Annotated in this window: 129 protein-coding genes and 19 pseudogenes; 54 read left to right on the plus strand and 94 right to left on the minus strand. The window is 71.0% G+C overall.

Annotated elements, in window-relative coordinates; translation table 11 throughout:
* Nucleotides 1-407: 407 nt before the first annotated feature.
* Nucleotides 408-2,063 carry an ABC-F family ATP-binding cassette domain-containing protein gene (locus CG723_RS27450; RefSeq protein ID WP_100596193.1) on the plus strand — a complete coding sequence of 552 codons (1,656 nt, stop codon included), beginning with the start codon at nt 408-410 and terminating at the stop codon, nt 2,061-2,063.
* A 116-nt stretch (nt 2,064-2,179) separates the two neighbouring features.
* Here CG723_RS27450 and CG723_RS27455 read toward each other — a convergent pair.
* Together CG723_RS27455 and abc-f are read right to left on the minus strand one after the other, a co-directional pair.
* Nucleotides 2,180-3,025: pseudogene (locus tag CG723_RS27455) on the minus strand (virginiamycin B lyase family protein); the annotation flags it as partial.
* A gap of 98 nt (nt 3,026-3,123) precedes the next feature.
* Nucleotides 3,124-4,743 carry a ribosomal protection-like ABC-F family protein gene (gene abc-f / locus CG723_RS27460; protein ID WP_199841914.1) on the minus strand — a complete coding sequence of 540 codons (1,620 nt, stop codon included), beginning with the start codon at nt 4,741-4,743 and terminating at the stop codon, nt 3,124-3,126.
* 120 nt (nt 4,744-4,863) lie between these two features.
* Here abc-f and CG723_RS47830 point away from each other — a divergent pair, with 120 nt between their 5' ends.
* Nucleotides 4,864-5,568, plus strand: coding sequence for a TetR/AcrR family transcriptional regulator (locus CG723_RS47830; protein WP_100596194.1), 705 nt, complete (start codon nt 4,864-4,866; stop codon nt 5,566-5,568).
* A 41-nt stretch (nt 5,569-5,609) separates the two neighbouring features.
* Here the strand turns inward: CG723_RS47830 and mca are convergent.
* Nucleotides 5,610-6,428, minus strand: a pseudogene (gene mca, locus CG723_RS27470) (mycothiol conjugate amidase Mca); the annotation flags it as partial.
* Between the two features lie 348 nt (nt 6,429-6,776).
* Between mca and CG723_RS27475 the strand changes: the two are divergent.
* Both CG723_RS27475 and CG723_RS27480 read left to right on the plus strand, forming a co-directional pair.
* Nucleotides 6,777-7,526 carry a thioesterase II family protein gene (locus CG723_RS27475; protein WP_100596195.1) on the plus strand — a complete coding sequence of 250 codons (750 nt, stop codon included), beginning with the start codon at nt 6,777-6,779 and terminating at the stop codon, nt 7,524-7,526.
* A 70-nt stretch (nt 7,527-7,596) separates the two neighbouring features.
* Entirely contained in the window at nt 7,597-8,190 is a 594-nt protein-coding gene (locus CG723_RS27480; RefSeq protein ID WP_159032555.1) for a DUF1697 domain-containing protein, read from the plus strand.
* A gap of 20 nt (nt 8,191-8,210) precedes the next feature.
* Here the strand turns inward: CG723_RS27480 and CG723_RS27485 are convergent, their stop codons facing one another.
* A complete protein-coding gene (locus tag CG723_RS27485) occupies nt 8,211-8,615 on the minus strand; it encodes a DUF3224 domain-containing protein (RefSeq protein ID WP_100596197.1) in 405 nt (134 codons plus the stop codon).
* Nucleotides 8,616-8,733: 118 nt separating this feature from the next.
* On the opposite strand from CG723_RS27485, the gene CG723_RS27490 reads away from it, so the two are divergent.
* From CG723_RS27490 to CG723_RS27530, 9 genes are all read left to right on the plus strand, one after another.
* Nucleotides 8,734-9,936 carry a cytochrome P450 gene (locus CG723_RS27490; RefSeq protein WP_199841915.1) on the plus strand — a complete coding sequence of 401 codons (1,203 nt, stop codon included), beginning with the start codon at nt 8,734-8,736 and terminating at the stop codon, nt 9,934-9,936.
* 203 nt (nt 9,937-10,139) lie between these two features.
* Nucleotides 10,140-11,564 carry an MFS transporter gene (locus tag CG723_RS27495; protein ID WP_100596198.1) on the plus strand — a complete coding sequence of 475 codons (1,425 nt, stop codon included), beginning with the start codon at nt 10,140-10,142 and terminating at the stop codon, nt 11,562-11,564.
* 34 nt (nt 11,565-11,598) lie between these two features.
* Complete coding sequence (locus tag CG723_RS27500) at nt 11,599-12,330, plus strand: PIG-L deacetylase family protein (protein WP_100596199.1); 732 nt, start codon at nt 11,599-11,601, stop codon at nt 12,328-12,330.
* A 7-nt stretch (nt 12,331-12,337) separates the two neighbouring features.
* The gene (locus CG723_RS27505; protein ID WP_100596200.1) at nt 12,338-13,888 is read left to right on the plus strand and encodes a class I adenylate-forming enzyme family protein; all 1,551 of its coding nucleotides are present in this window, start codon (nt 12,338-12,340) and stop codon (nt 13,886-13,888) included.
* Complete coding sequence (locus CG723_RS27510) at nt 13,885-14,247, plus strand: nuclear transport factor 2 family protein (protein ID WP_100596201.1); 363 nt, start codon at nt 13,885-13,887, stop codon at nt 14,245-14,247. Before CG723_RS27505 ends, CG723_RS27510 begins: the two co-directional genes overlap by 4 nt.
* A gap of 71 nt (nt 14,248-14,318) precedes the next feature.
* On the plus strand, nt 14,319-15,860 hold the full coding sequence (locus CG723_RS27515; RefSeq protein ID WP_100596202.1) for an ABC transporter substrate-binding protein: 1,542 nt from the start codon (nt 14,319-14,321) through the stop codon (nt 15,858-15,860).
* On the plus strand, nt 15,857-16,822 hold the full coding sequence (locus tag CG723_RS27520) for an ABC transporter permease (RefSeq protein WP_199841916.1): 966 nt from the start codon (nt 15,857-15,859) through the stop codon (nt 16,820-16,822). Before CG723_RS27515 ends, CG723_RS27520 begins: the two co-directional genes overlap by 4 nt.
* On the plus strand, nt 16,819-17,694 hold the full coding sequence (locus tag CG723_RS27525) for an ABC transporter permease (RefSeq protein ID WP_100596203.1): 876 nt from the start codon (nt 16,819-16,821) through the stop codon (nt 17,692-17,694). Before CG723_RS27520 ends, CG723_RS27525 begins: the two co-directional genes overlap by 4 nt.
* Nucleotides 17,691-19,418 (plus strand): ABC transporter ATP-binding protein, encoded by a 1,728-nt coding sequence (locus CG723_RS27530; RefSeq protein ID WP_199841917.1) that lies wholly within the window; start codon nt 17,691-17,693, stop codon nt 19,416-19,418. Before CG723_RS27525 ends, CG723_RS27530 begins: the two co-directional genes overlap by 4 nt.
* Nucleotides 19,419-19,473: 55 nt before the next feature.
* Here the strand turns inward: CG723_RS27530 and CG723_RS27535 are convergent, their stop codons facing one another.
* The 28 genes from CG723_RS27535 to CG723_RS27670 form a co-directional block, all read right to left on the minus strand.
* Nucleotides 19,474-21,024: a D-alanine--poly(phosphoribitol) ligase gene (locus CG723_RS27535; protein ID WP_100596204.1), complete on the minus strand. Its 1,551-nt coding sequence runs from the start codon at nt 21,022-21,024 to the stop codon at nt 19,474-19,476.
* On the minus strand, nt 21,021-21,269 hold the full coding sequence (locus tag CG723_RS27540) for an acyl carrier protein (protein WP_100596205.1): 249 nt from the start codon (nt 21,267-21,269) through the stop codon (nt 21,021-21,023). The genes CG723_RS27535 and CG723_RS27540 overlap by 4 nt, the downstream gene beginning before the upstream one ends.
* Nucleotides 21,270-21,314: 45 nt before the next feature.
* Nucleotides 21,315-21,998, minus strand: a complete 684-nt coding sequence (locus CG723_RS27545) for a Crp/Fnr family transcriptional regulator (protein ID WP_100596206.1) — start codon at nt 21,996-21,998, stop codon at nt 21,315-21,317.
* A gap of 34 nt (nt 21,999-22,032) precedes the next feature.
* On the minus strand, nt 22,033-22,836 hold the full coding sequence (locus CG723_RS27550; RefSeq protein ID WP_234374543.1) for a thioesterase II family protein: 804 nt from the start codon (nt 22,834-22,836) through the stop codon (nt 22,033-22,035).
* Between the two features lie 56 nt (nt 22,837-22,892).
* Nucleotides 22,893-24,143 carry a hydroxymethylglutaryl-CoA synthase family protein gene (locus tag CG723_RS27555; protein ID WP_100596208.1) on the minus strand — a complete coding sequence of 417 codons (1,251 nt, stop codon included), beginning with the start codon at nt 24,141-24,143 and terminating at the stop codon, nt 22,893-22,895.
* Nucleotides 24,140-24,400 carry an acyl carrier protein gene (locus CG723_RS27560; RefSeq protein ID WP_100596209.1) on the minus strand — a complete coding sequence of 87 codons (261 nt, stop codon included), beginning with the start codon at nt 24,398-24,400 and terminating at the stop codon, nt 24,140-24,142. Before CG723_RS27560 ends, CG723_RS27555 begins: the two co-directional genes overlap by 4 nt.
* Nucleotides 24,397-25,356 carry an LnmK family bifunctional acyltransferase/decarboxylase gene (locus tag CG723_RS27565; RefSeq protein ID WP_100596210.1) on the minus strand — a complete coding sequence of 320 codons (960 nt, stop codon included), beginning with the start codon at nt 25,354-25,356 and terminating at the stop codon, nt 24,397-24,399. Before CG723_RS27565 ends, CG723_RS27560 begins: the two co-directional genes overlap by 4 nt.
* A complete protein-coding gene (locus CG723_RS48710; protein WP_159032556.1) occupies nt 25,353-47,405 on the minus strand; it encodes an SDR family NAD(P)-dependent oxidoreductase in 22,053 nt (7,350 codons plus the stop codon). The genes CG723_RS27565 and CG723_RS48710 overlap by 4 nt, the downstream gene beginning before the upstream one ends.
* Nucleotides 47,402-60,745 carry a non-ribosomal peptide synthetase gene (locus CG723_RS27575; protein WP_100596212.1) on the minus strand — a complete coding sequence of 4,448 codons (13,344 nt, stop codon included), beginning with the start codon at nt 60,743-60,745 and terminating at the stop codon, nt 47,402-47,404. The genes CG723_RS48710 and CG723_RS27575 overlap by 4 nt, the downstream gene beginning before the upstream one ends.
* Before the next feature lie 131 nt (nt 60,746-60,876).
* Entirely contained in the window at nt 60,877-61,701 is an 825-nt protein-coding gene (locus CG723_RS27580; protein ID WP_100596213.1) for a DUF6039 family protein, read from the minus strand.
* A gap of 69 nt (nt 61,702-61,770) precedes the next feature.
* A complete protein-coding gene (fabD, locus tag CG723_RS27585) occupies nt 61,771-64,158 on the minus strand; it encodes an ACP S-malonyltransferase (protein ID WP_100596214.1) in 2,388 nt (795 codons plus the stop codon).
* A 29-nt stretch (nt 64,159-64,187) separates the two neighbouring features.
* The gene (locus CG723_RS27590) at nt 64,188-64,985 is read right to left on the minus strand and encodes an enoyl-CoA hydratase-related protein (RefSeq protein WP_199841918.1); all 798 of its coding nucleotides are present in this window, start codon (nt 64,983-64,985) and stop codon (nt 64,188-64,190) included.
* A 17-nt stretch (nt 64,986-65,002) separates the two neighbouring features.
* Nucleotides 65,003-65,920, minus strand: coding sequence for a DUF6039 family protein (locus CG723_RS27595; RefSeq protein ID WP_100596215.1), 918 nt, complete (start codon nt 65,918-65,920; stop codon nt 65,003-65,005).
* 67 nt (nt 65,921-65,987) lie between these two features.
* Nucleotides 65,988-67,304, minus strand: coding sequence for an alpha/beta fold hydrolase (locus CG723_RS27600; protein WP_100596216.1), 1,317 nt, complete (start codon nt 67,302-67,304; stop codon nt 65,988-65,990).
* Nucleotides 67,305-67,388: 84 nt separating this feature from the next.
* Nucleotides 67,389-67,736 (minus strand): YciI family protein, encoded by a 348-nt coding sequence (locus CG723_RS27605; RefSeq protein WP_100596217.1) that lies wholly within the window; start codon nt 67,734-67,736, stop codon nt 67,389-67,391.
* 286 nt (nt 67,737-68,022) lie between these two features.
* The gene (locus CG723_RS27610) at nt 68,023-68,259 is read right to left on the minus strand and encodes a ferredoxin (protein WP_100596218.1); all 237 of its coding nucleotides are present in this window, start codon (nt 68,257-68,259) and stop codon (nt 68,023-68,025) included.
* 11 nt (nt 68,260-68,270) lie between these two features.
* Nucleotides 68,271-69,470, minus strand: coding sequence for a cytochrome P450 (locus CG723_RS27615; protein WP_100596219.1), 1,200 nt, complete (start codon nt 69,468-69,470; stop codon nt 68,271-68,273).
* 139 nt (nt 69,471-69,609) lie between these two features.
* Nucleotides 69,610-70,998 (minus strand): condensation domain-containing protein, encoded by a 1,389-nt coding sequence (locus tag CG723_RS27620; protein WP_100596220.1) that lies wholly within the window; start codon nt 70,996-70,998, stop codon nt 69,610-69,612.
* Between the two features lie 25 nt (nt 70,999-71,023).
* A complete protein-coding gene (locus CG723_RS27625; RefSeq protein WP_100596221.1) occupies nt 71,024-76,261 on the minus strand; it encodes a non-ribosomal peptide synthetase in 5,238 nt (1,745 codons plus the stop codon).
* 94 nt (nt 76,262-76,355) lie between these two features.
* Entirely contained in the window at nt 76,356-77,072 is a 717-nt protein-coding gene (locus CG723_RS27630; RefSeq protein WP_100596222.1) for a gamma-glutamyl-gamma-aminobutyrate hydrolase family protein, read from the minus strand.
* Complete coding sequence (locus CG723_RS27635) at nt 77,069-78,412, minus strand: hypothetical protein (RefSeq protein ID WP_100596223.1); 1,344 nt, start codon at nt 78,410-78,412, stop codon at nt 77,069-77,071. Before CG723_RS27635 ends, CG723_RS27630 begins: the two co-directional genes overlap by 4 nt.
* Before the next feature lie 31 nt (nt 78,413-78,443).
* Complete coding sequence (hypF, locus tag CG723_RS27640; protein WP_100596224.1) at nt 78,444-80,819, minus strand: carbamoyltransferase HypF; 2,376 nt, start codon at nt 80,817-80,819, stop codon at nt 78,444-78,446.
* Between the two features lie 22 nt (nt 80,820-80,841).
* Nucleotides 80,842-81,873, minus strand: a complete 1,032-nt coding sequence (hypE, locus tag CG723_RS27645; protein ID WP_234374544.1) for a hydrogenase expression/formation protein HypE — start codon at nt 81,871-81,873, stop codon at nt 80,842-80,844.
* A 136-nt stretch (nt 81,874-82,009) separates the two neighbouring features.
* On the minus strand, nt 82,010-82,597 hold the full coding sequence (locus tag CG723_RS27650; protein ID WP_100596225.1) for an isochorismatase family cysteine hydrolase: 588 nt from the start codon (nt 82,595-82,597) through the stop codon (nt 82,010-82,012).
* 87 nt (nt 82,598-82,684) lie between these two features.
* Nucleotides 82,685-85,462 carry an amino acid adenylation domain-containing protein gene (locus CG723_RS27655; protein ID WP_234374545.1) on the minus strand — a complete coding sequence of 926 codons (2,778 nt, stop codon included), beginning with the start codon at nt 85,460-85,462 and terminating at the stop codon, nt 82,685-82,687.
* 23 nt (nt 85,463-85,485) lie between these two features.
* Complete coding sequence (locus tag CG723_RS27660; RefSeq protein ID WP_100596226.1) at nt 85,486-86,316, minus strand: SDR family oxidoreductase; 831 nt, start codon at nt 86,314-86,316, stop codon at nt 85,486-85,488.
* Nucleotides 86,313-87,020, minus strand: coding sequence for a thioesterase II family protein (locus tag CG723_RS27665; protein ID WP_100596227.1), 708 nt, complete (start codon nt 87,018-87,020; stop codon nt 86,313-86,315). Before CG723_RS27665 ends, CG723_RS27660 begins: the two co-directional genes overlap by 4 nt.
* Before the next feature lie 53 nt (nt 87,021-87,073).
* Nucleotides 87,074-88,723: a condensation domain-containing protein gene (locus tag CG723_RS27670; protein WP_159032557.1), complete on the minus strand. Its 1,650-nt coding sequence runs from the start codon at nt 88,721-88,723 to the stop codon at nt 87,074-87,076.
* A 226-nt stretch (nt 88,724-88,949) separates the two neighbouring features.
* Here CG723_RS27670 and CG723_RS27675 point away from each other — a divergent pair, with 226 nt between their 5' ends.
* The 5 genes from CG723_RS27675 to CG723_RS27695 all read left to right on the plus strand — a co-directional run bounded on the left by CG723_RS27675 (nt 88,950) and on the right by CG723_RS27695 (nt 98,559).
* A complete protein-coding gene (locus CG723_RS27675) occupies nt 88,950-89,714 on the plus strand; it encodes a 2OG-Fe dioxygenase family protein (protein WP_234374546.1) in 765 nt (254 codons plus the stop codon).
* Nucleotides 89,711-93,118, plus strand: a complete 3,408-nt coding sequence (locus tag CG723_RS27680; RefSeq protein ID WP_100596230.1) for a non-ribosomal peptide synthetase — start codon at nt 89,711-89,713, stop codon at nt 93,116-93,118. Before CG723_RS27675 ends, CG723_RS27680 begins: the two co-directional genes overlap by 4 nt.
* Before the next feature lie 3 nt (nt 93,119-93,121).
* Nucleotides 93,122-94,420, plus strand: coding sequence for an MFS transporter (locus CG723_RS27685; RefSeq protein WP_100596231.1), 1,299 nt, complete (start codon nt 93,122-93,124; stop codon nt 94,418-94,420).
* A gap of 30 nt (nt 94,421-94,450) precedes the next feature.
* A complete protein-coding gene (locus tag CG723_RS27690) occupies nt 94,451-96,832 on the plus strand; it encodes a M20/M25/M40 family metallo-hydrolase (RefSeq protein WP_100596232.1) in 2,382 nt (793 codons plus the stop codon).
* 785 nt (nt 96,833-97,617) lie between these two features.
* A complete protein-coding gene (locus CG723_RS27695) occupies nt 97,618-98,559 on the plus strand; it encodes a radical SAM/SPASM domain-containing protein (RefSeq protein WP_159032558.1) in 942 nt (313 codons plus the stop codon).
* A gap of 220 nt (nt 98,560-98,779) precedes the next feature.
* Here CG723_RS27695 and CG723_RS27700 read toward each other — a convergent pair whose 3' ends face one another.
* The 10 genes from CG723_RS27700 to CG723_RS27745 form a co-directional block, all read right to left on the minus strand.
* Nucleotides 98,780-99,220, minus strand: coding sequence for a hypothetical protein (locus CG723_RS27700; protein ID WP_100596234.1), 441 nt, complete (start codon nt 99,218-99,220; stop codon nt 98,780-98,782).
* Nucleotides 99,221-99,485: 265 nt separating this feature from the next.
* Nucleotides 99,486-100,775 carry a diaminopimelate decarboxylase gene (locus CG723_RS27705; protein WP_159032559.1) on the minus strand — a complete coding sequence of 430 codons (1,290 nt, stop codon included), beginning with the start codon at nt 100,773-100,775 and terminating at the stop codon, nt 99,486-99,488.
* Nucleotides 100,776-100,820: 45 nt separating this feature from the next.
* Nucleotides 100,821-101,846, minus strand: coding sequence for a fatty acid desaturase family protein (locus CG723_RS27710; RefSeq protein WP_100596236.1), 1,026 nt, complete (start codon nt 101,844-101,846; stop codon nt 100,821-100,823).
* Nucleotides 101,847-101,872: 26 nt separating this feature from the next.
* Complete coding sequence (locus tag CG723_RS27715; RefSeq protein WP_100596237.1) at nt 101,873-102,814, minus strand: GNAT family N-acetyltransferase; 942 nt, start codon at nt 102,812-102,814, stop codon at nt 101,873-101,875.
* A 47-nt stretch (nt 102,815-102,861) separates the two neighbouring features.
* Nucleotides 102,862-103,869 (minus strand): TauD/TfdA family dioxygenase, encoded by a 1,008-nt coding sequence (locus CG723_RS27720; protein ID WP_100596238.1) that lies wholly within the window; start codon nt 103,867-103,869, stop codon nt 102,862-102,864.
* Nucleotides 103,866-104,858 (minus strand): TauD/TfdA family dioxygenase, encoded by a 993-nt coding sequence (locus CG723_RS27725; RefSeq protein WP_100596239.1) that lies wholly within the window; start codon nt 104,856-104,858, stop codon nt 103,866-103,868. Before CG723_RS27725 ends, CG723_RS27720 begins: the two co-directional genes overlap by 4 nt.
* Before the next feature lie 32 nt (nt 104,859-104,890).
* Nucleotides 104,891-108,208, minus strand: a complete 3,318-nt coding sequence (locus CG723_RS27730; RefSeq protein ID WP_100596240.1) for a non-ribosomal peptide synthetase — start codon at nt 108,206-108,208, stop codon at nt 104,891-104,893.
* Nucleotides 108,209-108,243: 35 nt separating this feature from the next.
* Nucleotides 108,244-108,462, minus strand: a complete 219-nt coding sequence (locus tag CG723_RS27735; RefSeq protein ID WP_100596241.1) for an MbtH family protein — start codon at nt 108,460-108,462, stop codon at nt 108,244-108,246.
* 219 nt (nt 108,463-108,681) lie between these two features.
* Nucleotides 108,682-111,006: a LuxR C-terminal-related transcriptional regulator gene (locus tag CG723_RS27740; protein WP_100596242.1), complete on the minus strand. Its 2,325-nt coding sequence runs from the start codon at nt 111,004-111,006 to the stop codon at nt 108,682-108,684.
* A 271-nt stretch (nt 111,007-111,277) separates the two neighbouring features.
* Nucleotides 111,278-112,339, minus strand: coding sequence for an aminotransferase class I/II-fold pyridoxal phosphate-dependent enzyme (locus CG723_RS27745; protein ID WP_159032560.1), 1,062 nt, complete (start codon nt 112,337-112,339; stop codon nt 111,278-111,280).
* A gap of 284 nt (nt 112,340-112,623) precedes the next feature.
* Between CG723_RS27745 and CG723_RS27750 the strand changes: the two genes are divergently transcribed.
* On the plus strand, nt 112,624-113,232 hold the full coding sequence (locus CG723_RS27750; RefSeq protein ID WP_100596243.1) for an HD domain-containing protein: 609 nt from the start codon (nt 112,624-112,626) through the stop codon (nt 113,230-113,232).
* 82 nt (nt 113,233-113,314) lie between these two features.
* Here CG723_RS27750 and CG723_RS48990 read toward each other — a convergent pair whose 3' ends face one another.
* From CG723_RS48990 to CG723_RS27765, 4 genes are all read right to left on the minus strand, one after another.
* Nucleotides 113,315-113,908, minus strand: coding sequence for an RNA-guided endonuclease InsQ/TnpB family protein (locus tag CG723_RS48990; RefSeq protein ID WP_324904862.1), 594 nt, complete (start codon nt 113,906-113,908; stop codon nt 113,315-113,317).
* Nucleotides 113,829-114,479 (minus strand): hypothetical protein, encoded by a 651-nt coding sequence (locus tag CG723_RS48995; RefSeq protein ID WP_324904865.1) that lies wholly within the window; start codon nt 114,477-114,479, stop codon nt 113,829-113,831. The genes CG723_RS48990 and CG723_RS48995 overlap by 80 nt, the downstream gene beginning before the upstream one ends.
* 180 nt (nt 114,480-114,659) lie before the next feature.
* Nucleotides 114,660-115,562, minus strand: a complete 903-nt coding sequence (locus CG723_RS27760) for an NmrA family NAD(P)-binding protein (RefSeq protein ID WP_100596244.1) — start codon at nt 115,560-115,562, stop codon at nt 114,660-114,662.
* Between the two features lie 308 nt (nt 115,563-115,870).
* Nucleotides 115,871-117,487 carry a DHA2 family efflux MFS transporter permease subunit gene (locus tag CG723_RS27765; RefSeq protein ID WP_442802593.1) on the minus strand — a complete coding sequence of 539 codons (1,617 nt, stop codon included), beginning with the start codon at nt 117,485-117,487 and terminating at the stop codon, nt 115,871-115,873.
* A 192-nt stretch (nt 117,488-117,679) separates the two neighbouring features.
* Here CG723_RS27765 and CG723_RS27770 point away from each other — a divergent pair, with 192 nt between their 5' ends.
* A complete protein-coding gene (locus CG723_RS27770; protein ID WP_100596245.1) occupies nt 117,680-118,276 on the plus strand; it encodes a TetR family transcriptional regulator in 597 nt (198 codons plus the stop codon).
* A 427-nt stretch (nt 118,277-118,703) separates the two neighbouring features.
* Here the strand turns inward: CG723_RS27770 and CG723_RS27775 are convergent, their stop codons facing one another.
* The 3 genes from CG723_RS27775 to CG723_RS27785 form a co-directional block, all read right to left on the minus strand.
* Entirely contained in the window at nt 118,704-119,684 is a 981-nt protein-coding gene (locus CG723_RS27775) for a phosphotransferase family protein (RefSeq protein ID WP_100596246.1), read from the minus strand.
* Nucleotides 119,685-120,024: 340 nt separating this feature from the next.
* Entirely contained in the window at nt 120,025-120,945 is a 921-nt protein-coding gene (locus CG723_RS27780; RefSeq protein ID WP_100596247.1) for an RNA polymerase sigma-70 factor, read from the minus strand.
* Nucleotides 120,942-122,147, minus strand: coding sequence for an NAD(P)/FAD-dependent oxidoreductase (locus tag CG723_RS27785; RefSeq protein WP_100596248.1), 1,206 nt, complete (start codon nt 122,145-122,147; stop codon nt 120,942-120,944). The genes CG723_RS27780 and CG723_RS27785 overlap by 4 nt, the downstream gene beginning before the upstream one ends.
* A gap of 431 nt (nt 122,148-122,578) precedes the next feature.
* Between CG723_RS27785 and CG723_RS27790 the strand changes: the two genes are divergently transcribed.
* Nucleotides 122,579-123,310, plus strand: coding sequence for a hypothetical protein (locus CG723_RS27790; protein WP_100596249.1), 732 nt, complete (start codon nt 122,579-122,581; stop codon nt 123,308-123,310).
* Nucleotides 123,311-123,545: 235 nt separating this feature from the next.
* Here CG723_RS27790 and CG723_RS27795 read toward each other — a convergent pair whose 3' ends face one another.
* Nucleotides 123,546-124,022 (minus strand): RICIN domain-containing protein, encoded by a 477-nt coding sequence (locus CG723_RS27795; protein WP_100596250.1) that lies wholly within the window; start codon nt 124,020-124,022, stop codon nt 123,546-123,548.
* Between the two features lie 800 nt (nt 124,023-124,822).
* Entirely contained in the window at nt 124,823-124,987 is a 165-nt protein-coding gene (locus tag CG723_RS27800; RefSeq protein ID WP_234374547.1) for a hypothetical protein, read from the minus strand.
* A 577-nt stretch (nt 124,988-125,564) separates the two neighbouring features.
* On the opposite strand from CG723_RS27800, the gene CG723_RS47860 reads away from it, so the two are divergent.
* Nucleotides 125,565-125,723 (plus strand): hypothetical protein, encoded by a 159-nt coding sequence (locus CG723_RS47860; protein WP_234374548.1) that lies wholly within the window; start codon nt 125,565-125,567, stop codon nt 125,721-125,723.
* An 88-nt stretch (nt 125,724-125,811) separates the two neighbouring features.
* Here CG723_RS47860 and CG723_RS47865 read toward each other — a convergent pair.
* The 8 genes and pseudogenes from CG723_RS47865 to CG723_RS27845 form a co-directional block, all read right to left on the minus strand.
* A pseudogene (locus CG723_RS47865) lies at nt 125,812-126,035 on the minus strand (DUF488 domain-containing protein); the annotation flags it as partial.
* 92 nt (nt 126,036-126,127) lie between these two features.
* A complete protein-coding gene (locus tag CG723_RS27815; RefSeq protein ID WP_234374549.1) occupies nt 126,128-129,841 on the minus strand; it encodes a S8 family serine peptidase in 3,714 nt (1,237 codons plus the stop codon).
* Between the two features lie 692 nt (nt 129,842-130,533).
* Nucleotides 130,534-132,042, minus strand: coding sequence for an FAD-binding oxidoreductase (locus CG723_RS27820; RefSeq protein ID WP_100596252.1), 1,509 nt, complete (start codon nt 132,040-132,042; stop codon nt 130,534-130,536).
* Between the two features lie 1,184 nt (nt 132,043-133,226).
* Nucleotides 133,227-133,544, minus strand: coding sequence for a hypothetical protein (locus tag CG723_RS27825; protein ID WP_234374550.1), 318 nt, complete (start codon nt 133,542-133,544; stop codon nt 133,227-133,229).
* 191 nt (nt 133,545-133,735) lie between these two features.
* Nucleotides 133,736-134,287: a hypothetical protein gene (locus CG723_RS27830; RefSeq protein ID WP_159032561.1), complete on the minus strand. Its 552-nt coding sequence runs from the start codon at nt 134,285-134,287 to the stop codon at nt 133,736-133,738.
* Between the two features lie 259 nt (nt 134,288-134,546).
* Nucleotides 134,547-134,852, minus strand: a pseudogene (locus CG723_RS27835) (tyrosine-type recombinase/integrase); the annotation flags it as partial.
* A 277-nt stretch (nt 134,853-135,129) separates the two neighbouring features.
* Complete coding sequence (locus CG723_RS27840) at nt 135,130-136,050, minus strand: MBL fold metallo-hydrolase (protein WP_100596254.1); 921 nt, start codon at nt 136,048-136,050, stop codon at nt 135,130-135,132.
* Between the two features lie 515 nt (nt 136,051-136,565).
* Nucleotides 136,566-137,630, minus strand: coding sequence for an IS110 family transposase (locus tag CG723_RS27845; protein ID WP_100596255.1), 1,065 nt, complete (start codon nt 137,628-137,630; stop codon nt 136,566-136,568).
* A 430-nt stretch (nt 137,631-138,060) separates the two neighbouring features.
* On the opposite strand from CG723_RS27845, the gene CG723_RS27850 reads away from it, so the two are divergent.
* Nucleotides 138,061-138,558 carry a DUF4265 domain-containing protein gene (locus CG723_RS27850; protein WP_100596256.1) on the plus strand — a complete coding sequence of 166 codons (498 nt, stop codon included), beginning with the start codon at nt 138,061-138,063 and terminating at the stop codon, nt 138,556-138,558.
* Nucleotides 138,559-138,635: 77 nt separating this feature from the next.
* Here the strand turns inward: CG723_RS27850 and CG723_RS49300 are convergent.
* Nucleotides 138,636-138,749 (minus strand): annotated as a pseudogene (locus CG723_RS49300) (IS200/IS605 family transposase); the annotation flags it as partial.
* 47 nt (nt 138,750-138,796) lie between these two features.
* Between CG723_RS49300 and CG723_RS27860 the strand changes: the two are divergent.
* A pseudogene (locus CG723_RS27860) lies at nt 138,797-139,925 on the plus strand (RNA-guided endonuclease InsQ/TnpB family protein).
* 181 nt (nt 139,926-140,106) lie between these two features.
* Nucleotides 140,107-140,427, plus strand: coding sequence for a GYD domain-containing protein (locus CG723_RS27865; protein ID WP_100596257.1), 321 nt, complete (start codon nt 140,107-140,109; stop codon nt 140,425-140,427).
* Between the two features lie 411 nt (nt 140,428-140,838).
* On the opposite strand, the gene CG723_RS27870 is transcribed toward CG723_RS27865, so the two are convergent.
* The 3 genes from CG723_RS27870 to CG723_RS27880 form a co-directional block, all read right to left on the minus strand.
* A complete protein-coding gene (locus tag CG723_RS27870; RefSeq protein WP_199841920.1) occupies nt 140,839-141,174 on the minus strand; it encodes a hypothetical protein in 336 nt (111 codons plus the stop codon).
* Nucleotides 141,175-141,648: 474 nt separating this feature from the next.
* Entirely contained in the window at nt 141,649-142,359 is a 711-nt protein-coding gene (locus CG723_RS27875) for a sulfite exporter TauE/SafE family protein (RefSeq protein ID WP_100596258.1), read from the minus strand.
* Nucleotides 142,356-143,771, minus strand: a complete 1,416-nt coding sequence (locus tag CG723_RS27880; RefSeq protein WP_100596259.1) for an amidohydrolase family protein — start codon at nt 143,769-143,771, stop codon at nt 142,356-142,358. Before CG723_RS27880 ends, CG723_RS27875 begins: the two co-directional genes overlap by 4 nt.
* Nucleotides 143,772-143,953: 182 nt before the next feature.
* On the opposite strand from CG723_RS27880, the pseudogene CG723_RS27885 reads away from it, so the two are divergent.
* A pseudogene (locus CG723_RS27885) lies at nt 143,954-145,157 on the plus strand (RNA-guided endonuclease InsQ/TnpB family protein); the annotation flags it as partial.
* Between the two features lie 47 nt (nt 145,158-145,204).
* Here the strand turns inward: CG723_RS27885 and CG723_RS27890 are convergent.
* Nucleotides 145,205-146,818 (minus strand): uracil-xanthine permease family protein, encoded by a 1,614-nt coding sequence (locus CG723_RS27890; protein ID WP_234374551.1) that lies wholly within the window; start codon nt 146,816-146,818, stop codon nt 145,205-145,207.
* Between the two features lie 780 nt (nt 146,819-147,598).
* Between CG723_RS27890 and CG723_RS27900 the strand changes: the two genes are divergently transcribed.
* The 4 genes and pseudogenes from CG723_RS27900 (at nt 147,599) to CG723_RS47870 (ending at nt 150,470) form a co-directional block, all read left to right on the plus strand.
* Nucleotides 147,599-148,552: a magnesium transporter CorA family protein gene (locus CG723_RS27900; protein ID WP_100596262.1), complete on the plus strand. Its 954-nt coding sequence runs from the start codon at nt 147,599-147,601 to the stop codon at nt 148,550-148,552.
* A 159-nt stretch (nt 148,553-148,711) separates the two neighbouring features.
* Nucleotides 148,712-149,425 carry an alpha/beta fold hydrolase gene (locus CG723_RS27905; RefSeq protein WP_100596263.1) on the plus strand — a complete coding sequence of 238 codons (714 nt, stop codon included), beginning with the start codon at nt 148,712-148,714 and terminating at the stop codon, nt 149,423-149,425.
* A gap of 273 nt (nt 149,426-149,698) precedes the next feature.
* Nucleotides 149,699-149,758 (plus strand): annotated as a pseudogene (locus tag CG723_RS49000) (hypothetical protein); the annotation flags it as partial.
* A gap of 238 nt (nt 149,759-149,996) precedes the next feature.
* Entirely contained in the window at nt 149,997-150,470 is a 474-nt protein-coding gene (locus CG723_RS47870) for a transposase family protein (protein WP_234374552.1), read from the plus strand.
* A gap of 286 nt (nt 150,471-150,756) precedes the next feature.
* Here CG723_RS47870 and CG723_RS27915 read toward each other — a convergent pair whose 3' ends face one another.
* Nucleotides 150,757-151,494, minus strand: a complete 738-nt coding sequence (locus CG723_RS27915) for a VOC family protein (protein WP_100596264.1) — start codon at nt 151,492-151,494, stop codon at nt 150,757-150,759.
* A 61-nt stretch (nt 151,495-151,555) separates the two neighbouring features.
* Nucleotides 151,556-151,744: pseudogene (locus tag CG723_RS27920) on the minus strand (Tn3 family transposase); the annotation flags it as partial.
* Between CG723_RS27920 and CG723_RS49305 the strand changes: the two are divergent.
* Nucleotides 151,739-151,936 (plus strand): annotated as a pseudogene (locus tag CG723_RS49305) (hypothetical protein); the annotation flags it as partial. The pseudogenes CG723_RS27920 and CG723_RS49305 overlap by 6 nt on opposite strands.
* Here the strand turns inward: CG723_RS49305 and CG723_RS27925 are convergent.
* From CG723_RS27925 to CG723_RS27935, 3 genes are all read right to left on the minus strand, one after another.
* Nucleotides 151,937-152,392, minus strand: coding sequence for a PaaI family thioesterase (locus tag CG723_RS27925; RefSeq protein WP_100596265.1), 456 nt, complete (start codon nt 152,390-152,392; stop codon nt 151,937-151,939).
* A gap of 64 nt (nt 152,393-152,456) precedes the next feature.
* Complete coding sequence (locus CG723_RS27930) at nt 152,457-153,128, minus strand: enoyl-CoA hydratase-related protein (protein WP_100596266.1); 672 nt, start codon at nt 153,126-153,128, stop codon at nt 152,457-152,459.
* Nucleotides 153,129-153,177: 49 nt separating this feature from the next.
* A complete protein-coding gene (locus CG723_RS27935) occupies nt 153,178-153,789 on the minus strand; it encodes a TetR/AcrR family transcriptional regulator (protein ID WP_234374553.1) in 612 nt (203 codons plus the stop codon).
* A gap of 688 nt (nt 153,790-154,477) precedes the next feature.
* Here CG723_RS27935 and CG723_RS27940 point away from each other — a divergent pair.
* Together CG723_RS27940 and CG723_RS46425 are read left to right on the plus strand one after the other, a co-directional pair.
* On the plus strand, nt 154,478-154,762 hold the full coding sequence (locus tag CG723_RS27940; RefSeq protein WP_100596268.1) for a ribosomal protein L7/L12: 285 nt from the start codon (nt 154,478-154,480) through the stop codon (nt 154,760-154,762).
* A 374-nt stretch (nt 154,763-155,136) separates the two neighbouring features.
* The gene (locus tag CG723_RS46425) at nt 155,137-155,325 is read left to right on the plus strand and encodes an IS1096 element passenger TnpR family protein (RefSeq protein ID WP_159032562.1); all 189 of its coding nucleotides are present in this window, start codon (nt 155,137-155,139) and stop codon (nt 155,323-155,325) included.
* A 72-nt stretch (nt 155,326-155,397) separates the two neighbouring features.
* Here CG723_RS46425 and CG723_RS27945 read toward each other — a convergent pair whose 3' ends face one another.
* Nucleotides 155,398-156,453 carry a LacI family DNA-binding transcriptional regulator gene (locus CG723_RS27945; protein ID WP_100596269.1) on the minus strand — a complete coding sequence of 352 codons (1,056 nt, stop codon included), beginning with the start codon at nt 156,451-156,453 and terminating at the stop codon, nt 155,398-155,400.
* Nucleotides 156,454-156,785: 332 nt separating this feature from the next.
* On the opposite strand from CG723_RS27945, the gene CG723_RS27950 reads away from it, so the two are divergent.
* A complete protein-coding gene (locus CG723_RS27950; protein WP_100596270.1) occupies nt 156,786-157,844 on the plus strand; it encodes an NAD(P)-dependent oxidoreductase in 1,059 nt (352 codons plus the stop codon).
* A 91-nt stretch (nt 157,845-157,935) separates the two neighbouring features.
* Here CG723_RS27950 and CG723_RS47875 read toward each other — a convergent pair.
* Nucleotides 157,936-158,502, minus strand: a pseudogene (locus tag CG723_RS47875) (IS5/IS1182 family transposase); the annotation flags it as partial.
* On the opposite strand from CG723_RS47875, the pseudogene CG723_RS27960 reads away from it, so the two are divergent.
* Nucleotides 158,479-158,919 (plus strand): annotated as a pseudogene (locus CG723_RS27960) (SDR family NAD(P)-dependent oxidoreductase); the annotation flags it as partial. The pseudogenes CG723_RS47875 and CG723_RS27960 sit on opposite strands and share 24 nt — an antisense overlap.
* Nucleotides 158,920-159,170: 251 nt before the next feature.
* Here the strand turns inward: CG723_RS27960 and CG723_RS27970 are convergent.
* Together CG723_RS27970 and CG723_RS27975 are read right to left on the minus strand one after the other, a co-directional pair.
* Nucleotides 159,171-160,814 (minus strand): IS200/IS605 family accessory protein TnpB-related protein, encoded by a 1,644-nt coding sequence (locus CG723_RS27970; RefSeq protein ID WP_100596272.1) that lies wholly within the window; start codon nt 160,812-160,814, stop codon nt 159,171-159,173.
* Nucleotides 160,807-161,389: pseudogene (locus tag CG723_RS27975) on the minus strand (IS607 family transposase). Before CG723_RS27975 ends, CG723_RS27970 begins: the two are co-directional and overlap by 8 nt.
* A gap of 114 nt (nt 161,390-161,503) precedes the next feature.
* Between CG723_RS27975 and CG723_RS27980 the strand changes: the two are divergent.
* The gene (locus tag CG723_RS27980; RefSeq protein WP_234374554.1) at nt 161,504-161,659 is read left to right on the plus strand and encodes a hypothetical protein; all 156 of its coding nucleotides are present in this window, start codon (nt 161,504-161,506) and stop codon (nt 161,657-161,659) included.
* Between the two features lie 137 nt (nt 161,660-161,796).
* Nucleotides 161,797-162,543, plus strand: a complete 747-nt coding sequence (locus CG723_RS27985; protein ID WP_100596273.1) for a phosphotransferase family protein — start codon at nt 161,797-161,799, stop codon at nt 162,541-162,543.
* 93 nt (nt 162,544-162,636) lie between these two features.
* Here the strand turns inward: CG723_RS27985 and CG723_RS47885 are convergent.
* Together CG723_RS47885 and CG723_RS27995 are read right to left on the minus strand one after the other, a co-directional pair.
* A pseudogene (locus tag CG723_RS47885) lies at nt 162,637-163,032 on the minus strand (transposase); the annotation flags it as partial.
* Nucleotides 163,033-163,108: 76 nt separating this feature from the next.
* On the minus strand, nt 163,109-163,522 hold the full coding sequence (locus CG723_RS27995) for a hypothetical protein (RefSeq protein ID WP_234374561.1): 414 nt from the start codon (nt 163,520-163,522) through the stop codon (nt 163,109-163,111).
* 121 nt (nt 163,523-163,643) lie between these two features.
* Between CG723_RS27995 and CG723_RS47890 the strand changes: the two are divergent.
* A pseudogene (locus tag CG723_RS47890) lies at nt 163,644-163,836 on the plus strand (3-hydroxyacyl-CoA dehydrogenase family protein); the annotation flags it as partial.
* A gap of 107 nt (nt 163,837-163,943) precedes the next feature.
* On the opposite strand, the gene CG723_RS46440 reads toward CG723_RS47890, so the two are convergent.
* The 3 genes from CG723_RS46440 to CG723_RS28010 all read right to left on the minus strand — a co-directional run bounded on the left by CG723_RS46440 (nt 163,944) and on the right by CG723_RS28010 (nt 165,406).
* Complete coding sequence (locus tag CG723_RS46440) at nt 163,944-164,102, minus strand: hypothetical protein (RefSeq protein WP_159032564.1); 159 nt, start codon at nt 164,100-164,102, stop codon at nt 163,944-163,946.
* Nucleotides 164,099-164,380, minus strand: coding sequence for a hypothetical protein (locus CG723_RS28005; protein WP_100596275.1), 282 nt, complete (start codon nt 164,378-164,380; stop codon nt 164,099-164,101). Before CG723_RS28005 ends, CG723_RS46440 begins: the two co-directional genes overlap by 4 nt.
* A 267-nt stretch (nt 164,381-164,647) precedes the next feature.
* On the minus strand, nt 164,648-165,406 hold the full coding sequence (locus CG723_RS28010; RefSeq protein ID WP_100596276.1) for a DUF6928 family protein: 759 nt from the start codon (nt 165,404-165,406) through the stop codon (nt 164,648-164,650).
* Between the two features lie 899 nt (nt 165,407-166,305).
* Between CG723_RS28010 and CG723_RS28020 the strand changes: the two genes are divergently transcribed.
* Entirely contained in the window at nt 166,306-168,276 is a 1,971-nt protein-coding gene (locus tag CG723_RS28020) for a calcium-binding protein (protein WP_324904896.1), read from the plus strand.
* Between the two features lie 187 nt (nt 168,277-168,463).
* Here the strand turns inward: CG723_RS28020 and CG723_RS28025 are convergent, their stop codons facing one another.
* Nucleotides 168,464-169,864 (minus strand): amino acid permease, encoded by a 1,401-nt coding sequence (locus CG723_RS28025; RefSeq protein WP_100596279.1) that lies wholly within the window; start codon nt 169,862-169,864, stop codon nt 168,464-168,466.
* A 188-nt stretch (nt 169,865-170,052) separates the two neighbouring features.
* On the opposite strand from CG723_RS28025, the gene CG723_RS28030 reads away from it, so the two are divergent.
* Both CG723_RS28030 and CG723_RS28035 read left to right on the plus strand, forming a co-directional pair.
* The gene (locus CG723_RS28030; RefSeq protein ID WP_100596280.1) at nt 170,053-171,171 is read left to right on the plus strand and encodes a C45 family autoproteolytic acyltransferase/hydolase; all 1,119 of its coding nucleotides are present in this window, start codon (nt 170,053-170,055) and stop codon (nt 171,169-171,171) included.
* 91 nt (nt 171,172-171,262) lie between these two features.
* The gene (locus CG723_RS28035; RefSeq protein ID WP_100596281.1) at nt 171,263-172,168 is read left to right on the plus strand and encodes a MurR/RpiR family transcriptional regulator; all 906 of its coding nucleotides are present in this window, start codon (nt 171,263-171,265) and stop codon (nt 172,166-172,168) included.
* An 84-nt stretch (nt 172,169-172,252) separates the two neighbouring features.
* Here the strand turns inward: CG723_RS28035 and CG723_RS28040 are convergent, their stop codons facing one another.
* Together CG723_RS28040 and CG723_RS28045 are read right to left on the minus strand one after the other, a co-directional pair.
* Nucleotides 172,253-173,506, minus strand: a complete 1,254-nt coding sequence (locus CG723_RS28040; RefSeq protein ID WP_100596312.1) for a pyridoxal phosphate-dependent aminotransferase — start codon at nt 173,504-173,506, stop codon at nt 172,253-172,255.
* 307 nt (nt 173,507-173,813) lie between these two features.
* Complete coding sequence (locus tag CG723_RS28045) at nt 173,814-174,224, minus strand: winged helix-turn-helix transcriptional regulator (protein WP_100596282.1); 411 nt, start codon at nt 174,222-174,224, stop codon at nt 173,814-173,816.
* A 100-nt stretch (nt 174,225-174,324) separates the two neighbouring features.
* On the opposite strand from CG723_RS28045, the gene CG723_RS28050 reads away from it, so the two are divergent.
* On the plus strand, nt 174,325-175,182 hold the full coding sequence (locus tag CG723_RS28050; protein WP_100596283.1) for an alpha/beta fold hydrolase: 858 nt from the start codon (nt 174,325-174,327) through the stop codon (nt 175,180-175,182).
* A gap of 19 nt (nt 175,183-175,201) precedes the next feature.
* Here the strand turns inward: CG723_RS28050 and CG723_RS28055 are convergent.
* From CG723_RS28055 to CG723_RS28075, 5 genes and pseudogenes are all read right to left on the minus strand, one after another.
* Nucleotides 175,202-175,673 (minus strand): annotated as a pseudogene (locus tag CG723_RS28055) (hypothetical protein).
* A 612-nt stretch (nt 175,674-176,285) separates the two neighbouring features.
* Complete coding sequence (locus tag CG723_RS28060) at nt 176,286-177,704, minus strand: sugar porter family MFS transporter (protein ID WP_100596284.1); 1,419 nt, start codon at nt 177,702-177,704, stop codon at nt 176,286-176,288.
* A 95-nt stretch (nt 177,705-177,799) separates the two neighbouring features.
* Nucleotides 177,800-178,804, minus strand: a complete 1,005-nt coding sequence (locus CG723_RS28065; protein ID WP_159032565.1) for a 1-phosphofructokinase family hexose kinase — start codon at nt 178,802-178,804, stop codon at nt 177,800-177,802.
* Entirely contained in the window at nt 178,801-180,183 is a 1,383-nt protein-coding gene (locus CG723_RS28070; protein ID WP_100596286.1) for an FGGY family carbohydrate kinase, read from the minus strand. The genes CG723_RS28065 and CG723_RS28070 overlap by 4 nt, the downstream gene beginning before the upstream one ends.
* Nucleotides 180,184-180,215: 32 nt before the next feature.
* On the minus strand, nt 180,216-181,613 hold the full coding sequence (locus tag CG723_RS28075; RefSeq protein ID WP_100596287.1) for an FAD-binding oxidoreductase: 1,398 nt from the start codon (nt 181,611-181,613) through the stop codon (nt 180,216-180,218).
* Nucleotides 181,614-181,772: 159 nt separating this feature from the next.
* On the opposite strand from CG723_RS28075, the gene CG723_RS28080 reads away from it, so the two are divergent.
* Complete coding sequence (locus tag CG723_RS28080) at nt 181,773-182,621, plus strand: class I fructose-bisphosphate aldolase (protein ID WP_100596288.1); 849 nt, start codon at nt 181,773-181,775, stop codon at nt 182,619-182,621.
* Nucleotides 182,622-182,720: 99 nt separating this feature from the next.
* Nucleotides 182,721-183,683 (plus strand): YhfZ family protein, encoded by a 963-nt coding sequence (locus tag CG723_RS28085; RefSeq protein WP_159032566.1) that lies wholly within the window; start codon nt 182,721-182,723, stop codon nt 183,681-183,683.
* Nucleotides 183,684-184,137: 454 nt separating this feature from the next.
* Here the strand turns inward: CG723_RS28085 and CG723_RS28090 are convergent, their stop codons facing one another.
* The 3 genes from CG723_RS28090 to CG723_RS47900 form a co-directional block, all read right to left on the minus strand.
* Complete coding sequence (locus CG723_RS28090) at nt 184,138-184,491, minus strand: DUF6300 family protein (protein WP_100596290.1); 354 nt, start codon at nt 184,489-184,491, stop codon at nt 184,138-184,140.
* Nucleotides 184,488-188,093 carry a DNA polymerase III subunit alpha gene (gene dnaE / locus CG723_RS28095; RefSeq protein ID WP_100596291.1) on the minus strand — a complete coding sequence of 1,202 codons (3,606 nt, stop codon included), beginning with the start codon at nt 188,091-188,093 and terminating at the stop codon, nt 184,488-184,490. The genes CG723_RS28090 and dnaE overlap by 4 nt, the downstream gene beginning before the upstream one ends.
* Nucleotides 188,094-188,620: 527 nt before the next feature.
* Entirely contained in the window at nt 188,621-188,992 is a 372-nt protein-coding gene (locus CG723_RS47900; RefSeq protein ID WP_234374556.1) for a helix-turn-helix domain-containing protein, read from the minus strand.
* A gap of 329 nt (nt 188,993-189,321) precedes the next feature.
* On the opposite strand from CG723_RS47900, the gene CG723_RS28105 reads away from it, so the two are divergent.
* Entirely contained in the window at nt 189,322-189,879 is a 558-nt protein-coding gene (locus CG723_RS28105) for a DUF3291 domain-containing protein (RefSeq protein ID WP_100596292.1), read from the plus strand.
* Between the two features lie 221 nt (nt 189,880-190,100).
* On the opposite strand, the gene CG723_RS28110 is transcribed toward CG723_RS28105, so the two are convergent.
* Complete coding sequence (locus CG723_RS28110; protein WP_100596293.1) at nt 190,101-190,883, minus strand: GAP family protein; 783 nt, start codon at nt 190,881-190,883, stop codon at nt 190,101-190,103.
* A 740-nt stretch (nt 190,884-191,623) separates the two neighbouring features.
* Here CG723_RS28110 and CG723_RS28115 point away from each other — a divergent pair.
* From CG723_RS28115 to CG723_RS28130, 4 genes are all read left to right on the plus strand, one after another.
* Entirely contained in the window at nt 191,624-192,445 is an 822-nt protein-coding gene (locus tag CG723_RS28115) for an ATP-binding cassette domain-containing protein (RefSeq protein WP_267893735.1), read from the plus strand.
* On the plus strand, nt 192,442-193,098 hold the full coding sequence (locus CG723_RS28120; protein WP_100596294.1) for a hypothetical protein: 657 nt from the start codon (nt 192,442-192,444) through the stop codon (nt 193,096-193,098). Before CG723_RS28115 ends, CG723_RS28120 begins: the two co-directional genes overlap by 4 nt.
* A 121-nt stretch (nt 193,099-193,219) precedes the next feature.
* Nucleotides 193,220-193,618, plus strand: a complete 399-nt coding sequence (locus CG723_RS28125; protein WP_100596295.1) for an MFS transporter — start codon at nt 193,220-193,222, stop codon at nt 193,616-193,618.
* Between the two features lie 42 nt (nt 193,619-193,660).
* Entirely contained in the window at nt 193,661-194,515 is an 855-nt protein-coding gene (locus tag CG723_RS28130) for an oxidoreductase (protein ID WP_100596296.1), read from the plus strand.
* Nucleotides 194,516-194,820: 305 nt separating this feature from the next.
* On the opposite strand, the gene CG723_RS28135 is transcribed toward CG723_RS28130, so the two are convergent.
* Entirely contained in the window at nt 194,821-195,297 is a 477-nt protein-coding gene (locus tag CG723_RS28135) for a GNAT family N-acetyltransferase (protein ID WP_100596297.1), read from the minus strand.
* Between the two features lie 299 nt (nt 195,298-195,596).
* A pseudogene (locus CG723_RS28140) lies at nt 195,597-195,920 on the minus strand (LysR family transcriptional regulator); the annotation flags it as partial.
* 78 nt (nt 195,921-195,998) lie between these two features.
* Between CG723_RS28140 and CG723_RS28145 the strand changes: the two are divergent.
* The 4 genes and pseudogenes from CG723_RS28145 to CG723_RS28155 all read left to right on the plus strand — a co-directional run bounded on the left by CG723_RS28145 (nt 195,999) and on the right by CG723_RS28155 (nt 198,125).
* Complete coding sequence (locus tag CG723_RS28145; protein WP_234374557.1) at nt 195,999-196,304, plus strand: STAS domain-containing protein; 306 nt, start codon at nt 195,999-196,001, stop codon at nt 196,302-196,304.
* Between the two features lie 372 nt (nt 196,305-196,676).
* Nucleotides 196,677-196,910 (plus strand): annotated as a pseudogene (locus CG723_RS47905) (SUKH-4 family immunity protein); the annotation flags it as partial.
* Nucleotides 196,911-196,959: 49 nt separating this feature from the next.
* Nucleotides 196,960-197,145 (plus strand): Ada3 domain-containing protein, encoded by a 186-nt coding sequence (locus CG723_RS47910; RefSeq protein WP_234374558.1) that lies wholly within the window; start codon nt 196,960-196,962, stop codon nt 197,143-197,145.
* A 194-nt stretch (nt 197,146-197,339) separates the two neighbouring features.
* On the plus strand, nt 197,340-198,125 hold the full coding sequence (locus CG723_RS28155) for a PepSY domain-containing protein (protein ID WP_100596299.1): 786 nt from the start codon (nt 197,340-197,342) through the stop codon (nt 198,123-198,125).
* A gap of 816 nt (nt 198,126-198,941) precedes the next feature.
* Here CG723_RS28155 and CG723_RS28160 read toward each other — a convergent pair.
* A complete protein-coding gene (locus tag CG723_RS28160) occupies nt 198,942-199,637 on the minus strand; it encodes a phosphotransferase (RefSeq protein WP_100596314.1) in 696 nt (231 codons plus the stop codon).
* Nucleotides 199,638-199,736: 99 nt separating this feature from the next.
* Here CG723_RS28160 and CG723_RS28165 point away from each other — a divergent pair.
* Nucleotides 199,737-200,576 (plus strand): annotated as a pseudogene (locus CG723_RS28165) (IS5 family transposase).
* Between the two features lie 8 nt (nt 200,577-200,584).
* On the opposite strand, the gene CG723_RS28170 reads toward CG723_RS28165, so the two are convergent.
* Nucleotides 200,585-201,097 carry a hypothetical protein gene (locus CG723_RS28170; RefSeq protein WP_100596300.1) on the minus strand — a complete coding sequence of 171 codons (513 nt, stop codon included), beginning with the start codon at nt 201,095-201,097 and terminating at the stop codon, nt 200,585-200,587.
* Between the last annotated feature and the right edge of the window lie 435 nt (nt 201,098-201,532).

The raw sequence follows: 201,532 nt of genomic DNA on the forward strand, positions 1-201,532 counted from the left end.
GGCCTCGTACATCGGCGTGGAGGTCGACGGCCCGTACAAGCCGGACCACTACCGCTACTGAGCGCATGGAGCGCAGAGCCATGGAGTGCATCGTCGAGGGCGTGTCGTTGACATCCCGCACCCATCGTTATACGCTGTATAGCGATTCTGCTGCCGTCGATAGGAGAAGGACGTTGCTCGTCTGAGGTCCCGAGTCACCGTCGCGTCACGCAGCTCACGCCGTACATCCCGGCACTGCGGACGCTCCCGTGTGCGACCTCGACGTCACGAGCCGTCCCCCTCCCCGCGCCGCCGCCCATCAGGCCGCGGTCCGGAATCCGGCATCTCCTACCGTCGTCGCCGCGCCCACGGTGTCTCGAACGCGTTGCACCCCCACCACCGTTCGCACCGAGCAACCGCGAGGCCCCATGACCACCCACCCGAACTTCTCCGGCCCCACCTCCATCACCTGCGCCGGCCTCACCTACGCCTGGCCCGACGGCACGCCCGTCTTCGAGGACCTTCAGGTCGCCGTCGGGCCCGGCCGCACCGGGCTCATCGGCCTCAACGGGTCAGGGAAATCAACCCTGTTGAAGCTGATCGCCGGGGAGCTGACCCCGGCCTCCGGCACCGTCCGGGTGACCGGAGAGGTCGGCTATCTCCCGCAGAACGTCACGCTCGACACGTCCCTGCGTGTCGACGTGGCCCTCGGCATCGCCGAGGCCCGCGCCGCACTGCACGCCATCGAGGCGGGCGACGCGAGCGAGGAACACTTCACCGCCGTCGGCGACGACTGGGACGTCGAGGAGCGCGCCGTCGCCATGCTGTCCGGGCTCGGCCTCGGCCACATCGGCCTGGACCGCACCATCGGCGAGGTGTCCGGCGGCGAGTCGGTGCTCCTGCGCCTCGCCGCGCTGCTCCTCGGCAGGCCCGACGTACTGCTCCTGGACGAGCCCACCAACAACCTCGACCTCCGGGCCAGGCGGCGGCTGTACGCCACGGTCGAGGCGTGGTCCGGCGTGCTGGTCCTGGTCAGCCACGACCGTGAACTCCTGGAACGCGTCGACCAGATCGCCGACCTGCGAGGCGGTGAGGTCACCTGGTACGGAGGCAATCTGTCCGCGTACGAGGAGGCCCTGGCCGCCGAACAGGAGGCGGCACAGCGGATGGTGCGGGTCGCCGAGTCCGACCTGAAGAAGCAGAAACGCGAACTGGCCGACGCACAAGTCAAGTTGGCGCGGCGCAAGCGCTACGGACAGAAGATGTGGGACACCAAGCGCGAGCCCAAGGTCGTCATGGGTGAGCGCAAACGACAGGCCCAGGTCGCCGCCGGCAAGCACCGCATCATGCACGAGGAGAAGCTCGCCGAGGCCAAGGACCGGCTCGACGAGGCGGTGGACGCGGTACGCGACGACGACGAGATCCATGTCGACCTGCCGTACACCGCGGTGCCGCCCGGGCGCACCGTACTGACCCTGCGCGAACTGCACCTCGCCCATGGCGCCCGCGTGCAGGGCGAGTTCGAGCTGCGCGGGCCCGAGCGGATCGCGCTCGTGGGGCGCAACGGGGCGGGCAAGACGACGCTCCTGCGCACCATCACCGGTGAGCTCGAACCCGTGGAGGGGGAGGCCGTGGCGCACGTGCCGCTGCGCTTCCTTCCCCAGCGGCTCGACGTACTCGACGAGGCCCTGAGCGTCGCCGAGAACGTGGCGCGGTTCGCACCGCAGGCGACCAACAACCGCATCCGGTCCCGCCTCGCCCGCTTCCTGTTCAAGGGGGCACGCGCCGACCAGCAGGCCGCGACCCTGTCCGGCGGCGAACGCTTCCGCGCGACCCTGGCCGCGCTGATGCTCGCCGAGCCGGCGCCCCAGCTCCTGATGCTGGACGAGCCGACGAACAATCTGGACATGGCGAGCGTGCGCCAGCTGACCTCGGCCCTGTCGTCCTACGAGGGAGCCCTGATCGTGGCCAGCCACGACGTGCCGTTCCTGGAGTCGATCGGGATCACCCGCTGGGTCCTGCTCGACGGTGAACTGCGCGACACCACACCGGAGGAGGTCCGTGGTGAAGCGGTGACACCGTGAAGAGCCCTGATGAAAAGACCCTGTGAACAGAGCTTCGCCCCCGCGCCGTCGGCCGGGGGCGAAGAGCGTCTCCGGGAAGGACAGGCCGTGGGCACGACCCGCCGGACAAGCCGGTCCTAGAGCTCCATGCGCAGTATCCGCCCCGTCTCCAGCGCGACGTACAGCGCACCGTCCGGCGCCACTGTGAGGCCGTGCGGTTCCGCGCCGCGGTCCGGGAGTTCGTACTCCTCGATGTGGCCGTCGGGCGTGATCGATCCGATGCGGCCGGAAGCCCACTCGGTGAACCAGCAGACGCCCCTGGCGGGGTCGGCCGTGATCGCGTGCGGCCGGCACGCGCGGTCCGGGAGAGGGAACTCCCGGACCGCGCCGTCGGTGCCCACCCGTCCGACCTGACCGGCGCCGATCTCGACGAACCACAGCGCGCCGTCCGTGCCGACGGTGATGCCGACCGGTGCCGCGTGCTCGGTGGGCAGCGGGTGGACCGTGACCTCTCCGCCGAGATCCATGCGCCCCACGGCGTCCGCCCGGTTCAGCGTGAACCACAGCGCCTGGTCGGGCCCCGCGGTGATGGCCGAGGGAAAAGCGCCCCTGAAGGGCAACGGGAACTCGGTCACCCGGCCGTCCACGGTGATGCGGCCGATCCGGTCCGTGTGCAACTGGGTGAACCACAGGGCGCCGTCACCGCCCGCGGCGATGCCGTAGGGGCCGCTGTCCGGCGTCGCAACGGCGAAAGAGGTCGCCTGCCCTGTCACCGTCATCCGCCCGATGCGGTGGTCCTGGCAACGGGTGAACCACAGGGCCCCGTCCGGGCCCGGCGTGATGATCGAGGGGCCGCACGCCGGGGAGTCGAGCGCATGACGGTCGAGCGCGCCATCCGGTGTGAGGCGGGCGATGCCCCCGGAGTGGATCAGGGTGAACCACAGCGCGTCGTCCGGCCCGGTGGTGACGTCGTAGGGGCCGGACGGAACTGAGGGTCCGCGACGGACACCTGCTTGAACACGGCGCTGGACTGAAGCATGGGGTGACTCCTTGCGAGTTGGTGCGTGCGGCCGTCCGTGTCTCAGACCCGGACGGCCTGTGGTGCATTCGTCGACAGGGTGAGCTGAGCACCCTGCCAGCGCCGGCGGAGCCGGCGGTCGTGACTGACGACCACGAGAGCGCCGTCGTAGCCGGCCAGGGCTGCTTCGAGCTCCTCGACGAGTGCGGGCGAAAGATGATTGGTGGGCTCGTCGAGCAGCAGCACGTCCGACGGCTGCGTCACGAGCCGTGCCAGGGCGAGACGCTGGCGCTGCCCGGTGGACAGGCCCCGCACCGAGGCGGTGAGCTGCTCGGCGTCGAACAGGCCGAGGGACAGCAGGCGTTCGCGGTGCTCGGCGGTCTGTCCGGAGCGGCCGCGCGCGAAGGCGGCGAGCAGATTCTCGCCGGGCCGGCCGGGACCCGGTTCCTGCGGGAGATAGCCGATCCGGCCCCGGCGGGTGACCGAACCGGTGTCCGGCGCCAGCTCGTCGGCCAGGACGCGCAGCAGGGTGGTCTTGCCCGCCCCGTTCGGCCCGGTGATCAGCAGCCGCTCGCCCGCCGCGATCGTGAGGTCCGTGCGGTCGAGCCGGCCGGCGACACCGATGCCGGCCGCGTCGAGGACGGGGCCCTGCACGCGTGCCGCCCGCAGTACGGGCGCGAAGTGCAGAGGTTCCGGAGGGGAGGGCACCGGGTCGGCGAGGAGGCGGCGCAGCCGTTCCTCGGCCTGGCGCACCCTGCCGGCCAGGGACTGCTGCACGCGGCCCGCCGCCCGGTCGTAGGCCATCTTGTTGCCGTCCTTCATCGCTCGCCCCGGTGCCACCCGCCGGGCGGTCGTCGCCGCCGCCTCGCGCAGTTGGGCCACGTCGGCCTGCCACTGCGCGTGTGCCTGGGCGGCGCGCCGGCGGGCCGCCGCCTTCTCGGCGAGATAGCCGGCGTAGCCGTTGCCGTACCGCACGATGCCGCGGCTGTCCGCGTCCACCTCCAGCAGGCTCGTCGCCACCCGCTCGAGGAACATCCGGTCGTGGGAGACCGCCACCGTGGTGCCACGCCGGGTGCGCAGGTGGTCCTCAAGCCAGCTCAGGGCTTCCTCGTCGAGATGGTTGGTCGGCTCGTCGAGGAGCAGCACCTCGGGACCGGCCGCCAGGACGGCCGCGAGGCGCAGGCGCACCTGCTCTCCGCCGGAGAGGCCGTCCACGGTGCGGTCGCGGTCCAGGAGGTCCAGGCCGAGGCCGTGCAGGGCGCGCTCCACGCGGGCGTCCGCGTCGTAGCCGCCGCGCAGCTCGAAGACCGTCATCAGGTCTCCGTATTCGGCCATGCCGCTCTCGTCGCCGTCGGCCATCGAGGTCTCCAGGCGACGCATGCGCTCCTCCATGGTGCGCAGTTCGCCCAGGGCCCGGTCGATCACATCCTGAACGGTGGCATGCGAAGGGAGCTGTTCGTCCTGGGCGAGGTAGCCGACGCCGCCGTCGGCCTGGACGACGACCTTGCCCTGGTCGGGCTGCTCGCGCCCGGCCAGCAGGCGCAGCAGGGTGCTCTTCCCGGAGCCGTTCTCCCCGATGATCCCGGCGCGCTCACCCGCGGGGAGCGAGCACGTCACCGAGTCGAGGACGAGCCGGTCGTCGAAGGACTTGGTGACGGACAGGACGGTGATCTGCGTAGGCATGTGAGGACTCCGAAGCATTCGGGGACGGAGCGGCCGGCGCGGGCCGCGGGGCCGGGCGAACACTTCGGAAGATCATCGACGACCCCACTAGTACGACAACAGTTGCATTAAGATGCTGTCATGCCACCGCCTCCCCGAGCAACCGGAATACCGGATACCGGCTCTGCCGCCCCGCATACCGCAACCGGTTCCGCCGCCGCTGCCGCCCCGGCGCCCCCGGTCCGACGCCCCGGCGGCCGCACCGCCCGCAACCGCGCCCAGGTGCTCGACGCGGTCCGTAGCGAGCTGGTCGAACACGGCTACGACGCACTCACGGTGGACGCCGTCGCGGACCGCGCGGGAGTCCACCGCACCACGGTGTACCGGCGCTGGGGTGACGTCGGCGGGCTGCTCGCCGACGTCCTGAACGCCGGCATGGGCGACGACTGGGAGCCCGCGGACACCGGCACGCTGTACGGCGACCTGGCGGCACTGAACGACGACATCCAGAAGGCCCTGTCCGAGCAGCCGTCGGTCACCGCGGCCCTGATCGCCGCGTCATTCCGTTCCGAACAGGCCGCCCGCGCCCTGCGCCGGTTCTGGGACGACCGCTACACGCGCTGCGAGGTCACCGTCGAGCGGGCCGTCGAGCGCGGGGACGTTCCGCCGGACACCGCCGCACGCCCCCTGCTCGTCGCCGCCACCGCGCCGCTCTATCACCAACTGGTCCTGCTGCGAGCCGAACCCGACCCGCTCCTGCCCGACGAGGCGGCCCGCAGCGCGGCCCTCGCCGCGTCAGCCGGCATCTTCACCCGGAGCCCTTCGGGGCGGCGCGCCCTGACCTGACGCGGGCCGGCGCCGCGGCGTCCGACGGTGGCCGCCGTGGTGATCCCGGCGAACAGATCGCTCTCCGGCAGCTCCGTGCGCACCAGCGACCGCGCGAGTGTGTAGTCCTCGGTGGGCCACACCTCCTGCTGCACCGGCGTCGGCACGGCGAACCAGACGCCGTGCGGTTCCACCTGTGAGGTGTGGGCGCGCAGCGCCCGGTCCCGCAGTGGGAAGTACTCGGCGCACGGCACCCGCGTGGTGATGTCCGGCTGCCGCACCGGCTCGTTGGGCAGCGGCGCGTACGGTGCCGTGCTGCCCCGCTCCCGCAGCGCACGGTGCAGCGCCGCGCTGCGCGCCGGATGCGAGCCGTGGTTGTAGTACAGCTTGAGCGGCTGCCACGGCCGCCCCGCACGAGGATGCGCCGCACCGTCACCGGCCGCCGTGAAGGCTGCCACCGTGATCCGGTGCGCCATGACGTGGTCCGGGTGCGGATAACCGCCGTCCTCGTCGTACGTCGTGACGACATCCGGCCGGAACTGCCGGATCAGCCGCACCAGACGGGCCGTGGCCGCCTGTGGGGCGACGCGCGCGAAGCAGGTCGCAGGGAGAGGTTCGTCCCCGTGCGGCAGCCCCGAGTCCACATATCCGAGCCAGGAGTGCCGCACGCCGAGAATCCGCCGGGCCCGCTCCATCTCCCGGGCGCGCAGCACGGACATGTCCACCGGCCCGCGCGGGCGCGGACACCCCGGATTGAGGATGGACCCCTGTTCCCCTCCGGTGCAGGTCACCACCAGCACGTCGACGCCCTCGGCGGCATATCTCGCCAACGTCGCCGCGCCTTTGCTGGACTCGTCGTCGGGGTGGGCGTGGACCGCCATCAGGCGCGGACGCGTTCGGGCGGCGCCGCGCACGAGCGTGCCGGTCATCCGGACTCCTCTCTCGGGTCCTGGTCGTCCCCGAGGGGACGCTATGGACGGCAACTCGAGAGGCGCTCGAGACCTGCCACATGCGTCCTTGGGGCCGCTCGGCGCGGGCACGGACATCGACCCGCGGTGCACAAGCACTCGGAGTCGGCCACCAAACCCACTACAGAAAACGGGAGTTGGCGCATTTCCTCCGTAGGGTCCGGCGGCAGCAACAGCCCTGCGAAAGGGCTTGTGGACCGAGAGGGGAACCACCGTGCTCGAAGTATCGACCGCCCTCACCCCCACCCCGGCGGCCTCCGCATGACCGGCACGTCGGTGCGCCTGTTCTGTCTGCCGTACGCCGGCGCCTCGGCGGGCGTCTATCTGCCGTGGTGCGAGCGTCTCCAGCCGCACATCGCCGTCACCCCCCTCGAACTGCCGGGGCGCGGGAGCCGGATGCGGGAGGAGCCGCGCCGCCGCCTGGAGCCGCTGCTGCACGATCTGGTGCCCACCGTGGCCCGTCTGTGCGACCGGCCCTTCGCGCTGTACGGCCATGGCTTCGGCGCCGTACTGGCCTACGAGATCGCGGCCCGTCTGGAGTGGGACCACGAACTGGTCGCCGAGCGGCTGTACGTCTCCGGGTACCCGGCGCCTCACCTGCCCCCGCGCGAGGAGCCCATCGGGCACCTGCCGGACGAGGAGTTCCTGGCCCGCGCCGGCCAGCATCCCCGCATCCATCCCGGCACGTTCGGCGAGGCGGGCCTGGCGAGGCTCCAACTCCCGGTGCTGCGAGCCGACTTCGCGCTCGCGGAGGCGTACGAGGAAGGACTCGACAACACTGTGCACGCCCCCGTCACGGCGCTGGCGGGGCAGGACGACCCCACGGTGCGGGGTGCGGACCTGGGCGGCTGGCGCGATTACACCCGCCGCTCCTTCCGCGCCCGCCGTCTCCCCGGCGGCCACTTCCACTGGCACGCGGACGAACGGCCTCTCCTCAACGTGTTCGTCGATGATCTGACCCGCTGCAACGCCGCGCACAACCGCTTCCCGGTGGCCGAGCGGACGTTCTGAGACGCGTGAGAACATGGCGCCCGGCTCCGGCCGGGCGCGACGTGGCAACGAGGAAGGAACCCGCACGCACATGAGGACCGTTCCGAGCGATGCGACCGATGTGACTGCTCCGGCCGGGCAGACCGATCCGACGTACATCGCCTTCCTGCGGGCCGTGAACGTCCCCGGGCGCAAGGTCGAGATGGCCCGCCTGCGCGAGGTGCTCACCCAGCTGGGATTCACGGGCGCGCGCACCTATATCGCCAGCGGGAACGCCTTCTTCACCGGCGCGGGGAACGACCGCGCCCGCATCGTCGAGCGCGTGGAGGCCGGCCTCGCCGAGACCTTCGGGTTCGAGGTTCCCACGATCCTGCGCACGACGGACGAACTGCGCACGGAGCTGGCAGCGTCCCCGTTCGTGGGCCGGCAGCCGGCCCCGGACGAGCGGTTCTCCATGGTCTACAGCTCGGGCCCGCTGACGGACGGCGGGTTCCCGCTGCGCTCCGCCAAGGGCGACTGGGAAGTCCTCGGCGCCTGCGGGGCGACGGCCTATGTGCGGTGGCGGCTGGTCAACGGCCGCCCCGTCAACCCGGTCCCCGCCATCGAGAAGACCTTCGGGGTACAGGCCACGGGGCGGTTCTTCCACACTTCCGAGAAGATCCTGGCGGCCGCCGGGAAGGGCTGAACCGCCCTTCGTGCCGCGGACTAGGCAGCCCCGTCGGTGGCGAACTCGACCTGGAGGTCGAGCGTGCCGTGGCCGAGTGAGCCCTCGCCGCTGACGCCGGCCAGTTCGCCGGTGCCGGATCCCGGCACGATGCCCGCCCACGTCACCGGGTCGGTGCCCGGGACCTGTGTCGCCCGGTGCTCCAGGACGAACGTCCCGGTGCGGCCGCCCATGATTCCGGTGACCCGCTCCTGCGCCACGTAGGCCGCGCCGCCGGGACCTTGGGTGGTCACCATGTGGCCGGTGGCCGAGCCCTTCACATCGCCTTCCGTGTAGGTCTTGGTCAGTTCGACGCGACCGGTGACCGGGCCGCCGTCGACCTGATCGTCGTCGGTGCCGTCCCAGACGTCGACGACGAAGGTGGCCTGAATCCGCATCTGAGTCATGTGCGGAGTATCCCGCCCGGTACTTGCGCCCGATGCTCCGGATTGAGCAGGCCGCCGCGGCCCGGGCCGTTAGCGTGACGCCGCGTCACGGCGGGCATTTCCGAGGAGGCAGTCGACAGTGAGCACCGAAGTGGAAACCGAGAAGCCGGCACCGGTCGCGTACCCCTTCACCGGAAGCGAGGGGCTCGAGCTCTCGCAGTCGTACGCGAAGCTCTTCGAGGACGGGGACCCGATCCGCGTACAGCTGCCGTTCGGCGAGCCCGCGTGGCTCGTCACGCGGTACGACGACGCGCGTTTCGTCCTGACCGACCGGCGGTTCTCCCGTCACCTGGCCACCCAGCGCGACGAGCCGCGCATGACGCCGCGGGCCGTGCCCGAGAGCATCCTGACGATGGACCCCCCGGACCACACCCGCCTGCGCACGCTCGTCTCCAAGGCCTTCACCCCCCGACGCATCGAGTCCAAGCGGGCCTGGATCGGTGAGCTCGCCGCCGGGCTCGTCGCCGACATGAAGGCCGGCGGTGCGCCCGCCGAGCTGGTCGGCTCGTACGCGCTGGCCATCCCCGTCACCGTGATCTGCGAGCTCCTCGGCGTGCCGGAGGACGACAGGACCCGGCTGCGGGGATGGTGCGACGCGGCGCTGTCCACGGGCGAACTGACCGACGAAGAGTGTGTGCAGAGCTTCATGGATCTGCAGAAGTACTTCGAGGACCTGGTCAAGGAGCGCCGTGCGGAGCCGCGGGACGACCTGACGAGCGCCCTCATCGAGGCGCGCGACGCCCACGACCGGCTCGCCGAGCCGGAGCTCATCGGCCTGTGCATCTCGATCCTCATCGGCGGATTCGAGACGACGGCGAGTGAGATCTCGAGCTTCGTCCATGTGCTCCAGCAGCGTCGCGAGCTGTGGACGCGGCTGTGCGCGGACCCCGAGGCGATTCCCGCGGCCGTCGAGGAGCTGCTGCGCTTCGTCCCGTTCGCCGCGAACGGCATCTCTCCGAGGTATGCGCTCGAGGACATGACGGTGGGCGGTGTCCTCGTGCGCGAGGGCGAGCCGGTCATCGTGGACACGAGCGCGGTGAACCGCGACGGCCTCGTCTTCGACAACGCCGACGAGGTCGTCATCGACCGCGCCGACAACCGGCACATGGTCTTCGGCCACGGCGCCCACCACTGCCTGGGCGCGCACCTCGCCCGGGTGGAACTGCAGGAGGCGCTCAAGGCCCTCGTCGAGGGCATGCCGGGCCTGCGGCTCAGCGGCGACGTCGAATGGAAGGCGGACATGATCATTCGTGCTCCGCGCGTGATGCACGTCGAGTGGTGATTGCGGGTCGGACACCGCGGGGGCCGGGGCGGACGCCCCGGCCCCCGCGCCGTGTCGCAGGCGCCGCGCGCCGGTGCGGCAGGTCTTTCGATCTCCCACCGGCGATGCGCTGTATTGAGCATCCGGCTCGGGCTCCCCGTCCCTAACGTGGCCTCGACCGAGCCTGCCCAAGTGGCGGGTGTGGCACGAAGATCAGGAGAGCCATGACCGTCAGGACCGACGACGGCCGGCAGGCCGCCGAGCAAAGCCCCGCCACGGGCGCACTCGTCGCCCGGCTGATCCTCGTCACGCTGCTGATGGCCGAGCTGCTCATCCAGGTCGACCAGACCATCGTCAACGTGGCGCTGCCCTTCATCCAGCGCGATCTCGACTTCACCGAGTCGGGCCTGCCCTGGGTCGTCAACGCCTACGGCCTCCTGTACGGAGGACTGCTGCCGCTCGGCGGCCGCATCGGTGACCTGTTCGGCAGGCGCCGGGTACTGATCATCGGTGTCACCGTGTTCACGCTGGCGTCCGTCGTCTGCGGATTCAGCACCGACCCGACGGTCATGGTCATCGCGCGAGCGGTGCAGGGCATGGGCGGCGCGCTGACCGCCCCCGTCGTCCTCTCGCTGATCATCACCTCGTTCGAGGAAGGGCCTTCGCGGCAGCGGGCGTTCGCCCTGTGGGGGAGCGCTCAGGCGGCCGGCGCGCTGTTCGGTCTGATCGTCGGCGGACTGCTCACGTCGGGCCCCGGCTGGGAGTTCAGCTTCTTCGTCGCCGTCCCGATCGGGGCGCTGGTCGTGGGGCTCGCCGCCACCACGATCAAGGAGAGCCGTGCCGATGAGCGGCCCTCGATCGACGTGGCGGGCGCGGTGACGTTCACCGCCGCGCTGCTGATGACCGTCTTCGCGTTCCTCGACACGCAGCGCTCGTGGACCTCTCCGCTGCGCGGCGGCCTCCTGGTGGTCGCGGCCGTGCTGTTCGCCGTGTTCCTCGCCGTCGAACGCCGCCAAGGCCACCCGTTCGTCCCGCTGCAGGTCTTCCGGCTGCGCAACACCAGCGGTGCGCTGGCCATCATGGCGATCTTCGGCGCCACGCAGATGAGTTACTTCTTCTTCGTCACCCTGTACCTGCAGGAGATCCTCGGGTTCTCCGCGCTGCAGACCGGCCTCGCGTACCTGCCCCTGATCGCCACCCTGCTCGTGTTCGCCCAGGTCTGTATGAAGACGGTCGCCCGCGTCGGGCTGACCCGGATGCTGATGACCGGCCTGCTCTGTCTCGGGCTCGGCATGGGGTGGCTGGGCCTCGCCGCGTCGTCGGGCAGCTTCGTCGGCACCGTCCTCGGCCCGACGGTCATCTCCGGGATCGGCCTCGGCCTGACCATGATGCCGGCGGGCACGCTGGCCACCACGGGCGTCGACCCCGCGGACGCCGGAGCCGTGTCGGGGCTCTTCAACACCGCGATCCTGGTCGGCGGTTCCCTGGGCCTCGCGGTCCTGACCACGGTCACGCAGGCCGTCGGCGGCCTCGGCGACACGCACGGCTACACCGTCGCGTTCCTGTGCAGCGCGGGCCTGGCCGCGGCCGCGATCCTCATCGCCGCCCTGGTCATCCGGGTTCCCAAGCAGACCGACGCCGCCGCCTGACCTCATCTCCTTCGTCCACCGGGAAGGACACCCCATGGCCGACACACTCCTCGAACTGCCGGACGACTTCAGCCGCGTGCTCGCGATCGTCGCCCACCCCGACGACATCGAGTTCGGTGCCGGGCCCGCCGTGGCCCAGTGGACCGCCCAGGGGCGCGAGGTGGCGTACCTCCTCGTCACCCGGGGCGAGGCGGGCATCTCCGATCTGGAACCGGCGCGGTGCGGGCCCGTGCGCGAGGCCGAACAGCGCAAGGCCGCCGCGGAACTCGGCGTGCACGAGGTCGACTTCCTCGACCACTACCACGACGGGACGATCGAGTACGGGCCCGGCCTGCGCCGCGACCTGGCGCGCGCCGTCCGGCGGCACCGCCCCGAACTCATCGTCACCTTCAACCACCACGACACCTGGGCGTCCGGCGCGTGGAACACCCCCGACCACCGTGCCGTGGGTCTCGCCGCCCTGGACGCCGTCGCCGACGCCGCCAACCGCTGGATCTTCCCCGAGCTGCTCGACGAGGGACTCGAGCCGTGGCGGGCGGGCAAGGTGGCGATCGCCGGCTCCCCGCACGCCACGCACGCCGTGGCCGTCGACGACGACTCCCGCGACCGGGCCGTACGCTCCCTCGCGGCCCACGACCGCTACCTCGGGTCCCTGAGCGACGACCCGCCGCAGGAGCGCGCCCGGTTCATCCTCGGCCATCTGCTCGCCGCCACCGCGCCGCGGTTCGGGGGCCGCAACGGTGTCGCGTTCCAGATAGTGGGTTGAGTACGCCATGACGGAACGGACGTTCTCCTACCTCACCGACCAGCTCCGCTCCCACGCCGCACTCCACCCGGGCCGCACCGCACTCGTCATCGACGGCTGCCCCGACCTGCTGTACGGCGAGTGGGACCGGCGCTCGGAGGCACTGGCCCGCGGGCTGCTCGCGGCCGGCACAAGCCGGGGCACCCGTATCGGCATCTTCTTCGGTGGCATGGACTGGGCCGACTACGCGGTCGCCTACCTCGGCGCGCTCAAGGCCGGCGCCACCGTCCTTCACCTGCCGCTCGCCCTCCCGGCCGACGAGCTCGAACGGCGCGCCCTGCAGTGCGAGCTGGCCGGCATCGTCCACGGGCGGACCGTCCCGCCCAAGACCTCGGCCGTCGCCTGGACCGGGACGCTCGACGAGCTGTCCGCCCCGGGCGAGACACCGGTGGACCTCGTCCACAGCCCCGCGGACGCCGCCGAGATCGTGTACTCCTCCGGCACCACCGGACTGGCCCGCGGCGTCGTCGTCTCGCACCAGAACCTCGCGACGGCGGGCGGACCGCCCTCCGTGATGGCGCACGACGAGCCCACCCCCATGGTGGCGTCCGTGAACCTGGGCATCACCGCGAGCGCCACCACCGTCTCCATGGTGCTCAACGCCACCCCGACCACGCTCGTCCTCGCTCCGCCGGGAGACGCCGACCGGCTGTGCGCGCTCATCGAGCACCATGCGGCGAGCACCGTCATGATGACCCCGAACCTCGCCGTGCAGATGACCCGCGACGGCGCGCTCGGCCGCTACGACCTGACGTCCGTCACCACCGTGGCCACCGCCTCGGCGTTCCTCCATCCCCCGCTCGCCCGCGCCCTGTTGGCCGCGATGCCCCGGGCCCGCGTGATCGGCGCCTACTCGGCCAGCCAGGCCAAGCCCGCCGTGACCATCGGCACCTTCGACCCGGCGCGCCCGATGTCGGCCGGCCGGCCCGCCCCCGGCACCCATGTACTGATCACCGACGAGCACGGCGCGGAGCTGCCCGCCCAGCGGGTCGGCCGGATCTGGCTGCGCGCCGACGGCGCGCCTCCCCGCAACCGCCTCGACGCGGGCCCGGAGGCCACCGGTGTCCCGGACGGCGGATGGTGCGACACCGGCGACCTCGGCCACGTCGACGACGAGGGCGAGCTGTATCTCTTCGACCGCGAGACCGACGCCGTGCCCACACCGGCCGGGCTCGTGTCGTCCCTGCGGGTCGAGTCGGTCCTGCTCGAGCACGAGGCGGTCGCCGACGCGGCCGTGGTCGCCGCCGGGCCGGCCGGCGTGGCCGCCGCGATCGTGCCCGCGGCCGGCGCCACCCATGACCCAAAGCTGCTGGCGGCCACCCTCGCCGCCCACGCGAAGGACAGCCTCGCCCCCCACGAGATCCCCGAAAGGGTCCTGGTGGTCGACGAGTTGCCCCGCAACGACCTCGGCAAGGTCGTCAAACGTCTCATCCGGGACCGGCTGACGGCATCGGCCGCAGGCGTGACACCCGCACCCACCGCATCCGCAGAACTCGACGCGACAGGAGCCCCGTCATGAGCACCGAGACCGAGATCCCCATCCACCCGCTGTTCGCCGAGATGATCCGCTGCACGGCCGAGCGGGACCTCGACGGGCTCGTCGACCTGTACCACCCCGAGGCCGAGTGGATCCGGTTCACCGGCCCCGTGCGCGGGCGCGAGGACATCCGCGAGCTGCTCAAGCGGTACTGGGAACTCGACCTCCAGCACGTGGACATGAACGAGTTCATACAGACCGACGACACCGTCATGATGCGCGGCACCATGATCGTCCGCGGCGAGACGGTCGTCACCTTCGGCGTCTACGTCCTGCGCGACGGCAAGATCTGGCGCCAGTGCGGCGCCGACGAGGGCGGCACACGCGACTGGTGGGCCTGACCGGCAGGTCCTGAACCCGCCCGCCACGTACGTCTCCCGCACACCTTCATGAGCCTGAGGAGCTTTCTGCCATGTCACGGGTCAACGGCGTCGGCCGGCGCCGCTTCCTGCAGTGGGGCGCGGCCGCGGCGACTGCCACCGCGGGCGCCACGGCCCTGTCCGGCTGCGCCACCTCCAAGAGCGGCGACACCCGGTCGGTCGGCTCCGCGGGCAAGCTGCTGCGGGTCGGGGCGTCGGACGCCACCGGCACCACCAGCCTCGACCCGCGGCACGCCGGGTTCGGTGCCAGCTACATCGCCCTGTACCACCTGTACGACCAGCTGATGTACCTCAAGGGCAGCCGCTACGAGCTGGGGCTCGCCGAGTCGGTGGAGCCCGACAAGGACGCCGGCGAGTGGACCATCCGCCTCCACAAGCACGCGGTGTTCCACGACGGCTCACCGGTGCGGGCCGCGGACGTCGCCTACTCGCTGCGCACCCTCGCCACGCCGCCGTCCACCCGCGCCAACAACTTCGTCGACCTGGACCTCGACCGGCTCAAGGCGGTCGACGCCCACACCCTGAAGGTGGGGCTCAAGCGGCCCCGCGGCGACTTCAGGGAGGCCGTCCTCGCGGTCTTCTCACCGGTGTTCCCCGAAGGCACCCGCGGCAAGGACTTCGACAAGGGCGTCGGCTCCGGCCCGTACCGTCTCGAGGAGCACGACGGCAAGAACCTCCGCCTCGCCGTCAACGACAAGTACTGGGGCGGCACCTCGTACTTCCGGCGCATCGAACTCGACCTCATCGCCGATCCCGCCGCCCGCCTCGCCGCCCTCAAGAGCGGCCAGATCGACTACGCCTTCGGTATCACCGCCACGGGCGCCAAGGCCGAGCGCGGCAACAGCGCGATCCGGGTACGCCGGGGCGGCACCGCCAACTCCAACGCGCTGTCCTTCGCCATGAACGAGCAGCTCGCCCCGTTCGACAACCCCGACGTGCGGCGCGCGGTGCGCCTCGCCGCGGACCGCGAGGCACTCGTGCGACAGGTGCTCCTCGGCCTCGGCACCAAGGGCGACGACGTGGTCGGCAAGGGCCTGCCCGGCTACGCGGGCGGGGACCGCAAGCGCGACCTGGCCGAGGCCAGGCGGCTGTTCGCCCGCGCCAAGGTCGACTCGCTGACGCTGCACGCGGCGGACACCGTGCCCGGTTTCGTGGCCGCGGCCCGCCTGCTCGGCCAGCAGCTGCAGGAGGCCGGCGTGGAGCTCGACGTGCAGAAGGTGCCCGCCGACACCTACTACGCCGACCTGAAGGGTCTCGCCCGCACCCCGTTCCAGACCTTCTACTACGCCAACCGGCCCGCCGCCGTGCACCTGTCCGCCACCACCACCAAGGGCGCGTTCTTCAACGTGACCGGGCTCGGCGAGCCGCACTTCAAGCGCCTGGCGAGCGCCCAGGCCACAGTCGACGACAGCAAGCGCGAAGCCGCCTTCGCCGCCGTCCAGCGGGGCCTGTACTCCTCCGGCGGCGACCTCCTGTGGGGCTTCCAGGAGCAGTTGGACGCCTCGGCGCCCGGGCTCTCGGGGGTGTGGTCGAGCCAGTCCATCCCGGTGTTCACCCGGGCCAGGTCCGCGTGACGTCCGCCGTCCGGCTCGCGGCCCTGGCCGCACGCCGGCTCGGCGGCGCCCTGGCCACCCTGCTGGTCGGCTCGTTCGTGCTGTTCGCCGCCGCCGAGGTGCTGCCGGGCGACGCGGCCGCCGCCGCGCTCGGCGGCTCCGCGACCCCCGCGGACGTCGCCAGGATGCACGCCGAACTCGGCCTCGACCGGCCCGTGCTGGTCCGCTACGGCGACTGGATCGGCGCGGCGTTCTCCGGCGACCTCGGGCACAGCCTCGTGGACCGCCGCCCTGTCGTCGAGATCATCTCGGGCCCGCTGGCCGACACCCTGCTCCTCGCCGGTGTGTGCGCCCTGCTCACGGTCGTCCTCGCGCTCGCGGTCGGAATCGCCGCCGGGCTGCGCCCGGGCGGCCTGCTCGACCGGCTGCTCTCCGGCGGCGCCGTCACCCTGGTCTCGGTGCCCCAGTTCGTCACGGCGGGCATCCTGACCCTGGTCTTCTCCTCCTGGCTCGGAGTGCTCCCGGCCGTGTCCCTGGTCCCGTTCGGCGAACCGCTGCTCGCACACCCCGAGGCGCTGGTGCTCCCGGTGGCGGCGCTGACGCTGTTCTCCGCGTCCTGGGCCAGCCGCATGGTCCGGGCCGCCGTCGTCGACGCGGCGGCGGCCCCGCACGTGGAGGCGGCCCGCCTCGCCGGGCTCTCCCCGGCCCGCGTGGTGCTGCGGCACCTGCTGCCGACCGCGGCCGGGCCGTGCGCCCAGGTCTTCGGCTGGCTCGCCGGGACCCTCGTCGGCGGCACGGCCGTGGTGGAAAAAGTCTTCAACTATCCAGGTCTGTCAAGAGAGTTGGTCGCTGCCGTGCAGCATCACGACGCGGCCGTCCTGGAAGGCATCGGGCTCCTCATGGCCGCGGCGGTCGTCGGCGGCCTCCTCCTGGCCGACCTGCTGGCCATGGCGGTGGACCCGCGCATGAGGACGGCGACATGACGGCCCCGACGCCGACGCCGACGCCGACTGCGACCGAGGCTTTGACACCGGCCGGCACCCAGGCCCCCGACACCGGCCCCGCCAGAACTCGACCGGGCCGACGGACCGCGCTGCTGTTGCTGCTGCCCGTGGTGGCCGTCGTCCTGTTCGCCCTGATCGGACCCTGGCTCGCCCCGCACGATCCGGCCCGCATCACCGCCGCGCCCTACGACACCGGCCACCTGCTGCTCGGCTCGGACGGCGACGGCCGCGACGTGTGGTCCCGGTTCCTGGCCGGAGGCCGTCCGCTGGTCCTGATCCCGCTGCTCGCCACCGCCGTCACCACCCTCCTCGGCACCGCGACCGGAGTGCTCGCCGGCTATGCGGGCGGCCGCGTCGACGCGGTGGTCTCCCGCCTCGACACCCTGCTGCTCGCCCTGCCGCCGGTCCTGGTCCTCCTGGTGCTGATGCACGGCTGGGGCTACCGCACGCTCACCCTCGTCACGGCGGTCGCCGTCACCGGCGTGCCCTTCGTCTCCAGGGTCGCCCGGGCCGCGACGGCACAGGTCGTGCACGCCGGATACGTCGACCAGGCCGTCGCACTCGGGGACGGTCCGGTGGCGGTGATGGCCCGGGAGATCGTGCCCAACATCGTGCGGCCCGTCCTCGCGGACGCCGGCACCCGCCTCGCCATCGCCATCACCCTCACCGCGTCCGCCGGCTTCCTCGGCTTCGGACCCGACAGCCCCAACTGGGGCGCCATGATCAGCGAGAACATGGAGGGCGTGACGCTGGCGCCCTGGGGCGTGGCGGCCCCCGCACTGGGGCTCGCCGTACTCACCGTCTCCGTCAACCTTGCCCTGGACCGGGCGATCGCGAGGTTCGTGCCTTGAGCGCAGTCTTCGACGCCCGGAGCGGCCTGGCCGTCCCCGCCCCCGCCCGCCCGCACGGTGAGGGTCGGGCCGACGCCGCGCCGGAGGTCATCTCCGTCACCGACCTGACCGTGGCCGACCCGAACGGACGGCCCGTGCTCGACGGGCTGACCCTGACCGTGCGGGCGGGCGAACGCGTCGGCGTCGTGGGCGAGTCGGGCTCGGGCAAGACCACCCTCGCGCTCGCCCTGCTCGGCGCCCTGCGGCCCGGACTGCGCACCGCGGGCGGCGGGGTGCGCGTGGCCGGCGAGGACCCGCTCGCCCTGCGCGGCCGCGACCTGCGCCGGCTGCGGCGGCACACCGTGGCGTATCTGCCGCAGGACCCGGCCGCCGCGCTGACCCCCACGATGCGGGTCGGCGCACTGGTCTCGGAACTCGCCGTGCGCCGCACCCCCGAGGACGCGGCCCGCACCCTGCGCAGCGTGGGCCTGCCCGACGGCCGGGACTTCCTGCGTCGTTTCCCGCACGAACTGTCCGGCGGACAGCAGCAGCGCCTTGCCCTAGGCCGGGTGCTCGCGGCCGGACCCGCCGCCCTCGTCCTGGACGAGCCGACGACGGGACTCGACGTGCTCACCCAGCGCCTGGTCCTCGACGAGGTGGCCCGCCTGGCCGCCGAGCGGAACCTGACGCTGCTGTTCATCACGCACGACCTGCCCGCGGCCGCCCGCCTGACCGACCGGCTCGCGGTCCTGAAGGCGGGCAGGGTCGTGGAGGAGGGACCGGTGGACGCCGTGCTCGGGCGGCCCCGTGCGGCGTACACCCGCGAACTGGTGCACGCGGTACCGGACATCGGCGAGGCGGCGGGCCGCCCGGCCGGACCGGCCGGCGGCGCCGCGGACACCGCGCCCGTGCTGCGGGTCAGCGGGCTGCGCGCCGGACACGGGCGGGGCAGAGCACGGGTGACGACCGCCCAGGACGTGTCCTTCCACATCGAGCCGGGCGAGTGCGTGGCGCTGCTCGGCGGGTCCGGCACCGGCAAGACGACCCTGGCGCGCTGCGTCACGGGGCACCACAGCCCCGACGGCGGCCTGATCGAACTGGCCGGTTCGGCTGTCCCCGGGCCGCTGCGCGGCCGCACCCTCGACCAGCGCCGCCTCGTACAGCTCGTCGCGCAGGACGCGAACGGATCGCTCAACCCGCGGCGCACGGTGGGCGCGGCCATTGCCAGGCCGCTGCGTGTGCTGCGTGGGCTCGGCGGACAGGCCGCTGCCGCGGAGACGGAGCGGCTGCTCTGCCTGGTGGGGCTCGACCCGCAGTGGGCCGGCCGGCTGCCGCGCACACTGTCGGGCGGCCAGCGCCAGCGGGTGGCCATCGCGCGGGCGCTCGCCGCTCAGCCGCGGCTCCTGCTGTGCGACGAGGTCACCTCGAGTCTCGACGTCCGCATCCAGGCCGAGATCCTCGCCCTGCTCGACGGGCTCCGCTCCCGTCTGGGCCTCGGGCTGCTGCTGATCAGCCACGACCTGGGCGTGATCGCGCGGATGGCCGACCGGGTCCTCGTCCTCGACGGGGGCACCGTACGCGAACAGGGCCCGGTCGCCGAGGTGTTCGCCGCCCCGCGGCACCCGTGGACCCGGGCCGTGCTGGACGCGGTCCCCTCCGTGCGAGGGGAACTGGCCGGCCGGGCGGAGCGCACACCGGCGGCGGACGAGTCCCGGCCACGCGAAACGGCAGTCGACGGGGTCTGACCCGGGCCTGATCCGGGCCTGCTCCACCGTCAACTGCCGTGCGCCGTCAGCCGGTTCAGGGCGCCGGGGCGAGGTTCCTGCCCAGGCGGCGTGCCGCCTCTTCCCGCAGCCGCAGGCGGTCCGTCTTGCCGTTGGGGTTCAGGGGCGGGTCCGCCAGCGCCCACAGATGGGCGGGCAGCATGTACGGCGGCAGCCGGTGGGCCAGGTCCTGGGCCGTCACGGTCAGCCGGCCGGCCGCGTCGTCGCCGATGACGAAGGCGGCAAGGACGGGTCCGGCCGCTCCGGGCACCGCGAGGACCACTGCCTCGGTGCCCGGCGCGCAGGCCCGTACGGCCTCCTCCACTTCGGACAGCTCCACCCGGTAGCCGTGGATCTTGACCTGTCCGTCGTCGCGGCCGAGGTGCACCAAAGTGCCGTCGGGCGTGCGGCGCACCCGGTCCCCGGTCCGGTACCAGCGCTGACCGTCGTGGGTCAGGAAGCGGTCCGTGTCGTTCGCCGGGTCGAGATAGCCGTCGAACATCTGCGGCCCGGTGACGCACAGTTCGCCGGTGTCGGCGCCGACCTGACCGTCGTCGAGAAGGACGTACCGAAGGCCGCTGTTCGGCTGTCCGATGGGCACGGTGCCGGCACCGGGGGAGGGGACCCAGTGGTACGCGGTGCAGGCGATGGTCAGCTCGGTGGGGCCGTAGAGGTTGTCGATGGACGTGCCGGGTGCCGCCGTGCTCCAGTACGCGGCGCTCTCCTCGGGCAGCGGCTCGCCGCAGAAGACGGTGTGGCGCACGGAGGGCAGGCTGTTCCCGGCGAGGAGGCCGCGGGTGCGCAGCGCGGCGACCAGGCTGGGCGTCGAGGTCCACACGGTGATGCCGTGAGCGCGGATGTAGCGGCCCGGGTTGAGGGCCTGAAGCCGGTTGAGGACGGTCAGACACGCTCCGCTCGACCAGGCGCACCACACCTCGAACATGGACAGGTCGAAGGTGAGCTCGTAGACCTGCCCGAAGACGTCGTCGGGTCCGAAGTCGTAGCGCGGCAGGGAGGCGGCCAGGAAGGCGGACACATTGCCGTGCCGGATCGGCACGCCCTTGGGGCGGCCGGTGGAGCCCGAGGTGAACAGGATGTACGCCAGTGAGTCGGGGCCCTGGGCGGGGGGCCGGTCCCCCGCCGGGTCGGGCATCAGGACGGGGGTGCCCGGCCGCGGTCCGCTCCACTCGCCGAGCCGCGGTGCCAGCGTGACCAGCGGCGGCGCGGCCGCGGCCACCTCGTCGAGCTGGGCGGCGCCCGAGGGGTCGACGATCAGCGCGTCGAGCCCGGCGGCAGCGGCGATGTCGCGGTTGCGGCCGACGGGGTACTCCGGGTTGAGCGGGACGGCCGTGCAGCCCGCGTACAGCGCGGCCAGAAAGCCGAGCAGGCTCTCCTCGCTCTTCGCCGCGAGGACCCCGACCCGGCGCGGCGCGCGCCCCCCGCTGTGCAGGGCCGCGGCCCAGGAGCGCGCGGTGCGGTCCGCCTCGGCATAGGTCCAGCTGCGGTCGTTGATGCGGAGCGCGGTGCCCCGCGGATTGCGGGCCAGACCGTCGAGGAACCAGTGGTGCAGCAGCTTGGCGCCGCTCATCGGCCGGCTCCGTCGAGGGAGCTGACCAGCTCCCAGACCGTGCCGGGCGTGATGAAGTTGGCGGGCGTCACGGCGTCGTCGGGCAGGGGCGTGCCGTAGCCCTCCTCGATGGCCACGATCAGGCCGACCGTCGCCATCGAGTCGAGCCCGAAGGCCGCGAGCGGCAGATCCTCGGTGAGCGGGGCGTCGGCGTCGAGACCGGGCAGCCGGTCCCTGAGCAGAGTCTCGAACTTGTGGTCCCACATGGGGGTGTCACCTCGTGAGGGTCGTCGGGGCGTTGCGGCGGGATCTCAGACGCATCGGCTCTCCAGATAGGCGGCGAGCCGGCTCTGGTCGATGATCAGGTGGGACTCGCGGGTGACCTCGACCAGACCCCGGTCGCGGAAGCCCTTGAGGAAGTGCCCAACGCGCGAGCGGGTGGTGCCGACCATGCCGGCCAGCTCCTCGTGGGTGATCCGCTCCGCGATGTGCGGCCGCCGCCCGTCACCCCGTCCGAGCTTGCGGGCGAGGTCGAGGAGGATCTCGCCGAGCCGCTGCTCGCTGTCGACGGTCACCAGATGCGTGATGGACTGCTGCTGTTCGGCGAGGCGCCGGGTGAGGTGGTTGATGAACTCGTCGACGATCCCGGCCTCGGTGATCGAGGACAGGAAGTGCTCGTACGACATGCGGTGGACGACGCTGTCGCGCATCGCGATGGCCGACTCCTCGCGGATCCCGCCGAGCGAACACAGCTCACCGAAGATGCTCCCGGGGGTGTGGATGCGCAGGAGGCACTCCTTGCCCGAGCGGGAGAACATCACCGTCTTGAGCCGGCCGCTCTCCAGGAAGTACACGTTGCGGTCCTGACCGCCGCAGCTGTAGGCACTCTGGTTCCGTCTGACCATCGTCGTCGTGGTGTGGGGCGACTGGTCGCGCAGGAAGTCACGCAGCCGGGCATCGAATCCGGTGGGTTCGGTGACATCCAGCAGGTTCATCTGGCCTCCCGGTCAGTCAGTCGGCACATGACAATCACGTGGCAACTTTATGAACCTGCCTTCGAAGAACACTTGAGCCCTGATGTACGGAGCCCATGGCCGCCCGGAGCGCGGACATCAGGTCGTCCGGCGCCCCCTTCAGGTAGAAGTGATCGCCGGGAAAGACCCGCAGCCGGAAGTCGCCGCTGGTCACCTCGCGCCATCGGGCCACCGCGTGGGGGTCGGCGAGAGGGTCGGCGTCACCGGTGAACGCGAACACCGGGCAGGTCAGGGCAGGTCCCGGCGGCGGCACCGGCCGGTAGGTCTCGTTGACCTCGTGGTCGGCGCGCAGCGGCGGCAGGAAGTGCCGCAGCAGGTCCCGCTGACGCAGCACCTCGGACGGGGTGCCGCCGAGCCGGGACACCTCGGCGAGGAACTCGTCCTCCGGCAGGGTGTGCACCGGGCGTCTGTGGTCCGGCACGAAGGGCCCGCGCCGCCCGGACACGAGCAGCGCCAGAGGAGGGCGTGAGCCACGCTCGAGCAGGGCCCGAGCTGTCTCGTAGGCGACGATCGAGCCGAGGCTGTGCCCGAACAGGACGTACGGCAGGTCGAGTTGAGGGGCCAGTTCGGTGACGAGGCCTTCGACCAGGGGGCCCATCCGGGTGTGCGAGGTCTCCCGCGCCCGGCGCTCACGGCCGGGCAGGACGACGGGGCGCACGTCGACGCCGGGCCCCAGGGCCCGCCGCCACGGGTGGAAGAAGGAGCTTCCGCCGCCCGCGTGGGCGAAGCAGAACAGGCGCAGGCCGGCCGCAGCCTCGTCCTCGCCGGCGGGCCGGGTGGCCGTCCGAGAGCCGTACACATCGTCTCCTTGTCGCTGCTGTGGTCGCGGGCCGCGGCCGGACGGCCGCGCCGGGGTCAGCGCCACGCGTACTGGCGGTGGTAGTCCTTGACGCCGGTGAAGGTGAGGATCTCCGGGCGGTCGCCGACCCGGTCGAGCAGCGGCTCCCATTCGGCCGGGTCCACGGTGCGGTTCTCGACCGGCACCAGGCACTCGAGGTTGTGCTCGAGGACCGCCAGGTACTCGTCGAAGGTGATCCGGGCCCGGGCTTCGAGACGCTTGCCGATGCCCTGTTCGGCGACGGTCGCGGCGGACTGCTCGTCGACGATTCCGCTGAAGAACTCCGACGAGCAGCCGGAGCCGTACGAGAACAGGCCCACCCGGCTCGGCGCGGTCACCACACCGGAGTCGAGCAGGCTGGCCAGGGCCAGATACACCGACCCGGAGCACAGGTTGCCGACCGCGCCCGGGTAGATCAGGGACGGGGCGACGCGGCGGGCGAAGTCCTCGTCGATCCGCGGCCCGGTGACGCCCTGCTCGCGCATCATCTTGCGGTGCCCGGCCTTGACCAGGCCGGCGAACGGGGTGTGCATGACGAGATGGTCGAAGTCGCGGGTGAAGTCCACATCGGTCACGCGTGCGGCGTAGTCCGCGTACGCGTTCTTCAGGCAGTCGAGATACGCGAAGAGCGAGCGGTCGACATCGGCGATGTCGAAGCGCGGCGACGGCCGGGCCGAGTCGAGGGTCTCGTAGCTGTAGTTGCCGAACGCGCCGAGGTCCATGGCGAGGACGCGGGGCCGGTCGCTCAGGAGCATGGCCGCGGCGCCGTGCCCTGCCGCGGGCTCGGAGTACTCGGCCTTCTCGTCCACCACCGCCACATCCGTGGCGATGACCAGGGCCTTCGCCCCGGGCGAGATCCCGGAGGCCAGATAGCCGACCGCGGTCTGCACGGCCGCGGTCGCGCCGAAACAGGCCTGCTTGACCTCGATGAGGCGGCAGTGCCGGTTCAGGCCCAGGTACTTGTGGACGTACGACGTGAGGGACTTGCTGTAGTCGACCCCCGACTCGGTGGACGTCACCACCAGCTCGATCCGGGCGCGCTCCTCGGGCGGCAGGGCCTCGATGAGGGGGCGGGCGGCGTTCACGGCGTTGGTGACGGGGTCCTCGATGGGCAGGCCGATGGAGCGCTCGGACATCATGAGGTTGTCGAGGCGCTCGGGGTCGAGGCCGCGGCCCGCGAAGAGGTCCGCGGCGGTGAGGCGGGCCAGACCGCACCACACGTTCAAGGCCTCGATGCCATAGGCCTGTCCGGCACCGGTCGCGGTCATCGCGGGGCTCCGCTCAGAAAGTCGATGAGGCTGTCGATGTCGGGCAGGTCGCTGAAGTCGGACATCGGGGCGTCCACCCGGGTGCGGTCGAGGAGGGCCGCGATGATCTCGACCCGGTCCACGGAGTCGGCCCCCAGGTCCTTCAAGTGCCGCTTTCCGCCGATGAGTTGAGGGTCGACACCGGGCAGGATCTCGGTGACGACCTCGACGACGAGCCGGGCCGTCCGTGCCCGCACATCCAGTGGTGCCTGGGTCATGCTTCCCCCTTCGGGTCGTGAGCGTCGTGCTGGGTGTGCAGCGTGCTGACGGCGATGACGCGGCCGCTGTCGCGGTCGCTGATGACGACGTCGACGAGTTCCTCGCCGGGCGTCTCGGTGCTGACCCGGACGCGGGCGCCGAGGGTCAGGACCGAGTCCAGGTCGGCGTTGCCGAGGTAGCACATCTGCTGGTCGACCACGACCCGGCGCAGGAACGCCCGGTCGGAGCGGCCGAGCCGGCGCCACAGGGCGAGCGCGGCCTTGTCGACCATGGAGAAGTACGAGGCGAAGTAGAGGAGTCCGACGCCATTGACGTCACGGACGATGTCCACCGGGTGCTCGACCTCGACGGTGTCGGGCAGCAGACGGAAACCGGGCTCGTCCAGGGCGCGGAAGGTGTGCGCGGTGCGTGCCTCGCGGTACACGGCGCGCGGCGAGTACGCGGCCGGCAGCTGCGGCAGCCCGTCATTGCGGAACCCGGGCGGCGAGGACTTCACCAGGTCCTCGTTGCTGCCCGGCGCGGAGCGGGTCACCCAGCGGTTGAAGTTCTCCACGTACAGGGACCCGTCCCGCGGCCGCTCGTAGAACTCATGCAGATCCAGAGGGCGTTGGGCGTCCTCGTCGGCCGCCCGGTCGATGCGGTGCAGCGTGAGCACCGACTCGGTGCCCTGGTCGTAGCAGCCCGAGGTCACGGTGAGGCGGTCACCGAAGGTGAGGGAGCCGGGGTGCAACTCCCGTCCGCCGCGCACCCGGAAGTAGTAGAACGCCAGATAGGTGGGGTTGCCCGAGGCGTCGCGGGCCGCGAACACATCGGTGTCGCACTGTGCGCTGACGGTCTCCCAGGTCCAGTCGCCGAGCTGGCCGACGAACAGCGAGCCGGGGCCGCACATGCCGGGCCGCACCGTGACGGCCTGTTTGATCTCGGGCCTGACGTCGAGCGACGAGGTGATGGTCATGCCGGGTGCTCCTCGAGGAAGGCGGACAGGACGGCGTTGAACTCCTCCGAGCTCGACAGGCTCGGGAAGTGCCCGGCGTCGGGCACCTCGTGGTAGCGGGCGTCGGGAATGGCACCGTGCAGCAGGTGCGCCGTCTTCTGCGGAATGACCGTGTCGTGCCGGCCCTGCACGATCAGCGTGGGCACGGCGATGTCGCCGAGCCGGCCGAGCAGGTCGGGCGCGGCGGCGAACACGTCGAGGTAGCGCAGGCCGGTCTGCGGGTCCATGCTTTCGCAGCGCAGCAGAAGCCGCTCGAAGCGGGCGCGTTCACGGTCCAGCCGCGACGAACCGCTGAGTGACTGGACCTGGTCGAAGTCCTCCTTGGCCACCAGGGCGAGCCGGTTGACCTCTCCGGCCCGGTTGCCGAGCTTGTACGAGCTGCCGATCAGGGTCAGTGACGCGGTGGACTCCGGGTGGCGCAGGGCGAACGTCTGGGCGGTGATCCCGCCGAAGGAGGCGCCCGCCACGTGCACGGGACCCTGGACGCCGAGCCTGCGCAGTGCCCGCAGGCACAGATCCGCGATGCCCTCGTAGCCGAGCTCCTCGCACGCGGTGGTGTCACCCACCCCCGGGTGGTGCACCACGATCACCCGGTAGCGCTCGCTGAGCGCCGCGAACTGGGGGCCGAACAGCCCGGCGCCGATGTTGAAGGGAAGCATCATGAGCAGCGCCGGGCCCGCGCCCGCCGTGAACACCTCGACGTCGCCGCCGCCGTCGCCTGCGGGCAGCCGCAGCAGCACCCGCTCGACACCCGGGTGGTGCTCGCGCAGCACCGCCCAGTTGTCGTTCTCGGCGGTGTGGCCCTCGGCCATCGCCTCCCGGATGTCGTCGGGCACCTGCTCCACCGGGTGGTACGACGCGAGGGCGGCGGGCCCGTCGGAGGCGGCGAGCAGCAGCTCCGGGATCTGCTGCGGGGCGCCGAACAGCGCCGTGAGCCGGGTGGTGAGTTCGTCGGTCTCCCGCTGCCCGAGCCCGACCGGCAGCGCGAGGCGCACCAGGGACGAGGTGCCGGGACCGTCGTCCAGGTGGGCGGCGGCACGGATGCCGGTGTGCAGATACAGCCAGGCGAGGAAGGCGGGCACCGGGTGCTCATGGCCGCGCAGCGCGGGCAGGCGCGCCGTGTCGAGGAGCACGCAGTGCGTGCCGGTGCCCGGGGCGACCGGGGCGCCGGCCGCGGCGAGGGCCTGCCGCAGGTCCGCCACGCGCCGTACCCGTTCGCCGGTCGCCGTCGCGGCCCAGTCGAGGTCGTCGAGCGCGGCGGTCGCGAGCGCGCGGGTGGCACGGCCCGCCTCCGGGCCGCGCAGCGCGATCCGCTCCCTCAGGTGGTGGGCGACGGTCGGGTCGTCGGTGGCGACGATCCCGCCGGTGTCCACGCCGAAGTCCTTGGAGAGGCTGATGGTGACGCTGTCGGCGAGGGAGAGCAGCTCGCGCGCCACGTCGAGCGGATCGCGGCCCGTCTGCCCCGGCTCGTGCGCGGCGATCAGCGCGGCGTTGTCCAGGACACGGGTGGCGTCCAGGACGAGCTGCAGGCCGTGCCGGTCGGCGGTCTCCCGGATGCCGGTGAGGTTGTGCAGGCTGAGCGCGGCCCCGCCCTGCGCGTTGTTGCTGACCTCCACGCACAGGAAGGCGATCCGGCCCGCGTGTTCGGTGAGCAGCCCGTTCAGGTGGCCGAGGTCGAGGTCGCCGCGGAAGACACCGTCGTCCGCGCTGGCCGCGCGACGGGCCGCGACGGGCGTGAACCCGTGGTCGAGGTGGCTGAAGTACCAGGTCGGGAACAGCGAGTTGTGCACCACGACGCCCTGCTGCGGCCAGGCCCGGCACAGCGCCGCTTCCGCGGCCCGCCCGGACGTGGTGGCCACGACACACGAGAACGGCAGCAGATCGAGCCCTTCGAGCGTCTGGCCCACGGGACGCCCGGCGGCCCTGGCGTGCAGCCGCGCCGTCCGGGAGTGCACGAAGGGGCGGTCGAGTTCGGCCCAGGAGTCGGTGATCAGGTCGAACTCGACGTCGCCGGAGGCCAGATGGAGCGCGTTCCAGCCGTGGTCCGCCAGCTGCCGCTCACGGCGACGGGCGTCGGCGGGCACCTCGGTCGCCTGGACCGCGACGGCCGCCGGCGGAGCGGTGGCGGGCTTCGGCCGGGCGGCCGGGGCCTGCCCGGGAGCGAGGGCCTGCCGCAGAGCCGGGGCTGCGGTCACCTGCCGCGGAGCCGGTGCTGCAGGGGCCTGCCGCGGAGTCGGCGCCGCCGGCGCGGTCGGGGCCGTGGTGGCGCGGTCGCCGCCCACCTCCGGGTTGGCGATCATCAGGATCAGCCGGGAGACATCGGTGCGCTCCGCGTCCGCGGGCTGGCACAGATACAGCGGCAGATTCTCCGTACGGAACTTGTTCTTGAAACGCAGGTTGCCGTCACCGGTGAAGATGCCGCGCGAGCGCAGCTCGGTGAGGGCGGCCTCGGCCTCCGGCGCGGCGTTGGGCGACTCGCAGACCTTGGCGCCGAAGCTGCCGCCGAAGCTGAAGACGGTGCAGCCCTCCGCCGCCGTCCGCTCGATGATCTGCACGACGGTGTGGTCGAGGCTGCCGAGCGGCGCGTCCTCGGGATAGAACTCGAGGTCGAGCAGATAGCCGTCCTCGGAGGGAATCTTGGTGACGATGACGGCGCTGACCATCCGGTCGTCCAGATAGGTGAGGAACATCCGGTGCCGTGCGGCGAGAATGCCGCGGCCGATCTCGTCCCGGACAGTCGAGACGTACGGGTTCACCATCTCCTTGGCCGCCGACCACCGGTCGATCAGCGTGGTGATCTCCTGGTCGGTACGCGGGTCGGAGCCGACGGTGTACTCCTCGGTCCGGCACGTGCCGGCCTTCTCGAACTTGCGGACCGCGTAGCGAAGCCGCTGCATCCGGCCGCCCTCGAGGCTGAAGTCCTTGATCCCCTCGAGCCGTTGGAGCGCCCCGAAGGGGGTGGCGGTGAACCGGACGCCGTCCACCTCCTCCAGGCGGATCAGCGAGACGATGTTCGCGGCCAGGCCGTGCGCCTGCCCGTAGCGCACGAACTCCGTGGCCAGGGCGGGCATCTCCTCGGTCGGGCCGACGTAGCTCCAGGTGAGCATGGCGTCGTCGCGGACCGAGAAGTTGAAGTACGCCGTGCGGCCCGCGCCCAGGAAGATCAGCGGGGCGATGTCGCGGCCCGGCAGTCCGCCCTCCCGGCCGTACGCGCTCTCCAGACCGGCCACCGCCGAGGCGAGCTCCGGCTGCCCCGCGAGGGCCTTCTTCTCGACCACCAGTGCCCCGCCGGTGTACGGCTCCTGGGACGCGGCGGGCCCGGGCCGGGGCCGGTCCTGCGGCGGGGACGTCAGACGACTGGCGGCCTCCGGGCCGTGGGTCTCGGCGAGATGCGCGGCCAGCGCGCCGATCGTGGGGTGGTCGAAGAGCAGCGTCTTGCGCAGGGCGCCGAAGACCCGCTCCAGGGAGGCGACGACCCGCAGCATGTCGAAGGAGCCGAAGCCGTTGTCGACGAAGGACTTGGCGGGGTCGGCGGTGCGGCCGAGCTCACGCTCGATGACGTCCTGTACCAGGTCCTCCAGTGACGCGGAGGACTGCTGCGGTGCCTCGGCTATGACCGGCTCGGCGGCGGGAGCGGCCCCGGCGGGGCCGACCAGTGGCGCGACGAACTCGGTGAGCTTGCCGATGGTGTCGTAGTTGTAGAGCTCGGTGGCCTTCAGGTCCAGGCCGAAGGCCTCGTTGAGCGTGCGGACGAGGTCCATGCGGTAGATGGAGTCGAGGCCCAGCTCGCCGAAGGGGGCGTCGTTCTCGATCTCCTCGGACGGCATGCCCAGGATCTTGGACAGTTCACCGCGCAGCAGGCCGACGACGGTGGAGGCGGCGGCCGCCTCGGGGAGTGCCGGGGGCGGTACGTCGGCCCGGACCGGCTGCGGTGCCGTCGTGGCGGGAGCCGGAGCCGGAGCCGGCGGCGCGGGAACGGGTTCCCGAGTCGGCGCAGACGCCGTGGCACCCCCCGCACTCCTCGGCGCCGCGAGGCGGATCTTGGGACCGCGGCGCGTCGGTTGCGCCTCGCTGCGGGCTGTCATGGTGGCCTCCTTGCGTGCGGGTACGGCGGGCGCCGTCGGTCCGGCATCCGGGGTGGGGAACCAGTGGCGTGTGCGGGCGAACGGCGCCGTGGGCAGCGGGACACGTCCCGGGGCCTTCGGCCACCAGGTGTGCCACGGCACGTCGGCGCCCTCGCACCACGACTTCCGCAGCAGCGCGGGGTCCTCGTCGCTCCGCACGGAGGGAGCGTCACGGCGGGCCGTTCCGGTCGCCGCGTGGTCCGGCAGCTCCCCGGCGGCGAATGCCTCCAGGGCGCCGATCAGCTCGTCACGGTCCCGCACCCGGACGGCGAAGCGGTGCCGGTGCCCGGTCCGGCCCGTCTGCAGCGTGTAGGCGACCCGCGCCAGATCGGCCTCCGGCGTGCGGGCCAGGTGCCGGGCGAGCCGCGCCGCGTAACCCCGCAGATCGTCCGGGTCGCCGGCGGACAGCGGCACGGTGTGGGGGGCGAAGTCCTGTACGGCGGGCGCGGTCCGCGCCGGGTACGCCTCCAGCACCACATGGGCGTTGGAGCCGCCGAAGCCGAACGAGCTGACCCCGGCCCGCAGCACCTGCCTGCCGTCCGGCGTGAGGGCGGGCTCCCACGGGCGGTGGCGGTCGTTGACCGTGAACGGCGTGCCGTCGAGCCGCAGATACGGGCTGAGCCGGCGCAGATGCAGGCTCGCGGGCAGCGCGCGGTGGCGCATGCTCTGCACCACCTTGAGGACGCCCGCGATCCCGGAGGCCGTCTCCAGGTGACCGATGTTGGTCTTCACCGCGCCGATGGCGATCCGCCCGGTGTCCGGCACGGCCTCGCCGCGCTCCTCGTGCAGTGTCGTGAACGCCTTCTTCAGGCCCTCGATCTCGATCGGGTCGCCGAGCCGGGTACCGGTGCCGTGTGCCTCGATGTACGTGATGGTGTCCGGTTCCACCCCCGCCTCGCGCACGGCGGCGGCCACGACCCTGGCCTGGGACTCGGGGTTGGGCGCGGTCAGGGAGTTGCTGCGGCCGCCGTGGTTGACGGCGGTGCCCTTGACCACCGCGTAGATGTGGTCCCCGTCGGCCTCGGCCCGGGCCAGCGGCTTCAGGAGGACCGCGCCGACGCCCTCACCGCGGACATAGCCGTCGGCGTCGGCGTCGAAGGTCTTGCAGCGGCCGTCCGGGCTGAGCATGCCCGACTGGGTGAAGGACTCCAGCAGACCCGGGGTCAGGATGACGTTGACGCCGCCCGCGACGGCCAGCTCGCACTCGCCGTCCTGGATGGCGCGCAGGGCGCGGTGGATCGCGACCAGGGAGCTGGAACAGGCGGTGTCGACGGCCTCGCTGGGACCGTTGAGGTCGAACAGGTACGAGACCCGGTTGGCGAGGACGGAGTGGGCGATCCCGGTGGCGGTGTGCGCCTGTACCGCGACGCCGTTCTCCTTGAGCAGGTCGTCGTAGTCATGGGTGGCGACCCCGACGAAGAGGCCGCACGGGGCGCCCGCGAGGTCGGCCGGACGGTAGCCCGCGTCCTCGAACACCCGCCACGCGGTCTGCAGGAAGAGCCGCTGCTGCGGGTCCATCAGGGCGGCCTCGTTGGGCGAGATGCCGAAGAGGCGGGCATCGAAGGTGTCGACGGAGTCGAGGAAGCCGCCGCGCAGCTCGCGGGTGGCCGGGTTGGCGCGGATCGCGGTGCGGTCCTGCGGCACCGGCCGCACCAGGTCGACGCCGCCCGCGAGGTGCTCCCAGAACTCGTCGGCGTCCGCCGAGCCGGGGAACACCCCGGCGATCCCGATGACGGCGATCTCGGCGCGGCCGGCCGGTGCGGGTGCGGGTGCGGGTGCCGGTGCGGGTGCTGGTGAGGTGGTCACTGCGGTCACGGTCGGGACCGATGGCGCAGGAGACGCGGGGACGACCGGTGACGCGGGTGCCGGTGCGGGTGTGCCGTCGGACAGGGCCGGCTCGTCGCGTACTTCCGTGCGCTCGGCCGGGCTGTCCGGCGCGTAGTGCAGGGCCAGTTCCGCGGCGTGGTGCTGCGTCAGGTACTCCGCGAACGAGACCAGGTCGGGGCACTCGAACAGGACCGTGGGCAGCAGGTCGAGGCCGAAGCGTTCGTTGACCTTGTTGACCAGCTCGGTGAGCGTGATCGAGTCGAATCCCAGCTCCAGCAGTTCGGCCGCCACGTCGACCTCCGAGGGGTCCACGAGCAGGAACCCGGAGGCCAGCACCCGCGCCTCGTGCTCCACGAGCTCCCGCAGTGCCGCCACGTCCATGGCGGGCGACTCCTGCCGCGAGGCAGCGGGCCGCGGCGCTGTGGCCGGGGCCGCCGCCTCGCGCCGTACCAGCGACTCCACCACGCACAGGGCGGGCAGTTCGCAGGCGAGTCCCCGGACGAAGGCCTCAAGACCCGCGTGGGTGCTCAGCGGCACCATGTCCCAGGTGCGGGCGAACATCTCGCGGGTGGCGTCGTCCACCGTCATCCCGCCGTCGGCCCACAGCGGCCAGCCGATCGACAGGCTGCGCCCGGACCGCAGCCCGGCCGCGCGCATGCCGTCGCGGCGGGCGGCGAAGGCGTTGAGAAACGCGTTCGCGTACGCGTAGTCGGCCTGCCCCAGGTTGCCCGACTCGCCGGACATCGAGGAGAACAGGACGAAGAAGTCCAGCGGCTGGTCCGCGGTCGCCGCGTCCAGGTGCACGGTCCCGGACACCTTCGGCGCGAGGACCTCGTCGAGCTCCCGCGCCGTCTTCTTCACCGCCCGGGCGTCCCGGGTCACGCCCGCGGAGTGCAGCACACCGCGCAGCGGCCCGAACTCGGCGCTGACGGACGCCACCAGGCGTTCCACGGACGCCGCGTCCCGCAGGTCGGCGGGCCGGTGCAGCACCCGCGCCCCGTCGCCGTTCAGCTCGGCGATGCGGCGGGCGGCATCGTCGCCCGGCTGCGAGCGGCCGGCCAGCACGATCGTGGCGTCGTCCGGGGCCCGCCCGGCCAGGTAGGCCGCGAAGTGCAGGCCGAGCGCGCCCGCGCCGCCGGTGATCAGATAGGTGCCGCCCGCCCGCGGCGCGAAGTCGCACAGGCCGGCGGCCGGCGGCTCGAACGGTTCCAGGTTCTTCTCGCTGCGGCCACCGTCGGCGGCGTAGGAGACCTCGACGGCGCCCGGCCGCGCGGCGCGCAGTTCGGCGACGACCGCGTCCGTGCCTACGCCGCCCGCGGGCAGCTCCACGCGTACGCCGCTGAACCTGCTGTGCTCGAGGCCGAGGGTGCGCAGCGTGGCGCCGACCGCGATGTGCAGGGGCTCGGCGCCCTGTGCACCCGCGCGGTGGGCGAACACGACGCGCAGGCCGGGGCGTTCGGGCCTGCCCAGCACGGCCACCGCGGACCACAGGACGAACGGCAGGACCGACTCGCCGTTGTCGACACCCTGGTGGTGGATGTCGGTCTCCGCTTCGTCGGCCAGGTGTACGACGGCATCCGGCAGCAGCCCGCGCCCCGCGAGGTCTTCGATCAGCCGGGTGTGCTCGGCCGGGTCGGTGCCGCGCAGGGTGTACGCGGCGTGGGGGCCGGCGTCGCTGCGGGCGAAGGCCGGGCCGTCGGACGCGCACACCACGGTGCTGCCCGCGGCCGTCAACTGCCCGGCGAGTTCCTGGCGTTGGGGCGTCTCGGCGCCGCACAGGAGCACGGTGCCCGGCGCCTGCCGGCCGGCGGGCAGAGGCGCGGGCGTCCATACCGGTGCCAGGTAGCGGGTACGGGTCTCGGGCGCGCCGCCTGCTGCGCGCGGGGCGATCTCCAGGCCGTCCACGGCCTGCAGGACCCGCCCGGTGCCGTCGGTGAGCCGGATGTCGAACCGGCGCCGGCCGCCCGTCCCGCCCTCGGCCGTGACCTCCCTGACGTAGGCCCAGCTGTCCGCGGGCAGCGCGCCATGGGCCCGTATCTCCCCCATGCCGACGGGCAGATACGACTCGTCAGCCGCGCACAGGCTCGACACCGCTTGCAGCGCGCCGTCGAGGAGCGCGGGGTGCAGGGCGTGGGCGGGGCCGACGCGGCGCATCAGGCGGCTCAGGCTCAGGCGGGCCAGACACTCACCGGTGCCCGTCCACAGGTCCGCGACGGTGCGCAGGGGGCGGCCGTACTCCAGGCCCGCGCGGGCGAACGCGTCGTAGAACTCGCAGGGGTCGGGGCGCCCGGTGCTGCGGTCCCGCACGGCGGCCAGGTCGATGCCGGCGTCGTCGGCGCAGGGGCCCTCGGTGAGGGTTCCCCGGGCGACGGTGGTGCCGGACGGGCCGCCCGCGGTGATCCGGAACGCGGTCCCGGTGCCGTCGTCGGTGAAGCCGACCGTCACCCGGTCGGTCCCGGCGTCCAGGTCGACGGGCGTCAGCCAGCGCACGGAGCCGAGCCGGAAGGGGAATTCGGCCCCCGCGGAGCCGTCCGCGCCCGGACAGGCCTCGCGGGCCACTTCCAGCAGCGACACCCCGGGCACCCAGCGGGCACCGGAGATCCGGTGATGCGCCGCGAGGGCGAGCGCCGGGTGGGTGGCCCCGCGCTCGGCCGTGACGTCGGCCGCGGGCCCGCCTTCGTCGCGATCGTTGTCCTCGACCGGCTGCACGAGGTCGGGCACCGGGACGGGGCGTTCTGCGGCTACGGGTTCGGGGCCGGCCGGCTCCGGGGAGGGGAGACGGGTCGCGGCCGGTTCGGGGGCGGCCGGCTCCGAACCGGACAGCGGCTCCTCGGCCGGACGGCCGCCGCTCGCAAGTTCCGGCGCCAGACGGTGCGGGTCGGAGGTGATCCAGTGGCGGCTGCGGTTGAAGGGATACGTCGGGAACGCGACCTTGCGGACCAGGCGTCCCGCGTCCGCCGTACGCCAGTCGACCCGGCCTCCGAGCGTCCAGTGCTCCACGGCGTCCGCCCAGTGGCGCCCGGCCAGGGCGGCGGCGAGTTCCTGGGCACCGAGCCCGCTGCCGGCCCCACCCTTGCGGGCCGTGCCGGTGGTCACGCCCTCGCCCGCCACCCCGGTCGCGGCGAACTCCCGCAGCCGGGTGGCGAGTTGTACGTGCGATGCGGCCGTCACCGCGAGGCGCTCGGGCAGCTCGCGCCGCCCCACCCTGCTCGTGTGCGCCAGGTCGGCGAGCCGGACACGCGCGCCTTCGGGACCGGCCACGAAGTCGGCGACACGCCCCGCGTGCCGGGCGAGGGTTTCGCGGTCGAGCGCCGAGAGCACGAACAGCTCCGGCTCCTCGGCACCCGCGGCGCCCATGGTGTCCTCGGCGTCCCGCGGGTCCTGGCCGCTGTACTCCTCCAGGATCATGTGTACGTTCGCTCCTCCCGCTCCGAACGAGCTGATGCCGGCCCGCCTCGGCCAGCTGCGCTCCGCGCCGTCCACACCGGCGACCGGGCGGTCCCAGGGCTCGGCGGTGCGCTGCGGCCCGAACGGCGAACCCGCGAAATCGATCTTCGGGTTGAGACGGTCCAGATGGATGGTGGGCGCCAGAGCGCGGTGCTTGAGCTGGAGCAGCACCTTCGTCACGGCGGCGATACCGGCCGCGCCCTCCAGGTGGCCGATGTTGGACTTCACCGATCCGACGGCGCAGTAGCCGTCGTCGGTGGCGCCCGCGGCGCGGAACGCCTTGGTCAGACCGCCCAGTTCGATGGGGTCGCCGAGCGCCGTGCCGGTGCCGTGGGCCTCCACGTACGACACGGTCCGGGGGTGTACGCCGGACCGGCGCAGTGTCCGCTCCACGAGCCGGGCCTGGGCGTTGGGGTTGGGCACGGTGTAACCGCTGACCTTGCCGCCCGCGTTGCTGAACGCGCCCTTGACGACCCCCCAGATGGTGTCGCCGTCGGCCTCGGCCTGCGCGAGCGGCTTGAGGAGCACCGCGCCCGCGCCCTCGCCGGGGACGAATCCGTCGGCGCCGTCGTCGAAGACCCGGCAGGCGTCGGCGGCGGAGAGCATGTTGCGGGCGCACAGGGCCGCGAAGTGGGCCGGGTGCAGGATCAGGTTCGTACCGCCCGCGATCGCCATCCGGCTCTCACCGCGGCGCAGGCTCTCGCAGGCCAGTTGGATGGCGCTGAGCGCGGACGAGCAGGCGGAGTCGACGGCGAGGCTCGGGCCCTGCAGGTCGAACGTGTAGGAGACACGGTTGGCCATCGACCAGTACGCGGAGTGGCCGGTGGCGTAGCGGCCCTCGGGCCAGTCGGTGGCCGCCGCGAGGAGGCCGTACTCGCCGTACATCAGCCCGGCGAAGACACCGGTCTGCGGTTCGTGCGTGTACGTGCCGAGGTATCCGGCCGTCTCCAGGAGCTCCCAGCAGCTCTCCAGGAACAGCCGTTCCTGCGGGTCGATGTCGGCCGCGTCGCGCGGCAGGATGCCGAAGAGCGGGGCGTCGAACATCTCGATGTCCTCGAGGAAGCCGCCCCAGCGGCTGTAGCTGCGGTGCTTGCGGCTCTTGTCCGGGTCGAAGTTGCGGCGCCAGTCCCAGCGTTCGGACGGGATCTCGGTGATGCAGCTGCGGCCCTCGGAGAGATTGCGCCAGAACGCCTCCAGGTCGGGGGACTGGGGGTAGCGGCCCACGACACCGATGACGGCGATGTCGAGAGGATCCGCGGGGTCGTCGCCGGCCGGGGTCCGCACTGCTGCTGCTGGCTCGGGCTCGGGCTCGGACTCGGGTTCCCGGACGTCGACGGGGACGGAAACGGGGACGGGGACGGAGGCGGGGACATCGACGGAAACGGGGGCGGGGACGGGAGCCGAGGGCTGGGCCTGGGCCGCCGCCGGCGGAGCCCCGCCCACGACCCGGGCGAGCCGCTCCCCGTGCTCGGCGCTCAGGTACTCCGCGATGCTGTCGATGCTCGTGTACTCGAAGAGCAGGGTCTGCGGCAGATCGCCCAGGTCCTGCTCGAGGCGGTCGACGATGTTGAGGCTCACCAGCGAGTCGACCCCGAAGTTCTCGAGGGTCACCGCCGGATCCAGGTCCTCGGCACGGTACTTGAGCACCTCGGCGAACACGCCGGTCACATAGGACCGCACGGACTCGGGCGACTGCTCGTCCGCCGCACCGTCCGGCGACGCGTCGCCGGAGTCCTCGACGGGCCGCTCCGCCACGACCAGGGACTGCTCCAGCTCGTCGGCGGGTACGCCCGGCAGACCGCCGGTGCGCACGGTGCGCAGCCCGGCCGCCGCCGCGCTCTGCCGCCACTGGACCGGGGCGAGCAGCGGTGAGTGCGGCAGCCTGCACTGTGCGTCCTCGTACATCCACCAGCCGGTCGTCAGACCGAACGTGAGCGTGAGGAACTCGGAGAAGCGGGTGATCTCGTTGACGAGGACCAGTCCGCCCGGCCGCAGCAGGGTGCGGATGTTGCGCAGGGTGCGCTCCATGTCCGGCGTGGCGTGCAGCACATGGGTGCCGAGCACCACGTCGTACGAGGCGGCCTCGATGCCCTGCTCCACCGGGTCGCGGGAGATGTCGAGGGTGTGGAAGGCCAGTTGCGGATAGGTGGGGCCGAACTCCCGCTCGCCGTGGCGCAGGAAGGCCGGGGAGATGTCGGTGTAGCAGTAGTGGGCCCCGGCGTCCGCGGCGGCCAGGGCGGCCAGCACGGTACGGGAGCTGGCTCCCGTACCCGCCCCGATCTCCAGGACCCGGACCGGGCGGCCTTCCTGGGCGCGCACGCGGCGGGCGGCGTCGGCCACCTCGTCGGCGAGCAGCCGGTTGTAGTGGTCGGCGATGGGCTGGCCCTTGTAGATGGGCTCGACCAGGGCCACGGAGCCCTTCGGGAACAGCACGTCCATCGGGTTCCTGCGGCCCGCGAGGACCTCTCCCAGGGCGCCGAGGGTGCGTTCCAGAAGAGTGACGTGACCGCTCATCTCCGGGTAGAGCGCGGCGACTTCGGCGCCCTCCACGCGGGCCCCCGGCGCCGCCGACGGCTCGGCGAACGTGAGGGTGTCCGCGTCGCCCGTCACCGCTCCGCTGGACCGCAGGATGCTCAGGGCGGCGTCGAAGAGGCGGCGGTGCCGGCGGACCACGCCGAGCCGGGAGGCGAGTTCGTCGGCCGTGATCCTCTCGCCGGGCCGGGGCACGCCGTCCAAGCGCGGGAAGGTGCGGCGCAGCAGATCGCGGCTGAACGCCTCGACCGCGGCGAACGCCTCCTGCGCCCGGGCGAACACTTCCTCGTCACCGCCCTGGACGGCGGCGCCGGACACCACCTCGGCCGCGGGGGACGCGGCCACGGCGCCCCGGACCTGGTCCTGCGTGGGGGCAGGGGCCGGGGCGATGACCCGGGTGAGCTGCTCGCCGTGTTCCTGGCGGAAGTACCCGGCGACCTGGTCGATCGTCATGTACTCGAAGAGCAGGGTCTGCGGCAGGTCACCCAGGTCCTGCTCGAAGCGGTCGACGATGTTGAGGCTCACCAGGGAGTCCACGCCGAACGTCTCGAAGGTGGCCTCCGGGTCGAGCGCCGCGCTCTCGTACTTGAGGACCTCCGCGAACACCCCGGCGACGTAGGACCGCACGGCCTCGGCCGACAGTCCGTCCGCACCGGCAGCCACCGGGTCCGGGACCGCGACCTGGGCCGGGGCCGGGGTCCGCGTGGCCGGGCCGGTCGCGGCACTCGGCGCGAGCGGCGACGTACGGGCCGGCCCCTCGCCCTCGGGCGTACCCGCGACCCGGATGCCCATGGCGGGCAGCGCCGCGCGGTCCGCCTTCATCGCGAGGGTCTGCGGCAGCCGCCCTGCGATGATCCGGCGCAGTACCGCCATGCCCTCGGCAGGTTCGACGGAGCCGACGCCGAGACGGGCGAAGGCCGCCCGCATCCGGTCGTCGGCGACCGCGCCGACGCTGCCCCAGAAGCCCCAGTTGACGACGGACACCGGGTAGTCGTGCCGCCGGTCGAGCCACTGGACGTAGGCGTCCTCGAAGGTGCTCGCGGCCGCGTAGTTGGCCTGACCGCCCGCCTCCACGAAGGACACCGCGGAGGAGAAGACCAGCATGAAGTCCAGCGGCTCGGCCCCGAAGACGCGGGCGAAGGCGGTGACTCCGGCGACCTTGGGCGCGAGCCCGGCGAGGAAGTCCTCCTCGTCCATGAGGGCGATGGTGCGGTCCCGCAGGTCGAGCGCCGCGTGCACGGCGCCGTCGACCTGCCCGAACCGGGCGTGTACGGAGTCGAGCCCCCGGCGCAGCGCCGCCTCGTCGGCGACGTCCGCCTGCACGTAGAGGACCTGGCCGCCCAGCGCGGCGATCTCCTCGGCCTTGGCCCGGTGTTGCGGGCCCTCGGGGCTGCGGCCGATCCACACGAGGCGGGCCCGGGCGATCCGGGCGAGCAGCCGGCTGAGCGCGAAGCCGATGCCGCCGGCGCCGCCGACGATCACATACACGCCGCCCTCGCGGAAGGGCTCCGTGCCCCGGGGCGCGGCGGGGCGCAGCGGCTCGAAGACGCGCTCCAGCCGCTCCTCGCCGCGCAGCAGCACCAGCGGTTCGGTGCCCGGCTCGGCCACGATCCGCTCGGCCGCGCGCTCGGCACCGACGGTGCCGCCGTCCGCGCCGACATCGACACAGGCGACGCTCCAGCGCGGGCACTCCGACTCGATGGCACGGGCCAGGCCGAGCACTCCGGCGGCGTGCGGACGTACGGGCTCGGTCATGTCCTCGGGGTCCGCCGGTACGGCGCCCGCAAGCACGATGCGCAGGGCGATGCGGTCACGGGCGCGGCCCGCCGCGAGCATCCGCTTGACCAGGCGGAACAGGTCAAGGGCCGTGCGGTCCGCCTCGGCGGGCCCTTCGGCGTCGCCGGTACGGGCCACGAAGTAGACGGTTTCCAGGGGCTGTTCGAGTACCGCGTACGGGTCCGGCGCCGCGTCCTGCGCGCCGGACAGTGCCACCAGGCCGCCGCCCGTACGGGCCGCGAGCGCGGCGGCCAGGGTCGTCGAGTCGGCGGTGTGGACCACCACCGTACGGCCGCCCGCGGGCGTGATGCCGGACTGCGGCAGGGGAGCGGGGCGCCACACCGGCCGGTACATCATGGAGTCGACCGGGTTGTGCTGCGCCCGCAGGGCGAGGCCCTCGTAGCGGACACAGACCCGCCCGGACCGGTCGGCCAGGCGCACCGTGTAGCGGTGCTTTCCCGCACGGACGACATGGGCGAACGCGGGGACGGCCGTCGCGTCGACGACCTCCACGGTCTCGACGGAGAACGGCACCAGGGTGGCGTCGTTGCCCCCTTCCAGAGCGGCGATGGTCTGCTGGGCGCCGTCGAGCAGGGCGGGGTGCAGGGCGAACCCGCCGCTGTCCGGGGTGGCGCGCAGCGTGCCGAGCACCTCGTCGTCACCAAAGGTGATCTTCTCCAGGACCCGGAAGGACGGGCCGTAGGCGATCCCGCCGGAACGGAAGTCGTCGTAGAACCGCTCGGCGGGAACCTCGTACGGACAGCGGGCGGCGATCTCCGCGACATCGAGGGTCTCGGGCGACGCGGCCGGGGCGGCGGTGTCCTGCGCATCGGGGCGCACCGTGAGCGAGCCACGGGAGCAGACGGTCCCGTCGTCACCGGTGGCCAGGGCGAAGCGGTACCCCTCGCCGTCCGAGGTCAGGGTGAGCCGCAGCGTGCCGGCGGCCTCGGCGTCGATCAGCCGCAGCCACTGCACGCCGTGCAGCCGCACGGTGCCGCGCAGGCCGCAGCGCCGGGCCGCGGCCACCGCGAGGTCGAGCCCGGCGGCGCCGGGCAGGACCGGCCGGTCGCCGATCCTGTGGTGGTCGAGCACCCAGTGCGCGGACGGCACCGGCACGGGGAAGCGGGCGCCGTCCGGGTCGCCGGGCACCCCGGAGACAGCACCGAGCAGGGGGTGGGGAGCCAACTGCGGTGCTGCCTCGCCCGGGAGTTCGGTGCCGGACGTGGCGGGTGCCGTGGCGGGCACGGCGGTGCGGTCGGTGTCCGGGAGTGTGATCCAGTGCCGGTCCCCGCCGAAGGGGTACGTCGGCAGCGGCACCCGGCGCGGCCGGTCCCCGTACGACAGGGACTGCCAGTCGAGGTCCTGGCCCGCGGCGTAGGCGCCGGCCAGGCGCTCCAGGGCGGCGACACGCTCGGCGGGCGAACCCGACCCGGCGCGGCCCGCGAGCTCGGCGCGGGTCTGCTCGTCCAGGTCGCCGGCCGCGGCCCCCTGACCGGTGCGGAAGCAGCCCGGGGCCTGGGCGCCGGACTGCAGCAGGCGGAGCCTGCGGCGCAGTTCGGGCACGTTCCGGGCGATCACGGCGGCCCGCACCGGGAGATGGGCGCGGCCGACGCCGAGCGTGAAGGCCAGATCGGCCGGGGTGACGCCGTCCAGGTCACTGTCGGCGAGCCGCCGCAGCAGCCGGTCGAGGGCCGCCCCGTCGCGGGCGGACACCGCGAACAGCCGCTCCTGGTCGGGCTCTTCGGGGCGGGCCTGCGGCTCGGGGGCCTGCGCGAGAACGGCGTGCGCGTTGGTGCCGCTGAAGCCGAAGCTGCTGACCGTGGCGATCCGCTGACCACCGGGACCCGGCTCCCACTCCTGGCGGTCCCGGACCACGAAGAAGGGGCTGGAGTCCAGCTCCGTCTTCGGGTTCGGGGTGTCGAAGGCGGGCGCGGGCGGCAGCTCGCGGTGGCGCAGCGCGAGCAGCGTCTTGAGCAGGCCCGCGATCCCCGCGGCCATGGTGGTGTGCCCGATGTTGGCCTTCACGGTGCCGATGCCGCAGTAGCCGCTGCGATCGGTCGAGCGGCGGAACACCTCGGTCAGGGCCCGCACTTCGATCGGGTCGCCGAGCGCGGTACCGGTGCCGTGCGCCTCCACGTACCCGATGTCGTCGGCGCCCACCGCGGCCCTGCGGTGCACGTCCGCGATGAGCGCGGCCTGCGACAGGGCGCTCGGCGCGGTGATGCCGTTGGTGCGGCCGTCGCCGTTCACCCCGGTCGCCTTGATGACGCCGTGGATGTGGTCCCCGTCGGCGACGGCCCGGTCCAGGCGCTTCAGTACGACGGCGCCCACGCCCTCGCCGAGCACGGTGCCGTCCGCCGACGCGTCGAACGGCACACAGGTGCCGCGCGGCGACAGCATCCCGACCTTGCTGGCCCTGACATGCAGCTGCGGGGTGACCATGAGGGCCACACCGCCCGCGAGGGCCATGGCGCACTCGCCGCGCCGGATGCTGTCGGCGGCCAGGTGCACGGCCACGAGCGAGGACGAACAGGCCGTGTCCACGGCCATGGTGGGTCCGTCCAGATTCAGGAAGTAGCCGATCCGGGCGGGCAGCAGCGAACTGGTGGTGCCGAGGAAGGCATGGCCGGTGTCGGCCCGTCCCGCCTCGGTGAGCAGCGTCGAGTAGTCACCGGGCGCACAGCCGACGAACACCCCGCAGGAGGTGCGGTCGTCGGCGCCGACCGCGTACCCGGCGTGCTCGAGTGCCGCCCAGGACTGCTCGAGGAACAGCCGCTGCTGGGGGTCCATCACCTCGGCCTCGAGCGGCGAGTGGTTGAAGAACGCCGCGTCGAACCGGCCCACCTCGGGCAGCATGGCCGCCCATTTGCTGTACGTCCTGTCGGGGACGAGGCGGTCGGCGTCGAAGACGGGGCCGACGTCCCAGCGCTGCGCGGGCACTTCGGTGAAGCTGTCACGCCCGGCGGCGATGTTCTCCCAGAAGGCGTCCAGGTCCTCGGCCCCGGGGAAACGCCCCGACATGCCGATGACGGCGATGTCGTCGCAGGTGTCCGGGGACATGGCCGGCTCGGGTGCCGGTGCCGGTGCCGGTGCCGGTGCCGGTGCGGGTGCGGGCAGGGCGGCGGCCTCGGGTGCCGCCGGTTGCGCGACGGCCGGAGCGGTCTGTGGCCGCGGCGCCGGGCTCTGCCGGTGCAGTTCCCTGACGCGCTCGGCGAGCCGGGGCACCGTCGGGTGGTCGAAGAGCGTCACCGGGTCCATCTCCAGGGCGAAACGTGCTCCGAGCTGCTCGACGATCTCCACGGCGCCGACCGAGTCCACGCCCATCTCGTTGAAGGACAGCCGGTGGTCGACCTCGTCCCGCTCGAGATAGAGCCGCGTCCGGACCGCGTCCACCACGGCCCACAGCACCTCCTGCGGGTCGAGTCCGGGCCGCTCCTCCCGTACCTCCGGCAGGTCTGCTTGGTCAACCGGATCCGCAGGCCCGGCAGTTGAAGCCTGCGCCGTCTCGACCGGCTCCCGGCGCTCGCCGGTCTCCTGCGCGCTGCGCCAGCCGCCGATCCAGTACGAGCGCTCGTCCAGCGGGTGTGCGGGCAGCGGTACGCGACGTGGCCGTACGCCGTCGCCGGGGTGGCAGTCGTCCCACTCCACCGCGGCCCCGTCGGCCCAGGCGCGGGCGAGCTCGGACAGCCGGCCGAGGCGGAACAGCTCGGCGGCCTGCTCAAGTCGCACAGGCTCCGTGTCGTCTTCGGCGCGGCCCGTGAACACGCCCTCGCCGGGCTCGTCGCCGTCCAGGAACGCCGCCAGCCTCCGGCGCAGCTCATCCGGTTCACCACAGACGACGGCGAGCCTGACGGCGAGCGGGGAACGCCCGACCCGCAGCGTGTGCGCGATGTCCGCGAGCGGCAGGGCGTCCGGCCGGGCGGCGAGCGCCGCGGCCAGTTCGGTGACCGACGCCTGCCCGGACAGCGGCACCCCGGCGGGCAGGCGCCCCTCGACGCGGCGGCCGAGTTCGGCGAGTGCCAGGCGGTCGACCCCGAGGTCGGCCAGGTTCTCCCGCACGTCCACGGCGTCCACGGGCACGTCCAGGAGCGCGGCCACCTCACCGGTGAGCAGCGCCGTCGCCTCGTCCGCCGAGCTCCCGACCGGGCCCGGACCGTCCAGGTGGCGCAGCTGGCGGCGTACCACCTCGCGCAGCGTCCGCTCGTCCTTGGCGGAGAACACGAACAGCTGCGGACCCGCCACAGGGGTGGCCGGCGCGGGCGGCGCGCTCTCCAGGAGGACATGGGCGTTGGAGCCACCGGCGCCGAACGCGCTCACTCCGGCGCGCAGCACCGTGCTGCCCGGTCGCGGCAGCCAAGGGGTCCGGGTCCGCTGCACGGCGAAGGGGGTGGAGGCGAAGTCGATGTGCGGGTTGGGCTGTTCGCTGTGCAGCGACGGCACCAGCTCCCGGTGGCGCATCTGGAGCAGCACCTTGGTGACGGCGGCGATACCGGCCGCGCTCTCCAGGTGCCCGATCCCGGACTTCACCGAGCCGATGGCGCAGCTGCCCGGGGCGAGCCCCGCGTCCGCGAACGCCTGCCTCAGCCCCTCGATCTCGATCGGGTCGCCCAGCGCGGTGCCGGTGCCGTGCGCCTCGATGTAGCCGACGCTGTCCGCGGCGACACCGGAGCGGTCCAGCGCGTCGGCGATCAGCGTGGCCTGCGCCGCGGGGCTCGGCACGGTGAAACCGCTGGTGCGCCCCGAGTGGTTGAGGAACGAGCCCTTGATCACCGCGTGCACGTGGTCCCCGTCGGCGAGCGCGTCGGCCAGCGGCTTGAGCAGCACCGCGCCCACGCCCTCACCGGGCACGTAGCCGTCGCCGTCCGCGCCGAAAGCGCGACAGCGCCCGTCCGTCGACAGGAATCGGCCCTGAGCGAGCTGCAGATACTTCTGCGGGTGCGCGGCGACGTTGACGCCGCCCGCGACGGCCAGTGCGCACTCGCCGCGCCGGATGCTCTCCACGGCCAGGTGCAGTGACGTCAGCGAGGACGAGCAGGCGGTGTCCACCGCCATGCTGGGCCCCGACAGATCCAGGCAGTACGAGAGCCGGTTGGCGACGGAGCAGTGCAGGGCGGTCGGTGCGACGGGCTCGGCACTGCCGTCCGTACACAACTGGTAGTGGTTCCACATGACACCGGCGAAGACCCCGACCCGGGTGCGGGCCAGTTCTTCCGGGCGGTAGCCGGCGTTCTCGACGGCCTGCCGGCCGACGGTGAGGAACAGCCGCTCCTGCGGGTCCATCAGCTCGGCCTCGCGCCGCGAGATGCCGAAGGAGGCCGCGTCGAACCGGTCGACGCCGTCGAGGAACCCGCCCCGACGCCCGTACGTGCGGCCCTCCTTGCCCCGCTCCGGGTCGTAGTACGCCGCGTGGTCCCAGCGGTTGGCGGGCACCTCGCCGACACAGTCGCGGCCCTCGGCGAGATTGCGCCAGAACGCCTCGAGGTCCTCGGCCTCGGGGTAGCGGCCCGCGACGCCGATGATCGCGATGTCGTCGCTGTCCGGGGAGTCGGGGGAGCCGGGGCGCCCGGACTGTGCGGCCGAGGGCCGGGGCGCGGGCAGCAGTTCGGCGATGCGCTCCTGGTCGCCGTACGTGACGACGGCCCGCGGCGCGGCCCCCGAGAGCAGCCCGAACAGCGCGTCCAGGCCCGCGTCGGTAGGCAGGGCGTGCAGCCCCGACGTGTCGGCGGAGCGGCGCAGCACGTCTTCGGAGACCCGCATCCCGCCGTCGGCCCACAGCGGCCAGCCGACCGCGACCGAGACGCCGGGCCGGTCCGCGCGGGCGGCACGCTGCTCGGCGAAGTGCTCCATGAACGCGTTGCCGTACGCGTAGTCGGCCTGGCCCGGGTTGGCCACGGACGCCGAAACGGACGAGAACAGCGCGAAGAACGCAAGGTCGTCGTCCGCGGTGGCCTCGTCGAGATTCCGGGTGCCGGCCACCTTGGCGGCCAGGACGGCCGCGGAGCGCTCCGGGTCCTTGCGGAAGAACATTCCGTCGTCGACGCTGCCCGCGCAGTGGAAGACCCCGTCGATCCGGCCGTACGTCTCGCGCGCACAGGTCACGGCGGCCAGCACGTCGTCGGTGTGGGCGACGTCGCCGCGCACGTGGGTGACCTCGGCGCCGCGCCGCCGCCAGCCTTCGATCCGCTGTGTGAGCTCGGGCCCCGGCGCGCTGCGGCCGGTCAGCACGAGCCGCACCGGGCCGCGCGTCACCAGGCGGTCCACCAGCAGTGCGGCGAGAGAGCCGCCCCCGCCGGTGACGAGATACACGCCGTCCTCGCGCAGCACGCCCGCGCCGTTCCCGGCGGGCACGGCCAGCGTCTCGTGCCGCACCGCGAGCCGGGTGCCTCCCGTGTGCCGTACCTCGCTCTCCGCGGACAGGTCCGTGCTCTCGGCGGCGATGACGGCGGCGAGGTCCCCGGCCGTCGCGGTGGCGTCGTGGCCGACCGCACGGCAGCGCAGCTGCGGCGCCTCGGCGGCGACGGTGCGGGCGAGCGCGCCCAGCGCGTCCTCGTGCGGACGGGGCGCGGCGGGATCGCGCGGGTGCAGGAACAGTACCGGGACGGGCCCCGTCGGCCGGGTACCGGTGACGGCCACGGCCAGCGCCCAGCTCTCGAGGTAGGCATCCGGCAGCGCGCTCCCGGCGCCGTCCGTGTCCCGGGTGCGGGCACAGCGGACGTACGCCGTCGCGGATATGCCGTCGGTTGCCAACGCGGTGGTCAGCGAGGCGAGTTGGTCCGGATCGGCCGGGTCGAGCCGGTAGTGGTCGGCGGCCAGGCGCTGGAACGCGGAGGCCCGTTCGGCGCGCACCACCCGGGCCGGGGCCGCGGCGTCGCGCAGGGCGGCCGCGGTCGCGGCGTCGGCACCGACGAGCACCACGGTCCGTGCGCCGTCCGCCGCGAAAGCGCCGGGGTCGGCGGGCAGTGGTGCCCACACCGGCCGGCGGCAGCCGAGGGCGGGCGTGACGGCGCGGGCCGCACTCCTGGCCGCCGCCGCGGGCGGGGCTCCGGCGCCCTCATCGGGCGAGGCGGGTGTGGCAGGCGGGTTGGCGGGGGCGCTGCGCACCTGCGCGCCGAACTCGGCGTACAGGTGCGCGGCGAGCGAGTCGATGTCGGAGAACTCGAACAGCAGTGTCGGATACAGCGGCGCGCAGACGTATTCCTCCAGGCGGCGGCTGATGTCCAGCATGTGCCCGGAGTCCAGGCCGAGGTCGTAGAAACCGGCATCGGTGCGGATCGCGTGGGGCGCCCTGCCGAGAAGGGTGCCGACCAGTTCGCGCAGATGCGCGCGCACCGCGTCGGGCCCGGCCCCGCCGCCGTCGGACGAGGCAGGCGCGACAACGGGGGAGGGGGACACCGCAGCCGGGGCGGGCGCGGCCGTGCGCGTCACGTCCGGGGCGTCGAGGAGCCGGGTGATGAGCTCGGGGTTGCGGATGCGCTTGCAGGTCAGCTTGGTGAACCCGGCGAGGAAGCGGCCGTCGGCGTCGTACAGCGCGCAGTCGTTGTGCATGATGTCCCCGGACTGGGCGTACGTCTCGGGGCGCGGCATATGGGCGTACGCGACGCCGGTCAGCGGGCGCGGGGCCCGGAACGACTCGATGAACACCGGGATGAACGGGTCCTGGTCCGGCGGCGGCACCTGCGCGAACGCGGCGATGGTGGCGCAGTCCATTTTCGCCGGGTGCAGATGGAAGTGCTCGTCGAGCTCCGCCGCCTCCCCGTCCAGGCCCAGTTCGGCGAGGAGTTCGCCGTCGCCGTAGTAGAGCCGGCCGAAGCAGCGCATCGCGGATCCGTGCCGGATCTCCTCGGCGCGGGCCCGTGCGTACATCTCGTCCAGGTCGGCCACGCGCCGCGCGGTGGTGCGCAGCCGGTCGACGTCGAGCGGCCCGGGTTCGGGCACGTCGTGCAGGACGAGCTCGCCGCGGAAGTTCTCCTGGTAGTCCGCGGCGCTCTCGCCGCCCTCGCGGCGGCGGCTCTCCGCGGTGATCCAGCGGCTGCCGTCGATGGACGTCGACACCGTGATGCGGATGTCGCGGTCACAGCCCTCGCTGGTGGCGATCGCCTCGTGGAAGAGGACGTTGCGCAGCTCGGCACGGGCCGTGTCGAAGCCCCGGTCACGCAGGATGCGGAAGACGATGTCGAGGAAGGTCACCCCCGGCATGACGGACACCCCGTGCACCCGGTGGTTCTGCATGATGAAGTCGCTGTGCTCCAGGACGAGATGGCACACCAACTCGTGTCCGGGCTGCGGTGCGGAGGGCACGTTCACCACTTCCGTCCTTCCTGCGACGCCGCTGCGGTGTCGGCGCCGGTCGGGGTTGGGGTGAGAGGGGCGTAACCGGGTTCGGAGAGGGGTTCCTCGAAGGTCAGGCCGAGGATGGAGGCACCCAGCGGCGGGCGGCCGGGGACCGCGGGCCGCGGGCCGGGCGCCGACGGAGGTGCCGCCTCCAGCCACAGCCTGCGGCGCGCGAAGTCCGGCGCGGGCAGGGCCGGGCGCGGCCGGTGCGCCGCCGCCAGAGCCGGGTCCAACTGGCTGACGACGGCATGGGCGTTGGTGCCGCCCAGGCCGAAGGCGCTCACCCCGGCGACCCGCACCCGGCCGGGCTCCGGCACCCAGTCGTGCGCCGTGCGGCTCGGGTAGAACGGCGAGGCGGCGAAGTCGAAGCGCGGGTTGGGCCGTTCGCAGAACAGCGTCGGCGCGATCCGCCCGTCCCGCACCGCGAGCACCGCCTTGATCAGGCCGGCCATGCCCGCGGCGCTCAGCAGATGCCCGACGTTGGTCTTGACGCTTCCGATGGCGCAGAAGCCGGTCCGTCCGGTCTCCTCGCGGAACACCTCGGTCAGGGCACGCAGTTCGATCGGATCACCGATCATCGTGCCGGTGCCGTGGGCCTCGATCAGGCCGACCTCGTCGGCCCGCCGCCCGGCCGCGGCGAGGGCCCGGCGGACGACCTTGGCCTGTGCCGCCGGGTTGGGGGTGGTCAGTCCCATGGTGCGGCCGTCGTTGTTGACGGCGACCGCGTCGATCACGGCATGGATCCGGTCGCCGTCCCGCAGCGCCTTCTCCAGGGGCTTGAGCAGGACGACGCCGCAGCCCTCGCCGGGCACGAACCCGTCGGCGTTCTCGTCGAAGGTGGCGCAGCGGCCGTGCCGGGACAGCGCCTTGGCCGCGCTGAAGTCGAGATACGGCTCCTCGTCCAGGAGTACGTCGACCCCGCCGGCCAGCGCCAGCTCCGACTCGCCGTCCAGGAGACTGCGGCAGGCCAGCTGGAGCGCCACCAGTGAGGACGAACAGGCGCTGTCCACCACGAGGTTGGGGCCGTGCAGGTCGAAGTGGTGGGCGATGCGCGCGGCGATGAAGTTCTGGTCGGAGCCCATGCCCACGAGGCCGCGCCGCTCGCCCACCCGGCGCCCGTAGTGGGACATCCGGGCGCCCGCGAACACCCCCACGTCGCGGCCCGCCAGCTCCCGCGCACCGTATCCGGCGTCCGTCAGACAGGTGGCGGAGCCTTCCAGGAACAGCCGCACGGCCGGGTCGAGGCAGCGGGCCTCGTCCTCGCTCATGCCGAACCACTCGGGGTCGAAGTCCTCGATCCCGTCCAGGAATCCGCCCCATTTGCTGGTGCTGCGGCCCGGCTCGAGCTCGGGCCGGTACAGCTCACCGACGTCCCAGCGCGAGGGCGGCACCTCGGTCACCGAGCAGGTGCCGCCCAGCAGATTGCGTGCGAAGGCGGCGGCGTCCTCGGCCCCGGGGAAGCGGCAGGAGAGCCCGATGACGGCGATCTTCCCGGACGGGGCCACGGGGGCCACAGGGGCCACAGCCACGGGAGCCGTAGGAGTCACGGGGGTCACAGGAGCCACGGCGGGCGCGGCGGGCGTCGCGGCGGGCACGGGCGGTGCGCTCGGCACCCCGAGGTCCGCCAGATGCCGGCCCAGGAGTTCGAGGGTGGGGTGGTCGAGAAGCGTCGCCGGGTCGAGGGACAGACCCGTCAACTCCTCGAGCCGCAGCAGGATCTCACCCAGGAGGACGGATTCCACCCCCAGGTCACCGAGGAGCGCCGTCGGGTCCAGGGCGTCCTCGGGAATCGCGAGGAGCTCGCTGAACAGCGGGGCGAGCCAGGGCGGCCCGGTGACTGAGGTGTTCGGCACGGTGTGCTCCTCTTCACGGGGCCGGGGCGGCGTGGCCCCGGTCGTCGTCGGAACGGGTGCGGACCCGGCTGTGGGTGTGGACCCGGCCATGGGTGCGGACCCGGCCGAGGTGGTGGACCCCACGGAGGCCGTTGCGTCGGTGTCCCGCGGGGAACCGAGCAGCGCCGCGGGGTCGGCGGCGATGCCGTCGATCGGGGGGCAGGGCACGATGCGGGCCTGCTCGGCGGGCAGGGCGAGGATCCGTTCGAGGACCCGCAGCCCCTCCTCGTCGCCGAGCGGTCCCACGCCCACGGGCGCGCAGCTGTCGGGCCGGTCCGCGCCCATGCCCGACTCGCTCCAGGTGGGCCAGGCGACCGAACGGAACCAGGGGCGTCCCGAGCGCACCTGGTGATCGGCGTAACAGTCGAGGAAGGCGTTGGCCGCCGCGTAGTCGAGGACGCCGGCGGCCAGGCCCGGTGCGACGGCGGACAGCGAGGAGAACAGCACGAAGAACTCCGGCCGGTCACCGGCGCACAGCTCGTCGAGGACCTCGAGGCCCGTCGTCTTGGGTTCGAGTACGGGGTCGAAGTCGGCGAGTTCCTTGCCGATGAACGAGGGCCTGCCGACAGGCCCGCGCCCCGCGCAGTGCACGACACCGCCGATCGGGCCGAGCACCTCGCGCACCTCGCGCAGGAACCGGTCGGTGCGCTCCCGCTCGCTCAGCGGGCCGGAGTGCACCAGGACGCGCGCGCCCTGGGCCTCCAACTCGGCTACCAGCGCCGCCGTTTCGGCCTCGGGTGCGCCCGGCGAAAGGAGCGGCCAGTCGGCACGCGGCGGCTGCGGACGGGCCCCGGTCAGGGCGATCCGCCGGGCGCCGCGGCGCACCAGGAGCCGGGCCACCCGGGCCCCGATGCCCCGGGTGCCGCCGGTGACGAGGTAGGCGCGGTCCGCGGCGGGGGTCAGCGGCCGGTGCCCGGCGTCGGGCAGGGCCACGAGTTCGGGGCGGTGGCGCACCCCGCCGCGTACGGACACGTCGCCCGGGCCGTACGGCCCGGTGTACTCGGCGAGGATCTGCCGTGCGGCCGCGTCGGGTCCGACGGCCGAGGCGTCCAGGTCGAGCACGGTGCCGGTGACCCGCCCGTACTCCGCGCCGAGCACCCGCACGAAGCCGGCCATGCGCGCCCCGGCGAGCGAGGGTGCGGGGCCCGCGGGCCCGTACAGGCCCTCGGTCACGTGCAGTACGCGGCCGCCGTGGCCGCGCAGGGTGCGCACGAGCCGCCGCAGCAGGACGAGCCGGGCCGTCCAGGATCCGGCGTCCCCGCGGGCGGGGCCGCCGAGGTCGGTGAGGTCGATCAGACCGCCCACGGCATCCGGCCCGTCGGCCCGCAGCCCCTGCGCGAACGCGGCAGCCTCCGCCTCATCGCCGATGCCGGGAATCCCGGGGATACCGTTCCCGGCGTCGGCGCCCGCCCGGACGAGCGTGACCCGGTCGGGGCCGAGCAGTGCGGCCAGGGCGCGCGCCACGGGCTCGCCTGGTGCGGAGAAGACGCAGAGGACACGGCCCGACGGTGCGGGAGCGGCCGCGGCGGCGAGCGGCGGCAGAGCCCGCCAGGTGCGGCCGTACAGCGTGGTGCGGGACGGTTCCGTCACGGTTGCTGCCGCTGCCGCTGCCGCTGCCGCTGCCGCCGGAGCCGCGGTCCGCGGTTCGGGCAGCCAGTGCCGGTCCTCGGCGAACGGATACGAGGGAAGCGAGACCAGACGGCGGCGCACCGGGTGCAGACCCGGCCAGTCGACCGTGCCGCCCTCCGTCCAGTGCCGGCCCAGGCGCAGCAGCTCCGCGTCCCGGTCGGCGGCCGCATCGAGCACCGCCTTCGGGCCGTCGGGCAGGGCGCCGCCGGGGGTGCGGCCGTGCACCCAGGCGCCGGTGTCGCCCGAGGCGAGCCGGTCGAGGGCGCGGCACAGCCCGGCCACGTCGTACGCCACGAGCGCGACCCGCTCGCGCAGGGGCTCCCGGCCGCTCTGCAGGGTGTGTGCCACGTCGGCGAGGGCCGGCGCGGGCCGGTCGTCGCGTCCGAGCCGGTCCCGCAGCCGTCCGGCCAGTGCCCGCAGCCGGCCGGGGTCGTGCGCGGACAGGACGATCAACTGCGGTTCGGGTACGCCGGGTACGCCGGGTACGCCGGGTTCGGTGGGTTCCGGTGCCGTGCCGGGGACGTACTCCTCCACGACGACATGCGCGTTGGCTCCTCCGGCGCCGAAGGCGCTGAGGCCCGCGCGGCGCGGCAGCGGGGCGCCGTCCGCTCCGGTGAGCGGGGCCCAGGGGCGGCCCTCGCGGACCACCTCGAACGGTGAACTCGCCCAGTCCACCGCTTCGTTGAGCTCCTCGGTGTGCAGCGACGGCACGAGGTGGCGGTGGCGGAGCTGGAGCACCACCTTGGTGAGGCCCGCGATACCGGCCGCCGCCTCCGCGTGCCCGATGTTGGCCTTCACCGAGCCGATGGCACGGCTCGCCGGGGCCACCGAGGCGCCCGCGAAGGCCCGGTTCAGGCCGTTGATCTCCACGGGGTCACCGAGCTGGGTGCCGGTGCCGTGCGCCTCCACGTAGCCGATGGTGGCCGGGTCGGCGCCCGCGCGGCGCAGCGCCGCACGGACCAGATCGCCCTGGGCCACGGGGTTGGGCACCATGTAACCGTTGGTCTTGCCGCCGTGGTTGACGGCGGTGCCCCGGATGACGGCGTGGATGCGGTCGCCGTCGGCCTCGGCGGCGGACAGCGGCTTGAGCAGCACCGCCCCGACACCCTCGGCGGGCACGAAGCCGTCGCCGCCCGCGCCGAAGCTGCGGCAGCGGTGGTCGCTGGAGGACATCTTCAGGCGGGTCTGCTGGCGGAACTTGTGCGGATGCAGCGAGAGGTTCACTCCGCCTGCCACGGCCGCGGCGCACTCGCCGCGGCGCAGGCTCTCCACCGCCAGGTGCAGCGCGGTCAGCGAGGACGAGCACATGGTGTCCACGGCGAGGCTCGGGCCGTGCAGATCCAGGAAGTACGAGACCCGGTTGGCGATGCCCGCGACGGCGGACCCGGTGTCGGCGCTCTCCCCGGCCAGCGAGCGCTCGACGCCGAAGAAGGGGTACTCGTTGTACATCGTGCCGACGAACACGCCGACGTCGGAGCCCAGTTGCTCCCGTATGCGGGCCCTGGTGCAGCCCGCGTCCTCGAGGGTCTCCCAGACCACCTGGAGGAACTGCCGTTCCTGCGGATCCATCAGCTGGGCGTCGCGCGGCGCGATCCCGAAGAACAGCGCGTCGAACCGGTCCACACCCTCGAGGAAGCCGCCCCACATCTGCTCGGTGGGCCAGCCGTCGCGGGCGCGCTCGGCAGGCAGGGGACCGACGCTGTCGACGCCTTCGGCCAGATTGCTCCAGAACGCCTCCAGGTCCCCGGCCCCCGGGTAGCGGCCCGCGATGCCGATGACGGCGATGGGCTCGGGACCGTCGGCCGCGGCACTTTCGCCCAGGGCCGCCGCGTGCGTACGGGTCACGGGGAGCGGATCCGGGGACGGGACGGGCGGCGACGGCTGCGTGTCCGGGCCGGCCGACCAGGGGCCCTCGTGGTGGGCCGCCAGATGCGCGGCGACCCCGGCCAGGTCCGGGTACTCGAACAGGACCGTGCTGGACACCCCTTGGACGTCCTGGCGCAGCCGCTCGTTGAACCGGGCGACCAGGCGGGAGCTCAGGCCGTAGTGCTCCAGCGGGACCCGCGGGTGCAGCTGCTCGGCGGGGATGCCGCTCACCTCGGCGAAGCAGGCGGCGACATGCTCCTGGGCGCGGTCCGCGCGGTCGTCCTGAACCTGCGGGGACGCCGGCGGCGCGGACTGCCCGGACTCCGGCGCGGCCGGTGCGGAACCCGCCTCACCGTCCGGCCGCCGGGCCGCGGGCGCGGCGAGCCAGTGCCGCTCCTGCGAGAGGACCGTGAAGTCCTGGACGGGGAGCGGGACGCGACGGGCGGGCGCGGACCACAGCCGGGCGAAGTCCACCACGTGCCCGCGCAGCCAGTCCCCGGCGGCCCGCGCCAGGTCCTGTGCGTCGGCGGGTACTCCGGCGAGCGCCGGATCGGCGGCGGCGGTCGCGAGGCCCGGGCGGGGGCGCCCGTCGAGGAACGCGGTCAGGCCCGCCCGTACGCCGTCCAGGCCGTCGGCGGACAGCGTCAGACGGTGACCGAGCGACGCGCGCCCGGTCTGCAGTGTCCAGGCCACGTCGTCGAGGCACAGGGCACGGCCCGCCCCGGCCAGATGGTCGCGCAGCCGCCCGGCCGCCGCCGTGAGGCCCTCGGGCGAAGCGGCCGACAGGACGACGGTGCGCGGACCACTCGCCGACGGCGCGGCCCCGGCCTCTGCGAGCCCGTCCTGAGCGGCGGGCCCGGTGCCGTGCGCGTGCGGTGCTCGCACCACCACATGGCCGTACGAACCGGTCGCGCCCACCGCGTTGACCAGGACGGTGGCCCGGCCGTCGGCGGCGCGCGGCGTGAGCGCGCGCGGAGTGTCGACCAGGTCGACCGGGAGGCCGTCCCAGTCCACGAGCGGGCTGAGCTCGCCCGACACCAGCGTGGGCGCGATGCGCCCGTGACGTATCTGCAGCAGCACCTTGATGAGTTGCGAGAGACCCGAAGCGGCCTCCAGGTGCCCGATGTTGGGCTTCAGCGTGCCGACCGGAACCGGCGACGCTCCGGCGCAGCGGGCGAGTACGGAGCCCAGTGCCTCCAGCTCGGCGGCGTCGGCGATGCCCGCGCCCGCCGCGGCGCACTCCACGTAGTCGACCTCGTCGGGGATCACCGACGCGTCGGCCAGGGCCCGGGCGAGCGAGTCGGCGAGGGCCGCGGTGTGCGGCGCGCCGTAGCGCGGCGCGCGGCCCGCGTGGCCGATCCGGGTGCCCTCGATCAGGCCGTGCACGGTGTCCTTGGCGCGGCGGGCGGCGTCGGCCGGGCGCAGCAGCAGCACCCCGACGCCCTCGCCCGGGTGCCAGCCGCTGCCTTCGGCGGCGTACGCGGCCGGCGGGGCGTCGGCAGCGAGCAGTTCGAGGCCGTCGAGCAGGCCCCAGTGGTAGGGGTGGGCCAGCAGGTTGACGGCGCCGACGACGGCCGCCCCGCACTCGCCGCGGCGCAGGCTCTCCACCGCGAGGTGCAGCGCGGCGAACGACGACGAGCAGGAGGTGTCGACGGCCAGGCTGGGGCCGCGGAAGTCGAAGAAGTGCGAGACGCGGTTGGCGATGTCGGAGGCGGTGGCCGCGACCTCCGCGCTGTCTCCCCCGTTCCACCGGTCGGCGCCCTGCTGCCGGTAGTCGTGCCACATGGAGCCGATGAACACCCCGACGCGCCCCGCGGACCTGCGCAGCGAGTCGGCTGTGTGCCCGGCGTCGTCCAGGCACTGCCAGACGCTCTCGAGCATCAGCCGTGCCTGCGGGTCGACGGCCGGCGCTTCCTGCGGTGACACATGGAAGAGCAGGCTGTCGAACCGGTCGATGTGCGGCAGGAAACCTCCGGTGGCACGGGCCCCCGAGGGCGCCGTCTCCGGCCGGGACGCGGGCGCCGGGCCGATCGCGGTACGTCCCGAGACCAGGTTGTCCCAGAAGGCGTCCAGGTCCCCGGCCCCGGGGAGCCGGCCGGCCATGCCGATCACCGCGGCCGGCTCGGCGGTGTGCGCCGGGGGCTCGGCGTCGGCGTCCTCGGCGGCGGCGCTGACCGGCGCCACGACATCGGTGATGACGGTGTTGCTGTCGCTGCTCCCGCTGTAGCCGCCGCTGTCGGTCGGCCCGGTGAAGAACGGCGCCGTGCCGCCCGCCGTGCGCTGCGGGTGTTCCGCCGCACCTCCGAGGAAGGCCTGCAGGAAGACATGGCCCTCGTCCAGGCCGAGCCACTGGCTCAACTGCTCGGTGTTCAGGGCGCCGATCGGACACAGGCCGACACCGTGGGCGGCCTGCCCCAGCATCAGCAACTGGCTCATGTACCCGGATTCCAGCGTGAGGTAGCGCAGGCTCTCCTCGGCGTACAGCGGCTCGATGCCGTGGCGCTGGCCGAACAGGTAGATGCCGAACCGGGACCGGTCGAACACCGGCCGGTTGTAGTAGAAGTGGGCCCCGCGATCCGGCAGGACACCGGAGCGCAGCAGGCGCAGCGAGTGCCGGGACGGGTCGTAGTAGTAGAGCCCGGCGTCGAGGCCCTCGACGGCGTCCGGCGTCAGGTGCAGATAGACCTGGACGGAGTAGGTGTCGCCGGCCGACGGGTACAGGGCGCCGGTGCCGTCGGCGCCGGTGGTCTCGCGCAGCAGGCCGAGCAGACGCGAGAAGGACCGGTGGGGCACGGGCTGGTCGAGGAAGTCCCGGCGGCTGGCCCGCCAGGCGTGGAGCTCGTCCTCGAACCGGGCGTCGGCCAGCGGCACTTCGGGAAGCCCGGGCTCGTCGGGGCGCCGGTTCCAGTGCTGTCGCTTGAAGCGCTCGCGCTCCTCGGTGGCGAAGAAGTCCACCGGTCCGGGACCGGAATCGGGCCTTTCGTCGGACGCCGCCGTGGTCTGAGTGACGGTCGTCGCCGTGGTCCGCGTGACGGTCGTCGCCGTGGTCTCGGCATCGACCGACGTCGCGGTCTCCGCCTCGACGGCGGCAGTGCTCTCCGCGTCGGCGCCGCCCCCCAGCTGCGCATGGACCCAGCCGGCGATCGCGCCGACGCTCGGGTTGTCGAGCAGTGCGGAGACGGGGAACCGCTGCTTGTACGAGCGCTGCAGGGAGCCCGAGACCCGGACCATGGTGAAGGACGTCGCGCCCTGGTCCCACAGGTCGGTGTCGGCGTCCACCGACTCGACCCCGAGGGCCTGGGCGAACAGATCGGCGATCTCCGCGCACAGCTCGTCGCGCGACGGCACGGAAACCGCGGGCCCGGCCCCGCCCGCGACGGCAGGCTCAGCCGCCGACTCCTTCACAGGGACGGCCACTTCGGCCTCCGAACCGACGGGATCGGCGTCGGCAGAGCGGTCCGGCGGCGTCAGGTGTGCCTTGGCCAGCGGCCAGGGCAGCGCGGCCCGGTCCAGCTTCCCGTTGGCGGTGGCCGGGAACCCGGCCAGGAAACCGATGAAGTTGGGCACCATGTACTCCGGCAGCGTCTGCCCCGCGAACCCGCGCAGTTCACGCCCGGAGGGCGCCGAACCCGGCAGGGCCACGACGTACGCGACGAGGGTGCGGTCCCCGCAGCCGTCCTCCCGGGCCAGGACCACGGCGTCCTTGACCCCGTCGTGCGCCCGCAGCCGGTGCTCGATCTCGGCCAGCTCCACCCGGAACCCGCGGACCTTCACCTGTCCGTCGGCCCGCCCCTGGAAGCTCAGGTTGCCGTCCGGGTAGTACAGGGCCCTGTCACCGGTCTTGTAGAGGCGCTCCTGCGGGTCCTCGTGGAACGGGTCGGGGATGAACCGGTCGGCGGTCAGCTCGGGCTGGTTGACGTAGCCGAGGGCCAGACACTCACCGCCGATGTACAGATCCCCCTCGACGCCGACGGGACAGGGGCGCAGCGCCTCGTCGAGCACGTGGTAGCGGCTGTTGTCGATGGGCCTGCCGTAGGGGATGCTGCGCCAGGCCGGGTCGATCGCCCCGATGCGGAACCAGTTGGACCACACCGTCGCCTCGGTGGCACCACCCAGGCTGATCATGTCGGCGCGCGGGAAGACGGCACGCACCTCGTCAGGGAGGGGCAGCGGCGTGAAGTCGCCGCTGAGGAACACCAGGCGCAGATCACCGGTACCCGCCGTGCCCACTGTGTCGAGCAGCGGACCTACCTGGGCGAGCGTGGTGGGCGCCGAGTTCCAGAAGGTGACCGGCTCCTCGATCAGCACGTCCAGGAGGAGGGCGGGATCGCGCTGCTGCTCCGCGTCCGCGATGTAGAGCGCGGCACCCGTACCGAGCAGGCCGAACACGTCGAACACGGACAGGTCGAAGCCGAGCGAGGTGACACACAGGCCCATGTCCCCGGGCCCGAACCCGAAGGTGCGCCGGCACCAGTTGATGAGGTTCAGGACGGGCCGGTGCGCGACCGCCACGCCCTTGGGGCGGCCGGTGCTGCCCGAGGTGAAGATGATGTACGCCGTGTTGTGCGGCTGCGTCACGGGCCGCGGGGAGGTGTCCGCGTCGGCGGGGTGGGGGCCCTCCACGGCGGCGTCCGCGCACACGCGGGCGTATCCGTCGGGCACCGGCCAGCCCTCGCGGTCGGCGGTGGTGACGACGACCGCGGCGTGCGCCTCCTCGAGGATGACGGCGGCCCGCTCGGCGGGCAGATGCGGCTCCATCGGCAGATAGACACCGCCGGCCTTCAGGATCCCGAGGACCACCGCGACCATCATGGGCCCGCGCGGCACACTGACGGCGACGACCGTCTCCGGGCCCACGTCCTCGGCGGCCAGCCGGGCGGCGATGCGGTTGGCCCGCCGGTTCAGCTCCTGGTACGTCATCGTGCCGCCGCGCCAGCGCAGCGCCTGAGCCTGAGGGTGCTCGGCCGCCTGCTCCTCGAAGAGCTGGTGCATCAGCCGGTCGTCGGGGAACGCGCGGGCGGTGTCGTTCCATTCGTGCAGGATCTTGTGCAGCTCGGCGCCACGCACCTCGCCGTCGTCCGCGCCCGACGTGTCGCCCCCGGCCGGCTCCTGCCAGGCCGCCGCGTCATCGGCGAGACGGGCCACGGCCCGGCGGTACTCGGCGTGCAGCTCGCTCCAGCCGCCTTGCGGGGCACGGCCGTCCACGGCGTCCCAGGCCAGCTGCAGCTGCCCGGCGTCGACGGTGGTGATGCAGTCCAGGAACACGTCCGGGGTACAGCTCAGCCACTGCCCGGCCCGGACCGACCCCGGCAGCGGCCGGTCGGTGAGGTCCAGGGCACAGGTGTAGACGACGGGGTACCCGGCACCGCCGGAGCGCGCCACGGCCCGCCGCAGCTCGGGAAGACCGCTGCCGGACACATCGGCGTCCCGCTCCAGACCCTCCTGATAGCTGCGCGCCCGAGCGGTGAAGGACAGCTCGCGCGGCGCGCACGGCAGCCAGCTCAGCGCCGTGAACTCGCCGGGCCGCTGTGGGTCGAGACCGTGGTCCCAGCGGACGACCGGCACGGCGAAGTCCGTTCCGTACGTGCGGGCGAGGACATCGGTGAACGCGGTGAGCAGCACCGCGTCCAGGCTCAGACCGTGCTCGGCGCAGCGGTCGGTGAGCGGCCGCAGCGCCAGTGGCGCGCCGGCCAGGCGGACCCGGCGGTCGGGCGCGTCCGCGTCACGCGGCCCGGGCAGCGGCACACCGGGCGGCAGCGCCCGCAGGCGGTCCTGCCAGTGGGCCCGCGAGCGGGCCTCGTCGTCCGCGACGCGCGCCGTGTCCCGAGCCGCCTCGGCGGGCCGGGGCTCCGCCGCGGGATCGGCGTACAGGCACATCAGTTCACGGCCGGTCAGATGGATGCCGCGGGCGTCGGTGAGCGTGAGGTCCATCGACAGGAGGACCGTGTCACCGCCGTCGCCGCGCACCACCCGCACCTCGAACTGCGGGTACCGGCCGAGCGGGAAGTTCGCCGCCGCCATGGCATCGCGCACCTCGTCGGGGCAGCCGCCCGCGACGACGGGCACCGTCCACCGGCGCGGCGCCCCGGCGCGCACCTCCACGACGCCGTCCTGCGTGACCGCCGAGCGCAGCACGTCGTACGTCTCGACGAGCCGCACCACGGCCGACTCCAGGCGCACCGGGTCCACGCGCTCGTCGGTGTCGTACGGGACGACGACCTGGCAGCCCCGCCACGGCCCCGGCTCCCCGGCGGCACGCGCCACGAAGTACGCCTGCTGCAGGTCGTTCAGGGGGCGGGTGACGACGGGTCCCGCGACGGCGAGCGCGCGCAGCCCGTTGCACAGCGACGCGAACGCGGCCTCCACCACACCGGGCGCGAAGCACCCGTCAGCGGTGTCCCAGCGCAGGTGCAGCGCGCCGTCCTGCTCCCACATCTGGTGGTCGAGCCACACCCCGGAGGTCTGGCTGACCGCGTAGACCGGCGCCGCTGCGAACCCACGCGCCCTCGGCCGGCCCGCCGCGTCGAGCATGCTGGTGAACACCACGGGCAGCGGCCCGGGACCGCCGCCGCGCAGCGCCCGCTGCGCACTGACCCCGCAGACCGCGGAGTGCTCCAGCGCCTGCCACAGGCCCTCGTGGGTGAGCCGGGCGGCCTCCTCGAACGTGTGCTGCTGCGGGGGGACCGCCTCGACGAACGTGGTGCCCGTGAACGGACCCACCAAGTGGTCTGCCTCCGGCGGCAGTTGAGGGCGCCTGCTGGTGGTGACGACCAGGGAGAACGGCTCGTGGGCGCCGTGCCGGGCGAGCGCCTCGGTGAACACGGTCAGGACCAGCGAGGTCGGCGACACCGCCAGCTCCTCGGCCCTCGCGCGCAACGACCGCCACTCGGCGGCCGTCAGCCGCGCGGTGCGGCTGCTGCGGCGCACACACGACAGGCCGGCGCCGCGCTCCGGCGCGTCCCCCGTGAACAGGCCCGGCGCGCCCGGCAGTTCACGCAGCCGCCGCACCCAGTGGTCGAGGTCACGCCGGTGGGCCTCGGTCCGCCGCGCCGCGTCCAGGGCCACAACGCAGTCCCGCACCGACAGCGGGGCCGTCGGTGCGGGAAGGAGGTGGGACGGGTCGGCGTAACACGCCTCCCACTGCGCGGTGAGCAGGTCGAGGCCCTGACCGTCGGTGACTATCGCGTCGATGCCGAAGTGGACGCGGCCGGTGCCGTCCGGGCCGAGGGTGACCTCGATCGCGAAGGGGGGACAGTGGCCCGCAGGGAAGAGGTGGTGGGACATCCGGGCGCGCACGGCGGTCGCGGTCTCGGTGAACTCGGCGCGCGTGGCGCTCCCGTGCACGGCGAGGTCCCAGCGCGGGGCCTGCGCGGATATCTGCTGCCGGCCGTCCTCGGTGACGGTGGCGCGCAGGATGTCGTGGTGCTCGACAAGGCGCTGCCAGGCGGCGCGCAGCCGCTCGGTGTCGAGCGCCGGCACGTCGAACTCGCGGTACAGGTGGCAGCCCACGGCGTCCGCCTGCAGCTCGGGCTCCTTGCCGATGAGATACGCCTCCTGCAGCGGCGTCAGCGGGAACGGCTCGTGCAGGGCGTCCGGGTCCGCGGCGACCTGTGCTCCGACGGCACCCGCCCCCTGGACCGGCACCGCCTGGGACGCGTGGTCGGCGACCCGCAGGGCGTACTCGCCGACCGTGGTCGCCTCGGTGAGCCAGCCCAGCGGCACATCCGCCGCGCACTCGCCCTGCACCGCGAGCCACAGCCGGGCCGCCGTCATCGAATCGAGGCCGAGGCCCCGCAGTTCACATGCGGCGGTCACGGGCTGCGCGTCGGGCCGGGCCGCGGACAGCACCCGCACCATCACGGCCGTCACCCGTGCGGCGAGGCCGGACGCATCCTGCTGCCCCGACGGGCTGGTTCCAGGCTCCATATCCGCTCCCCCAGAAAAGACACCGGCTTGCTGCACCTGACGCACCCTAGGAACAGCGCACCCGCGGGCCTGCTCAGAAGTGAGCAGGCCCGCGGGTGGCGAGGCGGTGAGGCGGCGAAGCGAGCGTTTCTCTAGCGGGCGTCCGGCACCGGGGAGAAGGCGATGTCGCCCATGCTCTCCTCGACGAACAGCCGGTTCCAGGTGCCGCCGCCCTTCTCCGGCGCGATGATCTCGTCCAGATAGATCGCGCGGGTCGCGTCGTCCATGCGCATGTGCATGTCGATCAGGTCGTAGTAGGTGTCCTCGGACTTCATGTGGATGAGCCAGTGCACCCGGTCGGCCGGGCCGAAGGCCTCCTCGTACAGGAACGACGACGCGATCCCGGGCAGCCTGGTGTTGATCGACTCGGTGATACGGCGGGCGAAGAGCCTGGCCTCGGCGCGGAACGCGTACTTGGGCTGGGCGACACGGTGGATCATCAGTCCCGCGCCGGACGAGTTGAGGGTGCGCTCCGGGCTCATCGAGGTCTGCCGCTGGGCCGGCGGGACGCGCAGGTCGGGCGCGGCGGCGTCGATGACGGTGCCCTCGGGCAGGGCCTCGTCGGTGCCGTACATGCCCCAGTGCTGCGGGATCAGCGCCGTCTCCGAGAACGAGCCGTCGACGAACATGCCGTGCCAGTCGGCGTCCGCGGCCGGCCCCTCGTCGCCGTCGAGCAGCCGGGAGATCTCGCGGTGGCCGCTGAGCTTGGGCAGGTGCACCAGCCAGTGCAGCCGGTCCCGGACGCCGAACGTCTCCTCGTGCACGGTGACCGTGGTCTGCCCCGCGAACTTGTCGTTGAGGTACGCGGCCTGCTCCAGGGCGATCCGGCGGCCCTCGGCCCGATGGGCCTGCTTGAGCTGGGCGGTGCGCTCCACGATCACACCGGAGTTGGTCGAGTGGAAGGTCAGGGTGGTCATGGTGGCTCCAGGGTTCGGTGGATCGATACGTGTGCCGCCCGCCGTCCGCCGCTGCCGGGCGGCGCACGGTCAGCGGCGGGCGAGGACGTCGGCGGCGCCCGTCATCAGGTGTTCGGCGATCAGGTCGACATGACGGTGACGCCAGTCCTCGAGGCCGGTGCCGCGCACCACGTGGTTGAAGGCGCCGATCGCCGGGCCGCACTGGATCTGGTAGTTGACCTTCTGCGTCGGTTCGCCCTCCAGGCCCCAGCGCACCGAGCGGGCGAAGTACCAGCGGAACGCCAGGGCCATCCGGTGCTTGGGCAGCCGGTCCGCCTTCTCGATCTCGGCGTCGCGCCCCCGCCCGAGGTGGTAGACGCGGGTCTCCTCCCACACCTCGGCGAACGGCCGCTTGAAGTAGGTCTCCTCGACGGAGCGCCGGGTTCCCGCGTCGATCGACTCCCAGCTGTCGTGGCTGCGGTAGAGCTGGTACAGCTTGTTGCCGCGCGCGGCGAACAGCGTTCCCTTGCGGACCACTTGGACCCGGGCGCCGATCTCGAACATGTCGCCCGCGGGCGCGTACGCGGTGTCCTGCACATCGAGACCGGCCAGGATGTCCTTGACGGCGTCGGAGGTACCCGCCTCGGGCGAGCACTGGTTGACGCTGCCGGTCAGCACGAAGTCGGCGCCGAGGACGAACGCGGCGGCGACGGCCTCGGGAGCGCCGATGCCGCCGGCCGCGCCGATCCGGATCCGCCGGCCGTAACCGTGCCGGGCCATCGCCGCGTCGCGATGGCGGATCATCGAGGGCAGTAGCGTCAGGGCCGCGCCGCCGTCCGTGTGGCCCCCGGAGTCGGCCTCGACGCAGATGTCCTGGCCGACCGGCAGCTCGGCGGCGATCTCGGCCTCCTGAGGCGTCAGCCGTCCGTCGGCGGTCAGCCGGCGCAGGATCGCCGCGGGCGCGGGCGCCATGAAGGCGGCCGCGACCTCGGGCCGCGACACCTTGGCGAGCACCCGGCGTACGGCGACGGGGCGGCCCACGGCATCCCGGTGGGCGCCGGAGAAGCGGAACTGCACGACGGCCGGGGTGAGTTGGGTGAATCCTGCGGCCTCCACGTCGTGGACACCGTGCTTGAGGCACAGGTCGACGACGGCGTGCTCGTACGCCGGGTCGTCGATCGAATGCAGCAGGTTCATGCCGTAACGGCCGTCCGGACCGAGTGCGTCCTTGATCCGCACCAGGGCGCTCTCCACCTTGTCGAGCCCGAGCCCGCCGGCCCCGAAGAACCCCATGAGACCGGCCCGCCCCATACGGATGACCAGCTCCGCCGAGGCGATCCCGCGGAACATGGCCCCGGCGAGATAGGCATAACGGATCCCGTAGTCCCGCCGGAACTCGGCACTGCCCAGCTCCTCGGCCCGCTGCCCACGCGAAACGGAGGCGGGGGGTACGGGCGAGGCGGGGGAAGGGGCGGTGCGGGGAGCCGGGGGAGCGGGGTCCGACGGGCGGGCGGGCGCCGCAGTCGCCGCCCGCGCCGCCACAGGAGCCGAGGAAGCGGGCGTCCGGGCCGCGGCCGCCGCCGGGACACCGGCCGCCACCGCCACCGGTGCGGGCGCCACGGCCCGGGCCTTCGCCCCGTCGGCGCGGCCCTGCTTCCACAGGCCCGTCAGGACCTTGCCCGGGCCCATCTCCTCCAGCTCCGTCGTCCCGCGCTCCCTGAGGTAGGCCATGGTCTCCGACCACCGCACGGGGCTCTCGATCTGACGGGACAGCAGCTCGGCGACCTGCCCCGCCCCGTACGGGCGTGCCGTCACGCTGGAGATGACCGTGCGGTGCGGATCGGCGAAGGAGAACCCGGTCAGGAACGTCGCGAATTCCTGGGCGGCCGGGCGCATATGGCGGGAGTGGAACGCCGCGCTCACCCGCACGGGCACACATCGCACCCCCGGCCGCTGTCCCAGGGCCGCGGAGACCATGCGCAGTTCGTCCAGCGGGCCGGACAGCACCGTCTGGGTGGGCGTGTTGTAGTTCGCGACATCGACCTGGCGCGCCCCGGTCCCGGCGAGCAGCGCCTGCACCTCGTCGCCGTCGACGCCGAGCACCGCCAGCATTCCGCCGCCCTGGGCCCGCCCCATCAGGGCGCCCCGTTCGCGGACAAGGCGTACCCCGGTGGCGAAGTCGAAACAGCCCGCGGCGAACAGAGCGCCGTACTCGCCCAGGCTGTGCCCGGCCAGCAACGCCGGCTGGGGCAGCCCCGGATCCCGGGCCAGATACGACAGGGCGCTGACCACGAACAGGGCGGGCTGCGCGTACTCGGTGCGGTCGAGCCTGCCGTCGCCCGAGGTGCGGCACAGTTCCTCCACCGAGTGGCCGAGGACCGTGTCCGCCTGCCGCGTCAGGTCGGGGAAGCGGGCGAACAGGTCGGCCCCCATGCCCTTGCGCTGCGATCCCTGTCCCGGGAAAACCAGTGCCACCATCGCCTCGTCCCTCCTGGCTTCGGCCCCGGTCAGGGCCGCGGCTTCTCCCAGGGGAGCCGCCGCGTTGTCGTGTAGTCGGTGATACGGCGTCGCGCGACGGGCGAGTCGATGAGCCGGGTGAACTCACGCAGGGCGAACGCGTCGGTGTCCTCGGTGGTGAACCACATGGCCCGGAAGTACTGCTTGAGCTCGCCGATCGTCGCCGGGTCGAGCCGGGTGAGGCGGACCAGGAGGCGGCGCACCGCGGCATCCGGGTCCGGCACCACCTCGTCCACCAGGCGGAAGTCCGCGGCCCGGCGCGCGGACACCGGCTGGGTGCTCAGGGCCATCGCGTACGCGGGCTGGAAGCCGGTACGCCGTACGAGAACGGGCAGCACACAGCAGGGCACCAGGCCCCACAGCGCTTCGGGCAGGCTGAACTCGCTGCGCTCGGTGGCGATGACCAGGTCCGCGGCGGCCGCGAGCCCCACGCCGCCGCCGGCCGCGCGGCCGTCGACGCAGGCCACGACCGCCAGCGGTGTCTCGCCGAAGCGCCGCATCAGAGCGAGGAACTCGGCCCCGCCCCGGCCGGCCTGCGAGGCGCCGCCCGCAGCATCGCCGGCGGCCTCCTCGAAGTCGAGGCCCGTACAGAAGGTGCCGCCCGAGCCCTCGAGGAGCAGGACACGGCACTCGGGGTCGGCCTCGGCCCGGTCCAGGGCGGCCCCCAGCGCGTCCAGGGCATCACCGCTCAGGCTGTTGAGGCCGTCCGGGCTGGTGAGAGTGGCGCGCAGGACGTGCGGCTCGGCAGTGAGCCGCACGCCGCGGTGAGTCGGGCCGATGGCCGTCACGACTGCGTCCGCCCCGCTCAGAACCAGGCGGGCGCGCCGGGGTGCAGCGGCGTGAGCACCGTGTCCTGGATGGTGGGGGACACGAACGTCTGCTCCCAGCCGCCACCGCCCTTGAAGTCGGGCACGAACTGCCGCCCGAACAGCGCCTGGTAGTCGGCGTCGTGGCGGCTCAGCTCGGTCAGCTTGCGGTAGGTGTCGAGGCTGTCGAGGTGGATCATCCAGTGGATCCGGTCCTGCTGGCCGAACGTCTCCTCGTAGAGGTAGACCGTCAGCTCGCCGCCGAGCGCCCGGTTGACCTCGGAGGCCCAGGCGAACGCGAACTCGCGGGCCTCGGTGCGGAAGCGGAACGCGGTCTGCGCCGTACGGATGATCGTCAGGCCGCTGTCCACGGAGCTGCGCATCCGGCTGTCGGGCAGCCCGGTCTGGTGGCGGGCGGGCGGCACGAACGTGTCCGACGGCTCGTCGTGGTGGTCGTGGTCGTCGTCGTGCTCGTCCAGGCCGTGCTGGGGGACGTACACCCGCTCCTGGAAGGAGCCCTCGACGAACATGCGCTCCCAGTTGCCGGCGCCCTCCGCAGCCGCGATCCGGTCGGCCTCGGTGATCTCCTTGAAGCTGCGGTCGTGGTCGGCTATCTCCAGGAAGCGGCTGTAGTCGTTGGGCTGCTTCATGTGGATCAGCCAGTGGAGCCGGTCGGCGGTGCCGAGGATCTCCTCGTGCACCACGATCGTGGCGACGCCCTCCACCACCTTGTTCAGGTGGCCGACCAGATCCGTGGCGAACTGACGCCCCTGGGCGCGGAACGCGTGGTTGAGCTGGCCGGCCCGGTGGATGATGAAGCCCGCGTTCCCGGAGTGCAGCAGGTCTGAGCCGGAACCGAGAGGCCCGCTGTGGGCGGGAAGAAACGCGCCCTGGGCCTGGCTCGCCGCGTCGGTCATCGCTCTGTCTCCTTCGTCGCACTGGTGAAGAGGCCTTGGGACCCCTGGTGTCCGACGCTAGGCAGCGTCACCGTGCGGCGCCGCTCACAATTGAGCGCGGCCGAACCGCCTCCGTGAAGAAGTCCGTGAGCAGCCGCGCGACCTCGCGCGGGCGGTCGTACATGGAGTGGTGCGTGGCGCCGGCCAGGCGCTCGTGGCGGGCGTCCGGAAAGCGGTCCGCGGCCAGGGCGAGCCGCTCGGGCGAGGCGATCCGGTCGAACTCACCGCTCACACACAGCACCGGTACCTGTACGTCGGCCGCGTGCGCGAGACCGTCGTACGCCCAGTAGTCCAGGAGCTGGCGGGCATAGGCGACCAGGACGGCGTCGTCCGAGAAGGGGCGCAGCAGCTCGGCGCCGAGGGCGGGCGCGGGCAGCGCGAGGACCTCGTCGGCGAACCGATGCGCGGTCAAGTCCCCTGATATCTCGGCTGGTTGACCGGTGAACATGGTGCGCAGCCGGGCCGCCAGGGCGGGCCGGGCGACGACGGCGCGGCACAGCTCCTCGAGATTGCGCTCGTACGGTGTGTCGGGTTCGAGGCCGGCCGGATCGCCCGTGTGCCGGAAGGAGCCGTGCAGAAAGACCATCGACCGCACGGACTCGGGGCGGCGCCGACGGAACTCCATGGCCGTCTTGGGCCCGCTGCACCAGCACACCAGATGGCAGTCCCGGGCGCCTTCGGCGGCGAGCACCGCCGCCAGGTCGTCGGCCTGGTCGCGCAGGCGCATCGGCCGGGTGCCCGCCGCGGTGCCCCGTGGCGCCCAGGTCAGCACGCGGCGCGTGGGCGCGAGAGCCGCCATCAGGGGGTGCCAGAGCGCGGTCCCCATGCCGAGCGCGTTCACCAGGACGACGGGCGGCTCGCCCTCCTCGCGCACACCCGCCGCGGTATACGGCAGCACGCCGCCGAGCACCCCGACCCGCAACGGCGCCGCCGCACCGATCCGCGCGGCGTCCCGCTCGGCGGCGCGGCGCAGCTCGCTCTGCTCGCGGGCGACGGCCGCCAGTTCGCCGGGCTGCGGCGCGCGCTGAGCGCCGCGGTCGCCGGGCGTGGTGCCGGTGTGCTGTGCGCGGGCGGCCGCGAGGCGGTCCACGGAGGTGCAGTCCGCGGGATCGGTGACCGGTTCGATCGTCAACTCATAGGAATCGCCGATGAGTTGGGCGAGCGCGGTAGGGGTGGTGCCGTGGTGCGCGAGCAGTTCCGCGGGCAGTCGCAGCGGCCGGTGCTCGAAGTAGTCGGGGCGGCGGGTCCGTACCTGGCAGGCCGTGTCGTGCACGGCGTCAAGAAGGGGCCGCAGCCGGCCCGCGCCGTCTCCCGCCGCGCGTGTGTGCATCGCGCCGTCCGTCATGGCGAGCCTCTCCTTAGCGCCTACAGGCCTGAACCCGCGGCCGGGCGTGCCCGGACGCGGGTCGGAGCCGGTGGGACCGGCTGGTTACTCGGCCACCCACAGCGGCCGTACCTCGAGGGTCTCGGGGTTCGGCCACGACTTGGCGATCTCCACGGCGGCGTCGCGGTCGGCGGCCTCGACGAGGATGTAACCGCCCAGCGTCTCGTCGGCGCCCGCGAACGGGCCCTCGACGGCCTTACGGGTGCCGTCGGCCTCCCGGCGCACCGTCACCGGGGCGAGGGACTCGGTCTCGAACGCCTCGCCGCCCACGAGGGCACCGGCCTGGGCCTGCTGGCCCATCCAGCCCTCGATCGCCTTGCGGTAGGTGGCGCGGTCCTCCTGGATCTGACGCCGGGACTCGGCGTTCTCGATGATGACGATCGCGAACTTCATTCGGGCTCTCCTTGTCGCAATGTGCGAAAAACCGGACCGGAATACGGAATTCCTGAATCCAAAGGGATACTCATATGTCCCCATGAATCGTGTCAAGTCGGCGCAAGTCGTGCAACTGGATTGCGGCGCAAGGGGATTGGCACACGTGGGCGAATCCCCGGCGTACCGCGGGACCCGTCTCCAGCCGGGCGGTGCCTATACCCGTCCGACCGTAGTCCTTTCCTGCCACACCCCACTCGAATTCCGCTGGAGAGCCACTTGAGAAGCGCCGCGCAGGCCCGCACCGTCACGACAGGTCGAGCACCTCGCCGCTCACCGCGTCCCGCACCCGCAGCGCTTCCATGGGGCAGGACTCGACCGCGTCCAGCACGTTCTCGTCCGCCGGCACCTCTCCGGCCGGCGGCACGGACCGCCCGTCGACCACCTGGAAGACGTCCGGTGCGACACCGGCGCAGATGCCGGTGCCCATGCACGCGCCGTGGTCGGCCTCGATCCGCCAGCGTGTGTTCTGCTCCTGTGCCATGCCGGTTCCCCTCACCATGCGATCGGCAGCCGCTGCGGGCCCCGGAACAGTCCGCCGGTCTTCCACTCGACCTGGTCCGCGGGCACCGCGAGCCGCAGCCCCGGGAAGCGCTCCAGCAGCCCGCCGATCGCCACCCGCAGCTCCATGCGGGCGAGCTGGGCACCGAGGCAGTAGTGCGCCCCGTGGCCGAACGCCAGATGGGGGTTCTTCTCCCGGGTGATGTCGAGGCGGTCCGGGTCGTCGAACGCCCGGGGGTCCCGGTTGGCGTTCACCGCGGCGGCCACGACACCCTCACCCGCGCGCACCGTGCCACCGCTCAGCTCGACGTCCTCCAGGGCGATCCGGGCGTTGCCGACACCGTTGCCCAGGGGCACGAACCGCAGCAGCTCCTCCACCGCGCGCGGCAGCAGCTCGGGCTGCTCCCGGAGCAGGGACAGCTGATCCTCATGGGTGAGCAACGCGTAGACCATGTTGCCCAGTTGATGGGCCGAGGTCTCGTGCCCGGCCACGAGCAGCGTCACCCCGAACGTGATCAGCTCGTCCTCGGTGAGACGGTCGTCGTCGTCCCGGGCGGACACCAGCACGCCCAGGAGGTCGTCGTGGGGCGCGGCCCGGCGCGCCGACACCAGGTCGGCGAGGTACGCGCGGATCGAGGCGTCGGCCGACATCGCCTCCTCTTTGCTGTACGCCGTGGTGGACATGATGACCTCGGACCAGTGCTGGAACCTGCCCCGGTCCTCGTACGGCACCCCGAGCAGCCGGCAGATCACGGCGATGGTGAACGGCTGGGCCAGGTCCCGCACGATGTCGGCCGGATGTCCCGTGCGCTCCACGCCGTCGAGGAGCCCCGTGAACAGTTCCTCGAGCCAGGACTGCATCGCGCCCATGCGCCGCGCGGTGAAGGCCTTGGACAGCAGGCGGCGCAGCCGTGTGTGCTCCGGCGGGTCGAGGCTGAGGATGGTGTCGCTGCGGCGGGCCAGTGGTGTGGTCCGGGGGGTGTCCTCACCGATCTGCGCGCGGCTGAACCGGGGATCGGAGTTGGCGGCGCGCACGTCGTCGTACCGCGTGACCATCCACCCCTCGCCGCCGTACGGGAGGCGCACTCTGGCGAGCGGGTCGGTCTCCCTCAGTTCCGCGAACTTCGGGTGGATCTCAAGGCCGTCGACCTCTCCCTCGAAAGGGTAGATGTGCACCCGCCTCGTAGCCGACATGAGTCCCACTCCTCCGCGACAGCAACCGGGCACCTCGGATGAGGGCCTCCTCGCACTGGGAGCGTGACCCTTTCGCCCGCCGAACTCCGCTCACTCTTGAACACGCGGCCCGATCGGCTGCCGAGGAGTGAGCATCGGGTCAACTCACTGCCGGCCGCCCCGGATACGCCGCGATCTCCTCGAACAGGGCGAAATAGTCGCGCTGGAGTGCCCGTACACGCTCGTCGGAGAAGAGGCCCGAGCGGTGGGCGACGATGACGCGGCCGCCGTGGTCGTCGTGGCGCAGGCGGACGCTGAGCGGGCGCGCGACGGTTTCGGCCGTGGGGGAGAACGGCTCGGCGCGTAGCGGGCCCAGCTGTCGGGCGGCGCCGAGGTCGTGCTCGCGTTCCGCGGTGAACTGTACGTGGAACAGCCGCTCCAGCAGGGTGGGATCGGCCATGCGCGAGGCCACCACGTGGGGCGGTACGTCGTGGTGGGCGAAGTCGTCGGCCGTGCTCGCCCGCACCTGCTCCACGGCCTCGGCCAGCGTCACGTGTCCCGACAGGTCGGCGCGCACCACCACGTCGTTGGAGAAGTCGCCGACCAGGCCGTGCACGTCGCTGCGGTCGCGGTAGGAGACGGGTGCCCGCACGCAGATGTCCCGCTCGCCCGACCAGCGCGCGAGCAGGATCTGGAAGGCCGCGAGCCCGACCACGTAGAACGTGGTGCGGTGCCGGGCCGCCACCTCGCGCAGCCGGGCGAAGAGCTCCGGCGGCAGGGGGAAGGACCGGGTGCGACCCGCGACGTCCGAGGGGTCCTGGGACCCGTCGCAGGGCAGCGCCGCCGGTTCGGCGCCGGCCAGGCGGTCCAGCCAGTAGGCGATGGTCCGTCCGCCGTGCTCACCTTCGACGCGCGCCCGGTGCCAGGCCGCGAAGTCGGCGTACTGTGCCGGGAGTTCGGGCAGCTCTACGGGCGAGCCCGTGACGGCGCCGGCATAGAGCGCGGTGAGTTCGGTGGTGACCACCTCAAGGGCCCGGGCGTCGCCGACCAGGTGGTGCAGGCACACCACCACGAGGTGTTCGCCGGACGCGCGTCGCAGCACGCGCAGCCGGGCCACGGGGCCCCGGCCGAAGTCGAAGGGGCGGGCCAGTTCGTCGTCCGCGACCGAGGCGGCCGCCGCCGGGTCGGCCAGGGCCACTTCCATGACCGGCCTCGCGCGGACCGGGACCACCTGCGTCAGCGTGCCGTCGACCGTCCGATAGGCGCTGCGCAGCGTCTCGTGCCGCTCGGCGAGAGCCTGCCACGCCTCGCGCAGCGCCCCGGTGTCCAGCGGCCCCGACACCCTGAGCCCGCCCACGATCAGGGGCTGGCGCGCGGTCGTCGCCAGGGAGGGCCACATGCCTTCCTGGCCCAGCGAGGCGGCGAAGTGCCACTCGGCCCCGGAGGGGCGGTCGAGCAGCGGCAGCGCCGCTCCGCCCCTGCGCCGGGCGAGCAGCCGCGCCTCCAGGCGGGCCCGTTCGGCGAAGTCGTCCTTGAGTGTCACGGCCATGGGCCGGTGTCTCCTTTCCCCACCGTCAGCCTTGCTGCTGCAGCAGGTCGGCCACTTCGTCGTCGGACAGCCCGGACAGCTGGTCGAGGAGCCGGGCCAGCTCCTCCGGGTCGCTCTCCGCCACCTGGCGCTGCGTCAAAAGCCGTGCCGTCTGCTCCACGGTGGGGACTCCGGTCAGCAGGTCGGCGACCGAGAACTCCGCCCCGAACGCCTCGCGCAGCCGCAGTGCGATCCGGGTCGCCTGCAGCGAGTGCCCGCCGAGCGCGAAGAAGTCGGCTGTCACCGAGACCTCCTCGAGGCCCAGGACCTCGCACCACACCTCGGCCACCCGCTGCTCGGCCGCGTCGCGCGGCGCCACGTGCTCGCCGCCGGCGAGGTTCTGGTCCGGCTCCGGCAGCGCGTCGCGGTCCAGCTTTCCGTTGGCGCCCACCGGCAGCGCGTCCAGCCATGTGTACGCCGAAGGGATCATCGCCGGTGGCAGGCTGAGAGAGAGGTGCTCCCGCAGTTGTGCCGGGTCCGGCTGCTCGGCGCCGGCCGCGGCCACCAGGTAGGCGGCCAGATACGTCTCGCCGCCTTGCCGGCGGGCCACGACCACGGCGTCGCCGACGGCCGGGTGCCTGGCCAGCACCGCCTCCGACTCGCCGGGCTCCACCCGCTGCCCGCGGATCTTGACCTGGTGGTCGGTGCGGCCGAGGTAGTCGAGGGTGCCGTCCTCGGTCCAGCACGCCCGGTCGCCGGTGCGGTAGAGCCGCCCCCCGGAGCCGAACGGGTCGGGGACGAAGGCGGCCGCGGTCAGCGACGGCCGCCCGAAGTAGCCGCGCGCCACCTGGGGGCCGCCGATGTGCAGTTCGCCGGGCACGCCGACGGGCGCGGGGTTGCCCCGTTCGTCCAGCACGTACAGGCGTACGCCGGGCACCGGGCGTCCGATCGGCAGCCGGGGCCGGTCGGTCGAGCCGGGCTCGACCTGCTCCGCGGTGACGTCGATGGCGGCCTCGGTCGGCCCGTACAGGTTGTGCAGCTCCACGCCCGGCAGCAGACGGTGGAACCGGGCGGCCACGTCCGGCGGCAGTGCCTCACCGCTGCACACGACCCGGCGCAGCGTCCCCCCGGCCGTCGCGGCCGTGGTTTCGTCGAGGAACACGCGCAGCATGGACGGCACGAAGTGACAGGTCGTCACCGCGTGGTCGACGACGGACCGCACGAGATACCCGGGATCCTGGTGGCCGCCGGGCCGGGCGAGCACGATCGTCGCGCCGTGGCCGAGCGGCCACCAGATCTCCCAGCCGGACACGTCGAACCCGACGGGCGTCTTGTGCAGCACGCGTTCCCCGGCCACGAGCGGATACTTCGCCTGCATCCAGGCCATCCGGTTGGCCACGCCGGCATGCTGGTTCATCACACCCTTGGGGGTGCCCGTCGTGCCGGAGGTGTGCAGGACGTACAGCAGGTTGTCCGGCCGCGCGACCTCGTCGAGGGGGCCGTCCGGCAGCTCGGCCAGGGCCGGGTCGTCGATCTCGACGAGCGTCAGCCCGGGCGAGCCTGCCGCGAGTTCGCCCGCTCCGCCGTGCGCGGCATCCCGCGACGTCACCAGCAGCGACGGGGTCACGTCGGCGAGTTGCAGGGCGAGCCGGGCGCGTGGGTGGTCCGGGTCGAGCGGCAGATAGGCACCGCCCGCCTTGACGACCGCAAGGAGCGCGACGACCAGCTCGGGGGAGCGCGGCAGGTGCACCGCCACCACCTGGTCGGGGGCGGCGCCCAGGGAGCGCAGTCGCCTGGCCAGCTGGTTCGCCCGGGCGTCCAGCTGTGCGTACGACAGCGCGCCGCCGTCCCACACGACGGCCGGTGCGTTCGGGGTGAGCCGGGCCTGCCGCTCGAAACCGGCGTGCACCAGGCCGTCGTCGAGCGGCGTGTCCGAGCCGCTGAACTCACCCACCACCCGGTCGAGTTCGTGCGAGGTGAGCATCGGAAGATCCGTCGCCGCCGCCCCCGGCGGCCCCGGCACGGCTTCGAGGGCCAGCGTCAGGGCCTGAAGGATGCGGCGCGCGCTCGGTGCGGAGATCAGGTCCGAGGCGTGGACGGCGTGGCCCGTCAGGCTGCCGTCGCTCTCCTCCGTCAGATGCAGCGACAGCTCGAACTGCGCGCCGGGAGAAGGGAGCTCGAAGGGCTCGGCGCGCACCTCGCCGGACTGCCAGGGCGCCACCGGCAGGTTCTGCAGGGCGAGCGCCACGCGCACCAGTGGGGCCCGTCCGTCGGCGCGGTCCGCGCCGGTCAGCCGGACGATCTCCTCGAGGGGGAGGTCCTGGTGCCGGTAGGCGGCCAGGCACGAGGAGCGGACCCGGGACAGCAGCTCGCCGAAGGCGGGGTCACCGGAGGCCTCGACGCGCAACGGCAGGGTGTTGACGAACAGCCCGACCAGGTCACCGCTGCCGGGACGGTGGCGGCCGGCCGTAACGGCGCCGACCACCAGGTCCTGCTGGCCGGTCCACCGGCTCAGCACAGCGGACAGGCCGGTGAGGATCACCATGAACAGGGTCGAACGGCGCTTGGCCCCATAGCGTTTGAGCCGGGCCACCACCGGCGCGGGCAGGGTGAAGGGCAGGGCGGAGCCCTGGAAGGGGCTCGGGTGCGGGGCCGGGTCCAGCGGCAGCGACACCGCCTGCGCCCCGGCCAGGGTCTCCTGCCAGAACGCGGCGGCCTCGCCGTCGTCGCCCGCGCTCTTCGGCGCGGGAACCGTGACGACGGTGCGCGACGGGCTGCGCCCCGCGAGCCGGTCGCGGTAGCAGATCCCGAGTTCGCGCAGCAGCAGACCCAGCGACCAGCCGTCCACCGCGATGTGGTGGGCGGCCACCGCGAGCGTCCACTCGCGCGCACCGGCCCGCACGAGGACCGCGCGCAGCAACGGCCCCGCCGCCAGGTCGAACGGCTCCCGGGCGAGTGCGGCCGCGACTGCGCGGGCGTCCCGGTCCGCGCTCGGCTCCACCACCGGCAGCTCGAAGGAGCGGGGGGCGAGCGGCGTGCGCCGCAGGGTGCCCTCGGGGTCGGAGGTGAAACCGCTGTGCAGCGCCGGGTGGCGCGCCACCAGGTCCTCCAGGCTCGCGCGCAGCAACTCCGGGTCGACAGGGCCGTGCAGGTCGATGCCGCCCGCCACGTGGTACGCCGCGCCGCCGCCCATGGCGTCGAGGAGCCACATCCACTCCTGCGCCCGGCTCGCGGGCCCGTCGGCGGCCTCGGTGTCGTCGGCGCCGACGTGTGCCTCGGCCACGTCGTCGACGGCATCGACGAGGGCGCTCAGGCCCGCAAGCGTCAGCCCGTCGAGGAGCTCGGCGGGGGACACCCGGAGCCCGAAGCGCTCACGCACCGCTTCGGCGAGCCGCACGGCCCGCAGCGAGTCGAGGTCGAGGACCACCAACGGCACACCGGGCGGCAGCTGTTCGGCGGGCACGTCGAGTTCCAGGGCGACGACCTCGGCGACCGCCCGCGACACCGGGGGCATGTCACCGCCCCCGGCGTCGGGCGCGGTGTCCGCGCCGCCGGTCGCGATCGGCTGCAAAGTGCCGTCCAGCCACCGCTCGCGGCAGGTGCTGCGGCGCACCTTGCCGCTGGTGGTACGGGGAATCGCTCCGGGCCGCACCAGCACCACCTCGTGCAGGGAGAGCCCGTGTTCGGCCGTCACCGCCTTGCGGACCGCCGTGATCACCTCGGGGGCGCGTTCGGGGTCGAAGCCGCGGACCACCTCGTGCACCAGGACGGCCCGCTCCTCGGCCCCGTCGTCGTGCGAGAACACCGCCGCCCGGGTCGGCTGCAGCAGCGGGTGGGCGTGCTCGGCGCTCTGCTCGATGTCCTGCGGGTAGTGGTTGCGGCCGCGCACCACCAGGAGGTCCTTGGCGCGGCCGGTCACGAACAGCTCGTCGCCCAGGGTGAACCCGAGGTCACCGGTGCGCAGGAAGTGCCGCCCCGGGTGGGACTCCAGGGTGGCGCGGAAGACCTCGTCGGTGAGCTCGGGCCGGCCCCAGTAGCCCGCGGTGACGGTCGGGCCGCTCACCCACACCTCGCCGGTCCCGCCGGGCGGGCACGCACGGCCCTCGGCCGGGTCCACCACCACGACGACGTCCTCGCTGCGCGACCGGCCGCAGCCCGTCAGCACAGCAGCGTTCTCCTTGTTCTCCTTGCCCGCGGTGGCCGACACGGCCTGGCCCAGCTCCAGTTCGCGACGGTCGGCGCGCAGCACCCGGGGCTCGCCGCGCTCGGGCGCGCCGCCGGTGACGAACAACGTCGCCTCGGCGAGCCCGTAGCAGGGGTGGAAGGCCGACCGGTCGAACCCGCTGTCCGCGAAGGCGCGCGCGAAGGCGTCCAGGGTCGCGGGCCGCACAGGTTCGGCACCCACCATGGCGTGCTGCCAGCTGCTCAGATCGAGCTCGGCGCGCTTGTCCTCGGGAATGCGGCGCACACACTCGCCGTACGCGAAGTCGGGCGCCGCCGACACCGTCGCGCGGTGCCTGCTGATGGCGTCGAGCCAGCGGTACGGGCTGCGTACGAACGCCATCGGGGAGATCAGGGTGCATGGGAAACCCGCGTACAAGGGCTGCAGGATGCCGCCGATCAGGCCCATGTCGTGATACGGCGGCAGCCAGCTCACGCCCCGGCTGTCCGGACCGACGCCCAGGGCGGTGCTGATGGACGCCGAGTTGTGCACCAGGTTGTCGTGCCGCACCATCACGCCCTTGGGCGTCCCGGTGGACCCGGACGTGTACTGCAGGAAGGCCAGGTCGGCGGGCGCGGGGCCCGCGCCCGGCCAGTCGTCGGCCGCCGCATCCGCGATGTCCTCGGTGACCAGCCACTGGATCAGCCCCGACGTGGTCAGCTCCGGGTACGAGGCCGTGATCGCGTCCGTCACCTCGCGGCTGCTCAGCGCGAGCACGGCGCCCGCGTCCGCCCCGGTCGCAAGGACCGCCGACAGGCCGCGCTTGCCGGTCGGCACATACACGGGCACGGCGACAGCGCCCGCGTACAGACAGCCGAGGAAGGCCGTCACATAGTTCTCGCCCGGCGGGAACAGCAGCAGGACGCGCTCGCCACGCAGGCCTCGCTCGGTGAGCGCGGCGGCGACCGCGCGCACCCGGCGGTCCAACGCCGCGTAGCCGACGGCGTGTTCGCTGCCGTCGTCGCGGATGAATTCCAGGGCGGTGCGGTGCGGAGTGGCGTCCGCCCGGTCGCGCAGGATGTCGACCAGTGTGCCGCCGACGGGACGGACGTGAGTGTGCACGGTTGCCCTCCTGGCAAAGTCCTACGGTGAGGTGTACGGGGCCCGGTCGGGCGAGGGCACGTGCCGCCGCACCGGCGTCACGGTGCCGGCGCGGTCAGACGGTTGCCGCTGTGTGCAGCGACCGGGTGGTGCAGGCCGCGACGAACGCCGCGAACAGCTTCCGGTCGTCGGAGACTTCGGGGTGCCACTGGACGCCGAGGACGAACGGCCTGGACGGGTCCTCGGCCGCCTCCACCACGCCGTCGTCGCCGCGTCCGGTCACGTGCAGGCCGCCCGGATCGAGCACGGCCTGATGGTGGTGCGAGTTGACCTCGGCCAGCTCCCCGTACAGCGCGGCGGCCCGGCTGCCGGGCACCAGGTGCACGGGATGCCGGCCGAAGACGCCCTCGGCCGGGCAGTGGCCGCTGTGCCCGACCAGATCGGGCAGATGCTGGTGCAGGGTGCCGCCGTAGGCGAGGGCGAGCAGCTGGAGCCCGCGGCACACCCCGAGGACGGGCAGTCCCGCGGCGAGCGCCGCCTCGAGCAGCAGCAGCTCCCCGGCGTCCCGGTCGGCCGACGGAGTGTCCGTGCGCGGATGGCGGGCGGCACCGTAGCGCGCGGGGTCGACGTCGGCGCCGCCGGGCAGCAGGAGCCCGTCGAGACGGGCCACCACGTCCGCGTCGGTGTCGTCGGGCGGCAGCACGACGGCACGGCCGCCCGCCCGGCGCACCCCGTCGACGTACCCCTGCTGGAGCACCGTCGCGTCCGTGTCCCAGATGTTCCAGCGCGCGCGGTCGCGGTACGAGGCGATGCCGATGACCGGCCGGCTCACCGGGACGCCTCTGTCAGGGGACGCCCGGCGGCCGCGCCGGTGCGCCGCAGGGCGCCCTCGCACAGGTCCAGAGCCGTGGCGAGCAGCGGACTGCCATCGGCCGCACAAGCGCCGAACGGGGTCCGGGTGCGCAGCGCGGCCGTGCGCTCGGCGAGCAGGGCGGCCGGCTCGGTGTCGCGCACGGCCGCCACGAAGATGTCGGCGAGCTCGTCGATGTCGTCACCCGAAAGCCCTTGGTACGTGGCCTCGTTGAGGCCGATGCGCACGCCCTGCCCGGTGAACCCCGGCAGCCCGGCCATGAAGTTGACCTTGAGGCTGGCGGCGGAGAGCCGGGCGGCCGCGTCCTTCGGCGCGATGCCGTCGGCCTCCGTGTCGAGCCACAGCTGGTGCCCCGCGGAGTAGCCGCGGTCGGCGGCGACCACGGTCAGGCCCCGCTCGGTCAGGAGCCTGCCGAAGCGGCCGGTGTGCTCCAGGACCGCCCGGGTGTAGGCGGGGCCGAACTCGCGGAACTCGAGCAGCGATATGCCCAGCGCGATGGTCGCGGCGAAGTGGTGGTTGCTGATGAGGAAGTCCTGGGCGTCGCGGATCAGCTGCTCCACCTGTGGGTCCCGCGTCAGCACGACCGCCTTCTGCGGGCCGGGGAACGTCTTGTGGGTGGAGCCGCCCCAGCTGTCCGCGCCCTGGTCCAGCGGGTTGGGGAACGCGTCCGCGAGTACCAGGCCGAGCCAGTGACTCGCGTCCACGTGCACCAGCGTGCCGGGCGAGGCCTCCCGCACCGTCTCCACCAAGGACTTCACATCGACGGGGAACAGGCAGTGCGACTGGTCCACGTACACCAGCGAGGGACGCACCCGGGCGAGGAGCTCGGCCGCGTGCTCGAGGTCGAGGGAGTGCGGGTCGGGGCCGCGCAGGAACTCCACGTCGAGGCCGAGCCGGGCGGCCACCTGCGGCGTCGCGTAGTGGCCTCCCTGCTCCGGGGAGACGGTGACGACCGTGGAACCCGGTTCGCCGCCGAGCGCGCCGAGCACCAGCGTCATCCCGTTCAGACCGCTCAGCGGTCGCACCGAGGCGTACGAGGCCCGGCCCAGCTCCTGCAGGAGCGGGATGGTCAGCTCCATCTCCAGGTCGCGCAGCCGCTGCGCGCCACGGAAGTGCCAGCGGTCGGGGTCGTCGCCCTCGTTGAAGAAGTAGCGGTGGTACGGGTCGAGAAGCATGGGCAACTTGGCCAGCCCCGACATGGAGGTCTCCGACGGCACCATGCTCAGGGTCTGCCGTGCGCTCGCCTCGTTCTCACTCAGCAGGCGCACGACGGTGTCCAGCGTCAGATCTGCGGTCCGCATCGGGCTGTGCCTCCGTCGTCGGTGGAGCGGGTCAGCGGCATTCGTTCGTGCCGGGGTTCGGGGTGTCCGGGCTGTCTGTGCTGTCCGGGCTGTCACGCAGGCGTGCGTTCGCGACCATCACCTGGCCGAGCGCGATACCGCCGTCGTTGGTGGGCACCAGGCGGTGCGCATGGGCGTCGAAGCCCGCCCTGCGCAGCTCCACGAGGCAGTTGACCTGAAGGAACTCGTTGAGGAAGACGCCGCCGGAGAGCACCACTTGGCGGATGCCGGTGCGTTCGCGCAGCGCGCTGCACCGCTTGACGACCATGTCGACCACCGTGGAGTGGAAGCGCCGGCTGATGTCGGTGACGCCGGTGCCGCGTGCGAGGTCCGCGGCGATCGCCCGCACGAGCGGCCTCGGGTCGACGAGCTCGGTGTCGCCCTCCTGCTGGAGTCCGAAGGCGTAGGGCGCGGTCAGGGCGAGGTCGCGGCCCAGCAGCCCCTCCAGTTCGATCGGGCCGTGTGCCTCGTACTCGGCGTAGGCGCACACGCCGAGCAGGGCGGCCACCGCGTCGAAGAGCCGTCCCATGCTGGACACCGGCGGGGCCTGGATGCCGCGTTCGGCCATGGTCGCGAACACGGTGCGCTTGCGGTCGTCGAGGATCTCCAGCGCGGGGAACGCGGCGACGGCCCGCTCGGGGGAGCCGAGTGCCTGCAGCGCGAGCGCGTATCCGGTGCGCACCGGCTCGGCCACCGCCTTGTCGCCGCCGAGCAGCGGGACCGGCCGCAGATGGGCCGCCCGGCGCACCGAGGCGAAGTCGCCGACGAGGAACTCGCCGCCCCAGATGGTGCCGTCCTCGCCGTAGCCGGCGCCGTCGAAGACGACGCCGATGGTGGGTCCGCTGAGCCGGTTCTCGGCCATGCAGGACGCCATGTGGGCATGGTGGTGCTGGACCTCGACGACGTCGTCGGGCCGGTCGGTCCCGGCCAGCACCCGGGCCTTGAAGGCGGGGTGCAGGTCGCAGGCGGCGTGACGGGGCTTCAGCTCGTACAGTTCGGCGAGGTGGGCCGCGGCCTCGCGGTGCGAGGCGTAGGTCTCGTCGTTCTTCAGGTCGCCGATGTGCTGGCTGACGTAGACCTCGTTGCCGTCGCCGAGCGCGACCGTGGTCTTGAGCTCCGCGCCGTACGCGATGACCGGTCCGGCGATGTCGTCGACCTTCACCGGGTAGGGGGCGTAGCCGCGCGAGCGCCGCAGGAACGTGATGATCGGCTCGTCCAGGGCCGGGTGCACGGAGCTGCGCACCACCGAGTCGTCGACGCGTACGTGGATGTCCCGGTCGTGGTGCAGGATCAGGTCGGCGACCTCGAACAGCTCGGCCAGCGCGTCCTCGTTGCGGTACGCGATCGGCTGGCCGGAGATGTTCCCGCTGGTCATCACGAGGACATCCGACTCCGGCCGGTCGAGAAGCAGTTGGTGCAGCGGAGCCGACGGCAGCATCACACCGAGGTTCGGGTTGCGCGGGGCGACCTCCTCGGGCAGTGCGCCCGGCAGCTTGCGCAGCAGCACGATGGGGCGGGCCGGGGAACGCAGCAACTCCCGCTCGGCGTCCGTGATGTGGGCGATCCCGGCCGTCTCGGCGAGGCCCGCGGCCATCACCGCGAACGGCTTGGAGTCCCGCTTCTTGCGGCGCCGCAGTCGGGCCACGGCCGCCGCGTCACGCGCGTTCACCGCGAGGTGGAACCCGCCGACGCTCTTGACGGCGACGATCTGGCCGTCGGCGAGCGCCCTGATGGTGCGCGTCAGCGCCTCTTCGGCCTCGGCCACCACCCCGTCGGGCGCGGACAGGGTCACCTTCGGGCCGCACCGCGGGCAGGCGGTGGGCTGCGCGTGGTAGCGGCGGTCCGCGGGGTTCACATACTCGGCGCGGCAGTCCTCGCACATCGCGAAGACGGCCATCGTGGTCTTCTCACGGTCGTAGGGCAGGCCCTTGATCAGGGAGTAACGGGGCCCGCAGTGGGTGCAGTTGGTGAACGGGTAGCGGAACCGGCGGTCGGCGGGGTCGAGGACCTCGCGCAGACAGTCGTCGCACACGTGCGAGTCCGGGGCGACGATGGTGTTCGCCCGCCCGGTGCGCCGGCTCTCCCGGATCTCGAAGCCTGTCGGCAGGTCACCGCCGGCCCGGGGCGTCCGCGACTCCACGCGCACCTCTTCGACGCGGGCGAGCAGGGGGGCGCGGTCCTTGAGCGCCCCCGCGAATTCCGCGAGTTCGCCGGCCCCGCCGGACACCTCGGTCTGGACGCCCAGCGTGTCGTTGAGAACCCAGCCCCTCAGGCCCAGGCCGGTGGCCAGGGTGTGCACGAAGGGCCGGTAGCCCACGCCCTGCACCACCCCGGTCACCCGGATCAGCCACTGCTCGGTCTCTGCCATGACTCCTCCTCGGGTCCTCGGATCAGCACAGCCGGGGAAGCTCGGCGCCCTGCAGTTCCTCGATCTCCTGGATCCGGCCGTCCTTGCCGGCCATCTCCACGACCGGCTCCGGGCGTGCGGTGACCTCGCCGACGATGACGGCGTCCTTGCCGTAGGGGTGGCTGCGCAGCACGCGCAGGACCTCGTCCGCGTGCTCGGGCGCCACGAACAGCGCCAGACAGCCCTCGTTGGCGCAGTTGATCGGGTTGATGCCGAGCATGTCCGCGGCCATCGCCGTCTCGAAGCTGATCGGCAGCGCCTCCTCCTCGACCCGTACGGCGTGGCCGAGGGCGGAGGCGTACTCGTGGAGCACCGCGTTGAGGCCGCCGCGCGTCACGTCGCGCATGGAGCGCACCGCGGACTCGGGCACCGCGCCGCGGACCGTGTCGATCATGTTGTTCAGCGGGGCGCAGTCGCTGAGCACGTTCTTCTCGAAGCCGAGGCCCTCGCGCACCGAGAGGAGATGGATGGTGTGGTCGCCGATGGGGCCGCTGAGCAGGATCTTGTCGCCTACGGCCACGTCCTTCATGCGCTTGGGCGGGGAGGTGAAGACGCCGACGCCGGTGGTGTTGAGGAAGATGCCGTCGGCCTCGCCCTCCCCGACGACCTTGGTGTCACCGGCGACGATCTTGATGCCCGCCTCGCGCGCGGTGTCCCGGACGGACTCCAGAGCGCGGTGCAGCCCGGAGAGCGGGAACCCGCTCTCCAGGATCATCGCCAGGGTGAGGTAGCGGGGCTCGGCGCCGGCCACCGCGAGGTCGTTGACGGTGCCGCACACCGCGATCTTGCCGATGTCGCCGTTGCCGAAGAACGGCGGGTCCACCACGAAGGAGTCGGTGGTCATGGCGAGAGCGCCGTTCAGCGGCGGGAGGATGGCGCTGTCCTCCATCTCGCCGAGGTAGACGTCCCCGAGCACCTCCACGACGAACTCGACGAGTTCCCGGCTGAGCCGGGCCCCGGTCCCGTGGTCAAGGACGATTTCCTGGTCCAGCAAGGACGTCGTGGCCGTCGGCAACGTGACTCCCGGTGGGGTCGAAGACGTACGCGGATGAGGGGGCGGCTGAAGCGGGGTGAGGCGGGGTGATGAGGGGGCGGCGCGGGGAGGGGCGCCGCCCGCCGGCGAGGCCGGTCGCGGGTTCGCGGACCGAGGCTCAGGGGGTGCGGAACACCTTGCGCGGCAGGTCGCCGTCGGCGTCGAGGACGCGGACGATCTCATCGGACGGCGCCACGGTCGCGCAGTAGCCGTCCAGCCAGTCCAGGGCGCGCACCTTGTCGTGCTCCTGGGCCGAGACGACGCAGTCGCTGGGGACCCAGACGTTGTAGCCGCGGAAGAACGCGTCGGCGGCCGTGGTCTGCACGCAGATCTGGCCCTGCATGCCGGTCACGATGACGGTCTCGACGCCGAGGGCCTGCAGCCGCTCGTGCAGGTCCGTCTCGTAGAAGCCGCTGTCCTTGTTCTTCTCGACGAGGATGTCGGTGTCGTCCAGGAAGACGGGCAGGATCTCGGCGCCCTGGGTGCCCTTCTGCGCGGGCAGTCGGCCGCCCTCGTACCGCTCGGCGACCGGGTCGTCCGCCTTGTTGATCAGCTGCAGGTGCAGCACGTGGTGGCCGCGCTGGCGCATGTCCTTGAGGAAGCCCGAGAAGCTGGGGGTGGCCTCCGCCACGGCGTCGATGCGCTCCTGGTTCTTGTTCACCAGGTCGTACTGAAGGTCATTGGTGAGGACCGCGACCTTGCTCATGAACACTCCTCGAATCGGTGTCAGGTCTCGAACATCCCGCCGCCGGTGGCATCCCGGACAGTCGGGCAAAGCCCTTACACGGCCCGGTCAGGCCGTCCTCGCCGCCTCGGCGGGCGCCGTGGAGGCGGCCTCGGCCATTGCCGACGGGGTGCGCAGCCGGTACACGTCGCGCACGTCGACACGGACGCCCGCGTCCCGCAGCAGGTGCACGACGCGCAGCGCGCGCAATGAGTTGCCGCCCAGCTCGAAGAAGTCGTCGCCGCCCGCGACCTGTTCGCCGAACGCGGTGTGCCAGGCGGCGAGCACGGCGGCCAGCGTGCCCTGTGCGGACTCGTCCGCCACACAAGGGAGTTCACCGCCGGCGGCCCGGGGCACGGGCAGCGCGGCCACGTCCACCTTCCCGTTCACGGTGAGCGGCAGCTCGGCGAGCGGGGTGACGGTGGCGGGCACCATGTACTCGGGCAGCAGCCGGGCGGCGTGCCGGCGGACCTCGCGGGCATCGGCCCCGTCCAGTACGGCGTACGCGTCGAGGGTGGCGTCCTCGCCGTTCGCGTCCGTGGGGCGGGTCAGTACGACCGCCGCGGCACGCACCGAGGGGTGGGTGAGCAGCACCGAGCGGATCTCGTCGAGTTCGATGCGGTGACCGCGCAGCTTGACCTGGCTGTCGAGGCGGCCCAAGTGCTCCAGGCGGCCGTCGGGCAGCTGCCGGCCCTTGTCGCCGCTGAGGTAGAGGCGGCCTTCGCCGTCCGGGTCGGGTACGAACCGCTCGGCGGTCAGCTCGGGCCGTCCCAGGTACTCAAGGGCGAGGCCGTCCCCGCCGACCGCTATCTCGCCCACGCAGCCGGGCTGCACCAGCCTGCCGCGTGCGTCGAGGACCCGCACGCTCCAGCCGGGCAGCGCGCGGCCCACCGACTGCGAGGAGGCGAGGGCGTCGGCGCGGGTGACGGTCTGGGCCGTCACGTGCACGGTGGTCTCCGTGATGCCGAACATGTTGACCATCCGGCACGCGGACTCCGGATGCGTGTCGAACCACGGGAGCAGGGCGCGGGCGTCGAGCGGCTCCCCGCCGAAGACGACGAGCCGCAGGGCGAGCGGCGTCGGCGCCGTGCGCTCCAGGGGCAGCAGCCGGGAGAAGGCCGACGGGGTCTGGTTGAGCACCGTCACCCGTTCATCGAGGAGCAGCGCGCGGAAGTCCTCGGGGGAGCGGCAGGTCCAGTACGGCACGACGACCAGGCGCCCGCCGGTGCCCAGAGCGCCCCAGATCTCCCAGACCGAGAAGTCGAACGCCGCCGAGTGGAACCACGTCCACACGTCCTGCGGGCCCAGGCGGAAGTCGTCGGCCGTGGCATCCAGGAGGCGCCCCACGTTGCGGTGCGGCACGACGACGCCCTTGGGGCGCCCGGTGGAGCCCGACGTGTAGATGATGTACGCCGGATCGTCCGGCCCCACCGTGCCGGGCTCCTCCCACGCGCCCTGTCCGGCGGCGAGTTCCCGCAGGCGTGGCAGGGTCACGGTGGCGTGGTCGGCGAAGGCGTTGCCGTCGTCCTTGCCGCCGTCCTCGACCACCACCAGGGACAGGCCCGCGTCGTCGGCGGTGTAGGCCAGGCGGTCGGCCGGATAGGTGGGGTCCAGCGGTACGTAGGCGGCGCCCGCCGTCATCACCGCGAGGAGCACCGACACCAGCTGTGCCGAACGGTCCAGGCACACCCCGACGCGGTCGCCCGGGCGCACACCGAGCCCTCGCAGAGCGGCGGCGAACCGGTCGCTCCTGTCGACGAGTTCGCGGTACGTCCAGGTGTGCTCGCCCTGCGGGTCTCTCAGGGCGACGGCGTCCGGGGTCTGCTCGGCGCGGTCCCGGACCAGCTGGTCGATGCGGCGCGGCCCGCTGTCCGCGGCGCGCGGGGTGCGGCCGAGATCCAGGATGCGGGCTCGCTCGGCCGGCTCGTGCAACGCGATGTCGGCCAGCGGGAGATTCTGGTCCCCGCACAGCAACTGGTGTGCCACCAGGGCAAGTTGCTGCTCAAAGTCTGTCGGCAGCTGGTCCGCGGGCGTTCCGGGCAGGGTCCAGCAGTGCACCTGCGGGGTGCCGTCCGCGTCGGAGGCGGTGACCCGCACGGTGACCGGGTGGCGGGCGTCCAGCGCGGGCAGCCGCCGCACCGCGGGCACGGCCCGCGGCCGGAGGTCCACATCGAGGGCGAGCCGCGGCCCGCCGCCGCCGTCCTGGGCACCCGGCCGCTCCGCCTGCTCGCGCACCCAGGCCCGGTAGGCGGACACCGGCTGGTCCTCGTCCGACACGGCCACGCAGAGCGAGACGCGGCGCACCCCGTCGGTGGTGTGGACGGCGACGTCCAGGACCGGCTCGTCCTGCGCCCGCGTCCTGGCGGCGATCAGGAGCAGAGCCGCCGCCAGGTCCGCGGCCGTGGCCATGGCCCCGCCCGCGCCGAGCCCCGGGACCGGCACCTCCCGGCACCCGGGGTCCGAATCCGAAGGGGATCCCGAGCGGGCCAGGGGCAGCGCCGGGCCGAGGGCGGCCAGCGCGGCACGGTCCAGGAGGTCGGGGCCGTCGTCGCCGGGGCCGGTCACGGCCACCAGATCCCGTACCCCGTCGGCGTATTCGAGCAGAGTGAGCCGAACACCGTGAACCCCGTCGCCCCCGTGACGGCCGTGCAGCTCGCGGGTGCGGCGACGCAGGGCAGCGGGGCTGTCCGAGGGGGCGGGCACCGGCTCGGCCCACAGGCGCAACCTGCCGGGGCCGGGCCACGGGGCGCCGGCGAGCGCGGCGCGGCAGTCCTCGGCCGAGTATCCGGGGGCGACCGCGTACACGGCGGCGTGCCGGGCGGCGACCGAAGGGGAGTTGGACGACACGGGCGTCTCCTGACCGGTCCGGGTCAACGGGCGCTGTAGCCGGCGTCGACGGTGATCACACCGCCGGTGGAGTGACGGGACTCCTCGGAGGCGAGCCACAGGGCGGCCCCCGCCACATCGTCCGCCTCCACCAGCGTGTTCATGGGCATCTGCGTGATGAACTCGGCTTCGTGGTCGGCCGGTTCGATCCCGATACTGCGGCCGATCTCCACCAGCATCCGGCCCTCCCACTCCTCGCCGTCGCGCACCGAGCCGGGGCAGACCGCGTTCACCCGCACCCGGTACGGCGCGTAGTCGAGGGCGGCGGCCTTCGTCAGGCCGACCAGGCCGTGCTTGGACGCCACGTAGCCGGCGAAGTTGCGGTACCCCACCAGACCGGCGGTGGAGGCGATGTTGACGATGGAGCCGGAGCGGGCCGCCACCATCGACGCCCCCGCGGCCTTCAGCATCCGCCAGGCGCCGTTGAGGTTGACGTCGATCATCACCGCCCACTCGTCCTCGGTGACCTCGTGCACGATCCGGCCCGAAGGACCCGCGATCCCCGCGTTGTTGACCAGCACGTCCAGTGAACCGAAGCGGTCCACGGCATCGGCCACCACCCGCTCGCAGGCCGCCGCGTCCCGCACGTCGGCGCGTGCGGTGAGCACGGCGGCCCCCTGCTCGCGGCACAGCCGGGCGGTGTGGTCGAGCTGGCTCGGGGTGGCCGCGGGGTAGGGGACGTGCGGGAGGTCGGCGGCGATGTCGACCAGGACCAGGTCGGCGCCCTGCGCGGCGAACGCCGTGGCGCAGGCACGCCCGACGCCCCGCCCGGCGCCGGTGACGATCGCGGTCCGGCCCGTGAGCCGTCCGCTCATGACGGCGTCCCGTCGCCGAGGAGCTGCCCGGCGAGCAGGTCGAGCAGCGCGGGCCACTCCTCCACCAGATACATATGGGCACCGGTGAGCTCCGCGACGGTCACCGTGCCGGTGGTGACCCGCTCCCACTCGGTGAGGTCGTCGGCCGACACCAGCCGGTCGGCGTCACCGCGTACCGCGAGGACCGGCACGTCGAGGGGCTCACGCTCGACGTACGCGTAGTTCTCGTGCATCGCCACGTCGGTGCGCAGCGGCGGCAGCACCAGATCGCGCAACTCCGGCTCGTCCAGGGCCGGGTGGCGGTATCCGGCGATCGTGTGGATACCTGCGATGAACTCGTCGTCGGCCAGGCCGGTGATCCGCCCGCGGCGCAGTGTGCCCGGCCACGTCGCGCCGGAGGCCACCAGCGTCAGCCCGTCCCGTTCCGCGGCGAGCGCGCGCGTCGCCTCGTAGGCGAGCAGCGCGCCGAAGCTGTGTCCGAGGACGGCGACCTTGTCGAAACCGGCCGTCGCGGACCGCAGGGCGGGCAGGACCGCGTCCATCAGGGCGCCGAGCTCGGTGCACTCCGGCTCGGCGAACCGCTTCTCCCGGCCGGGCAGTTCGACCGGGAGCACCGTAAGGTCCTCGCGCTGCCCCAGCCACGGGTGGAAGAAGCTCGCTCCCGCACCGGCGGGCGCGAAGCACAGAACCGCCGCACTCAACATGTCTCTCCAAAATCCGTGGGTCCGCTGGGTGGTGTGGATCGGACGGCGATCGCTCAGGCGGGCGCCTGTTCCTCGTCGGCCGTCATCCGCTGCAGTACGGCCCAGGTGACCGCCTCGAGCGTGAAGTCGGCGTAGAGGTCGCGCACCGTCATCTCGACGCCGAACTCGTCCCGCAGCCTGGCCGCGAGCCGCACCGCGAGCAGTGACTGGCCGCCCAGGTCGAAGAAGTTGTCGTGCACGCCGACGCGTTCCGTGCCGAGGAGCGCCGACCAGATCCCGGCGACCTCCTCCTCGAGCGGGGTGCGGGGCGCGACGTACTCGGTCGCGGCGGGAGCTTCGCCGTGCGCGGCGCCACCGCGCACCGCGGGGATCTCCCCGTCGGGGACGGCGGTTGCCAGCAGCTGCGACAGGGGCTCGTCGGGCCGCTCGCAGGCCGCCTCCAGGATGGCGGCGAAGTGGCGGGCGACGCGGTCGGCGGTCGCGGCGTCGTACAGGCCGGTGCGGTACTCGAGGGCGGCCGTGCAGCCGCCGTCCGCGTCGGGGCGTACCTCGAGCACCAGGTCCGACTTGGCGGTCGACGTGTCGGCGGGGATCAGTTCGAAGTCGATGCCGGCGCTGTGCCAGTGGCTCGGCCGCGTGTTCTGCAGCACCAGCATCACCTGCGAGCGCAAGCCCTCGGCGCCGGGGCCGCCGTGCCCGCGCAGCACGTCGACGGCCTGCTCGAAGGGCAGCTCCTCGCGGTCGAAGGCGTCCAGGCAGGTGTCGCGGGTCCGGCCCACCAGCGCGGCGAAGCCCGCAGTGCCGGACACCTGGGTGCGCAGCAGCAGCGGATTGACGAAGTAGCCGATCAGCCCCTCCAGTTCCGGGCGGCCGCGGCCGGCCATGGGGGAGACGACCGTGATGTCCTCCTGCCCGCAGTAGCGTGCGAGCAGCGCGTCGAGTCCGGCGAGCAGCACCATGAACAGCGTGGCCCGCTCGGCGCGGGCAAGATCCTCGAGGCGTGTCGTGAGTGCGGCGGGCAGGGTGAAGTGGTGCACGGCGGCGTGCCCGGAATCGTCGGCGTCCCGCTCCCGGTCGGCGGGCAGCGCGAGCGGCTCGGCGCCCGCCAGGGTCCGCGTCCAGTGCCCGGTCAGCTCATCGAGGGCGGCGCCGCTGAGCGCGTCACGCTGCCACACCGCGAAGTCGGCGTACTGGATGGGCAGTTCTTCCCACAGGGGCTCCACCCCGGCCAGTTCGGCGGCGTACGCGTGGGACAGCTCCTGCAGCAGGATCGCCGAGGACGCCCCGTCGGTGACGATGTGGTGCAGCGCCAGGAGCGCGATGTGGTGCTCCGGTCCGAGCCGCAGCAGCTCCAGGCGCAGCAGCGGCCCGCCGCGCAGGTCGAAGGGCGCGAACAGCACCTTGTCGGCGTAACGCCGGAAGTCGTCGGGCCCGGCGTCGAGCACCGGGACCCGCAGTTCGCGGTCCGGCCGTATCACCTGCACCGGGTCCTCGCCGTCCAGGTCGAAGACCGTGCGCAGCACCTCGTGCCGCGCCACCACCGCGTTCAGCGCCCGCTCCAGCGCCGCGCTGTCCAGCGGCCCGCGCAGCCGTACCGCCGCAGTGATGTTGTACGCAGCACGGTCGGGGTCCACCTGATGCTGCAGCCACAGGCTCTGCTGGGCGAACGAGGTCACCACCGTCAGCGAATCGTCGGCCGTCAACGTCACCCTCCCTGTCCGACTGCTCGGGCAGCCCTTACCGGGATGGTCGGTCGGCCCGGACGCGCGCGGCAGTCAGGCAATGTCCTGACTGCCGCACCGGCGTGCGGGCCTGTTGCATCCAAAGACCGCTCGCGGGGCCTCACCTGGGCGACGCGTGCCGATGCGATCCGTCCGCACCGCCGCCGGGGCCCTGTCCCCGGCCGCCCACCGAAAGGGGCTCGACCTCGTGTCCGAGACCACCACGGCCGCCGCGCAGACGCGGACGGTGACCGCCGCCGTCACAGGCCTGTCGGGATGGGGCGGCCATCTGCTGACCGCACCGGAGGTGCGCCGGCTCACCGGCACCGGCCCGCAGGACTGGGCACGCTTCGCCCGCCACTGGGACGACCTCACCGTCGACACCTTCATGAAGGACGGGGGCACCTACCGCTACCGGCGCTACGGGCACTTCCGCCTCGACGCCCGCACCGGCGAGCTGACCGCGCAGCCCCATGCCCCCTACTTCCAGGACAGCGACCTCAACCCGCTCAACGGCGGCGTGCAGCGCAGCTTCGACCCGCTCACCGAGGCGTTCCTCGCCGACCCTCTGACGGCCGCCGTCGTGCACCTGCTCGGCGACGTGTTCTCCCGGGCCGAAGGCGTCCGGCTCTGGGATGTCAAGCTGCACCCGTTCCGGATCGTGACCAGCCCCGACCAGACCGGCAGGCCCGCCCCTCAGGGCCGCCACCGCGACGGCGGGGCCTACGTCACCTCGCTCCTGGTCGACCGCACCAACGTCAGTGGCGGCGAGAGCTCCCTCTACGACGACGACGGCAACCAGCTGTTCGCGGTGACCCTCGGCGAACCCGGCGACCAGCTCCTGGTCGACGACCGCAAGGTGCTGCACGACGTGACACCCCTGGCCCCCGTCGACCCGGCCCGCCCCAGCCACCGCGACGTACTGATCGTCGACTTCGACCCCGTCGCGGCCGACGTGGAGGGACAGCGATGACCGAGACCCTGCCCGCTGACACCTCCGCCCTGCAGCGCGCCGTGGCAGAGCTCAGCCCCGAGCGGCGCGCCCTGCTCGCCCGCCACCTGGCCCGCGGCAGGGCCGGCTCCGGCATCTCGGTCACGGCTCTGCCGCGCACCGGGGAGGCCCAGCGCTACGTGGCATCCCCCGGCCAGCAGCAGCTCTACTACCAGTACCAGCTCGACCCGTCCGCGGTGAACTACCTGCTGCCGATCGCGGTGCGGCTGCGCGGCGACCTGGACACCCAAGCGCTGGAGCGGGCCCTCGCCGCGGTCGTCGCCCGCCACGAGGCGCTGCGCACCCGCTTCGCGACCGACCCCGAACACGGCGTGGTGCAGGTCGTCGGCACCCCCGACGAGGTGCGCGTCGCGCTCGGACGCGGCCGGGCCCGCGCCGACGAGGTGCCCGCACTCCTCGACCGGATCGCCCGACGCCCCTTCGACCTGTCCGCCGCGCCGCTGCTGCGCGCCAACCTGTGGCAGCTCACCGACGACCCCGAGGCCCCCGACGGCCGCACCTGGCTGCTGACCCTGTGCGTCCACCACATCGTCGTGGACGGCTGGTCGCTCGGCGTCCTCGTCGACGAACTCACCGAGGGGTACGCGGCCCAGCTCGCCGGGCGCCCCGCGAACCTGCCCGAACTCGCCGTGCAGTACCCGGACTTCGCGGCAGCCCATCACACATGGCTGGCCGGTGACGAGGCCGCGCGGCAGATCGCCCACTGGCGCGAACAGCTCGACGGCGTGCTCCCCCTGGAACTCGCCGGCGACCGGCCCCGACCGGCCAGGCCGACGTTCTCCGGCGCCGCCGTCCGCATCGACCTGGACGCCCAGCTCGTCGAGCGGGCCGACCGGCTCGGCCGCACCGAGAAGGCGACCCCGTTCATGGTGCTGCTCGCCGCGTACGCCGTGGTGCTGCACCGCTGGTCGGCCGCGCGGGACCTGGTCATCGGCACCGCCGTCGCCGGACGCACCCGTCCCGAATCGGAGCCGCTCATCGGCTTCTTCGTCAACACCCTCCCGCTGCGCGTGACCGTCGACGACGCCGCCTCCTTCCGCGAGCTGCTGCGCGCCACCCGCGACAGCAGCCTCGACGGCTTCGCCCGCCAGGACGTGCCCTTCCCGCGGATCGTGCGCGAGGTCGGCGGCGAACGCACCAGCGGCCGCTCGGCCCTGGTGCGCGCCCTGTTCGCGCTGCGCAACGTCCCCCTGCGCCACCTGGAACTGGCCGGCGTGCGCGCCGAGACGCTCAACCTGCCCAAGACCGGGTCCGACATCGACCTGTCCCTGGAGTTCTCGCCCGCCGAGCACGGCGGCGGCCTGACCGGCTGGCTGTCGTACTCCTTCGACCTGTTCGACCAGGACACCGCCGAACGCATCGCCCGCGCCGTCCACCAGGTCCTCACCGCCGCGATCGCCTCCGACGGCGACACAGCCGTACGCGACCTGCCGGTCCTGACCGAGGAGGAGCACACCACGCTGGCCCTGCACTGGTCGGGCCGCGACGCGTCCGCCCCGGGCGGCGACGGCCTCCTCGACGCCTTCCACGCCCACGCGCTCGCCACCCCCGACGCCACCGCGGTCGTCGCCGACGTCCCGCCCCCCGCCACCGGGCACCGTCTCACCTACCGGGAACTGGACGAGCGGGCCGGCCGGCTGGCCCACCTGCTGCGGGCCCGCGGCATAGGCCCCGAGGACCGGGTGGCGCTGCTGCTGCCACGCGGCCTCGACCTGTTGGTCTGCCTCCTCGCCGTGCTCAAGGCGGGAGCCGTCCTCGTACCGCTGGAGAGTGAGCACCCCGCGGGGCGCCTGGCCGGGATCGTCGCCGACGCCACGCCGTGCCTGACCCTCACCGACACCCGGCTCGCGGCCCGGCTGCCCGAGGGCACGCCGGTACTCACCGTGGAGGACCTGCCCACCCTCACCGCGCACCACCCGGCGACCGGGCCCGACGTGCCGGAACTGCCCGGCAGCGGCGCGTACGTCCTCTACACCTCCGGCTCCACCGGCGCCCCCAAGGGCGTGCTCATCACCCGTGCGGGACTGGCCAACCGGCTGGCCGGCATGTGCGCGGACCTCGGCCTCGGCGCCGACGAACGCGTGTTGCACAAGACCCCGTTGAGCGCCGACACCTCGATGTGGGAACTCCTGGTCGCGCTCCGTTCGGGCGGCCGCGTGGTGCTCGCCGCCCCGGGCCTGGGCACCGACGTCGACTACCTGTACTCCGTGCTCGCCCGGCACTCCGTCACCACCTGCTTCTTCGTGCCCTCGGCGCTGCGCCCCGCCATCGGCCTCGGCGGGCTGCCGCGCGCCGCCGCCGCCCTCAGGCTGGTGATCAGCGCCGGCGAGGAGCTGCCGGCCGACCTCGCCGACCAACTTCTCCTCCAGGTACCGCACATCCGCCTGGTGAACTCCTACGGGCCGACCGAGACCACCATCAACATCGCCGAGCACACCGTCACCGCGCCCGCCGCATCCCCCGTGCCCATCGGACGGCCGGTGCCGGGCGGCGACCTCTACGTCCTGGACGGCGCCGGCCGCGTGCAGCCCGTCGGCGTTCCCGGCGAACTCCACGCGGGCGGCGTCCAGGTGGCGCGCGGCTACCTCGGCCGCCCCGCCCAGACCGCCGAGGTCTACGTCCCGCACCCCTTCGTCCCCGGCGCCCGCGTCTACCGCACCGGTGACCGGGCCCGCTGGCGCCCCGACGGGACCCTGGAGTTCCTCGGCCGCACCGACCACCAGGTCAAGATCCGCGGCTTCCGCGTCGAACCCGCCGAGGTGGAGACCGCGCTGCGCGCCCACCCCCAGGTCGCCGACGCCCTCGTTCTCGCCGTCGCGGCCCCGGACGGCGGCGCCCGCCTGGTCGGCTATGTGACCGCGGCGCCCGGGCAGAGCGCGCCGGACACTCCGGCCCTGCGCACACATCTGCGCGCGGCGCTGCCCTCGCCGATGGTCCCGGATGTCTTCGTCGCGCTCGACGCCTTCCCGCTCACCCCGTACGGCAAGATCGACCGGGCCGCGCTGCCCCGGCCGGGCCGCGCCCCGGCAAAGGAGCGCCGGGCGCCGGCGGACGACCTGCAGCACGTGCTGGCCGGTGTCTGGGAGCAGACCCTGGAGATCACCGACGTCTCGGTCGACGACGACTTCTTCGAACGCGGCGGCCATTCGGTGCTCGCCACCATCGTCGTCTCCAGCATCCGTGAGCTGTTCCGGCTCGAACTTCCCCTGCACTTCTTCGTCGAGGCGCCCACCGTCGCCACCCTCGCCACGCTGATGCGCGCCGAGGGAGCCGAGGCAGGCATCGACGTGGACCGGGTGGCCGCCCTTGTGCGGCAGGTGCAGAGCATGTCGCACAACGAGGTGCAGCAGAAGCTGGAGGGCTGACCCGTGGCGCCGCGCACGCCGCGTTTCGCGTACGGGTACGGGCGCCTGTGGGCGGCGACCGCCGCCTCCGGATTCGGCGACGGCACCCGCACCGCCGCCCTCGCCGTCTACGCGGCCACCCTCACCCACGACCCCTTCGCGGTCGCGCTGGTGGCGATGGCGGGAAAGCTGCCGTGGACCTGCGTGGGGCCGTTCGCCGGCGCCCTGGTGGACCGCCTCGACCGGTGGCGCACCCTGTGGATCTGCGACGTCGCCCGGGTCCTGGTCACCGGTGCGCTGGTCCTGCTGATCCTCACCGACCGGGCCGGAATCACCGTCCTCGCCGTCATCTCGTTCCTGCTCACCTCGATCACGACGCTCGCCGAGAACCTGTCGCAGGCCATCGTCCCCGACGTGGCCGGCGGCGGCTCCCTGGACTCCGCCAACAGCCGCCTGATGGGCGGTCAGCTGGTGAGCAGCGAGTTTCTGGGAGCGCCGCTGGGCACCGCCCTGTTCGCGCTCGGCCGGCCGGTGCCGTTCGCCGTGGACACCCTGTCCTTCGCCGTCTCCGCGGTCCTGGTGTTCAGCATCCGCCTGTCGGGCGCCCGCCCCGCGCCGACAGCAGCGGGCAGGCTGACCGCGCGCGCCGTGGTGTCCGAGACCGCCGACGGCATCCGCTGGCTGTGGCGCCACCGAGTGCTGCGCACCGTGTGCGTACTGGTCGGCGCGCTCAACTTCGCCGTGGTCGCGGTCCTGAGCATCGCCGTCCTGTACGCGCTGAACGTGCTGCACATCAGCCAGCGCGCCTATGGCCTGCTCCTGGCCGTCCTCGCCGTGGGCGGCCTGGCCGGGGTGCTGCTCGCCCCCCTCGTCACCCGGGCCATCGGCCGCGCCCGCACGCTCCAACTGGCCTTCGCGCTGTGCCCGTTGCCGTTCCTGATCGCCGGACTCACCTCGCTCCCGCTGCTCGCCGCCGGCGCCCTGGCCTTCGTCGGCGCCGCCATCTCACTGGCGACCGTGGTGACCACCTCGCTGCGGCAGTCGCTGGTGCCCGGCGAACTGTTCGGCCGGGTCAACGGCGGCTACCGGTTCGTCGTCAACGGAGTGTCTCCGCTCGGCGGCGTGGCCGGCGGCGCGCTCGCCGAAGCCGCTGGGCTGCGCGCCCCGTTCCTGTTCGCCGCCGCCCTGCTCGCCGCGGCCACCGTGACGGCGCTGCTGCGACTGTCCCCGGCCGCCCTCGACGCGGCGGGGGACGACAGGCCCGCCCCGCGGACCGGACAGGCCGTGGCGGCCGAACGGACCGAGGCACCGGAACGGACCTGAGCACACCGACGACAAGGAAGCAGCTGACCGATGGCCGACACCCGTACCACCCCCGCGGACCTCACCGCTGCGGAGGAACCGCGGCCACCCGCACCGGGCCCGCCCCGCCCGTCACCGGTGCGGGCCCTCCCCCGCCTGCTGGTGCCGGTGCTCGCCTTGGCCGTCGCTCTCGTCGGCGTGCTCTGGACGAGCCTGACACCCGCCCCGGCGCCGGCGTCGGCACCGGCGGGCTCCTTCTCCGCCGCGCGCGCCTACCCGCACGTGGCGGCCGTGGCGGGCGGCCCGCATGCCACCGGCACCGCGGCCCACGACCGCGCACGCGACGAAGTGGTCCGCCGCCTGCGCGAGTCGGGGCTCGGCGTACGCGCCGAGCCGGGCACCAGCAGTGACACCGGCAACGGCGCGGCCGTGGCCGCCTGGACACAGAACATCAGCGCCACCGTGCACGGCACCCACCCCAGCGGCAGGGTGCTGATCGTCGCCCACTACGACTCTGCGGAGAACAGCCACGGCGCCTCCGACGACGGCATCGGCCTCGCCACCGCGCTGGAGGTGGCCCGCGCCCTGAAGACGGGTCCGGCCCCCCGCAACGACGTCACCTTCCTGATCACCGACGGCGAGGAGCCCGGCCTGCTGGGGGCCCGCGCCTTCGTAGCCCGCGACACGGCACCGGCGGCCTCCACCGTGGTCCTCAACCTGGAGGCGCGGGGCACCTCGGGACGGGCGGTCATGTTCGAGACGGGAACCGGGAACGCCGCCGTGGTCCCCGCCCTCGGCGACCGGGTCCCGGTGGCCACCTCGCTGTCCGACGAGGTGTACCGGATGCTGCCCAACGACACCGACTTCACCGTGCTGCGCGAGGCCGGCATGACCGGCCTGAACTTCGCCGTGATCGGCACCTCCGCGAACTACCACACCCCCCAGGACAACCTCGCCCACTTCAGCCGGGCGAGCCTGCAGGACATGGGCGACACCGTCCTGGCCGCGGCCCGCCGGCTGGGCGGCGCCGATCTGAGCGGCACGTCGCACGCGGGCGGGGCCACGTACTTCACCCTGGGGCCGGTCCTCGTCCGCTACCCGATGGGCCTGGTGCTGCCCGGCGCGCTCCTCGCCGTGGCCGCCCTCGGCGCCGCCGGGTGGTACGCGCGCCGGCGCGGAGCCGTCCGGGCGCGAAAGGCCGCGCTGAGCGCGGCCTCACTGCCGCTCGCCCTGCTGGGTGCGGCGGCGGCGGTCAGCGCGGTGTGGCCCGTCGCGACCTGGCTCAGGCCGCAGTGGACCGGGTTCGCGCTGGGCAGCCCCTACACGGCAGGACCGCTGCACCTGGCCGCCGCACTCCTGACCGCAACTGCCCTGTGGGTGTGGGCGGTGGTGATGCGCCGCCGGGTCAGCGCCCTGGAGGCGGGCGCCGCGGTCACCGCGTGGCTGACCCTGTGCACCCTGCTGAGCGCCGTCTGGCTGCCGGGCGCCTCGTACCTGTTCCTGTGGCCCGCGCTCACCGGGGCGGCGGGCCTCGCGGCCGCGGCCCGCATCGCCCCCGGCTCGCCATGGCGCGGCGCACTGGCCACGGCGCCTATCGTGCCGTGCGCCGCCCTGCTGGTGCCGGTGGGCGCGCTCCTCTTCGACACGGTGCCGATCGCCTTCGCCGCCGCCCCGGCCCTCCTGCTCGCCCTCGCGCTCGCCACCGCACTGCCCGCGGTGCCCGCCAAGACCCGCCGCCGCTCGCTCGTCACAGGCACCGGCCTCGGCACGGCAGCCGCCCTCGCCGCGCTCGGCGCGGCCCTGCTCGCCGGTGCGCCCACCGCGTCCCGCCCCGCGCAGGTCAGCCTCCTCTACGCGCTGGACGCCGACACCGGCCGCGCCCGCTGGGCCTCCAGCGGAGCGGGAGACTCCGCCTGGCTCGACCACTACGTCGGCGGCGCCACGGCGTCTCTGGAGAGCACCTTCCCGTCCCTCGACCAGCCGTCCCGCTGGCACACCGGGCCCGCGCCCGCCGCGACCGTCGCCGTCCCCGAGGTGAAGGTCGTCTCCACCACCCGCACGGGCGACGTCCGCCGCATCACCCTGTCCGTGCGCGCCACGGACGCGAGGGCCGCGGAGATCGGCCTGTACGCGGACGCCGGCGGCGCAGCCGTGGTGCGCGCCGAGGTGGCCGGACAGTCCGTCCCCGGCGGGACCAACCGGCCCTTCGCAAGCGACGGCTGGCGCTGGGGCCTGCTCCTCGCCGCCCCGCCCACCGGGCCGGGCACCCGGGTGGAACTGACACTCCGCGGAACGCAGCCGCTGACGCTGCGCGCCGTCACCCGGACCCCGGGGCTGCCCGGGGGCACGCTGAGCGTCCCGCGTCCGGCCGACGTGACCTGGTCCGCGGACAACTCGGGACTCACGCTGGTCTCCCGCCGCTACGTGCTCTGACGGGCGGCGCGGCCTGAACACCCGGATCTCAGAAAGCATTTCGTCCCGTTGTCTCATCCCGAATTTCGGGTTGCAAATGGTTCATGCTCCGCGCCATGTCGGGGTGGATTCGGCGGCGAGTCTGCGAGTCCCCCCGACCTCGGTCTCGTTGTCGTATGGGATCGCGCAGAGGTTGACCGATGCCGTTCTCCCGGGTTGCCCGAACTGTCACCCCGGCAGCGCATTTGTAAGGAAACTGATCTGCAGTAGGGGCCGCCAGGCGGCATCGCTGTCGAGCCGGCCGACCACGGTCTCGGCCCCTCCCGTGGCGGGCTGACCAGCACGAATATTCTTGCTGTCAAGCAACTTCGGGGTCCGCGCCGGGCCGGCGGTCGGATCGTCGGATCGCCGCGGCAACGATCACCGACACCCCTTGCTCCGTTCGGATGTCATTCACGTTTCGCGGCACGGAAAAGGTGCGAATTTCCTGTGCACTTGCCAATGGCAATCCGACGCACAGGAGGAGGACGGCTGTGGCTCCAGGCGCAAAAGGGGGTGCTCTCCCCCTCATCTCAGGACCCGCGCAGTTCGCCGTTCGGTCGCGGACACTGCCCGGCGGGGAGGTGTGGTTCACCTGCGGACAAGCATGGGAGTACGACTCCGAGGACGGTCCGGCCTACGCGATCAGCATGACGATGACACCGGTGAACTGGGACGGGAACCTGCTCTTGATTCCCATCGCGGAAGACCTCAGGTCGCATTCACATGACTGACCCGCCCACTTCTTGAAGGCCGGAAGGAATCACGTGCACGCCAGCGAGACCACCCACCTCACGGAAACCAGAACACCCGATGACGTCGACGGAGTCCTGGAATTCCTCTGGCTCGAACTGACGAACCGCTGCAATCTCAAGTGTGTCCATTGCTACACGGAGTCACATCCGCACAGTGGCGACCGCGACATCCTGACCGCCGACGACTACGAGGCGGTCATGGCCCAGGCCTACGACCTCGGCTGCCGCAAGGTGCAGCTCATCGGCGGCGAACCCCAGCTCAACCCGGAATTCCGGCGTCTGCTGCGCCGCAGCGTGGAACTCGGATTCGAGTTCGTCGAAGTGTTCAGCAACCTCACGATGCTCGACGAGGACACCATCACGTTTTCGTCCGAGAACGGAGTGCATTTCGCCACCTCGGTCTACGCTGACGAACCGGCCGCACACGATGCCGTCACCACCGTACGGGGCAGTCACCGGCGCACCATCGAGAACCTGCGTCGCCTCGTCCAGCGTGGGGTCCGCACCAGGGCCGCCGTCATCGACGTGAACCAGGATGCGGAGTCCGCGGAACGCACCGTGAAATTCCTGACCGACCTCGGCGTCAGTGGATCCACCCGGTCGTCCGAGGTGCGGGAGTTCGGTCGCGCGAAGGAACTCCTCGGGCAGGAATCGAGCATGTCCGGCCTGTGCGGATACTGCTGGAGCGGAAAGCTCGCCGTCGCTCCGGACGGAAAGGTCTTCACGTGCGTCATGGCGCGGGACTGGCCGGTCGGAGACGTCCCCAGCCAATCGCTCGGCGAGATTCTGCACGGTGGCGAACTCGCCCGGATCCGCCGCGAGATCCACGAGACGGTGTGGCTGCCCGCTACCGCCGACAAGGAACGCTGCCCCCAGACCTGCGGGCCGGACCTCGTCTGCCCGTGCGACCCCCTGCTCTGTCCCAAGTGCTGCGGCCCCACGCGCCTGAGGTGACCGACACGGCCTGTAGCGAAGACGAACCCCAGAGCAACCCCGTTCCCCCGTACGGCCCGCCTGTCCACGACGCGATCGCCACCGACGGGAGCAGGTGAAGGCCGTCGCCGAGGCTGCCAGAAAGGCCCTCTACGGGGTCGATTTCCCACCTCACGGTGGAGCAGTACGACGAGGTGAAGGGCCGGCCGCCTCCGTACCCTCGGCCGCGCCGTATCCCCCGTCAGCGGCGGCCGGTGGCCAGGATGACGAGGAACTGGCCGCCGCCCGCCTCGATGCCGGCGGTCACCGGCAGCCCCGGTACCAGTCGGGAGAACCGGTCCACCAGCCAATCCGCCGCTTCTTGGGCGTCCTGCCTGGTCGGACAACGGCCCACCACCTCGCGGCCTCCCTTGCGCTCCAGCCGCGCGGCAACGGCGATCAGCGGCGCGGGTTCGGCCACGTACGGGCGGTCCGGCCAGGCGATGACCACCTTGACCGCGCCCTTGCGGGTGTTGCACACGCGGTGCGCGAGCCGCTCGGCGACCTTGGCCTTCCGGTCGGCGGTCCGGCTGTCAACGCTGGGTCCCTGCGGGTCGTTCACCGACTTGTCGGGGTCGACCGGTTCGTCGCACACCCAGCACCGCCAGCCGTCGCGCTCGGCCACATCATCGAGGAGACTCATGCGGGCAAACTAGCCTGCCCAGCCGCCACCCCGCATACCAGGGCCTCGGCAACCAGGTGAGCCCTGGCCCACGTCGTTCCGGAACATCGTGAGAACGATCAAGGATCTCCGGCCGCCGTCCGACGTCGCCGGCCTCTGGGTGAAGGTCACCGTGGCGACCGTGACCAGCGACTTTCGGGTTCAGAGACAGGTGGTCGACAGCCCTCACGCAAGACGCTCGGCCGGATACCCCGGCCGAGCGTCCGTGTGTTTTGCTGACGAGACCTCACAGACCCTCGGGGATCCGCTCGTTGACGATGACCTGCTCGATGCTCTGGCGGGACCGGATCAGGTCGAAGCTGCCGTCGGCGCGGCGCAGCACCTCGGCGGCCTCGGGGTAGGAGTTGAAGTTCTTCATCGACATCGAGGAGCAGTAGCTGCCCGCCCGCTCGATGACGACGTAGTCGCCGATCTCCGTGTGGCCGAGCGGCACCGGCGCCAGCTCCTCCTGCTTCGCGGTGAGCACGTCACCGGCGATGCAGCAGTGGCCGACCACGTTGAACTTCTCGCGGTCGTCGGCCGCGCGCTCGGCGCCGCCCGTGGCGGGGACCGACACGATCGGGTGCTGGACGCCGTAGTAGGACGGGCGCGCGATCTCGGTCAGACCACTGTTGATCTTGAGGAAGGAATTGCCTTCCGCGCCGGTGTCCGCCTTGTCGATGACCTTGGTGACCAGCGAGCCGGCCAGCGCCGTCAGATAGGTGCCGGGCTCCACCTCGGTGTGCAGCCGGCGGCCGGTCTCCTCGGCGAACTGCTTGAGCTCGTCGGCGACGACGCGGGCCCACTCGGTGTGGTCGTAGACCGGGTCGCTCTGCAGGGCCGAGACCCGGTAGCCGCCGCCGAGGTCCAGGGTGTGCACGTCCTGGAAGTCGCGGGCGAAGGACAGCATGGTGCGTACCGCGTCGACGAGGATGTCCCAGTGGTGGCCGGAGCCGATGTGCGACTGGAGCCGCACCAGGCGCAGCCCGTACTGCTCGACGATCTGCTTTACCTCGGGCAGCTGCTCGTGCCAGATGCCGAAACTCGACTGCGGGCCACCGCTGTTGAGGCGGCCGACCAGGCCCGAGCCGAAGCCCGGGTTGATGCGGATCGCGACGGCACCGCCCGGGTAGGCGCGGCCGTACTCCTCGAGCTGGTGCAGGGAGCCCGCGTCGAACTGCAGCCCCTGGTCGATGAGGTCGCGCAGGTTCTCGTCGAAGACCGCCTCCTGCGCGGTCATCGAGATGCGCCCCGGCTCGACCCCGGCGAGCACCGCGCGGCGGGCCTCCCACACCGAGCTCGCGTCGAAGGAGAACCCCTCCCGGTCGAAGAGCCGGATGATCGCCTGGCCGGGGCACGCCTTGAGGGAGTAACGCACCGTCAGGCCGAAGGCGTTGGGGAGGGTGGACATCGTCTTCGACGAAGCGCGCACGGTGGCCTCGTCGTACACGAACACCGGCGTGCCGAACTCCTCGGCGACGGTGCGCACGTCGTCCGGTGCAAGAAACTTCAACTGCTCCACTGCGACCTCACTCATGTCGGGTCTCATTCCTCGAAGGTGGTTCAGGCAGGTGTCAGGTGGTCACGTCCACGGCGTGCTGCCGGGGCCGGTACGGGGGGTGGGCTCGGCCACGATGCGGCTGCGGGTGCGCAGCCGGCCGGCGAATCCCTGCGGGTCGGCGGTCATCAACTCGTCGTGCAGCAACCGCAGTTGGTGATGCGGGGCGCCGGGCCACAGGTGGTGGACGGTGTGGTAGCCGTCGCTGTGCGGATGGATGAGCCGGCGCTGGAGCGGGCCGATGTTGGTGATGGTGGAGTCGAAGACGGTGTCCGCGTCGTGGTAGCTGTGCTCGCTGGACTCCCCGATGAACCGCAGCACGGGCAGGACGAGCCCGAACCCGGTCAGCCACACCCCGGCGGCCACCGCGGCCGAGGCGGCGCCCCACAGGAGAGCCGCGGGGAGCGACACGACCAGCAGTGCCCAGCCCACCGGCAGCAGCAGCGCCGGCAGGTCCGTGGATGTGGACCGGTACCAGCCGCGTTGGTGGGCGGCGATCCGTACCAGCAGGGAACGGGCGTAGCCCACCCGGCTCGTGCGGTCCAGGCCGGTGATGTCAAGCTCCGCGTAGCGCTGCAGGTCGGGGTCGTCGTCGGTGCCGAGCCTGCTGTGGTGCACCAGGTGTTCGGCCCGGTAGCGGGCGATGCGGATACCGGTGGGCAGGCCCGCCAGGACCGTTGCGCACCTGTCGTTGGCGCGACGGTGGTGGCGGCTCCAGTTGAAGTGGCTGGCCTCGTGGACCAGGCACTCGAGCGCCCGTATCTGGCGTCCCGTGAGGATCAGTGCGGTCAGAGCCATGAGTACGCCGGCCGCGGCCGGTGCGGGCGCCGACCACCAGCCCGGCCAGGATGCCGCCAGTATCGCGGCGATCAGCACGAGTTGGTCCGCGACGGCGACCGCCGCTGTGGTGGCGAGGCGCGTGTGATGGGCCGCGCGCAGGACGGGGCGCAGCGCGGCGGGGGACTGGTAGCCGCGTGCGTAGGGGCGGCTCGCGGGCTCGGGGGTCGCCGCCGGGCGGTCTCTCGGGGACAAGGGGGCGGTCTGCGTCATGACGTACTCCAGGAGGACTCGGCGGATCAGCCGGCCGGGGCCGAGAAGAGCATCCGGATCTGGGTGTTGCGGTAACCGGCGCGTTCGAAGGCCGCCGCCATGGGTGCGTTGCCCGTGTCCGTGGTGGCGGTGATCAGTTCGGCGCCGCGCTCCGCGTGGCTGCGGGTGATCTCGGCGAGCAGCACGTCGACGTAGCCCCGGCCGCGCAGTTCGGGAACCACGCCCAGATAGCCGACGTTCGGGTTGTACGGGGTGGCCGAGGGGATCGCGAACCCGGCGACGGCCCCGTCGGGCGTGCGCGCGAGGCGCCACCAGGCGCGCTCGCCGGGGCACCCGAGGTAGAAGTCCAGTTCCTTGCGGGCCGTGGCCGAGGGCCCGTGCGCCGCGAGGTGCTGACGGGTCTCGGCGTCCAGGCTGCCCTCGGCGACCCGGCGGAAGGCGTCGAGGAACTCCTCGTCGGGCGCCTCCTCGAAGGTGAGCCGCCCCGACTCGGCCGGCACCCCGGTCCCGGGCGTCCACTCCAGGCGCAGCCGTTCCACCTCGTGGGTGAGACCGGCCGCGAGGGCCGCTTCGCGCCGCCAGGCCAGCGCGGCCGACACCGCGGGGTCGTCACGCCAGCCGTTGGACAGCGTCAGGTTGTACAGCGGCGGCTGCGCGGCGCCTGCCTGGCCGAACGCCTTGTGTCCGGCCCGCAGCAGATCGGCCGCGAGGCCCGCCCTGTCGGGCACCGAGGGCGCCACGTGCAGACAGTCCAGGGCCACCGGGTGCTCGCTCGCGGCCTGGCCCCACCACAGTGCCCGTGCCACGATGTCGCCGTCCTCCTCGGCGATCCACGACCACTGCGGCCGGTACATCCCCTCGGCGAGTTCGGCCCGGTAGCGGTCGGCCGGGATCCAGCTGATCGGCTCCTCGACAATGAAGTCGGTGACGCGGGCGAGGTCGGCGTCGGTGGTGGGGCGCAGCAGCATGGTTCCTCCGGTGGTGCGAATGGTGCGGTGACGGCCCGCGGCAGCCGTCATCGGCCGGCCGGCAGCTCGGTGTGCAGGTCGGACATGGCGACGAGGATGCGGCGGTCCCCGCGGAACGGCTCCCGGGCGTGCGTGGCGAGGTGGTTGTCCACCACGAGCACGTCGCCGCGCCGCCATGTGAACGACACGGCGGCCTCCCGGTACAGGGATCGGATCAGCTCGGCGACCTCGTTCTCGATCGGCGCGCCGTCCCCGTAGTACGCGTTGCGCGGCAGGCCCTCCTCGCCGTACTCCTCGACGAGGATCTCGGCGACCTCCGGCTCCACGTTGGACAGATGGAACAGATGGGCGTGGTTGAACCAGACCGTCTCGCCGGTCCGCGGATGCCTCGCCACCGCCTGGCGCACCGCGGTGGTGCGCAGCTCGTCGTCACCGGTCCACTCGAACGCGGTGTCCGACTGCCGGCAGTACGCCTCCACCTCGGCCCGGTCGGTGGTCTGGAACGCCACCTGCCAGGACTCGTTGAGGTCCGGGCCGTAGTTGCGCACGTACCGCACTCCGTGCCGTGTGAAGCGCTCCCGGACCTCGGCCGGGATCAGGGGGAACACCCGGCGCTCGCTGGCCACCGGCGTGGCGCCGCCCTCCGGCGACGGCAGATCGCCGAAGAAGTACAGCAGGCCGGGCCAGTTGTGGGAGTACGACATCTCGTGGTGGAACGGAATCCACTGGTCCTCGCCCAGCTCCGTCGAGGTGAACACCTTGTCGGCGACCTCGGTGCGGGTCGCGGCACGCTCCAGATATCCGAGCAGGTCCGGTGAGAACGCGCGGGCGGCCCGCCCGAACTCCTGCGGGTCCGGTACGTCGAAGCCGCGCAGCAGCAGCGCGCCGCAGCGGTCGAGGCCCGCCCGCAGCTCCTCCTTGCGGCCGGCCACCCACCGCGGCAGGTCGAGGCCCGGCTCACGCGCCTCGATCTCCAGCAGGAACGGCTCCTCGTGCAGCGGCCGGACCGTGACCGTGCCGTCCTCCAGCGCGGGGGTCAGGTCGGTGAGCGTCATGCGGGCACCTCGCCGGCGTCGATGGCGTCGGCCATGGCGGTCAGGATGCGCCGCGGGCCGACGAAGGGCTCACGGGCGTGTGCGACCAACATGTTCTCCACGACGAGCACGTCGCCGGGCTGCCAGTCGAAGCCCGTGGTCTCGGCCGCGTAGGCGGCCCGCAGCTCCGCGAGCGTCTCGCTCTCGATCGGGGAACCGTCCCCGTAGTACGTGTTGTAGGGCAGGTCCTCCTCGTCGAGGGCCTCCAGGAGACCGGCGCTGACCTCCGGGTCGAGCGACGTCACGTGGAAGAACAGCGCGTGGTTGAACCAGCTGCGCTCCCCGGTGACCGGATGCCTGCGCACCGCGGGCCTGACCTGCACGGTCCGCAGATGGTCCTCGTCCACCCACTCGGGCGTGATGTCGGCACGCGCACAGTAGGCGGCGACGTCCTCCACCCGGTCCGTCTGGAACGCCTCCTGCCACCGCAGGCTGATGCCCGGCAGGTAGTTGCGGACGTAACGCACTCCCAGGCGCTCGAACCTGTCCACCGTCTCCGGGCGCAGGCGCGCCAGGATCCGGCGGGAGTCCGCGAGCGGTGTGCGGCCGCCCTCGGTGGCCGCCCGCTCACAGAAGAAGACGATGCGTGTCGGCCACTTGGCCGTGTACGACTGCTCGTTGTGGAGCAGGATCGGCTGGTCCGCCGGGTACTCGGTGGACGTGTAGACGCCGTCGGACACCTGGCTGCGCGGCGACGACCGCTCGCCGTAGGCGAGTACCTGCGGCGACAGGGCGTCCATCACGGCCCGGAAGTCCTGCGCGCCGCGCACGTCGAAGCCGCGCAGCAGCACCGCCCCGGCCTTGCGTGCCAGTGCGTCGACCTCGTCCCGATGGGCGCTCACCCAGGCGGGCAGCGCCCCCCCAGGGCTCTCGCAGCGCACCAGCGCGGGCAGCGAACGGCCCTCCCACACCGGGCTCACGGCCACGGCGTCGTGCACCTCAATGGTCATGCTCAGTCTCCCTCACGATGGGTGGCGGCCGGTCAGCGGCGCTGCGCGCCGCGGTCGATCCTGGGGATCGGGGCCGGTCCGGCCGGCTTCCCGTCCGCGGCCGCAAGCTTCGCCTCGATCGCCTCGGCGAGGCCCGCGAGCGTCGGCGCCTTGAAGAACTGGCCGATCTGCAACCCCACCCCGAACTCCTTGCGGATGCGGGAGATCGCCCGGATCGCGAGCAGTGAGTGGCCGCCCAGGTCGAAGAACGAGTCCGTCAGACCGATCCGCTCCACCTCGAGCAGCTCCGTGCACAGCGCGGCGAGGCGGACCTGCACATCAGTGACCGGCGCCGCGAACTCCCCCTGCGCGCCCGGACGTTCGCCCGAGGGCTGCGGAAGCGCCGCCACGTCGATCTTGCCGTGCGCACCGGTCGGCCACTGCCTCAGCACGAAGAGCTGCGCCGGGACCATCACCTCGGGCACCCGCTCGCGCAGGAACTCACGCAGCTCCTCCGTCAGCTCGTCGGCGTTCGCGGCGTCCGACGTCACGTACCCGGTCAGACGCGGTGCCGCGCCGGTGCGCTGCACGGTGACATGGCTGCCCGACACCTGCGGGTGGGCGCGCAGCACCGCCGCGACCTCCGCGGGCTCGACCCGGTTGCCCCGGATCTTGACCTGGTCGTCGGTCCGGCCGAGGAACTCCACCGAGCCGCCCGCAAGGAGGCGCGCCCGGTCCCCGGTTGCGTACAGGCGCTGCCCGTGCGCGAACGGATGCGGCACGAACCGCTCGGCGGTCAGCGCGGCACGGCCCACGTAGCCGCGGGCCACCTGCACCCCGCCGACGTACAACTCGCCTGCGACGCCCAGGGGTTGGGGCCGCATCGACGCGTCGAGGACATACACCTCGGCACCGGGCACCGGCCGGCCGATCGGCACCCGGTGCGGGACGGGCCCCGAGACGCGCCCGGAGGTGACGTCGATGACGGTCTCGGTCGGTCCGTACTGGTTGACGAACTCGGCGTGCCCGAACCGATCGAGGATCCTTTCCGCGAGCGGGGCCGGCAGTTCCTCGCCGCCGCTGAGCAGCAGGCGCAGCGAGGGATGCGCACCGGCCGGGGCGTTCGCGAACTCCTCGAGCAAGGACGGCACGAAGTGGCAGACACTCACCCCGTGGCGGTCGATCAGCTCGCGCAGATACTCCAGGTCGCGGTGCCCGCCCACTCGGCACGACACCACCGTGGCGCCGGTGACGAGCGGCAGCAGCAGCTCCCACACCGCGACGTCGAAGCCCAGCGGAGCCTTGCACAGCACCCGGTCACCCGCACCCACGGAGAACTGCCGCTCCATGCCCATGAGGCGATTGACCAGGCCGGCACGGGTGGTGAGCACGCCCTTGGGGCGGCCCGACGTGCCGGACGTGAACAGCAGATGCGCACCGGCGTCCGGGGTCGTCGCGACGGCCGGCGGGCGGTGTCCGGGGTGGCCCGCGACCTCTTCGCCCGTGACGTCCACGACGTCCAGGCCGGGCAGCAGATCCGTCGACCCGGCACCGGAAAGCACCAGTCGGGGCGCTCCGTCCTCGACCAGCTGGGCGAGACGGGCGGGCGGGTAGCCGGGGTCGAGCGGCAGCACCACCGCCGCCGCCTTCAGCACGCCCAGCACGGCGGCCGCGAGCGCGCCGCCCCCCGGGAGCAGCACACCCACCCGGTCCTCGGCGCCGACACCGCGGGCCGTCAGCAGATGCGCGACCCGGTTGGCGAGCACGTCGAGTTGGCCGTACGTCAGCTGCCCGCCGTCGGCCTCGACCACGGCCACCGTGTCGGGGTGGGCGTCGACCTGCGCGGCGAACCGCTCCGGCACCCAGGGGCCGGTGAGGGCACCTCGGGCAGCGCCCGACAGGTCGCGCACGATGTGGTCGCGCGCCTGCGGGGCCAGCATGTCCAGCTCGTCCAGCGGGCTGTCCGGTGCGGCCGCCACCGAGGCGATGAGCGTCTCGAAAGCCGATGCCAGGGTCTTCGCCGTGGCCCGGTCGAACAGTTCCGTGGAGTACTCGAGGCGGCCGCTCAGCCCGCCCTGCCCGTCCGGCGCCAGTTGCACCGACAGGTCGCAGCGCACCGTGCCGATGAGCGCGGGCAGCGCTTCGCTCATGAGGCCCGGCATCGTCAGATCGGGGGCGGGCGTGTTGTGCAGCGCCAGCCAGTGCCGGGCGATCGCCGTCTGCCCGGAGGCGTCGCGCCCCGACTGCAGCTCCGCCACGATCCGCTCGAACGGCACGTCCTGATGGGCGTACGCCTGGGTGCACACCTCACGGGTGCGGAGCAGCAGCGTACGGAAGGTGTCGCCGTCCTCGATGCGGACCCTCAGCGGCAGCGTGTTCACGAAGAACCCGACGACGCTCTCCAGCTCGGCGCGCGTGCGCCCGGCCACCGGAGTGCCCACCACCACGTCGCGCCGGTCCGCGAACCGGCCGAGCACGCTCGCCCACACCGCGGTCAGCGCCATGAACAGGGTCGACTGGCCACTGTCGGTCAGCGCCCGCAACGACTGCGTCAGCGGTCCGTCCAGCGCGAGCGGCACGGTGTCACCCACGTAGCTGCGCTCCGCGGGCCGTGGCCGGTCACTGGGCACGTCGGTCGCCTCTACTCCGCTCAACTGGTCACTCCAGTAGGCGAGTTGATCGGCGATGATGCCCTGCTCCAGCCAGCCGCGCTGCCAGGAGGCGAAATCGGCGTACTGCAGGGGAAGTTCGGCAAGAGAAGGCTCGGCGCCCTGTACCAATGCCGAGTACAGCTCGCTCATCTCGCCCATCAGCAGGCCGAGCGACCAGCCGTCGACGGCGATGTGATGCACGGACAGGACCAGTACCCACTCCGGCTCCGCCGCGTCGGTGATCTCCAGGAGTACGGCCCGCAGCAGTGGGGGCGCGGACAGGTCGAAGCCCTCCGCGGCCGCCTCGCGCACCCGGTCGGCCACCTCGCCGGACGCGGCACCCCGGACCGGCAGCTCTACCTGGACCGTCCCGGCCGGCCGGATGCGCTGCTCGACACCGTCGCCGTCCTCCACCACACCGGTGCGCAGCACCTCGTGCCGGTCCACGAGCAGCGCGATCGAGCGGCGCAGCACCTCCACGTCAAGCGCACCGCGCAGCCTGAGCGCCCCGGAACCGACGTACATCGGTGAACCCGGACGCAGCTTGTCCACGAAGTACAGCCGCTCCTGCCCGAACGACAGCGGCGCGCGGGACAGGTCACCGGTGCGCCGCGTCACCTTGCCCGCGACCCGGTCGATACCGTCCGCGTCCAGCAGCTGATCGAGCAACTTCCGCTGTTCGGCGGAGAGCTGAGCGCCCTGGGAGAGCTGGGTCTGCATTGAGTCCTCCAGATGTCGATGAGGCGCCGACGGCCTCAGCTGCGGCCCGCCTGCGCCATCGCGCGCCGCAGGCTCAGCGGCCGCATGTCCGTCCACACCTCGTCGATCCGGGCCAGGCACACCTCGCGCGCGCCCGTGGTGCCTTCGGCACTCCATCCGGGCGGCAACTCGGCGTCGGCGCGCCAGATCGAGTACTGCTGCTCGTCGTTGACGACCACCGCGTACGCGATGTCGGCACTGTCCCGATCGCTCATCTGCTTCCTCCGTGGTGATGGAACCGTGGTGATGTGTCCGTGGTGACGTGTCCGTCGTGACGTGTCCTTCGTGATGGAGAGGCCACGTCCACGACCGCCCCTCCCGTGTCCGGACCGTCCCAACCTGGACCATCCGGCCCTTCCTGTGGTGTCAGGAGATCTCCCGACCCGCCGTCCGCCGGTCATCGATGAGCAACCGCCCGCGCCGAACGGCCCCGCTCAGGAGCCCGCGGCCACGCCGAGCCGGTCCGAACGCCCCACCATGGCGGCCACCTCGGCCCGCGACTGAACCTGCAGCTTCTGGAATATCCGGCCCAGATACGTCTCCACGGTCTTGTGGCTCAGCTCCAGGACGCGGGCTATCTGCTGGTTGGTACGGCCCCCGCTCACCAGGAGCGCCACCTCACTCTCGCGCCGGCTCAGCCCCTCCAGGGCCACCGCCGCCGCGTCCGCCGGCTGCCGCTGGCCGGGCAGCACAGCGACGCCCGCCCCCGAAGCCGTCTCCCTGCGCAGTCGCAGCGCCCGCTCCCGCAGGTGCTCGCTCTCCGTCGCCGCGGCGACGGTCTCGGCACACGCGGCGTGCCGGGCGGCTCCCGCCCCGTCACCGGTGTGCAGCTGGAGCGCGCTGAGCGCCATCGCGAACAGCGGGACGTGATCGGTGAGCCGGCGGGTCTCGGCGATCCTCAGTCCGCGCTCGTAGTGGCCGCACGCGGCTGAGGGCCGCCCCAGCGCCGCCTCGGCGGTCGCCAGCCAGTACAGGCCCTCGAGCTGTTCGGCGACCTCGCCGTCCGGTGCCGTATCCAGCAACTGGCGTGCCGTCAGTGCCCGTTGTTCGGCCCGCTCCTGCTCCCCGCCCCGGCAGGCCGCGACGGCCAGCTGCGCCAGCAGCCTGCCACGCAGCGCCCCCGTCGCCCCCTGGGGCATCCCCGGCTCGCCCCCACCGGGCTGCGGCGGCACCGGGCGGCGGGCGTGCAGCGCCAGCTCGATCAACGCGTGCCGCACCACGTCCCCCAGCCCCTCTTCCCCAGGCTCCAACTCGGCCAGCAGGGACTCCAGTTCGTCCTGCGCGCGGTCGGTGTGCCCGAGGAGCCGGTGCGCATGCGCCCGCCACCGCACCCGCTCCACCCGCAGACCTGCCTCGACCCCGCCCTGCCCGAACGGCCCCAGCGTGGCGAGCGACTCGGTGAGCCGGCCCGCCAGAGCCAGCGCCTTGCCGAACAGCAGCCGGTCGCGCGGCTCCAGGTCACCGCCCGCCCGCGACGCCAGCGCCGCCCTGATCCAGGAGACGGACTGGGCCGGGTCCTGCCACAGCAGCCGTGCCGCCGCGTCCCACAGCACCCGCGCACCGCTCTCGTCCCGCAGCGCCGCGCCGCGCTCCAGATGCCTGGCCATGTGCGCCGACGGGTAGCCGGGCCGCGCGAGGATCCGCGCGGCCTGCGCGTGCGCGCCCAGCAGCCAGCCCCGCCCCGCCGACTGGTAGGCGGCGACCCGCAGCAGCGGATTGGCGAACCGCAGCTGCCAGGGCAGCTCGTCCGGCCGCAGCAGTTCCTCATGGATCAGCTCGTCGAGAGCACGCCACAGCGCCGCGTCGTCGACGTGCGCGATCTCCTTGAGATCGTCGGCCGCGTACGGCTCGTGCAGCACCGCGGCGGCCCGCACCACCTGCCAGCCCTCAGGGCTCAGCGCACGGAAGTCACGCAGCACATCGGCGAGCAGATCCGCCGGCAACGGCGGAGTCCACGCACCCGTGAGCCCCGGCACCTGACGCAGCGTGGCGAAGGCCCGCAGCAGCCCCGGGCTGCCGCCGGACTCCACCAGCAGCGTCTCGCAGTGCACCCGGCTCAGATCGTCCGGCAGCAGCGCGATGGCCTCCTGCTCCGTCAACGGCGCGGGCCGCACCCGCAGACACCCGCCCCGGGAGGCGCACCGCGCAAGGAGCCCGTTCAGCACACGATCGCCCGGACGCCCCCGATGGGCGACCGCGATCACGACCGGCCCCGCGACCGGCTGCTCCAGCAGCTGCCCGAGCAGTTCCAGCGAATCGACGTCCATCCAGTGCACGTCGTCCAGGGCCAGCAACAGCGGTCCGTCGGCGGCGAACATCTCCAGCAGGGCACGCATGGCACGGCAGATCCGGTACGTGTCCACGGACGTGGCACGCGGCGCGTCCGGGGCGAGCGCCGGGAACAGCGCGGCGAGCTGTGCCGCGTGATCCCGGCCGCGCCCGCCGAGCCGATCGGGATCCAGGTGCTCCACCAGATCCTCGAGAGCCTCCACGAACACCCCGAACGGCGCCCGGGACCGGGCCGGCGACGCCGCACCGGCCGCGACCGTCCAGCCCCGGCCCGCCAGAGCCGCGGACAGCCCGTCCAGCACGGTCGACTTGCCCGCCCACCGGTCGGCGACGACCTCCACGACCCGCGGCCCGCCACCCACTTCGAAGCCGTCCGGACAGAGCACGGGGACGATCTCCCCGGCGCTGCGCACCGAGAGCAGCGGGGCACCGGTCGTGGGCGAGGTCGACGATCGCGAGCTGAATTCCATGAGGACCGCTTCCAGGGGCTGTGCACCGAGGAGAAGGGCGCCCGCCGGGAACGAGGACGCCGAACACGAGAAGAAGTCGAGGGACGTGCACCTGACTGACCCGGGACCCTAGCCGCGCCCCGCCCCCCACAGCGGAGTCCTCAGGCGGCTCTCAAGGGGCCCTGTGCCCGGAGTGCAGCGGCCTCGCTCCACCCGGCCCACCGATCGCCCGACGGGCCCGGCGAATCCCCTCAATAGACCTGCGGCGCAAGCCTGTTGAACCCCAGCCCAGTCACCGCACGAACGCGTTCAGTGAAGCCTCCAGACGGGCCAGCTCCCCGCTGCCCGGCGCCAGCACCCGCAGCCCCCGCACCCGCCCCGGCTCGTCGTCGACGAGCAGCCGTGTCGCGATCCCGTCGGCCAGCAGGTGCGCGTGAAGCCGCTCGGGGCGCTCGTCGTAGACGAACCGGTAGTGCACCGGAACGCCGGTGACCACCGCGTCCCCGAAGCAGCGGACCAGAACGGCCTCCAGACGACGGGCGTCCTCCCGCGCCCCCTCCAGCGCCGAGGCGATCCAGGCGGTGTCCTGCAACGCCGCACACGCCACGTGCGCGTCGTACGCCGACAGCGGCCACTCGGGCAGCCGTCGCGCCACACGCTCGCGCAGCACGTCATCGGGCGTCCACAGCACTCCCGTACGCGTACCGGCGATCCCCAACGGCTTGCCGGGCGAGGCGAGCACGGCCAGATTGCGGTGGGGCAGTGTCATCGCCGACTGCCGCCGGTCGCCCATGTAGTCGACATACGCCTCGTCGACCACCAGCGTGCAGCGCGGATGCCGGGACAGCAGCTCCGCGAGAACGTCGCGCGGCAGGGTCAGGCCCAGCGGATTGTTGGGGTTCGAGAACACCACGTAGGCGTAGTGGCGCATCGCCGCGTCCAGGCGCCGCACCCGCGAGTCCACGCAGTCGCGCTCGTCCGGGGCCGGCGGCAGATGACGGGCCCACCGCCGAATGGTGCCCGTGTAGTCGGGAGTCAGGGCCGCCGACCGCCCGGCCGGAAGGAGCGACGCAAGAACCGACAGGGGCTCACTGATTCCCCGCGTCACCGCCAACTGCCGTGCGTCCACGCCCAGATACGCGGCATACGCCGTACGGAAGCGGTCGTCGGCACCGTACGGATGGACCGTCAGGGACGACGGGTCGAAGGCGGCGGCGGCCGCCAGCGCCAGCGGCGAGGGGCCGGAGCGGGTCACACACGTACTCAGATCCAGCACCTCCCCGTGCCCGGCCGGGAGGTACCGCAGATCCCCGCCCGAGTGCGCGGACGCCTCGGCGAACGTGAGCGTGGTCAAGAGGTCCTCCTGAGACGGATCCGGATGCACGGACTGCGGGCCGTCCCACCTGCTGGACCGGGGGTCCACGGGCGGCCGTGCCGCTGAGCCCGCGACGGGGCACCCGGAGCGTTTCACGCACGGCTTGAATTCCACTCGTGAGCCGCCCGCGCGGGCCGTCCCCGACTGAACGACCGGAGACCGACTCCCCAACTCCCGCACGCTGCACGGCCATTCTGGGAATCCGGTGGAACCCGGCTCGAGCCCCGCCACCCCCACGCCACCGTTCGGCAATACTGCCCGCCATGACACTGGACGACCTGCTGCTCCCCGACACCCCCGTCTGCACGGCCGCCACCGACGTGGCCCGCGCCTACTGCTCGCCCGCCCTCCTGAACCACTGCGTCCGGTCATACATCTGGGCGGCCGCCCACGGGACCGAGCAGGACATCGCCTTCGACCCCGAACTCCTCTACGTCGGGGCCATGTTCCACGACATCGCCCTGGTCCCGGAGTTCGACAGCCACACGGTCCCCTTCGACGACGCCAGCGCCCACGTGGCCCGCGTCTTCGCCGCCGGCGCGGGCTGGTCCGAGTCCCGTCGCGAGCGCCTCGCGGAGGTCGTCATCAGCCACATGCTCGACGAGGTCGACGTGACGAAGAACCCCGAGGGCCATCTCCTGGAACGCTCCACGAGCCTCGACATCTCCGGACGTCACATGGACGACTTCTCCGCCGCTTTCAAAGCCGAGGTCCTGGCCCGCCACCCGCGCGCCGGCATCGCGGAGGAGTTCCTCGCCTGCTTCCGCGATCAGGCCGAACGCAAGCCCGGCAGCTCACCCGCCACCGCCCTGCGCGACGGCATCGCCGAACGGATCCTCACCAACAGCCTCGAGTCACTGACCCGGGGCTGAATCCGGGGCTTGCTGCTCGGGTTCACCGATGGCTTCGGTGAATCAGGCTGCGTCCAGCTCCCACGCTCGGCGGTGTCGCCTCTCAGGCGATGAGGGTGAGGGCAGGGGCCTGTGACTCGGCCCCGCGGACCCACGCGTACCAGCCTCGGTGGCTGATGTTGTGGGACGCGTTGCGGTCGGCGTGCTCAGCGAAGCCGCACGACCGGCACGTGAAGATGGCCTGGGAGGGCCGGTTGGTTTTGGCGATGTGGTGGCAACGGGAGCATTCCCGGCTGGTGTACGCCGGATCGACGGACACCACCGGGACGCCGGCCCGCTTGGCCTTGTACGCGGTGAACGCGCCTAGCTGGTGAAACGACCAAGTGTGCAACGTGACGCGCTGGGGCTTTCTCAGCCGTGCCCGCTCACGGATCCCGCCCAGGTCTTCCAGAGCGATCCCGCGACCGGTGCGTTGAGCCTCCGCCACGATGTGCTTGCTGATCTTGTGGTTGATGTCGCGGGCCCGTCGCGCCTCCTTGCCCGCGTGCTTCTTCGCCCGCCGCTTCGCGGACTTCGTGCCCTTCTTCTGCAGTTTGGCGCGCAGCTTCCGGTCGGCCTCACGGCGCTGGTTCAGACGCCGTCCGCTGTGCCGCCTGCCGGTGGAGGTGGTGGCGATGTTGACGATCCCCAGGTCCACCCCCCACCGGGTGGGTGTTTGGCGCCGCCTCGGACATCTCGCAGGTCACCAGCAGGTACCACTGCCCGCCCCGGCGCAGCAGATCGGACTCGCCTTGCCGGTGCGCAGCCACCACCGCCAACTGTCCGGCTTCACCGGTGAACGCGACGTTCTTCATCCGGCCGGCGGTCGTCCAGATCGACACCGTCTGGGTTTCGTGCTGCCAGGACAGCATCCGGTCGTCATATGGCTGCGCGGCATCCGCACGGAAGGTGACCGGTTTGCCCGCCGCCTTGTCGTACCGCTTGGAGCCGGGCTTTCCGTAGTTCCCGCCCCGGAGGTTGGCGCGCAACGTGGTGTAGGCGTCGCAGGCCTTTTTGATCGTGTGCTGGGCGGCCTGCGCGCCCAGGCCCCACTGGATCTTGATCTGCTGGTAGGTGTACTTGCGCAGGGCCAGCGGATTCGTAGCCCGCTCGGTAAAGGCAACCTCGGCGGCCCAGGTGGCGGCCTCGTTGCAAGCGTGTGAGGTGGCCTCAAGTGCCGCCGCCTGCGTAGGCGTTGGCAGGAGTTTGACCCGCACGACCAGCTTCACGACCGCGGGGCTATCACTCCTTTCGTGGTGCTACGACCGGATACCAGCGTCAAGGGTCCGTGGTGATCGACCTGATAAGGATGAGGTCATGGGTCCAACTCCTTTCAGCCGTACTGAGGCCAAGGGCAGGGCCGGCCCCGTGGCAGCAGTCGTTTCGGGGCCGGCCCTGACCTTTGCAGCTCAGCCCAGGTAGAAGTCCCTGCGGGCGGCCACGAACGCCTCGATCGACATGGCGGGGGTGCCCGTCACGCGCTCGACGCCGTCGGCCGTGCGGTCGTTACGGTTGTCCCGGTGGAGCCGGGCCATGGTGGCGACGTGCTGTGCGAGGTGCGGCGACATCCCCAGCTTCGGGAGCTGGGCCTCCCACCGGTCCGGCGGCAGGTCGACATAAGACACCGGACGATTCAGCGCCCGTGAGAACTCCGCCGCCAGCTCCGTCATGTCGACCGAGCGCGGCCCGGTCAGTTCGTAGACCTGCCCGATGTGCGGAGCCGGGTCGCGGAGCACGGTGGCGATGGTCCGGGCGACGTCGTCCGCGGCGACCGGCGAGGTGCGTCCGGTGCCGAACGGCAACGCGATGGTGCCGTTCGCCTGGATCGACCGCGCCGCGATCGTGGTGAACAGCGGGTTGTCGAGGAACGCGGTCGGTCGGACGTGCACCACGGGCAGGCCTGACCAGTCGAACATCTGCTCCGTCAGCCAGTGCAGCCGCTGCTGGTGCGACTCCTCGGTGCTGGTGGCGGTCATCTGGGACACCGTCATCTGCGACAGGTCGACCAGGGCCGCCAGCTCCCCGTACTCCCGCGCCACGGAGGCCACCACGGTCGCGGCCAGCAGTTGGTCCGGCGACACACTTATCCCGAAGTGCATCCGCGACACACCCTGCAGTGCGGCAGCCACGGTCTCGGGCCGGGTCAGGTCACCGATGACGACCTCCGCGCCGAGCGCCCGAAGCTCAGCTGCACGCTCGTCGTCACGACGGACCATGAAACGCACCGGCACATCCTGAGCACGCAAGTGCTCGAAGACCGTACGGCCCACGCCGCCGGCACCGGGGATGAGAACAAGGTTGTCGGCAGTCATCAGTCGATCTCCTTCGGAGTAATGGAATATCTGAGTTGAGGTGTGATCAGAGCGTCAGAGGATCTGGCATCAAGGCGTTGGCCCCGGCGATGTCACGGCTGATCCGGGTGGCGATTTCTCAGGGGTCTCCAGTGCTGTCAATGGTTCTGCGATTGCCGGGCGGAGGAGGTCGGCAACGCTGAAGTCGGCACTGGCCTCACCCGCGCGGGCGTACTCCTTCGAGTACCGGCTCGGTTGTCCGCTGGGTCAGCAGAAGGGCGTCTTTGCCGGGCCACCGCCGGTGGACGGTTGCCGTGCCGAACGCAGGCTCACTTGTCACCGCCGGCGGCCGCGGTGACCTCCCTGCCCGGCAGGAAGACCAGCACGACGACCGCGCCGACCAGGGCGACGGCTGCCGACCCTGCCGCGGTGATGTGCATGGCATGGATGAAGGCGTCGTGCGCGGGCCGCACCAGCGCACTGCCGGCCGGTCCCAGCTTCTCGGCGACGGCCAGGGTTGCCTGAACGGATTCACCTGCGGCGTGGCGGTCGGCGGCGGGCAGCGCGCCCAGGTGGCCGTCGATGCCGTTGCGGTAGGTGGTGGACAGCAGCGACCCCAGCACGGCGACCCCGATGGCCCCACCGACCTGCCGGAAGGTGTTGTTGACCGCGGATCCGGAGCCGGCCTTCTCCCGCGGCAGTGACGACATGATCATGACGGTGGCGGGCGGCATCACATGGGCCATCCCCGTACCCATCAGGAAGAACAGCACCTCCAGCACCCAGATGGGGGTGTCCTGGTCGAGCAGCAGGAAGCCGGTGAAGGCCACGGCGGTCAGGGCGAGGCCGCCGGCGCACACGGCTCGGGCGCCGAAGCGGTTGACGGCCAGCCGGGCCCTCGGGGCGAAGAACATCTGGGAGAGGGCCAGCGGCAGGACGAGCAGACCGGACTGCAGGACGCTGTAGCCGCGCACGCTCTGGTTGTAGAAGACGCTGAAGAATGTGACGCCCATGAGGGCGAAGAAGACCAGGCCGATGGCGGCAACGGACGCGGAGAACCGCCGGTTGCGGAAGTAGGTGACGTCGAGGGCCGGATGGTCGCTGTGGGCCTCGTACACCACGAAGCCGGCGAGGACCGCCAGACCGACGAGGATTGTCGCCCATGCCTCGGGCCGGGTGAAGTCGCCCAGCTGGCCGCCCTTGATGATGCCGTAGACCAGTACGGCCAGGCCGACGATCGACAGCAGCACGCCGACCGCGTCGAGCCTGCTGGGCCGGGGGTCCTTGGAGTCGGGGACGATTGCCGCCATCGCGGTGATCGCGGCGACCACGATCGGTACGTTGACCAGGAAGACCGAGCCCCACCAGAAGTGCTCCAGCAGGACGCCGCCTGCGATGGGGCCGGCAGCGATGGCGAAACCGACCACACCTGTCCAGATGCCGATCGCCTTGGGCTGCTCCTCGCGCTCGAAGACGTTCATGATGATCGCGAGGGTGGCGGGCAGGATGAAGGCGCCGCCGAGGCCCATCACGGCGCGGAAGGTGATGAGCTGTCCGGAGGAGTCCGACAGCGCGGACAGCGCGGATCCCGCGCCGAACACCAGCATGCCGAAGAGCAGCACCTTCTTGCGGCCGAGCCGGTCACCGAGCAGGCCCGCGGTGAAGAGCAGTCCGGCGAAGACCAGTGTGTAGGAGTTGACCGCCCACTCCAGCTGGCTCTGGGTGGAGCCGAGTCCGGTGGGGGCGGGCTGGGCGATGGTCTTCATCGCCACGTTGAGTATCGAGTTGTCCAGCATCACCACCAGCAGGCTGAACGCGAGCACGGCCAGGATGGCCCAGCGACGGCGGTGGACCGCCTCGGAAACACGTCGTCGCTGGGCAGGAGGCTCGGGCGGCGTGGACCCCGTGGGCGTCGAGGACTCGGAGGGGGTGGGTGGCGATGCCACAGGGGGTCTCCAGTGCTGTCGGTGGTTCTGCGATTGCCGGGCGGAGGCCGTCGGCCTCGAACGGTGGGAGGCAGCGCAAGACCCTGCCTGACCTGCGGGGGGGGGTCTCATCGACATAAAATAGATGTCGCAAGCAATCTAAACGGAGCTAGGATAGATGGCAAGTGACATCCAATTGAGGAGAGTGATTCCATGGGCCGCGTGTCCCAGGCGCAAGCACAGGAGAACCGGCAGCGCGTCGTAGCCACCGCCTCCCGGATGTTCCGCGAGAAAGGCACCGCGGTCAGCGTCGCCGACCTGATGAAGGCCGCCGGGCTCACCCATGGCGGGTTCCACAAGCAGTTCGCATCCAAGGACGACCTGGTCGACGAGGCCATCGCCCACGCCTTCGCCGAGCAGGCCGCACATGCGGCGGCGACGCCCGAGGAGCGCGCCGGGGAGCACGAGGCCGCCCGGCGGACGCTGATCGAGCAGTACCTCTCGGTCTGGCACCGCGATCACGCCGCGGACGGCTGCCCCGTCTCCGGATTCGCCGCTGACCTGGGTCGCGAGCCCGACCAGGCCGCCCGCGCCCGCCACGTCTACATCAACGGGATACGCAACCGCGCCGCTCGGCTGGCCACCGGCGACGACGACGGCATGGCCCAGCTCTGCACCATGGTCGGCGCCCTCGCCCTCGCCCGCGCCACCCGGGGCGACCCGATCTCCGAAGAACTGCTGCAGGCCGCGCGCACTGCTCTCGCCGAGAGCGGCACCGAGCAGTCCGAACCGCAGCAGCGCATGGCCTGACGAAGGCCGGCCGACGGGTATGGGTCAGGCCATCGCCCACGTGGTCACCACCGAGCGCCCGCGGTGCGGGGCGCCGGGGAGCCTCGCCGGGGCGTCGAGCGCACGATCGGCTGGACCTTGCGCGCCCGCCGCAACGCAAGGGACTACGAACGCCTCCCCGCAGCACAGCGAAGCTCACTTGACCGGGTCACTCATCACCCTCATGACCCGCCGCCTCGCCCGCAAAGGCCCGCGCACCGACAGTTGGACAAGAAAGGCCCCCGCACGGGCAGTTGGACGAGAAGGGCCCGCGCACCGGCAGTTGGACAAGAAAGACGAGTCCTCCAGCTGAGCCGTCAAAGCCGGCCAGGCCACTGTTCACCGCTCCGCGCGGCCGTTCCCGGGCCGTGGCTCAGCCTGCTGCCCAGGCACCGCCAGGTGGAGACGATCAGCCGAAGCGGCGGAAGAGCTCCTCAAGGTATTCCTCCAGCCTGCTGGTGAGCAGGTCCGAAGTCAGGTCGCGTCCCAGTTCCCGCCAGGGCACCGCGACCTTCTCGGCATCCGGCGCGAACGCGAGTGCATCGAGGACGCGCCAGTACAGGTGAGCTGCCGGGTCCTCACTCAACGTGCCCCCGGAAGCCAGATAGAGATCAGCCAGCCGCATGCCCTCCTGGGCGCCGTGCAGGAGAGCCAGGGCCGTGGAACAGTGCGCCACGTCCAGATCCGCCGGGCCGCAGGACGTCTCCACCCAGTCAACGACGCCGGTGATCTCCAAACGGGCGCCCTGCCCGGTGAAGAGCACGTTGCCGGGGTGGAAGTCCCGGTGCAGGAAGCAAGGCCGGTAGTCAGGGGGATCGCGCCGGATGATGTCCACAGCACGCTGCCACAGGTCCAGCCGCTCGGTGGATTCGGGCAGCCGCACACGGTCGGGCGACGTCCAGGCCTGGTAAACGCGCGGCCGGGCCTCGACCGGGACGCGCACCTGGTGAATGCCGACGAGTTGGCGGGCCAGCAGCTGGGTCCGCAGCCCCGCTTCCTCCTCACCCAACCGCACGCTGCCGGGCAGCAGCGACATCAGCAACGACGGGTGGTCGCAGTACACCGCCGTCGCATCAACACCGCGCAACTCCGCCACCGGCACATCGGTCTCGCTGAGCAGACGCAGGATCTCCGCTTCGCGAGTGAGCAACCCCTTCGCATGCTGAACGAAGAATGGCTTCACGAACGACCTCAGCACCATCCACTGCGGCTCTCCCGTTCCGCCAATGCGTAGACGCCGCATCTCCGAAGTCCATCCGCCACGCAGCCGCTCGGCAGCGTCGATGCGGCACCCTCCGCCTACACGCTTTTCCACCCAAGCCCGCGTGTCGGACCAGCCTTGGTCATCGACGTCCGCCCCAACGACGGCCACACCCTCGTTCGCAACCATGCGCACAACCTATCGATCACCGCAGGCCGGATCCCTGGGATCAAAAGCACGCACGCAGAGGGATTTTGGCTCTGCATTAGCCCCGTTCGGGCCGATATCCGCTTGCGGTTGGACGGGTCTGTTGGGGCTGATGTGTTCTGTGATGCGGGAACGGTGATGGCATGGGCGTCTTGGTCTGGCTCCTCCTGTTTCATTCCGAGGCGTCGTGTTGTGCGCCCTGCGCTTCGAGCGCCGGTGACTGCGCCTGGGCCCGCCGGGTCGTGGGTGGGTAGCTCGGGATTGCGTTCGGGCTGTTGGGCGACGATCTCGCCCAACGGGCTGCGACGATCCCGCGCAGGTCTCAGCGCGTCCCGACGTCGCGAGCTGTCCCGTCGGCAATGGCCTGGAGTTTGTCGGGGTTGGCGACGTTGTGGATGGCGGTGATGCGGCCGTTGGCGTCGAAGTCGAAGGTGACGGTGGCGATCACACGGCCCAGTCCGCTGAACACCATGCCCGGGCCGCCGTTGATCTCAACGAGTTCGGCTTTCATGTCGGCGGGCTCGACGCCCTGGTATGCAACGGTGCCGATGGCCGCGAACCAAGCGGCCACCGTGGCCGCGCCCACAACCGGACGCATGGCCTGGCGGACCTTGCCGCCGCCGTCGGTCCACAGCGTGACGTCCGGGGACAACAGTTCCATCAGGGTGTTGATGTCACCACCGGTCGCTGCGGCGAAGAACCGCTCGGTCACCTCGCACTGCCGCGACCGGTCCGCGGCGAAACGCGGCCGCCGGGCCCGCACATGCTCACGAGCACGGTGCGCGGCCTGCCGTACTGCGGCTTCGGAACGCTCCACCGCCTCCGCGATCTCGGCGTGGCTGAAGTCGAAGACTTCCTTCAGCACGAACACCGCGCGTTCGAGGGGGCTGAGCGTCTCCAGCACCACCAGCATGGCCATCGACACCGACTCGGCCTCCGTGACGGCCTCGGAGGCGTCCCCGCCGGTGAGTATGGGCTCCGGCAGCCACGGCCCCACGTAGGTCTCCCGCTTGTGCCGAGTGGAGCGCAGCCGTTCCAGTGCCAGGTTCGAGACGATCCGCGTCAGATACGCCCTGGGGTCGGCCACCTGCGAACGGTCCGCAGCGGACCACTTGATCCAGGCGTCCTGGACCACGTCCTCGGCGTCGGCAGCGGTGCCGAGGAGGCGGTAGGCCACGGAGAACAGCAGCTTGCGGTGCTCGTGGAAGGCCTGCTGGCCGAGGTGGGCGGTCGGGTCGGTCACGGTGCCTCCCGGACCAGGGTGGAGCGGCCCCCGCGGGGCCAGAATGCGCCGGAGGCGGGCATCTTCTTCATGCGGCCGTAGGTCGGCCAAGGGGAGGCAGTCACCATCTCCTTGTACCTGACCGCCATGCGTCCGGTCAGGCAGATTCGGCGCGGGCTGTCGTCGGGGTGGGTGAACTGCACCACCGCGTCGCCTCGCCCCAGGCTCACCGGCGTGTGGTAGTAACCGAAGCGGAACGGCTTGGGCTGCTTGCCCTTGAGCACACACTCGATCGACAGCGCGGCGTGCACCCCGGTCGGCATGCCGCCCTGGCAGGTGCCGTGCATTACGCCGTAGCCCTGGCGGATCGCGGCCGCGTCACCGACTGCGTACACGTCAGGGTGGGACACCGACCGCAGCGCGGCGTCGGTGACGATGCGTCCGCGCTCATCGACGGCCAGCCCGGCGGCGGCCGCCAGCGGCGACACGCGCGTACCGCTCGTCCACAGGACCACGTCGGCGGCGATGCTCTCCCCACCCGCCAGTTCGACCGTGTCGGACAGCACCTTCACCACCTCGGCCCCGGCACGCACCCGGACGCCCAGCCGGTCGAGCGCGGCCTGCACGTACGCCTTGGCCTTGGGGTTCATGGTCGCGCCGGGCTCGGCCCGGCCCAGCAGTACGACGTCCAGCTCCGGGTGCCGCTCGGCGATCTCCGCAGCCGACTCGACGCCGGTCAGCCCGCTGCCGGCGACCACCACGGTGCCGCTGCCGAGCCGCCCAAGCCGGACGGCCAGCAACTCGGCGTCCTGCGCACTGCTCAGGGTGTACGCGTGGTCCTCGACACCCGGCACCGTGGACGTGTCGGCCACCCCGCCCAACCCGTATACCAGCGTGTCGTAGGGCAGCACCCGGTCGTCGTCGATCCGCACGGTCTTGGCGTCCGCGTCCACCGCCGTCACCCAGCCGCGCACGAACCGTGCCTCCGTGCCCTCCAGCAGTGCCGGGATTCTCAGCTCGGCGAGCCGCTGGCCGGTCGCCGTCAGGTGCAGACGCATCCGCTCGGTGAACCGCTCCTGCGCATTCACCACGGTCACCTGTACGTCCTCGCGCCCCTTGACCCGGGCCGCGAGCTGGATCGCGGCGGACATGCCCGCGTACCCCGCCCCCAGGATCACCACGTGGTGCGCGGTCGCCGTGCTGGTCTCCTGCCGTGCGCTCATCGTTCCGTCCTCCTCGCCTCGCTCACTGACGCCCACAAGATGGGAGCAGGCGGCTTGGACGTGACATGGGCCGGGTGTGATGCGCGACACATTCCGAAGAGGCGCAGAGAGCGAACCGGTCTACGAGCCGGTGAGCACGGTCAGGGTGTCGGCCTCGACCCGGAACGCAGGGTCTTCGTGCAGACCCCGCGCCTCATGGAGTCGCTCACCACCGCCTGCGAGAGGGCGGAACGCCGACGCTCCCGCTCGGCGGACCCGAGTGACCGCAACCCAACCGGCCGGACTCACAACGGGAAGGAAGCGATCGACGCCCTCGCCGGCTGCGCCTGAACGGGTGCATGCGGAGTGCGTGGTGATTCCGGCGGCTGTACGAATGGTCTGGCCGGGGACGTGCCTGGTCAACGGCGCCCCAGCTCCAGCGGAGGTATGCCATGCGCACCGTCAAGCCCAGCCCGCAGGACCCCGGCAAGCGCCACTCGAAGACGCGTGCGCGAAGGATGAGCATCGCCGGCTGCGCCGCGACAGCCGTGACAGCGGCGGTGCTGGTGGCGGCACCCGGGTCCCTGGGGGCTCCGGGGGCGCGAGCCTCGGCCGCCACGTCCCCGGCAGCAGCGAAGCCCTTGGCCGACTTGGCCTGCCAGGTGTTCGTCGAGCAGGACAACTTCTCGCACCCGCTCAACAAGAACGGCCGCACCACCTCCCCGAACGAGATCAAGGGCGCCACGGTGGGCTGCTCCTCACCGAACGGCAGGTTCGCCCGCGGTAACCGTGACCACAACCCCGTACTCCTGTCGAGCAGTTACACCTCAGTCGGCGCACCCTCGATGAACAAGGTCACCCTGCTCAACCGGAACTGCACCACCTTCACGCAGAGCGCCCTGCTCAAGTTCACCTGGAACACCGGCGATGTGAGCATCGGCCGGCTCTACATCGACAGGAACGGGAAGTGGACCTCCAAGATCCTCAGCGGCCTGCTGAAGGGCGACAGCTTCACCCTGAGCGGCCCCGCGCTGAGCAGCACCGACTCCTACATCACCTACTTGGGATCGTGCAGCGTCGCCAATACCGGCGGTGAGATCGACGGCTTCATCTTCAACTCCTGGCTGCCCGGTGCAACCGGTTCGACGGGTAACGAGGTCGGTCTCACGTTTGCCCAAAAGTGACCGGTATCGGGTACCGGGGCGATGGCGAGTCGTACGGGCTTGCCGTGCTCAGGGCGGCCTCGCCATGGACGACGGCCGGAGCCTGACGTTCAGGTCGCCGCGCGACTTCGCGCGTTCGTCGCGGTGACCTGCCGCGGTGACGCGGTGACGGCAGACGGTCGGGGCCGGGCCGGCACTTACCGGACCCGGCCCCGGGCACGCTGGATTGTTCTACCGCGTTGGTCTGCGGTGGCGGTCAGGGAGTGCGCAGAACCCACTTCTGTGCCGTCGAACCGTTGCAGTTCTCGGTGACGACCTGCGACGACTGTGCCGTCAGACAGACGGGGGGCAGGCCCATCCCGACATTGGAGAAGGTGACGGTGCCGTCCGAGTTGCTGCGAGCTCCCCACATCTGCAGGAAGTTGTACGGTAGGCAGCTTTGGAGCACGGGTTCGTTGTCGGGGGAGCGGAGGAGGCAGTCGCCGCTGTTCTGGTTGACGATGTCGACGCTACCGCCGGAGTCGGGGACGAGGTTCCATACCGTGTTGGGCTCGCCGGGCGGGGTCAGCGTAGGGGTCAGGCCGTCCTGGGTGAGCGCGAGCTGCGGGTTGGCGGCGCTCGCGATGATCACGTTGCCGACGGGAGCGGGCGCGGCCGCCGCGGCGGGCATGGCGGCGCCGAGGGCAATGCCGACGGCGACCGCCGGCGCGAGGATGCGTGTCAAGGGCTTCACGACTGGTGTTCTATCGCCTGGCCGACATCCCAACTGCGGACCCACACTGGGCAAGTCACGCGAACAGCCCTGCAAACATTGTCCGAGGGTTGAGGAACATCGGAACGAGAACCGGCGCCAAGCCGCCGTCGGCCCCGATTTGAGGTCCCGGTGGTACCGGCGGAATTTCCAACGTATACGCAGTTCAGCTGCCCTGGGATGCTTCGGGATGTGACGATCAGGTCGATCCTGCGACCTGTATTGCCGCTGTTTCCGCGGCCGTTGTCACCGGGATTCATTCCAGTGCATCGGGCTTCAGTCCGGTGGTGAAGCGAACTTGGTGGTTGCAAACGCGAAGCGTCGCGGCGTCTTTCTGGCGGAGCCGGAGTGTGGCGGCGTGAACGGTGACAGTCCGTACGGACGTTCCCCAAGGCTGTGCGCGTACGACATGTCTAGTGTGATCGTCACGCAGCTCCGGTACGCCTTCCGCCTGTACCCGGACACCGGCCGGCAGACAGTATTGGCGAAGCGTTCGGGTGTGCCCGCGTCGTGTTTCAACGATGCGGTGCGCGCCGTCGACGTGGTGCTCCACGGACGCCGAACTGCAGCAACTCCGGCTGCACCGCCACCGACGAGCCGTAGGCGGCGCCGACGCGGCCTGCGCGCTGAACATGACGGAGCCGGCCGCGATGGCACAACAAGAGGGTTTCGGGCACCACCATCTACACCATGTACTCCACGACGGACGGCTCTCCCGTCAGCGCCCGAAGGGATGCGCCGCCGATCACACCAGGCGCCTTCTAAGCGCTGGGTGTTGCGGGTCAGGACGTTGTCGACGGTGCCGTTGGCAACGACTTCGGCGGGTAGCTGCGCAGGACGAGTGAGGTGGTGACCGGTCCGTAACGGGCGAGGGAGTCCACGACCTGTTCAAGGCGTTCGGCGTGAGAACAGTGCACGTCGAGCAGCAGGCAGTCCTCGCCAGTCACGTGGAGGGTCGAGGAGTTCCTCCATACCCGCACCTGGCTCTCAGAGCAGTAGCACGCCGAGGCTCGCAAGGTCTGGAACATCCACCACAACTACCACCTGCCCCACAGTGCTACCGGAGGCCAACCGCCAGCAGCCCGGCTCCGAATGGGCGTAACCAACGTCTTGGCCTCCTACAGCGAGGCCGCAGGCTCGGCCTTCTCGGTGCTAATCGTCGGGGTAGGTCCATTCCTCAATGACCCAGGCATCGGCCGCAGTTGAGCGTGCTTGACCACCCGGCAGCCCCGAAGATCTGATCCGTAGCTCTACGGAGAACGGTCGGTCACTTGCCCAGCTCGCCACCATGCCGCCTGGATACGTCGCCTGGCGGGCGACCCTGAGGCACCGCATCATGAGTCCATGGGGATCGACTTGGAGTTGCACTCAGCACGGCCGGCGCGTAACTGGCGAAAGTCCCGCGCCACACTCCTGCGGAACTCGTACGGGCACGGGGATGCGTTGGCCGATGCACTCAGCTCCCTCCAACTGCTTGGAGTTGCCGGGAGGCTCACCGCCGTCGATCCGTACGGAGATACGTTGATGAACGAACAGGAGTCCGCCGCCGCTCTCAACGAGATCCACGAGCTGCGACAACGATGCAGTGATGAGCGTCAGCTTGCCGCGTTGGACGACCTTGCAACGCTGCTGGGGCAGTGCGCCGGCGCGCCAGGCAGCTATCTGTGGTTCCAGGGTGACTGAAGCCCGTGCCACAGCCGCGCCAGAACCCGCGGGGAGCCACGGAGAAGCTCGGGCGACGCGCGCCGTCGGCGCCGAAGTCTGCTGGCTGCACGGCTGGCCGGTGATCGGCGTCCTCCAGTTCGCCGATGTAGCGATCCCGGAATTCCCGCGAAGCGCTCCTGGTCGTGGTGGTACCAGTGGCGCAGAGTCCGCCGGCGGCGCCACGTCGCGGAGCCATGCGTCCAAGTGGGCCCGCTCTTTGCTCATTCCGCGGGGCCACAGGCGGTCCACGAGCACTCGCTTGCCGTTCCGCGACGAGGTGTCCACGTAGATCCGCTGACAACCGGGAACGCCGCGTGGGTGGGGCCGCCGGCTGCGGTCCCACCCACGCGGTGCTGTCCCAGGTGACCTCCCGGGATGTGACGTCAGCGCAGGCCGAAGGCTCGGGTGATCGTCTGCGAGACGGTGTTGCCCGCGTTGTCCCGGGCGCCGACCCGGAGCGTGGCGAAGCCGGCCGACCGCGGGGCGCGCAGGTTCGTCCGCCATCCGTCACCGCACCGGTTCAGGTCGGTCCGCTGCCAGGTCGCACCGTCGTCGTACGAGACCTCGACGGACGGCTTCGCGATGGCGGCAGTGGTGCCCGGCAGGTGCGAGGCGGTCACCGTCAGCCCGGCATGCCGGTCGGCCCGGCCGGACTTGTCGGTGTCCACGCCATAGTCGAGCTGGATCAGCGGCAGTGACACCGCCGACTCGCTGCTGGTGACCGCAGAGGTGAAGTTCCACTCGGTCAGCGTGTGCGTCGAGTACGGGTTGGCCCAGGCGCCACGGTTGTTGTCGAGGACCAGCCGGTAGGGCAGGCGCTCCGCACCGAGCCCGGGAACCTGCAGATACTCGGCGTTGCCCCAGTCGAGCTGCTGGTCGCCCTGGTAAAGCGACATCCAGTCCTTGACGTCGAAGTTCGCGCCGGCCTCGCCGACGTGGCCGGAGCCCGAGTCGCCCCAGCCGGGCGCGGTGATGTACATCGTGTCGAGGTAGCGCACGGGCTGGTAGTTCACCGGGCCCATGCGGGGCCGCTGGATCGGGCCGAACCAGCTGACCTTGCCGGTCCTGCGCGCCGGGAAGCGAAGCGGGTCGATCGAGTGCTGCCCGGTCTCGCCCTGGATGAAGGCGTCGTCCAGCCACGTGGTGCCGGAAGTGACCCAGTCGGTGCGCTCGCCCTGGGCGGGCGCCGTGAGCTGGTTACCGACGGCCCAGCCCCGCCAGACGTCCGGACGGAACTCCATCGCCTTGCCCTGCCGGTAGTTCCGGAAGGAGACGTTCACCCGGCCGAGGTCCTTGGGCTCCTCACGCCAGGTCGGGTCCGCCGGGACGGCGCCGGTCCAGTGGTGCACCACGTCGTAGACGTAATCCGTCGTGGGGTGCGAGGTGACCTTCAGCGACACCGCGCCGTGCCGGAGCGAGCCGATCAGCTCCGCGCCCTGGTCGGCGGTGAGCGTCGCCACCGTCACCGGGGCCGGGCTCTGCGGGCTCCAGGGGTTCTCGTCCCAGGGCTGCAGACGGCCGACGCCGTCGTTGACGACCAGCAGCAGCCGGGCGCCGGCCGCCGCGGCGGCCTCCGCCTGCGCCTTGATCCCTTCCGTGCCGGCGCCCCGCACCACGACGGCCTCGCCGCGCACGTTCTGCCGAGCGAGCTCCTCGGCCGTGCCGTCGCCGGCGAAGACCGCCGTCAGGTTCCGGCTACCGGTGGGCAGCGGCGTGGCCGCGCGCTTGACCAACGGGTCGTTGAAGGTCGTCGACTTCGTGCTCAAGGTCAGCGCCGGCTGCTCCAGGCGGAAGCGGGCGCCGGCCTCGAACTCGCCGTCGGTGACCTTCTTGCCGGTCGGGAGCGCCCAGATGCTGTCGTACGACGGGTTGGGCAGCATCGACGTCTCCACCAGGCTGTCGGTGAAGGACCGGTGGGCGTCCAGGCGCGGCGCGACGGCGGTGGCCTGCTGCGGCACGCGCGCCAGGATCCGGCGCGCCTTGCGGCCGTCCAGCGTGACGGTGCGGTCCTGGTCCAGCTTCACGTCGTTGAAGGCGAGCAGCACCATGCCGAGCGAGTTCGGGCCTTCGGCGCCCTGCACGTCCCCGGTGAGCCAGCCGCTGTAGCTGCCGACGGGCAGCCGCGTCGTGCCGGTGCCGGACGCGTCGAGGTCCATCACCGTGAAGAGGTGCTCGGCGGTGAGGACGACCCGGCCCGCCAGCGGCTTGCCCGCACGGTCCTTCGCGACGACGGTCAGATTCTGCCGCTGGCCCTCTCGGGCCGCGCCGATCAGGGTCCGGGCGCGAACCGTCCCGGCGCCGTCCGTACCGGTGATCACGGCGCTGACCGACCGGTCGCCCGCCAGCTTGTCCAGAGCCGCGGTCAGCGTGACCGTGGCGGTGCCGTGCGCGGGCACGGTGACATGGTCCTCGGAGAGGTTGAACAACCCGGCCGGGACGGTGCCGTTGACCGCCAGGTCGAGGCTGACCGGGGCGTCGCCGACGTTGGTGTACGTCACCGTCTGGACGTCGGTCTCCCCGGGCTTCGGGGGCCACGTGTGGAAGCCGGAATAGGCGGTCGTGGTGGCGAAGACCGTGGTGTGCACGGCCGCCGGCGCGTCGAGCCGGCCGGCGCCCGCCTGGTACGGGGTGTACGCCGGGGTTGCCTTGGCGCTGCTGACCAGCGCCTCCTTGAGCTGGGTGCCCGTCCAGTCGGGGTGCTCGGCGGCGAGGAGCGCGGCGACACCGGCGACGTGCGGAGTCGCCATCGACGTGCCGCTCATCGTGGTGTAGTAGCCGGAGCCGCGCTTGTAGTGCGAGCGCGCCGCGACGATGTCGACCCCGGGCGCGGTGATCTCCGGCTTCAGCCCGCCGTCGCCGTCCCGCGGGCCCTGGCTGGAGAAGTCGGCGAGCGTGTCGGTGGAGTCGACGGCGCCGACGGTCAGCGCGGAGTCTGCGGCACCGGGGCTGCTGATGGAGTGCGGGCCGCCGTTGCCCGCCGCGATCACGAACAACGCGCCCGTGTCGTGGCTGAGTTCGTCGACGGCCTGGCTCATCGGGTCGGTCCTGTCACCGCCGCCGCCCAGGCTCATGCTGATGATCCTGGCCTTCTGGTCGCGGGCGGCCCACTCCATGCCCGCGATGATCCAGGATTCCTGGCCGCTGCCCTCGGAGTTGAGCACCTTGCCGACGGCCAGCCGGGCGCCGGAGGCGACACCCCGCTCCTTGCCATCGGAGGCACTGCCCGTGCCGACGACGGTCGAGGCGACGTGCGTGCCGTGGCCGTTGTAGTCGGCGATGTCGTCCTCGCCGGGCACGAAGCTGGCGCTGTCGGACACCTGCCCGACCAGGTCCGGGTGTTCGGTGTCCGCGCCGCTGTCGAGCATCGCGACCTTCACGCCCTGGCCGGTGTCGCCCTCCGCCCATACCTTCTGCGCGCCGATCTGGGCGGTGGAGTCGGCCAGATCGGCCTTCACCCTGCCGTCGAGCCACACGTGGGCGACGCCGCCTGCGAAGGACGGTTTCGCGGACCGGGCCGCCGCGCCGGCACCCCCGGTGAGCGAGGACCAGAACTCCGGTGCCTGCTTGTGGTTCTGCGCGAGGGCCGCGCCCTGGATGCTGTCCAGGCGGCGGACGTCGGTCGAGCCGGCCATCTTCGTCCGGGTGCGGGCCTTGGCGGCGGCTCCGGTGTAGCGCACGATCAGCGGCAGCCGGGAGCTGTGCGCGTCGTCGTAACCCTCGGTGATCAGCCGCGTCACGTTGAAGAGCTGCTTGTCGAGTTTGCCGGCGCTCACGTACGGCAGGGCGGCGTCGGGGTAGACATAGGTGGCGCCGTCCACGACAGCGCGGTGGAAGCCGGTGGTGGCTCCGCTCGCGGCCTGGAAGGAGCGCACGACGGTGCCGTCGGCGGCGGTCCCGATGGTGACCTTGTCACCCGTGATCAGGGTGACGGTGTGCGTGCCGGCATCGCCGGGGGTTCGGTGTCCGGCGTCGTTGTGCGACACCTCACCGGATGAGTACGCGGACACAGCGGCAGTCGCCGGTATGACGCCGAGTGTCAGCGCGGCCGCCACGGCGAGGGCGATCGGCCCGGGCCGGGGGATGGGAAGCTTGGGCAAGGAAGACTCCTGAGACGCGGCGAAGTGCGAAAGATCACTGGATCCTCCGGCCTCCCCCGCCGTCGTTCAAGGGGCCGCACATGTCGCTCTTGTGCCATGTCACAGATACGCCACGAGCAGACGAGATCGTCGGCCACCGCGCGTCCGGGGGCGGACCGCCCATGAATTCGGCGTGCTGAGGGACGGAGCAACGGGCCTGTGGGGCATCCCGGTCGGCGGCTTGGCGCATGCCCTCCGCCGGGCGGACGCCAGGTGCGGCGGGCCCGCGCTCTCACGTCATCGATGGGTGATGGGCCTTCCCGCGGGGGCGACAGCCCCACGGCCGGTACGCACTCGCCGTCACTCAGCGCGTGCCTTCGCCGACCCGCACTGGTAAGCGCTTGGCCGTAGTTCCTGCGGCCATGGAGTCGGGCCGTCCCGAAAACAGGTGCCCGGGGGCGCCCGAGGCGCAAGCCGAACCGGTGGGAGGGGCGCGCACCACATCCGCACCCTAAGGACCGGCCAGCAGCCGGTGTGCTCCTCCGATCAGTCTCCAAATGGTGTGCGGGATCGGCTGATCGTCTGGAAAGGGGCGCTCCGGCCACGGATTGTCGAACCGCATCAAAGTCAGGCTCTCTTGAGCGAAAGGCCTGAGACGGGTAGGCACAGCGGAGCCCCCTCACCGGTCGGGAGGGGGCTCCATCAAGGTTCGGTCAGCGGGACGCAGGCGGGATGCTCTGGTCGTACTGGAAGACGTTGTGCGGGTCGTACTTCGCCTTGATCTCGCGCAGGCGGTCGAAGTTGTCCCTCCAGTAGGCGGTTTCCCAGTCCTGCATACCGACGTTCGGCACGTTGACGTAGGCACCGTCCACGTAGGGGCGCAAGGCCTGGCTGAACTCGGCGATCCAGGCTTGAGCCTGCGGGGTGAGCGGGTCGCAGATGCCCGGCTGGTCGGAACGGGTGCCCCAGCCGGCACCGGGTTCGGAGTAGAAGAGTGCGTCGCGATGCGGGAATGCCGTGCCGCCGCGGGGACTCCTTCTGACCGCCCCACCGAACGCCTGAGTGAAGAAGTTGCTGTCGTCCGTGGGCGCGTGCTTCATGAACGAGCAGATCACGTCAATCGCTTTGCCCGGGAACGGCTTCCTGGTGAACTGGGAGTAGAACTTCCAGTTCGCGGGTTCGTTCGCGGTAGGAATCTGGAATCCCGAATACACCTCGCCCCAGTTGCCAACCTGCACCGACACCTGGGGGCTGCCGACCGACAGGATCGGGGCCAGTAGCTTCTTGGCCTCCGCAGGTGTCCCCTCCGCGAGGACCGCGAACAACAAGGTCTGATTGCGGTGGATTTCGACCTGCGTGCCAAGGCGGTCATCGGCGTGCAGCGCGGTGCGCTGCCAGGCATTGAAGACCCTCCGCAGGTCACCGATGCCATCCCACGTGGCCTGCACATATGTAACGCTCTTCAGCGGAGCCACTTTGTAGGTGAGTGAGGTGACGATCCCGAAGTTGCCGTTGCCCGCACCGCGCAGCGCCCACAACAAGTCCGAGTTATGGGTCAGATCGGCCTTGATCACCTTTGCGCACTCGCCACCTTCGGCCACGACGACCTCGGCGCCGATCAGGCTGTCGCACGCCATCCCCAGCCAGCGCGTCAGGAAGCCGAAGCCGCCACCGAGCGTCGCGCCGGCCAGGCCCACCGTGCCTTCGGTGCCTGTCGTCACCGCGAAGTTCCGCTTCGCGAGCGTGGTCACCGCTTCCAGCTGGTTGAGTCCGGCGCCGACCGTCGCGACACGAGCAGCGCTGTCGAGATGGACCGACTTCAGTTCGCTGATATCGATCACGAGGCCGCTGTCGACGTTCGACCAGCCCTCCAGGCTGTGGCGGCCGCTCCGGATCCGCAGCGCGACATCATTCTGCCGCGCCCAGGTCAGGGCGTTGACCACGTCCTGGGTGTTCTGAGCGAAGACGATGACCAGCGGATAGTGCGAGAAGAGCTGGTCCCAGCCGAGGCGCGCATCCGTGTACCCAGGGTCGTGGGGACGGACGATGCGGCCGGTCAGCTTCGCCGGAGAACACTGCGCCTCGTGCGCCTCATGTACGGAAGCCTCCATCACGACACTCGCACTAGGGGTCGCGGCCTGCGCGACGCCCGGCACGACGACTGCGCCGGCGCCGGCGACCGCAGAAGTCTTCAGCAGTCGGCGACGGGAAAAGTCGCTCATGGTCCGTGTCCTCTCGAACACCCGCGGGTGCGAATCGGTCAGTTGTGGATTATTTAGGCGAAGTGGACGGTAGCAAGGGTGATCGCGGAGGTCCCTTTCGACACGCTCGGCACCACCGCCAAGGTGCCTGACACCGCAGCTCCCAGCGTCGTGCATCGACTTCGCCGACGCTCCAGCGAGAGTTGTTCCGGAACGCGACGACCGCCCTGGCCGGCCTGGGCGGCATACTCGCTGTCACGTCGGGCGTGGCGGCCACCCTGCAACCTCGGTTCGACGGGGCTGGTAGCGAGGCTTACTGACATCTATGTCTGACATCAACGCCAACAAACAGCAGTGGCCAACCGCGGCCTTCGACGTGGCTGCCAAGTTGGCTATCGGCCCAGCGTGGCCCTTTGGATCGAACTGAACTGGGACATCCCTTGGCTCGGACCACCGCTTTAGGAACCTTGTTGAGGGGTGGGGCGTGGCCCAGCCTCAAGTGCCCGACCCTTCGGAAGCGCCGCTGTCGGACATCAACGTCGGCGCACACATGCACATGTCGATGTACAGGTGACCCCTGACCAACAGACCCTGATGGCTAGGGGAGTTCAGGCGATCCGTGCGCGCACCCGCCTACGGATCAGATGCTGGCAATCCCGCCGGAAGTCTGAGCCACGGCAGCATGGGGCTGCGGGGAGGCTCGGCAGGATGGCTGCCCCCGCCTCTTGAGGCAGAGAGCGTGAGCGGACGAAGCCACGAGCCCAGTGCTCAAGGCCGACGCCGGTCGATCAGGGTGTTGTCGAGGTCGAAGAGTGCCGACACAAGGCGACGTTACGCGAGCGACGTAGGCGCCTCACATCAGCCCCCGGGGGCACCCGCCGGGGGCCAAAGAGGGGGCCAAGCGCAACAGTCCGCGCCGGACCGTCGTGGACAACCACGGACTGAACACGGGGCGCTCGACACGGACAGTCGCATGCACCACGAGGTCAACTAGCTCCGAAATCGCGTTCGGGACGAAGAGGTCGTGGGTTCAAATCCCGCCACCCCGACCGCTGAAACACCAGTTCAGGCCCGGTTCCCTTCTCAGGGAACCGGGCCTGACGCGTTCTCTGGACCGGCTCGGGGAGTGGGCGGGTCTGGGACCAGGCGGTGACTGTGCCAGGCACTCACTCCGTGCGGAGGCGGGGCAACATGCTGTGGGTTGCTTACCGCTCTTCCTTCGGCGGCTCACCGCGCCCAATCGTCATTGACCAGCGGACCGCTGAGGGCGCGGTGACGGCAACCGTGCCCTCCTTGTCCGCCCCTGACATGTTGACCATGTTGTAGGTGGTGCTCACTTCACCGTCGACGCATGCCAGGGGAAATGCGGCGTGGACGGTCTTCACAGAGACCTTCAACTCCCCTTTTCCTTGGCATCGCACAGCGATGATGAGGGCGTCCCCCTTCTGGCCCTTCTTGAAGGAGAAGATGCGGCTCCCGCGCGTCTCTCCTTGGCGAGCGGCGAGAGTCTGGTCCTGGTCCAACTCCGGCGGAACTTTCACCGGGGGCTGGTCAGGCGTGGCGGGTACGGAAGTACTCGGGGCGACCGATGCACTGGGCTTCGCAGGCGGCCTTGCGGAGCCGCCATCATCTGAGTGATCGGACGAGCAAGCCGCTACCAGCGGCAACATGGCTGCTGACAGAAGGCTCAGCCCTGCGAGGAACTGGCGGGACACTAGGCCTTCGTCTCCCAGATGTACCGACCAACATGGCTCGGCGAGTAGAGCGTCGCGTTGGTCTTAACGCCCTTGGTGCAGTTGGCGTAGTGGTACTGGCTGTAGCCACTGGTCTTCAGGCGGTACACCCCGTACTTGGCGTGGGTAACGGTGTGGGCCGGGGTAGTGGTCGCGTACGAGTTGCCGATCTTGGCAGTGAGGGAGACAGAGAGATTGACGCTGTACTCCGATTCAATCTCGGCGACCGCGGCGGACGCCTTGGCCTTGAGCGTGCCGCTGATGCCGACGGTCACCGTACCGGACGTCTCGGAGGTGAACGTCGACTTGCCTGAGTGCGAGGTGTTGTTGGTGGTGGCCTGTGCGGCACCCACGCCCTTGTGGTAGGTCCCGTGCTTCGCGGTGGACTCCCAGGAATATCCAGCCTCACAAGGCGCGGCCGGCGGAACCTCGGGGGCCTTCGGAGGAGTCTCCGTGGGCACCTGGACTTCCTCGCTGGCGCCCTCCTCGTCGAGGTCCCCCTCCTCGGGCTCCGCCGGAGGCACCGTCTGCACGACCACAGGCTCGGGCGTCGGATCCTCCGCGAAAGCCGGGCCTGCTGTACCCAGCACGGCTATCGCAAAGGTCGGCGGAAGCAGCAGCGACGCCGCTCTTGTAAGGCGCATCAAAGTCCCCCTCAGGTCAGGCGAAGGGCGAACCACGCGCGGCGCTCCCCCCGATCGCAGACCTGATCTTGCAGTGCACCTCATGACACAACAAGACCATTGCGGGACTCCTGAGGAAGACCTGAGCTACTGGTAGTAGGCACGCAAAATCCACCGGCACGCCACTGTCGGAGAGCAGCGAGACGAAGCTGTGCCGCAGCTCCCCAGGTGTCCAGTCGTCGGCATTGATCCCCTCGGCGTCCTTGAGCGCCACCCGGAAGGCAGGACGGACGTTGGGCGCATCCAACGGTCTGCCGACGGCCGAGGAGATGACGAGCCCGTTCTCCTCCCAGTCGTCACCGGCGGCGAGGCGCTCCCAGCCCTGGTCCTCGAGCTGGGCCCACAGGACCTCTACGCAACGTGCCGCCAGGGCGAGCGTGCGCCGGGACTTTCGCGTCTTGGTGTCCCCTCTCCGGACGAAGCCATGGCTGCGATGAGCGAGGCCTGCAGCGTCCGCATCGCAGGTGCCCTGACCGACGATCTGGCGCGCCCCACATCCGAACCCATGTCGGACGCAACCTCACCGACCCGGACGGCAAGCAGTCCAACTGCTCAGAGCCGTATGTCTAGGTTCAGTTGATCCTTGACGAATGTATTTCAGTTGATGCTTGTCGGTTCCCAGTGGCTCGTCTCGCAGCGTTGGCCGGGTAATCGACGTGCTCCGCCGATTCCAGGGGCTTACGCAGCCGAGCTCACGCAAGACCGGTGAGGGGGGCACTGGGCTGCCAGGAGACGGGCAGGACAACGTCGACGCCGTCACGGCGCGCCAGGAGCAGCAGTCGGCTCATGGTGGTGTCGAGGTCGTCGAGCAGGTAGGGCATGGGGCGCAGTGGCCGGTCCAGGCCCAAGAAGAAGTCGTCCCAGTGCACCAGGATGACCCGCCTGGCCCCGGTCGCGGCCACCACCTCGTCCCAGTAGGTCTGAAGGAACTCGGCGGGCTGCTTGCCCAGCATGCCGACTCCCAGGTATACGACGTCGGCGTGATGACCGCGCAGCGCACCGAGCCGGTAGTTGGCGCTGGCGTGCAACAGCACGCGGCCGTAGGGGTGGGTGACGAGCACGGAGTAGGCGGTGCCGGTCTTCCAGGCACCGGCGCGAGCCGGCGGGACCAAGGGCTGGTCAACGGTACCGGGGTAGTGGTCGCCCGGGCTGTGCACGGAGTCCAGGAAGGTCAGCGTGAAGCTGCCGTAGGTCACGGTGTCGCCATCGCCGACCACCCGCAAGGACGACTCGGGGACCCCCAGGCCGCGCCCGATGTTGGCGGTGGACTCCGACCCGACCAGGTCGGCGCCGGTCTCCAGCGCCCAGACCGGTGCGTCGAGGGCGTGGTCGTAGTGGGAATGCGCGCACACCACAGCGGCGAGGTTGTCCACCCGCAGCCGCTCGATGGCGGCACGGACCAGCGCGCGGTTCGGGGCGATCTTGCCCATGCCCACGCGCATCATCCCCGGGCGGGTGACGAACCCGTCGCTGAGCACCGAGGTCTGCCCGTCCGACAGCAGTACTGAACTGGTGCCCAAGAAGTGAGCGCTCAGCCCCTCACGGTGCGCTGCAGTGCGCTGCTGGTAAGGCAGGTAGGGCCGCAAACTCGGGCGGCCGATCGGCACCTTCATGCGAGCATCCTCGGACCCCAGGTACAGGAGTGCCAGCTCTGGACCTCGTGTGCCCTCTCACAAACGATCGCACAGCCAAGCCGAGGCAAGCGGTGTCAAGCATCAGGTGAAGCCACAACGTCAAGCATCAACCGAGACAAGACACTGCTCAGAGCCGTAGAGCTGGTACGAGTTTCTCTACCTCATCAAGCACCCGGCTGCGCTCCACTCCGCCGGGCGGGCTTCCCGGCTCCGCTCTGGGGCGCCGCTCCTGCCTTCGGCCCGCTCCGCCCCGGCTGCGCCGACGCCCGCCCACGTGGATAGGGCCGAAGGCCAATCGGCGATCACCGCATGAAGCGGACCCAGACCAGGGCCATGCCTCCGGCGGGGACGCTCAGACTCTGGGATGGAGGGGCGCTGTACGCGGGTGCCGGCCCGTCGTGGCGTGCGCGGGGGAGTTCCCATCCCGTCTGCCATCGACCCAGGCGGAGCCGAGCAGACGCGGCCCCTGGCGTCCAGGAAGCTCCTATAGATCGTCAAGCGGCCTGTAGGAGGTGTAGCCGTGGGATGTTCATGCTGGTCAGATGCTTGTAGACCTCTCGCGCAATGAAGCGTTTGAGGCAGCGGAAGATGTCCTTCTTCGACATGCCTTCGGCAGTGCGTCGCGCGACGTAGAGCCGGGTGCGGGGGTCGTAGCGCATCCGCACGAGGGCGATCGTGTGGAGGGCATGGTTGGCCTGGCGGTCACCGCCGCGGTTGAGGCGGTGGCGGTTGGTCCGGCCTGAACTGGCGGAGATGGGGGCCGCCCCGCACAGGTGGGCGAAGGAAGCTTCGGACTTCAGCCGGTCGGGGTTGTCGCCTGCGGTAATCAGGAGTTGGGCGGCCGTCTCGGTGCCCACACCGGTCAAATCCACCAGCCCGGGAGCCGCTTGCGCGACCAGGGGGTCGAGTTCGGCGTCGGCCTCGGCTATCTCCTCGGTGAGGTGCTGGTAGCGGCGGGCCAGACGTCGCAGCGCGGTTCGAACTGCGCAGGTCGGGTCGGCGAGGTCCGCGCCGGGGCGAGAGCGGGCAAGCTGCGCAATCAACTGGTAGGTGGGCAGGCCGCGCAGTCGTTCCCGGACGCCTGCGGGGGCGGAGACGATGAGCGTGCGGATCTGGTTGATCGTCTGAGTACGGGACTTGATAGCCGAGCGGCGGACCACCCGTAGGGACCGGATGGCCTCCACGATGCCGTCGCGGGTCTTGGGCTGGCCGTGGGCACGGCCGGACAGGACGGCGGTCGCGGCGGCGTAGGCATCGACAGGGTCGGACTTGCCGTTGGCCCGGCGGGCCTTGCGGTCAGGGCGGTCGACGTCGACCAGGCTCACCTCGTTCCTCCCAAGGAACCGGGCGAGTTCGGAGCCGTAGGCGCCGGTCCCCTCAACCCCGACGGCGAGCACGTCACCGTGCAAGCGCAACCACTCCAGCAGGCGCCGGTAGCCGTCGGGAGTGGTGGGGAACGAAGCGGTGGCCAGGTGCCGGCCAATAGTGTCAATAACGGCTGCCTGGTGGAAGTCGGTGTGGGTGTCCACGCCGCCGACCACTGCGATCTGATCTGCCATGCTGGGAACTGCTGTCCTTCCGTGCGATACGCGAGGGATCGCACGGGCCGGTCGGGCGTCAGGACAAGACTGTGATGGGACCTTTGGCCGGGCTCCTATGAGGTCACAGGCGCTCGACCGGCCGCGTGCAGAGCGGCACCGCCCAGACCGCCGACGATTCCTGGAAAAGACAGCCCGAAGCGTCAATCGTTCGGTGGGTCAGGCCGCCGAGCGGTGCCATGACCAATCCTCACAGTCGTTCGTACAGTGGCGCGCTCCACCTGGACGCCAGGAACCACGCCCGCTCCAAGGTGTGTGGGCCGACGGCAGACGGGATGGAAGCCGGGGGAGGGTGATGGCGGAGGCAGTCGGGCAGTGGCAGCAGGTGGTCAGATGATCCACGAAGGAGGTCGAGTTCCCCAGCTCGGACCGACTTTGCGAGGATGCTGAAATGAGCATCGAGAGCCCAGCGCCCTCCGACCACTGCCACGTGGCGCTCCGCGCTGGCTTTGCCAGTTCTGGGAAGCCAGTGTTCGAGACGCTTCCTGCCAGGGCCGTCAGTCCCGGCAGCTATGAACTGACGGGTAGCCCTGGCATGGTCGAGGGCTGCGCGGCCGGAGACTTGCTGAAGATCGACGCCGATGGTCTGTTCCAGATTGAGCGACGAGGCCCGAACCTTTGCATCCAAGCATTCGGCGATCCGCCCTTCGATGCTGAGTCGTTGGAATCCCTGACCAGCGCCTTCATCCCTCTGGGCGGCCTGGTGGAGGCGCCTGCCGACCGGCGGTTCATCGTCGTGACGGTGCCGGCCGCTGCCGGATTCCCTGCGGTCGAGGCCGTGATGGGGACGTGGACAGCAGGCGTGAGCGCGCTGGTCGAGTGGGGCTTCAGTAACGTGTTCGGACCGGACGGAGAGCCGCTGAACTGGTGGCAAGGATCTGAGGCGTAAACGGCGGGGTTCGTCCGTCAAGGCTGCATGTAGCGGATGACACCAGCAGCTGACCCTCTCGATCAAACCCGGAACGGTTCAGTGAACGGTCCGCGCCGGTATTTGGGTGTGAAGACCAAGTGGGCGTGGAGGGTGTGGATGACCGTGCGACCCCTGCGAATATTGGGGTTTGGCTCCCAGCATGGTGACATAGGTCAATACGATCGCCCGTGTGAAGATCGTCGTGCAAGTGAAGCTGATGCCGGAGGCCGAGCAGGCCGCCGCGCTGTCGGTGACGCTGCACACGGTCAACGAGGCCGCGAACTGGGTGTCGGCGGTGGCGTTCGAGCACGGTGTCCCGCGTGAGTACGAGCTGCGCAAGCACACCTACGGCGAACTGCGGTCGCGGGACTGGGGGCGCAGGTCGCCCAGCACGTCATCAAGAAGACCCGCGACGCCTACACGACGCTCAGGGTCAACATCCGCGCAGGGAACCTCGGCAAGCCTGGATCGAAGGGCCGTACCAAGTCCGAGTCCAAGCCCATCGCTTTTAGGCCCGAGGCCGCGCAACCGTATGACGACCGGTGTTTGAGCTGGCAGTACGACGCGCAGGCGGTGAGCATCTGGACAACCTCCGGGCGCATCAAGAACGTCCGCTTCGCCTGCTCGCCTGACGCACTCAAGACGCTCCGGGACCACCGGCAGGGCGAATCGGATCTGATCGAGCGCGACGGCGTGTTCTACCTGCTCGCGACGTGTGACGTTCCCGAGGCCGAGCAGTACGAGCCCGACTACTTCATGGGCGTGGACCTGGGAATCGCCAACATCGCCACCACATCCACCGGCCACAAATCTGCCGGCGCGGCCTGAACCGCCACCGTAAGCGGCACTCCGACCTGCGCAAGAAACTCCAGGCCAAGGGCACCAAGTCCGCGAAGCGGCTGTTGAAGAAGCGCAACCGGCGCGAACAGCGCCACGCGAAGAACCAGAACCACAGCATCGCCAAGACGTTCGTGACCGAGGCTGAACGCACCTCGGCCGGAATCTCCCTGGAAGATCTCAAGGGAATCCGGCAGAGGGCACGGGTCCGCAAGCCTCAACGGGTCGCGCTCCATTCCTGGGCCTTTGCCCAGCTCGCAGACTTCATCGTCTACAAGGCCCGCAGGGCCGGCGTCCCCGTGGTCTTCGTCGATCCCGCCTACACCTCGCAGCAGTGCTGCGAGTGCGGCCACATCGACAAGAAGAACCGGGCAAGCCAGGCCCTCTTCACCTGCCGGAACTGCGGGATCGTTGCCCATGCAGACCGGGACGCTTCCCACAACATCGCCCGCAAGGGCGAGGCTGTGTGGACTGCGGGGCGTGAGTCACGCGTCCCTGCCACCCCATAAAGGTGTCTGGACGGAGGAGCCCACCCAGCAGCCAGTTGGGCGCTACCTCCAAGCCCGGCCCTTCACGGCCGGGTCAAGTTGACGTTCTAACGAGTGAACCCAGCCGTTCCGCGCGTAGCGGCCGGTGTGGAAGCGGGAAGGCCATTCCACACCGGACAAACGATGGGCAGGAAGCATCCCTATGCCGAAGTTCCTCATCCAGGCCACCTACACGCCCGAGGGCACCAAGGGTCTGCTCAAGGAAGGCGCGAGTGGCCGTCGCGCCGCCGTCGACCATGTCGTCACCAACCTCGGCGGGCAGGTCGAGGCCATGTACTTCGCCTTCGGGGAGGACGACATCGTGCTTATCGTCGACTTCCCCGACCCGGTCTCCATGGCCGCCGTCAGCCTCACCGTCAAGGCCAGCGGAGCTCTCCACACCCGGGCCACCCCTCTCCTCACCCTCGATGAGATCGACGAGGCCGCTCGTCGGCAAGTCACCTTCCGCTCCCCTGGCACGTGAGCCCGGGACCCTTGGCCCTGGTACCAGGAACCCGGAACCGACCGTGCCGCCTACCGCCGCCCGTAACCGACCAGGCAGTGTCGCCTGGCGTCACCGGCTGACATCAACGGTGCCGGACGTCGGCAACTTCGGGCGGTCATGGGTGTCGTGCAAGTCTCGCCGCAGTCGACCAGTGTGGCTGCTGGATCGAACTTAAAGCTGGTGTCGCGCGCCCGTCCCTGCAGGCGATGTCCAGCACCCGGCGGGCATTGAACTCCTGCACGACACCAATGTGCTGACCCAGATCCCTGCGGTCGGCATCGAGCGGATCGTGGATCTTGGCCGGCCGCGGGTGTCGATGCGGCCGAAGGCATGTGGAGGACGCGGAAGGGGTGCCCTTCCCCAACAGCGGAAGGGCACCCCCAAGGACGGTCAGCGGTGGTTGTAGCGGTCGTGACCCCAGCGGCTGTCGCGGTGGTGGCCCCAGCGGCCGTCACGGTCGCCACGGTGGTGACCCCAGCGGCCATCGTGGTGGTGGCCCCAGCGGCTGTCGCGGTGGTGGCCCCAGCGGCCGTCACGGTCGCCACGGTGGTGACCCCAGCGGCCGTCGTGGTCGCCGCGCCTGTAGTTGTCACCGTGGCCGTCACCACGGTCATGCGCGGCATGAGATGCCACCGGAGGCGCGGCGGCGGCGCTGGCGCCAGTGGCGCCGCCCACCAGGATGGCGCCCGCGACGCCCAGCGCGGCGACAAAACGGGAAACCTGCATTCCATGCTCCTTTCACGGCAGGTGCCTCATGCGCCTGCCTGGGTCGGACATATGCATGTTGACGTCCGCAATGCGCCGTTACGTCCGACTCGCCATTAAAGGCGCCTTATGTAGCGAAAAATCGTTGAATCGGGAACCGACGCCTGGCGTGTCGGCGTCACGCGCGCGCGTCACGGATGGCTCCCCCGTCCATCAGGGTGAACTTGCGCCTCACGATCCCGCCCACCCCGCGCGCCCCCACAACCCACCTTTCCGCGAGTACCTCCACCAGCAGCAGCCCCCCACCCCGACTCGTCCCGCAGTACCAGTTCGGCACATGCAGGTAGGCATCAGTGCCCGTGGACCATCCGTGGACAGGCAACCGTCGAGTACGCAGAAGCAGCCCTGTGACCAGCAGCGACGCCACAGACCCAAAGGGCCTCCCGAGCCGCTTCGGGGCACGCCCAGATCGTGGCTGCTGCCGTCGCGGCCACGTCAGGCCCGGAGCATCAGGACGAGCCCGGAGACCAATGCGAAGACCAGCACGAACAGACGCATCCTGCGTGCGTCCAGACGGTGGTGGACCAGGCGGCTGAGCCACGCGCCGACGGCGATCGCGGGGAGCAGCGCGGCTGCCTGGCCGAGCTCAGTGACCTGTGCTTTTCCTGTCGCGAACAGCAGTGCCAGGGAGGCGACTTCCCCGACGAGGAAGCACGCGGCGACCGTGGAGCGCAGTTCGGCGGGCGGCCGGTGCTGGTAGACCAGCGCGAGCGGAGGCCCGCCGACGCCGGTCGCGGTCTCGGTCAGCCCGGTCACCGCGCCCGCGCCGACGTATGCGGCCCGCCCGGGCGTGAACGCGGGTACGGTCAGGCTCGCGACGGCCGCGAGCACAGTGGCGCCGCCCACGAACAGGCCGAGGCTGCGTTCCGGGATCAGCCAGAGCACCGCAAGACCGGCCGGGGTGGCGGCGAGCCGCGCCCCGGTGATCCAGCCCGCGCCGCGCAGGTCGAGCGAGGATCGTTCGCGCCAGGCGACGTACAGGTTGAGCGGGATCATCGAGCCGAGGACGAAGACCGGGACCAGGCCGGGATCGAGGATTCCGGCCACGGGCGCGACGATCAGCGCGAAGCCCAGTCCACTGCTGCCCTGGACGAACGCGGCGATGGCCACCGTCACGGCGAGGACCACCAGTATCTGCGTACTCACAGCGTCGTCCTCCGCTCCTGTGACCAGATCAGCGCCCGTGCTGCCGTGGAAGTGGGGTGCGCCCGGGTGACGTTCGCCCTGGCGACGGCAGCGCGGGCCAGTTCGACCGCGCGTCTCACCAACTCTGGCCCGTCCCAGCCGACCGGCCGGCCGTGCCACATACGCAGTCGCCCGGCGACGAAGACGGCGGCGATCTGGTCCCGGTTGCCGCGTCGCACGAGTTCCCACGGCAGGTCCCAGGAGAGCGCGAGCTCCGGGGTGTCGACGTCGACGAGAAGGAAGTCGGCCGCCATGCCCTGGGCGACGGTGCCGGTGCGGGCGCCCAGCCCAACGGCATCCGCACCGCCCCGGTTGGCGCGCTCCAGCCACGTCCAGCCCGCACCGCACGACGAGTCACCGGTCGCCAGACCGTACGCGAGGCGCTGCGCGAACTCGGCGGCCTCCGCGAGCCGGAAGCCGTCGCCGCGGGTGCCGTCGGTGCCGAGCCCGAAGCGGATGCCACGCTCGGCCATGGCGGTCGCGGGCGCGACCGCGTTGCCCTTCCACGCACTGGCGACGGGGTTATAGCTGACGGCGGTTCCTGTGTCGGCGAGCAGGGTCAGCTCGCGCGGCGTGAGCATCGTGGCGTGCGCGGCGAGCAGTTGGGGGCCGAGCGCGCCGACGCGGTGCAGGTGTTCGAGGGGCCGCAGCCCGTGTCGTACGAGGGAACGTTCCACGCCGGCGAGGTGCTCGTTGACATGAATCTGGACGACGGCCCCGGCCTCGGCGGCGAGGCGGGCGGTGGCGTGCAGGGTGCGTTCGGTGGCCGCCTCAGGGATGGAGACGGCCAGGGACGGATGGACGAGCGGATCGCCGTCGTAGCGGGCGAGGTGCTTTTCGGCGTGCTCGACAACGGCCGGGGGGTCCGTCGCGTCCTCGTCCGCGTCGTTGCAGACGAGTCCGAGGACGCAGCGGATTCCGGCGTCACGCGCGGCGGACGCGACCACGTCCACGTCGACACCGGCGCGCGTGCCAGCGTCGGTGACGGTGGTGAATCCGCCGCGCAGCGCTTCGAGGGCGGCCAGCTTGGCCGCGGTGTAGGCCGATTCCTCGTCCAGCGCGCCTTCCAGCGGTACCCAGACCCGGCGGAAGATCTCGGAGGGCTCCCCGAAGGCGAGTGCGGAGCCGAAGCTCTGGGTGAGGTGGTGGTGGGCGTCGACGAACCCCGGCATCAGCAGATGGCCGGGCAGCCGAACGGCTGGCAACTGCGGGTGCGCGCCCTCCAGTTCGTCCGCCGGTCCGACGGCTTCGAAGCGACCGTCGTCGATCGTGACGGCCCAGCCGTCGGCGGGGCCTTCGGGCAGCAGGACTGCGTCCGGTACGAGAAGGAGCGGGCCGGGGCCGGCGAGGAAATCGCGGTCGGATCGGTTCATCGTTTTTCCTTCGTGGATATCCCCGGCTTTAGCCGGAGGAGGAAATGCAGCTCCCGCGTGAGCGGGGCAGGGAAAGCGGATTCGCCGCCAGGGCGGATCGGCGTACACCGAAACCGCTGGCGAGGGACACCGCAATGAGCAAGAGGGCTCAACTGTCAGTCCTCCCAGGTAGGTTCCGATGCATGACGACAGAAGCGACCACGCAGGCGGCCGGCCATTGCCGGTACACCTACCGCGTGCGTCTGTCGGCGTCGGCCCGCACTGCGCTCGAAGCCGAGTGGGACCGGGCACGTTGGGTGTGGAATGAGTGCGTCGCCAAGTCCAAGGCCGTCCACGCGCACAACCGGGCGACCGGCGAGAAGACGACGTGTGGGCCGGTCCAGCTCGCGGCGATGCTGACCGAGGCCCGATCGCGCACGCCGTGGCTGGCCGATGGTGCCTGCGTTCCTCAGCAGCAGCTGATACGCGACTTCGGCAAGTCGCGCGCGAAGGCCCTCAAGGACATCAAGGCGCGGTTGCCGATGCGGCAGCGGGCCGGGATGCCGAAGTACAAGAAGAAGCGCGAAGCGCTGCCCACCCTCGAATACACCAAGCGAGGGTTCCGCCTCAAGGACGGCCGTCTGCATCTCGCCGGCCAAATCGTGGTGCGCCCGGTGTGGTCGCGCGAGCTGCCCGAACCGCCCTCGTCGGTGCGCGTGTACCGCGATGCGGTGGGGCACTGGTGGGCGTCCTTCGTCGTCCCCGCACAGACCGAGAAGCTGCCCGCAACCGGTCGCGTGATCGGCATCGACTGGGGCGTCAAGGAGACCGCGACCACCACATCCGACGACCACGACCTTCCCCATTCCCAGCACGGGCGCACAGCCGGGCAGAAACTTGCCCGCTATCAGCGGATGATGGCCCGGCGCCGCCCTGCGAAGGGACAGGCCGCATCGAAGGGATACCGCGAGGCAAAGCGGCAGAGGGCGAAACTGCACCGTAAGGTCGCGGCCCAGCGGCAGGACACCAGCCGCAAGTGGGCCAAGAAGGTCGTCCGCGACCACGACGCCTTGGCCATCGAGGACTTCAAGCCGAAGTTCCTCGCGAAGTCGACCATGGCCGGGAAAGCAGCAGATGCCGCGATCGGCGCCACCAAGGCGGCGCTCGTCGAGATGGCGAGGAAGCACGGCCGGACCATTCATGTGGTACACCCCGCGCACACCACGATGGACTGCGCGCAGTGCGGAGCGAGAACCAAGCACGCACTACCTCTTTCCGAACGAACGTATGCCTGCACCGCATGCGGAGCCGTCTCGCCGAGAGACAAGAACTCCGCCCGCGTGATGCTGGTCCGGGCTGGTCTTCCACCCGGCTAGTGCTGATCGTGTAAGACCTGCACCCCCGCCGGGGGGCAGGCGACGTGAGCTAGGAATCCCCCTTACGAGGGGGAGGAGTCAACGGTCGCCTTCTGCGCGCGCGGTGGTCAGACGGGCGGCGACGCCGGGCCTGACATGGTGGAAGAGGATGTTGAGAACGGCGGCGGTGAACGTGCCGACGGCGACGCCGCTTTCGAGGAGGATGCGGACGTTCGGCGGGAACGCCCCGTACACGCCGGGGACGAGTATGGGCAGGAGCCCCAGTGCGAGAGCGACGGCGCATATGAAGGTGCTGGTGTGCTTGTCGAGGTCGGAGCGGCCGAGCATCTGGATGCCGAGCACGGTGATGACGGCGAAGACGACCATGGCCGTGCCGCCGACGACGGCGGTGGGGATCACGCTGATCGCACGGGTGACGGGTGCCAGGAATCCGATGATGATGAGTATGACTCCGGCCGCGGCGGTGACGAACCGGCTGCGGACGCCGGTGACGCGGACGATGCCGATGTTCTCCCCGCTGGTGACCATGAGTGGCAGGCCGAAGAATCCGCCGAAGAGCGAGGTGAGTGCGTCACCGCGGACGGTCTTCGGCACGTCGGTCCGCTTGTCGATCTTCTTGCCGACGGCCTCGGCGTTGATGACGGTCTGCCCGGTGGCTTCGGCCATGGAGGCCAGGCTGTAGAGCATCAGCGGCAGGGCGGCGACGAGGTTGAACTCGGGTGAGCCGAAGGGCATCAGGTGCGGCAGGTTCACCAGTGCGCCGCCTGTGGCACCTGCGCCGTCGATCGCGCCGACCGCGGCGGCGAGCGCGGTGCCGGCGAACAGGCCGAGCATGACGGCCAGTTGGCGCAGGATGCCGGTGAAGAGCAGGTAGAAGACGACGGTGAACCCGATCGTCGCCATGCCGAGACCGAGGTTGGTGGGATTCGCGAAGCCGGGCGAGCCGGGCTGTCCCGTGACGAGGACCGCTCCGACCTTCACCAGATTGACGCCGACGATGACGATCATCGTGCCGATGACCAGGGCGGGAAAATACGCGAGCAGCCGGGAGAAGACCGGCAGTACGACGAAGGAGAACACCGCCGTCAGGACCACCGCACCGGTGGCGATGCGCACGCCGTGCTGCTCGGCGATCGCGAGGAACAGGATGAGCGGAGCCCCGCCCGGCAGCATCACGAAGGGCAGCCGCGGCCCGAACTTCCAGGGCCCGAGCGACTGGATCAGCGATCCCACGCCGGACAGCACAAAGGCCGCCGAGAGCAGATCGACGGTGAGACCGGCGCTGAGCCCGAGGGTGGCGCTCATCAGGAAGATCGCCGAGATGGGGGTGGCGGCCATCACGAGGACGTGCTGGATCCCGAAGAGCAGGATCCGCCCCAGGGGGCGCGACTCGTCCACGGGGTGCACGCCGAGTGGGGCATCTTTGCCGGCCGAGGACCCGGTGGTGTCGGGACGGGCACTCTCGGGACGGGGGCACTCATCCGGGTCGACTGTCTGCGTGAGCTGGGAGTTGACGGTCTCGGAGGTCTCGGAGGTCTCGGAGGTGTCGGAGGTGTCGGAGGTGGCGGAGATCTTGGAGGTGTCGGAGTTCTCGGAGGGATGGGCGGTGGGCTCGCCTTCCGGGTGCGTGGCTGCAGGACCGGGGGCCAGCGGTTGGTCGGCCGGTGGCCGGCTCTGACGGGGACTGGGCATGTTCGGGCTCCGTTCGGGCGTACGGCACGCTCGGATTTCAGCCGCGATCCGGCCCTGGACGGAGAGCCAAATCGATTTGGCCAAATCGATTTGGCCGCCAGTATGAAAGCCCTCGGAACCACCGTCAAGAGTGGCGGCACCAAGGGGTTCCGGGATGGTCCGGGCAGTCGACAGCATGCGGCCCGCGACCTTGGAGGGCGCTTCATGAGCCTTCGTCACCCTCGGAAGCGCACTCATCTGCTGGAGATGCCTGAAGTCATTGCGATAGGAGTTCCAGGAACGGTCAACCATGGTCAACAGCGGTGCGCTCCCGCATTCCGAGCGCCGCGCCGGAGCCTGTATGGCCAGGTCAGAAGGACTACGCTTCCACGAGCGCCATCATTCCCAAGCTGAGAGCGCGAGTTCGACTCTCGTCACCCGCTCCAAATGAGCCCCCAGGCCATGGACTCGGGCGTTGTTTGTTGTCTAGACCGGTGGATGGTGCGCGCCACAACCATCAGGAAGCGGCTGGGACTTGTCCGGGCGGTCACGTGCGAAGGCAGGTGCTGAAGGCCGAGGACGGCAGCCGGTCCGGTGGATGGCTCTCACTCTGAGAGCTTCTGTCCGCACCAAGCAGGGCAGGCCACCCTCGTCGCCTCCTGCGAGTGATCTCGTCACCCGTCCGGTCCGCGCGGTGCCGCACATGACGGTGTCCGAGTGCGGAGATACCGGACCGCACTCACGCTGGGACCCTCGGAGTCGTAACCAACGGTGAGGGCCATGATCGTAACGATGGTGTCAATGCCAGAGGTGACCGTCACCCGTACGGACATGGCTGAGGCACGTGAGCGGCTCGCCGCGGCCCGCTTTCTGATCGTCGACGTCGAGCTGCCCGAAGAAGCGCCGGCAGATGGCGAGTCTGTGGCCCGTCAGCTCGGCCTGGAGGCTGACGACCTGGACTGGTTCGGCAGGAAGGACGAGCCCGCGCGGGTCGATTTCCTGGGGCACAAGGCCGGCTTCGTCGTCCCCGTGATCCACGACGACCAGGTCGCTTACATCCACGCGCTGGTGACCGAGCAGTTCCTTGTCACCGTTCACCACGGCCAGGCGGGCCTGGCGTCGAACATCTCCGCGCAGCTCCGGCACGAGAGGCCCCCCGACATCGTGGCCGTGCTCTTCCTGCTGCTCCAGGAGGCGCTGGCGACCTTCCGCCGGGCCGCCGTGCATGACCTGCTGCTGGTGGAGGAACTCGAGGACGACATGTTCCAGGAACGGCGCCCCGAACAGGTCTACCGCCTGTCAATGCTGCGACGGCGCTCAGCCCTCCTGCACCACTCGCTGCTTCCCTATCTTCAGGTGGTGGACGAGGTCTTCACCCGCCGGATGCTGAACCCCAGCTTCCCGGAGGAGCGGCAAAGACTCGCCCAGGAGTTCAGCCACGCGGCGAGGCTGGTCCTGGCGAATATCGAGTCCCTCCAGGATGCCTCCCGTCGTGCTTTCTCCAGCTACTCCTCCCTCGCCGCGGGCGAGCAGAACGGCGTGATCAACCGGCTGGCCATCGTGTCGACGATCTTCCTGCCGCTGACGTTCCTGAGCGGATTCTTCGGTATGAACTTCACCTACCTGACCGACGAGCTGGAGAGCAAGGTCGTCTTCTGGCTGCTCGCCGTGGGGCTTCAGGTGGCCGTCCTGTTCGTGGCCTTCTACGTACTGCACCGCACCCGCATCTGGCGGCGGCTGCGGGACGAGGACTAGGACAAGGACTAGGGGGACCGTCCGGCGGCTCGTGTGGCGACCTTGCGCCCGTGTTGTTGATGTGGACAACGGGGTGATCCGAGGTGCTGACAGGTAGCTGGGTTCGGCCGCTGGTGAACGCCGGACCTCCGCCAGGACCTCTGCGCATATCCTCCGGACATGGTTGATCATCACTCGGTCGACGTGGGAGGCATCCGGCTGGCCTATCAGGTGTCGGGTCCGCTGGACGCTGCCCCGCTCGTCCTGATGCATGCGTTGGGCGAGGACGCCACCGACTGGGACATGGTGGCACCTGCCCTCGCCCGCAGCCGACGGGTTTACGCTCTCGATCTTCGCGGTCACGGCCAAAGCGATTGGCCAGGGAAGTACTCCCTCGAACTCATGCAGACCGATGTGCTCCGGTTCCTGGAGGCACTGGGGCTTGGCCGGGTGGACCTGATCGGGCACTCCATGGGTGGGATCGTGGCCTACCTGTTCGCGGAGGAGCATCCGCAGCGGGTGAGTCGACTCGTCCTGGAGGACGTTCCGGTTCCGCGTCCCCGGGAGCCGACCACACCGACCCGGCCGGACGGCGACCTGGCCTTCGACTGGGAGATGGTGCTGGCCGTCAGGAGGCAGATCGACCTGCCTGACCCGAGGTGGCTGGAGCGGCTCAGCCAGATCACAGCCGAGACTCTCGTTGTGGCCGGCGGTCCACGCAGCCATGTCCCCCAGGACGGCATCGCCGAGCTGGCCCGCCGCATCCCCGGGGGACACACGGTCACCATCCCGGTCGGACACCTGATCCACCACGCAGCGCCCAAGGCGTTCACCGAGGCGGTTTCGGCGTTCCTCTTGTCGGACGAGGACCCCGACCCCGCCCGCCAACCATGAGGGCGACGTCACCGGCCGTGACGTGAAGGAGGCCGCACGGGTTCTTCGAGCGTGACCAAGAACTGGGCCCGTGCGGCCTTGTCCCATCCTGCCTTCACCGGCCTCTCCCGTGCACAACTCGGCGCTCAGATCGAGGAGTTGGCCACACCGCGGCAGGCGCGACGTGAGTCCACGCTGCGTGACTGCCGCGGTGGGGAGCGCCGTGGTGGTGAGCGCGGCCAGCAGGCCGGGGGCGCAAGTACGAACTGGTGTCTACCGACCGGGTTGCTGGTCATGCTGGTCCATCTACGCACCCAGCTTCCGCACGCCGTACCCGCGGAACTGTACGGGGTGGCCCGCTCCACAATCACCGAGGCCATTGGGGAACTCCGGCCGCTGCTCGGCGACCGAGGTTTCGCTGTCCCCGACCGGCCCGGTCTGTGGCTGCGGACTCTCGCCGATGTGTTCGCCTACGCAGCCGCCGAGGGTGTGAAACTGCGCATCGACGGTACCGAAACCCGGGTCCGCCGCCCCCGGGTGACCGACCGGGCCGCTGCGCGTTCGTTTCTCTGCCAAGAAGAGGCAGAACGCCGTGAAGACCACCACGATCAGCGACGGCCAAGGCCGAACCCTGTGGTCCGGGGCCGACCGGCCCGGTCGAATGCACGATCAGACCGCGATACGCACCGAGGGCGTCATCGAGCAATTCCGCCTGCACCCACGAGCGATGGCCGAGGTCGACGAGGGCTACCGGGGCCTGGCCAAGGAGTTCCCAGAACAGGTCAGCGCACCGCCGAAGAAGCCGAAGGGTGAGGGTGCGTCACTCGGAGAGCAGTACGCCTCGCGCGAGATGCGGCGCCGCCAGCCCTCCGCCCGGATCTGTGTCGAGCACGCCAACGCCGAGCACAAGCAGTGGCGCCCGCTGCAACGGTTCCTCGGGCGCCGCGAGTACTACGCCGCCACCCATCGGGCCGTCGTCGGCCTGGTCTCCGATCGCGCGTCCCAGCGGGCCACCCGCCGCAAGCCGAGCACCGAACCCGACTCCGTCAGCTCGACGGCCTGCTGAATCACCCACCGGCCGAATCACCCACTGGCCGAATCACCAGACCAGCACCCCGACCTTCAATAGCCGACCACGTCTTAGCCCAGCTCAAAGGGATCAGCAGGCGCCATTGCGTGGCTGCGTGAGCTGGGCGGCACCGAGGCCGATGAGAACGCGTTGTCCGCCATGGTGGCGCAGATGCGAGAGGTCATCGAAGTCGCGGCGACCAGCACGCGCAAGGCCCGCCGCGATCGTCAGCGCCGCGCACTGCCGCACCGCACCGCCATGAGGGAGCGGACGGAGCTCCGCGTCAGCCCCGGCCGAGGACGCAGAACTCGTTGCCCTCCGGGTCAGCCAGGACGACCCAGGAGACGTCACCCTGACCCACGTCGGCCCGTGTCGCCCCGAGACCTTCGAGCCGGGTGACCTCCCTCGCCTGATCCTCGACAGGGTTGGACATCACGTCGAGATGGATGCGGTTCGATACGACCCTGTCGTCCGGCGTGCGGCGGAACTCCAGGTACGGCCCGACGCCCTTGACGGAGCGCAGCAGGGCGCGGTCGTCGGTCAGTTCGTGGACGGTCCAGTCGATTGCCTCGCCCCAGAACCGGACCATGGCCCGTGGGTCGGCGCAGTCGACGACCACGGCGGCTATCGGCCCGGTGTCCCGGTAGAGCTCTCGGGGCTCCAGAACGCTGAACACGTTGCCTTCCGGGTCGGCCATCACCGTCCACGGCACTTCGCCCTGGCCAACATCGGCGGTCGTCGCCCCGAGCTCCTTCAGGCGTGCGACCAACTCCGCCTGATGGGCGTCGGAAGTGGTGGCGAGCTCGATGTGCACGCGGTACTTCACCGTCTCCGGGTCCGGGACGCGGACCAGGTCGACGCAGACGGCGGATGGGTCCGGCCAGTCGAAGCCCTCGGGTTCCAGGTTGGTGACTCCGGGCCCTTCGCTGGAAACACCCCAGCCGAGCACCTCCGCCCAGAACCGGCCAAGCGCCGAGTCGTCCCGAGCTTTGAAGTTCACCTGAACAAGTTGCAGCGTCATGCCGCACACCCTAAGGGTTGCCCTGTGACTACCACCCGTCGTTGCTGATGTCGCTGCTGCCTGGCAGCAGGCGGAAGTTGAGCAACTCGGTGAAGGCGAACCCGACGACGCTCGCGCCGTGCGTATCAACGTAGTTGGACTCGATCTCGGCGTCCGTGCAATGCCGCAGCAGGCACTCGATCACCGCCGCGACCTCGGACGACGAGCAGGACTTGAGCTGGGAGTAGATGTAGACGTTCTTCCGCTCGACGCCGCTGTCGTCCAGCTCCGCGCCGAGGGAAACGGCATCAAGGACGAGGGTGCAGCCCTGCTCTCTCCGCTCAAGGACCGGCACGTCAACTTCCTGGCCCGCTGTCTGTTCAGCATTAGGGCCAGTGGCCCCGGCCAGGGCCTGCGCCCCCTCCGGGACCCGGATGCCGCCGAGGAGGACGCCGCGTACTGATCACTCGGCCGGCTGGAGGATGAGGCAGGTGGTGGTGGCGTGGGCGATGAGCTTGCCGTTGTCGTCCAGCACCTTGCCTTCAGCGGTGGCGGTGCGGCGACCGGCGTGTATGACGGTGCCGCTGGCGGTGAGTTTCTGGCCGTTGACGTGGGAGGCGCGGATGTAGTTGACCTTGAGCTCGAGGGTGGTGTAGCCGACCCCGGCGGGCAGGGTGGTGTGGACGGCGCAACCCATGACCGAGTCGAGGAGGGTGGCGGCGATGCCGCCGTGGACGGTGCCGAGGGGGTTGGTGAAGTCGGGGCGGGTCTTGAGGGACATGACGACGCGCCCATGGTCGACATCGTCGACGCGCATGCCGATCAGGCGGCGTATGGAGGGGATGTCGTCGCTGTTCGTGCTCTGCACCCAGCGCATCAGTTCCAGGCCGGTCAAGGCGGCGGGGTCGGTGGTCGTCATGGTCGTGGTCTCCTTGATGGGCTGGAGCGCTGCGGGGGTGCGGCGGTCGGGTTCGAAGGGCGGGTCAGGCGAGCGGGCTGTCCGTGTCGCGCAGGGCGGCCAGGGCGGGCGCGTACATCCGGTCCTTGATGGTGGCCAGGGTGTCGCCGGCCTTGCCCGCGTTGGTGCGGGCGAGTTCGACAGCGGTGGTGCGGACGGCGTCCTCGGCGACGGCCTGGTCGACGATGCCGGCGGCTGCCGCATCGGTGCCGCCGTAGCGGCCGCCGGTGAGCATGGCCTCGTGTGCGGTCTGCGGGGCGAGGCGGGCCTGGATGAGGGCGGCCATGCCGCGCGTGAAGGGAATGTTGATGTCGACCTCGGGCAGGCACCAGAAACCGCGGTCGGTGCGCATCACCCGGAAGTCGTGGGCGAGGGTGAGCATCGCTCCGGCGGCGAAGGCGTGCCCCTGGACGGCGGCCACGGTGATCACGGGCAAGGAGAGCAGACGGGCGAAGACCCGCTGGACGGAGACGACGTAGTCCTGGTGCTGTTCGGCGTGGGCTGAGAGCCAGTCCAGGTCCAGGCCGTTGGAGTAGAACTTGCCGGTTGCAACGGTGACCAGGGCGCGCGGTCCCTCGGCCTTCTCGACTTCGTCCAGGGCGGTGTCGAAGGCGGCGATCCAGTCGGGGTGGAAGCGGTTCTCCCCATCGCCGAGATCGAGGATGAAGACGTCGTCCTGGCGTTCCAGCGTGGGCATGGCGGCTCCTTTGAAGTGGGTCGGTCGGTGCGGTCGGCGTTGCGGCGGGTCACGGACGGGTACCGTCGCCGGTTTCGGGCCGGTCGGAGAGGGCCTGGACGAGCAGTTCGTGGATCTCGGCGGCCGCGTCCTCCATCGGGGCGGTGCTCTGCTGGGCCCGGCACAGCACCACAGCGCCCTCCTCCGCGGCCACGATCAGGGCGGCCAGGCGGCGGCTGCGCTCCTCGGACAGGCCATGCCCCCGCAGGAGGGCGCTGAACGCCTTCTGCCAGCGGGCGAAGGCCTGGCCTGCGGAGCGGGCGAGCTGGGGTGCGTCGTCGTTGGTCTCCACGGCCACCGCGACGATCGGGCAACCGGACCGGAAACCGCTGTCCTCCACCTGGCTGCGCCAGCGCGCGAAGAAATCGTCCACCGCTCGGACCGGGTCTTCGGCCTGCGCGAGGGTCTCGATCATGCCGGTCACCAGGTCCCCGCCGAGGGCAACCGCCTCCTCGACCATCTGGGTCCGACCGCCGGGGAAGTGGTGGTAGACCGAGCCGCGCGGGGCACCGCTGTCCGCCAGCACCCGGTCGACGGTGGTCGCGCTCGCGCCGTGCACGCGCAGCAGGGTCATCGTGGAGCGCAGCATGCGCTCACGGCTGTCACTCCTGCGGGGACTCATCGCGCCTCTTTCCTCGCCCTCCGTGCCGCCGCTGATCTGCGGGACGACTCAGGTCGTGCTGATGCGGTGTTTGGTCCTGTCGGCGGACCGGCCGAAAAGCGTTCTATGGTTTATAGCATAGAACATATAAGGGCGACGCTCGGTGCCTGGCCCCCGCTCACCCAGAACACGGGAGCCTTCCACGAGATCCCGGCCCCGGCTCGGCGGATGCAGGACAACGACGCCGTCCATGTCAGCAACCCTGGCTTCGAGCACTGCACCAGCGCCGGCACGACCTGCGGCTGGAAGAAGATCAGCCAGGACCCCGGGGGTATGCCCCCGGGAGGAATCGCATCCGGTGATGGCGATGCGGGGCGTCGACGCGGCAACGGGTCGCGGAGCGCCCGCAAGAAACCGGGCGGGTGTGGCTGGTGAGGAATGTGCGCTGTTCGCATGTCGGTACGTCAGGCGGCAGGCAACGTCGCGGTCGTGAAGTTGACCGTGCAGGTGAGACTCTTGCCAACGTCCCACCCGGAAGCGGCACTTGAGGAGCCCTGCATGCCTGCACGAGGGGATCCTGGTGCCGCGCCGCGGAAGTTCCGCCGCACTGCCGAAGAGGAGTCCTCTGCCGCCGACCAGCGATGATGGTGTGAGGCACGCTGTTCAGACCACTGACAGAGCGTCCGTCGCGAAGCCATAAGGTTCGAGCATGGAATTCGTACTGCTGTCCGCTGTCCTTGTACTCGTTGCCCTGCTCTCTCTGTCGTCCCCGTCGGGGAAGATCGTGAGTGTCGAGCGGCGGCTTGCCCGTCTGGAGCAGAAAGTGGATCTGCTGCTCAGTCACCTCGGTGTGGAGGTGCCGCAGATACCCGGCATGGAGCGGGTGCATGAACTGATCCGGCAGGGCAAGAAGATCGAGGCCATCAAGGTGTACCGACAGCTCACCGGCGAAGGGCTCAAGGAGTCCAAGGACGCTGTGGAGCGGATGAGCTGACCAGCAGTGGCGCCCGCCGCTTCCAAGTCCCGCCGATGGGCGCCGTCTCGTTGACCGGGCATGGTGCTTGATCTTGACGATCGGTGTGTGTTGGAGGAGCGGGTACGTGCCGCACCGGGTCCACGGCTGGCTGGCTCGCCCCGCCGACCCGTACTTCTTCATCAAGGCGGCCGAGGTGTGTGCGCCCTTTACCGCAGCTGCCCGCCGCGCTCGGTGGTGGTGTCGGTGGACGAGAAAACCGCGATGGCTGCCCGCTCGCGCAAGCACCCCGACCGGCCGTCCGGCCCCGGGCGGGTGCGACTTCGGTGGCGACTGGGTGCACCGCATCGAGGTGGAGAAGGCCCTGCCCAGGGAACCGGGAACGGCCTACCCCGATGCCTGACCGGCCGCCCGGCCTGCCCGCCCGAGGACTGCGGCGGCCCGTGGGCTACGCGAACTTCAACGAGGCCGTCACCGACCCCGGGCGCGAGGAGCACGACGAACTCCTGGAATGGGTCGGCGGCACCTTCGACCCAGTCCGGTTCGACGTCGAGGACATCAACAAACGCCTTACCGCTCGATAGCCATCGACGGAACTTCTGCGGCGCAGCACTAGAGACCCATTCGTGCGCTCTCGCACCAATCGATCCATCGCCTTAGTCCCGGGTGGTTGACCTCCGGCCGACTCTTGCCGACGAAGCCCGGACGATCACCCGCGGGTTCGGGGACACCGCCACCGACGGCGTAGCGGCGTCCCCGCGAAGCCGCCCCAGCAACAGCTCCACCGCGTCGGACGCCGCCTTGTCCAGGTGCAGGTCGACCGCCGTCAGAGGCGGTTCACACGTGCGGGCGCGCAGGCCGTCGTAGCGGGTGACGACCATGACGCCGTCCGGTACGGTCCGCCCGCTGTCCCGGATCGCCCGGACCGCACCCACCGCGAAGGCATCGACCAGCGCGCAGACCGCGTCGACGTCCGGGTGCTCGGCGAGCAGTTCGGCGCACCGCTCGTACCCCGCCTGCTCACCGCCCGACTCCGGGACCCTCGCCACGATCGGCGTCCAGCCGTGCCGCGCGGCCACGCGCTCGTACGCGGTGAGCGCATCGACGGATGAACGCCGCGAACCGGAGCCCACGATCAGCGCCGGCCTCACTGCACCCTGCTCGTGCAGGTGCGCCAGCAGCAGCTCCACCACCAGTTCACCGCGCAGGTCGACGTAGAGCGCGTCCTCCTCGGCAGACACCGGCCTGCCGAGTGTCACGTACGGCAGGCCGCGTTCACGCAGCTGGGCGACCGCGGCATCATCGACTTCCGGCTCGACCACGATGGCCCCGTCGATGTCGACGGAGTACAGCGCGGAATCCGACTGCACGGGCGGTACGAGTACGAGTGCGTAGTCGTGAAGGAGTGCGCTCTCCGCGGCCGCCGCGGCGACCTCCATGTAGAAGCCGAGCCGGGACGGCCCGCCCGCCACCGCGAACGGCATCGAGGAGGCCAGCGCAATGGCCTTCGCTTGTCCACGCCGCAGCCGCTGCGCCCGAAGGTTGGGGCGGTATCCCAGCTCCGCCGCGACCTGCCTGACGCGCTCCCGCGTCCGGGGATCGACCTTGCCGAGCCCGTTCAGGGCGTGCGACACGGTCGTGCGCGAAACGCCGGCGACACGTGCGACATCGGCGATCGTCGGCGGCCTCGGGCCGGGGGCGGAAGTAGCCATCTGTGCAAGGGCTCCTCGCTGGCGTGGACGGTGGACAGGTCCATCTTCGCCGACGCATCCCAGGCCGGGGATCGAGTCAGGGTCGCACGTTCCCAAATGGACTTTCCGTTGCGGGGGACTCCTCCCATCACAACTCAGCAGTGGAAATCCAGAGGGCCTCCTGGGTGAACCAGGGGGCCCTCTGCCCGTTGGTCCGCCGCTCGGGACAGCCCCCGGCGTGAGTAATCCATGGAGGAGGCTCCGCCAGTAGGTGAGGGATCGGGCTGGCGCGGGTCTCTCGGTGGCCAGCCCCTGGACCGCAGTACGGTCCGTGCAGGGGAAGGGGGGATCATATGGAGCGGGCCCGAGTCCTGCTGCTGGATGCGGCTCCTGGCGAGTTGCTTGGTCGGGAGCTGGAGCGTCTGCTCGGCCACGGGCTGGCCGTCACGCTGAATCTCCGGCGGGTGGCCGATCAGGCTGGGGCGCGCGCTGCCTGGGCCGGCCGGGTGGACTTCACCGACTTCGACGCCTTCGACGAGTCCGCGCTGCTCGCCGAGACCGTCCGGGACGGACTTGGCTACCACGCGGTCAAGTCCCGTGCCGGTGTGCCGCTGCGCGCCGCGTTCCTCGCGGCGGCGACCGACGCCATGCTGGCCAACCGGCTCCGCGTGGTCGGGCGGGCCGGGGCGGGCACCGATCACGTCGAATTGGAAGCCGCCACCCGTCACGGGGTCGCGGTCACCCATACCCCGGGGTCCAACGCGAACGCGGTCGCAGAGTTCACCCTGGCCCAGCTACTCGCCCTGACTCGACATCTCCAGACACACAACGAGGCCTCGCACGACGGTAGTTGGCGCGCATCGGCCGTACCGGCGGTGGAGCTGTCGGAGCTGACCCTGGGCATCGTCGGGGTGGGTCGGATCGGCCTGGCACTGGCCGAGCGGGCGACGGCCCTGGGCATGGAAGTCCAGGCCGTCTCACGGCGTCCGGCCGAGGCGTCGGTGCCCCGGGCCCGCTCCCTCACGCCACTGCTGGCGACCAGTGACGTGGTCTCCCTGCACCTGCCGCTCACTTCGCAGACCCGAGGCCTGATCGGGCGGGCGGAGCTCGCGCTGATGCGTCCGGGGTCGATCCTGCTGAATACCGCCCGGGGCGGGATCGTTGACGAGCAGGTGCTGGCCGAGGCGCTGCGCGACCCCGCACACCCGCTCGTGGCGGCCGCCATCGACACCTTCGAGCACGAGCACGCCGCCTTCGCCTCGCCGCTCGTCGGTCTGCCGAACGCCCTGCTGACCCCGCATGTGGCCGGGATGACCAGGAGCGCCATGGCCAGGGCGGCCCTTCACTGCGCGGACCACATCGCGGCCCTGCTTGCCGACCGCCCGGACGGCGTACCCGTGGTGACAGCGTGACGGTCGCTGTCTACGCGATGAGGCCCTCCGTCCCACGTGGTCGGGCGACCGACTGCCCGTCTGCGTCCGCCGCGTGGGTCATCGGATGCGGGGGGCTTCGTGGGCGGGTGTCCCAGCGGTAGAGGGGCCAGGCGCCGCGGATCAGGCAGCGGACGGTGATGATGGCGCCGGCCAGGGCGATGAGGAACTCGATGGGAGCTCTTCGTCGCTCGGTGCAGGGGCGGAGCTTGCCGGAGTTGTTCATCCAGGAGTTCGTACGCTCGACCACCCAGCGTCCGCCCGCCTGGATCGGGGTTTTCGCGTCGCGCTCGGCGATCTGGTCGGTGGGCCCGCGGGCCTTCAGGTCGAGGTGAACCGCTGTAGTCGTACCCGGCGTCCGGGCCCAGCCGCGGATGCTCGGGCAGTGGCCCCAGAGAAGCTTCCAGATCGGCGAATTGGCCGAGAGTGGCGGGCAGTAGCGTCTGGTCGCGGGTGGTGGCCGGCGCTGGGTCGGTGACGAGCGGTATGCCCGGTCAAAGCAGGCGAGTACAAGCAGCCTCAGGGTCTCCATCACCCCAGCTGCGATCCACTCGTCCCGGCGGCAGCGCAAGGTGGTCGCGGAGCACAGATGATCGGCCACCTGCTCGTATCCGCCGATCACACGGCCGACGACTACGCGACCGTCACCGGCGTGAACCTGGCCGGGTTCTTCCGGATCTCCCAGCTGGTCGTTCCGCACATGCTTGCCCAGGGCGGCGGCCACATCGTCAACGTCACCACCAGCCTGGTCGACAACGCGGACTCCCGCGTCCCCTCTGTCCTGGCCTCGCTGACCAAGGGCGGACTGCAGTCCGCCACCAAGTCCCTCGCCATCGAGTACGCAACCCGCGGCATCCGCGTCAACGCCGTGTCGCCGGGCACCATCCGGACCCCGATGCACCCGCAGGAGACCCACCAAGGCCTCGCCGCCCTCCACCCGGTCGGCCGGATGGGCGAGGTGGACGACATCGTCGACGCCGTGGTCTTCCTCGAGACGGCTCCCTTCGTCACCGGCGAGATCCTGCACGTCGACGGCGGTATGAGCACCGGACACTGATCCCCGGCCCCGTCCGACACCTCGGCTCCGCTCCATCCGACGGGAGAAACCCGATGAGCACCACGACGAACACCACGACGGACGACGCGGCGATCCTGCGCGGCGTCCTCGCCCCCTGGAAGGCGGCCGTCGACGCGCACGACCCGCAGCAGGTCGCCTCCCTCTACACCGAGGACGCGATCTTCCAGGGCCTGCACCCGTACACCGTCGGGCACCGGGGCATCGCCGAGTACTACGACTCCCAACCGTTCCTAGGCAGTGTCCAGGAGCGAGTCTTGTACCCACGTCCCAGAACTGCGCGCATCCCGAACGGTTTTGGATGCGCTGGTCCCCCGCGTTCTCGTTGTCCCTGTCCGGCAACGCGCATCGTGTGCACGCTCCGCGACGGGGCGGCGGGTTTCCTCACGCCCTCGCTCACCACGATCGGCCTGGACGGTCCGATGCCCAGCACCATCACTCTGGTGATGCTGGGGCGGTGCCGTCCGTCGCCGGATCGGGTGCCCGAGGGCGCGCCTGCCAATGGCCACCGAGGCGGCGTCATGGCGAGTCATGCTGCGAGTCTTGCTGATCAGGGGCTTGCGCCAGTGCTGGTCGCCCCACATCGAGGTGTATGCCGGGTCGACGGCGACGATCGCGATGCCGTGCTCGGCGGCCATGGAGACGATGCGGGCCTTGAGCTTACCGGTGGGCATACCGGAGATGAGTTGCCTAAACCGCTTCTTGCGGCCGTGCTTCTCGCGGGTCTTCTCGGCGGCGAAGTCCAGGTTTTCGATGCCGATCGCCTGCGCGCCGGTCTGCTTGGTCCAGTGCAGGAGGCGGGTGAGGGCGTGCCGGATCTGGGCGTCGCGGTGGTCGGCGGTGCCGGACAGGTCGTAGTGGAAGCGGCGCGGGTCGCCGACCGGGTTGCCGTGCCGGTCGAGCCGGTAGGCGGCGAAGTGGTCGGCGTTCGTGTCGAGGCCGACCATGCCCTTGGCGCAGGCGGTGGCCATCGGCATCGTCTGCACGACGGACCTGGTCCACGAAGCGGTGAGGTACCAGCGGCCCCGCTCGACCTGGCAGTGGATGCGGTAGGCGACGGCATGGTTGGCCTCGGTGCGGTCGCGCCACTCGTCCCCACGGTGCGCGAACGCGACCTTGGAGGCAAGAACGTACCGGCCATGCTTACTGTTGGCCAGGTGGGCGAGCGGGGCGGGCATCTTGATCGACACTTCGCCGTCAGGTGTGACGCGGATCGTCTCGTTCCCGAAGCGTTTTCCGGACTCGCCGTCCGCGGCGAGGAACCAGCGCTCAGCCTCCCAACGCTGACGCCACTCACGCTCGGTGAGCTGCGCGGCCTGAAGGTTGTGCCGGTTCTTGAGCAGCCGCCGGCCACCGCGAACGACACGGACATGCCCGCTCTTCCAGTCGTCGCGGGCCACGTCGAGGCGGTGTTCAAGGGTAGCCAGGCGGCGGGACTTGTGGAACCACTCGCCCTTGGACCGGTACCCGCCCGGCGCCCGCTTGCTGCCTTTCTCCCCGATCGGGAGGGACAGGCGGTGTCGCAGCATGCGGACACCGGCTTCAAGGTTTTGGACATGGGCGAGCAGGCAGCGTCGGGCCAGGCCGTACTGGTCGTGCGTGGCCTTCGTGATCGCACCCGCGATACGCGACGACGATTGCTCGGTCAGGTCACGCTTCCGGGACGCCCACGCGTCGTTGTCGTGCTTGTGCCCGGCTGCGCAACGGGCCTTGAGGTCGACAGAGGCCAGGCGGCCCTGGTGCTCGCCGACCAGACGCAACACCTTCTCGTCCTTTGGTGTGAGGTGCTTGAGACGGTCGCGTAACGCCACACCGGACGGGCCGACAGCAACGAACGGCGGGTCGATGGTGCGGAGCTGCTTCTTCTTGTCAGCCATCGGCAGCCGCCGCTTCCAGTGCCTTCATGGCACGGTTCTTCGCACTGCGGCGGCCGTACAGGCGGGCACAGAACGAGGTCAGAACCTCCACCATGTCGCGCACCAGGTCGTCTTCGACCTCGCCGTCATCCAGCACAACGAGTCGACGGCCGGTTGCAGCCAGAGCGGCCTCAACGAGTTCGACGCTCATACGGCCCAACCGGTCTTTGTGCTCCACCACTACGGTGGTCACCGCCGGGTCGGCCAGCAGGCGACGGGCCTTGGCACGGGCGCCGTTCATGCCCGAAGCGATCTCGGATTCGACGCGCACGACCCTATCTATGCCCGGCCTTCGCGGCCCATGCCGACAAGCGTGCGGTCTGCCGCTCCAGGTCGGCCTCCTGGTCATGGGAGGAGACGCGGGCGTACAGGCCCACGCCACCGGCCACGGACGGTGAGGCGTTCGCGTCGATGTTCACCAGGATCGTGCGCGGCCCCACTCGCTCCGCAGGGACCGGCAGCGTGCCCTCACGAAACCAGCGGTACGCAGTACGCGGGGCAACCCCCTGTGCGCGCGCCCATTCCGTCAGGTTCATACACCAGACCATACGACACTCATGACATCTAAAAGACGCTTATAGACGCATAGTCGAGAGCAGTTCCTGACCCCTGGGTATGCTGCCGAGTACCGGATTCTCGAAACCCGGCGGTTGGCCGACGACCTGGTACTCGGTTACCTGGACGCCGAGTTCTCGTTCACCGACCGGACCCCGGTTGCCGTCAAGCTCGCGATTGTGGTGCGCCGGGTGGCGGACGGCTGGTCCATCGTCCACTACCAGGTGTCCCGCTTGGATAAGGACTCCTAACAAAAGCGGTGGGTTTGACCTGGTCAGAAGGTCGGTGTCGTGCACGAGGCAGCCGGGGAGCGGGACGCGGTCAGGCGCGTAAGCGCATGCGACAAACCCGGTGACGTCGGCGATCATCCCCGGGATACTGGCCGCCCATGGATGAGGTCAAAGTCGTCGTCGCCCATTCCGAGCGCGCGACTCTGCGCGTCGGCGACGTGTTCTTGAAGGTGGACGCCGATCAGGCGCGCATCGACGTCGAGGTCGAGGCGATGTCCCTCGCGCCGGTCCCGACCCCGGAGGTCCTGTGGCGCAAGCCGCCCGTGCTCGCGATCGCCGCAGTCCCCGGGACGACGCTTGGGCGCCTCGGCGGGCCGTCGACCGGGTCGCCGGCGGCGTGGGCCGCGGCGGGTGCCGCCATCCGGAAGCTGCACGAAGCGCCCCTGCCGCCCCTGCCGGGCCGGGCCGGCCGGAGCGTCGTCGCGCTGGCGGCGGAACTCGACGACGAGTGCGAGTTGCTCGTGACGAACGGCGTCCTGCCCGCCGACGTGGTCACCCGCAACCGCCAGGTCGCCGAGGCCGCGCTCCGGCCGTGGACTCCGGCGTTCACGCACGGAGACCTGCAGATCGCGCACGTCTTCGTCGACCGCGACGAGGTCACAGGCATCATCGACTGGTCCGAGGCGGGCCAGGGTGACCCCCTGTACGACCTCGCCACCTTCACGCTCGGACACGAGGAGCACCTCGACGACGTCATCGCCGGCTATGGCACCGACATCGACCTCGACGTGATCCACGCGTGGTGGTCGTTGCGAAGCCTGCTGGCGGTTCGCTGGTTGATCGAGCACGGCTTCGACCCCTCCGCGCCGGGGTGTGAGATCGACGTGCTGAGATCCCGTATGTGAGGCTGCGCGGGCCCGGCTGCTACGTATGCGTTCTGACGCATCGGGCAGGCCATCCCCTGGGGCGATCGCCCGCCCTTGCTCTCGACAAAGTGCGGTGCGCAGTCGTCGCCAGCAGATGACGGCGCAGCCAAGGGTGACGAACGCGTGATGGATGTCGTCGCGGATCTCCCAGCGGATACCCAGGCAGCGGAACCGGTGCAGCAGCGCGATCGCTCCTTCCACGACCCAGCGGCACACGCCCAGGCCGGAGCCGGGCCCGGTGCCGCGCCGGGCGATGTGCGCGGTGATCTGGAACCCGCGGACCTTGTCCCGGTAGACCTCGTGGTCATAGCCGCGGTCGGCGTACAGGTGGTCGGGGCGGCGCAGTTGCTGGCCGCGCCTACCGCGGATCGGCGGGACGGCCTGGATCAGCGGGATCAGTTGGGTGACGTTGTTGCGGTTGCCGCCGGTGGTGATGGCCGCGAGCGGGATGCCGTGCGCCTCGACGATGGCCACCGCGTGTCGTGGCACGCCAGCTGGCCACTCTGAGCGTCACAGTTGGCCGGCCCGACGAACCCGCTGCCGGTCAGCAGCTGATTGGGGGGTTACCGGAAGCGACTCGGCAGAAGTCCGACCCGAGTCCGCCGTCGACGGTGCCGGCGTTCGGGCCGACGAAGAGGGAGTCGCCGTCGGCGCCGCCGAGGATTTTGCCGGTCGCCGTGGTACCGGCGTTGGCCATGAGGAAGTCGCCGCCGGCGCCGCCGTCGACGGTGCCGGCAACGATGCCGTTGATGACGATGTAGTCGCTGCCGCCCAAGCCGTTGACGCTATCGCCCGAGGCAAGGGCGCCGCAGCTGATGTTGTCGGAGCCGGCAGTACCACTGACGGTCGTACCGGACACGGGACGGCCGTTGACCGTACATGACGTCAGGGCTTGTGCAGGCGTTGCGGTCAGGGCGAGGGGAGCGGCCACGAGGGTGGCGGCGCACAGCGTACGCATCACGTGTCTGATCATGTAATGAGTGGCTCATGACGATTTCATGATCGCAATGCTGGGCCATCGGTGACTCTTCCGTTCGAGGCAGTTTGCCACCCGGACGGGCCGCCGGGGCTGACGGTTGATCGACGACGGCATGACCCTCGGCTGCGCCCACCCGATGGGTCCGCTCGCGCCGGCCGACCTCATCGGGCTCGATAACCGTCCAGTCGATCGACGAGTCGATGTACGCCGAGTTCAAGGAGCCGCTGCACTGCCTGCCCCCGCCACTGCTGCTGCGCGTGGTCCAGGCGGGGCTGCTGGGCGACAAGACCGGACGATGCGCTCGGCTCCCTCCAACTGCTTGGAGTTGCCGGCAAGCTCACCGCCGTCGATCCGTGCAGAGACACGTTGATGGAAGGGCAAGAATCCGCCGCCGCGCTCATCAGCTCCCATAAAGGTGGCCACGAACCAATGGGTCGTGCTCCAAGACGAAGTCAGAAGCCTCCCAGAAGTCGGACAACCGCGGATGCTGCAAGGCCGCTTCACGATCGAGCTTCAGGCCGAACAGCGGCCCGTCAGGGTTGGCCAGCCCGGCAGTCACGAGCGTCGAAGCTGGAGTCGTCTGCCCGGCCACGGGTCCGACACGGCATGCGAACGCGATGTGATCAGCCCAGGCATCTGACCCGTTCCCCACGTCCCGAAGATCACATCTATCCAGGCGTCGTGATCGCGGTCGCGGTGGTGGTAGCAGTTCGCGAAGTAGACGGCGTACGGCTCACCGTCTGAGCAGATGAAGTTCCACGCCCGCTCGATAGGGGCGTTGCAGCACTCGCACTCGAACTCGCGGGTCTGCCGGTCGGGGCCGAAAGGCAGGGACATGGCGACATGATCCAGTGTCAGACTGGGGACAGCTCCACAGGGCTGCCTGTTGGCCGCCCGAGTCAAACTCCACTGCTGTAGCCGCACCGACGAGCCCAACAGTGCCGATCAACGCCGAACCTCGGCCACAGCCGGGGTCGGTTGAGGTCAAGAAGTCCCCTCGATCGACCTGATAAGGATGAGGCCACAGGTTCAAAACCTGTGGCCAACCAGCGCGCCCTCCGCCGTTCGATGAAACGGCCTGGCTTCACTCGGCCCCTGCGGGAGCTAGGGGCTGTTGCTTTCGACCAACAAGCCGTCAGGGCCCATCCTGTAGAACTGGGGCGGCCCCATCGTTTCCACGACCCTCCGCAGCTCTGCTTCCTTCTCGGCGGGGTCGGAGCCGTTCGGGTCCCTCACGCGGAAACCATGGAGCTCGATGTTCTCCGCGTCGACGTCCCCGGACTCAGGCATGCCCTCCTGGATGAAGCCGCAGAGTGCACGCAGCGCGTCTTCACCGAGCTCCAGAGGATGAAAGGGCAGGGCGTATGGCTCCTCTTCCTCACCTGGCCACGGAATGACGTCCGCCGGACGATCCCCAGCCCAGTAGGGAAGTTCGAAGGGGAGAGGTTCGCCGATGTTCTCGATGATGCCGTCGTCCGGTGACAGGCTCAGAGACCGGATGAGACGTCCGTCTTCCCAAACAGCGAACGCCAACCAGTCGACCACGCTGTGCATGGCGTGCAGGACCAACCGTCGGCCGGCACTCGCCGCGACGAGATGTCCGGGGAGCTGTGACGGGGAATCGATCATCACGCGCCGATCGCAGACGATCTCCACACCGGGCCAGCTCGCCGCATAGGCCGTTCCGTCCGGGGGATACACGCCCTCATACAGGTCCGAGCCATGACTTTCCTCGATCTCGCAGCTCGGATTGAGACGCCGCATCATCACGGAGGTCTGTTCCAAGTCCGCCGCTCCCACCTGCCGCAGTAGACCGGGCACATCGCCGTCGGCGTACACGAGCAGACCGGTCTTGGCTCCCAAGGCCCCTCCCCAAACACCATGCTCAATTCGTCGCTGCACCGTATCCCCCCGCTCTGACACGGGAGCAGCGTCATCAGCGGGGCCATTCTGGGCCGCCTCTTCAGGCGAACGGCGACATGCCGCGGCTTTCCAAGTGGGCGAGTGTGGCCTCAAGGCATGCGTCGGCGGATGCCAAGTCACGCCTAAAGAATGACTCTCCCAAGACTCCGCCTGAGACGATCACCATCCATCGATGTCCGCGTGTGCGCTCACCGTCGGCCTTGAAGAGCATCGAGCACCCTTGTTCGGCCAGCCATTCCATCAGTTCTACGACGTCCGTATCCGTCCCCTCCGGGGAAGATCATGCCCGCCGACCGATGGGCATCGTCGGCCCACCCCATGCCGTACGAGGGCAACTGATGGTCCGACTGACCGTAGGTGCCGGATCTCATGGAGCCACGGATCAGAAGCTGTCAGTGCCACAACCGCGCCACATCGGGCGGGGACTCACGGGGAACTGCGGCTGCTGGCGGGGCCACAGCCAGAGACACGGGTGCCCGGATGCCGCAGGTCAGACCTCAACCGGCCCCACCTCGCTCCCCAAGCGGTGTCCGCCGAAGCCCCAGCCCAGACATCATCTGAGCTGGGGCTTCTTGGTTCACCGGATGTGGCGACGAGCCGGGCCCGTGCCGCACGCCGGTCGGTGGTCTCAGTTGCGGTCCCCCGACGCTTCACCCGCCCTCGTCGTGGTTTCTCACCCGCGGGGGTGGATTCCGGCGGCCGGTGAGCGCAACGCGGCCCAGCGACGGACGGAATGTTGTGCGTCCGGCGCAAAGCTGCGGCCCATGCTGACCTCTCATCTGCGACCGGCGTTGCTTCGACACTGGGGAAGACGCCGCCGGTCACGGGCAGCCCGGGCCGTGGTCGTGGCGACCACCGGTCTGGCGCTCGTCCTGGCCCTGCCCGGCACCGCGGCCGCTGCCCCGGGCGCTCTCGATCCCACCTTCAGCGGCGACGGCAGGGTGCTCACCAGCTTCGCCGACGACGATCTCGCCAACGACGTGGCGGTGCAGCCCGACGGCAAGATCGTCTCTGTCGGCGCTTCCGCCGACTATGCGGTATTCGAGAGTGACTTCGCGCTGGCCCGTCACAACGCCGATGGCACCCTGGACACCAGTTTCGGTGGCGACGGTACCGTGGCGACCGCCATCAACAACATGAACCCAGACTTCCAGTGGAGCGAGGCCCACGCCGTGGCGCTGCAGCCCGACGGCAAGATCGTCGCGGTGGGCAGCAGCTGGCGAGGGTACGAGAACTGCTGCTGGTTCACGGTGGCCCGCTACAACACCAATGGCACCCTGGACCAGAGTTTCGGCGGCGGCGACGGCAGGGTGTTCACCGACTTCGGCAGCCCGGACGAAGCCCGGGACGTGGCGGTGCAGCCCGACGGCAAGATCGTTGCCCTCGGCACCAGCGGCGGCGAGGCCGCGCTGGCCCGCTACAACGCCGATGGCACCCCGGACACGAGTTTCGGCGGCGGCGACGGCAAGGTGACCACCGACCCGGCACCGGAGTCACTGCAGGAGGGCGGCGATGCGCGCGCCCTGGCGCTGCAGCCCGACGGAAAGATCGTTGTCGGGGGTCAGGTCGGGACGACCCGCTTCGACTTCGTCCTCCTTCGCTACAACGCGAACGGCACCTTGGACACGAGCTTCAGCGGCGACGGCATCGAGCGCACCGATTTCGGTGACTACGAGGCCGTGGAGGGGCTGGCGGTCCAGCCCGACGGCAGAATCGTCGCGGCCGGAGGAAGCAGCGGCAGGTTCGCGCTGGCCCGCTACAACGTCAACGGCAGCTTGGACACCACCTTCGGCAACGCCGGCCGGGTCCTCACCTCCGGTGGCGGCGGGGCCCAGGACGTCGTGCTGCAGCCCGACGGGAGGATCGTCGTCCCCGGCAGCAACGGCCCCGGCGGCGACTTCGCGGTCCTGCGGTACAACACCAACGGCAGCCTGGACAGCGGCTTCGGCGCCGGCGGTCTGGTGACCACCGACTTCGGCGGCAGCGATCAGGCCCGCGGCGTGGCGCTCCAGCCCGACGGCAAGATCGTCGCTGCCGGTCAGGGCGGCCCGAACACCGACTTCGCCCTGGCCCGTTACGAGGGCGGCGCCGGCACACCGCCCCCGAGCGCGGACCTGTCGGTCACCAAGACCGGCCCGGCGACGGTCACCATCGGCGACCGCGCGACGTACACCGTGACCGTTACCAACAACAGCGGCACCGCCTCCGCCACGGGCGTCTCCGTCTCCGACACCCTCACCGGACCCGCCGCCTCGGTGGTCTCGGCCACCCCGAGCCAGGGCACCTGCACCACCACCGCCACCAGCGCGAGCTGCTCGCTTGGCACCCTCGCCCCCGGCGCCCACCCCACGGTGACGATCGTGGTCGAGCCCCGCGCCAACGGCACCCTCACCGACAGGGCCACAGCCACCGCTACCGCGGCCGACCCGACCCCCGGCAACAACAGCGCCACGGCGACCACCGCCGTCAACAATGCGCGCGGCTGCACGATCATCGGCACCAGCGGCAACGACACCCTCAACGGCACCTTCGGCAACGACGTGATCTGCGCCCTCGGCGGAGACGACAGCGTCAACGCGAGCTACGGCAACGACACCGTGTACGGCGGCTACGGCAACGACCGTCTAGACGGCGGCTACGGCAACGACACCCTGAACGGCGGCCCCGGCAACGACAACCTGATCGGCAACAACGGATCCGACAACCTCAACACCGTCGACAACATCTCCGGCAATGACACCGCCAACGGCGGCAACAACACGGACACCCGCACGACGGACTCGGGCGACACCCGGATCAGCTGCCCCTGACCACCCCAAAGGGCTCCCCGGCGAAGGCCGTCACCAGCACTGGTGACGGCCTTCTGAGCAGACAGCGCCCTGAGCGGCGTACCACTGCCTCACCACAGGCGCATCAGATCGAGCGGGGGACAGCACGGAATCACGAGGAAACCAGCCCAGACCGACGAGGCCACTCGCGCCGCCGGGGCCTTCGGTCTCAGCTCTTCGCTGCCCGCCGCCGTTGGTGGATCGTGCCTGCGACGATCGCGACGGCGGTGATGGCGAGGGTCAGGAAGAGTGAGCGGCGGCTGCTGTCGGTGACGGCCATGCCGCCGATCACCGCGAGGAGGGCGGCGAGGGCGATGACGTCGAGATACGGGTAGGCCCACATGCGTACTTCGCGGTCCTCGAAGCCGCCGCGGTCGAGCCGGGCGCGGCCGCGCAGGTGCGTGACGACGATGACGATGTAGACGACGACCGCGACGGCGCCGGAGGAGTCGAGAAGGAACTGGTAGACGGTGCCACTGGGCAGGAAGTAGTTGGCCACCACGGTGAGCAGGCCGATGCTGGAGGCGGCGACGACGGCCGCGGCCGGCACGCCCTGGCGGGTGGTGCGGGCCAGGAGGCGGGGTGCCTCGCCGCGTTCGGCGAGCGAGTGCAGCATCCGGGAGGAGGAGTAGATCCCGGAGTTGAGGCAGGAGAGCACGGCGGTGAGCACGATGAAGTCCATGACCGTGCCCGCGTGGGGTACGCCGAGGTGGTCGAGGACGGCGGAGTACGGGCTCTGGGCGACCGCGGTGGCGTTCCAGGGGAGCAGGGTCACGACCAGGGCGATCGAGCCGATGTAGAAGAGCAGGATCCGCCAGACGACGCTGTTGATGCCCTTGCGGACGGCGCGGGCGGGGTCTTTGGCCTCGCCCGCGGCGATGGTGACGACCTCCGAGCCGAAGAAGGAGAAGAACACCACCAGCGAGGCGGTGAGGACCGCGCCCCAGCCCTGCGGCGCGAACCCGCCGCGCCCTGTGAGGTTCGTCATCCCGGGGGCGTCCGCGCCGGGCAGCATGCCGAGCACCGCAGCCAGGCCGATGAGCAGGAAGGCGACGATCGCCGCGACCTTGATCATGGCGAACCAGAACTCGAAGGTCCCGAACGACTCGACGCGGGCGAAGTTGACGGCGATCAGTGCGGCCATCAGCACCAGTGCGGCCAGCCAGGTGGGGATCTGCGGCAGCAGGCCGTTGACCAGGGTGGCGCCGACCACCGCCTCGAAGCCGACCGTGACGCACCACTGGTAGGCGTACAGCCAGCCGATCGTGAGGCCGGCCCAGGGGCCCAGTTCGCGGCCGGCGTAGCTGGAGAAGGAGCCGGTGTCGGGCCGGGCGACGGCGAGTTCGGCGAGCATCCGCATGACCAGGATGACCAGCAGGCCGATGGCCGCGTAAGCGATGACGACCGCGGGGCCCGCCTCGCCGATCGCGCTGCCGCTGCCGACGAAGAGCCCCGCGCCGATCACGCCGCCGATGGCGATCATCGACATCTTGCGATTGGTCAGGGCGCCGCGCAGTTCGGCCCGTTCGTCGGCGTCGGGCTGCGCGTGGGTACGGGGCGACGTCTTCATGGGCGGCTCCTGGTCGTGGCGCGGGGCGGTGGGCGACGACCGGGGTTCGGGGGAGCCGCGCACCTCGGGGTGCAATGAGACTTGCAGGTGATAATGCTTATGCAATCTTGATAGCGTCAATCCCTGGTCACCTCTTGGTTTCCAGAGCCTGACGAGATCTGCGACGCACGAGCGAAGGGACGGGCCCGATGGGTGCGACGGTGAGGGAACAGCAACTGGCCGGACTGCGCTGGCTCGTGGTGTCCGGCAGCCGCGACGATGCCTTCCGCGCGCTGGGCGAGACTGCCCGCGCGGACATCCACGCCGTCCAGGAGGCCATGCCCGAACGGGAGGCGCTGCGGCGCGCGACCGCAGCTCCGGCCGGCGCCGCCCGACTCGACCGGGTGGTGACCGCGACCCGGGAGGCCTTCCCCGGCGAACTGGCCGAACTGGCCGCGCTGGCCGAGGGATCCGGCGTTCCCTTCGACGACCTCCTGCTCGCCAACCTTCGCGGCGACCTGGGCGTCGGCGACGGCACCGGCTGTACCGACCTGGGCCGACGTGGCGGCTCCGGGGCCTTCGTCGCGCACAACGAGGACGGGGCGCCCGCCCTCGACGGACGGCTGATGCTGCTCACCCTGTTGATCGAAGGACAGGCCCCGGTGACTGCTCAGTGGTACCCCGGCTTCGTACCGGCCAATGCGTTCACCGCCACCGGGAACGGTCTGGTCTGGGGCATCAACCACATCCAGGTGGTCCGGCCGGGCCCCGGCGCCGGCCGGCACTTCGCGGCCCGGGCCCTGCAGCAGGCGCCGACCCTCGACGCGGCGCTCGACCTGCTGCGGACGCGGCCGACCGCGGGCGGGTTCGCGTACACCATCGGCGAACGCGCCACCGGCCGGATCGCCGTGGTCGAGGCGGCGGCGGGCCGGACCGCGATGGTCGAGGCCGGCCCGGACGAACTGCACTGGCACACCAACCACATCCGACTGCTTCCCGATGCGCCGGACGCCGCGCTCTCAGGCGGCGGCGAGGGCGCCACCGCCGACCTGGGCCAGTACGCGGAGAGCGCCGCGCGCGGCCGGGCGCTGGAGCGGCTGAGTCCGGGCGACGCGCCGGACGCCGAGTGGTTCGTGTCGGCGCTGACCTCCGCGCCCCTGCCGGACGGGGTGCACCGGACGGCGGCAGGCGACGACCCGCTGATGACGCTCTGCACCACGGTGTCCGACCTCGGCCGGGACCGGATCACGGTGCGCGGGGCGCGGGGCGAACACGCCGTACTGCCGCTGTCCGCGTTCACCGAGGGCGCCGTTCCGGCCGCCCGATGACACACACCCCGTTCACCGAGTGCGCCCTGCGGACCGCCCCGTGACCCAGGCCGCACGGTCCGCCGCCGGGCCGGAGCGAGAGGATCAGCACATGTCATCCGCAGCACGGCAGACGCCGACGAACTACAACGAGCTCGTGTCGCGCCTCCAGGAACGTTCGGCACGCCTCACCCCCGCCCAACGGCTGCTCGCCGAACGGGTATTGGCCGACCCGGAGGGTGTGGCCTTCATGACCGTCTCCGACCTGGCGTCGGCGGTCGGCGTGAACGAGGCGACCGTCGTCCGGTTCGCCACCGGGCTCGGCCTCTCCGGCTACCCCGGCCTGACCCGGCTGTGCCGCACGCATCTGCGCGAGCAGGCCCAACTGCTGCGCCGTTACGACAACTTGGAGCAGCTGGCCACCGAGGGCGGCGACCTGCTGGAGCGGGCCGCGGCGCAGGACCTCGCCAACATCTCCCGCACCTTCGCCCAGGTGGACCGGGCCTCCTGGGAGGAGGCGGTGCGGGCGCTCGCCGAAGCCCCGCAGGTGCATGTGCTCGGGCTCCGCAAGTGCCACGCCCCGGCGTATCTGCTCGGCTACCTGCTGCGGATGCTGCGCGAGGACGTGGTGACGGTGACCGGGGGCGCCGGCGGGCTCGCCGACGAACTGCGCCGGGTCCGCGAGGGCGACTGCTTCGTGGCCGTCTCGGTGCACCGTTACGCCGCCGACACGGTACGGGCGTTCGCGTGGGCGCGGCGGCGCGGCGCGCACTGCGTCGCGCTCACCGACAACCCGTCCTCGCCCCTGGCGCCCGAGGCCCACGAGGCGTTCTTCGTCGACGCCTCCAGCCCCTCGGTGCTGCGCTCGCTGACCGCGTTCACCTCGCTCGTACAGGCGCTTGCGGCGGGGGTGGCCCAGGCCCGCGGCCACGACGCCCGCTCCACGCTCCTGCGCGAGGAGGAACTCCTGGAGGGCCTGGGCGTGTATGTGGACGGGGCGGGCCGCGACGACGGCTGACACGCCCACCGTGCGCGCCCCGGCCGCGGGCGGGCTGGAGAGAGGGCCGACCGCCCTGCCCTGCCGCCCGCCCCCGACGAGCCGTCAGCCGCGCCCGGTGACGTCCGCGAGCGCCCCGCGCAGATGCGCCAGCGAATCGGCGATCCACGGCAGGGCGAGCGGGTCGGCGCTGCGCAGGGCCGCCCAGCGCTGGTCCGTGCTCTCGCCGTAGAGCAGGCTGGTCGCGACGCGGGCACGCAGACCGCGCTCCTCGTCGCCGAAGGCGGACCCGGCGAGCACGCCGACGCCGTGCCCCTCCAGGAGGACGCCGGCGAGCTCAGACCCCGTGCTCACCGAGCGGGCGGCCAACTCCGCGCGCAGCGGCTCGAAGTCGGGGTAGAGGTAGAAACCGGCCCGCGGTGCCCGGCAGTCGGCCCCGGCCTTGACGAATTCGGCGTGCACCGCGCGCGCCACCGTCCCGTGCAGCCTGCGCGCGGTGTCGATGTGAGCGGTGACCTCGTCGGGGTCATCGAGCACGTAGGCGGCGGCCGCCTGCATCGGGGCGGCGAGAGCCGACCAGATCTCGCTCGCCACGCCGACCAGATCCGCGGTCAGCGCACGGCCCCAGGGGCCCTGCGGTACGCGGGCGAACCCGATCCGCCAGCCGCCGAGCGCCATCGACTTGCTCAGCCCGCTGGTGATGACGGTCCGCTCCGGAAGGTGGGCGGCGGCGCTCGGCGCACGGCTGCCGTCGTGCACCAACTCGGCGTAGATCTCGTCGGACACGACGGCCAGGCCGTGCCGTTCGGCGATGGCGCAGACCGCGCGCACCTGGTCGGCGGGCGCGACGGTGCCGGTCGGGTTGTCCGGGACGGTGAGCAGCAGAACGCCGGGGGAGTGGCCCGCGGCGCGCGCCGCCACCAGGGCCTCGTCGAGCAGTTCGGGGTCGGGGATGCCGCCGGCCCCGGCGGGGATCGGCACCGGAAGGGTCCGCTTGCCGACGATCGAGGCCTGCGCCGCGTAGCTGACCCAGGCCGGGCGCGGCAGGACCAGGTCGCCGGGGAGCGCCGCGAGCAGGGCGAACAGCAGGGACTTGGAGCCCGGCGCGAAGAGGATCTGGTCGGGGTCGGTGGCAAGGCCACGGCGGCTGAACCAGCCGGCGGCCGCCTCGCGGGCCTCGACGGAGCCGACGACCGGTCCGTACCCGTTGCGTCGCGCTGCCTCGGCGAGTGCCTGTGCCACCGGCTCGGGGACCGGGAGGCCAGCCTCGCCGAAGCCGAGGTGCAGCACCTTCTCGCCGGCGGCCTTACGGGCCTGCAGGGTCTCGTTGATGGCCAGGGTCGCCGAATGCATGGTCACGGCGTCCACGCTCCTCATAGTCGTCGAACATCCGAGGCAACCATATGTGTAGTCACCTCTGCGAGTGCAAGAAAAATTGCATCCGATGGTGCGGGTGCATCGCCGCCAATGCGACCGGGCCGGTTCGCAACGAAGGAAGATGCTGTCCTCGAACACCGTCTCCCCCGTCGTCCTTCACCGGCTCCTTCGTCGCCGGCCACTGCGCCGGCGACATCCCCTCCACCTCCTACCTGATACCGGGGCGGCGACGCCGGCTACATCGAGTAACCCAGCCATCAGTACGGAGCGCGGAACCGAACCGACCTGCCTACCCCCCATCGGCCTCCTGGTCGGCGGCTTCGTTGGCGCGGTCGATCTCGGCCATGTGTTCCTCCGCCCAGGTCCGCAGCCCCGCAAGCGCGGTTTCCAGGGACAGCCCGAGTCCGGTGAGTCGGTAGAAGACCCGCGGCGGCACGGTCGGTTCGACCCGGCGAGACACCAGCCCGTCGCGGGTCAGGTTTCGCAGCGTCACGGACAGCATCTTCTGCGAGACGCCGGGCATCCGGCGTCTCAGCTCCGCGAAGCGCACTTCGCTCGGTGCGGCATCGGCGAGCGTCTTGACGGCCATGGACGTCCACTTCGTACCGATGCGGTCCAGCAACTGCCGCGTCGGGCAATGGGGATCGAACAGATCGCCGCGTACCCCGCGACCGGCGGCCCGGGCTCCTCGGGTGGTCACCTGTGGCTCACCACCTTCCCTGAAAGTGCCGTCTAGGAAGCGGTCGGACAGTTACCTATCGTTCTGTGGTCACCAATGGTAACCATCCGGAGGAGCCGTCATGCCCGTCACCACCGCACACCACCTGCGCCGCATCGCGACGAACGGCGTCCAACTCAACGTCGCAATCGCCGGGGACGGACCTGCGGTTCTCCTGCTGCACGGCTTCCCGCACACCTGGCAACTCTGGAGCGGCATCATGGGCCGACTGGCCGGGCAGTACCGGGTTATCGCCCCGGACCTCCGAGGCTTCGGTGCCAGTACACGTGCCATCGACGGTTACGACGCAGGCACCCTCGCCGCTGACGCCGAAGGGCTGCTCGACGCACTCGGCGAACCCTCGGCAGCGGTGGTCGGCATCGACGCGGGCACCGCCCCCGCCGTCCTGCTCGCGCTGCGCCGCCCCGGCCTCGTCCGGCGACTGGTCGTGATGGAGGCACTGCTCGGCCGCCTGCCCGGAGCAGAGCACGTCGTTGCGGGCAGTGCCCTGTGGTGGTTCGGATTCCACGCCGTCCCCGGCCTCGCCGAGACCGTCCTGGCCGGCAACGAGGCCGCGTACATCGACTGGTTCCTCGACTCGGGGACGCTCGGGCGCGGAGTACCCGACGACATCCGTGCGGCCTTCGTCCACGCGTACACCGGGAGCGAGGCCCTGCGCTGCGCGTTCTCCTATTACCGGGCCCTGCCCACCAGCGCGCAGCAGATCCAGGACGCCGTCGCGACGGCTCGGCTGACCATGCCCACCATGGCCGTCGGCTCTCACCCCGTCGGCACCGGGCTCGAACGCCAACTCCGTCCCATCGCCGATGACCTGGTCGGACACCATCTCCAGGACTGCGGCCACATCATCCCCCTCGAACGCCCCGACGCGTTGTTCTCGCTCCTGGCTCCCTTCCTCTCCGCCGATCTTCCGAAGTGACCGGAGCGGGGCCGAAGGATCACGGTCGGCGGTTCGGGCGTTCGTCCCAGCGATGAGTTGTCCAGGACCGCCGGATGAGGTTGCGCACGGCGATGATCGTGTCGGCGAGGTCGAAGAAGGCATCAATGACAGTGACGCGACGCTCGTAGCACCGGGCGAGACGGTGAAAGGTGTTCTGCCACGCGTGAGTGCGTTCGACGTGCCTACGCCGACTGGCCTGAGTGGGCGCCTGCTCGCTCTTGTCCGCGATGCGTCTGTGCAGGCCGCGTTCGCTGAGCAGAGCACGGGTGGTGTCCGAGTCCTAGCCGGCGTCCAAATGCACGGTAATGGTGTCGGGCAATGGGCCGAGGCCCTCTTGTCGAAGACGATCCGGTCGCTGATGCGTCGGCGGTGGCAGAGTGGATGGTCCGGGTGGTACTCCGGCGGCTCGGGCAGCAGGGCTGCGAATGGTCCCAGAGCGGTTCGGTCAGCCATGAAGGAAGCGCGGGCACAGGTCTCCCTAGTGATCGCAGAGCGTCGCAACTCCATGATCACCGGGACCTGTGCCCGTTCCGTAGCCGAGGTCGCCACCGTGCCTATCCGCGCAACCCCTTAGGCAGTCTCGTTGGGATCACTCGGTCGTTGAACGGGTGCGCGGACGCCCTATGGGCGCGAATCGATCCACCTTGCAGCCGACTCGCGTTGTCGGCCTCTCGCTCTCGTTCTCACTGTCGGCCAGGCAGGTTGATGCACCCGCCTCCACCGACGTCATGGCCTGCCTGCGCGTCGCTCATCCTGGGCCCAGCCGGGCCTGGCTCGCCCGCGGGCCGTTGGGGCACGTGTGGGCCGGGCGCGTTGGAGTCCGCGCCAGGTTCACCCGAGGTCCCGGGGAGACGGCGTGATAGTGGGCGCCGGCCTACCGGGGTCGCCCTTCGCTCCCCTTGGTCCGGGCGGGCCCGGGGGCGGGCACGAGAACTTCCGCCCGGTCGGGCAAGTCCATGACGGCCCAGGGAAGCCGACTTGGAGACAACGCGTAGGCAAGCACCGGCCCTCTGCCAGGGCGAGTCCAGCCGCAGTGCCATCGATCTGCCGCTCCGGCTGGACGGCGCAGTCCGACGTCTCCGTCACACGGTCGTAGCTGCACGACCCATGTCCACCGGATGCCGGTTCCCGTAGAGCTCCCTCTCGATCTCCTCCAGGCTTCTGTTCTTTGTCTCCGGTACGAGAGCGACAGTGAAGAGCAGAGCGAGCAGGGAGATGCCGGAAAAGATGAAGAAGGTGCTGGAGGAGCCGATGCCCTCGACGAGCATCGGGAAGAACTGGGAGACGAGGTAATTGCCGCCCCAGAGGGCGAAGGTGGCGATGGAGGCGGCCACGCCGCGGATGTGCGTCGGGAAGATCTCGGAAATGATCACGTAGGTGATCGTGCCGAAGGAAACCGCGAAGAACGCCACGTATCCGAGGATCAGGGCCAGCAGCAGAGGCGCGCTGGGGTGGGTGCTTCGGAAAACCAGGCCGATAGAGGCCAGCAGGACAGTCATCGCGCTCGCACCGGTCAGAAGGAGTGTGCGCCGGCCGACCCGGTCGATGAGCCACATCGACACGAGCGTGGCGGCGACGAGTGTCACTCCGATCAGAACGGTGCTGGACATGGCGTCGTTCGCCTGCAGACCCGCCGACTTGAACACCTCGGGGGCGTAATAGAAGATCGCGTTGATTCCGGTGATCTGCTGGAACAACGCGACTCCGAAGCCGATGACGAGCGTCTTGCGGAAGCGTGGCGCGAGCACGTCACTGATGCCTGCCCTGCTGCCCTCGATCGCCATCGAGGCCTCGATGGCGGCGAGTTCGGCTTCCGCGTCCGACCGGGTGGGGCTGATCCGCCGCAGGGCCGCCAGACCCTCGCCCGTCCGTCCCTGGCGTATCAGCCAGCGGGGGCTCTCGGGTACGAGGAAGAGCAGACCGAAGAAGACGACGGCCGGGACGATGCCGATGACGAATATGTAGCGCCAGCCGTGCTCGGTGTTCCAACTGTCGCTGGAGGCACGCGCGATGAGCGCACTCACCGAGAACACCACCAGGTTTCCTACGGTGTTGAAGAGCTGGTTGAAGGAGACGAGACGTCCTCGAAGATGCGCGGGTGCCACCTCGGCGATGTACAGGGGCGCGATCGTGGTCTCCGTGCCGATGCCGATTCCGACGAGGATGCGAGCGGCCACCAGCAGTTCGGCATTGGGCGCGAGCCCTTCGCCGAGCGCCCCCACGAGGAAGACGACGGCGGTGCCCAGCATGACTTTCTTGCGGCCGATGGCATCGCTGAGACGGCCCGCGATGACCACACCGATGATGCAGCCCACGATGATGCTCGACGTCACCCACCCGAGACCACCGGCGCTGAGCCCGAAGCGGTCCTGGATGAATCCGGCAGTGCCGGATATCGCCCCGTTGTCGAAACCGAAGAGGAAACCACCGACGGCGGTGACGCAGGTGATGACGATGACACTTCTCATGTGACCGGCGGAGGGCCGGGTAGTGCTTTCCATCAGAACCTCCGTGGTTAATGCCCAGAACGGCGTTGTTCTGGGCAGGTTCCCGGTGTCCGGCGGAGCTCCGTCCTGGGTGGCCCCGCCGGACTCGGTCAGCCGCGGGTGCCGCCGGCCCGGCGGACCGGCGGCGGGGCGGACCGGAGCGCGGATTCGCGCACGGCCACCCGGGGCAGCAGCGCGGCGGGGGAGTGGCTTGAGGTCAGACCGGCCGTGGTGGCCGCCGCGTTCGAGGCGCCGCATGCGGCGGCCGTACGGAGATGAGCGGCCCAGCCGGCCCGCGGCGCGCCGAGCAGACTCTGTACGAGACCGGCGCAGAAGGCGTCACCGGAGCCGACGGCACTGCGCACCGGGACCTCGGGAGCCACTACCTCGTACTCGGCACCTGCGGTGAACGCACGGGCGGGACGGTCTCCGTCCGTGATGACGACGCAGCGGATGCCCGCGTCCAGCCAGCCCAGGGCCCGGTCGGCCGGATCACCTGTGCCGAGGGACGACAGCTCCTCGCGGTTGACCTTGATGACATCGGGGAGAGCCGCCGCGCCGAGGGCGAGGACTTCGCCGTGTGCGTCCAGTACCGACAGGATTCCTCGGTCGCGCGCCTGGGCGATCCAGCGTGCGTACTGGTCGGCGGGAACGCCGGGCGGGACGCTGCCCGTGCACACGAGTGCCTCGCTCTTCGCCAGGGTTCCGGCGAACAGGCCTTCCAGGGCTTCGAGTTCGGAATGTTCCACCTGCGGGCCGCTCGCGTTGTAGACGGTGGCTCCAGCGGGGTCCGACAGGTCGACGAGCACCTCGCAGACCCGGGTGGCACCGGAGGTCGGTACCAGGGCGGCGGCCAGATGCTCAGTGGCGAGCAGGTCTTCGAAGAGTCGGCCGGTGGGGCCGCCGGCGAAGCCGAGGAGCAGGGGCGCGGGCACCGGCTCGACGGCCTCCGGCCGAGCGGCCGACAGCTGGGTCAGCACGCGGGCCACGTTGACGCCCTTGCCGCCCGCGAACGTCTCGCTGCGCGTCAGACGGTGGACCGAACCGGGCCGGTGGGTCTCCACGGCAAGGAGCCGTTCGATCGCGCTGTTGAGCGAGGTGATGGCGATGCTCACGATGTCTCCTTGCCGTCGTGGTCACGGCGCGGGCTGCTGGTTGATGTCAGGGCGTCCCTGGCGATGGCCGCCGCGCCGGAGGCGACGGGCTCGGCCATCGGGCTGATGTGCAGTGGAAGGTCCCAGCGCTCACGCCGGTGTGCGGCCATTTCGGGCCGCCTGAAGAGGGAGCCCATCAAGGCGACCTGGCCGGGCTGCCTTCCGGCCAGCTCACACATTTCGCCGATGGCGGTGCGCGCCAGGTCGGCGAGGTGATCGAGCGTGCCTCGTACGACCTCGGAAGGCCGGGCCCCGGCCGGTAGGCCGGTCAGTGTCAGCAGCCCCTCGGCTTCCTCGGGTGCCTCTCCGGTGGATCCGACTGTCACGTGCAGCGACGGCAGGCCGCCGGAGGGAGTGGCGGCGAGATCGGAGAACAGCCTGTCGAAATCCCCGTGGTGGAAGAGCTCGGCCAGCAGCTGGACGACCTTGCCCGAGGGGATCGGGCAGCCGAGCAGGAAGCCGTCGTCGTGCCACGCGCGCTCGTGGTCGAGGCCGAGTTCGTACGAGCGCATCCGCGGGGCGAACGTGCCGGTGCCGACCATGAGGTACTCGGACGTGCCGATGGAGTCGAATACCTCCGCACCGCTCATGGAGTGCACCTGACGGGCGGCGACGACCTGGTCGTGACCACCGATGACGACCCGGGCGCCGCGGGCGATGGCCACCCCCGGCAGGGCCGTGGGCAGCATGTCTCCCGCATCCGCACCGGTGGGCAGCGCGGGCGCGAAATGCGCGGGCGTGAGCCCGAGCCGCTCCATGACCGGTGCATGCGGAGCCAGCGTGGCCAGTTCGAAGCACTGGCTGTGAGTGATCTGGTTGGTCGCGGAGACCCATTCGCCCGTCATCCGATGGGTGATGAACGTGCAGAAGTCCACCCAGCGGGCCGTCGACCGCCACAACTGCGGCTCCCGGACCCGCAGATGGGCCGTGCGCTCGGGAGTCTGGTCGAGCCGGTGACGCAGTCCGGAGACCTGGAACTGCTCGAAGGAGTCGAGCCACCGGGCCGTTTCCGCGTCGAGGGCGCGCACCGGGCGCCGCTCCCACCATGCCAGTGACGGGTACAGCATCCGGCCGACTTCGTCCACGGCGACGGACTCCTCCTGCCCGAAGGACGCCACGGCGGCTCCGCCGAGCGGGCCGTGCGGCGCGGCCGTCGTCCTCGCGTACTCGGCGATCAGCTCTGCCGTGGCGTGCCAGATGACCTCGGCGTCGTGGAAGGTGAGCTTGTCGACAGCGAGAGTGGGTGTGCGGATGCGGCCCGCGGGAAGTGGCGTGCCGTCCGCGTCGACGCCCGCCACCTTGATATGGGTGGTGCCGATGTCGATGCCGAGAAACCACATGAGTCGGGCGCCTTTCCTCGGAGCGGGTGGGATCAGAGGCCGAGCTTGCCGGGATTGAGCAGGCCGTTCGGATCGAGGGCGTTCTTCAGACGGCGCAGCAGCAGGTGCGAGGCCCCGAGGGACTGCTTGGTGTACGGCGACCTGGCAAGGCCGCCGCCGTGGTGATGGGAGAGCTCGGCGCCGTGTTCGAGAGCCACTCGCATTGCGGTGGACCACACCTGTTCCAGCCGGCGTACGGCTTCCTCGTCGGTCTCGGCTTTCCCGCGCAGGATCAGGTAGAGAGAGGTGCCTTGGGTGTAGACGTGGGAGAAGTGGGCGAGCACCTCGTCCGCCAGCGGCGCGAGCGCCTGGGTGAGGGCGTGGTAGAGGGGGAGGATGCCGCTCCAGTTGTGGGCGACCTCCACCGTCTCGGCGTATCCGCCGTCCTCGGTGAGAAGGTTCTCCACGCCGGAGAAGTCGAAGCGCCTCGCCATCCACTTCTCGGTGCCGTCGGGACCGGTGGCGGTGCCGCCGTGTTCGCCGACGATCGAGCTGAGGGCGTCGAACTCCGCTCGGGCGACGGCTTCGAGGCCCTGGGTGCCCGCGAACATCACGGGGCGGTCGACCGTGTCGTCCTGGAGCGCGTGCCGGGCCTCGGCCGTGTCGTACAGCCGCAGCACGAACGGCCGCAGGCCGGCCGCGGCCTGGGCCCTCATCACGGCTACGCCTGCCTCGACCGACGGCAGCCGGTACGTCTCCAGGAGCCGGACGGGCGGTACGGGGAAGATCTTCAGCGTGACGGAGGTGATGACGCCGAGCGTGCCCTCGGAGCCGAGGAAGAGCTGGCGCAGGTCCGGACCCATCGCGGCACGGGGCGCTGCGGACAGCCGCAGGGTCTCACCGGTTGCGAGGATCACGGTGTAGCCGACGACGAGGTCCTCGATGCCCCCGTAGTACGAGGAGAACTGTCCGGTGGCGAGAGTGGCGAGCCAGCCGCCGACGCTGGAGCGGTGCAGCGACTGGGGCGAGTGGCCGAGCGTCCAGCCCTGCTCCTGCAGTTCGGCCTCCAGCCGGCCGCCGTTGTAGCCGGCAGAGGCCTCGACGGTGAGGTCCTCGGTGTTCACGTTGTACGTGGCCGGAAGGGCGGAGACGTCCAGCACGATGCCGCCGCGCACCGGAAGCGGCTGGCCGGTCACGGAGGAAGCGAGCGCGCGGACGGTGACGGGGACGTCGTGGTCCGCCGCTGCGGCGAGCACCGTGCGTATAGCGGCCTCCGAGTCGACCGTGACAACCGCGTCGGCGCGGTGGGTGTGACGGCCGAGCTTGTCGAGCTTGGTCGAGAGTGGCCAGGAATCGTGGCTGGAGGCGTCGAGGGATACCTCGTCGGTGTGGACCGCATCCGGCCCGAGCTCGTGCGACAGCGCGGTGAGTGCAGCGGAGAGGTCTGTCATGGGTGCTCCAGAAATTGCTGATTCCGGGGGAAGGCGGGGCGTGCGCCGAGTGGGCGCGGGCCGGAGCCGGCCCGCCGGGACGGCTCGATTGACAGCCGCTGTGGTGGGATCCTAGGGTCACAATGCAATTCTCTGCAAGCTGCATATTGGAGCGATCTCATGGACGCGCGAACCGGTAAGAAGATCCGCCTCGGGCGGCTGGTCAGGCCTGCCAGCGGGCGGGCGGTCGTGGTCGCCGCCTCCCACGGGGTGACGAGCGGACCGCCCGCCGGACTGCGCAGCACGGCGGAGATCCGGTCCGTCTTCAGCAAGCTGGCTACGGCCGACGGCGTCATGGTGACGCCCGGAATGGTTCCGCTCCTGGAGGACACGTTCACCGGGCGGGACAAGCCGGGGCTGATCCTCCACCTGGACTGGAAGAACCACGCCCGGGGCATCTACACCCCGGGCGCCGACGGCCGAGGGGAAGGCGTGCTTGCCCAGCTCGCCGACCTGGAGGCGGTCGCTGCCGCCGGTGTCGACGCCGTCATGACGTACCTCTATCTGGGCCAGCGCGACACGCGGCTCGAGCGTGCCGAGGTGGAGCGCAACGCCCGTATCGCCCGCGACTGCGAGCGCCTCGGCCTCGGCCTGATCATCGAGCCGCGCTCCGCGCTGGAGGGCGACGACCCGGATGCCCTCAGCGCCAAGGTCATGAGCATGTACTGCCGGATCTCCGCCGACATCGGCGCGGACCTCGTGAAGGCGCTGTGGCCCGGCTCGCCGGAAGCCTTCGCCGAGGTGACCGAGAGCTGCTACGTCCCGATCCTGCTGGCCGGCGGCAAGGGTGGCGACGACCCGCTCGACACGCTCGCGCTGGCGCACGACGCCGTCACCGCGGGCGGAGGCGGAGTCATGTTCGGCCGGCGGGTCTTCCGGGCAGAGCGGCCCGAGCGCGTGTTGTCGGCCCTGCACGCGGTCGTCCATGATGGTGATCCGGTCGACCGTGCCAAGGCGCTCCTGGCCTGAACACACGTCAGCCCGCAGGCAGGCAGGCCGTTCAGCCGCAGCGCAGCATGCCTGCACATCCACAACGGAGTCCGAAAGCACCGAGTGACCATGGCAGCCTTGAGTCCCACCGCCCAATTCGGTCCTGCCCCCAGGGAGGTCATCGCCCGAGACGTGCTTCGAGCGGGGGTCGGGGGGCGCCTGCCGACGACCGTCCATTACCAGGAGTCGCTGGGTGTCGGCTCCGGGACGGTCCAGAAGGCGCTCAAGGACCTGCGGAACGAGGGGGCGATGTCCCTGGTCGCCCGAGGACACCAGGGCACCTTCATCACCGGACTCGACGCTGCCCTGCTGTGGTCGGCGGCGCGGCTCAGCCCCGTACACCTGCTGCTTCCGCCGAACGCCCCACCGGAGTCGATGCGCGTCGCCACGGCTGTGGCGGAGCGCATCGCCCCGTTGGGCGCGTACACGACGGTCGGTCACCTGAGGGGCGCGGAGACCCGGTTGCGGGCGATCGAGGCGCACCAGGCGGACATCGCCCTCATGTCGGCCGGAGCCGCCGGCGACCTGCTCGCCGCGGGAGCCGGCCACCGCACGCTCACCCTGGAGAGCGGGACGTACTACGCGCCGGGCAGCCTCGTCGTCGTCACACGAACCCCCGGGCCGGGGCACGGCACCGACGGCGCGGCACTCCGGATCGGCATCGACCTGGACTCCGACGACCACCAACGACTGACCCATGCCGAGTTCCCCGAAGGCGCGGGCCGCTATGTGCCGACCGATTTCACGTCCGTGCCGCGGGCGGTCCTCCTCGGTGAGATCGACGCGGGCATCTGGCACACCGTCGACTCACTGATCCCCCTCGACGCGGCCGGCCTGACCGTCGCTCCCCTCAGTCGCCCTGACGCGGTGGAACTCGCCCGGGCCATCTCCGCCGCGGTGTTGGTGGCGACCCGGGACAACATCCCGGGCGTCCTGCTCGCCCGCGCTGCGAACGAGGGCCGCGACCTCCTCGCCACGTCGGCTCCCGCACCCGGTTCGGACTCTCCAGGAGGCGACGACCCGCTGCGTCTGCGGGTATGAGCAAGCATCAGGCTGGGGCACTGAGCGGGACCACCGCGAGGGCGTGCGGGGCAACTACCGAGGCTTCGTGCGGCAGGGGCGGATCGGCGGGCGGCGCATCCGCAGGAGAACGAAGGTCTGCGCGGCGTTGTGGGGTGAGTGGGTGGGTTCGGCGGCGGGTGTTGGCGAGTCACATGCCCAGCTGCACCCCTGACACCGTCTGTGCCGTTCACCCGCCCTGCCTGAGAAAGCGGAAATGACACAACACGGGTGGAGGCGGCGGCCGTCCGCCCTCGCAACGGTACTGGGGGTTTGGCGTCGCGCTGACGCTCGCCGTAGGGGTGACGCCTGCCTACGCCCAGGCGGCCCTGAACATCACCGACACGACCTGGGTGAGACAGCCACCTGCGCCGCGGTCAGTTCGCGGTGCCGTCCGCGTGGCGGCACCGCGCGGAGCCTCCGCTAGGCGAGCTGCTTACAACTCACCGCTCCACTGCTCGTGTTCCTCGGTGAGTCGCGCCTCGTCAACTCGCTGGTGTCGTACGGATTCGACCCAGGCCGCGACGAGTCCGCCGAAAGTCTCGATGTTGTTGATGCCGAGTGTCTCGTCGACGGCGAACAGCGCCAGTAGTTCGTCTGCGGCCGGGGTTCCCCGCTCGCACTCTGGGCACAGCACTGCCTCGCACAGTCCGGACATGGCCTCGCCGCGCTTGTTCGTCCACGTCTGCGTGAAGCTGGCTTTGAGCACGCTCTGTTCACCGCAGGCCCGGCACGCGTCCATGTCGTCGAGTTGGATGATGACGTCGTTTTCGTCAGCCGGTGCGGTCATGCGATGCCCTGCCAGGTGTCCTGGCCGAAGCTGCCCTTGATGTCGGACGCGATCGTGCCGGCGTTCACCGTTTCCTGCAGGACATACACGGTGGTCTTCCGGGGTCCTTGGATGGCCAGGCGGACCGGGTTGGGGCCGGGGTGGGCGAGCAGGATGCGTTTGAGTTCCCGAACTGAGGGATCGTTGACCCGGTGGTAGGGCAGGTGGAGTTGGATGGGGGCGGCGCCGCTTCGTTCGGCGGAGGTCACGTCGAGGACCTGGAGCTCCTGTCCGGCGAGGTTGATGGTGCCGTCACGGTCGTTGAGGCGGCCCAGGACGGAGACCACGCTGTCCGGGACGAGTGCTCCCATGACGAGCTGGTAGGTGGCGGGGAAGAAGAGTACTTCCAGCTGGCCGTCTCGGTCTGCGAGGTTGACGATGGCCCACAGGTTGCCTTGCTTGGTCATCTTCGGCTGCACGCTGGTGATGAGTCCGGCCAGCCGTACGACGCCTTCGGTACGGCCGGAGGCGATCAAGTCGGGGATCGTGGTGTCGCGATGGCCCGCCAGGATGCTCTCTGTGCCGTCCAGGGGGTGTGCGGAGACGTACATGCCGAGCATCTCCCGCTCGGTCGACAGGAGTTGCTTGCGCGGCCACTCGGCTTCGTCGATCTTGATGTCGACACCGAAGGCCGGAGTGCCGTCGTCGCCTTCGTCTGCGCCCAGGCCGGCGAACAAGTCGTCCTGCCCGTACGCGGCGGCCTTCTTCACGGGTACGACCGCGTCGATGGCGTATTCGTGGGCCGCGGTGAGGCCCTTGCGGGTATGGCCGAGTGAGTCGAAGGCGCCGGCCTTGATGAGTGATTCGATCGCCCGCTTGTTGAGGGCGGGCAGGTCGACCTTGTCCAGGAAGTCGGCGAAGTTGCCGAACTTCCCGCCCGCCTTGCGGCCCGCGACGATCGATTCGATGACGTTGTCGCCGACGTTGCGGACCGACCGCAGGCCGAAGCGGACGTCGTCGCCGATGGCCGCGAACTCGGCGACGGATTCGTTGACGTCCGGCTGCAGGACGGTGACCCCCATTTTGCGGGCGTCGGCCAGGTAGATGCCGGCCTTGTCCTTGTCGTCGCCGACGGAGGTCAGCAGCGCGGCCATGTACTCGGCCGGGTAATTGGCCTTGAGGTACGCGGTCCAGTACGAGACGAGCCCGTATCCGGCGGTGTGGGACTTGTTGAACGCATAGCCGGAGAAGGGGAGCATGACGTCCCAGAGGTCCTTGATGGACTCCTCCGAGTAGCCGTTGCCCTGCATGCCGGCGTGGAACTTCTCCCACTCGGCGGCCAGGACCTCGGGCTTCTTCTTGCCCATGGCGCGGCGCAGCAGGTCGGCGCCGCCGAGGGTGTAGCCGGCGAGCTGGCGGGCGATGGCCATGATCTGCTCTTGGTAGATGAGCAGATGGAAGGTGTTCCCGAGGATCGGCTCGAGGGCCTTCTCCAGCTCGGGGTGGATGGGCTGGATCTCCTGGCGGCCGGTCTTGCGGTGCGCGTAGTTCATGTGCGCGTTCGCGGCCATCGGGCCGGGCCGGTACAGGGCGAGGGCTGCTGCGATGTCTTCGAACCGGGTCGGCTCCATGGCTTTGAGCAGTGTGCGCATGCCGCCGCCGTCGAGCTGGAAGACGCCGAAGGTGTCGCCCGAGGCGAGCAGTTCGTATGTGGTCTTGTCGTCGAGAGGGATGACGACCTGGTCGGTGACGTCGCCGTTGCCCGGGTCGACGGTGGCCAGATGGATACCGCGGTTCTCACGGATGTTCTGGATGGCGTGGTCGATGACGCCCAGGTTCCGCAGGCCCAGGAAGTCCATCTTGACGAGCCCCATGTTTTCGCAACTGGGGTAGTCGAAGCCGGTGATCTTGACGCCGTCCTTGGCCCGCATGTGCAGCGGGATCCGGTCGGTCAGTTTGGTCTTGGAGAGGATGACGGCGGCCGCGTGCACTCCGGTGCCGCGGGTCAGGCCCTCGACGCCCTTGGCCGTGTCGATGACCTTCTTGACGTCGGGCTCGTTCTCGTACAGCGCCCGGATCTCCCCGCATTCGCCGTAGCGCGGGTGCGTGGAGTCGAAGATGCCGTCGAGGGGGATGGACTTGCCCATGATGTCGTCGGGCAGGGCCTTGGTGATGCGCTCGCCGTGCTGGAAGGGATAGCCCAGGATGCGCGAGCTGTCCTTGATCGCGTTCTTGGCCTTGATCTTGCCGAACGTGTTGACCATCGCGGTGTACTCGTCGCCGTACTTGTCGACGACGTAGCGGACCATGAAGTCGCGCTGGCGGTCGTCGAAGTCGAGGTCGACATCCGGAGGGTTGATGCGCTCCGGGTTGAGGAACCGCTCGAACAGCAGGCCGTGCTCCAGCGGGCACAGCTCGGTGATGCGGGTCGCGTACGCCACGATCGAACCGGTGGCCGATCCACGGCCCGGCCCCACCGGCACGTTGTTGTCGCGGGCGTACTTGCAGATGTCGGCGACCACGAGGAAGTAGGAGGAGAACCCCATCGGACCGATGATGCTCATCTCGGTCTCGAACCGCTCCAGGACCTCCGCCGGGACGGGGTCCCCGTACCGCATGACGAGACCCTTCATGACCTCCTTGCGCAGCCACGACTCCTGGGTCTCCCCGTCGGGAACGTCAGGGAACTGCGGCATCTCGTCGATGTTGTCGAAGACCTCGCCGTACGACTCGACACGCTCCGCGATCAGAAGCGTGTTGTCACACGCCTCGGGCATCTCGGAGAACAGACCGCGCATCTCGTCCGCGGTCTTGAGGTAGTAGTCGTTCCCCGAGAACCGGAACCGCTTCTCGTCGGCCTTGTTCTTGCCCACGCCGATACACAGCAGGTTGTCGTGCGCGTCCGCCTGGTCCGCGTGGACGTAGTGCGCATCGTTGGTGGCCAGGAGCGGAATGTTCAGGTCCTTGGCCAGGCGCAGCAGCCCGTCCCGGACGTTCCGCTCGATGGACAGGCCGTGATCCATCAGCTCGAGGAAGTAGTTCTCCCGGCCGAAGATGTCCTGATACGAGGCCGCGACCTGCCGGGCCTCGTCGTACTGCTTCAACCGCAGACGGGTCTGGACCGCACCCGAGGGGCAGCCGGTCGTCGCGATGATCCCGTCGGCGTGCTCGCTGATCAGCTCCATGTCCATGCGGGGCTTGCCGGCCGGGAACTGCCCCGTGTAGCTGGCCTCCGTCGACAGGTAGAAGAGGTTGCGCAGGCCCCTCACGTTCTGCGCCCACATCGTCATGTGCGTGAAGCGGCCGCCGCCCGAGACGTCCTTGGACCCTTCACCGTCGTCGGACATCGCCCGCTGCCCACCGGGCCCCCAGAACTCCTGCTTCCGGTTCCGACGCGAGGACGGGGCGACGTACGCCTCGATCCCGATGATCGGCTTGACGCCGTCAAAGCCCTTGGACACCTGATGGAACTCGTACGCACCGAACATGTTCCCGTGGTCGCTCATCGCGACCGCGGGCATGCCCTGACGCTCGACTTCGCCGAACATCGGCTTGAGCTTCTGAGCCCCGTCAAGCATCGAGTATTCGGTGTGATTGTGCAGGTGAACAAAGCTGTCAGCCACCGGGCAGGCACCTCCGAAGGGGTCGCGGGAAGCCCTCACCCTAGCCCTGAGACCAAGATCAAAATCGGCTTCGCTGCCTCTTCCCGAGCCTCACCGAATGACGCGGCCGCGATGGCCTCGCGGTATGACCGAGGGAGATATTTACACCCGGGCGTGGCGCCGAGCCATGCCAGGGGCTCTCCTGGGGCATGCACAATTGGGAGAAATGATCATGTCTTGGACTCTGTGGCCGCCGCGCGGACCGGACGCCGCGCTCGGAGAGCAACAGCCCCGATTTCCAAGCGCATATGGGCAGCGGCCGAGCTGTTCGCCCTGCCAGGTGCGGGGCGTACAGGTCCAGCACCCAGGCGGCCTTCAGCCGGAAGCCGGGGCTGGTGATGAGGATCCAGGAGCGGTGCTGCCAGGGCTTCAGCGCGTCAGGGGCCAGCCGGCGACGACGCACGGTCGACGCCGACATGAACGGGGCGATGCCCCGCCGGGCGACGTCGCGGGCCAGTTCCAGGCACGACCAGCGTGAGAGCGGTACTTCACTCTCGGCAGGCAGGCAGGCAGGCAGGCAGGCAGGCAGGCAGGCAGGCAGGCAGGCAGGCAGGCAGGCAGGCAGGCAGCCGGCGGGCCGGCGCCGTGACCTCGGCGGTCTGCAGCGGTGTGAACGAGGCGGGACAGCCGCAGCGTTGACGGTCTTTGAGCCCGGGCAGGCCCGCCTGGGCGAACCGGCCACGCCAGCGGCGCACGGTGTCCAAATGCAGCCCCGTCTCCCGGGCGATGCATGCGTGGGAGCGTCCACGCGCGGCGTGCAGCACCACATGTGCACGCACCCGCACCCGCAGCCGGTGCTCGGTCTTGTGGCCGTAGGCCGTCTTCTTCAACCGCACGCGTTCGGCGGCACTCGGGGCCATCGGACGGGGGGTGCGGACGGGCATGGCGGGCGAACCGATCGGCCGAAGTGGATCACTGGTGCCGCGCAGCCTGCCCCGCCCATCACCGCCCCAGCCCGCGAAATGACCGGTGCAAGAGGCCACTTGGACAGGGAAATTGCAACTTCGACATGGCTCGCAGAGGCAGCTACCTTCATCTGGTCTTCGGTGGTCGCCGCGGTCGCACAGGGGTTCCTTCAGGCTGGGCCAGCCGCGACGGCACGAGTCGGTCACGCCCCACGAACCCTCGTCCCCATGCGTAAGCCACCGAACCGGGTCCACGCCAGGCAGCCCCAACCAGGGAGAGACGCATGCCCCATCTTGCTCTGTACACATTCGGCGTCCTGAAGTCACCTCTCGTCGATCCCGCACCTCTCACGCGCGAGTTCTACGACATTGGTGAGGCCGTCTACCGGAAGATCAGTCAGCACCCCGGATACCTCGCGCATGCTGAGGCGGCAGACGGTGACCGGGGCGCGCTCTTCGAGGCGGACTGGGGTGCCTGGGGAGAGTTCGCCGTACCGACCTGGTACGGCAAGGGCCATACGCTCGAAACCACCGCCCTGGCCGCGACCCTCTCACTCTGGACCGACCTGCGCCCCGCCCTCGACGCCATCTACACCGGTCTGCACCGTGAGGCGCTGAACAGGCGTTACGACTGGTTCGAGAGGACAGGACACCCAAACTACGTGTTCTGGTGGGTCTCCGACGGCGTGACACCCACCTGGCAGGACGGGGTTTCCAGGCTGGAACACCTCCACAACCACGGCTCCGCGCCGCACGCCTTCACCTTCCACCACTCGTTCGCCCCGGACGGAACTCCGACCAGGATCAAAGGCATCGGGCCGAAGAGCGACCAGGTTCGCTGACACGGGAGCCTGAACGACTGGATTCGCTGTCAAACGCCTCGATTGCATGACGGCGAACAGATGCTTCTGCGCTATGGCGGATCCACCCGGCGGCAGTTGGTGATCAACCCACCCCGGATTGTTGATGAGAAATGACGGCACAACAGGTTGCCTCGCGCATCCTGCTCAGGTGAATGAAGCCGCTCGGCTTGACGTCTCACGCGTGCTGACGATGGGAGGACTCACCGACCAAGTCCGGTGAGTCCGTCGCCCAGGATGCTGGCGCCCAGAAGAAGGAGCACGATCGCGGTGATCACGGTGCTGTTGGTGATCATGAATTGCCTGACACTGTCCAGGAACGACGCCGCGCGCTGTCCGCCGAGGAGATGGATGATGACGGCGCCGAGGACGGTGCAGGATCCGACGAGAACGAAGACAGTGACGGCCACAGTGAGATCGCCATTGTGAGCCCCCGCTTCGACGATCGACGTGGCCGCCGAGGCCGTCAGGACGAGGTTCTTCGGGTTGGCGCCTGACAGCAGCGCACCGAGGAGCAGCGCCCGCAGGGCCGAGACGTCTTCGAGTGACGCCATCCAGCGTGGCGTCTCGGTCTCGTTGCCGACGCCTGGACGCTGCCACCATTTGCGCGCCCCCAGCACGATGAGGGTCACTCCGGCGAGTACCCGTCCCCAGTCTGCGATCGCTGACGAGGGGCTTTCGGGGTCGTCGGCTCCACCGAACACGACCACGACGAGCGTTGCCACGATCCCGAGCCCGGCGATCCACCCGGCCGTGAACAGCAGGCCGTTGCGTCGGCCCTGTCGGCCGGCCAGGATCAGCACGATCCCGATCAGAGGGAAAGGACTGAGGGCAACCGCGAGCGCTGCCGGCAGCACTGCTCCAATTGCCTGGATCAGCACCGGTTCCCCTTCCAAACTCCACGCCCAGGACGCTGCGGAGTGCCCTCTCGGGACAGTACCGAGCGCACCATCTGCAGCATGACCAGCACCTTTCGCCAAGAGCATCTCGATACTTCCCTGGGAAGAGCCACCCTGCCTCCCAAACTCGTCGACATCACCCGACCGCGGATCGGGGCGCCTCCCAAACCCATCGACAAGTGACGTCACCACTGCTCGATAAAGCCAACGCCATCCTGCCCCCAGCGGCTTCGCCGGCACCCCCGAAGACGCCCTCGCCTGCGCCTGCGGCCTCTGCCTCACCGACCCTCAGCATCTGACCCCGCACCACACACACCACAGGCTCCACCGTCAACCCCCGAAGGATTTGCGGAGCCGACCACTAAGGATGAAGGCGTCGACGGCGTCGTCAACCAGGCCACGACGGTTCGTCGTACAGATCCTGGAACCGGATGCGGTCCTCTGACGCGAAGTGATGCCCCGCAGGCAGGGCGATGCGTAGGCGGAGAAGAAGCGGTTGACGGCCTCGACCTTGGGGCGACGGCTTCACTCGTCGTCACCGTGATGCTCCCCGATGGGTTCGGTACCGATCTGCCCCGGTCGAGGGATCAACGATCGCGCCAGCCCGCCGTAGTCGTCCGATACCTGCTTCCATAACCTGGCGGCATGGGAGACGGGTTTGGTCGAAATCCCATCTACCAGGCGCTTCACCTGTCCGTCAGCATCACTGCCAAGCCCGCTTGCCAGGCTGGATGGGCCAGTGGGCAGGCCACAATTGAGGAGTCGAGTTGTTACATTGCGAAGCGGTTGGCAAGCGTTACGGCCGAGGACGATGGGTCCTCAGCGACGTGGACATGCAGATCTCGGCCGGTGACGTCCTCGCGGTGGTGGGCGACAACGGTTCGGGGAAGTCGACCTTGCTGAGGATCCTCGTCGGACTGTCACAGCCCACCTCCGGGACCGTGTCCGGCCGACCACCACACATTGGTTACGTACCGGACCGCTTCACCGCCCACGACCGCATCCCGGCCATCTCCTACCTCACCCACATGGGGCGTATCCGTGGCATGTCAGCCTCCGCCGCCCGCGCCCGAGGAAACCACCTGCTGGAACAGCTGTCCCTGGTAGGCGGGCGGAACGCGTCGCTGCGTACGCTGTCGAAGGGCAACGCGCAGAAGGTGGCGCTCGCTCAGGCCCTGCTTGTTCAGCCCGACCTGCTGGTCCTCGACGAACCCTGGTCAGGTCTGGACGCCTCGGCCCATGGTGTCCTCACCGAGTTGATCGACGAAGTGGCCGCGCAGGGCGGGGCGGTGGTCTTCACCGACCACCGTGAGGCGATCGCCCAGGCACACGCTGGTGGCGTCTACGTCATCAGCGACGGCCGAGGCACCTGGCGCGACGGCCGGCACGCCGGGAGGCGCGCCTCGATGGCCGAGCTGGTCCTGGCGGTGCCGCCCACCGGCGTGATGCCGGCCGAGGTGAACTGGTCCGCGTTGCCGGGCGTGGTGGACACCGTCCAGCGTGATGCGGAGGTTGTCCTGCAGGTAGCGCGTGAACACTTGGACACCGTGCTGCTGACGGCGCTGCAGCATCGGTGGTCAGTGGTGAGCCTGGCCGGAACTGCCAACAAACACGGTTCCCGCGGCAACGCGAGGAGGACCGCTCTGTGATCGCCCTGGTCCGCTACATGATCACGGTGCTGCTGCTCTCCCAGCGCTACCTTGCGCCACTGCTGCTGTTCATCGGCCTGGTGGCCGTGCTGACCACCAGCGACACCGGCCCGCTCACCGCGACCTACGCCTCGGTGGCCGGGGCCATGCTGTTGTGCTCGGTCTGGCTGACCATGGCACTGAGCGGTCTCGAGGACCAGCCGCACCGCTCGATCGTCGTCGTCAGCGCCGGCAGCCACCTACGCGTCCTGCTCGCCACGGTCGGGACAGCAGCTGTGTGGTGCCTGCTGCTGACGGCTGCCGGTCTGGTGTTGCCGCTGATGTTCGGGACCCACGCACCCGGCCTCGCGGACCTGGTACTGGGGAGCGAGGTCCAACTTACCTGCGCCTTCACCGGCATCGCCATCGGACTGGTCTGCTCACGGCTGGTGTTCCGGCGGCAGGGCTACGCACTCGTCCTCGCCCTGGCGCTCCTGCTGGCCGTGCTGCTGGGCAAAGGTGTTTCCCCGGTCAGCGTGATGCTCACTCACCTGCAGAACGCGCCGGACTCGGCGGCTGCCCTCGGGCTCACGAGCGTGCTGCTCGCCGTCGCAGCGGGCTTCTTGGCGGCCGCAGTGGCTATCACACTGGCGATCGCCCGCAGAAAGGCATGAGCCCTACGGCGGTGTCCCCGCACCGGTGCAGGCGGCGCAGCGTCGTTCAGCGGATTCTTGCGGGGAACCCCGGGCGTTCACGCCCGGGAGGAATCGCCTCCTTACGGCCTTCACCGGCGCCATGGCCCTGCTCGCCACCCTCGGATCCAGCCCCGTGGCCACCATCGCCGCCATCGCGGTGTGGGGTGTGGCCTTGGGCGCTGCCCTCACCATGCTGCAGGCCGCGTCCGCCCGAGCCGCCGGCTCCGCCATGGAGATCGCGCAGTCGCTGCTGGTCACGATGCTGAATGCGGGCATGGCCGCAGGCCCCCTGCTGGGCGGAGCCCTGTACGCGACCCAAGGCGCAGGCCCCCTGCCCTGGACCAGCCTGGGCCTCTTCGCCGCAGTCCTCGCCCTCGCGGCACTTACTGGCCGCACCGCCTTCCCCGCCACCACAGGCGACGACGCATCCGCCTCCAGCACCACCCCGCAAGACCAGCAGGCCGACCCACTGGTCTCCACCTCCCGCACCACCGGCTGACGCCGAACCCCTGGCCCGACCACCCGCAGGCAAGGAACATTGATGCCGTCCCAGCAGCCCGAACAAGCCGCCACCAAGGTGTGGTTCATCACCGGCACCAGCACCGGACTCGGCCGCTCCCTGGCCCAGGAGGTCATCGCCGACGGTGACCGGCTCATCGCCACCGCCCGCGATCCCCGCACCCTCGACGACCTCGTCGCCCTGGCACCCGACCGCGTGCGCGCCCTCCCGCTCGACGTCACCGACCCCACCACGGTCCGCCTCGCAGTCGACTCAGCTCTCAAGGAATTCGGCCGCATCGACGTCCTGGTCAACAACGCCGGCTACGCCCTGCGCGGCGCCCTGGAAGAACTCTCCGAGACTGAACTGCGCCGCCAGTTCGACACCAACGTCTTCGGCGCCCTCGACGTCACGCGAGCCGTCCTGCCCGCCCTGCGCGCCCAGCGCTCGGGATGCATCGTGCAGATGTCCTCGGTCGGCGGCGTCATGGCGACCCTCGGCGGAACCGCGTACGCGGGCACGAAATTCGCCCTCGAAGGCCTTTCCGAGGGCCTGGCCGCCGAAGTCGCCCACCTCGGCATCCACGTCCTCATCGTCGAGCCCGGCCCCTTCCGCACCGACTTCACCGGCCGCTCGGTGAGCTACGCCGACCCGATCGACGACTACCGCCCCGCCCTGGACCCGGCCAAGGAACAATTCCTGGCCATGCACGGCATCCAGCCCGGCGACCCGTCCCGTGCGGCCCGCGCCGTCATCACCGCCACCCGGATGGAACACCCACCGCTGCGCCTGCCGCTGGGCGCCAACGCCATCGATCGGATCCGCGAGCGCCTCCAACAGCGGCTGCATGAAATGGACGCCATCGAGTCCCTCGGCCGCCCGACGGACTTCGCCTGAGCCGCACCCAGCGACAGCAACCCGCCCCGTAACTCACAGCACGGGCGGAACAGCTGTCGCCCCCTATGGACGGGCGCCCTACCGCCTCATCCCCCGTCGGCGGTAGGGCGCCTCCCACCACGATCGGGCCGCTCGCCGGGAACGGTGCTGATGCCGATCCCGAACTTTCAGCAGTGCCGCTCCGCCTCAGTTGGCCCACGGAGTGAACCAACTGAGGAATGTAGGGAGCGGTAAGCCGTAGGACTCACCGACAGCGCGGTGAGTCCTACGGCTTTGGGCGGGTCAGTTGGAAGGGGGAGTCATTGTCAGGATCTGTGGATCGGGTCGCTCTGAGGTATTCGGCTCGACATCCTGATCTTGATGTTGTTCTCGCCGTGCCGGGCGACTTCGTCCAGGCCCATGCGCCGGTAGAGGTCTTGGGCCCGCTGGTTGACCGTGAGGACGTCCAAGGTGAGGACCTGCCCTTGCTCGCGGGCCTGCTGCAGGAGGGTGCGGATGAGCTGACTGCCGATGCCCCGCTGCTGGTAATCAGGGTGGAGCTCAATCCGGGCAAGGTAGATCTCGTTGGGCCGGTGCTCGACATGGAGCACGCCGGCATCGGCGCTGTCGACGATGATGATCTGCCAGCGGCCGGGGCTGAATGCGCGGATGTGGAAGCCGCGTTGGACTTGTTCGTCCCAGCCCCAGGTGGCCGTGATGTGGGTTCCCATGGCGGCCTTGTGCAGCTGGAAGCAGTACTCGCTGTCCGCGGCGGTGGCCGGGCGCAGGCCGACAGCGGTCATGCCGCCCGCTCCTGGGCCCGCTCGATGAGCTGGCCGCGTTCGAAGCGTGCGCCCTCCCGGACGATCTCGTCGATCAGGGAGGTGCCGTTGACGGTGGTGCCTTCGTCGTTCACTACGCTGAGCACGGACGTTGCCCTCCCGGCCGGTGCTGCGAACACCGGTCTTGCTCGGTGACCTATCGATCGGTTACCCGGGAAGGTACGGCTTCCCCGAGCCGATCCACAGATCTTGAGCATGGCTCTCGCGCCGCCGAAGACCGCACCAGTGAAGTTGAAGTCATGCAGGCACCAGGCGGTAGGCGCGTCGCGAAAGGCGGCGATGCGCAGCGGGCCGGCGACCGTGCCCCGCTCGGCGCCGCGGGCCTCTGCGGCCAGGGTGTCCAGGAGCCGCAGGATCCGGCGGGCGTGGGCGGCAGCGGCGGCACCGACCGCGGTGGGCGTCGCGCCCTTGCGGCCTCGCTCGAAGAGGACCGCTCCGACTTTGCCTTCCGTCCCGCGTATGGAGTGCGAGACTGCGGACTGGGTCAGTCCGAGGACCTTGGTGGCTGCCGAGAACACGCGCTCGCGGTCGACGGCCACGAGGATGCGAGTCGTTCGTGCATATGCGGAACGGACGTGCGGCAGGCACGACCCAAAACTTCTCTCCGGGGCATCGCCGTTAGGCAACCCATGCACCCGGAATTTCACATCAGCCACCGCGACGTGACGGGCTGGACCGTCGTCGAGGTCCATGGCGAGGTCGACGTCTCCAGCGTGCCTCAGATCAGGGAACACGTGCTCACCTGTATCGAAGCGGGCCGGCATCGCCTCATCGTGGACCTGATGGGGGTCTCGTTTATCGACTCGACGGGCCTTGGGTTCCTCGTGAGCATCGCCAAGCGCATTCGTACGCACGTCGGTGACCTGAGGCTGGTGATGACGAACCCGGACGTCCTTCAGATTTTCCACATCACCGGCCTGCACCGGGCCTTGAGGATCTATGACTCGGTGGAAGCCGCGATGGAGTGACATGCGAGGCGACGATGACAGGCGCCCGGCGCTCCGCGCGCAACTGAGGGGCATCTACTGGCTGAGTAGTTCTGACAGCGACTGTCCATGGTGCCGACAACTCCTTCCGCCGTGCAATGGGCGCCCCGAACCGGGTGGAGGTGCGCCACCACGGGGGAGGATCGATCCCATTGGCCGGCGGCGCCGGACAGCCCGCCTGACCGAGCGTATGCGGGCCGTAATGGTGATCCTCGGAGCGGTCACCACAGTCGTCGCCGTGGTGGTGACCGTGTGGCGGAACTGACTGAGTACGCGCAGCAATGAGCATGCACTGATGATTGGGCCGGCGAGGAGCACGTCCACCGGGCCGACCCTGCGGTCGTCGTCGGCTGGGAGATCCCCGACGAGCACAAGAGGTTGTTGACCGAGGTCGGAGTGCCCGAAGCCGAGAACCTGATCGACCGTGTGTGTTTCCGGTCCGGACCGCAGCCCACGCTCCTCACCCGTGAGGGCACCCTGCACTACCGGCTGACGGAGGAAACCGGTCGCACCAACGGGGGCGGCACTCTGACGTGGGCCTTCGGCGCCGAGCCTGGCACCGGTGCCGTGTACTACGTCCTACTCGACGGCGAGGTGTGGTTCGCCAATTCCTCCGTCGCGCTGTGGCTGCGGAGCCTTGCACCACTATGGCCTGAGGGTCGGCACCCGCGATCTCCTCCTCAACGCCGACTCCCACGAGGAGGACGCGGTTCTCGCCGAGCTCCAAGAACTCACTGCAGAGCTCAAGGAGATCGACCCCGCCGCTTTCGAGGGCTACCGCGGCTTCATGTGGGCGGAGTTCCTCGCCCGCTGGCTCTGGTAGCCCGCGCCGCCTTGCCGCGGCTCGGCGTGCACGCTGTCGTCGCCCGCGAAAACACGAGCGGATCGCGAGGCCCGGATGCTCAGCCTGGCGGAGCTGACTCCGACAACGGCCAAGAGGCGGCGCCGCATGGTCGATCGGGTGACCCCGGCCGTCGGGCAACATGGCCGATCGGTGTGAGGGCTAGGCATGGGGATATGAGATTTGAGTCCCGACGCAAGAAGACCAGCATCCCGCGCGCCCGCCACCTCCACGTCGTCGGCGCCGTGTGCGCCGTCGTAGCCTCAGCAGCACTGATGACAGGCTGCGGGCGGGACAGTGGCAAGACGACAGCCGCAGCGACCGCGGAAGCGGCGAAGGTCATTCCGAACCAGGCGGCCACCCCGTCGGACAGCCCCTCCGGCAGCGCGCAGCTCACTCAGGACCAGACAGCACGCAAGAACCTGCTCGGTGTCACCAAGGTCACCTTCGACAAGGCCGCCGCCACGGCAGTGGGCGAGGTCTCGGGCAGCAAGCTCGCCGAACTCGACCTGAAGGGCCTGGACGACAACCACAACGACAACGACACCGACGAGAGCGAAAGCCCCAGTCCCAGCGGGACCCCCAGCCCCAGCCCGAGCGGCAGCTCCACCGTCCCGGAGTGGGTCGCTGAGGTCGTCGAGAAGGACGGGGCCACGCACACCGTCCGTATCGACGCCATCTCGGGCAAGGTGATCCAGTCCGTCGCGGAAACCGGCCAGGACTCCGGCGACAAGCGTGAGATGGCCGACCGGATCGCCCGTGCCACCCAGTCGCCGCAGGAGGCGGCCAAGGTGGCCACGGACAAGCAGAAGGGCACGGTCACCTCCATCAACCTGGATGACGACGACCACAAAACTGTCATCTGGTCCGTCGACGTCGTCACCAAGGACTGGAACAAGACCGACTTCGAGATCGACGCGGTGAAGGGCACCATCACCCGCGAGGAGGTCGACCACGACTGACGCGCTGCCGCCGTGGGAAGCAGGCGAGCCGGCCGCCCACTCGCACAGCTCCGGCGGCCGGAGCCACCTCAGGGAGCCGCACCGGGCTCTGACGCAGCACCTGCTGATGCACGGTGCGCAGCGCAGGCCCCGGATCGGCGCCCATCGCATCGGCGATGCGCGACCGCGCCTCCTCGTACCCGAGGCGCGAGCGGCAGCGCGGCGGGGGCCAGGAAGCTGATGTACCGCACTGTGTGCCCACGGCTGAGGTCCTGGTCCGGCCGCATGTGCGGCCGGACTCAAGGTCACAAGCGCTGGGCCGAGGGTGGGGCCATGATCGGAGTGCCTCAGCCGAGGAAGGCGAGGAGAGGGCGCTCAGTATGCGCCCTGTAGTGCAGGCCGCCGCCGATGGTGTCCGCAGGCCGCCGACACGGTCGTCGTGAACTGCCGGGGCCGGGGCGCCGGATGGGTGTCGCGGCGTCTCAGTCCGCCCGGTCGCTGTCCTTGCGCCGACAGCTCCGTTGAAGCCCGCAGGTCATCACCGATGATCGTGAGGTCACGGCCAGGCACATCTGTTCAGTGCCCCAGGACGGCGTTCCTGGGCGAGCGCCGGAGTACCAACGCATCCGACACTCCTGCCTCAAGGGCCTGCGGGCTTGCCTGCTACCAGCGCTCCGCAGCGGCCCGCCGCCCTGAGGGCGTGGCCGTCCCACGGTCTGCTGTGTCTCGTGAACATCCACAGGCACCAAGACCGTCAGCTGCTGCCCAAGCCGGCGGAGAAACGCTGCTGCTTGAAGTGAACAAAGCCAGGGCAGCGTCTCCGGCTGACGCAGTGAATCAGAGGTTGTCGGGCAGGAGTGTGAGGATCAACTCCGTTGCATCGTCGAGCAAACGCGGTTCGTGCTCGTGCATGGCCGGGTCGGCTGCCCTTTTTTCCTTGGCCTGTGCGAGGCAATGAAGGTTGGCGTCTGCCAGACCGGTCTCAGGTGTGACACGTGACAGGAGGGAGGTCAGTACTGCACGGGCCATCAGCGCCTCAGCTACGGCATCCACCGCAACCTGCGCCAGGATCAGGGATGACATGGCCCAGTCCAGTGCAGGCGGGCCGTGGCCGGTGTTGCACCAGTCGATCACCACCGGACCATCAGGGGTGAGCATGACGTTGTCCGGGTGCAGATCGAGGTGGAGGGTGCGCACCGTCGGATCGGCGGCGTCCGGGCCGGGGATCGCGTGCAACTGGTCCAGCAGGTCAGCGAGTAACGCTCCCGCTCTCTCGGCCGTGAGGGTGCCCTGAACCAGTGCCTGCAACATGGTCGGACCACGCAACCGTCGAAGCACTAGATCCGTGGCGGCCGCTCCGTCTGCCGCTTCCCGCACAGCTGGTACCGGGTAGCCGCGCTCGAAGAGGTAAGTCATCACGGCCGCTTCGGCAGTGGCATCCCCACCGTCTCGATAGCGACGCAGTGCCCAATGGTCGTCGATCGCGAAGACGTCCGCGCTGCGGCCGGAGCCGAGCAACTCTCCCATCCTCATGCCGAGCAACCTACAGGTGGTGGCGTCAAGTGGCATTGTTGCTGGACAGATTACAAATGCGCCGAATTCTCGACTCAGAAGACTAAAACCGTGTCCTACATGGTCAGTTGGGCGTTTGACCTGGTCATAGGGAGTGGACGGTGGGGATGGATCGTTCCGGATGGCCTGTGGGAGATCGCCCGGCCGTTGTTGCCGTCGGCTCGGGTGCGGCCGCAGGCTGGCGGGGTCGCCAATATCGACGAAGAGGCGGTGTTTGCCGCCATCATCTACGTGTTGGTCAGTGGCTGTGCCTGGCGGGCGCTGCCACCTTGCTTCGGAGCGTCGAAGTCGACCGTGCACCGTCGCTTCGCCCTGGTCCCGCGCTGAGGTCTGGGGACGTCTGCATCAGAAGGTTCTCCAACTCCTGGACGAACAGGGCCTGGTGGACTTGTCTCGGCCGGTCCTTGACTCTGCCCACGTCCGGGCTAAAAAGGGGGCGAACTTGCAGGTCCGAGCCCCGTGGACCGGGGTAAGCCCGGTTCCAAGATGCACGTCCTGTCGGACGCGAACGGACTGCCCCTACGCGTGGGAATCTCCGGGGCCGACACTCACGACAGCCTGGCGCTGAAGCCGATGCTGTCCCATTTCCACATGGGACACGAATCCCACGCAGCCGATTCCAAGCCCTAACGTCTCCACGCGGACAAGGCCTACGACATCCCTCGCCTGCGGCGTTGGCTCTGGGGCAAACACATTGGTGTCCGCATCGCCCGCAAGGGCATCGACTCCAGCGAACGCCTCGGCCGTCGACGGTGGGTCATCGAACGCACCATGTCCTGGCTGACCGGCTACCGTCGCCTCAACCATCGCTACGAGCGGGAATCGGGCAACTAACTGGCCTTTCTCGGTCTGGCAGCCGCGCTCTGCTGCTACAAACGGCTCCTCAAACTGACCATGTAGGACACGGTCTAAGAGACGCGCCCTAGATCAAAGTCGTACGGATCGAAGCAGACCTTGCGGTGGGGCCCACAAATCTTGGTGTTCTGCGGAATCCTCGAATCTGTCTGGCTATAGGCGAGGAATGTCACGGTCCGGCCCGAGGTGAAGCGCAGCGTGGCCTGGCGCACCGAGCTGGTGCCCTTCGGCCGATCACCGGTAAACGTGAAGAGCCCTTGGGTATTCTCCACAAGACTGACCGACAGCCAGTCCTGCTTCGAGTACGTCGACCCCACGCCGCGCGGCGTGGGGTCTCCCACCTGTACATAGCCACGCGCCGGGCGCTTCGGCGCGAGTCCGTAGCACCCATGGCTCTTCAGGCTGGACCGGATCGTCGTCAGACAGTACGTATCGGCGTCCGGCATCCATACCAGGTCGCCCGTGCCTGTGGGCCCAAGGCGTTGCAGCACGGCAACTTCCGAGAGTTCGGGCTCGATGCGGGTGTCCAGGTCCGACTCCTCGATGAACTCGGTGAAGGAGTCCACCAGCTTCCCGTCCCCCTTGCCGACCGCTGCCCCACCGAGCGGTTTGGCCGGACCCGGCTCCGGTGGCACGGGAGCCTTCGTCGACGGTGAAGGTGACGACGAGGGAGCCGGGGAAGTTCGGGAAGCCTGCGGCGATCCACTGTCCGTGCACCCGGTGACCAGCACCAGCACAACTCCCATCCCGACCAGCAGCGCACGCTTCATTCCCGCCCCCAATGGATCCCCGCCCCGGAATTGCGGGGATCTTACCCTTCGTACGACACCGGAGGGGCTCCGTCGCTACCGGCGCCCCGCGCCGTGTATGGGTGCTGGCAGCCGCGCTCTGCTGCTACAAACGGCTCCTCAAGCTGACCATGTAGGACACGGTCTAAGTGCAATGCTGTTGCCTTTGCTGTAGGCGTACTGTGCTTGGCAGTTCGTCCTGGGGGTGGTTCA

This window comes from Streptomyces sp. CB01635, assembly GCF_002803065.1.
In the GTDB taxonomy this organism is placed as follows: domain Bacteria; phylum Actinomycetota; class Actinomycetes; order Streptomycetales; family Streptomycetaceae; genus Streptomyces.

Excerpts from the sequence above, each read along its gene's own strand:
- CG723_RS27450 (WP_100596193.1), top strand. The coding sequence starts at position 408 with ATGACCACCCACCCGAACTTCTCCGGCCCCACCTCCATCACCTGCGCC.
- abc-f (WP_199841914.1), bottom strand. The coding sequence starts at position 4,743 with ATGCCTACGCAGATCACCGTCCTGTCCGTCACCAAGTCCTTCGACGAC.
- CG723_RS47830 (WP_100596194.1), top strand. The coding sequence starts at position 4,864 with ATGCCACCGCCTCCCCGAGCAACCGGAATACCGGATACCGGCTCTGCC.
- CG723_RS27475 (WP_100596195.1), top strand. The coding sequence starts at position 6,777 with ATGACCGGCACGTCGGTGCGCCTGTTCTGTCTGCCGTACGCCGGCGCC.
- CG723_RS27480 (WP_159032555.1), top strand. The coding sequence starts at position 7,597 with ATGAGGACCGTTCCGAGCGATGCGACCGATGTGACTGCTCCGGCCGGG.
- CG723_RS27485 (WP_100596197.1), bottom strand. The coding sequence starts at position 8,615 with ATGACTCAGATGCGGATTCAGGCCACCTTCGTCGTCGACGTCTGGGAC.
- CG723_RS27495 (WP_100596198.1), top strand. The coding sequence starts at position 10,140 with ATGACCGTCAGGACCGACGACGGCCGGCAGGCCGCCGAGCAAAGCCCC.
- CG723_RS27500 (WP_100596199.1), top strand. The coding sequence starts at position 11,599 with ATGGCCGACACACTCCTCGAACTGCCGGACGACTTCAGCCGCGTGCTC.
- CG723_RS27505 (WP_100596200.1), top strand. The coding sequence starts at position 12,338 with ATGACGGAACGGACGTTCTCCTACCTCACCGACCAGCTCCGCTCCCAC.
- CG723_RS27510 (WP_100596201.1), top strand. The coding sequence starts at position 13,885 with ATGAGCACCGAGACCGAGATCCCCATCCACCCGCTGTTCGCCGAGATG.
- CG723_RS27515 (WP_100596202.1), top strand. The coding sequence starts at position 14,319 with ATGTCACGGGTCAACGGCGTCGGCCGGCGCCGCTTCCTGCAGTGGGGC.
- CG723_RS27525 (WP_100596203.1), top strand. The coding sequence starts at position 16,819 with ATGACGGCCCCGACGCCGACGCCGACGCCGACTGCGACCGAGGCTTTG.
- CG723_RS27535 (WP_100596204.1), bottom strand. The coding sequence starts at position 21,024 with ATGAGCGGCGCCAAGCTGCTGCACCACTGGTTCCTCGACGGTCTGGCC.
- CG723_RS27540 (WP_100596205.1), bottom strand. The coding sequence starts at position 21,269 with ATGTGGGACCACAAGTTCGAGACTCTGCTCAGGGACCGGCTGCCCGGT.
- CG723_RS27545 (WP_100596206.1), bottom strand. The coding sequence starts at position 21,998 with ATGAACCTGCTGGATGTCACCGAACCCACCGGATTCGATGCCCGGCTG.
- CG723_RS27555 (WP_100596208.1), bottom strand. The coding sequence starts at position 24,143 with ATGACCGCGACCGGTGCCGGACAGGCCTATGGCATCGAGGCCTTGAAC.
- CG723_RS27560 (WP_100596209.1), bottom strand. The coding sequence starts at position 24,400 with ATGACCCAGGCACCACTGGATGTGCGGGCACGGACGGCCCGGCTCGTC.
- CG723_RS27565 (WP_100596210.1), bottom strand. The coding sequence starts at position 25,356 with ATGACCATCACCTCGTCGCTCGACGTCAGGCCCGAGATCAAACAGGCC.
- CG723_RS27575 (WP_100596212.1), bottom strand. The coding sequence starts at position 60,745 with ATGGAGCCTGGAACCAGCCCGTCGGGGCAGCAGGATGCGTCCGGCCTC.
- CG723_RS27580 (WP_100596213.1), bottom strand. The coding sequence starts at position 61,701 with ATGACCACCCTGACCTTCCACTCGACCAACTCCGGTGTGATCGTGGAG.
- fabD (WP_100596214.1), bottom strand. The coding sequence starts at position 64,158 with ATGGTGGCACTGGTTTTCCCGGGACAGGGATCGCAGCGCAAGGGCATG.
- CG723_RS27595 (WP_100596215.1), bottom strand. The coding sequence starts at position 65,920 with ATGACCGACGCGGCGAGCCAGGCCCAGGGCGCGTTTCTTCCCGCCCAC.
- CG723_RS27600 (WP_100596216.1), bottom strand. The coding sequence starts at position 67,304 with ATGACGGACGGCGCGATGCACACACGCGCGGCGGGAGACGGCGCGGGC.
- CG723_RS27605 (WP_100596217.1), bottom strand. The coding sequence starts at position 67,736 with ATGAAGTTCGCGATCGTCATCATCGAGAACGCCGAGTCCCGGCGTCAG.
- CG723_RS27610 (WP_100596218.1), bottom strand. The coding sequence starts at position 68,259 with ATGGCACAGGAGCAGAACACACGCTGGCGGATCGAGGCCGACCACGGC.
- CG723_RS27615 (WP_100596219.1), bottom strand. The coding sequence starts at position 69,470 with ATGTCGGCTACGAGGCGGGTGCACATCTACCCTTTCGAGGGAGAGGTC.
- CG723_RS27620 (WP_100596220.1), bottom strand. The coding sequence starts at position 70,998 with ATGGCCGTGACACTCAAGGACGACTTCGCCGAACGGGCCCGCCTGGAG.
- CG723_RS27635 (WP_100596223.1), bottom strand. The coding sequence starts at position 78,412 with ATGCGGACCGCAGATCTGACGCTGGACACCGTCGTGCGCCTGCTGAGT.
- hypF (WP_100596224.1), bottom strand. The coding sequence starts at position 80,819 with ATGGCAGAGACCGAGCAGTGGCTGATCCGGGTGACCGGGGTGGTGCAG.
- CG723_RS27650 (WP_100596225.1), bottom strand. The coding sequence starts at position 82,597 with ATGAGCAAGGTCGCGGTCCTCACCAATGACCTTCAGTACGACCTGGTG.
- CG723_RS27660 (WP_100596226.1), bottom strand. The coding sequence starts at position 86,316 with ATGAGCGGACGGCTCACGGGCCGGACCGCGATCGTCACCGGCGCCGGG.
- CG723_RS27665 (WP_100596227.1), bottom strand. The coding sequence starts at position 87,020 with ATGTTGAGTGCGGCGGTTCTGTGCTTCGCGCCCGCCGGTGCGGGAGCG.
- CG723_RS27680 (WP_100596230.1), top strand. The coding sequence starts at position 89,711 with ATGACCGAGACCCTGCCCGCTGACACCTCCGCCCTGCAGCGCGCCGTG.
- CG723_RS27690 (WP_100596232.1), top strand. The coding sequence starts at position 94,451 with ATGGCCGACACCCGTACCACCCCCGCGGACCTCACCGCTGCGGAGGAA.
- CG723_RS27700 (WP_100596234.1), bottom strand. The coding sequence starts at position 99,220 with ATGAGTCTCCTCGATGATGTGGCCGAGCGCGACGGCTGGCGGTGCTGG.
- CG723_RS27705 (WP_159032559.1), bottom strand. The coding sequence starts at position 100,775 with ATGAGTGAGGTCGCAGTGGAGCAGTTGAAGTTTCTTGCACCGGACGAC.
- CG723_RS27710 (WP_100596236.1), bottom strand. The coding sequence starts at position 101,846 with ATGACGCAGACCGCCCCCTTGTCCCCGAGAGACCGCCCGGCGGCGACC.
- CG723_RS27715 (WP_100596237.1), bottom strand. The coding sequence starts at position 102,814 with ATGCTGCTGCGCCCCACCACCGACGCCGACCTCGCCCGCGTCACCGAC.
- CG723_RS27720 (WP_100596238.1), bottom strand. The coding sequence starts at position 103,869 with ATGACGCTCACCGACCTGACCCCCGCGCTGGAGGACGGCACGGTCACG.
- CG723_RS27725 (WP_100596239.1), bottom strand. The coding sequence starts at position 104,858 with ATGACCATTGAGGTGCACGACGCCGTGGCCGTGAGCCCGGTGTGGGAG.
- CG723_RS27730 (WP_100596240.1), bottom strand. The coding sequence starts at position 108,208 with ATGCAGACCCAGCTCTCCCAGGGCGCTCAGCTCTCCGCCGAACAGCGG.
- CG723_RS27735 (WP_100596241.1), bottom strand. The coding sequence starts at position 108,462 with ATGAGCGATCGGGACAGTGCCGACATCGCGTACGCGGTGGTCGTCAAC.
- CG723_RS27740 (WP_100596242.1), bottom strand. The coding sequence starts at position 111,006 with ATGGAATTCAGCTCGCGATCGTCGACCTCGCCCACGACCGGTGCCCCG.
- CG723_RS27750 (WP_100596243.1), top strand. The coding sequence starts at position 112,624 with ATGACACTGGACGACCTGCTGCTCCCCGACACCCCCGTCTGCACGGCC.
- CG723_RS27760 (WP_100596244.1), bottom strand. The coding sequence starts at position 115,562 with ATGACTGCCGACAACCTTGTTCTCATCCCCGGTGCCGGCGGCGTGGGC.
- CG723_RS27770 (WP_100596245.1), top strand. The coding sequence starts at position 117,680 with ATGGGCCGCGTGTCCCAGGCGCAAGCACAGGAGAACCGGCAGCGCGTC.
- CG723_RS27775 (WP_100596246.1), bottom strand. The coding sequence starts at position 119,684 with ATGGTTGCGAACGAGGGTGTGGCCGTCGTTGGGGCGGACGTCGATGAC.
- CG723_RS27785 (WP_100596248.1), bottom strand. The coding sequence starts at position 122,147 with ATGAGCGCACGGCAGGAGACCAGCACGGCGACCGCGCACCACGTGGTG.
- CG723_RS27790 (WP_100596249.1), top strand. The coding sequence starts at position 122,579 with ATGCGCACCGTCAAGCCCAGCCCGCAGGACCCCGGCAAGCGCCACTCG.
- CG723_RS47860 (WP_234374548.1), top strand. The coding sequence starts at position 125,565 with ATGAACGAACAGGAGTCCGCCGCCGCTCTCAACGAGATCCACGAGCTG.
- CG723_RS27820 (WP_100596252.1), bottom strand. The coding sequence starts at position 132,042 with ATGAGCGACTTTTCCCGTCGCCGACTGCTGAAGACTTCTGCGGTCGCC.
- CG723_RS27840 (WP_100596254.1), bottom strand. The coding sequence starts at position 136,050 with ATGAAGGTGCCGATCGGCCGCCCGAGTTTGCGGCCCTACCTGCCTTAC.
- CG723_RS27845 (WP_100596255.1), bottom strand. The coding sequence starts at position 137,630 with ATGGCAGATCAGATCGCAGTGGTCGGCGGCGTGGACACCCACACCGAC.
- CG723_RS27850 (WP_100596256.1), top strand. The coding sequence starts at position 138,061 with ATGAGCATCGAGAGCCCAGCGCCCTCCGACCACTGCCACGTGGCGCTC.
- CG723_RS27865 (WP_100596257.1), top strand. The coding sequence starts at position 140,107 with ATGCCGAAGTTCCTCATCCAGGCCACCTACACGCCCGAGGGCACCAAG.
- CG723_RS27870 (WP_199841920.1), bottom strand. The coding sequence starts at position 141,174 with ATGCAGGTTTCCCGTTTTGTCGCCGCGCTGGGCGTCGCGGGCGCCATC.
- CG723_RS27880 (WP_100596259.1), bottom strand. The coding sequence starts at position 143,771 with ATGAACCGATCCGACCGCGATTTCCTCGCCGGCCCCGGCCCGCTCCTT.
- CG723_RS27890 (WP_234374551.1), bottom strand. The coding sequence starts at position 146,818 with ATGCCCAGTCCCCGTCAGAGCCGGCCACCGGCCGACCAACCGCTGGCC.
- CG723_RS27900 (WP_100596262.1), top strand. The coding sequence starts at position 147,599 with ATGCCAGAGGTGACCGTCACCCGTACGGACATGGCTGAGGCACGTGAG.
- CG723_RS27905 (WP_100596263.1), top strand. The coding sequence starts at position 148,712 with ATGGTTGATCATCACTCGGTCGACGTGGGAGGCATCCGGCTGGCCTAT.
- CG723_RS27915 (WP_100596264.1), bottom strand. The coding sequence starts at position 151,494 with ATGACGCTGCAACTTGTTCAGGTGAACTTCAAAGCTCGGGACGACTCG.
- CG723_RS27925 (WP_100596265.1), bottom strand. The coding sequence starts at position 152,392 with ATGACGACCACCGACCCCGCCGCCTTGACCGGCCTGGAACTGATGCGC.
- CG723_RS27930 (WP_100596266.1), bottom strand. The coding sequence starts at position 153,128 with ATGCCCACGCTGGAACGCCAGGACGACGTCTTCATCCTCGATCTCGGC.
- CG723_RS27935 (WP_234374553.1), bottom strand. The coding sequence starts at position 153,789 with ATGAGTCCCCGCAGGAGTGACAGCCGTGAGCGCATGCTGCGCTCCACG.
- CG723_RS27940 (WP_100596268.1), top strand. The coding sequence starts at position 154,478 with ATGGAATTCGTACTGCTGTCCGCTGTCCTTGTACTCGTTGCCCTGCTC.
- CG723_RS46425 (WP_159032562.1), top strand. The coding sequence starts at position 155,137 with ATGCCTGACCGGCCGCCCGGCCTGCCCGCCCGAGGACTGCGGCGGCCC.
- CG723_RS27945 (WP_100596269.1), bottom strand. The coding sequence starts at position 156,453 with ATGGCTACTTCCGCCCCCGGCCCGAGGCCGCCGACGATCGCCGATGTC.
- CG723_RS27950 (WP_100596270.1), top strand. The coding sequence starts at position 156,786 with ATGGAGCGGGCCCGAGTCCTGCTGCTGGATGCGGCTCCTGGCGAGTTG.
- CG723_RS27970 (WP_100596272.1), bottom strand. The coding sequence starts at position 160,814 with ATGGCTGACAAGAAGAAGCAGCTCCGCACCATCGACCCGCCGTTCGTT.
- CG723_RS27985 (WP_100596273.1), top strand. The coding sequence starts at position 161,797 with ATGGATGAGGTCAAAGTCGTCGTCGCCCATTCCGAGCGCGCGACTCTG.
- CG723_RS27995 (WP_234374561.1), bottom strand. The coding sequence starts at position 163,522 with ATGCGTACGCTGTGCGCCGCCACCCTCGTGGCCGCTCCCCTCGCCCTG.
- CG723_RS28005 (WP_100596275.1), bottom strand. The coding sequence starts at position 164,380 with ATGTCCCTGCCTTTCGGCCCCGACCGGCAGACCCGCGAGTTCGAGTGC.
- CG723_RS28025 (WP_100596279.1), bottom strand. The coding sequence starts at position 169,864 with ATGAAGACGTCGCCCCGTACCCACGCGCAGCCCGACGCCGACGAACGG.
- CG723_RS28030 (WP_100596280.1), top strand. The coding sequence starts at position 170,053 with ATGGGTGCGACGGTGAGGGAACAGCAACTGGCCGGACTGCGCTGGCTC.
- CG723_RS28035 (WP_100596281.1), top strand. The coding sequence starts at position 171,263 with ATGTCATCCGCAGCACGGCAGACGCCGACGAACTACAACGAGCTCGTG.
- CG723_RS28050 (WP_100596283.1), top strand. The coding sequence starts at position 174,325 with ATGCCCGTCACCACCGCACACCACCTGCGCCGCATCGCGACGAACGGC.
- CG723_RS28060 (WP_100596284.1), bottom strand. The coding sequence starts at position 177,704 with ATGGAAAGCACTACCCGGCCCTCCGCCGGTCACATGAGAAGTGTCATC.
- CG723_RS28070 (WP_100596286.1), bottom strand. The coding sequence starts at position 180,183 with ATGTGGTTTCTCGGCATCGACATCGGCACCACCCATATCAAGGTGGCG.
- CG723_RS28075 (WP_100596287.1), bottom strand. The coding sequence starts at position 181,613 with ATGACAGACCTCTCCGCTGCACTCACCGCGCTGTCGCACGAGCTCGGG.
- CG723_RS28080 (WP_100596288.1), top strand. The coding sequence starts at position 181,773 with ATGGACGCGCGAACCGGTAAGAAGATCCGCCTCGGGCGGCTGGTCAGG.
- CG723_RS28090 (WP_100596290.1), bottom strand. The coding sequence starts at position 184,491 with ATGACCGCACCGGCTGACGAAAACGACGTCATCATCCAACTCGACGAC.
- CG723_RS47900 (WP_234374556.1), bottom strand. The coding sequence starts at position 188,992 with ATGGCCCCGAGTGCCGCCGAACGCGTGCGGTTGAAGAAGACGGCCTAC.
- CG723_RS28105 (WP_100596292.1), top strand. The coding sequence starts at position 189,322 with ATGCCCCATCTTGCTCTGTACACATTCGGCGTCCTGAAGTCACCTCTC.
- CG723_RS28110 (WP_100596293.1), bottom strand. The coding sequence starts at position 190,883 with ATGCTCTTGGCGAAAGGTGCTGGTCATGCTGCAGATGGTGCGCTCGGT.
- CG723_RS28125 (WP_100596295.1), top strand. The coding sequence starts at position 193,220 with ATGGCCCTGCTCGCCACCCTCGGATCCAGCCCCGTGGCCACCATCGCC.
- CG723_RS28130 (WP_100596296.1), top strand. The coding sequence starts at position 193,661 with ATGCCGTCCCAGCAGCCCGAACAAGCCGCCACCAAGGTGTGGTTCATC.
- CG723_RS28135 (WP_100596297.1), bottom strand. The coding sequence starts at position 195,297 with ATGACCGCTGTCGGCCTGCGCCCGGCCACCGCCGCGGACAGCGAGTAC.
- CG723_RS28155 (WP_100596299.1), top strand. The coding sequence starts at position 197,340 with ATGAGATTTGAGTCCCGACGCAAGAAGACCAGCATCCCGCGCGCCCGC.
- CG723_RS28160 (WP_100596314.1), bottom strand. The coding sequence starts at position 199,637 with ATGAGGATGGGAGAGTTGCTCGGCTCCGGCCGCAGCGCGGACGTCTTC.